Here is a 230,686-nt window from a genome sequence, read left to right as displayed (position 1 = left end):
TGCCCCACGAGGTCACGGCCCCGGCACGCCCCTGAGACAGGCGGGTGGGTGCGCGACAGCCCGGGCGGACGGTTGCGGAGAAAGCCTCAGCGTCCGATACCGGGCGCTCCGGTCCGCACCAGGGCCTGGGAGGCAGGGCCAGCACCACACAGGCGCGCCCTGGAAACGCATACAGGGACTGACCCCCAGCTGCCGCACCCCCGAGACGGACGCCGCCGTTGGAGGGCCGATAGGACTGTTGTAAAGCGAGACACCCGAGCGAGGGGCGGGAGCAACCGCGAGCAGTGACCACCTGGGCGTCGTCGTCAGCCGGTCACCGGAGCAGGCTCAGCCGGGCCAGGACGCCCCCGCGGTCGGCACCGCCGCCGCTCAGACAGCCATGCCGATCAGGTGCCCGATCCCCCAGGTGACCGCCATAGCCAGGGCGCCACCCAGCATGACGCGCACGACCGCCGGACGCACGGGGGCCTCGCCGAGCCGGGCGGAGACCCCGCCGGTCAGGCCCAGTCCCACCAGCACGGCCACGAAGGTCAGCGGGATGGCGATGCTGACAGGCGGCAGGAGGATAGCCAGCAACGGGAGCAGCGAGCCGATGGTGAAGGCCACCGCGCTGGACAGGGCGGCGTGCCACGGGTTGGTGTAGTCATCCTCCCGCATGCCCAGCTCAGCCTCCAGGTGGGCGCCGACGGCGTTGTGCGCGGTCAGCTCCAGGGCGACCTGCCGGGCGGTGTTGGGTTGCAGGCCCTTGGCACGGTAGTGGGCGGCGAGCTCATCGACCCCGCCGTCGGGGTCCTCAGAGAGCGTGTGGCGGTAGCGGGCGACGACGGCGCGCTCCGTGTCTGACTGGGTGGAGACGGAGACGTACTCACCCGCGGCCATGGAGACCGCACCAGCGAGGATGCCCGCCACACCAGCGGCGAGGATGGTGCCGGTGGCAGTGGGGTTGGCAGCAGCCACACCGATCACCAGACCAGCCACGGAGACGATACCGTCATTGGCCCCCAGGACCCCGGCGCGCAGCCAGTTCAGGCGGGAGGAGAGCGAGGTGGAGCTCTCCGCCTTGGTGGTGCTGGCGGCGCTGGCGGTGAGGCCTTCCGCTGAGCTGAGGCGGCGGTGGGTCGGGCAGCCGGGCTGGCCGAGCAGGCGGTCCTGCTCGGGCAGGACGGGGGCGGTGCTGCGGGCGTCTAGTACAGGGATGTCCAGGCTGGCAACCGGGCTGCTGGTGATGGTCATGGCTCAACAGTAAAGACGATTAATGTCGCTGTATAGCAAAGGCTGTCTTACCTCACTCAGGCACGGCTGCCCTATCTTTTCGCCGACCTCCGCATTTCGGCGCGAGTTGTGCAGCAATACCGCACAGCTCAAGCTGTTTTGCACAGCTCGAGGTCATGCTGAAGACCAGCAAGTAACGGCTTCAGCTGGCGAGTACGGCTGGCCTATGTCTGCTATACACCGCTGGCGGGTACCTCAACTCACGGCACGCACCTGCGTTCAGTTGTGGGGCCAGCTCGGCGGGGTGGACAGGGTGAAGGTCGGCTGGCCGATCTGACTGGCAGGAATGACCGCCTCATACACGCCCGCCTCAACCATCCTGAATCCGGCGGCCTGGGCGGCATAGGCGTCATGGGACAGGCACAGCGCACGGAAACCAGCAGTCTCACCAGTCACCTTGCCCACCAGCAGCACCGGTAGCCCGTTCCAGGTGGTGCGCGCCCGCAGAAAGCCCGCCTCCGAGACATCCTCAAGACTGATCTGGGTGCCCTTCACATCGTCGTCCTGGCGCTCAAGTACATAAGCCCCCTGCAAAGAGCCGTCCTCCCCGACATCCAGGTCAGCGGGACGCAGACCCGTCTCCCCCTTTACCTGAAGGTGCGGCCCAAACAGTGGGTTCGGGCCGATGCGCGGGATACCACCCTGAACGGGCGAGCCGTCAGGCACCCCCCAACCGAGCCTAGGACCGAAGTAGGCGGCCATCTCCGTGTACCCGCCCTTCGGCGTGTGCTTCAGAAGGAAGGCCCCCGCCCGAAGCATCGTAGGCTCGACATACAGGTGGGTGGCGATCGGGTCGGCAGGCAGACGTACCATGCCACGACCATCGAACGGCACAGGCTGAAGGAAGTCCCCACCCGTGATGGCGAGCTGTTCGGGAGTGTTCCCACCCATAGCTGGGACAGCCGTGTCAGTCGGGTAGAGCGGGAACAACAGGGTGGCCACCTCATCGACGACGGCGGCATCATCCACAGGCCGTTCCATGAACAGCGCCTTGAAAATCTCACCAGAGGTCTCGTTAAGCCCCAGCGATCCCGAGTCGACCGCGAACCCGTGCACGAGGTTTTCACCGTCCAGGTACCGGCCCAGCATCTCCTGGTTGACCAGCTTCCTCAACCACCGCATAGCGTCAGCCTCCTTCACCGCCAGGACCCCAAGCCGCCCCGACCCAGTAGGTACTACCTGTCAATCATATGGTCCAGCCCAGGTCACGTAAGGACCGGCCCGAGCTGGTGCGTCACCGGCCAGGCAGGCCAGCACCCCCGCCCCAGACGCGCCTCAGCACTGCCCTCAAGATCACCCGGCAGACCCCACACATTCAAGAAGGACCACGACCCAGCCTCAGGATGACGCCTCACGTACACGTCAAAACGCACATCCTCCAGCTCATCAAGCCGCACCGGCCCCTCCATAACCTCCAGCTCGTCCAAAGACCACAACAGCTTCTGCGACCTCCACGCCTCAGGCCGCTCCAACGCCACAACATAAGCATAGGAGTAGGCCACGTACACCACCTCAACCGCACGCCCACCCCACATAGCCCTTACACAACGAACCCCAACAAACCCGTCAGCGTCACGGTTCAAAACATGGGAGCCACACAGCGCGTCTCGACGCGCCCCCCGCACACCCACACCAACCGGCACCTGACACCACGCATCCAAACACACCATGGAAGCCGGCCCGTCATACCGGGCATCACGATCCATCACACTGGCCTCCGGGTAAGGCACCCCACCCACAACCATAAAACTGGAACCCGACGCCGGAACCGGACTAGCCCAGTGCGAAGGCCACACCTCCACACCAACACCCCCAACCCGCTCCGGGGAGGACCAAGCATCAAACCCCACCGGAAACACCCGCCGAAAACGGTAGCTGTCAAGCGCACTACTCGAACCCTCCGTACGCCCTCCCTCAAAGTTCCAAGACAGCAAGGCGGTCTGATCGACCACCACCCGCCCCAGCTCCCCCAGACCAACCCACTGGCCCGAATCGTCCCTCCCGGTCTCACGCACCCGCGCCCGCTCACCCCAGACCTCAAGCACCTCCACACCCACACCATTTACCACCGCCGACGCACACGCCCGAAAACCGCGAACCATTGCTTCCTCCGGCGCCCCCAGCACCCAAGCACCCCGCGCACTGTCACGCACGAACCCCGGCGGACAAGCCACCTGATCCGGCACCACAAACATCCCACGCCCATCGTCTAGAACAAGCCGCACCACCACCCCAACCGGCAGCAGCCTCCTCAGGAATCTAGACCCCCCAGTAATATCAGAAACAGAGAACACATAATCCCCCGCCCACACCGGACCAGTCAAAGACGCATAAGCACGAATCATCGCACCAGCACCCACTTACCTGCCTTGAACACGGCGAGCAGCTCCTGACTACCATCATAGCCACGCACCCACATCTCAGCAGGACCCACATCCGCCATGTCCACGTAGTCACCGGCATCCATCTTCAACTCAGGGGTCGCAATGTTCGGACTGTTCTTCTTACCTGCAAAACCTGTGCCACGCCAGGGATTATTCGGATCGACGGCCCAACCAATACTAGATTCACCACCCTTCTTAAGACTCTCCTGCACGTTTTGCGGCAACTGCTCCCAGAGGTTGGCGTCCTGCGGTATAGCGTCCAGGTCCACATAATTGGCCGCCTCATCCATCACCGTACGCAGGTCCGCATCAGGAACATACACCTTGCCCCGGAACGGGCCGCTACCCATTCGCACTTCGATCTGGGAGTGACGCTCGAAACCGCCTGTTAGCTTTGGAGTTCTTTGAAGATGGTTCGAATTACGATAGTCGAGCCCGTATATATCTCGACCGTCGTCAGCATTCATGGGACCAGTGTCACTACTATTGAGATCTACTTCTGAACGCGACACATTGGCGTCCGGCGATCCGGCAACACTACCCGACATTCTTGAAGTCGGATACGCAGCCTTCTCCTCGGCCTCACGCCAAGCCTTCACAGAGTCCTCTTCAAGCACTCCCCGGGAAACCAGTTCGTCAAGCTCGTCAGGCGTAAAGTCATTCAGCAGCTGCGTCGGATCCACAACCTTCTGCAGCACGTCCGGAGTATAGAAGGCTCGCATGTCGTTTACCTTCCGCAGGAGCTTCGCGTCGCCGACGGTCAATTCATTGAGGGACTTACCTGCCACCTCACGAACCTTCTCTACCGTAGCCTCCGAACCATCCGCCATTCGCACATCATTCGCAGCCAGGTCTGCCTGGAGCCTCTCGTAGGTGCTCAGCTCTTGTCGCACCTGCTCGGGAGCGAAATGGGTGTCATAGCTTGTCCCATCCTTCATCTGATAGTTCCGCGGATCAGCAGGGGACGTCCTGCCGTTATCTCCGGCGTCGAGCGGCCTGTCACCATCACCAGCTCCGTGGGCGGAAGTATCGTCCACATGGTCGGCACTGTGGTCAGCGTCTTGCTGGAGGTGGTGCTTGTTGGACGCGTCGCCGTCATGGTGCTGAGAGCCACTGCCGTCATGGCCCTGACCGTGCTTGTCACCAGCATGCGCGTCATTTACCTCGTGGGCGCCATGACCCACCTTCTCGTTGCTGGCCTTGCCCTGGCCCTCACCGGCAGCGTCACCACTGACTGGGCCATCGTGGCCCTTGCCGGAGCCCGCGTCCCCAGAACCGGGCTCGCCATCAACATGCCTTGCCCCGGCCGGCTCGCCGGCAGCCCCATGACCTTGCTTGCTGGCTGGCAGGTCGGTAGCGCCCTCAGAGGCGCCACCACTACCAGCGTGGTCCGCGTGTCCACCACCGTGGCTGGCGCCAGAGTGACCGTGAGACGCCTCCCCTGCACCGCCGTCGGCTGCGTCAGCGCCCGAACCGCCGCGCTCGGCGACCGAGCCAGCGTCGTGACCCCCACCTGTCGACACGGCCTCGCCGGAGCCACCGACCCGCCTATCCGGAATGTGGTGGCTATCGCCGGCACTGCCGTCACCGTCGCCCGCACCGTGGTCGGCACCGCTGGAGCCGTGGCTGGCGTTCCCCCCGGTCGCGCCATGCGCTGAAGCATCCGTGTGTGCTGCATCCGCAGGGGCGTGCGCAGGCTCGGAGGCAGAAGACCGCCCAGCCGCGCCCCCAGTACCACCGCCGGTTTCTGCAACAGTGGGCGATCCGGCTGAGGCAGTACCTTCTGGCACCCTCCCGTCGGCAGGCGAGCTGTCAGACGTGGAGGTTTCCGACACACTGGCATCCGCCTCCCCGGAAACGGCGCGCGCCTCATGACTGACAGGCACGTCGGCCCCGGTCCACTGGCCAATCTTGTCCATCAGGTTGAAGTCGATATTCAACGCGTTCTTGACTGATTCAAGCGCAGGCCCAGAGACCTTGCCGACCGCTTTTCCAGCCAGAGTCCCCAGCGGGTCCATGAATGACAAGACCTTGTCGGCAACCTGTGCAGCCTTACCGACCTTCTTCAAGGTCGAACCGGCTTTGCCGAGCTTCAGTACCTTGGACGCCTGCCCCACGACTGGGATCAGCAGGGAAACGAGATCCAACACGGTTCCAGTAAGAGCCCGCAGCGGGTCAGTCCCCCACTGGTCCAAGTGAAGGCATTCCTTCCCCAGCCCCTTCCAGGCCTGCCCCGCATTACCCAGGCTCCAACCTGTGTAATTGCCATACTCGTCATAACCGAAACCCACCAGTGTTGACAGGCCTCTCCAAGTACCAAAGAAGGTCTCTCCGGTCATGCCCCAGTCCGGTCCGCCAACCTTAATCCCGATTAGGTTGGTCAGACCGTTGATGGTACCCAAGCAGAAGTCGTCCCAGAAAGCACGCCCGACCGAAACTCCGGCCTTCTTTGGACAATGGTCCTGCCGCTCAACAGGCGACCCCCACGGCAAGCCCGCTGTGCCATCCGGAATCGCCGAGACCCCATAGGCAAACTGGTCATCCTCACTCGTCGGATCAGCATGGTACGCGATCAGGCTATCCAGGGCCCGGATTGCATTCGCACAGGTGCGCTCAGCGTCCCACATGCGGATCTGTAACGCATTGGCTTCGTTCAGGAACCCGTTGTGCTCGTCAACCTTGTCCTGATCGTACTGCCACTCTGGGTCACCATTGACTGAAGTCAGGAAAGACTCAGCGCGACTCTTGAGGCCCTCCGAGTCCTTCTTTATCAGCTCCGCCGTGTCAGCGAAAGTGCTCAACGCTTCGGCGATCGACTCCAGGTCGTCGGCAAGCGAGTCGCAGTCAGTCTCGACCGGCCCCATCGCCGCGTACAAGGTCTCCTGCTCGGGCGCCTTGTAGCACGACGACATGCCTCCCCAAGTCGTATTGAGCGTCGCCCCAGAGGTACGGACATCCCCTGCCTTCGTTTTGAGGTCGGAAGCATTTGTGCGCAGGGACTCAACATCAAGATTGAGCGCAGGCAGCTTACTGGTGTCGATACTCACAAGACACTCCAGGGAAAGAAACTAGAAGGACTCCACAGACTCACCGCCCACCAGGGGAAGACGGCCTACTTTGCGTTGCGCTGGAACTCCAAGGCAGCGGACTCATCATGCTGCTGGTAAGCGCTAACAGCTTGAATCGTGTTGGATGTGATATTCCCAATTCGATCGCCGATCCCGGTGAAATCAGCCTCATGCATCGAGGACCACTCACTGACAGCGGATGCGACCAGCATCGCCTTGCCCTCACCGTTCGTAGCTGTTATGGCACCATTCAGAGCGTTAACACAACCCGTCATACCCGGACTGAGGTTGTCATCAACTTCGGCCTCAAGCCCCAACAGCACGCCAGACACACCATTGGGGTCAATATCCCAGCCACTCAAGGCTTCAGCCCATCTGGTCGACGGCAGACTTGGCCTGAGTCAGCGCGGTAGAGGCGGTCTCATCGGTGTTCTGCATGGAGCTGCGCAGAGTGGTGATGATGTTGCGAACCTCCGTGGCTGCTTTGTTCCAGCGCGCCTCCTTGGCCTGGTACTCGTCAGAGACTCCATCGGCCTGGTACTGCGACATCGCGTTGCGGACATCAGTGTCCCGCTGAGAGATCAGCGACTCTAGCCTAGAAGCCACACTCTCAAAGTTCGCCTGCGCGGACTCGGATGCGCCGATGTCGTATGAACGCATCTCAGAATTGTTAGCCATAGCAGATCCTCCTAAAAGACGTAATGTGGAACTTGGCCCTCAGGCCCGACTACCAAAGCGTGCCGCGTCGAAGTCGGCACTTGAAGCGGCGGCGCGGGTCACGTCAACCATCTCCTGCTCACCTTGAGTGAAGGCCCGGTCCATGCCGACGATGCCACTGAGGACGCTTGCCAGGGAGGAGCTGAGCTCCGTTGCGACCTCGTCCACACGGGACTTGAACCTGTCCCACTCACCGCGGCCAGCGCCGTTGAACTTCCCCTCCAGCGGCTCGCCAGCAACCGCCAGCTGCCGCACCTGCGCCCCCAGGTCGTCGCTTGACGAAGAGGTCTGCTTGGTCAGGTCACCCAGAGTACTGGCACCCATGTCGAACTTCATTCGCGCCTCCCGACACACTGCTCAGGCCCCGCCAGGTACGGGGCAGACGACTGAATCATAACCACCGACAGTCAGATCTCCACTAGGCGAGAAGTACCCATTGCCCTGGGATCACTCTCATAGGCGCGATCAACAGGTCCAGCCTATGATGTCCGCACCCGCGCCCCTGACCTGCGGGAGACACACGCCTGAGCATCAGTCCCTGAGGAGGCTCACCTTGCCTGAGCAACCCAACGCCTGGCCCGCCTGCGTAAGGGCAGGGTCTGGCCTGGTCGCATACTCCGTCCTCATCGACCTGACGGCCTTGATCGCCCCAGCCGCCATCAGCCTGGCCGCACCCACCCTTCCCGCAGCACTTCGTCTCACGCTGGTCGCACTGAGTCTCTTGCTGGCACTCGCACTGCCCTACGCGCACTGCCTTCATGGCCGGGGTCCAGGCGGACTGCTCCTGGGGCTGCGAACCGTCGACGACGACGCCGGCCTTCCTCCTGGCTCCCCCGCGGCCCTGCGGGCAGTGCTCCGAGGCGGTCGCGGTGCAGGGGCGACTGTCTACTCCACCAGGCGCGGCTCGGACCCCAGCGTGGGCACCTTGCAGGAGCTCCAAACTGCTAGCGCACAGGCTTCCACACGCAAGGCGGGGACCGCGGACACCACCGCAACAGCGGAGACGACCCGGGCCACCGTACCCGACCGCCGCACCACTCGGCGCGCGCTACGACTTGCCAGTAAGGAAGGCACGCGAGGCCGACGACGTCGCGCCAAGCAGGCCACCGTCGAGAGCTGGCCACCCCGTCCCGCTGCCTCACCTCCGAGCGTGGCCGCCCCTCAACCCGCTCAGGCAGCACCCGCAGTACCCGCAGCACCCGTCTACGGCATAATGCCTACCCCACCCCCCACGGGCACCGCAGCACCTGCACCACCCGGCCTCGCCTCACCTGCGCCGTCGACGTCCCCAACGTCCGGTGAACAAGCACCCAAGGACTACGCCGTTCAGACGCCAGTCTCCAGCACCGCGGTGATGGAGCCGGTAAGGGAAAACGCGCGCACCACCGTCTACGGCGTCTCAGCACCACGCGGCCTGCGGCTCACCTCCACCAACGGATGGGAGGCCGTCATCACCGGACCCACCGTCCTGGGACGCGGCCCGCTGCCCCAACCTGATCGAGGCGTCTACTCAGTCCTGGCGGTGCCAGACCTGGGACGCCAGTGCGCAGCGAACCACGTTATCCTCAGCCCGGCACACGGCGGAGCAACCATCACCGACCTTGGCTCTGCCTTCAGCACCGCGATCTTAGTGCCAGGCTCACCGCCCACCTTCTGCCCATCTGGCGGCACGTGGGACGTGCTCACACCGTTCACATTGACCCTTGGGGGAATGGCCCTCAAGGTGACGCAGGAGTAGCAGATGCCGTACCCGCACCCGTTCTTCGACATGAAGGTCTCCGACCTAGCCACGGTCACCAACCTGGACGACCCCTGCGCCTACCTAAGTGAAGGATTGTCAGACCTGATCTACAACGTTCGCACCACCACTGAGAAGCAGATCGTCCTCACCATCCCAGACGGTGCCCGCATGACCCCAGTGTTTGACCTCGTCACGGACGCAGCAGGCTGCTACGTGCTGGTGCGCGAGGAATCCGGCTACCGTGACGCGCGCAGCGGCCGCTGGTCCCAAGACATCGACTCAATCATCCGGAATCCCAAAGACCCGCGAATCGTCCTGTCAGAACGGCGCTTCGAGCCGCAGGCCCACGTACCGCTGATCACCCTGTCAGTCTCCATCTACCACCCGGCTCGACTAGGCACGTTACTAGGCCGCGCAGCTGAGCTCATGTGCCAGCACCTGATGCCGCAGGACACCGTGCTCGGCTGGGGACGCTACGAGCCAGCCGGCGCGTTCTGGGACCGACGCGAGCTCACCAAGCTCGCGCGCAACAACATGCCAGAGACCTTCTTCACTCTAGCAGGACACGCAGAGGACGGCTCAGTAGCCACTGGGATCATGCAGGTGGCCCGCACCTCCAACGGGCTCGAGGAGTACCTAGAGGTCAACCTCGCGCTACCAAGCCTGCCGGAAAGCGAGTGGGCCAACCGCGTCTGCGCCTTCCTGGACGCCGTCGGCTCCGAGCTCAAGCCCCAGTTCGCCCTGGCCTTCCGCTCCTACGGACACCTGGACGGCTCAGTTCCCACAACCATCCGCATGGCACCCGCCCCTCTGGCGATCCTCATCGGCGCGCCCGGTATCAAGCAGCTCGGAGCTGACCCCGCCAAGATCGTCAACGAGCACGGTGGCTCCCTGACGGGGCGCGGCAGGCGCCACGGCGTCCTAGTGCCCTTGGACTCCACCACCCCAGGAGACTGGTCCGCCCTGTCCGCACTGGTCAAGACGCTTGAAGGCGACACCGGCAGAGTCACCCGCATACTGCGCCCATCAAGCGAACCGGACCAGACCCAGAGCCAGAAGGTCTGAGCCGTGCCCCGTGACACGGATTCAGCAGTCCTTGACGCCACCAGGGTCCACCGCGAGCGCCTCCTGTCCGCGTTGGAACGCGGCTCCATGCCTGGCCGCAGCCGCAAGGTCTTCCCCAAGGCCCTCGCCTCCCTCGTGGTAGCTGCCCTCATGTGCGCGGCCTGCGTGGGCTACTCCTTCGTGAGCACCCGCCTGCCCGCGACGAGGGGTGGCATGACTCCCAGCCAGACCACAGGGGCAACAACCGAAAGCACGCCATGATCCCTTACACCAGAGTCACTATCGCTGCCCCTAACCGGCGGGCAGAGATCGTCATGCCCTCGGATGAGGCCGTAGGCACCCAGTACCCCTACATCCTGAAGCTGTTGGGGGTCACTGACGGGGACGAGCTTCCGCCGCTACGCCTGGTCCGTCCAGGCGGCACGATCATTGACCTGGAGCAGGACCTGGCCGCCCAGCAGGTTCCAGACGGCGAGCTGCTGCGTCTCCTCCCGGACGACGAGGTACCTCCACCAGCAGAGATCTCCGACCTGTCAGGTGCACTCACTGACGCCACCGACTCCCACCCCTGGCGGTGGAAACCCTCCGACCGACTCATCGGCACCGGCACGCTGCTGCTCGTATCTGGTGCGATCCTCATGCGCACGCTGCTCTTCGACCAGCTCCATGACGCCGCCGCCTGGTTGCAGGTCCTACCCGGCCTGCTGGTCATCCTCATCGGTGCTCTGGCAGTGCGTGAAAGCGGTCGCACTCGCTACGCCAGGCCCCTGCGCGGGGGCGGCATCCTCCTGCAGTGCCTGGGAACCGGGCTGCTCCTGCCGAGCCTGTACTCCCTAGCCACCGGAACTGATACGGAGCAAGGCACCACCGCGGCACTAAGTGCAGCACTCATAGCTGCTGGCTGCGTAGCCGTTGGCGTCAGACGGGAAGCCTGGCTCTACGGCGCACTGACCGCTGGCGGATTAATCATCCTCCGCGCGGTCCTGAAGTCGGTCACCCAGGACGTTGCGCTGACCACTGGGCTTACCGCGATCGCGGTGGTGATCCTGCTGGGGCTGCTGCCCTGGTTCGCGCTGCTGGTTTCCGGCACCTCTCGGCTCGACGACGAGGCTCTGGCAGGCCAGCTTCCTGCTCGCCGTAGGGTGGATCTGGCCGTGCTGCGCTCCCACGACACAGTCGCCTCAGCCTCTCTGGCATGCGCGGCCGCCATAGCGTGGTCCACCCACCACCTGGCACTGTCAGGAAACACTTGGGCCCGCGCACTGGCGGTCACCGTAGTCCTGGCCACCTTACTGCGGTCCCGCGCCTACCCCTTGAGGCTGGAGGTACTCGCGCTCTGGGCCAGCAGCGTCCCTGCTGTCCTGGCCTTGAGCAGCCTCGTGCAGGACCAGACCGTCCGCGCTGCCGCACTGGTCGTTGCAGCGGCTCTAGTTGCCGCCGTGAGCCTGTACCAGCCTTCAGCCCAGAACCGCATCAGGCTCAGGCGAATCGGAAACCGGCTGGAGACCTTGTGCGTCGTCGCCACCTTGCCTCTGCTGTGCGGCATGCAAGGCACCTTCAGCCACCTTTTGAGGTTGTTCTGATGGCGGCACGCCCCAGCCCATCCTCACCAATCCGGGTCCCCCGCCCCTGGCTGGACGCCGCCGTCATGCTCGCCACCGGCGCCCCCTCCTGGCGCACGGAGACCAGCGACCTGGCCGACCAGCTCAACCGCCCCGTGTCCCTAGGGTGCCGCTTCCTAGTGGTCCCAGGAGCTCCGCACAGCGGTTCGCGTACCGTCTCCCAGCAGATCGCAGGGATGCTCACCCGCAGCCGGAAGCTGCCGGGCCTGCTGCTGGACGCCTCACCTAAGGCTGAGACCAGCATCCCCGCCTGGCACACGGTGGAAGGCGCAGCGACTCCGGCTAGCGCCACTGAGGCCCACGAGCTGGTGGGCACCGGCAAGGACGGACTTCTCGGCCAGCTCCGCCTGCCAGAGTGGTTCCGGGAGCGTCCAGCCGCATGGGACGACGCCCGCACCAAGCTCTTCCGCTTCTATGACACCGTCACCACCCACACCGGTCCGCTGGCCCAGGAGAGTCTGGTGTCCTCCGCTGGACAGGTCCACGCGATCGTGCTGGTCAGCCCTGCTAGCAGGGGCGAGGTCGAGTCTGGGCGGAAGCTGCTGCACGAGGCCCGTGCCGAGATTGACCTCGTAGGCCCCAGCCTGCGCTCCCCGCACCGCCCGCGCCTGCTGCACGCCGTCGTGGCCAAGCAGCCTGGTCCCGTACTGGTGCCCACGCTCCAACCAGATGAGCACCTGGTCCCGTACGACGCTGTCCTGGCTCAGACGACCGCCAGCCAGACCAAGGCTCCCGGGCTGCTCTCCAGGCGCACAGGCGCCGCGATAGCGCGACTCGCGGCGGCGATCGTGGCTGCGGCTGCGAGCGAGGTACGCGCATGATCGAGGTCCTGCACCGTCCCGGCAGGGTGGTTCAACCTGTACCTGCCCCGGAGCCGATAACCGTCCCGGCGCCCCCACGACTTGGGGAGACGGGGGCTAAGCAAGGCTTTCCGTTCCAGATGCTCATGCCCTTGGTCGGTGCCGGTTCCTCCATGCTGATGATGACGGTGCTGCGCACCAATCCGATCTTCTCCCTGATCGGCGCCGTCATGATGGCGGTCACCGCCGTCGGTATGCTGTCGGCCCTGGTCTCTCGCCGGGCCGCGACGGTACGCGCGCAGGCTGAGCGCCGTGAGCAGTACATGGACCAGCTCGTGGAGGCTGACGAGAACGCCACCAAGCTGGCGGACACCTGGCGTCGAGGCCTGTCCCGGACCCATCCGAGCATCAACGCCCTGGCCCGGTTAGTCACCGCCCCTGAACGCCGTTGGGAACGACGCCGCAGCGACGTCGACTTCCTGCACCTGCGCCTAGGTATCGCCGATCTCCCCCAGCCGCTCGCCGTGATCGCCAAGGACGTCAACGCTGCTGACGTGGACCCGATCCTGCTGGGCCAGGCTCAGGTCATCGCTAATGCCCACCAGATCCTGCCCCACGCCCCCTACGCCCTGGACCTGGACTGTGCGGGGCCAGTCTCCGTCGTCGGCCCCCGGGAGGCCACTCGGGCCTTGGCCCGCGTGCTGCTCATGCAGGCAGCCGTGCTGCACGCCCCCGAGGACCTGCACATCGCCCTGGCCTACGACCCGAAGAACGCTGGCGAGTGGGACTGTGTCTCGCGGTTGCCGCACCTGCGGATTCATGGCGCCTTCGACGGCCCGGTGGCCATGCGCCGCACCGCTGCTGACGTCCGGGAGCTCTCCGAGGTGCTGCGGCCCGAGCTGGTGGATGCTTCACGGATCGCGTCTCGTGCCTTGCGCAGCACAGGGGGACGCCCGAGCAAGCCGACGGGCTGCCGACTGCTGGCGGTTATCGAGAACGAGGGCGCCTCGCAGTACCTGTCCCTGCCGGACAACAACGTCAGCGCCGAGACCATCGGGGTCACCGAGCTGCACCTGGTCACCAACCGGCTTGACGAGCCCAGCGACCCCGCCCTGCGCCTAACCGTCCGCGAGGACGGCAGCGTGGACGTGGAGGACCTGCGCATCGACCCGCCAGCGCCCGGTGAACGCCCGAGACCTAGGCCGCTGGTGCGCTGCAGCCCAGACGTCGCCGGGCCTGCGCTGACCGAAGGCATAAGCCGTGCCCTCACGCCCTACAGCCTGGGGCGGGCTGCGGAGCGTATGGATGACTCTGTCACCTCCACGTCCCTGCAGGACCTGCTGGGGGTGCCGGACCCACTCGCGATCGACGTGCAACGCGCCTGGGCGCCGCGCTCACCCCGCGACTTCCTGCGGGTCCCAATCGGCTCCGACGACGACGGCCACCCCCTGCTCCTGGACCTCAAAGAGGCCGCCCAGCTAGGCATGGGCCCCCACGGCTTGTGCGTGGGCGCCACCGGCTCGGGCAAGTCCGAGCTGCTGCGTACCCTCGTCACCGACCTGGCCACCACGCACGGCCCCGAGGACCTCACCATGATCCTCGTGGACTACAAGGGCGGCGCCGCCTTCGCACCGTTCACCAACCTGCCTCACGTCGTCGGCCTGATGGACAACCTGGCTGAGGACGCCGGCCTGGTGGAGCGGGCCCGCGCCTCCATCGCGGGGGAGGTGGTGCGCCGTCAGAAGCAGCTGCGTGACGCTGGCTCCTCCCCTGACATCACGCACTACCGGCGGCTGCGTGAGAAGAACCCGCGCCTCGCGCCGATGCCCCACCTGTTCATCATCATCGACGAGTTCGGTGAGCTGCTCACTGCGAGTCCAGACTTCGTGGACCTGCTGCTGACCATCGGGCGCATCGGACGGTCGATCGGCGTGCACCTGCTCCTGTCCAGCCAGCGCATCGAGGGCGGCAAGCTGCGGGGCCTGGACACCTACCTGTCCTACCGCATCTGCCTGCGCACCTTCACCGAGGCGGAGTCCTCAACGGTGATCGGCTCCGGGGACGCCTTCAACCTCCCGGCGGCGCCGGGCTACGGGTTCCTGAAGGTGGACACCAGCATCTTCACCCGCTTCCGTTCCGGGTTCGTCTCCTGCCCCGCAGACGAGCTCTCAAACGACTCGCTCCCAGACGACATAGAGCTGAAGGAGCCCCTGCTCCTGCCCGTGCACAACGGACTCGACGCCGCCCCTCAGGCCCCGTCTGGCGAGGAGGCCGTGCCCGCAGGCCACACAGTGCGACGCACGGTGATCGACGTCGTCTCCGAGCAGCTCGCCCAGGCCGCTGCCCGCCCGCAACCAGTCTGGCTTGAGCCGCTGCCTAGGCGCCTGACCCTGCCGGGCATGTTCGGCAGTGACCTCGCTGGTGGCCCAACCACACTGTCCGCACCACACCGGGACCGTTACAGCGAGGGGCTGCGGGTACCAATCGGTCTGGTTGATGACCCCTCCCACCAGCGACAGGAGCAGTGGGAGCTTGACCTGACCGTCGGCGGTGGGCACGTATCAATCCTGGGCGCGCCCCAGTCCGGCCGCACCACCTTCCTGTGGACCCTGACAGCTGCCGCGGCCCTGACCATCTCCCCCAGCCGCCTGGCCTTCTACGGGGTGGACGCGACCGGTGGTGGGCTCTCACGCATCGCTGACCTTCCGAACGTGGGTGGCGTAGCCACCAGGGGTGACAGGGAACGGATGCGCCGTGTGCTGGAGGAGACGGTGGCCATGCTGACGCAGCGGGAAGAGGTCATGTCCCGCTACCGCATCGACTCCCTGGAGATGCTGCGCGAGTTCCACGCCCAGGGGCGGATCCCTGAGCTGGCCAGTGCGGACGTGGTCCTGCTGATCGACGGTCTGGGCCTGTTGCGCGCCGACTTCTCCGAGCTGGAGGACCTGGTCGATGAGGTACTGCGCCGCGGCGGCGGCCTGGGCGTACACCTGGTGACCACTTTGTCCCGCAACAATGACCTGCGCATGGCGCAGCAGCCGCTGGTGGGTACCCGCCTCGAGCTGCGCCTCAACGACCCAACTGACTCCATGATCGCCCGCAAGCTCTCCCAGACGCTGCGCGCGGACACGCCCGGGCGTGTCCTGTGCCCGGACAAGCTCTTCGCACACGTGGCCCTGCCGATGCTGGATGAAGAGACGACCGCGATAGGCCCCGCCGTCGAAGCGCTGGCTAAAGGCGTCAGCAAGACCTGGGTTGGGGCCTCGCCAGCTGAAGTCCGCCTGCTGCCTGAGGTTCTCGACCCCGCCACCTTGCCGGACGGCGAGGAGATGCCGGACCGTCTGCCACTGGGCCTGTTCCAGGACACCATGCAGCCGATTGCCATGGACCCACAGGCCTTAGACACCCACCTGATCGTGCTGGGCGACCCCGGGTGCGGGAAGACCACGGTGCTGCGTGGCGTGATCGAGCAGCTGATTGAACGTCACACCCCGGAGGAGCTGGTCATCGGGCTCTACGACGTGCGCCGTAACACGGTCTCCGCCTGCCCGGACGCCTACCTGGGTGGGCACGCGACTTCCTCGAACACCGCTCTGGGCCTGTCCACCGCTATCGGCTCCGAGCTTGCCAAACGGGCCGAGGCCCTGGCAGAGGGCAAGCCAGTTGAGGGGCCACGGATCGTCCTGGTTGTGGACGACTACGAGATCCTCTCGGCTGGTGGCACTGGCATCCTTACGCCGGTGCTGCCCTACTTGCCGTCCGCCCGCGACCTCAACCTCAACGTGGTCCTCTCGCGGCCTGTTGCCGGAAGCGCAAGCGCCATGTTCGACTCGACCTTCCAGGCACTGCGAGACACCGGCGGGACCTGCCTGCTCATGGACGGTGACCGCTCGGAAGGCAATGTGTTCGGCATGCGGCCGGAGCACCTAAAGCCCGGGCGCGGGTGGTGGATCCGCCGAGGCAGACGCCCCCGGCTCTGCCAGGTCGCGCATTTCAGTGACCAGAACCCAGCCAGCAGCTAGACCTTGAACCACCCCTGAAGCAGCCAAGCAGAGGAGCAGCCGTGCCCCGCGTAATCACAATCGTCTCTCCCGACGTCCCTGAGGTGAACATGTTCCTGGGGACCACGATCGTGCGCACCCCCAAGTTCACTATCAGTCCGGCGCTGGATGAGTCGCTCTTCGGGCTGGTGCCGCACGAGCGGCCAGAACGCCCGGCTTTGGAGGTGCCTCACCCGATGATCGTCATTGACGGTCGGGAGGTGGAGCGGGTGGTCGGTGTGCGCCCGCCTGCCGAGTGGGTCCCCTGCATCATGACGCAGTGCTTCGTGCCGCACGGCGAGCTCTATGACATGTGGGTGCAGATCGTCGCGGATGTGGCGCGCATGTGCAACGGATTCGCGGTGGAGGCCGGGAGGGTGGTGCCACTGCCTGAGCCCTGGCCCTGGTACAGGGGCGAGGACGGCCGCTGGTGCGCCGACGACGCCTGGATGGACCAGAACGTGGAGACGTACTACGCCCGCCACCCGGAGGAGAGGAACCCTGCGGATTAGCGACGACGCCGACCGCGCGGCGCCGCACCGTCAGACCTTGCGGCGTTGCTGGAGAGAGGCTGAGAGGCCGCAGGCGCGTGCGCAGGCTTCGGAGATCGAAGAGCCGTCAGTAAACTTCGCCTGGCGCGGAGACGTGCCGCCCGGGTGCCTGATCAGGTCGGCCACACCGTAGGCTGTCACCACACCCAAAAACTCCCACAGTGCAGGAGACCACCCATGGCCAGCAAGATTCCCTTCATCCTCGGGCTCGGCGCAGGCTACGTCCTGGGCACCCGCGCCGGACGCGCCCAGTACGAGCGCCTCAAGGCCGCCGCCGCGCACGTCGCCGAGAACCCGGCCGTCCGGGAGCGCGTGGACGCCGCCCAGGCCAAGGTCTCCGCAGCCGTGCGCAAGCAGGGCGAGGCCGTGACCGACAAGGTCGCCGACGCCGTCAAGGACCGTCTCTTCGGCTCACGCGAGGACACCTCCAAGGCAGCAGGCCGGAGCAGCACCGTGGACGCCGGTGAGGGCACGCTGCGGCCCCTCGGCTGACCCTTTCCCTGGGGCCAGGAGCTGGCGCCGGAGCCGGCTGTTCAGACAGCACAGGGTCCTTCGTCGGACGACGACGGCGCCACGCCCCCGGAACCTCAGCGGCCCAGCACTGCTGGCCCCGACGGCCAGGCTGGTTCTGAGCCCGCTCCTCCACTGCTGGAACGACCTATACCTGACCTCCCCGCACCCCGCAGCGGCCCACCCGGCACCAGGCCCGGCCTCGCGCGCCTGCACAGCCCCGGGGGACGGAAGCGGCTCACTCGGCACCAGGCCCGGCCTCACCCTCTGCGACCAGCGCTGGTGGCACCACCCCAGCCCCAGGCGCAGGCGGTGGCACCACCCCGACCCTGGGGCGCCGTCGCCGCAGCACCCCCAGACGACCAGCGCCGACCACCTCGGACACCTGCCGCTCCATGCGCCGCCGCTCCCGGTCAGAGACCACGGGCAGCTTCCAGGAGCGCCAGTACGCCAGCAGGCACAGGCTCGCCCCCACGCAGGTGGCGGCCAGCAGCGCCAGGTCGGCGTTCCCCCCGAGACGCACCACCGCCACCTGGGTGGCGGCCGCACAGAAGGCCGGTATGGCATAGAGCTTGTTGCCGCCGAAGACCGCTGGCGTCTCCCCCACGGACACGTCGCGGATCATGGATCCCCCCACGGCGGTGATACAGCCCAGCAGCAGGGCGGGCATCACGCCCAGGCCCGCGTTCAATGCCTTGTAGGCACCGGTGGCCGCCCAGGTGCCCAGCACCACGGCGTCGGCGACCACCAGCAGCCGGCGGGCCGGGCGCGACTCGAAGCGGGCGAACCAGGCCACCAGCGCCCCCACGCAGGCGGCGTAGAGGTAGTAGGGGTCGGTGAGCGCGAAGGGCGGCCCGGCCTGGATCATCACGTCCCGCAGGATCCCGCCTGCGGTGGCGGTCAGGATCGCCAGCACCACGAAACCGACGACGTCGAAGTTCTTGCGGCGGGCGATCAGCCCACCCAGGATGCCGTTGAGCAGCACCCCGGACAGGTCCACCACGCGGAACACCTCGGGCAGGGTGTCGGGCAGCGTCACGGCGTCTCCTCCTGACGGCGGGCGTTCTCCAGCGGGCACAGGGCGGTGGTGCGGGCAGCGGCAGGCGGCCCCCAGCGGCTGGGACGACGGCGTGCCGTGGCCCGGCTGTGGGTGTGTCTGACCTGCCTGCACCCTGGGAGTGGGCATCCCCGCCCCTGCGGGCCAGCCGGGCAGGTGCCGGAGCAGGCCCCAGTCGGGCGGGCTGGCGCCACAGTAGCGGAAACCCCCACCCGCTGGGGAGCCTGCCTGCGGTCCTGGGCAGCAAGCTGGTCCTGGCTGTACAGCACCGCAGCCTGGGAGGCACACGCTCTCCCAGCGGCTGCTCGCGCTGGCCGCCCCGTGCGGCGGTCTACGCCCCTCTGGGGAGCCGGCCCCGCGCACCGTCCCGCCCCGGCGTCGCCACCCAGGGGAACAGTTCCGCAGCGACGCCCGCTCGCAGTTCCGCAGCAACGCCCCTTCACCGCCCAGGCAACCGGCCACCCCACCGCCAGGGGCCGGTTTTGCTGACCAGCCTTGTCCGGCAGCACCCCTGCTACGAGAATCGCCCAGTGAGCTCACCTCGTTACACCCCGCCTAAGGACCTGTCTGCCTATGCGTGGCTGTCTATCGGTGCCGCCGTGCTGACGATCAGCCTCAAGGGTGTGGCCGCCTGGCTGACGGGCTCGGTGGGTCTGCTCTCTGACGCCGCGGAGTCACTGGTGAACCTGGTGGCGGCGGTGGTGGCCCTGGTGGTGCTGCGGATCTCTATCAAGCCTGCAGACGACGACCACCACTTCGGCCACTCCAAGGCCGAGTACTTCTCGGCGGTGGTTGAGGGGGTGATGATCTTCGTGGCGGCGGTGTTCATCATCCTGACGGCGGTGCAGCGGATCATCAGCCCGTCCATGCCGGAGCAGCTGGGGGTGGGTCTGCTGATCTCCCTGGTGGCCTCGGCGGTCAACGGGGTGGTGGCCTGGGTCCTGTACCGGCGTGGCACGGCGGAGGGCTCGACCGCCTTGGTGGCGGACGCCAAGCACCTGTCCACGGACGTGCTCACCTCGGCGGCGGTGCTGCTGGGGGTGGCCTTGGTGGCGGTGTTCCGCTACCCGGTGCTGGACGCGGTGGTGGCGCTGGGCGCGGGACTGAACATCATGTGGGTGGGGTTCACGCTGATGCGGGACTCGGTGTCCGGGCTGATGGACATCGCCCCCTCCCAGGAGTCCTTGGCGCGTATACGGGCCGTCCTGGTCCGTCACCAGCGGGAGGGGGTGACGGACTTCCACGCGGTGCGGGTGCGTGAGGCCGGGAACCGCCGTTTCGCGGAGCTGCACGTGCTGGTGCCCGGCAGCTGGAGCGTCAAGAAGGGGCACGACTACACGGAGGCGCTGATCGACGAGCTGGTGGCGGTGGACCCGGACCTGCGGGTGTCCGCGCACCTGGAGCCTATCGAGGACCCCAAGAGCTACGAGGACCAGACCGACGTCTAACCCAGTCTCCGCGAGACCGGGACATATGTACCGCGAGTTCGGTAAGGTCCACCTAAGTTCCTGTGGATAAGTCCCGCCAGAGCACCCGACGGCGCCGCACAGCCCCGCGCAAGCACCTCAGCACCCCAACTCCCCAGCCTCAGGCCGCTGCCACATCCCGCCCAGGCATCCCGACGACGGCGGGCCGCCCCTCCCTGGGACGCCCCCCGTGCGCCGGGCACCCCTGCACCTCCACTTGTGCATTTCGGCGCGAGTGGTGCCGGAATACCGCACCACTCGCGCCGAAATGCACAAGTCAGGACGGGACGGGCACGCCCAGGCATCCCGACGGCGCCACACCGCCCCATGAAGGCTCCAGCCCCAGTCCAACCAGCCCCTAGACCAGGCTTCCCTCTAGACCAGGGCCTCCGCCTCCAGCCCCTCGCGGGCGGCCAGGCGCCGCAGCGGCCCGTCCACCGCCAGCAGCCCCGCAGGCTCCCCCTCCTGCACCACGGCACCGGCGTCCAGGACCACCACGTGGTCGGCCCGCTCGATCCAGCGCAGACGGTGGGTTATCTCCAGGACCGTGACCGCCCGCTGCCGGGCCCACTGCTGCACACCCTCGCGCACCCGCGCCTCCAGGGCCGGGTCCAGGTGGGAGGTGAACTCGTCGAGCACCAGCACGCTGGGCTCGGCCAGCAGGCCGCGGGCCAGGGCCAGGCGCTGCCGCTGCCCACCTGACAGGGAGGCGCCCCGCTCGCCCACGGTGGTCTGGTAGCCCTGCTCCATGGCCATGACGTCGTCGTGGATGCCGGCGGTGCGGCAGGCGGCCTCCAGCTCCTCGTCGGTGGCCTGGGGGGCGGCCAGCCGCAGGTTCTGCGCGATACTGGCCCGGAACAGGTGGGCACGCTGGGAGACCAGGTGCACCTCGCGGCGCAGGGAGTCGGCGGTCAGCCCGCGCAGGTCGTAGCCACCCACCCGCACGGTCCCGGAGCTGGGGTCGTCAAAGCGCAGGGCCAGCTGGGCCAGGGTCGTCTTGCCGGAGCCGGAGACCCCCACCAGGCTGGTCCACCGGCCTCCTTGGGCCCGCAGGCTCACGCCACGCAGAGCCTGCGCGCTGGTGCCGGGGTAGGAGTAGGTGACCTCCTCCCAGCTCAGCTCAGGTCCCGCCTGCCTGCCGCCCTCAGCCAACCTGCCGCCCTCAGCCAGCCCGCCGTCCCGGTCCTGCACCGACGGCGCGGCGCGGGCGGGGAGCTCGGTCCGGCCGTCCACGACCTCCACCGGCCCGTGCACCACCGCGTAGACCCGCTCCGCCGAGGCAAAGGAGTTGTTGAGGTAGGAGGCGAACTCCTCCACGCCCCGCACGCACTCGGTCAGCCGCACGACGGCGGCCACGGCGGCGGCCAGCGGGGCCAGAGAGACCGTCCCTGCGGTGACGGCGGGGGCCCCGGCAGCCAGCATCGCTACCGGCCCGGCCAGCACCAGCAGGGCGATAGCCCCACGCCGCAGGGAGGCGGCCAGGCTGGCGGGACGGAAGGCGGCGGCGACGGCGTCGTCGAGCTGGGCGGTGGCCGCCAGGCGCTCGGCGGTGCGGCCGTAGCCGACGACCTCGCTCATGCCCTGGATCGTGTCAGTGACGTGGCTGGTGAGCTCGGCGCGGGCCGCGGCGGTGGCGCGGGAGGAGCCCAGGGCGGCGCCCCAGCCTGCCAGCGGCGCCACCAGGAGGGCCAGCAGCAGGAAGGGCAGGGCAGCCCCGGCCACGGTCCAGGAGGTGCCCAGCCCCACGGCGACCAGCACCACGCTGGGCACCACGACGGCGGAGACCATGGGGGCGAAGGTGTGGGCGAAGAACACCTCGATCCGGTCCACGTCCTTGGTGGCACGGGCCAGCAGGTCGCCGGAGCGGGAGGTGGCCATGACCTTGGGGGCGCGCGGGATGAGCGCCTGGAAGATCTCGGCGCGCAACAGCTCCAGGGCCTTGAAGGCCACGAAGTGCCCCAGGAACTGCTCGCCGTAGCGCAGCAGGGCCTTGGCCAGGCTGAGCCCCACCATGGTCACCACCACCTGCCGCAGGGAGGGGGCGGGGGTGCCGCTGGCCAGGGCGCTGGCGGTGGCGACGGCGGCGTAGGCCCCTAGGGCGAACAGGCCCACGCCCGCCAGCAGGTCGGCGATACGGCACAGGGTGGAGGCGGCCAGCGGGGGCAGGACCGGGCGGGTCACCCGCAGGAGCCAGGAGATCAGCTCACGCCGGGTGGGGGCAGGGCTGTCCGGACCAACGACGCCGTCGGTGCTGGCAGGGCTAACGGTAGCGCTGGCAGGGCTAACGGTAGTGCTGGCAGGGCTAACGGGGCTGGCAGTGCTGGCAGGGCTCGCGGTGCTGGCAGGGTTCCGCATGGCTCAGGCCACCTCCTCGACTCGTCCGTCCGCTACCCGCAGCACCCGGTCCGCGCCGTCGACCGCGCCTTGGCGGTGGGAGACGGTGAGCACGGTGCGCCCTTGGGAGAGGCGTTCTAGGGCCTGGAGGATCTGGGCCTCCCCGGCCAGGTCCACCTGGCTGGTGGGCTCGTCCAGCAGCAGCAGGGGCCGGTCGGCCAGGAAGGCGCGGGCCAGGGAGACGCGCTGGGCCTGCCCGCCGGACAGCCCCATACCCATCTCGCCCACCACGGTGTCCAGCCCCTCGGGCATGAGGCGGACCTCCTCGGCCAGGTTGGCGTCCGCGAGCGCCTGCCACAGCTGCTCGGTGGTGGCCTGGGGGTTGGCGACTCGCAGGTTGTCGGCGATGCTCCCGCAGAACAGCCAGGTGCTCTGGGCCACCAGGGCGCTGGCGGCCCTGACGGCGTCCTGGGTGGCGGCGGTCAGGGGGGTGCCGGCCACGTGGACGCTGCCGGCGGCGGGCAGCAGGTCGCCGCCCACCAGGGACATGAGGGTGGACTTGCCCGCGCCGGAGGGGCCCACCAGCGCTACCTTCTGGCCGGGTTCCAGCTGCAGGCTGACGCCGCTGAGCACGGGGCGGCCCTCCTCCCAGGCGGCGGTCACCTGCTGCAGTCTCAGGGGGTGCTCCGCGGTCTCGGCCGCGGGGGCGGGGCTGCCGACGCCGTCGCCGGGCCCGCCGCTGGTGGCCGCAGGCTGCCTGTCCGGGGCGGTCTCGGGGTCGCCTTGGGGGCGCTGGGTGGCCAGCACCTGGCGGATCGCCCGCTGGTTGGCCATCCCTCCCATGCCCACGTAGAAGAAGGCCCCCACCCGATCCAGGGGCTCAAGCAGCACGAAGGAGGTGAGCACCAGGGCCAGCGCCCCGCCCAGGTCGATCGCCCCGGCGGCCAGGCGGGCCAGGGCCAGCGTGGCGGCGGCGGTGACGAAGAACAGGGAGAACAGGGAGTCGGTCAGGAAGATGACGCGCTGGTTCCCGGCCAGCAGCCCCATGACGGCGCGGCGGTTGTCCTCACCGGCCTGCCGCAGGTCGACGGCGGTACGGTGGGCGGCGCGGGCCAGGGTGAGGGTGGTCAGGCCCTGTATGGCGTCGAGGTAGGCCCCGGCCAGGCGCGCTCGCTGGCGGCGGGAGCGGGCGGAGGAGCGGCGGGAGTGCTTGTGGAAGAAGGTGATGAAGGCGGGCACCAGCACCACGGCGGCCCCGAGCACCAGGGAGGGCAGCGGGTCGACGGCCACAGCCAGCAGCACCAGCACGAAGGCGGGGGCGAGCACGGAGGCGAGGGTGGGGGCCAGGAAGGTCTGGCGGTAGAGGGCCACGCGCTCGGCGCCGTCGGTGAGCAGGGAGACGGTGGAGCCGGAGCGCAGGTGGGTGGCGCGCGCGGGCCCCAGGTCCAGCAGGTGGCTGAGGACCCGACGGCGCAGGTGGGCCTCCTCGCTGGTGGCGGAGGCGCGGGAGACGGTCTCTACCCCCACCTGGGTGAGGGCGGCCAGCAGGGCGGCGACCAGGGCCTGTACCAGGTAGGTCCCTACGGGGCCGGGGGTGGTGCCCGCACCGGTGAGGGTGGGAGCCAGGGCGCCTAGGGCGCGGCCGACGCTTATGAGGGTCCAGGCCTGGGCCAGGGAGCTGAGGACGCCCAGGGTGAAGGAGGCGGCGTTCGCGGTCCTTCCGGCGGGGGTGCCGACTGGGGGCTTGGGGTCCGGCTGGTCTGGGCGGGACGGTGCCTGCGTGCTCATCTCACCTCGGTCTGTCTGCGTGTGCGCTGCTCCCACACAACTAGGAAGGTATGCCTAACCTGTGTGTCCGGGAATAGTAGCGAACTGACTACATGTCTGCAAAACCGTCCGCCCCCGTCTCAGTCCGCCCCCGGCCCCGTCCTCCCGGCCCAGCCACCTTTCTCACCAAGAACTAGCCAACAGGATTACCGACTAGTGGTTCGGGTCATGATTGACTTGCCCCATGTGTGCCATGCCAGTGGCCGGGGCATCGTGGCCCCGCCGAGACAACGTCGTCCCCCGCCCTTACCAGCGCCCCACCAGCACCCGTGTGAGCGTAGAGATATGCCTGGAGTCGGTGGCCGGGGTGCGGGCCGCCGCCCGCGCCGGGGCTGACCGCGCCGAGCTGTGCGACAACCTGGCGGTAGGCGGCACCACGCCGTCGGTAGGGGCGGTGGAGGCCGCCATCCTGGCTGCCGCCGAGCAGGTGGCGGACCGCCGTCAGGCTATGGGGCCCGGCTGGCCCAGCAATCCTGACGCCGCCCCCTTCGGCCTGCAGGTCATGATCCGTCCGCGCGGCGGCAGCTTCGTGTACGACTCCGACGAGCGCCGCGCCATGGTCGCTGACGTGCGCCGCATCGCGAGCCTGGCCGACGAGCTGGAGGACTTCACCCGCCCGGTGCCCACCTCTGCCGCCGGACGGGCCCTGCCGCCCGCCGTCGAGGTGGGCTTCGTGGTCGGCGCGCTCACCAGGACCGGTGAGGTGGACCGCGGCCTGGTCCGGCTGCTGGCCGCCACCGCCGGGGGCGCCCCGGTGACCTTCCACAAGGCGATTGACGAGCTCGCGGACCTGGAGGCCGCCTACCGCAGCCTGCGGGGCCTGGGCGTGAACCGGGTGCTGACCTCGGGCGGGCGGGACGCCGCCGGGGACGCCCTGAAGGGCGCTCCCGCCCTGGCCCGCCTGGTGGAGCTCTCCCACCAGGGGGTCGGCCCCACCGTGATCGTGGCCGGGGGCGTGCGCGCCGCCAACGTGGACCAGGTGCTAGCCGCCACCAGCGCCGACGAGGTGCACCTGCGCTGCTCCCTGCCGGGCCTGAGCCATGACGTGCCCCAGGAGACGGACGAGGAGGCGGTGCGCTGCATCTCCTCCCTGGTGCACGCCGTCAAGCGCTGAGCGCTGGGGGCGCCTCGGACGGGCGTCCAGGTGCAGCCGGTGGTCAGATGAGGCCACGGTCCTGCTCCAGGGCGGTAGCCAGGGCCTGGACCTCCTGGACCTTCTGGTCGGCTGCGGCCAGCCAGGAGCGCAGGTCCTGGGCTGCCCCGGCGTCGCCAGAGCGCTCGTGGGGCGGGTGCTGTAGCGAGCTGGCGGTGGCGACGACGAGCCGGGCCTCGCCGGGCAGCTGGGCGCGCAGGGCCTGCAGGGTGCCCAGGGCGGCGGCCAGGTCGCTGCGTGAGGCGCTGCGGCCGCTGACTACCCCGGCCACCAGGGTGCGTCCGCCCAGCCGGGCCAGGTCCTCCGGCTGCGGGGGCGGGCCAGCCACCAGGTCTAGGGCGAGTGCCTCCACCTCGGTGCGGGCCAGGACCGGCAGGGCCTCCCCCAGGGGGCCGGGGCCAGCGGCCACCAGCAGCTGCGGGCGCTCGGTTATGGCGGCCAGCCAGGTGTAGGCGCGGTGCGCCACGTCCAGCACCTGGGTGCGGGGCAGGTCCCAGGCGCCGTCGACCAGGGCGGGCTCGTCGAGCTGCGCCCAGGAGGCTCCGGCGGCCCACAGGTCGGCCAGGAGGTGGCCGTAGGCGTGCAGGAGCCCGTCCAGCCGGTCCAGGGGGCGGAAGCCTGCGGCGGCGCCGTCGGCAGCCTGGGCCAGCAGCAGGTAGGTGACCGGGCCGACGACGACGGGGCGCGGCGGCTCCTCGCCGCCAGCCGCCGCCTCCAGCACCTGGGCGACGGGCCCGTCGGTGGGGTCCACGGCCCCGAAGCCGGGCACGTAGTCGATCAGGGTCTCTGGCGAGAGCTCCGGAACCGAGTAGCGGCCACCAGCATCCGGCCAGGTGGTCACCTGCAGGGCGGCCTGCTCCCCCTGGCCGCGGGCGGCGGTGAGGAGGCCGAGCAGGCTGGTGCCGGGGTGGCCTGCGGCGGCGGTGCCGCGCAGCCCGGCGAAGCGCCGGGGCAGAGCCCCGAAGGCGCAGGTGACCTGCAGCAGCTGGTCGCCGTAGGTGAAGTCAGCGGGGACACCGGCCCCGTGCAGGCCTAGGTCGCGCAGGTGGGCGCGGGTGGCCTGGCGCAGCCGGGCGGCCTGCTGGCGCAGCCCGGCCTCATCCAGGGCCCCCTGCCAGTAGGACTCCAGGGCGCGCTCCAGCTCGCGGCCGGGACCCGCGCAGGGGTAGCCCAGGATGGTGGCCGCGGGCAGCCGCTGGTCGGTGGTGACGACAGGCTGGGAGCCTGCGGCAGGCGCGGAGGCAGGAGCCGCGGCGGACGCGGCAGCGGTAGCAGAACCAGTGGCGGGTGCCGGAGCGGCCGCGGGGGTGGGGGTGCTGGGGACGGTCATGGTCCTGCTTTCTCGGTCTGGCTGCGGGTCCGGGGTCCTGGACGGCGGGCGGGGCTGCTGGAGGCGGGCCCCGGCCAGGTTCTCACGCAGGGTGGTGTGCGTGCAGGTCCCGCTAGGTCCTCCAGAGGCACAGGCTGCCCGCTGGAGCCTGGACGAGCAGGGCCGCGGGGGCGCCGTCGCCGTCGTGGAAGCCTGTCCGCCGCCGACTGCGCAAGCCAGGGGTCACGCTGCAAGCGCAACGTCTCAGTGGAGCCTGCGGGGTGAACTGCTTTAGTTTGGATTACATGCCTGAAGTCCGTATCGACACACCGCGTGGCATAAGCCTTGCCGCCACCCTAGAGCTGCCGGAAGGAGCTGGGGCCCTGGCCGCCGTGGACCTGGAGGACCTGGAGGCGGTGCAGCGTACCGGCCAGGACGCACCCAAGGACCTGGGAGTGGTGATCCTGGCGCACGACTTCCTGACCGACCGCCACGGCCTGTCCGGGCGCCTGGACTTCGTGGCGGAGGCTTACCGGGCGGCGGGCCTGGCGACCTTGGCCTTCGACTTCTCCGGCCTGGGGGACTCCGACGACGACGTCATCACCTTGGCCGGGGAGGTGGAGGACCTGCGGGCGGTCAGTGGCTGGCTGGCGGAGCGGGGCCTGGCCAACCAGGCGCTGCACGCGAACGGTTTTGGGGCGACGGCAGCGCTGCTGGCACAGCCCGCGGCGGTGCGCACCGTGGTGGCGGTGGGCACGATCGTGGGGCCGCAGTCGATCCTGTGGGAGGAGGTCTTCTCCCCTGAGCAGCTGGACGAGCTTGACCGGCACGGCTTGACGCGCGTGCCGGATGACAACCCCAACGGGCGCGAGTGGGACGTGCTGAGCAAGGAGACCTTGGGGGACGTGTCCATGCAGGAGCCGGAGCGGGTGCTGGCGGGCCTGCCGTGGCCGGTGCTGCTGCTGCACGGGGCCCTGTCCAACGAGTTCCCTGACACCGCTCAGGCGGCTGCGGAGGGCTTCCAGCACCTGCCGGAGGGTTCCAGGCTGGTGCAGGTGCAGGAGGACTCCCCTGAGCTGGCGCTGGAGAAGGCGGCGGAGCTGGGCGTGGAGTGGGTGGTGCGGCACCTGGGTGCGGGTGCGGGGGGCCGCTGACGGGGATCATCTGCTCTGCCTCCTGCACCTGGCCCTGAGCACCTGGACAGCCCCAGCCCGGCACTGCGATTAAGCGGGCCTGTAGGCGGTCACCTTTCCCTTCTTGGCCACGACCAGCATGGTCTGGTCGTGCATGGTGTGCCTGATGTAGCTGCCAATCTCCACCTTCTCCGCAGTACGCCCGTTCCTTATGTCCGTCATGATGAACCCTCCCGTATTGGGGTCGGAGTACCGGAGCGCCACCACCGGGCCGCTACCTGAGATGTTCAGGGCCACCAGACGGCCAACGGGCTTGCACTTGCCGTCCTTGTTCTTCTGGACGAAGGTGTTCTTCTCACCAAGGTCGATGTCCCGCCCTCCCACGGTGACCGACCGGCACTCGGTGTCCGTAGGCGAGATCGAGACCGTGCCAGCGGCCCAGGTGGTGTCGCCGTCCCGCAGCCACTTCCTGGCCTGCTCCCGGGTGAAGTCCGTAGGCGACCACGGATACACCCGGAAGTCGTTGTCCTCCAAGACGTCAAAGCTCTCGAGCAGGCTGCCGTCAACGTCATAGAAGCAGTAGTGCACGAAGTCCTTGATCTCATTGTCCACGCGCTTGACGTAGTTCTGGGCGGTGTACCAGCCGTCTGCTAGCGGCTTCGGCCACGGATAGGGGCTCGCGCCGTACCCCTCAGCGTCCCACTCGGCGTCACGCGCCACCTGGGCCTCCCCGGTGACCAGGTCGAGGACAGCCGTCCTGGCGTCACCGATGCTGCCGTTCCATATGACGACATAGTCACCCACCTGGTTGTACTTGTTTAGCACTACCTGCCCCTCTATAGGCATGGTCTGCTCCCAGACCTTCACGTCCAGGTCCTTCCACATGGCACAACTGTTCTGCTCACACACAAGGATGCCCTGCCCTGTCACGAAGGAGGCAGCGTCCAGCGACCAAGGAGCGGTCTTGACCTTCTGCGTGTCCAGGTCGATCAGCTGGTTACCGATCAGCAGCTGGCTCCGCCACACCGCAATATCGGCAGCCTCACCCGGGAAGGTGTTACGCCACTGCAGCTCAGGCTGCCCGGACTTGGTGGAGTACACCTCCACTGAGGTCGTGTACTGCGAGCTCGGCGGCGCCGCCACCTCCGGGTTCTCCTTACGCTCTTTGACCCACCTGGACTCCCCGCCCGGCGGCGTGGTGTACTCACGGATCAACCAGTCGCCGACCGAGTCCACCCAAATGTTGTCCGCCTCCTCAGCAGCACTGTCAGCATCCAGGGACCAGATCTGCTTGGAGCCATTGAACCACTGCTCGGAGAATCCCTCCCGCGGTGAGGTGAAGGACAGGGTCACGTTCTTGACCGGCTCACCACGCAGCACCAGGTACGCCGCACCACCAGCAGCACCAAGAGCCACCACCAGCACCGTCACCAGCACCACCAGGGCTCCACGCCCCTTAGCCGGCTGCGGGCCAGGCACCCCGTAACCGCCCGGGTAGCCCTGCCCCCCGGGCAGGCCGTAGCCAACAGGCTGGCCCGCAGCTCCCGGAGCGTTCGGAGGCCACCCGCCGTACCCAGAGCTCTGGGTAGGAGGAACCGAGGCCGTAGGGACTGAAGCAGGAGACGGGTACCGGGACGGCTGGCCAGGGTTGACGCCGTACCCAGAACCCCAGGGACTGCCGAGGTTCGTCATACGCCGAGTATCGCAGATCTCAAAGTCCTAGACCGCCCCGCCCCTAGGCCACCACTACCCATAAGCCGTCGCCGGGCCACAGACTCCTGCGCACCGGCACCGCCTACCACCCCAGGCCCCAGCCCCTCCCGAGTGGATATCGGCATATCGCGGCCTGCGGCTGGCGTGGGTGACAATGGGTCACCTATGGACCAGCCCAGTGAGCACAACGAGCAGCCCCGCCCCCGCCGTCGGCACCATCCCGCCGGGCCCGGCCGCCCCGAGAGCCCCGGGAGGCACCACCCCAGGCGGCCCCGCACCTGGACCGGCTTCACCCCCGAGCAGCTCGCCCAGCGGGCCGCCGCTGTCCCCACCATCACCTACCCCGCCGAGCTGCCCGTCAGCGCCCGCCGGGAGGAGATCGCCGCTGCGATCCGCGACCACCAGGTGGTGATCGTGGCTGGGGAGACCGGCTCCGGCAAGACCACCCAGCTGCCCAAGATCTGCCTGGAGCTGGGACGCGGGGTGGACGCCATGATCGGCCACACCCAGCCCCGCCGTATCGCCGCGCGCTCCGTGGCGGAACGCATCGCCCATGAGCTGGGCACCCCCATCGGGCGCGACGGGGTGGTCGGCTACCAGGTGCGCTTCACCGAGGAGGTCGGCCCCCAGACCCTGGTCAAGCTCATGACCGACGGCATCCTCCTGGCCGAGATCCAGACCGACCCCCAGCTGCGCCGCTACGACACGATCATCGTGGACGAGGCCCACGAGCGCAGCCTCAACATCGACTTCATCCTGGGCTACCTGGCCCGGCTGCTGCCCCAGCGCCCCGACCTCAAGGTCATCATCACCTCAGCCACCATCGACTCCGCCCGCTTCGCCGAGCACTTCGGGCGCCACGCGGCGGGCGGGCCCGGGCCAGCCAGCCACCAGCCCGCCCCCGTGATCGAGGTCTCTGGCCGCACCTACCCGGTGGAGGTCCGCTACCGGCCCCTGGTTCCCGACGCCGGGGCCGAGGCCGCCCCACCGGCAGGCGGCACCGCCGCCACCGCAGGCAGTACACCTACCAGCCCGGCCAGCCCCACCAGCACAGCCAGCACGGACCCCGCCGTCGCCGGGGAGCTCAGCGACGCCGAGCTGGAGGCCCTGACCTCCCCCGACCCGCAGGTGCGTGCCGCCGCCCGGGCCCGGCGTGAGGCCGTGCGCGCCGCCGCCATAGGCGCCGCCCCGGCAGGAGGCAGCCGCCGCTCCGCAAGCCCCGCCCCCACGCGGGAGGAGGAACGCGACCAGGTCACCGGCATCCTCGACGCCGTCGACGAGCTCATGGCCACCGGCCCCGGCGACATCCTGGTCTTCCTAGCCGGGGAGCGCGACATCCACGACACCGAGGCCGCCCTCATCGACCACCTGGGGCCGCGCTACGCCCCGGACGGCCGCAGCCGCACCCCCGGAGCGGTGGAGGTGCTGCCTCTCTTCTCCCGCCTGAGCGCCGCCGAGCAGCACCGGGTCTTCGAGCCGCACAGCTGCCGCCGGATCGTGCTGGCCACCAACGTGGCCGAGACCTCCCTGACCGTCCCCGGTATCCGCTACGTGGTCGACCCCGGCCTGGCCCGCATCTCCCGCTACTCCAACCGCACCAAGGTGCAGCGCCTCCCCATCGAGCCCGTCAGCCAGGCCAGCGCCGCCCAGCGCTCGGGCCGCTGCGGGCGCCTGGCGGACGGCGTCGCTATCCGCCTGTACTCCCACAGCGACTTCCAGGCGCGCCCCGAGTACACCGAGCCGGAGATCCTGCGCACCTCCCTGGCCTCAGTGATCCTGCAGATGGCGGCCCTGGGGCTGGGGGCCGTGGAGGACTTCCCCTTCATCGACCCCCCAGAGAGCCGCTCTATCCACGACGGCGTGCAGCTGCTCACCGAGATCGGGGCCATTGAGCCGCCCGACTCCACCACCACCCGCCCCAGCCGCCGCGGGCCGCGCCTGACCGCCGTCGGCCGCCGCCTGGCCCGCCTGCCTATCGACCCCCGCCTGGGCCGGATGCTGCTGGAGGCCGGAGAGCTGGGCTGCGCCGGGGAGGTCATGGTGATCGTCTCGGCCCTGTCCATCCAGGACGTGCGCGAGCGCCCCGCCGACCGGCAAGAGGCCGCCGACGCCCTGCACCGGCGCTTCGCGGACACCACCAGCGACTTCCTGACCTACCTGAACCTGTGGCGCTACCTGCGCACCCAGCAGCGCGAGCTCTCCGGCTCCGCCTTCCGCCGCATGTGCCGCAGCGAGTTCCTGCACTACCTGCGGGTGCGCGAGTGGCAGGACGTATACACCCAGCTGCGCCAGCTGGCCCGCCCCCTGGGGCTGGACGCCGCCCCCGTGGAGCTGCCCACCGCCCGCGCCATCCGGGCGGCCGGGCAGGCCCTGGAGCCGGGCACGCACGCCGCCCAGGTGGCCAACGGGGACGTGGCGGCCGCCGTCGTCGCCCTGGGGCGCAGCGCCGACACCCCGGACGCTGACGCGATCCACCGCTCCCTGCTGGTGGGGCTGCTGTCCAACGTGGGCAACTGGGACGAGCGGCGGCGCGAGTACGCCGGGGCGCGCGGCACCCGCTTCACGGTCTGGCCCGGCTCAGGGCTGCGCCGCAAGACCTACGACTGGGTGATGACGGCGGAGCTGGTGGAGACCAGCCGCCTGTTCGCCCGCACCGTGGCCAAGGTGGACTCCCGCTGGGTGGAGGAGGCGGCCGGGCGCGCGGGCCTGCTCAAGCGGGTGCACGGCGAGCCCTACTGGTCCACGCGCCACGGGGCCGCGATGGTGCACGAGAAGGTGCTGCTGTACGGCATGACCCTGGTGGCGGACCGGCCGGTGACCCTGGCCAGCGTCGGCTCGGCCTCCGCCCGCGAGGTGGCCCGGGAGATGTTCATCCGCTCCGCCCTGGTGGAGGGCGACTGGCACTCCCGGCACGGTTTCGTGCTGCGCAACCGTGAGCTGGTGGAGGAGCTGGGGGACGTGGAGCGCCGTCGGCGCGAGCACGGGCTGCTGGCCGACGACTCCGCCCTGTTCGCCTTCTACGACGACCGGCTGCCGGAGACGGTCTACGGGGCCAATGACTTTGACGCCTGGTGGAAGCGGGAGAAGGGCCGTCACCCCCAGCTGCTGGACTACACGCGCGAGCTGCTGCTGCCGGGGGGCGACGACGCCGCCGGCTACCCGGACTCCTGGGTGCAGGGGGACCTGACCCTGGGGCTGGAGTACGTGTTCGAGCCCGGACACCCGGAGGACGGCGTGAGCCTGCTGGTGCCGGTGGAGGTGCTAGGACGCCTGGAGCCGGGCGGCTTCGACTGGCTGGTACCGGGTATGCGCCCCGAGCTGGTAGTGGCCACGATCCGGGCGCTGCCCAAGCGGGTGCGCCGCCAGCTGGTGCCCGCGCCGGACGTGGGCGCCCAGGTGTGGGCGGTGCTGCGTGAGGAGTACCGGGCTGGTGGCTCCGGGGCCGGTGGCTCCGGGGCCGGTGGCGGAGCCGTGGCGGGCGCGCCCGCGGCCTCGTTCCAGGAGGCCTTCTGCGCCGTCGTGGCCCGGCTGCGTGACGTGGAGATCACCGCAGCCGACTGGGCGGAGGCCGAGGAGCGGCTCCCCGCCCACCTGCGCATGTCCTTCGTGGCGCTGGACGCCGCAGGCCGGGAGATCGGCCGCGGCAAGGACCTGGTGGCCTTGCAGAAGCGCCTGGCGGGCCGCTCGGAGCAGGCGGTGCGCTCAGCGGTGCGCGGCGCCCTGGCCCAGGCCCTGGAGGAGGCCCAGCGGCGCGAGGAGCGCCAGCGTAGGCGCGGCCAGGCCAAGCGCTCCGGCAAGCGAGGCAGCCAGGCAGCGACGGACCCGGCTGGCACAGCACCGGGCACCAGCCAGCAGGGGGGCGCAGCGGCTGGCTCCCACCAGGGAGGCCGGGCGGGCAGCGTGAACGCCCCGGCTGCTGAGGCAGGCCGGGGGCGGCGCGGCACGACGTCGTCCGCCGGGAAGGCCCAGGCCGGTAGCGCCCCGGCGGGCCGCGGCGACGGTAGCCCCACCCGGGCGGGCCTGGCGGAGAAGGCTGGCTTGAGCGACTGGCCGGTGGGCGTCGTCGGGCTGGAGGGGGGCGAGCGCTCCACCATCCCCCAGGTCGTGGAGACCACGGGCCGGGCCGGGCTGGTGGTGCGTGGCTACCCCGCGCTGGTGGCCACCGGGGCGTGCAGCGCGGACCTGCGGATCCTGGGTGACGCCGCCGCGCAGGCGCGTGAGCACCGGGCGGGCGTGGTGGCGCTGGCCCTGGCGCGCACGGTACTGCCGACCGCGCGGGTGACCAGCCGTTGGAAGGCCCAGGAGGCCCTGGCGCTGGCCGCCTCCCCCTACCGGAGCACCGAGGCCCTGGTGGCGGATATCCAGCTGGCGGCGGCGCGTGTCGTCGCCGAGCGCTGGGGGCGGGCCTGCGGGCTGGCTGCGTCCGGCCCGGCCGCGGAGCAGCCAGGGCTGCTGGTCCTGGCAGGGCTGCGCGAGCGGGAGGCTTTCGAGCAGCTGGTGGCCGTGATGCGCCGCGAGCTGGAGGACGAGGTCTACCGGGTAGCCCAGCAGGTGGCGGCGTCCTTGACCGCCCTGCGGGAGGTGGAGCGGACGGTGACGGCGTCGACGTCCTTGGCGCTGCTGGGCACCTTGCAGGAGGTGCGGGAGCACGCCGCCAGCCTGGTGTTTGACGGCTTTGTGGCGGCGACCCCGGCGGAGCAGCTGGGGCACCTGCCGCGGTTCCTGAAGGCGCTGACCATGCGCGTGGAAAAGGCCCAGGCCTCCCCCAACCAGGACGCGGCCCTGGCCTACCAGCTGCGGCAGGCCCGGGAGGTGGTGGAGCAGGCCCGGGCGCGGGTGGCTGGCGCGCCTGCGGACGCCGGGCGGGAGGCGGTGCTGGTCGAGGCCCGCTGGATGCTGGAGGAACTGCGGGTGAGCCTGTTCGCCCAGACCTTGGGCACGAGCCGCAAGGTCAGCCTCCAACGTCTGACCAAGCTGCTCGCCCCTCTCTAACCCCTGTCATATTCGCGAGACCGGGACATCGGTACCGCGAGACCGGGACATATGGACCGCGAGTTCGGTAAGGGTTGCCTTAGTTGTGGGTAACTGGGGTGGTCTGGTGGCTGGTGGTTTCTCGGTGACGGCGGTGCTTGGTGGGTGTGCTGCCTGCGGGAAGAGACGGGGGTTGGTGTCGGGACAGGCACTGTGGCTGGCCGGGCAAGGCCCACCCGATGGGGAGCAGACGGCTTCGAGGGGGTGGTTGAGCGTATTGGGGCGGGGGATGCGCGTTGTCAGCCCAGGCCGCTTGCACACCTCCCAGGTTGACCGGCTCGGGGCGGGGCTGGGTGTCCTGGGGCGTGGTGGGCCTTGGGGTGGGGGATCGGGGCGGGCCCCGGCGGGGTGGAGACTCAACCGGGGGCTCCCGGGCTAAAAGGGCCTTGTTCTGGCGTCCCTTAGGTGGTCCGGGTCCTGGTTGCACACATGGCAGGGGGCCCGACAGACCGGAACAGGGTTTTCCCTTGCAGTCACAGGCAATACCCGGAAGCACGCTCCGGCCCGGCCGCTTCGCGCACCTGGGCTAGGTATGCAACGACGACGCCGCTGCACACCTCACGCTGTCCTCCCTAACACCGGCTAGCCGGAAACGTTGGAATCCCAGTACCGGTCTGGTTCCAGTGTGTGCAACAAGCAGACGTGGGACGCCAGCACCCCAGCCGACCATGTCCCCGAGCGCGCCCGCTCCACCACTGTCCCCCTCCGAGCCCTCCGACGAAACCCAGTCCCCAGGCCTCTGATCCCTCCAGCACGGGGGTTTCTGCAGCCTCATAGGAGGCACCCCATGTCCCCATCCCACATCCGCCCCGGCCTTGCAGCCTTCCCACCCCCACAGCCACCCGCCCCTTCCAGCAGGCAGCACGCCCAGCGAGCCCCGCCGTCGAGAACCCCGCCAGCCGCCAAGAACGCCCCAGTTACCCACAACTTAGGCCGCCCTTACCGAACTCGCGGTACATATGTCCCGGTCTCGCGGCTAGCAACTGGGGTTAGAGGACGGCGGAGACCAGGCGGCACACGTTGTCCACGTAGCGGCGGTACCAAGGCTCGGTCGCCCACTGCTCGGCCGTGAGCTCCGTGGAGCGCTCCCGGTAGACCGCGTCGTTGGCCCGCAGCATGTCGTCCAGGTCCCCCCCGAAGGCCAGGAGCATCACCTCGTAGTTCAGGGCGAAGGACCGGAAGTCCATGTTCGCGGAGCCGATCACCGCCACCTCACCGTCCACCGTCATGTACTTGGCGTGCAGCACGGTGGGCGCCGGGTAACGGAAGATCCGCACGCCCGCCGCCAGCAGCGCCCCGTAGTAGGAGCGCTGCGCGTGGTTGACGATGAACTGGTCGGACTCCAGCCCCACGAACAGCTCCACCTCCACCCCCCGGTAGGAGGCCGTGGTCAGCGCTGACAGCAGGGCCTCGTCGGGCACGAAGTACGGGCTGGTGATCGAGACCTTCTGCGTGGCGTTGGAGATCAGCGTCAGGAACATGCGCAGGTTCGGCTCCGTAGGGTAGCCCGGCCCGGAGGGCACCAGCTGCATGGCGTTGACGACGGCGCCCGGCCGCCCCGGCTGCGGCGCCGCCTCCCCCACCCGCACGGAGGGCTGGGCGCGCCCCACCAGGGGCAGCAGCCCTTGGGCACTGAGGTCCTCGTCGGACTCGAAGTACCAGTCCATGGCGAACACGGCCTCCGCCTCCAGCACGATCTCGCCAGTGACCTCCACACTCAGGTCCTCCCACTTGCGTCCCGTGTGCAGGTTGCGGCGGGAGAGGTAGTGCGGGTCGATCACGTTGTGGGAGCCGATAAAGGCCCGCTCGGAGTCGATCACCAGGAGCTTGCGGTGGTTGCGCAGGTCGGGACGGCGGAAGCGGCGCTTGTGGGGCAGCAGCGGCATGGTTAGCCGCCAGGTCACCCCGATGGCGTCCAGCCGGCTCCCGAAGCTGCGCCAGCCGGGGTACTTGCGTGAGCCCAGGTGGTCCACAAGCAGGCGCACCTCCACCCCGCGGGCCACGGCCCGGGCGAGCGCCTGGTAGAAGACGTCGGTGGTGTCGTCCCAGGCCTGGATGTAGAACTCGACGTGCACGTGGTGGCGGGCCTTGTCCACGGCCCGGGCCATCTCCTGGTAGAGGCTGGGGGTGTCCACGTGGACCCGGACGACCTCACCGGTGACGCAGGGCAGGCCGGTGAGCCGGTGGTTCATCCGCAGCAGGCTGGTGAGTCCTGGGGGGGCGACGGCGCCGGGGGGCACCAGTGAGCGCCTGGAGGTGAACTGACGGGCCAGGCCGGTGACGGCGTCCTGCTGCTGACGGCGTCGCCCGTGCACCCACGGGCTACCCAGGAAGATGTACAGCGGCAGGCCGATCAGGGGCAGCAGGAAGATGGCCAGCAGCCAGGCGGTGGAGGAGGAGGGACGGCGGTTCTCGGGCACGGTGCCTAAGGCCACGAACTTGATCAGGTAGTCAGCTACTACCCAGGTCGTGGCCAAGATCGACTGCGTGTCCCAAGCCATGGTCCCATACTCGCACGTGCCCTGAGACTCGCAAGACGTGGCGAAGGCCCACACCCGGTTGGATCAGCCGGGGCGGGCCCTTCGCTTCGAGCTCCTCTCACCGGTTCCCAGCCGGGAGCGGAGTACTCCTTCGCCGAGTGGACTCTCACGTTCCCTTGACCATGAGGCTGTCCCGTTGATGACCAGTCACCGGCGCTCCCCAGCACCTCATGGCCACCACCGTTCGGCGGCAAGACAACTATGTGCGGCACACCTGGAAGCACCCCCCAGACAGCCCTGGGAATTACCTGGTAAATGAGCTGCCCCAATACACTCCCCCTCCGCAATACAGCACCAAGCCACCCTGTGCTACGAACGATTTCTGTGCCTTACGGCAGGCACGTCCCGCCAGTTCTTAGCAAGCCGAATGCAATCAGGTGGAAGGGGTGGGGTCCCCGAACCAGGCGCGGAAGATGCCGTAGAAGTTCCAGTTGCCCCAGGAGGTGCAGTAGTCCCCGCCCTGCCATGCAGCCGGGTTGGGCTGGAAGGGCGTGTAGTCGTACAGACCGGCCGTGGCCTGGTTGACAGCCAGCAACGGGGCACCCCCACAGTCCGCGTGGGGCGAGTAGGACACCTCTCCGGGTACCCCGGCCACCACCCGGTAGCTGGATGGGTCCAGACGGTAGAGCTGGAACTGGGAGGCCGCCCCGTACAGCTGGCGGAACAGGCCAGACCAGTGCTGGTCGCAGCCACCGCCGTCGGGGCAGGCGTAGCCGGTGGCGGAGGCGTAGTCGGTGCTGGTCAGGGAGCCTCCCGACGCCGTAAGCAGCCCCTGCTCCTTCTGCAGCAGCACCAGCAGCACCTGCGGGTTCACGTCGCAGGCGGAGGCGACCTTGGAGATGACGCTGGCGGCGGACTCAGCGGTAGCCCCCTCGTAACCACCGGGGCAGGCGGTAGTGGGGGCCATGTCCTCCGTGTCTACAGTGACCTGGCTGAGGCAGACGGTACCGTCATAGCCGGGCACGCAGCCGCGGTTGACCCGCCTGATGAAGCTGGCGACCTCCACGGGGCTCATCGCCTGGGAGTCGTAGAAGACCGCGTCGTCGATCAGGTGCCCGGGGTCGAAGCCCTCCATGTCCAGCTGGACCGGGGCGGGGCCCGCCTCTCCGGCAGCCGTCTGGGCGGTGGGGGCCTGTGCGCGCCGCACCCCAGCCAGGTCCCAGTTCAGGATGACGCGCAGCGCCAGCAGCATAGTCACGGCCAGCCCGAGGCCGAGCAGGAGCAGGACCACGCGGGCGGGGCCCGGGCGTCGGGTGCGTCCAGCGACCTTGGTGGAGCCGGTGGCGCGCTGCGGGTTCTTACTCACCGGCGCATGTTCGCACACCCGCCCGGGCTGCTGGGCAGGTTGTCTCACACACCTGTGGATGAGTTATCAAACACAACCTTCTTACAGGGGCAGCCGCTACAGGGAGCCTGCGGAGAGCCTGCCTGCCCTTTAGGATGCGGTTATGCATCTGTCGGAGGTCCTCTGCCTGGCCCAGGACCTCCTGGACGCGCACGGGCTCCACGGCTGGGAGGTGCGGCTGGACCGGGCGCGGCGGCGCGCTGGGCAGTGCGACGAGCACAACCGGCGTATCAGCGTCTCCCGGCACCTGATGGCCCTCTACTCGGAGGCCGAGGTGCGCGAGACGCTGCTGCATGAGATCGCGCACGCCCTGGTGGGCAACCAGCACGGTCACGACGCCGTGTGGGTGGCCAAGGCGCGCCAGATCGGGGCCAGCGGCTCCCGGCTGGTCCCACCGGAGGCGCCGCGGGTCAAAGGGCGTTGGCTGGGTCGCTGCCCGGCGGGGCACGAGGTGAACCGTACCCGGCGTCCGACGACCCCGCTGTCCTGCGCCCGTTGCGCCCGCAGCTTCAGCCTGGAGAACCTGATCTCCTGGAGCCACGACGGCGTGCGGGTGCCCCATGAGGCCCTGGGCGCGCGCTACCTGCGGCTGCTGGAGCAGGCGAGCCGGCACTGAAGCCCGACGGCCCACCTGGCCAGCCCTTCAGCAGAGATCCGGTAGCCCCAGCAGAGGCAGCCTGAGTCAGCGCCCAGGCGAGCTGCACCGACAGCCAGACCAGCAGCAGCCAGCAGCCCGGCACCTGGCCAGCCCTTCAGCAGCGAGCCTGGCGGACGGCCAGCACCGCTGCCGCACACCGGGGAGGCCCGCCGCACAGTGGGACCGCACGGCAGGAGCGCACGGAGCACTCAGCCCTGAAGCTCGTGGGCTGCCAGCAGCACCAGGGCACAGGTCCAGGCCAGGGGCGCCGGACCGGCTGGGGTGCCGTCCGCCAGCACCTTCTCGGGCAGTGCCCCGGCCCGGGTGCGGTGGCTCTCCAACCAGCCCAGGAGCCGCTCCGCCTCCTCGCGCCTTCCCAGCCCGGCCGCCGACCAGGCCAGCAGCGCCGTCTCCGGGGTCCAGGAGACCCCGTCACGCCGCCACCCTTCCCCGGGGGCCACTCCCCCACCGGGCCGGGCCATCCGTTCCACGGCGTGGGCGCGCACCTCCAGGGCCCCGGGCAGCGCCGCCGTGAAGGGCGGCAGCACCAGCGTGAGCGCGGCGTCTATGTGCCCGGGTGAGCCGACGGCGGCGCCTGCCAGTCTCGGGTAGCGCCCCCAGCCGGGGGCGAAGGCCGCCGTAATGGCCTCCCGCAGGCTGGCGGCGCGGCTGGCAGCCTGGGCGCGCAGCCCGGCAGGCAGGGTGGCCCGCTGGGAGACGGCCTCCAGCCCCAGCAGGGTGGGGGCGGCTGTGCCCAGGGTGGTGAAGCGCTCGCGCACCTCCCAGTAGTCAGGGCTGGCCGGGGGCAGGCTGGTGGTGCCTGCGGTCAGGCGCAGCAGCCGCTCACCGCTGCGCACCAGGGCGGTCTCCAGGACGGCCACCTGCGCGCCCCGCGCCCCAACGGGTACCTGCGCCAGGACCTTCCCGGTGGCCCAGGCCAACCAGCCCACGCCGTCGCTCTGGGGCGGGCGGGCGTCGGGGCGCTCCCCCGCCGCGGTGTAGCGGGCCTGAAGACCTCCTTCAAGGTCCTGTAGGGAGGCGAGGTGGCTGAGCACGTCCAGGGCCTCGTCCAGCAGGCCGCACCGGGACAGGGCCAGGGCCGCGAAGGCGGCGTCACGCGGCCAGACGTAGCGCCACCAGCTCACCGGGGCGGCGACGACGGCGCCCCGCGGGTAGCGCATGGTCGCGGCAGGCCCGGCTGCGGACTCCTGGGAGACTGGCACCGTGCTTACCGCGCAGTCCCAGGCCTGCTCGGCGAGCACCGGGCCGGTCAGGGCCAGCAGGTCGTCCAGGGCGTCAGAGCACAGGGCGGCCCAGCGTCCGGTTGGCAGCAGCGCAGCAGCACGGCGGTCACGCGCCAGCCGGGCCTGCTCCTCAGGGCCACTACCTTCCGACTCCACGCCCTGGTACGGCGGTCCCGCACAGGCGGGCCCGCTGGCGAGCACACGGCTTCCGGGCAGGTAGGTGGGACGCTGCCCGGGTGCCAGCGGCCAGACCACGCCGTCGGGCCCTACCGCCAGCCCCTCGCTGAGCAGCGACGGCGCAGCGCGCCCGCGCACGAGCCTGCCGCCCAGCACCCCCAGCAGGGCAGCAGCCGGCAGGAGGACGGCACCGCGCAGCAGGCTACGGCGTCGCACCCCGTCTCTTACTCCTGGAAGTCGGAGCGCAGCACCACCACCAGCGGGTTGGAGCCTGTGGCGTCGGTCGACCTGACGACGTTGTCGATCCCCAGGGTCTGGGCGATGGCCTGCGCCGAGGCCAGGTTGGCGTCCGAGCCGTAGAACACGGTGGTGACCTGGGGGTCGGTGGCTGAGTAGATGCCCTGGGACACGGTCACCGAGGTGTACCCGGCGTTGCGCAGGCGGTCACCGGTGCGGCCCGCCAGGCCGGAGACGGTGGTGCCGTTGTGCACGGTCACCCCCAGGGTGAAGTCGGTGGAGCCGCTGGCCTTGCTGCCGCCGTCAGTGGGCTCGGCGCTGCCGGTGCCCGGGGCCACCTGCCCCACCTCGGTGGTCGGGGCGGGTCCCGGCTCCTGCGGCGCCTCCGTCTCAGGAACCTGCGCGACCGAGGTGGCCTTGGCGGCGGGCTTGCCGCCAGCGGCCCCACCCAGCAGGGTCACGGCCCCCCAGGCCAGCATCGGGGCGATCACGATCACGAGCAGAAGAGGGAGCCAGCTTCGCCACGCCGGTAGCTGGGCACGGTGCACGCCGACCGGGGTCACACCGTCCTCGTCTGCGTCGAACTCGTCGGGCGAATAGCTGTACTGACTCACGCTCCCAGGCTACCGGCACATACGGCAGGCGCTGGTTGTGACACAAGCCCAGCGGTAGATTGTGGCCGAGCTGTGCCATAACTCGTCTACGCTCCCTGGCGTGAGCAACGCGAAGCCCCTGAGCGAGATAATCGACCCTTCCTGGGCCCGGGCCCTGGCTCCGGTGGAGCCGGTGGTGCACGAGATCGGGGCGCGCCTGCGCGAAGAGACGCTGGCGGGGCGCGGCTACCTGCCTGCGGGCACAGACGTGCTGCGGGCCTTCACCTACCCGCTGGAGCAGGTGCGGGTGCTGATCGTGGGGCAGGACCCCTACCCGACGCCGGGGCACCCCATGGGGCTGAGCTTCTCCGTGGCCCCGGGTGTCCGGCCTCCGCGCAGCCTGGAGAACATCTTCACGGAGCTGGTGGCGGACCTGGGCGTGCCCCGGCCCACCTCCGGGGACCTGACCCCCTGGGCGCAGGCGGGGGTGATGCTGCTGAACCGGGTGCTGACGGTGCGTCCAGGCGCACCGGCCTCCCACCAGGGGTGGGGCTGGGAGCAGGTCACGCAGCGGGCGATTGAGGCGCTGGTGGAGCGTGGCGGCCCGCTGGTGGCGATCCTGTGGGGGCGGCAGGCCCAGTCCTTGCAGCCGCTGCTGGGGGCGACGCCGGTGGTGGCCTCCCCGCACCCGTCGCCGTTGAGCGCCTCACGGGGGTTCTTTGGCTCGCGGCCCTTCTCCCGGGCCAACGAGCTGCTGGTGGCCCAGGGCGCGCAGCCGGTGGACTGGCGCCTGCCCTGAGCGACTGCTCTAGCGCCTGCTTGGAGCCGCGTATCGGACTCGAACCGATGACCTGCTGTTTACAAGACAGCTGCTCTACCAACTGAGCTAACACGGCGTGCGGCAAAGCCTACCTGCTTCCGGCTGCTTCACCGAATGGAGCCCACCAGGCCTCTCCCCACCTCCCCTACGCCTCGTCTCCGCCGGGGCCGCAGCCGGCCACCAGGCGCGGCTGGTCGGGGACGGCAGGGAAGGTCAGGGCGCGACAGCGCCCGGGGTCGCGGCACCGTCAGCAGACCTGATCTGGTCAGTGAGTCCCGTGGGCGAGGCCACTGCGGCCAGCTCCAGCACCTTGCCGTCGTAGGCGACCACCGGGGTGCCGGTAAAGCCCTTGTCCGCGAAGGTCTTGGTACCAGCCTCTATCCAGGCCTCGAAGCGGTTCTTGGACACGGCGTTGTCAAAGCCCGCCACAGTCTTCCCGCTGATTCCGACCCCCTCAGCCGCCTTCTTCAGGCCTGCCAGGTTCAGGTTCTCGCCGCTCTTCTTCTGCGCCGCGTCCAGGTACAGCTCAAAGACGGCGTTGTGGTAGGCGTAGGCCTTGTCGGGCTCGTGCTCCAGCACCACCCCCAGGGTGTTGAGGGCGATGTCGGTCCAGGGCTGCCCCAGGATCTTGCAGGGGTGCAGGGCCAGGGTGACCACGCCCTCCTCGACGAGCGTCCTGACCTCCTCCTCGTGCAGCACGTCAAAGGAGGCGCAGTGGCTGCAGGAGTAGTCGAAGTAGACGTCCAGGACCTTGGCGCCGTCGTTCGTGGTACCGGGCAGGAAGCCCTTGCCGAAGGTCAGGCTGGCGTCGGCCGCCGCCTGGGAGGGCACTGAGGTGCCCGTGGTGGAGTTGTCCCAGTAGACCAGGCCCGCGACGGCCCCCGCAGCCGCCACCGCCCCGCCGCCGATCAGAGCGCGCCGGGTGATCTTGCGACGCCGCTCAGCCTGCTCCTGCTGCTCCCGCAGCACCTGGGCCTGGGCCCGGGCCTGGGCGCGCACCTGCGACTTGTGGGTACGTCCTGAATCGGCAGCCACTAGAACTCCTCCGCACAACAGACTTGAAGACTGGCAAAGGCGCAGCCTTTAACTACTGAAACCTATCTAGGCTGGCCTGGTTTCGCCAGGGGGCCTGGTCACGTTCTCACACCGTCTGGGCCCAGGACGCCGGTCCGGCCCCTGCCCAGGACCGTCAGCGCCCAGCGAGAGGGTACAGGCTCAGCACCGGCAGGTAGCCGCCGCTCAGCAGCGCCAGCGCGAGCAGGGCCAGCAGCACCCCCACCAGGCTCAGCACCAGACGGGGCGCACCCTTGGGAACCGCCGCGCCCAGCATGATCGCCGAGCCCCGACGCATGCTCCGCCCCCAGGGGACGAACCAGGTGATCAAGGTAACCACGCCCGTGATGCCCGCCAGTACCAGGGCAGAGCGCACGTAGTACTGGTAGTGGGTCAGCTCCCCCGTATCGAGCTTGTCCAGCTGCGCCAAGGAGGTCAGGAGCATGAAGGACCCCATAAAGCCCAGCGCCCCTAGCAAGGCCCCCAGCAGGGTGAAGAAGAAGGAGCTCAGCAGGTACAGCGGGGAGCGCCACAGCTGCCAGGCCGTGTCCCCGCCCATACGCCCCTGCTGGAGCCGCCGCCAGCGCAGGGCGTCGTCGGCACGTCCCACCGCACCGGCCAGCACCTCCCAGACGAACAGCAGGCCCAGCGCCCATATCGGCCGCATCAGGCCCAGCGTCACCAGCAGCAGGCCCCCGACAGCGGTCAGCGCCTTACAGCGCTCCGGCTCCCGCGCCCACTGCGGCAGGGCCGCGTTCAGGCTCTCCCGTGATCCCCCTGCCGGACCGAGCGGATAGGCCCCGGCAGCACCCCACCCAGAGCCCCCGGCGTAGCCCACCGAGCCTGCGCTGGGGGCTGACGGGGGCAGGGCACCACTAGCTGCCGACGGCACCCCCTGGGCCCCGGCGCCGTAGCCGACAGCCGCGACCGGCGCCGCACCCGTGTATGGCCCCGACAAGTGCCCGTAGGCGACCGCCCCGCCTGTAACAGGCACGGCACCACGACCGCCACCGGCGCCGACCGCGCCCGGGTAGGCCTGGGAGGCTGGCCTGGCGGGAGGAGTGATGCCATAGGACTGCCCAGGGGTGATTGCTGGCGGCAGGGCCTCGCTGCTGCCGTAGAGGCCGTAGCCCCCGGCAGTGCCCCCGCTGGGTGCAGCAGTCCTGCCCGCCCCCTCGTAGCCCCCTGAGTGGGCCGCGGCGGCTGAGGGCGCCACCCCGGCGGAAGCGGCCCCGTAGCCGGTGGAGCCGTAGGCCGGGGCAGTCGTCTCCTGGCTGCCCGCGGAGCCGTCTCCGGTGTATCCGACAACCGGGAAGGAGCCGGTGTCAGTGTCCTCCTCGTCCACCCCTAGGGCGTCCGGGCCCAGGATCTCCTTGACCGCCCACTCGCCGTTGCCGCCGTCGGCCACCTCGTCCAGGACGGTCAGCAGGTCCTCCACCCGCATACGCCGTTCGAGGTGCGGGTGCAGGGCCTGGGTGAAGGCCACCGCCAGCGCGGGCCACTTCTCCGGCAGGTCGCCCAGCTCCGGGGTGCCGTCGTAGACGCGCCGGAAGACGGTCTGCCAGGGCCCGGCCCCGAAGGGAGCCTGCCCGGTGACAGCGAACAGGATCACGCCGACACAGGCGTAACGGTCCACCTCGGCGTCAGGACGGCCGCCGTCCAGCATCTCCGGGGAGATGAACCCCGGGGTGCCGGTGACCTGGCCCGTGCGGGTCAGCCTGGTGTCGTCCTCGCTCTGGGCGATACCGAAGTCGATCAGCACGGGTCCTTTGGGACCCAGCATCACGTTGGCAGGCTTGAGGTCTCGGTGGATCACGCCCGCCTCGTGCACCGCCTGCAGGGCCCCCACCAGGCCGTGCGCCAGGTCCGCCAGCTCGGTGGCGTCGTGCTGGGGGTCGTAAGGGCCCTCGTGGTCCACCTCGTGCTGCAGGGTGGGGCCGTCCACCAGCTCGGTGACCACGAAGGCGGGGGTGTCCCCGTCCGGGGCGGGCTCCAGGTCCAGGATGCGGGCCACCCGCTCGTCCTTCAGGCGGCTCAGGACCGCGGCCTCGCGCTCCAGGCGACGGCGGGAGACCGGGTCGGAGGCGACCTGGGGGTGCAGGACCTTTACGGCCACGTGCCTGCCTCCGCCGTCGACGGCGTCCCAGACCACCCCCATACCACCGGCCCCCATGCGGCGCACCAGCTCGTAGCCGCCCACCACCGAGCCCTCACGCAGGCCACGCGCGGTACGCGGCACCTGCGCCGCGGCGCCAGAGGGACCCGGAGTGCTCATCATAGGCAGCAGCGTACCGGTCGCGGGGCGCGCACCGGCTGCGGAGCAGGCGCCCTGCGCTCCCCATTGACGCCACTACGTACTCACTTGGTCATAAGGCTGTTGCAAAAGACCAGAGTGTGTAAAGATGTGCCTGCCGTCGATGGCCGACGGCAATCGTGTCAGTGCGGACACAACGCATCGGCACCTTTCACCACGGATCGTCCGGCACGTACCTGCCGGTGAAGGGAAGCAAATATGGCAACCGTGACCTTCGATCACGCCACCCGCGTCTACCCCGGCAACGACCGCCCCTCGGTGGACCAGCTCAACCTGGAGATCGCGGACGGCGAGTTCCTGGTCCTGGTCGGTCCCTCGGGTTGCGGTAAGTCCACCTCCCTGCGCATGCTCGCGGGCCTGGAGGACGTCAACTCCGGCCGGATCCTGATCGGTGACCGCGATGTGACCGACGTCCAGCCCAAGGACCGTGACATTGCCATGGTCTTCCAGAACTACGCCCTCTACCCCCACATGACGGTGCACGACAACATGGGCTTCGCCCTGAAGATCGCGGGCACCCCCAAGGAGGAGATCGACAAGCGCGTCCGTGAGGCCGCCAAGATCCTGGGCCTGACCGAGTACCTGGACCGCAAGCCCAAGGCCCTCTCCGGTGGTCAGCGTCAGCGTGTGGCCATGGGCCGGGCCATCGTGCGCAAGCCCAAGGTCTTCCTGATGGACGAGCCGCTGTCCAACCTGGACGCCAAGCTGCGCGTGCAGACCCGCACCCAGATCGCCTCCTTGCAGCGCTCCCTGGGTGTCACCACCGTCTACGTGACCCACGACCAGACCGAGGCCCTGACCATGGGTGACCGTATCGCGGTCCTCAAGGACGGCATCCTGCAGCAGGTCGGCACCCCCCGTGAGATGTACGACACGCCCGCCAACGAGTTCGTGGCCGGCTTCATCGGCTCCCCGGCCATGAACCTGGGGCTGTTCGACGTGCAGGGCGACGTGGCCACTATCGGCAAGGCCAGGATCCGCCTGTCGCGGGCCACGCTGGACGCCATCACCCCCGAGGACAAGAACAAGGTCACCATCGGCTTCCGCCCTGAGGCCCTGGAGGTCGTCTCCGCCACGGACGAGCACTCCATCCCGGTGCGTCTGTCCTTCGTGGAGGAGCTGGGCTCGGACGCCTACGTCTACGGTGAGCTGGAGGGCGCTGAGGGCTCTGACAGCAAGCTCGGCTCCGGCGAGGACTCCAGCCAGATCATCGTCCGCGTTCCCCCGCACACCGCCCCGGCCCCCGGCGAGATCGTCTACGTCCGCATCCGCCCCGGCCAGGAGCACATCTTCTCCGCCTCCACCGGCAAGCGCCTGCCTGCCTGAGCTGGCAGAAGCCCCTACGCCACGTTCCTGGACCTGACAGGAGCCTCTGGCACAACGAGCCCCGCCGTCGTCCCTCAAGGTCGACGGCGGGGCTCCGCCTAGCCCAGCCCCGCTCCGGCAAGCACCTAGCTTCCACCAGACGGCCGCCAGCAGGAGCACGCCACGCGTGAGGCTCGCCACCGGGCCCCCAAGCAACGTCCAACTGAGAGAATGTGCCCATGCCTAAGGCTCTGAAGATCACCGCAGCGAAGGTCGACCCGGCCCTGCTGGACCTCCCCTGGGACATCCCCCTGGAGGACTGGCCGGCAGAGGTGCTGGCCGCCCTGCCCCGCGGCCTGTCCCGGCACGTGGTGCGTTTCGCCAAGCTCTCCGGCCGCGTGATCGCGGTCAAGGAGATTGGTGAGCACGTGGCCCACCGCGAGTACGAGATGCTGCGTGACCTGGTGCGCCTGGGCGCCCCCTGCGTGACCCCCACCGCGGTCATCACCGGCCGCCACGACGCCCAGGGCGAGGAGCTCAACTCGGTGCTGGTCACCGAGCACCTGGCCTACTCCCTGCCCTACCGGGCCCTGTTCAGCCAGTACATGCGCCCGGAGACCGCCACCCGCCTGATCGACGCCCTGGCGGTGCTGCTGGTACGCCTGCACCTGCTGGGCTTCTACTGGGGGGACGTGTCCCTGTCCAACACCCTGTTCCGTCGTGACGCCGGGGCCTTCGCCGCCTACCTGGTGGACGCGGAGACCGGCGAGCTGTACACGGACGGGCTCACGGAGGGTAAGCGCCTCTACGACATCGACGTGGCCCGCACCAACATCATCGGCGAGCTTATGGACCTGCAGGCCGGGGCGCTGCTGGAGCAGAGCGTGGACACCATCGGCGTCGGGGACCGGATCGTCACCCGCTACACCGAGCTGTGGGAGGTGCTCACCGCCAAGGAGAGCTTCTCCATGGGGGAGCGCTGGCGGGTGGCCTCCCGGATCGAGAAGCTCAACGAGCTGGGCTACGACGTCGGCGAGCTGGACATCTCCACCACCACCGCAGACGGCGACACCCGCATCTCGATCCAGCCCAAGGTGGTTGACGCCGGGCACTACCACCGCCAGGTGATGCGCCTGACCGGCCTGGACGTGCAGGAGCGCCAGGGCCAGCGCATGCTAAACGACCTCAATGCGTACCGGGCGCTGACCGGCCGCAACCACGACCCGCTGGAGCTGGTGGCGCACGCCTGGCTGGCGGACGTCTTCGAGCCGACGATCGCCGCCGTGCCCGCCGAGCTGCGCCGCAAGCTGGAGCCCGCGGAGATCTTCCACGAGGTGCTGGAGCACCGCTGGTACATGTCTGAACGGGCCTGTTACGACGTGCCTATGCAGGAGGCGGTGGAGGACTACGTCCGCTCCGTGCTGCCGCAGCACTGGGACGAGCAGTCCTACCTGTCCCTGGGGGACGCCCAGGAGATGGAGGAGATCTTCGCCCCGGAGCCGGAGGAGGAGCTCCTGGAGGACGACGCCGAGTTCGCCGCCCGCGACCAGGAGTCCCTGTCCGAGTACGACCAGAACCCCATGGGCTTCACGGCTGGGCTGCGCTTCAAGGGGGAGTGAGCGCGTATGACCGCACCCGGGCAGCCGCCAGGGCCCTACGCACCCGGCCCAGCAGCGCCCACCGGCGTGGTGGAGCTGCGCTACCAGATGTGCCGCCCCGGGCGTGTGGTGCCACGCACCTGGATCAACGGGCAGGAGATCCCACGCAGCGCTATGGCTGTCCAGCGTTACCAGGTGCCCGCAGGTCCGGTGCACGTCACTTGCCGGGACACGTTGCTCTGCCATATGCCGCGGATATCTTTTGTGCTGGCGGCAGGTCAGGTGGTGCCAGTGTTCTACGTAGAGCCCCGCTTCACGCGGAATCTGCCGGGAAAGCTGACCCTTGACCCGTGGGAGGTGCCGCCTCCCGTCCCCAGCAAGCTCCTGCTGCTGGGAATCGGGGCGTCCATGGTGTTCAGCCTGTTGGCGCTCGGCCTGCGGCAGCTGATGCAGCACCTCCTCATCTTCTGACGGCGGGGCGTGCCCGCCCCACCCTGACTTGTGCATTTCGGCGCGAGTTGTGCGGCATTCCGGCACAACTCGCGCCGAAATGCACAAGTGGAGGCGGGTGAGGGGTGCGAGCCCGGCGTAGCAGGCAGCTGGGCTCCGGTGCCGAAGGTCTTGGAGAGTGCCTTGGCCAGGAAGACGGCGGGGCCAGTCTCCCCCAGTCAAGCGTGTATCAGGCGCCGAGCTCCTCTGCGACCAGGGCCATCTCCTCGTCAGCCCGGCGTCGCAGCTCCAGGTGCCGCACCCATGAGGCCGTGGAGGCCTCCACCACCGAGTCCAGCAGCAGCAGCACGCCCGCAGCCATGGTCCAGCGCGGCGTCACCCCGGTGCGGCCCCGCCGTCGCAGCGCCACACCCACCAGTGCGCCACCCAGCCCCGCCTCCAGGGCGAGCCCCGCACGCACCAGCCAGGCCTGGTCGGTGACCGTGCGCACGTAGGAGCGCCAGAAGCCAGCCCCGGGGGTGGAGGGGTCCTGCAGCATCAGGCCCACCGAGCGGGAGACGGCGTTGGACAGGCCGCGCGGCTCGTGCACCACCGCCCCCGGCACCTCCGCCGGAGCCAGCCGCCCGTTGAGCACCAGACCCACGAAGTCCGGCAGCCCCAGCGCCTCCACCAGCGCCAGCATCCCCTCCATGCCGGGGGTCTGGATCGCCTGCGCCACCGCCTGCAGGTCCGCGCCAGGCACGGCCGCCGCGATCACCGAGGCGTCCGTACGGTCCTCCAGCAGCTCCTTGACGAATGCGGTCAGGGAGGGACCCGGGTCCTTCACCCCTCCCAGCACGTACCTGGAGGTCATGGCCCAGGAGTAGACGGCGTCGTCCTCCCCCTCCGTGGAGGTGACTGCCCGCACGGTCATGTCGTGCCCGTCCACCGTGAGCACCAGCGCCGGCAGGGAGTCCTCGTCCCAGCCGAAGACCCCCAGCTCCTGGCCCTCACCGGAGTACATGACCAGACGGCGGTCCAGGGCCGGGGCGGAGGCCACCGCCAGGGGACGCTCCAGGAGGGTGGCCTGCAGCGGCACCGTGTAGGCGCTCAGCGGGGAGACCACCACGGTGCGGGAGGTGGGGCTGGCTGTGGTGGTGACCGTCGGCAGCTCGACCCCCTCCGGCAGGCCGTCGAAGGAGGCCGGGCCGATGGTCACGTCGGCCTGGAACTCGCGGGCCAGCGCCTCAGTCAGGGCACTGGTGCCCAGACCGGCCACCACGCCGCCGCGGTTGGAGGGGGTCACCGCCACCCGCCCCTGTACGTCACAGGCCAGGGTGAGGGACAGCAGGTGGGGGGTACTGGGGTACCACTCCAGGCGCCCCACCACGTTGCGGGCGGCCAGGAACTCTGCCACGGCCTCGGGGGCCGTACCGGGCGCGACAAGCACACCCTCGGTGCGGTTCCAGCTCGCGTTGGCGTCCTTGGTCATGGTGGCCTCCTCTGCCCGGGGCCCGGGGCGGGCGTCCTGGTCTGGCCCCATTGTGCCATTGGGACGCGAGTCGTGTAGGGCAGGCTCAGTTCTGCGCGGAGGCGGCGTCCTGTGCGGAGGCGGCCGCCCGACGACGCAACCGGTCCACCTCGTAGAGGCTGATCCCGGTGGCCACGGCGGCGTTGAGGGACTCCACCCGCCCGTTGATGGGGATGGAGGCGATCACGTCGCAGGTCTCCCGCACCAGCCGGGACAGGCCCGTCCCCTCCGCCCCGGTTACCAGCACCAGGGGCGAGTCCGCGAAGCCCAGCTCCTCCACCAGGGTCTGGCCGCCGCCGTCCAGGCCCACCACGAAGCAGCCCTCCTTCTTGAGCCGCTCCAGGGCCCGCACCAGGTTCGTCTCCCGGGCCACCGGCACGCGGGCGGCGGCCCCGGCGGAGACCTTCCAGACGGTGGCGTTCACGCCCACGCTGCGCCGCTCGGGGATGACTACGCCGTCGGCCCCGAAGGCCCCGGCGCTGCGCAGCACCGCCCCCAGGTTGTGTGGGTCGGTGACCTGGTCCAGGGCGACCAGCAGCGGGGTGCGGCCCAGGGCACGGGCGCGCTCCAGCAGGTCCGCCAGGTCCTGGTACTCGTAAGCGGGCACCTCAATGGCCACGCCCTGGTGGGCGGCGCCGTCGGTCAGCGCCTCCAGGTCCAGCTTGGTGGTCTCCAGCACCGGGGCCCCCAGCAGGGCGGCCCGGCGCACCACCGCCCCCAGGCGGTCGTCGCTCTCTGCGGAGACCGCCATGAACACGCGGGAGATCGGCACCCCGGCCCGGGCGGCCTCCGCCACCGCGTTGCGACCGCAGACGATCTCGTGCCCCTCCGGCACCCCGAAGCGCCGCCTGAGCCTCTCCAGCTGCTTGGCGCGGGTGGGCTGGGCGGCGCGGGCCTCCGCCCGGGCCTTGGCCCGCGCCTTGGGGTGGCCGACGCGGTCCTCCGCCTTGGGGGTGGGGCCCTTGCCTTCCAGGGCGTGGCTCTTCTGCCCCCCGGAGCCCTTGAGCGGTCCCTTCTTCTTTCCCGGTCGGCGCAGGGCGCCGTGCACTCGGTCATTGCCTGGCATGTGGTCCTCCGTGTTCGGGGCTGGTCTGTGGCTAAGGTACGGCAGCCCGGAACCCAGGCGCCACAAGGTTACGCAGGCGGATCAGGCCAGGTGCCAGCGGGCACCGGCCGCCGAGTCCTCGACGACGACGCCCGCGCGGGCCAGCTGGTCGCGCAGGGCGTCGGCACGGGCCCAGTCCTTGGCGGCGCGCGCCTGGGCCCGCTCCTCCACCAGGGCGGCCACCAGGTGGTCCAGGGCGGTCAGGGCGGCGTCCTGCCCGCTGGCGCTGCCCGCGCCCAGCACGCTGGCGCGCCAGGGCTCGGACAGGGGGTCCAGGCCCAGCACGTCCAGCTGGGCACGCAGGTCCAGGGCGGTGCTGGTGACCAGGTCGCTGCCCTCCGGGGCGGTGCCGGAGGTGTCAGCACTAGAGGTGGCGGCGCCAGACGTCACGGCGACAGAGGCCTCCTGGGCCGCGCCGGTCGACTCCGACGCCGCGCCATCCATCTCCGGCGCCACGCCGGTCGTCTCGGCCGCGCCGGTCGACTCCGGCGCCGCGCCGCGGCCCGCCTGCGCCGCCCCCGCCTGTCCCGGCGCCGCGAGCGCCGTGTTGAGCCGCTTGAGGGTGGCGTGCACCACCGCCATGGCCCCGGCCAGGTTCAGGTCCTCGTCCATAGCGGCGGTGAACTCCGCCGGGAGGGCGCGCGCACGCAGGGCGGCGGCGGCGGCGTCGACCGCTGTGGAGACCTCACGGGCCCGCAGCAGCGCCCCCGTGAGCCGTTCCCACAGGGCGGCGGCGTCGGCCAGGCTCTCCGCGGAGAACTCCACGGTGGAGCGGTGGTGGACGGTCCCCAGGGCCAGGCGCAGCACGGCGGGCTCGTGGTGGCGCAGCAGCTCGCTGACCACCAGTGAGTTGCCCAGGGACTTGCTCATCTTCTCGCCCTTGATGGTCACCCAGGCGTTGTGCACCCAGTGGCGGGCAAAGCCCCAGCCCGCCCCGTGGGACTGGGCCTGCTCGTTCTCGTGGTGGGGGAAGCGCAGGTCGATGCCCCCGCCGTGGATGTCTAGCTCCTCCCCCAGGTAGCGGTGGCTCATGGCCGAGCACTCCAGGTGCCAGCCGGGCCGCCCCCGGCCCCAGGGGGTGTCCCAGGCGGCGTCGGCGGGCTCCCCCGCCTTGGCGGCCTTCCACAGGGCGAAGTCGCGGGGCTCACGCTTACCGGCCTCCACGGCGGCGTCCACCTGGGACTCGTCCTCCGTGCTGGTCAGGTCCTGGGGTCGCTGGTTGGTCAGGGAGCCGTAGTCTGGCAGGGAGGACACCGAAAAGTAGACGTTGCCGGGGCTGCCCACGTAGGCGTGGCCGCGCTCAAGCAGCCGGGAGATCAGGTCGATCATCTCGGGCACGTGCCCGGTGGCACGCGGCTCGTAGGTGGGCGGGGCCACCCCCAGGGCGCGGTAGGCGGCGTCGAACTCCCGCTCGTGGCGCTGGGCCCAGGCCCACCACGGCACGGGCGGGTCCGCGGCCGCGGACCTGGCCAGGATCTTGTCGTCGATGTCGGTGACGTTGCGGATGAGCACCACCTGCTGGCCGCAGCGCTCCAGCCAGCGACGCAGCACGTCAAAGGCGATGGCGGAGCGCATGTGGCCAATGTGCGGGGAGCCCTGCACGGTGGCACCGCACAGGTAGATCTTGACCACGCCGGGGGTGGCCGTGGGGGCCAGGGGCACGACGGCGTGCGCGGCCGAGTCGTACAGGCGCAGCGCAAGGGGTTCAGGCTGGAGGGCACTCACGTCCCAAACATACCCGGCCCCCTCCGGAGCAGGGCAGGCCGCCGCCGCGGGCGGGCCCGTTACGGCTCCCGGGCCTGCGTGGTGGAGTCGCGGCGGACCGCCCTGTTCACCCGGCAGGCCCGACGCCTCCAAAGCTGCCCGACACCTGGTCCACCTACCAGGCTCTCACCCGATGCGCGTTGCGGGGACCTGCCGCGGGGCCACCACCTCCACCTTGAAGCCCTGGGCGTCCTCCAGGTAGGCGGCGTAGTGCTCCGGCCCGCCCGCGTACGGGAAGCGCTCGGCGTACAGCGGCCGCCAGCCCCGCTCCGGGGCCTCCTGGCTGACCTGGTCCACGGTGGTCCGGTCCGGGGCGCACAGGGCCAGGTGGTTCAGGCCGGGCCGGTGGCGGTCATGAGGCTGGGGCGCGGTGAGCGGCGGCGTGGTCAGCACCAGGTAGGGGCCGCAGGCCGCCTCCCACAGGCTGCCCTCGGGCCAGTCCTGGGCGCGCTCCCACCCCAGGGAGCCCAGCAGCCAGCCCCACTGCGCGCGGGCCTGCTCCAGGTCGCCCACCCACAGCTCCACGTGGTGCAGGCCTCGGGCCGTCGGGGCGCTCATGGCTGTTCCTGTGACGGCTGCTCAGTGGGCACGGGGTAGACCAGGGCGGTGGCCACGGCCAGCAGCCCCTCCTCACGGCCCAGGAAGCCCAGGTGGTCCGTCGTCGTCGCCGAGAAGGAGACTGCGGCACCAGCGGCCTGCGACAGGGCCTGGCGGGCCTCGTCCATGCGGGCGGCCACGCGCGGGCGCGCCCCCACCAGCTGCACCGCCACGTTGCCGATCTCGAAGCCAGCGGCCCGCACCCGCCGGGCGGCCTCCGCCAGGAGCACCGCCCCGGCAGCGCCTTTCCACTGCGGCTCAGCGGTGCCGAAGTTGGAGCCCAGGTCCCCTAGCCCGGCGGCGGAGAACAGGGCGTCACAGCAGGCGTGGGCCACGACGTCGCCGTCAGAGTGCCCCTCCAGGCCGGTCTCCCCCGGCCACTGGAGGCAGGCCAGGTGCAGGGGGGTGCTGGGGTCGGTGGCGAAGGCGTGCACGTCGGTGCCGATGCCGGTGCGGGGCAGCAGGGGTGACGGACTGGACTGCGTGTGGGGCATGCGCCCAGTGTGCCCCAGCAGCGCGCCCGCCGCCCCGCAGCCGCAACCCACCACCCACCCAAGAAAGTGACAGGAATCATACACTGGTGGTAACGACGACGTTACGGGGCGGCCTTAGGCCGTGCCTCGCTAGGAGGTCACCATGTCCGAGCAGATGAGCAGGATGCGCGCCGGAGCCGGTTTCATTGCCGCGCTGGACCAGTCGGGCGGCTCCACCCCGCGCGCCCTGCAGAACTACGGCCTGAGCCCAGAGTCCTGGAGCAGCGAGGAGGAGATGTTCGCGCTGGTGCACGCCATGCGCTGCCGGGTCATGACCTCCCCCGCCTTCAGCTCCCGGCGGGTCCTGGGCGCGATCCTGTTCGAGCGCACCCTGGACGGCCAGGTGGAGGGCCGCCCCACCGCCGAGTACCTGTGGGACGTCAAGGGTGTGGTGCCCTTCCTCAAGGTGGACCAGGGGCTGGCGGAGGAGTCCGACGGCGTGCGCCTGATGAAACCGATCGCCGGGCTGGACGAGCTGCTGGCCAAAGCCGTGGAGGCCAAGGTGTTCGGCACCAAGATGCGCTCCGTGATCCTGCGGGCCGACCCCAAGGGCATCAAGCAGGTACTGGCCCAGCAGTTCGAGCTGGCGCGGCGGATCCTGGCGGCCGGGCTCACTCCCATCATCGAGCCGGAGGTGGATATCAATGCCCCCGCCAAGCCTGGGATCGAGCTGCTGCTCCTGTCGGCCCTGAACGCCGAGCTGGACCGGCTGCGCCCCGGCCAGGAGGTGCTGCTGAAGCTGACTATCCCGTCAGTGGCCACCTTCTACTCCGGGCTGGTGCGCCACCCGCGGGTGGTGCGGGTGGCGGCGCTGTCCGGCGGCTACAGCCGGGAGGAGGCCAACCGGCGGCTGGCCCGTAACCCGGGCATGATCGCCTCCTTCTCCCGGGCGCTGCTGGAGGGGCTGCGGGCGGACCAGTCCGACGCCGAGTTCAACGCCACCCTGGACGCCTCGATCAAGTCGGTCTACCAGGCCTCGGTGGCCTGAGCCACAGGCGGTTTGTCACTGGCGGAGGACTAGAGGCTCCGGGTAACCCCGGCGTGCGCGCAAGAACCGTGGGATTCCAACGACTCCGCCGTCGCCGCTGCCACCCAGCCCCCTTCTAACCCTCCGCCGTGGACAGAAGACCAACCCCGTGGCGATAGGCTCAGCCCATGATTATCTGGCGTGGTTGGGGCATACTCACGATTCCGTTCGTCGCCCTGGGACTGATTGCCATCGGGAGCATCGGCGCTAAGCCGGGCTCTCCGAACTACCTTCCCGTCGGCCTCGGGCTGCTGCTCGGCGGCACCCTGACCTTCCTTATGGGCTACTGGCTCAACGTGCTGCGCCCGCGGCAGCAGGCCGAGACCTATCTGGAGGAGCTGCGTGCACGCAGCTGGCAGCGGGTCCAGGAGGGCACCTTCCAGCTGGAGCCGGGGGCTGCCGCCCCGAGGAGCGCGGAGGAGGCCACCGCCCAGGTCGAGCGGCTGCTGCAAGTCCAGCGCCAGCAGCTGCTGCGGGGGAGCGGCACACGCAACTCCCTGTTCTTCATCCCGATGCACTGGCTGGGACTGGCAATCTGCGTGCTTGGGGTCGGTTTCTTCTTTGGGGGCCTGCTCCTGGCCTTCAAGTGAAGCAGAATCGGGGCATGACCTCGGACCCGGCGCACCTGCGAGCAGCCCCGGCAAGAGCCTGTGCCGCACCAGCCGGTCACACCCCCACCGCTGCCGACAGCCCGCTGCCGACGGCGGAGCAGGCAGCTGCTCACGGCTCGTTGCGCTGCGAGCGGCACACGGCCGGGCGCTGCCGCTCCTGCCCGCACCTGGACCTGCCGGTGGCCCTACAGCTGGCGGCCAAGCAGGACCGGGTAGCGGCGCTGCTGGCCACCGGGGCCAACCCGGTGCCGGTGGAGTCCTGGGCTCCCCCCGTGGCCAGTGCCCCCCAGACCTTCCGGAACAAGGCCAAGATGGTGGTGTCCGGGCGGGCGGGGGCGCCGGTTCTGGGCATTCTCGACGGCGCTGGCGCGGGCGTGGACCTGCGCGACTGCCCCCTGCACGTGCCAGCGCTGCGCGCGGCGCTGGGGGTGCTCGCTGACTTCGTGGGGCACCTAGGGCTGGAGCCCTATGACGTGCCCCGGCGTCGGGGGGGAGCTGAAGCACCTGCTGGTCACGGCCTCGCCGGACGGGGACCTGATGGTGCGTTTCGTGCTGCGCTCGCACCGGCACGTGCAGGATCTGCGGGCGGCGCTGCCGGGGCTGCGGCGGGTGCTGCCGGGCCTGGCGGTGGCCAGCGCGAATATCCAGCCGGTGCACCAGGCGGTGCTGGAGGGGCCTGAGGAGGTGGTGCTGACTGAGGAGCCGGGCGGGGACCGGCTGCTCATGCGGCTGCGCCTACCGGGTAGCGGGGTGGAGCTGCCCCTGTGGCTGCCGACCCGCTCCTTCTTCCAGACGAACACGGCGGTGGCCGAGGCCCTCTATGACCAGGCGCGCCAGTGGGCCCTGGCCCCTGCAGACGACGGCGGGGCCGGGCCGCTGCGGGTGTGGGACCTGTTCTGCGGCGTCGGCGGCTTCGCCCTGGCGCTGGCGGGGCCGGGGCGGCAGGTGCTGGGGGTGGAGCTGTCGGCCAGTGCGATCGACGGCGCCCGCGACTCCGCCCACCTGATGGGCCTGGGGCCGGAGCTGGTGCGCTTTGAGGCGGGTGACGCGCGCGTGCTGGACCCGGGGGCGGCGTCGGCCCTGGGTGGTGCGCCGCACCTGCTGGTGGTCAACCCGCCGCGCCGGGGGATCGGGGAGCTGGCCGCTGCCGTGGAGGCCTCCGGGGTGGAGCGGGTGCTGTACTCCTCCTGCAACCCGGCCAGCCTGGCGGCGGACCTGGAGGCGATGCCCTCGCTGCGGGTGGTGCGGGCGCGGCTGTTCGATATGTTCCCGCACACCGACCACGCCGAGGTGCTGGTGGAGCTGCACCGCGCCTAGCCCGCGCCCGCAACGGGGAAGCGCGCCAGCAGCGCGGAACCCGCGCCCGCAACGGGGAAGCGCGCCAGCAGCGCGGAACCAGCGCCGCGGCCCGCCCCGGCAGAGCCGCCCGGTCTCAGGCGAGCTCCGCCAGGGCCACTCGCAGCCGGGCCAGGTGCGCCTCGATCTCCGCAGCCCGGTAGGGCACCTCCAGGTCGCGCACCGCCCCGGCCAGGTCGGCCAGGTCGCGGGCCTCCGGGAATCCGTCACGTACCAGGGAGCGGGCGGTGCGGGCGGAGGACTCGTCAGCGGCTCCCGCGTCCGCCGCCGCCCCCAGCAGGTCCAGCAGGGGCTGGTGGGTGTCCGTCAGCGCCTTGGCCACGACCTCCAGCTCCCCGCCCACCAGCTCGGCGCGGGCCCGGAACAGCTCCAGGCGCCCCGCTAGGGAGCGCGCGCCCGCACTGAGCGCCCCCACCAGCTCCTCCAGCGAGCCGACGGCGTCGTTCTCCCCCAGCTCGTCCTGCCCGTCCAGCAGCTGCACGGCAAAGAACCCGGCCGCCAGGTTGTGCAGGCGCAGCAGGGCGATACCGAAGCGCACCGAGTCGACGTCGCCCCGCAGCTCCACGACCTGCCCGGCCAGCGGGTGCAGCTGCTCAAAGCACTCCAGGACGAAGGCGTCCACCTCCTGGTAGCGGCTGGCCACGACGTCGGCGGCGTCCGAGTCCCCCAGGCGGCCCGCGTCCGCCGCCAGCTCCCGCAAGGAGCTGCGCAGGGCCCCCAGGCGCGCGGACAGGGCCCCGATCTCAGTGGCACGGGTGCCCAGCAGGGACACCAGGCGGCTGCACTCGTCGATCTGCGCCACCAGCCCGCCGGTGGCCTCCTCGATAGCGTTCAGGCCCGCCAGGACACGAGCCACCGGCCCCTCCCCCGCGATCTCCGGGATGTCGACGCCGGAGGCCACCAGGGCACTGACCTCCTCGGCCAGCACCTGGCGGGTGAAGTCCACGCTGTCGCGGTAGCCCAGGGCCTGCAGCTCCTCCAGCAGGGCGGCCTGCCCGGCGGCGGCCACCTCCCGGCGGGTGGAGCCTGCGGCCGCCGAGGCCTGCTCCACCTGCAGGACCCGGGCGTAAGCCGCCTCCACCTGGTCACGCAGCCCCGTGCGCATCGGCAGGGTACGTACTGACAGGTACCCACCCGTGGAGGGGACGATGGTGGCGAAGACCCGGTAGAAGCCGCCGTCGGCGCTGCGGTTGGTGACGTAGGCGCTGGCGGCTCGGCCCGCCTCGACGTCCTCCCAGAGGCTGCGGAACAGCCCGGCGGGCATGTCCGGGTGGCGCACCACGTTGTGCGCCCGCCCCACCAGGGCGCCGCGGGGGAAGCCGGACAGGCGCATGAAGGTGGAGTTGGCGCGGCGGATCCGGCCCCCGGCGTCGGTGGTGGAGAAGAACAGCTCGTCGGCGGCGTAGGTACGTTCGCCCTCAGCCACGGGGGCGGGAGGCTGCGGGTTGGTCTGGTTGCTGCTCTGTGGCGGGGGCGTCATGGCGGCCTTCCTGCACGGTCCCGCAGCCAGGCGGCGGGAGGGGTGGGACGTTGGACCTGTTCAGAGAGTACTCGTCCGGCCCTCAGCGGACCGGCCTTTCGGGCTCTCCCAGCCGGTGCCGACACTCCGGCCACGGGCACGCCTAGCACCGGGAGCGCCTGGCAAGCAGACTAGGGGTATGCGCGCTACGGTCCCTGCCTGTCCCAGCCGTCGTTCCGTCGTCCTGGGGGTGCCCGCCCTAGCCACCGCCGCGGCGCTGTCCGGTCTAGGTGGCTGTGCGGCGCTGGAGGGGGTGGCCCCCGGCTCGCCGACCCGGGCCCTGCGCGCCATCGACTCTCTGCCCTCGCAGGTCCGCCCCACCAGCCCTCCGGCGGACGTGACCACCTCTATGGTGGCGGCGGACGCTGCCAGCAGCCTGGGCAGCCGCCTGCTGCGGCAACGGCTGGAGGCCTCCCCCGGCTCCAACGCCCTGGTCTGCCCGGCGGGACTGAGCCTGTCCCTGGCCATGCTGTACGCCCAGGCCCCCTCCCTGGGGCAGGGCGTAGCGGATCTGCTGGGGGCCGGTTCCGACGACGACGCGACGGCGCGGGACACCATGTGGCGGCGCGCCCAGCTGGCCCTGCAGCGCTTTGACACCCTCTCGGTGCGCGAGCTGCAGCACTTTGACCCCGACCGGCTGCCGGAGCAGCCCCTGCTGCACCTGGCCAGTAACCTGCTGCTGGTGGGCTCCGCCAAGGACACGGTCAACCAGTCCTACGTGGACGCCGTGCGCACCTGGTACGACGCCGCCGTCAGCTATGTGGCGCTGGACCAGGCCACCGAGGCCACCAACGCCTGGGCCAGGCTCCACACAGGGGGACTGGTGCGCCGCTCAGGCCTACAGCTGGACGGCAGCACGCGCCTGGTGCTGCAGAGCGCCGTGCTGCTGGCGGCCCGCTGGGCCCTGCCCTTCCGGCCTACGGAGACCCTGAAGGACCAGGTCTTCCACCTGCCCGGACAGGGGCGCAGCCGGGCTGACCTGATGGTCACCACCGCCCACCTTCCGCTGGTGGAGGACACGCAGTGGCGGGCCCTGCGGCTGCCTTACGGGCCTGCGGCTAAGGAGGGCAGGGGCCTGGTGCTGGACGTGGTGCTGCCCCGCAGGACCGTCCACCCCACCGAGCTGGGCGAGCAGGCCTGGAGCGAGGCCACCGCCGCCTTGACCGAGCTGGAGCGCCAGGGACGCAGCGGCCCGGAGGTACGGTTGCGCCTGCCTCGCCTGGACCTGACCACGGAGGCCACTGACCTGCTGCAGGAGCTCAGCTCCCTGGACGTTGAGCTGGGGAGCCTGGACCATATCGGGCCTGAGATGGTGGTCAACCAGACGGTGCAGCAGGCGCGCCTGGTGGTGGACGAGGAGGGCACGGTGGCGGCTGCCCTGACGGAGGTGCAGGTGGGGGTCTCGGCCCCGCTCCCTGCTGGCGATCCGGTGGAGTTCTTCGTGGACCACCCGTTCGTGGCCCGTATCGTCGACGCGGCCACCGGTATGCCCGTGTTCGAGGCCGTGGTCATGGACCCGGCGTCCCGCTCCGCCCTGTAGGCGCACCGCCTGGCAGCCCGCACACGACGCCGGGACGGTTGCCCGGCCTGTGCTGGTCCCACGCGGTAGCCTCAGTTCCTGAGCAGCCGTCCCTGACCGGACCCGGAGCACGCCGGGCACGGCAGGTGACCACCCCGAGACCTCCAGGAGGAACCATGTCGGTTGAGCTATTCACCAGCTCTACGCCTGAGCTGGTCGAGGCCATGGCACGCCTCATCCCCCAGCTGTCCCGCTCCGCCCCGGCCCTGACCTCCACCCAGTGCACGGAGCTGGTGGCCCAGGAGGGCGTCTTCTTGTTCGTGTTCCGCCCGGAGACCGCTGACGAGCAGGGGCAGCGCCCGATACTAGGGATGCTGACCCTGGCCACCTTCAAGATCCCTACGGGGCTGCGCGCCTGGATCGAGGACGTCGTCGTCGACTCGGCTGCCCGCGGCCAGGGGGCAGGGGCAGCCCTGGTGCAGGCGGCGGTGGAGCACGCCGCGCAGCTGGGTGCGCGCACGGTGGACCTGACCTCCCGACCCTCCCGTGAGGCCGCTAACCGCCTCTACCAGCGCTGCGGCTTCGAGCTGCGCGAGACCAACGTGTACCGGTACGCCGCGCGATGAGCCCGACGGCGGGCCACCGTACCCGCCCCTAAGATCAGGCCACTAGCTTCCCGCACCCACCAGGCCGGCCCCGGCATACTGGGCACATGGGCGAAAACGACCTCGGGGCACCTGGACCAGCTAGTCCCAGCCGCAGGCGGGTCCTGCACACCTCCCAGGCACTAGCCGCCTCCGGACTGCTGGTGGCCCTGGCTGGCTGCTCCACCTCACCTGCTGGCAGTCCCCCGGCGCCAGCAGGGCCCGCCGGTGCGCCGTCTACGGCGGGCCCCGCAAGCAGCGTCGCCCGGGCTTCCAGCGCCTTAAGCGCCCGGCAGCTGGCCCACCGCCTGCGGAAGTCAGGCACGAGCAACGTCCTGCTGAGCCCGGCAGGCACCAGCCTGACCCTGGCCATGCTCTACACCCAGGCGGACAGGCTTGGCGACGGCGTCGCCCCCCTGCTGCTCGGGACGGACACGCAGGCAGGCGCAGATGAACGGGACACCCGCTGGAACGCCGCCCTGCAGGCCCTACAACGCCTGGACACCGCCGACACCGAGACCCTGAAGAGCTTCAAGCCCGATGTGCTCCCGGACACCCCCCTGCTGCACATCGCCAACAACCTGGTGCAGATAGGCACTAAGCAGCTGGTTCGTACGGAGTACACGGAAGCCGTGCGCAGCTGGTACGGGGCCACGGTGAGCCAGGTATCCGTGCAGGAGGCGCAGGAGACCCTGGACGCCTGGGCCAGCTTGCACACCGGTGGGCTTATCGACAAGTCCGGTATCAAGGTCACTGGCAACAACCTGCTGGTGCTACAGAACGCCCTGCTGCTAGCGGCCCGGTGGGAAAGCCCCTTTGAGGGAGAACAGACCCAGAAGCGCCAGGACTTCCACCGCCTGGACGGGTCCCTCAGCCAGGCGGACCTTATGACGGGCACACTCAGCCTGCCCCTGGTAGCCGGCCCCGGGTGGCGGGCGGTGCGCCTGCCCTACACGCCGAGCCAGCAGGGGCCGGGCCTGGCACTGGACGTGGTCCTGCCGGACGAGCCCGGCGGCCTAGGGTCCTTGCCACTGGACACCTGGCAGGAGGCCACCGAGGCCCTCAGCGGCCCTGAGGCGCAGTTGTCGCAGGTCAACCTGCGCCTGCCCCGCCTGGACCTGCGCACCGAGGCCGTAAACCTCCTGGCCGAGCTGAGGCAGCTGGGGGTGGAGCTGAACCACCTGACGCATATCGGCAACAACCTGGAGGTGGACCAGGCCGTTCAGCAGGTCCGCCTGCAGGTCCTGGAGCCGGGGACGCTCGGGGCCGCCCTTACCGAGATAAGCGTCAAGGAGTTCGCCGCCCCGCTGGAGCCCGATACCAGGCCGGTGGACTTCTTCGTGGACCACCCCTTCGTGCTGCGGGTGGTGGAGCTGGGCAGCGGCCTGGCCGTGTTCGAGGCCGCAGTCATGGACCCGGCCTCGGCGGCTGCCGGTTAGGCGCAGCCCCGGGGAGGTCAGCATGCTCCCCGTCCGCCCCTTGCCGGGGCCTCGGCCCCGGAGCGCCTAGGCCCGTGCCCCCAGCACCTCGTCCACCAGGGCCGACAGGGAGGGTACCTCCTGGTCGCAGACCGCCTTGACCTCCGGCGGGGACCAGGGCAGGCAGGCGCAGTGGTCAGCGGTTCGGTGCATGGGTATGTCGTTCCAGGAGTCACCGATGCTCCAGGTCTCCAACCGCTCCCCCTCGCAGGGGCCACCCGGTGCCGTCAGGTCCGATACCAGGCGTGCCAGCCCGGTGCCCTTGGTGTGCCCGGCAGGCACGTAGTCCACGAAGTCCTGATTGCGTACGGCCCAGACCTGCTGGCCGAGACGTTGCCGGGCCAGGTCCTGCACGCGCTGCAGCACGGACTCGCGCCGCGCCTGGAAGGGCATCCCGATTACGGTACGGCCCGCCAGGTCCGCCAGCGTCGCCGGGGAGAAGAGTGTCAGCAGGCTGGGCACGCCCGGGAGGCCGTCGTGGAGGATATAGTCCCGCTCCAGGGTGGTGGTGAATACCCGCAGCCCAGGCTCATCCCCCAGCTCCTCCATAACCGCTTCCACCACGCCCTGCGGCATGGGGTTGACGGACAGGGGGCGGGCTGCGGCGTCCGTGGTGACGGCCCCGGTGTACAGCACCGCGTAGTCGAACTCGACTCCGGTACCCGCCAGGGCGCTGCCCAGGGCCGCCACGGAGCGGCCGGTGTTGACCACCAGCAGGTTGCCGGCCTGCCGCCAGCGCCGCAGGGCCTGGAGGTCTGCGGGGCTGACGGCGGCGTCGAAGATGATGGTGCCGTCCAGGTCCGTGGACAGCACGTACCGGGTGGGGGCGTCCCCTGCCCCTGTGCCCCCCGGAGCCGCCAGACTGTCCGGGGTACCAGGAGCATCCACTGCCAGCGCGCACATGCTCAGTCCTGGGGGACGTTGCGCTCTAGCTCGGCGATCCAGGCGGTGGCGCTGGAGTCCGAGGGCATGCGCCAGTCCCCGCGCGGGGACAGCGAGCCGCCGGAGACCACCTTGGGGCCGTTGGGCAGGGTGGAGCGCTTGAACTGGTTGGAGAAGAAGCGCCTGAGGAACACCAGCTCCCACTTGCGGATGGTAGCCAGGTCGTAGGCCACCTTCTCCGCCTCGGGCAGCCCGGCGGGCCACGCGCCCACGCTGGCGTCCGCCCAGGCCTTCTCGGCCAGGAAGGCGACCCGGCTGGGGCGGGAGCCGCGCCGCAGCAGGTGCCACAGGTGGAAGTCCTGCAGCGCGTAGGGGCCGATCTTGGCCTGGGTGGACTGCATGGGCTCGCCGTCGGCGGCGGGCACCAGCTCGGGGCTGATCTCCGTGTCCAGAACGGCCAGCAGCACCTGGCTGGCGGCCTCGTTGAACAGGTGCTCGGAGGCCACCCAGCGGATCAGGTGCTGGATCAGGGTCTTGGGGATACCGGCGTTGACGCCGTAGTGCGCCATCTGGTCCCCCACCCCGAAGGTGCACCAGCCCAGGGCCAGCTCGGACAGGTCCCCGGTGCCCAGCACGATGCCGCCCCGGTGGTTGGCGATACGGAACAGGAAGTCGGTGCGCAGCCCGGCCTGGACGTTCTCAAAGGTGACGTCGTAGACCTCGGGGCCGCGCTCACCCCGCCCGTAGGGGTGCCCCATCTCGGTGAGCATCTGGGTGGCGGTGGGCCGGATGTCCAGCTCCTCGACGTGGCAGCCTAGGGCCTGGGCCAGCGCCAGGGCGTTCTGCTTGGTCTCGGCACTGGTGGCGAAGCCGGGCATGGTGATGGCGTGGATGTGCTCCCGGCCCAGGCCCAGCCGGTCCACCGCCCGGGCGGCGACTATCAGGGCGTGGGTGGAGTCCAGGCCCCCGGAGACGCCGATAACGATCTTGGGCAGGCCGATCGCGCGCAGGCGCTGGGCCAGGGCGGCCACCTGGATGTTGTAGGCCTCGTAGCAGTCCTGGGCCAGGCGCTGCGGGTCGTCGGGTACGAAGGGGAAGCGGTCCACCGTGCGCAGCAGGCCGATGTCGGTGCGAGGCACCCGCAGGAGCTCGCGGCTGACGTACAGGCGGCGGAAGCGGGAGGGGCTGGTGAAGGTGCTGCGGTGGTCGGTGCCCGCGGCACGGGAGAAGGTCTGCTGGTTGTCGTCGAAACTGCCTTGGCGGAGGCGCTCCGCCACCATGCCCTCGATATCGACGTCGACGACGGTGGCGCGCGGCCCCTCGGGGAAGCGCTCGGTCTCCCCCAGCAGCTCGCCGTTCTCGTAGACGAAGGTCTGTCCGTCCCAGGCCAGGTCGGTGGAGGACTCACCCTGCCCGGCGGCGGCGAACACGTAGGCGGCCAGGTTGCGGGCGGAGGAGGCGCGGGCCAGGAGCTTGCGGTCCTCGGCCTTGCCTACGGTGATGGGGGAGCCGGAGAGGTTGAGCAGCACGTTGGCCCCGGCCAGGGCGGCCATGGAGGAGGGGGGTACCGGCACCCACATGTCCTCACAGACCTCCACGTGGAACACCAGCCCGGGCACGTCCTCCACCTCAAAGAGCAGGTCCGGGCCGAAGGGGACGACGGCGTCGGCGTGCTCGCCGGGGCCGGACGGGCCCTGGCGGCTGCTGCCGGAGGGCTGGCGCACCCCTGGGAGGGTGACCCGCCCCTCCTCCGGGCTGTCCCCGGCGGCGAAGTACCGCTTATCGTAGAACTCACGGTAGTTGGGCAGGTAGGACTTGGGGGCGGCGCCGAGCACCTGGCCGCCGCAGATGACCAGTGCGCAGTTGTAGACGCGGTTGCCGACGCGCAGGGGGGCGCCGACCACCAGGGCGGTGCCCAGCTCGGCGGTGGCCGCCCGCAGGGACTCGATGGCGGCCAGGGTGTCCTGCAGCAGCACCTCGTTAAGGAACAGGTCGTCTATGGAGTAGCCGGTCAGGCACAGCTCGGGGAAGGCGGCCAGGCACACGCCCTGCGCGCTGAGGCTGCGGGCCTGCTCGATGACGGCCTGGGCGTTGGAGACCGGGTCGGCTAGCACCACCGGCAGGGTAACGGCCGCCACCCGCGCAAAGCCCTGGTCGTAGGCGGAGCGGAAGGCGATGGTGGGACGTTCACTCAGGAGCTGGCTCATGGACGGGAGTCTGTCACGTTTCCGGCCCGCAGCCATGGGGACCGGCACTCAAAGGTGCGGCCTTTCGTGGCACGATCACTCTATGAGTGCGCCAGTGAGTTCCGCCTTCCCGCCCGCCCCGTGCCCGCGACCCGCCCCGCAGAGGCAGAGGCTGGTGATCGCCCACCGGGGGGCGCGGGACCTGGCCCCGGAGAACACCTTGGCGGCTTTTGACCTGGCGGGGCGCCACGGGTCCCAGTGGGTGGAGCTGGACGTGGACGTGATCGGCGACGGCACCGTGATCGTCATCCACGACTCGCGGCTGGACCGCACCACCGACCGCGTCGGCAGCTACTACGACCTGGCGGCGGCGGACCTGGCGGGGATCGACGCGGGCTCCTGGTTCCAGGCCGCGGACGGTTCCCGGCCCTTTGCCGGGGAGGGGCTGCCGACCTTGGCGGCCAGCCTGGAGGTGGTGCGCCGTCACGGCATGCACGTGAACGTGGAGATCAAGTCCTGTGAGGCGGGGGCGGCGGCCTGCAGGCGGCTGGTTGACGGGGTGGCGGCGCTGCTGGACGAGCACGCGGCCTGCGGCGGGGGGCAGGTGCTGGTGTCCTCCTTCAACCCGGTGCTGCTGGACCGGGTGGGGCGACGTCGTCCGGGCACCCGCCTGGCGCTGCTCACGGAGCAGGGGCTGCTGCTGGACGACTGGCGCTCCTACGTGGAGGAGCTGGGGGCGGAGGCCGTCAACCCGGCGGACGAGGGCCTGGAGCGGGGCCGGGTGGAGGAGATCCGGGCCCTGGGCTACGGCGTGAACGTGTGGACGGTGAACTCCCGGGAGCGCGCCGAGGAGCTGTTCAGCTGGGGCGTGACCGGGGTGTTCACGGACCGGGTGCACGAGCTGGGCGACCTGGCCCGCGCCGGGATCTGAGGCGGGTAGTCGGAGCCAGGCCTTCGCACGACGTGGAATACCTGGCCCACGCAGGACCCTGACCCGTGCAGGCACCTGCTGGCACTTGCCTTGCCTGAGCAGGGCGGGTGGGCGCGGCGGGCTGTGGCCGGACGCCACCAGGGCCTACCACCAGCGGCTTCCCCCTGCCCCTTGCCCTATCTGTTACGAGGCGGCCCGGCCCTGTGACATAACTGTAATGAGGAGAATCTGAAGATTGGCGGAATTACGCCAATCTGAAAGATGCGTACCGACCGGTGGCCCCTTTATGCTTTAGGGGTCGGAACACAAGACGGTACGAGGAGATCAGGGACTCCGTTGACCTACCGCAGTGCTCGGGGATGACGCGAATCAGGGACCGCGCCCCCGTATCCGACGACGAGGCCTCGCACTCCGGTGCGAGGCCTCGGTTTTTGTACCGGCAGGCGTGGAGTGACGTAGCCCCCCAGAGGCGTGCGGACGGCACCGTCGTCGCCCTTCGAGTTGTGCAGAACGGCGCGAGAGGTGCGGTGTTCCCGCACCTCTCGCGCCGAAATGCACCAGTCGCCGTGCGACCGGAGGGCTCAGAGTGCCCAGCGGGCCTTGAGCATGTCCACGTAGAGCTTCAGCTCCGAGAGCACGTCCGCGCCCCGCGCCTCCGCCTGCTCGACGCCGCCGTCGGTGGCGCAGAACCACTGCACCAGCAGGCCGTCAGTCAGGGCGACCACGGTGCGGGCCAGGCCCCAGGAGGGCGCCTCCTGACGGATGAAGCCAGCCGTCTTGCCCCGCTCCAGGCACTCCGCCAGCGCCGTCACCTCCGCCTCCAGGCGCTGGGTCTTCCACTGGCGGGCGGTTGGCCCCATCTGCAGCACCTCGCCGCTCATGGCCACGTTGACTGCCGCGAGCTCGCGGCAGGCCAGGCTGTGGCGCAGCCGCTCGATCCAGGCGGTCAGTACCAGCCAGGGGTTGTCCCCGCCGGGAAAGGGCACCGCCTTGCTCTCCGCCTCCTCATGGGCGCGCAGCACCTCCACAAAAAGCTCCTCCTTGGAGCGGAAGTGGTGCAGGAGCCCGGCCTTGGAGATTTCCGCCGCGTTGGCGATGTCCGCCAGGGAGGTGGCGGCGTACCCGGCAGAGCCAAAGAGCTTGACGGCCTCGTCGAGGACGCGGGCGTGCTTGTCCTCCGAGCCTGCCGGCGGGCGGCCCGGACCACGGCGTACGGGGGCAGCTACAACGGCGTCCTTGCCTTCAATGAAAGATGCCATGACCACAGTCTTACATGCTTGTTAAGTGCTTCCTAAGAATTATATACCTAGAGCGATCCTTGTATTTACGCCAGATAGTGGCTGCAGGAGGAGCCACTCAATCCACCGGTAGTTACCAAAGCGGTATGGGGTCGCCACAAAGGCGACCCCACACCTATTGACCAGCGGCCCTAATAGGCTGGCCTCACTCCGCGCTGGCGGCGGTGCGGGCGCTACGGGAGACCGGAGCACCCTGCGCACACAGCACCAGGCCCGCCATCACCCCCTCCGGGCTCACGTCCGCCAGGACCTCCTGGCCGTCAGAGACCTCCCCCGCCAGGATCATCCGGGCCAGGCGGTCCCCGATCTCCCGCTGCACCAGGCGGCGCAGCGGCCGGGCCCCGTAGGCCGGGTCGTAACCCTCGTCAGCCAGCCACTCGCGCGCGGCCGGGGAGACCGTCAGGGCCAGGCGCCGGTCGGTCAGGCGCGCCGCCATCCGCTCCAGCTGGAGGTCCACGATCCGGGCCAGCTCCTCCTTGCTCAGCGGGTCGAACACCAGGGTCTCGTCCAGCCGGTTCAGGAACTCCGGCTTGAAGGAGGAGCGCACCATGGTCATAACCGCCTCGCGCTTCTCCTCCGGCCCCATGACCGGGTCGATCAGGAACTGGCTGCCCAGGTTGGAGGTCAGCACCAGGATCACGTTGCGGAAGTCCACCGTGCGGCCCTGGCCGTCGGTGAGGCGGCCGTCGTCGAGCACCTGCAGGAGAATGTCAAAGACCTCCGGGTGGGCCTTCTCCACCTCGTCCAGCAGCACCACCGAGTAGGGGCGACGGCGCACCGCCTCCGTGAGCTGGCCGCCCTCCTCGTAGCCCACGTAGCCGGGAGGCGCCCCCACCAGGCGGGCTACCGAGTGCTTCTCGGAGTACTCGGACATGTCGATGCGCACGATGGCGCGCTCGTCGTCGAACAGGAAGTCCGCCAGGGCCTTGGCCAGCTCGGTCTTGCCCACGCCGGTGGGGCCCAGGAACAGGAAGGAGCCGGTGGGCCGGTCCGGGTCAGAGACCCCTGCCCGCGAGCGCCGCACGGCGTCGGAGACCGCCACCACGGCGGCCCGCTGGCCGATCAGGCGCTGTCCGATGACCTCCTCCATGTGGAGCAGCTTCTCGGTCTCGCCCTGCAGCAGCCGCCCCACCGGGATGCCGGTCCAGGAGGCGATCACCTCGGCGATCTGCGAGGGGCCGACCTTCTCGGCGATCATCGGCTCGGCCGGGGATGCCTGCTCGGCCCCGCCCTCACTGCGGGCGGCGCCACCCTCCGTGGCCTCAGCCTCCCGGATCTGCCGCTCCAGGGCGGGCATCTCCCCGTAGCGCAGGCGCCCGGCCTCCTCAAAGCGGCCCTCACGCTCGGCCAGGTCCGCCTTGGTGCGCAGCTCGTCGAGCTGGGCGCGCAGCTCACCGACCAGGTTGTGCCCGGCCTTCTCCTTCTCCCAGCGGGCGGTCAGGGCGGTCAGCTCCTCGGTGGCGTCGGCCAGCTCGGCGCGCAGGCGCTCCAGGCGCTCGACGGCGGCCTCGTCCTCGCCGTCGCCCTGGGCGGAGTCGGCCAGGTAGGACTCCTCCATGCGCATGCGGTCCACGCGGCGGCGCAGCTCGTCGATCTCCACGGGGCTGGAGTCCAGCTCCATGCGCAGGCGGGAGGCGGCCTCGTCAATCAGGTCGATGGCCTTGTCGGGCAGCTGGCGGCCGGTGATGTAGCGGTCGGAGAGCTGGGCGGCGGCCACCAGGGCGCCGTCGGAGATGGTCACCTGGTGGTGGGCCTCGTACTTGGGGGCGATACCGCGCAGGATGGCCACGGTGTCGGACACGGAGGGCTCGCCCACGAAGACCTGCTGGAAGCGCCGCTCCAGGGCCGGGTCCTTCTCCACGTTCTCGCGGAACTCGTCCAGGGTGGTGGCGCCCACCAGGCGCAGCTCGCCGCGCGCCAGCATGGGCTTGAGCATGTTGCCTGCGTCCATGGCGCCCTCAGAGCCGCCCCCGGCGCCGACCACGGTGTGCAGCTCGTCGATGAAGGTCACGACCTCGCCGTCGGAGTCCTTGATCTCCTTGAGCACGGCCTTGAGCCGCTCCTCGAACTCACCGCGGTACTTGGCCCCGGCCACCATCCCGGCCAGGTCCAGGGCCACCAGGCGCTTGCCGCGCAGGGACTCGGGCACGTCCCCGGCCACGATGCGCTGGGCCAGCCCCTCGACGACGGCGGTCTTGCCGACGCCGGGCTCGCCGATCAGCACCGGGTTGTTCTTGGTGCGTCGCGAGAGTACCTGGATGACGCGGCGGATCTCGGCGTCCCGGCCGATGACAGGGTCCAGCTTGCCCTCGCGGGCGGCCTCGGTGAGGTCGGTGCCGTACTTCTCCAGGGTCTTGTAGGTGCCTTCAGGGTTGGCGGAGGTGACGCGGCTGCTGCCCCGCACCTGGGGCAGGGCGGCGCGCAGGGCCTGGGGGGCGGCCCCGGCCTCGGCCAGGGCCTTGGCCACGGGGTCGCTGCCGGGGGCGGCGGCCAGGCCGATGAGCAGGTGCTCGGTGGAGACGTACTCGTCGCCCAGCTGCTCAGCCTCCTTGGCGGCGGCCTCCAGGGCGGCCAGCAGGGCACGGGAGGGCAGGGGGCGGGTGACGGTGCTGCCGGCGTTGGCGGGCAGGGCGGTCAAGGTGCGGCGGGCGGCGGCTCCGACGGCGGTGCGGGCCTGCGGGTCCGGGACGGCGGCGGCCAGAAGGGCGGAGGCTACGCCGTCCTGCTGACCGAGCAGCTCGACCAGCAGGTGGGCGGTCTCGACCTGGGGGTTGCCTGCCGCGGCGGCGGCCTGCATGGCGCCCGCGATCGCCTCCTGTGAGCGGGTGGTGTAATTGGTGTCCATCTGCGTGCTCTCCTCAGCAGTTACGCGCTACCCGAGGCTGGGGGTGGCGGCTCTGTGGGGTCCAACCGCGAGCAGGTTGAGTCTATTCCACTCAACTTTTCTGAGGGTGTGGTGCTGACGGTCACGACGGCGACCCTGCGGTGCGGTGGCGAGCAGCGGCAGCTGGTACGCGCCGGGCCTGCGGGAGCCGGTCCCAGCAGACCCCGGGCACTGCGAGCGCACCAGTCCTGCAAGGGCTAGCTTGGCTGCGGTGAGGTGCATGCGACTGTCTCCTGGAGCGCACCAGGCCCGCAGGGGCTAGCTAGCCGCCTGCAGCAGCCGCTTGACCTCAGCCACCACCACCTGGGGGGCGTCCAGCATCAGCAGGTGGCGGCTGCCTGGCACCCGCCGTCGGCGCAGCGTCCTGAAGGCGTCCGCCAGCACCGTAACCTGCTGCGACGTCGGCACCGGCGGCGCCTCCAGCACCACGGCAGGCACCTGGCAGGACCGCTTCTGCCGTGCCCGCAGCTGCCAGAGCGCCTCCACCTGCCCCCCGAAGGAGAGCCACTGGGCGGCGGCGTCCGCGAGCGCCTCAGGACCGGCCCAGGTGCCCGCCCAGGGCTCCACCACCACCGCCTGCGGGTCACGGGTCTGCCACCTCAAGGCCTCGCGCCAGCCCCCGGCCGCTATCACCTGCACCGGCGGACAGTGCAGGGCGAGGCGCACCAGGCTGCTGGCGCGGCGGGCGGTGCGCGGACTCAGGGGGCGCAGCAGACGGCGGGAGAGCATGGAGGGGTCCACCAGCACCACCCCCGCCACCTGCTCCGGGTGCAGACGGGCCAGGGCCTCCGCCTGGAAGGCCGCCATCGAGTGGGCGACCACCACCACCGGTCCCGCAGCCACCTCCTGCAGCAGCCGGGAGACTAGGCGCGTGAGCCCCGGTAGGCTGGGCGGCGGGGCGCTGTACCCGCCCTGGTAGGCTGGCCGGTCGACGGCGATCACCCGGTGTCCCGCCAGCCCGTCCACCACCTTCTGCCAGCTGGCCGCACCCAGCCCGCAGCCGTTGAGCAGCAGCACAGTCGGTGCCTGGGCAGGTTCCCGGAACTGCTCCTGAACCGGGTCCTGCGCCTGCCCCTGGGCCTGTTCCTGATACCGTTCCGATGACCGGCTCGCGCTGTGCCCCGGCCAGCAGACCACCCAGTGCCCCAGCAGACGGCGCCGCCACGGCGTCGTCAAGGCAGCTGGCACCCCAGCCACCGGCCTGTCCACCGCAGCCGACCTACCGGCGCCTCGCAGCTCACGCACGGCCCGCGCCCTCCAGCCGCAGCGCCAGCAGCGCCACCCAGGCTGAGCACAGGAGCACCTGCAGCGCCTGCACCGGGCCCCGGGAGGCAGGCAGGACCAGGGGCAGCAGCACGCTGCCCACCATCAGGCCGGACACCAGCAGGGCCAGGCCCGCCACCCCCATAGACCGCCACCCCCAGCCGTCGCGCCGTGCCAGGGCCCAGGCCACCAGGGCGATAGCCGCCACCAGCGCCGCCCCCACCAGCACGGAGGCCAGCTCGTGCAGGTGCCGCACCAGGTAGGGGGTGGCGGCGCACACCGGGTCCCGGCTCTCCGCACAGGGCAGGTTGCAGGAGACGTCCAGGGCCGTACCCAGCCCGGCCACCGCTACGGCCGCAGCCACCCACCGCGCCCAGGGACCCAGCCAGTGACTCCAGGCGCGGCGCCCCCACCAGGCCGTCAGCAGGAAGCCGACAGCGGCCAGCAGGTCACCCAGGCGGAAGAGCCACTGGTAGGGCTGGTCCTGGGCCGCCAGCTCGGACAGGTAGCCGTGCATGACCAGGGGGTCGTCGTTGAGCCACCAGAGCACCCAGCTGTTGTAGGTGACCACGACCAGCCCGGCCAGCAGCCGGGACAGCAGCCGCCCCCGGCCCTGGTCCTGGCCCTGCACCTGGCCCCGGCCCAGGTCCCGCTCCTGCACCTGGCCCCGCCCCGGCCCCCTGACGGTCTGCCGCGGCTGCGCCGTCGGCCCGGACTTGGCGGACCGCTCAGCACCCTCGGACCGCCCAGGCACCTCAGGCTGTCTAGGCTGCCCCGCCGGTGCGGGCCGGGTGGCGCGCGGGCCGCTCATCGCTGCGGCCTGACCAGGGGGAAGGCGATGGTCTCCCGGATGGAGGCCCCCGTAAGCATCATGACCAGCCGGTCCAGGCCGACCCCGAGCCCGCCGGTGGGCGGCATGCCCTGCTCCAGGGCCTGCAGGAAGGACTCGTCCAGCTCCATGGCCTCCGGGTCCCCGTCGGCGGCGGCCAGGGACTGAGCGGTCAGCCGTTCGCGCTGGATCACCGGGTCCACCAGCTCAGAGTAAGCCGTGCCCACCTCCGCCCCGAAGACGATCAGGTCCCAGCGCTCGGCCAGCACCGGGTCCTGGCGGTGCGGGCGGGTCAGGGGGGAGGTCTGCGCCGGGAAGTCCGTGAAGAAGGTGGGGCCCACCGTGGTGCCCTCCGCCAGGTGCTCGTACAGCTCCTGCACCAGCTCGCCCCAGCCCCAGCGCGGGTCGCAGCTGATTCCCAGGCGGCCTGCGTGGGCGCGCAGCTCCTCCACCGGGGTGCTGGTGTCCACCGGCTCACCCAACCCGGCGGAGACGGCGTCGCACACGGTGACGCTGCGCCAGGGGGCCGCCAGGTCGATCTCATGCTCCACTCCGCCGACCTGGCCGCGCACCACGGTGGTGCCCAGGGCGGCCTGAGCCGCCGCGATGGTCAGGTCTCGCACCACGTCCTTCATGGTGTGGTAGTCGCCGTAGGACTGGTAGGCCTCCAGCATGGTGAACTCGGGGTTGTGGGTGGCGTCGGCACCCTCGTTGCGGAAGTTGCGCCCAATCTCGAAGACCCGGTCCAGGCCGCCCACCATCAGCCGCTTGAGGTACAGCTCAGGGGCGATACGCAGGTAGAGGTCCAGGTCGTAGGCGTTGATGTGGGTGCGGAAGGGCCGGGCATTGGCCCCGCCGTGCACCGCCTGGAGGATCGGGGTCTCCACCTCCAGGTAGCCGCGCTCCAGCAGGGTGTTGCGGACGGCCTGCACCGCCTGGGAGCGGGCCACCAGCATCTGGCGCTGGCGCTGGCTGGTTATCAGGGCCAGGTGACGCTGCCGCACCCGGGCCTCCGGGTCGCGGATCCCGCGGCGCTTGTCCGGCAGGGGCAGCAGGGCCTTGGAGGTCATCTGCCAGGTGTCCGCCAGGAGGCTGCGCGTGCCGGTACGGGAGGCGGCCAGGACGCCGGTGACGGCCACCTGGTCTCCCGCCCGCACCAGGCGGCGGAAGCGGTCCACGGCCTGGCCCCCGGCCCGGCCGGTCTCCAGCACCACCTGCAGGTCCCCGCTCCAGTCCCGCAGGTCCGCGAAGACGACGCCGCCGTGATCACGCACGGCCAGCACCCGGCCCGCCACCGTGCAGCCGCCTGCGGCCTGCGCGCAGCGGGCGTCCACCGGCACGCTGGCGGGGTACGGGGCCAGTCCCTGCTCCAGCATGCTCGCCCGGCAGGCCAGCCGGGCCTCCTGCTGGCGGGAGCGGCGCGGCCCAGTGTCACCGCGAGCCTTCACAGCCCCTACCGTGGCCGCCAGGAGCTGGGCGGAGCACCCCTCGCAACGGCGAGGCTGCGCCGTCTGCTCCGGGGCGCACCAGCGGGGCACGGTCACGAAGCCCTCGGCGACGGCGGTGGCCAGGGCGACCTGGGCCAGGTCTCCGGCGTCGTGGTAGCAGACCAGGCGGGGCACCCAATCGGGCTCGTACTTGGCGTTGGAGCGGTAGAGCGACTCCAGCTGCCACCAGTGGGAGGCCAGGAGCAGCAGACGCCGCCACAGCCGCTGGAAGGGCCCAGCCCCCAGGCGGGCCCCCTGCGTGAAGGCGGAGCGGAACACGGCGAAGTTCAATGACACCTGGGTCACTCCCAGCTCCCGGCCCTGCGCCATCAAGGAGGAGACCATGAGCTCGTTCACGCCGTTGTCCGCCTGCGGGTGACGGCGCATCACGTCCAGGCTGAGCCCGTCCGCGCCCCAGGGGGCGAAGGACAGCAGGGCCGCCACCTCGCCGCGCGGGTCCTGCGGCGGGAACAGGGCCTCCACCATCACGCAGTAGCCGTCAGCGGGGTCAGCCAGGCGGCCCAGCGCCATCGAGAAGCCCCGCTCCGGCTCCCCGGCCAGCCAACTGTCTGCCAGGGCGCCGAGCCTGGCCAGCTCCTCGGTAGGGATCGAGCGGTGACGGCGGATGCGCACGGTATAGCCCATCCGGCTCAGGTGACGCACGGCCCGCCGCACCTCAGGCAGGGCGTCCAGCCGGAAGGTGGCGGAGCGCAGCACAGCCTCGTCGCCGATATGCAGGGCCCGCAGACCGGCCTCCAGGTAAGCCCGGGCACCCGCCTCCGAGGCCCCGACGACGGCGGGGGTCCAGCCGTAGGCGGCGGCGTGGCGCAGGAAGGACTGGACGGAGGACACCCAGGTGACCGGGTCACCCAGGGGGTCACCGGAGGCCAGCGCCACTCCCAGGCTCACGCGGTAGGTGACGCCACCGTGCTCGTTGAGCAGGGCTGACTTGTCACGGCGGGTGGCGAAGTACCCCAGGGAGTCCTGCGGGTGGGCGGCCAGCAGCTCACGTACCCGCAGCTCCTCCTCCGTGCTGATACGCGCGTCCTCCTTCTGGGAGCGCAGCAGCATCCAGAAGGCCAGAATGAAGGCCAGTGCCCACCCCAGCCCCAGCAGGCTGGTGAGCCAGCCCTGGGGACCCTCACCGGTGAGCAGGGACAGCATCTGCTCCGCGCCGAAGCCGTCCAGCAGCCCCGTTGCCACTATGACGACGGCGGTGACCGTGCCCGCCAGGAGCAGGAATGCCAATGTCGCCCGGCGGAGGTTGCCTGGCTGGGAGCGCACCGTGTAGTACCTGCGGTAGAGGAACAGGACCACCAGCACCGCCACCAGCAGTAGCAGGTTCTCCCCCAGGACGTACACCACCAACGGGTCGTACTCCTCCGCCTCCGCCGCCAGGTCCGCCAGCAGCAGCGTGGGCAGCGTCAGCGCCAGCAGGACCGCGTGCAGGCCAGCCAGGAAGACCAGGATCCTCCAGGCGGTGCGCTTACGGCGTTCCATGCCCGCAGCCAGTAGGAAGGTGACGATCGCGGAGAACCAGTCCAGCACCGGGAGGGGAACCACCCAGGTCAGCAGGAAGCCCGTGGCCCGCTCCACGACCGGCACGCCACTGAGCACGCTGCTAACTAGCGCCAGCACAGCGATGGCGTATAGCAGCCCAGGCAGTACCCTCACCAGCAGCGGTTCCTTGAGTCTCCTACTGGTCGTCATCTGTCCAGGTCCTTCTGCCTTAAGGGTCTTGTGCGGGGAGGGTGGCCGCACGGCTGAGGCTGTGCGGCCGCACAGTCAGAAGCACGCGGTGCGGGCGGGTGGTCGGCGCCAGCACGCGTGCACCGTCGGCGCCTCCCCACACTATTCGGCCCTGCTGCAGCACGCCTCCTGCCGCAGGCTGACCGCCGCGACGTCGTCTCCCCCTAGCGGGGGAGCGTCCGTCTGGCTGGAGAGGGCTACCCATGTGCGATCTTGCGGCTCTGCGACCGGTCTAACATGGGGCCCACCTGGCACCTGCACAGTCCCTAGCACCTGCCAGACCCTGCCCCTGAACTACGGAGGCCCAAATGCGCCGTCGCCCTCCCGCCCTGCTAACCGTTTCCCTGTTGTGCCTGGGACTGTCTCTGAGCGCCTGTGCCAGCAGGAGCCACCAGGCCAGCAGCAAGCCCACCAGCACGGCAGGCGCTGCCGCCACGGCACAGCCGACAGAGTCGCACAAGCCGACCAAACACGGCAGCTTCGAGGTAGTGCCGCTGCCGTCCCTGTCCCCCACGCCCACCCCTACGCCCAGCCGCCCGGCGGCGTCCTGGAGGAACACGCCTGCACCGCCAGCCACGCCGCCAGCGGGCTACCAGACGGCCAAGGCGCCGCTGACCAGCATCTCCTTCGCGGTGCCAGCCTCCTGGGAGGTCTTCAACGCCTTTAACGCCAGCGAGAAGCAGCGCCTCGCCGAGATCACCGGCCTGGAGACCTCCGAGCTGGAGACCAGCACGTCTCTCATGGACCTGATGGCCACGGCCCCCACCTGGAACGCTGAAGGCTACCGTGAGCAGATGATCTGCTCCAAGATCGCGCTACCCCTGCCCCAGGAGGTCATCGAGAAGCTCATAAACGACTATGCCGCCGAGAACGGGCTCACCGTCGTGAAGATCTCCTCAGTGGAGTCTGCCAACGGGACCATCCACTACGGGGTCACCTACAACCCCGGCGACGGCGTGTACATCGCGCACGCCTACCTGCCCAGGCCCCAGGGATCCCAGGTGACCAGCCGGATCTATACCTTCTCCACCGAGCGCGCCGAGGAGCTGCTCGGGGTAGTTGCCAGCACCCTGCGCTAAGGGTCGGCCCTCAGCGCAAGCCTGCAGGACGGGGTGCAGGCCCCATTCCTTGGCCCTGCGACTTTCCCTATGGTCTTCAGGAGCGGGACGGCAGCCCGAGTCCTCTTCAACCAGTACCCAAGGAGCACCCATGTCGGTATTCACTCTTCGCCCCCGAGCAGCCCTGGTGGTGTGCGCGACCGCCCTGGCCCTGCTCTCCTCCGGCTGCTCGCTTCTGCCCGGACCGGGTGCCAGCAGGACCGCCAGCTCGCCCAGCAGCGCAGCAGCCAGTGAAGGCGCCAGCGACAGCGACAGCACCCCTGCGACTCCAGAGAAGACTGAGAAGACTGAGCGGCCCAAGAAGGAGGCCGCCCCAGGCACCCAGATCGTCACCGCCCCCAGCAGCCAGCTGAGCTTCGCGGTGCCCGCCGACTGGCTGCCCCTGTACGGTGACTCCACCGCGCTGGTGGACTTCAACCAGCTGGCCGAGCAGACGGGTATCAGCGAGGATACCCTGCGCTCCCAGATGGAACTGATTGACCTCTACGTCGTCCGCATCGACTCCCAGGCAACGTTCACGGACAACATCGCCGTGATCAAGCAGACCTTCCCTGCCTCCACCCCGGTCTCTGAGGCCGTCATGAGGCTCGCCCTCGCCAGCCAGCCTGGTGTGACGACGGGGGAGTACAGCACTGAGGAGGTTGCTGACGGGAAGGCCCACCTGCTGTCCTACACCTCGAAGGACAAGGACGTTGAGGTCAACGGCCTGCTGCTCACGGTGCCCACGGAGTCAGGCGAGTACGCCCAGATGGCCATTACCACGGGGGAGAAGTCCACGCAGGACAGCCTGAAGGAGACGATCCTTTCCTCCCTGCGCTGACAAGGCCCCTAACCAGCCTTCGCGGCTTGGCAGGCTCGCACCTGTCCTGAGACGATTTGCGGGAGACGGGCTGCCAGCCGGCGCGCCGTCACCCGACGAAAGGGGAGCAACATGGGACTTGAGGACCTGAAGAACAAGGCTGCAGAGCTCGTTGACGCCGAGAAGATCGAGACCGCCACCGACAAGGCGCTCGACGCGGCCGGAGGCCTGGCCAAGAAGGTCACCGGCGGCAAGTTCGACGACAAGATCGACGCCGCCCGCGACGCCGCCGACAAGGCTATCGGTCAGTGACCTGCTGCGGCCTGGGCCGCCAGCAGCTCTCAGCCTGAGCTGTCAGGGGGAGGTCCCCGCACCTGCCGGTGCGGGGACCTCCTGCGCATGTCCTTGCAAATGCCCTTGCTAGAACCTGGTGACGGCTGTTCAGGCAGCAGGCCGCCTGTTGCGCCCTCCCCGCACTCCGCGCACGATCCCTGCGACAGTCAGGCCCAGGCCCAGCAGGCCGATCAGTCCGCTGAGCAGCACGCCTACAACCGCCGCCCAGAGCCGTGACTCCATAAGCGCCGGCCCCACCAGCACCACGGCGGAGGGGGAGGCTCCCGGGCAGGAGACCTGGTAGAGACCTGACCGGGGGACCGCGAAGGTGGCGTTGGCGCTGGGGCCGGTAGCCGTAGTCAGCACGGCCGCGCCGTCCGGGCCGGTGACCTGGCAGTCAACAGTGCGGTAGCCGAACTGGGTGGAGTAGATCCCTGCCTGGGTGCCCTGCTGCAGGTACACCTCACCCGACTGCGGCACCACCGCCGCCGCAGAGCTGCTGCCCCCCGTCACGTACTGGACGGAGAGCACGGAGACCAGCATCGGCAGCACCAGCATGGTCAGCAGCCCCAGTGCGAAAAGCCCCCAGCGGCTGCGAGGACGGCCGTGCGCGCGCCGTTCATGGGCAGCAGCCGCCGTCTGCCCTCCACGGTGGCGGCTGCTCGCGCCCCGGCCTGCGGCCCTGCCATCGACGTCCTGGCGTCGCACCGGCTGGGGCGGCTGGATACCTTGCTCGCGCAGGATCTGGGCGAGCTCCTCGGGGCTGACACGTTTACCGTACAGCGGCTCGTCATCCACGTGCTCGTCCCCCGTAAGGTGGGCACCTGGGACGGAGCCGACCCGCCCCGCCCCAGGGCTGCCAGTCAGTTCTTGTCCTTGCCGAGGTTGGCGGCGATCTCAATGATCAGCCGCAGGATGAACAGCTCCACGCAGGCCTTCAGCAGGCCCGGCAGCAGCTGGCTGATGAAGTTCACGACCGCCGTGTTGCCAGAGTAGTCGTTACCCAGGAGCATGCCGCTGGTGATCAGCCCGAAGAACCACGAGCCCAGGTAGCCCACAGCCCCCAGGATCAACACGATATTGCCGTACTTCTGGGCGAAGACGCGGGTGGTGTCAAAGAGGTTGGTGAACAGGGAGTCAGCGGACGGGCCTGCTGGCGCCATTGCCACCGGGGCACCCGGCACCGGGGCCCCCGACATCGGCGCACCAGCAGCCGGGCCCGATGGGGCGGAGGGGTAGCCGGGGGCGGGGCTGTAGGCGCCCGGCTGCGCCTGGCCAGCCTGGTAGGAGGCGTAGACCGGGGCGGAACCCGCAGAGGGAGCAGGGGTCCCACCCTGAGGGGTGTAGGGCTGGCCGGGAATCACAGGGTTGGACATGGTACCTTCCTTCGACGGGGTTTCCTGACCAGGGTACATGGCAACGCCTCCCTGGCGCCGCCCTCGTCAGCCGCGTGGGCCCCGAGGCGGGCGGGTGACCACCCGCACCTCGCCGTCGGCAGCAGCCGCGAAGAAGCGCTCCGCCGCCGCCTGGCGCAGCCGCAGCGCCCGGTTCTCCAGCTCCAGCAGCTCCACCTGGCGCTCCAGCTCCAGGATCCGGCTGATGCCCTCCAGGTTCACCCCCTCCTGGCTCAGGGCCTGCACGCGGCGCAGACGCTCGACGTCACGTTGGGAGTAGCGGCGGCCCCGCCCGGAGGTGCGGGCCGGACGCACCAGCCCCAGACGGTCGTACTGGCGCAGGGTCTGGGGGTGCATGCCTGCCAGGTCAGCCGCCACCGAGATCACGTAGACCGCCCGGTCAGCCGCGTCAGCAGCCGGGAAGCCGAGGCCCTGACCGGTGCGTCTCATCTGCTGGCCGCCTCACGCAGGTGCGCCCGGGGGTCGGTGCCCCCCATAGCGGCGTCGAAGTCCGCCAGCGCCTTCCTGGCCTCCTTGGACAGGCGCTTGGGCACGGCGACCTCCAGTGTCACCAGCAGGTCGCAGTGCCTGCCGTCCTTCACCTTGGGCCCCTTACCGCGCAGCCGCATGGTGGTGCCCGAGGAGGTACCGGCCTTTACGCGCATGCGGGCGGTCCCGCCGTCGAGCAGCGGCACCTCGATATCCGCCCCCAGGGCCGCCTCGGATAGCGTGACCGGCAGGGTCATGGTCAGGTTGGCGCCGTCGAAGCCGTATACGGGGTGCTCCGCCACCTTGATGGTGACGATCATGTCGCCGTTCTCCCCGCCGTGGCTGCCGGGGCGGCCCTTGCCACGCAGGCGGATCCGCTTGCCGTCCGTCACGCCTGCGGGGATGCGCACGCGGGTGGTGCGGCCGTCGGCGGTGAGCTCTGCCTCCGTGCCGGCGACGGCGTCGCGCAGCGGGAGGGTGACGGTGGTGGTCACGTCCGCACCGCGCTGGGACTGGCTGCGCCCGCCGAAGCCGCCGAAGCCGAAGTCGAAGGCGCCGGGGCGGCCGTGCTTGCGGGTGGGGCTGGCCTGGCCACCGAACATGCGCAGCAGGTCGTCGATGTCGGGCTCGGCTCCGGGGCGACCCCCGTAGCTGGCGGAGGAGGCCCCGAACATGGAGGACAGGATGTCCTCGAAGCCTGCGGCACCCGCCCCACCGCTGCCGGAGGTGAAGCGGGCTCCGCCGCCGGCCATGGAGCGGATGGCGTCGTACTGCTTGCGCTCACCCTCGTCAGAAAGGACGGCGTAGGCCTCGCCGATGTTCTTGAAGCGCTCTGCCGCGGCCTCGTCCCCGGGGTTGCGGTCCGGGTGGTACTTCTTGGCGAGCGTGCGGTAGGCCTTCTTGATGGTGGCGGCGTCGGCGTCCTTGCTGACGCCGAGGACCGCGTAGAAGTCCTTAGTCATCCAGTCCTGGCTGGCCATCGGTCACCGCCTCCTGTCTGCTGGGGGTCTGTTGAAGGTCCTGTTTGGGCTTGCTGGGGGTTCTGTTGGGGTTCGGCTGACTCTGTTGGTGGCCTGGTGGCTGATAGCTGGCGGTAGGGGCTTGGTGGCCTCCCTGTGCCGGTGCGGGCGGGGCTCCCACCAGGCGTGGTGCGGGCCGAGCGGCGCCGCCGCTGTACCTGTTGTCGGCCCGGGCTGGTGTCCCTCTGGCCAGGGCCCGGTGACCCTCTGCCTGCCAGGCCCCTAACGGCCCACCGGGCGTGGTGCGGGCGGGGCAGGTGGCGCGGGCCCCTCGGACAGAGGCTGCCCGCGCCACCTGGTTGTGCTCTTACCGGTCTCGTGAGCCATATGTCCCGGTCTCGCGGTACATATGTCCCGGTCTCGCGAGAGCGGTGGGTGGGTCAGGCGGGGTTGGTCACCTGGACCCGGGCCGCCCGCACCACCTTCTCCCCCAGCCGGTAGCCCGGCTGCAGGACCAAGGAGATCGTCGGCTCCTCCACCTCGGAGGACTCCACAGCCATCAGCGCCTCGTGCAGGGCCGGGTCGAAGACCTCCCCGACCTCCCCGAAACGCACCAGGCCGAACTTGTCGCCCAGGACGGACTCCAGCTTGCCCGCCACGGCCTCGAAGGGCCCTGTCAGGTCCCCGTGCTGGCGGGCCAGCGCGACCTCGTCCAGCACCGGGATCAGGGACTCCACGACGGCGGCCTGGCCCGCCTCGCGGTGGCCCGCGGCCCCTTCCCGGGAGCGCCGCACGAAGCCCTGGTACTCCTGCTGGAGGTTGTACAGGTCAGCGCGGGCCCGGGCCAGGTCCTCAGCCGCCTGGGCGGCTGCGGCCTGGGCCACCTCCAGCTCGCTGGGCTCGGCGGGGGACTCCGCCGCGCCCGGCTCGCCGTCGGCCGGGGCCGGAGCGTCCGCGGCTGGGGCAGCCTCGGTGGCGTCCATGCTGACGCCGTCGAAGGCTGACTCCACCGCCTCCGCGAGCTCGGGGTCGACCTCGCCCTCGTGGGGCCTGCTGCTGTCCTGGCTCACTTGGAGTCCTCGTCGTCGATGATCTCGGCGTCCACGATGTCGTCCTCCGCGGCGGGGGCCTCCTGCGGGGCCGTCTCACCAGCGGCCTGGGCGGCCTGCTCGGAGGCGTACAGGGCCTCGCCGACCTTCTGCGCCACCGTGCCGAGCTTCTCCTGGGCGGCCTTGACGGGCTCGATGTCCGTGCCCTCCAGGGCCTTCTTCAGCTCGTCGACCGCGCCGGAGACCTCGGAGTGGACGTCCTCGGGCAGCTTGTCCTTGTTGTCCTTGAGCAGCTTCTCGATGGAGTAGGCCTGCTGCTCGGCGGCGTTGCGGGTCTCAGCCTCCTCGCGACGCTTCTTGTCCTCCTCGGCGTGGGCCTCAGCCTCCTTGACCATGCGGTCGATGTCCTCCTTGGGCAGGGCCGAGCCGCCCGAGATGGTCATGGACTGCTCCTTGCCGGTGCCACGGTCCTTAGCGGAGACGTGGACGATGCCGTTGGCGTCGATGTCGAAGGACACCTCGATCTGCGGGACGCCCCGGGGCGCGGGGGCGATACCGGTGAGCTCGAAGGTGCCCAGCGGCTTGTTGTCGCGGGCGAACTCGCGCTCACCCTGGTAGACCTGGATCAGCACGGAGGGCTGGTTGTCCTCAGCGGTGGAGAACACCTCGGAGCGCTTGGTCGGGATGGCCGTGTTGCGCTCGATCAGGCGGGTCATGACCCCGCCCTTGGTCTCGATGCCCAGGGACAGGGGGGTGACGTCGATCAGCAGCACGTCCTTGCGGTCGCCCTGGATGACACCCGCCTGCAGGGAGGCGCCGACGGCCACGACCTCGTCAGGGTTGACGCCCTTGTTGGGCTCCTTGCCGCCGGTGAGCTCACGCACCACCTCGGAGACCGCGGGCATACGGGTGGAGCCGCCCACCAGGACCACGTGGTCGATCTCGGAGAGCTGCACCCCGGCGTCCTTGATGACGTTGTGGAAGGGCACCTTGGTGCGTGCCAGCAGGTCGGCGGTCATCTCCTCGAACTGGGCGCGGGTGAGCTTCTCGTCCAGGTGCACGGGCCCGGCCTCGCTCATGGACAGGTACTGCAGGTTGATGTTGGTGCTCATCGCGCTGGAGAGCTCCTTCTTGGCCTGCTCGGCGGCGTCCTTGAGGCGCTGCATGGCGATCTTGTCCTTGGCCAGGTCCACGCCGTTCTTGTCCTTGACCTGCTTGACCAGCCAGTCGACGATGCGGGCGTCCCAGTCGTCGCCGCCCAGGCGGTTGTCGCCGTTGGTGGCGCGCACCTGGATGGTGGAGAAGCCGTCCTCGTCCTTGCCGACCTCCAGCAGGGACACGTCGAAGGTGCCGCCACCCAGGTCGAAGACCAGGATCAGCTCGTCCTCCTTGCCCTTGTCCAGGCCGTAGGCCAGGGCCGCGGCGGTGGGCTCGTTGACGATGCGGTCCACCACCAGGCCCGCGATGGTGCCGGCCTCCTTGGTGGCCTGGCGCTCGGCGTCGTTGAAGTAGGCGGGGACGGTGATGACGGCGTTGGTGACCGTCTCACCCAGGTAGGCCTCGGCGTCGGCCTTGAGCTTGGCCAGGATGCGGGCGCTGATCTCCTGGGCGGTGTACTTCTTGTCGTCGATGCTCACCGACCAGTCAGTGCCCATGTGGCGCTTGACGGAGGAGATGGTGCGGTCCACGTTGGTGACCGCCTGGCGCTTGGCGACCTCACCCACCAGGACCTCGCCGGACTTGGAGAAGGCGACCACGGAAGGGGTGGTGCGCCCGCCCTCGGCGTTGGGGATGATCGTGGGCTCGCCACCCTCCAGGACGGCGATGGCGGAGTTGGTGGTTCCGAGGTCGATACCGACGGCGCGTGCCATGTGTTGCTCCTAGCTGGTTGTCGGACACTTGAGTCGTATGCACTCAGGATTGTGGTTGAGTCAGAGCCTGTCAACTTCAACCTTGAGTCTGACTGGCTCAACCTCATTGGGGGCGTTTTCATTCCGACTGCCGCGTGACCTGCACCACTTCGCGGTGGTGCAGACGGGACGCCCGCCACCGTCAGCCCGGCCCGCTGCACCAGTAGCCTTACAGGCATGAGCCACCCATCCCGGCAGGAAAGCCACCCGCTCCGCGAGAACGTCTTCGAGCACCTGCGCCGGGAGGACGGCGAGCACGTGGGCTACATCGAGCTCACTGACGACGGCCGCTTCATCCCTTATGACCGGCTGTGGCTCCGCAGAGGCGAGGCCATGGACCTCGATGAGGCCGAGGCCGTCCTGGACGAGATCGGCCTGCGCCTCCTGGCGGAGGACTGGCTGCTTCAGGAGGAGGACGAGGCTCCAGGCAGGGCTGGCTGGGTGCGGGTCAGGATCCGGGAGATCCACCGCGATCGTGTGGTCGTGGCCCGGACCGTAGACGACCTGTCCGCCAAGGTCGCCAAGGCCGTGAACCTCATCGACGGCATCGAACTGCGCCTGCCGACCACCCGGCTGCGCCCCCTGCGTACAGGACGCTGACGAGCCGGACGACGGCGCGCGCCGTTTCTAAGAGTCCCACGGCTTCACCAGCACGGAGCCTAACACTTCGTAGCTGATGGGTTTGTCGCTAAGTCACACCCCTGTCGACACTCAGACAGGCGGTCACTTCACTGAGGCCAGAGGGATCTGACCACTGTCTAGAGACAGGATGCACCACATTCGTGTCAGAGGCTGACGATATCAATACTTCATGGAACCTTCACAGCCTCGAAGCGGCACACACTCGCCGGCATCCAGGGCACCCCCTTCGCCTCCACTTGTGCATTTCGGCGCGAGTGGTGCGGTATTCCGGCACCACTCGCGCCGAAATGCACAAGTCGGGGTGGGGTGGGCACGCCCCGCCACACCCAGGTCACCCCGCACCTGTGCCACACGCCATAACCACAGACGACGCCCTCTACACCCCTCAACCAGTGCCTGAACCAGCTGCCGCGGCTTGACGCACCACATAGGGGCACCCCCTGAGACGACTCGTGCAGCGGGTCGCGCGGACCCGCTGCACGAGCACAGGTTGGGAAACCTCGGAAGGAGTTCTCCCCCGTCAAGCGTCAGGCCTGGGGGCCGACCTTGGGGTGGCTGGCCAGCACCACCCGGTTCCAGGCACCGATCACGGTGGCCACCCACACCACGGCACCAGCCTGCTCGGAAGTCAGGGAGCCGTCGTCCCAGGAGCGGTCCTCGGGCACGCTCATGCGGGTGACCTGCTCGGCCAGCGCCAGCGCCGCCCGCTCCTGGGCGTCAAAGTACTGGGTCTCCCACCAGGTGGGCAGCACCGTCAGGCGCTCCTGGCTCTCCCCCGCCTTCAGCGCGTCCGCCGTGTGGGTACGCAGGCAGAAGGCGCAGCCGTTTATCTGGGAGACGCGCACCTTGATCAGCTCTGCGAGGCGGTCGCTGAGCCCGACGGCCCGGAAGGCGTCATCCACCTGGCCGGTCAGGGCCACGAGGCTCTTGAGGTTGTCCTGGTGCTGGGCGAGCAGGTTGACGGAGGTCATGCTGTTCCTGTCTGTCGAGTTGCACGGGCACCCGCCCCAACCACGACCCGCCCGACTTTAATCCGCACCACCGACGCCGCTGTATGAGCGAGCACACCGAGGCCCGGCCCGCCCCTGGCTGCTACTCCACGCTCCCCGATCAGGGTCACGGGCTGCCCACCACAGTAGCCGGAGACAAGCACACAGCAGGCTAGGCGCCGGGCCACAGCACCTGAGGTGCCCCCCGGTGTAGGACCACGGTCTGACCAGTGATGGACCCTATCCACCTACCGAACGAAGCAGAACGGGCACCCCTTTCCGACACTTACCCCATGACCTCTCTTCCACACCGTATACCGTCAGGAAAGACCTTGTTCATCTGCCTGTACCTGGCCGTCCACGTGCTGGACTCGCTCTACTGGCTTCCCCACGCGCACCGCGCCAACGCTGGCATAGCCTCCTTCTTCCTCCTGGCAGTCCTGGGGACTTGGGTGCTGCGCGAGGACCTGGGAAGCGGGTGGGCGCAGGCCCGCGCCCGCCCCTGGCGCACGCTAGGTGTCCTGGTGACCGGGCTGCTCGGCGCGGGGCTGGCCGCGGTCCTAGGGGCCGTCCTGCAGAAGCTGCTGGAACAGGTACTGGGTCTGCAGTCCGACCTGGCCAACGACACACGGATCTGGACCGCCCTCCAGTCATACTCGTTGCCGGTCCTGGTGGCGGCTCTGGCGGTGGCTGGGCCGATCGTAGAAGAACTGGTCTTCCGCGGGCTCCTGCTCTCCAAGCTCGCCGAGCACTGTCCCGCCTGGCTCGCCGTCGTCGTCTCCGGGGTGGCCTTTGGCGCCATACACGCAAGCGCGTGGACCCTGACGGAGATCATCGGGGTGCTGCCCCACGTGGGTTTCGGGATCGCCGTCGGGGCCTTGTACCGGTGGTCCAAGAACCTGTGGCCACCGATCTGCGTGCACGTGCTCACCAATCTCAGCGCGGTCCTTGGCAGTGCCTGAGCCCCTGCCGACTACACAGGCGACCCCACAGAAGCCTACTGGATGCTTAAGTCAGCGCTTGACGCCGCCGTTGACACCAGGCTGTGCGTCCTGCCGACCGCGGACCCAGGGGGGAGTGTGAAGGCGCCCAGGCCGAGTGACCAGCCTCCCCGGCACGACTGGTCGCCTGCCGCCACCACGCCGCCCGCACCGGCTAGCGGCCAGGGACCACCAAGCCAGCCTCATAGGCGGCTACTACCAGCTGGGCACGGTCGCGCGCACCGAGGCGGACCAGCAGGGCGGTGATATGTGTACGGCAGGTGGCCCTGGTAATCGACAGCCGCTCCTCTATCTCACGGTTGGACAAGCCCCGAGCGATCAGCACCAGCACCTCACGCTGCCGAGGCGTCAGCACGTCCGCCAGGCCAGCTATCGCGGCGGACCTGTCTTCACTGGCCTCCCCGGCCACCAGCCTTGACAGCGCCTGCGGGCTGAGCAGCGACTGCCCGGCACGGACCGTGCGTACTGCGTCAACGACAGCCTGCGGCTCCGCGTCCTTCAGGAGGAACCCGCTGGCACCCGCCCACAGCATCCCCAGTACGTACTCCTCAACCTCAAACATGGTCAGCGCCAGCACGCGCGTGCCAGCCAGCGCCGGGTCCGTACATATACGGCGGGTAGCCTCGATCCCGTCCAGACGCGGCATCCGCACGTCCATGAGCACGACGTCAGGCCGCGTACTGGCTGCTAGCCCCACCGCCTCCTGGCCGTCAGCCGCCTGAGCCACCACCTCCAGGTCAGGCTCTGCGTCGATCAAGGCGGTCAGCGTGGCCCGCAACAGCGGCTGGTCCTCCGCCACCAGGACCCGCACAGGTGTCGCCGACGGCGCCGCCTCCGTCTCAGGTCCAAGCCACTGCTGCTCGGGCAGGAGCCTCACAGCGCGGCCTCTGCCAGCCCCACCGGGCGCACCGGCAGACGCGCCCACAGCGCAAAGCCAGCACCGGTCGAGGTCGCGTCCAGGTACCCTCCAAGCTCCTGGACCCGCTCCCGGAGCCCTTTCAGTCCCAGCCCCGCCCCAGGCTGAGCCACCCACCCGGAGGCGGCCCCGTCGTCGACGACTCCGACCAGGACCCACTCGCCCTCCCGCCGCACACTGACCCTGGCACTGGTCGGGCCAGCGTGGCGGGCGACGTTGTCCAGCCCCTCACGCACCACGGCTACGACACTCGGCCCCAACCCAACCGGAAACGCCTCTAAGCGAAGGTCCAGCTCGACCCGCAGACCAGCAGCACGAGTACGCTCGACCTCCTGGGCCAGCGTCTTGCTGACGGCGGCGCCATCTACAGGCTCCTTGCCAGCCGCAGGCAGCCCCTCCCCCCGTAGGACGGTGAGCGTCCTGCGCAGGCCGCGGGTCGCGTCGCGGGAGGCCGCCTCGATATCGGCCAGCGCCCGCCGCAGACCGGCGCTGTCTTCCTCCAGGCGCTGGGCGACAGCAGCACGTACCGTGATCGCCCCTAGGCTGCCCGAGATCGCGTCATGCAGGTCGCGGGATATCGCCAGACGGTCCTCGGCCACAGCGCGAGCCGCGGCCTCATCAGACAGGGCGTGCTCATAGGCCAGACGGTCCCGGCGTCGTAGCCAAAGCGCCCCCGCCACGACCGCCACCAGCAGCCCCCAGACTGCCAGCCGCACCAACAGGCCCGGGCGCGGGGACACCGCCACGAAAGGAGACAGCAGGCACACGACGGCCCCTGCAACCGCGACCGCCCCTGAGATGAACCGGCGTAATGAAAGGCGCATGGTCTGCCAGGACTCAAGCACCCTGCCAGTCTAGACGCGCCTCCTTGGCAGTCATCCAACCGGGCCTGGCAGGCGGAGCCGCCCCGCCCGGCGCGTTCCCGGACGCTGCCACGCAGTGCTCCACGCCAGCTGGCGCCAGCCGCCCCCTAGAGGCGGACGCTGACCCGGGAGCCTCCGCACCACCGCCGCTACTCGACCTCCGGAGCCACCATGACGTGCTCGCCGTCGGGCACGATCCGCACCCGCAGGCCGTAGACCTGCTCCAGCACCTCGGGGCGCAGCACCTCTACCGGCGTCCCCTCAGCCAGGATCTGGCCACCCGCCAGCACAGCCAGCCGGTCGCAGAAGCGTGCTGCCAGGTTCAGGTCATGCAGGGCGACGACGGCCAGACAGCTCGGGTCGCGGCGGCAGATGCGGCGCACGTGGGAGAGCACGGAGACCTGGCGGTGCAGGTCCAGGGCTGAGGTGGGCTCGTCCAGAAGGAGCAGCTCGGGCCTGCGCACCAGGGTCTGGGCCAGGGCCACGAGCTGACGCTGCCCGCCGGAAAGATGCCCCAAGGGGCGGTCACCCAGCGCAGCGACCCCGAGCTCCTCCAGGGCCTCCCAGGCCAGAGCGATGTCTGCCCGGCTCGTGCGCCAGGACAGGCCCCGCCGTGAGGCTGTGAGCACTGACTCCAGGGCGGTCAGGGCGGCGTCTCCCGGCAGGCCCTGGGGCATGTAGCCGGTGACGCCACACAGCTCGCGCCCACGCCGCCCCGCGAAGGTCACGGACCCTGCGTAACGGCGCAGCTGGGCCAGGCAGGTTACCAACGTGGACTTGCCAGAGCCGTTCGGCCCCAGGAGACCCACCACCTGACCCGTCTGCCAGCTGGCGTCCACACCCTTGAGCACCGCCCGCTTGCCGTAGGCGAAGTGCAGGTACTCCACGTCCAGGCTCATGACCCGCTCCTGGCTGCTGCCTGCCGGCGACCCAGGATGATAGTGAGGAACACCGGCACCCCTACCAGGGCGGTGAGGATTCCCACGGGCACCGCTACTCCTGGCACGATCACCTGGCTGGCCGCGTGGGCGGCAGTCAGCAGCAGCGCTCCGGCCAGGATGGATGCTGGCACCAGGAAACGCTGGTCCTCCCCCACCAGGCCCCGGGCCATATGCGGCCCCACCAGTCCTACGAAGCCGATGATGCCGACGAAGGCCACTGACAGGGAGGCCAGCAGAGCCACCCCCACCAGGGTCCAGGACCGCAGGCGCGAGACGTTGATCCCCATGGCTGCGGCACGGGCCTCACCCAGGGTCACGGCGGTCAGGCGCCAGCCATTGACCCAGAACACGGGGGTGGCAACCGCCAGCGCCAGCGCTACGGTGATGACGGCGGGCCAGGTGGCACGCATAAGCGAGCCCATCGACCAGAACACGATCTGCTGCAGGCTCTCGGTGGAGGCCCGGTACTGCACCAGGGAGAGCAGGGCCTGACAGCTGAATACCAGGGCTATACCCAGCAGGATCGTGGTCTCCTTGTTCACCGCGGGCAGCCGTGAGACCCCGGCGATGGACAGGGAGGCGCTCAGCCCCGCGACCATGGCCGCCACGGCCAAGGTCGAGCCTGGCGCCAAGGGCAGGACCAACCCGGTGACGATGGCCAGGGCCGCCCCCAGGGCGGAGGCCGCAGAGATACCCAAGGTGAAGGGCTCTGCCAGGGGGTTGTCGAGGATGGTCTGCATCTGGACCCCCGCCAGGGCCAGGGACCCGCCCACGAGCACCGCCAGCAGCACCGGGGGCAGGCGCAGGTTGACCACGACGGTGGCCACGGCAGGGTCATAGTCGGAGTACAGGAGCGAAGAGAGCACCTGACCTGGAGTCAGTCCCAGCGGACCCACCATAAGGGCGGCTGTGAAGACCGCCAGGAGCAGCCCGGCGAGGCCGAGCAGCACTCCCACACGCGCCAGCGTCCGACGTCGGTAGGAGGAGTATGCGGCGGCAGAGCCTGCAGCCGTGCAGGTGGTGCCTGTAGTGGAGCCTGTTGCCGGGGTCTGGCTGCCCCCCTGCGGGGCCGCCGCCCGCACGACAGAGTCAGACCGCCCCATCAGATGGCGACGATGAAGACGCCCTGGGCCTCCCAAGGCATGAAGCTCTTGTGGAACTCCTCCCAGGCGCTCTGGGGGTCCAGGTCAGCGAAGGCCTCCGGGCTCTGCCACTTGGCGAAGGCCATGTAGGCCACGAAGTTGTACGGGGCGTCGTAGAACTGGTGGTAGACGCCGTAGACGCGCCGGTCCGCGAAGGCGGTGAGCTGGTCGAAGCCCGGCTGGTCCTGGAGCTGCTCCAGGCTGGCCCTGGCGGAGGCCTCGTCAGCCTGGTAGCCCAGGTGGACGTAGCTGGTGCTAGCGGTGTCCTTAAGCTTCTGCTTACCCCACTCTCCACCGGTGGCGATGATGTTCTGTGGGTTGGAGGCGATGACCTGCTCGGGGGTGAGCACGCCCTCCTCCCCGGGCAGCAGGTCATCGGCGATGTTGGTGCCGCCCGCAGCCGTGACCACCGCACCCAGGTTGGCGGTGGAGAAGGTGGAGCACGGGTCGTTGAGGCCGGGCCCCCGCCACAGGAAGGTCGTGGGCCTGGAGGTCAGGGTCTGGGCCGTCTTCACCACCGGGTCTACCTGCTTGGCGTAGAAGTCCAGGAACTTGCTGGCCGCCTCACGGCAGTCCATGATCTCGCCCAGGAGCTTGACCGAGGGCTCGGTGTTCTTCACCGGGTCGCGCCGGAAGTCGGTGACGACGTAGCGCAGCCCGTGGTCCTCCATCTTGCTGATGAAGCCACCCTGCACGCCCTCGTTGTAGGAGTCCAGGGTGAGCACGACGACGTCGGACTGGTGACTGATGAGCGACTCCACGGTGAGGTCACCGGCCTTGAAGGAGCCGATAGTGGGGATATCGGCGGCGGCTGGCGCCACCTCCAGCAGCTTCTCGTAGAAGTCGGGTGCCGCCTTCTGCAGGTCCTTGCCCCAGGCGACCACCTTGTCGATGGGGTTGGTCTTGTTGAGGAAGGCCAGGGAGTAGGCCTGACGGGACTCGCTCATCACCACCCTGGTGGGCTGGGAGTCAAAGGTGACCTGCCGCCCCACGACGTCAGTGACGGTGAAGCCTCCCGCGCTAGTGGTCTCCTGCGCCCCGGCAGCGGTTACTGCTGGGCTGGCAGAGCTGGTCGCGCCCGACCCGGCTCGGGAGGAGACTCCGCAGCCAGCCAGTACGGCAGAGACGGGAAGGGCCAGGAGAAGAGTTCGACGTCGCATGCGCTTCTTTCTTTCAAGAGACAGCTGGACAGGTGCGGCCGGAGCCACCGGAGAGCCCGCTTGTTAACTAAGGCTGAATTAAGTTAGGTGTGCCTGCCCATATTAGTCAAGAACTGTCTGCACCACCCTCCCCTGACTGCCGGGTCTCCTGGACCTGCTCTCGCTGGGACCAGCCGAGGAGCGACCCTTCGCACCCACCCAGAAGACCGCCGAGCGAGATCGTCACCCGGGGCGCCTGACCCAAGGGACTGCAGACCTAGGCACGAGAACACAGCCCAGCAGCCCGGAACCAGCAGCAGGTCGTGATTCCAGAGGAAAGCACGCCCGCAGCAGCTGGCTGCCACACCCCGTGCGCTACCCTCCTGGGGCAAGGAGCCGTAGGTAGTCGGGGGAGGTCATGGCGGCAGCCAGAGGAGTAGGAATCCGGTTGCGTGCGGCCCGGCACGCACGCCAGCTCACGCTCAAAGAGGTGGCCCAGGCAACGGGTCTGTGCGTATCCACCCTCTCCCGGCTTGAGTCAGGCAAGCGGCAGGCCAGCCTGGCGCTGGTTGTACCCCTGGTTGACCTCTACCAGATCTCACTGGACGCCCTCATCGACGAGCATCCCAGCGAGCGCCCACGCATGTCCCTGCCCGTCGTCGTCCAGCGGCGCGACAGCATCGTCCTGCCACTGACGCAGGCGGCCAGGGGGCAGCGGTGCTCAAAGATGCTGCTTCCTGCCACCCGCTGCGTGCCGCGGCTGTGCCAGCACGAAGGGACCGAGTGGCTGTGCGTGCTCTCCGGGCGGCTCCGGCTGGTAGTAGGAGATCAGGACCTGCTGCTGGAGGCCGGGGAGTCTGCCGAGTTCGACACGCGACTTCCCCACTGGTTCGGCACCGACGGTCGGGGGCCGGTGGAGATACTGAGTATGCCGGGACGCCAGGGCAGGCACCGGCGGGTAGCCGCACCCGCTAGCGCCCCGTACGCCTCAGCGCCGCACAGCCCGAGCCGCACGCCCGCAGACCCACAGCCCGAGCCCGTAGAGGGTATGAGCACGTAGGCTGCCTATCCTAACGGCGGCGGGGTCAGGGGTCCTGGAACCCGCCACCCCCATCCCGAAGGCCGGCTGCATCAGGAACCAGGGTGCGGCGACCGTCCCCACCCCGGCCACCAGCGCCGGAACGAGAGTGGGACGCTCCAGCCACGCGGGCCTGGCGGCCACCAAGATGACGGCGATGCCCGTCCCGATCACGTAGTGCGCCGTCCAGCCGATCAGCTTCTCACTGGGTACCGGCTCAGCCTCCCGGATCGACCGGTGGGCGACTTTGCCGCGCGGCATGTGCCCCACCCACCTGCCCACCAGTGCGTAGTCGAGGGACCTGGTGCCGCGGGTGCGGCGCAGCAGCTCTGCCCCGACGTCCATGACCACCGTGGCACCGGCACCGACAACCGCCGCCTGCGCCATCTGTCGAAGTACACGCCCTGTAGCGCGACTATCCATGCTGCCCCTCCCCTGTCTGTACGTTCCCGCGCCTTACGGGACGGCCGCGGGCCGGGCACGGGCTCAAAGCCTGTGACCGCCCGGGCCAGGATCAGGCAGTGCCGACAGCGTGGTCCACCATCTTGCCGGTTTGGCAAGCGACCAGGCGGGCGCAGATGCGCGCCAGGTTCTGTCACTGGCGAAGGCTTAGAGCCCTTACGCCAGCAAGGCGGTCGCTTGAGAAAGCACGGTATTTCAACATTCAGCCCTGCCAGCCGGCGGTGCCGTGCTGTTCCAGTCCTCCGCCAGTGACAACGTGCCCGGCTCAAGCCGGCCGGTACTCGAAGCGCTCGAAGCCCAGCGCCTCTATCTGTGCTGCCAGGCGCTCGCACTGGGCGTCCCAACCGGGGGCCACTGCCGTAAAGCCCTCCGGTGCGCCCTGCGTGCGCGCCTGCTGCAAGGCGTAGGCCCGCACCCCCAGGTCGCGGCAGCGCCGGGCCACCTCCAGGGCGTCCGCGGCGGTGACGTCGCCGGGCACCACCGTGGTGCGCACCTCGAAGTCCGGGCCGCCCTCCCCCTGGGCAGCCAGCAGCACGTCCAGCGACTCCCAGGCCTTCTGGCCGCTGTTAGGCCGCCCCACCACCGCCGGGTAGTGCGCCGGCAGGGCCTTGACGTCCAGCCCCACCCAGCTCAGCAGGCCGGAGGCGACCAGGTCCGCCAGGCGGCGCGGGTAGCAGCCCGCGGTGTGCAGCCCCACCTGGAACCCCGCCTCCACCACCTCGCGGACGGCGTCGGCCAGGCAGTCCTGGCGCAGCGCCTCCCCGCCGGTGAGTACGACGCCGTCGAGCAGGCCGTGGCGGCGGCCCAGCAGCTCGCGCACCGCCGCCCAGGGGACCGTGCCGGGCACGCGGGTAGGGATGAGCGCGTGGTTGTGGCAGTAGAAGCAGTTCCAGGGGCAGCCCTGGGTGAAGACCGTGGCCACCAGGTGGCCGGGCCAGTCCACGGTGCTCAGCGGCACGAGCCCGGCTATCACCAGGGCGTCGGCCGGGCGGGCGCTGGCCGCGTCCGGTGGAGCCGCACCCACGCCCGCGGGCGCCGTCGGGGAGTCCGGGGGCGCGGCGTCGTCGTCGCCGGGTCCTCTCATGTCACCTCCTACTCGCCTGCTCCTTTAAGCACGCCGCCAGCGGGACCGGCGCCAGCCAGACCAGCCAGCCCCGTCGTCGCCCCTGAGCCACGGGACACGGCGCCCCCCTGAGCCCAGGCCGCCCCTCTGCACCGGCCTCCCGCAGCCCTCGGCCCCGCCTGCCTCCTCAGGCGCTGAGCGCCGTCAGCCGGGAGGTGACGGCCCCGTGCCCGGCAGCGGCAGCCTCGGTGAACATGGTGCGCTCGGCGTACTCGCCCTTCTTGCCGATGTTGAAGGACTGCACGGGCCGGAAGTAGCCCATGACTCGGGTCCACACCTCGCACTCCACCGGTGCGGCGTCGGGGTGCAGGGCGGCGCACTTGCCGCAGAACCGGTGCTCACCAGCCAGGTAGCCGTGGTTGGGGCAGATGGAGAAGGTGGGGGTGATGGTGATGTACGGGCTGCGGAAGGCAGTCAGGGAGCGGCGCACCAGCTCCTTGCAGGCCGCCGCGGAGGAGACGTGCTCGTTCATGTACAGGTGCAGGACGGTGCCGCCGGTGTACTTGGTCTGCAGCTCCTCCTGCATCTCCTGGGCCAGGAAGGGGTCGTCCGTGTAGCCCACCGGCAGCTGGGAGGAGTTGGTGTAGTAGGGGTTGTCCGGGGTACCGGCCTGCAGGATACCGGGGAAGCGCTTGCGGTCCTCCTTGGCGAAGCGGTAGGTGGTGCCCTCGGCGGGGGTGGCCTCCAGGTTGTACAGGTGGCCGGTGGACTCCTGGAGCTCCACCATCTTGGCGCGCACGTGGTCCAGGAGGCGCACGCACAGGGCGTGGCCGCGCGGGTCGGTCAGGTCGTAGGCGTCGGCGGTGAAGTTGCGGACCATCTCGTTCATGCCGTTGACGCCGATGGTGGAGAAGTGGTTGTCCAGGGTGCCCAGCCAGCGCTTGGTGAAGGGGAACAGCCCGGCGTCGATGTGGTGCTGGATCACGGTGCGCTTGAGCTCCAGGGTCTCCTTGGCCAGGTCGAGCAGGCGGTCCAGGGCGGCGGTGAGGGCGGCCTCGTCCCCCGCGTGCAGGTACCCCAGGCGGGCCATGTTCACGGTGACGACGCCGACGCTGCCGGTCTGCTCGGCGGAACCGAACAGGCCGTTGCCGCGCTTGAGCAGCTCGCGCAGGTCCAGCTGGAGGCGGCAGCACATGGAGCGGATCATGCCTGGGTCCAGCTCGGAGTTGATGAAGTTCTGGAAGTAGGGCAGGCCGTACTTGGCGGTCATGGTGAACAGCAGGTCCGCGTTGGGGCTGTCCCAGTCGAAGTCCTTGGTGATGTTGTAGGTGGGGATCGGGAAGGTGAAGACGCGCCCGTCAGCGTCCCCGGTGGTCATGACCTCCATGAAGGCGCGGTTGATCATGGCCATCTCCTCAGCCAGGTCCCCGTAGGTGAAGTCGCACAGCTCGTCACCGATCAGGGGCTGCTCCTGGGCGAGGTCGGCGGGGCAGGTCCAGTCGAAGGTGAGGTTGGTGAAGGGCGTCTGGGTGCCCCAGCGGGAGGGGACGTTGAGGTTGAAGATGAGCTCCTGCATGCACTGGAGCACCTGCTCGTAGCTCATGTGGTCCAGGCGCACGAAGGGAGCCATGTAGGTGTCGAAGGAGCTGAATGCCTGCGCCCCGGCCCACTCGTTCTGCAGGGTGCCCAGGAAGTTGACGATCTGGCCCACCGCGGAGGAGAAGTGGCGGGGCGGGTTGCAGGCGATCTTGCCGGGCACGCCGTTGAAGCCCTGCTGCAGCAGGGACTTGAGGGACCAGCCGGCACAGTACCCGGCGAACATGTCCAGGTCGTGGATGTGGATGTCGCCCTCGCGGTGGGCGTCCCCGGCGGCCTGGGGGTAGACCTGGGAGAGCCAGTAGTTGGCCACGACCTTGCCGGAGGTGTTGAGCATCATGCCGCCCAGGGAGTAGCCCTGGTTGGCGTTGGCGTTGACGCGCCAGTCGGAGCGGTCCAGGTACTCGGTGATGGTGGCGACGGCGTCGATGGTGGGTCGGGAGCCGTTGGCGACGGCGGAGTCGGCGGAGCCGACGGCGACGAGGCTGGGGTCGGCGTGAGGGGTGCTGGCGTTCACGGTGGTCTCCATCGATGACGTGGCGGGCATATCTGGAGCGGGATGTGCGCGTGCCCGGCGGGCGGAGCGGCTGGCCGGTGGTGCCGGTCAGTACCAGGGCCAGCCAGCCTGGCCTGCGGTGGCTGTGCTGGTTGGGTCTGGCTGCCTGTCCGCCTGGTGGGCGGTTGGTGCCGCCGCACATCCTCCGGGAGCGACCCGGGGCGGCGGCACCGGTATCGACCATACAACCGAATGACACTGCCGTAACACATCATCCGGTGGTCACATCCTCATAACACCACAATATGTTGTGGTCAGCAAGGGACCTTCGGGTAGATCTACCGAAGTTTGCGGCAGGATCTCGCGGCACCCCGGACCGACGTCCTAGGGGTGAGCGGAGCCACTATCTAGGGGTCACCCGGGTGGGCACGTCGGCGTGTCGCGGGCAGGACTACCCACCGGGACCGCTGGGGGAAACCCCTTGCCCCGCCTAGGCTCACCGCATGGCCCTCCCTGAAGCTGAAGTCGCGACCATCCGCCGCTGGTGCGAGGAGCTGGCGCCTGCACGGGAGCAGGGGCGGCTCAGGCTGGAGCTGGCCACAGCCAACACGCACGCCACCATCTTCCAGGTGGAGCCCCTGCCGGACGGACGCCCCTGGCGCAGGCCCTTGGCCAGGCTGCGCTACATCAAGTACGCGCGCATGTGGTCGCTCTACTGGGTGGACCGCCGCGGGCACTTCCATGAGCACCGCCTGCCGCCCGTCGCCGACGTACAGGTGCTCCTGGACCACCTGGCCTCCCAGGAGGACCCAGCGTTCTGCCACTGACGACGCCGGGGCCAGCGTGCCAGCACGGCTGTAAAGGGCTGCCGCAGCGAGGTTCGGGCCGCCGCCCTCAAAGCCCGCCGTCCTCCCAGCCGGCCAGCGGCTCCTCCCCTCCTGGCAGAACCTTCAGGGGAACCTGTCACTGGTGGGGGTCTACATACCCCCACACCGATCATTGAACCCTCAACAACCGCACGATCAAGCCAAAGAGTCGTGACCTCCAGCACCGGGGAACCGGCACAGTCCTCCACCAGTGACAAAACTGGTCGGCCAGACCGGAGTCCCGTACCGGACTGGAGGGGGCGGTACCTGCCCTCAAGACCCGATACTCAGCACAGGGCTAAGTCGACATCAAGCAAGCAGGCTAAGACCCTGGCGGCAGAACCCACCGGCCTGAACCAGCGCAGTCAGGCAACAAGCCCTAGGCAACTGCCCCTGACAGTGACCACACTCCGAGAGCCCCAAGAATCAACCCTCTACTTGGGGCACAACAGCTTGCTCCACGAAAAGGGCAGACCTTGTTTGCCCGAGAATCAGCGGACCACGGTAGCCTACTAGCCAGTACCGGCAGGGGAAGCCTAATGGCCGCATTTGTCGCGGTCGTAGGTGACGACCTGCGGCAGTACCACCCAAGCTGCAACCGTCTGTGCGCGTCTGCCGACCCAGAGCTAATGCCCCGGGAGACGGCAGAGCTGTCAGGCCGGCTCGTCGGAAAGGCGCTGGAGCACCCGGCCGCGCACGGGTACTCGGTAGCGGCATAAGGGACCTTGCTACGCTCGGAGACAACCCTGAGCACCATCCGCCAGTTCTCCCAAGCGGGAGCCTCCACGCACCTGGTGGTGATCGGAGTGAGTGTCTTCGACTCCTGGACCGGCTGCTTAGACCGCTACCTCACTGCTGCAGAGATAGGACAGGCGGCACGTTGGACACCCTTGGCCGCCCATGACGCATGGCTACGTAGGCATACCGGAGATACTCCGGGCGGCTGCCTCCGATCCTGCCGTAGGGCATACAAGCGTGGTTGACCGGGCTGGCTCTGTCCACTATGACAACGTACGCGGCCCCGCAGGACATTGGCGGTCCCCCGCAAGAGCAGTAGCGACCCTGGTCTCGCTTCGTGACAGGTCTGCTGGCCTCGCTGCGCGGGCCAGGCGCGTGGAGTCGCTGGCTGCCCGCGCGTCCAGGTTGGGAGCACCAGCCGTGCTCATCTCCGGCATAGACCGTGCCCGAGCGCTGCGCACCCCCATGACCTTGGCCAAGGACGACGTACTGCGCTCCATCCGCTCTGGAGCCCAGGCCGTCAAGCAGGACCCCAGCTTGCGGTCATCAATCCGTCGGGAGCGCCACCGCTGAATTAGCCGCCCCGGCGACGAACCGGGTAGTGGTACCCATGCTCCTTCTCGACCTGGTCAGTAATATTGAACTCATCCAGTACCTTGACAGGGCCCTGCCGGGCCTGACGTGCCAGGGTACGACGCAATGAACCCCATCTACTGGCGGGCCGATCGTTGACGCACGGCCAGGAGAACGCAGGCAACCAGCGCTGCACCTTCCCCGCGCCACCCAGAATAAGGAGCTATGCACCTTGGCGTGAGCACACTCAAGACAACCAGTCAGGATCAGCCTGCCGGCAGCCAGCGGCTACGACTGCGAGCATGCGGAAAGAAACGCAGAACGGCAGTCAGGGAAGATTGAGTACGCAGGAAGAAGGAGAGAGTGATGCTCGCAGAGGAAGGTGGGCAGCAGGCCCTACAGCTCTCGATAGCCGTCGCCCGAGAAAGCGTGACCGTGGCGGGACACGTCACCAGCCTGACAAAGGAGTCGCTCGGGCAGCTCATGCGCCTGGCCACCACAGGCCTGTCACAGGCCAAAAGTGCCATGCTCGACACGGGACAGATGAGCGTCAAGCGGCTTCAGCGCCTGTCCGGCGGAGACCTGCAGTCCAAGGAGATCAGCCCAGAGCTCCTACGTTCGGTCAAGGCTGACCTGCGTCGTCGAGGCATTAGCTTCTCAGTCGAGAAGGCTGCTGACGGAAAGACCTACGTGCACTTCTCTGGTCGTGACGTAGACAGCGTCCGCCACTCCTTGAAGCAGGCCGGTGCCCGCCTCGGGACGCGCACCCCCTTGCAGCAGACGCGCTCTGTCCGCCAGTCTCCCACGCGCGCCGCACAGGCAGCTCGCCCCCGCACGAAGCGTCAGGTGCTATCAGGTATCCAGCGTCGTCAGCGCTCGATCGTCGGCACCCGTCATGCTGTACCTGCACCACGGATCTCCCTGGGCCACGGAGCACGGTGATGGGCGCCCCTCTTGAGCCCGCTCGCATCTTCTTTGCAGGCACCGTCGCCTCAGCCCCGATAGTTCACTCCTCTGCGGAGGGGTACGTAGCCTTGCTCAGGATCAAGGTCGACGGGCCGCAGGAGCTTCTGGAGTGGGTTCGCGCGGAGGGGAGTCTAGGTCAGTTCGTCGCCGAGACAGGTTTCGCTGAAGGCGACGCCGTCCTGGTACTGGGGGAGCTCTGCTGCCTGGCCGTTACCGATGACGACGGGCAGGAGCGCACCGAGTGCCTCACCCTCGCGCACCGGCTCACGCATGACGAGTCAGCGAGGTGGGTTGACCAGCCATGAGGCCGAGGGTACTGGCGCTCACCCGCACCAGCAGTGATGAGGAGGCGGCCCGAGCCTCCCTTGAGGAGCTGGCGGACGTGGAGCTGATAGACGTGCGCGACCGGGACGCCACCGCCCTGATCCACCAGCTGGGCGTAGACCGCCTGCCCGCCTGGCTGTATCCCCTGGGAGAGGGCATGGTGGTGGCCGTCGGCAGCCCCGCGCCCCTGATAGAACGCCTGCGCGCAGAGGTCTCCCGCCCCCTAGACCCGGCCATGGGGTCCCTGGAGGACCAGGAGCACGAATCGGCCAGTTTGGAGCAGGTCGTCAACGTGTTCCTGAACGTCTCGCGTGCTGCCCAGGCCCAAATCAACGCGGACCGGGCACGGTTGACCCGTGCTGAGGTCCTGTGCCTGATTGACGAGCGTGCTGACGAACTGCACCCAGCCACTCAGATAAGTCGGCTCGTGCGCCGTCTGCACATCCGCCCACCGTCCCCGAGTAGGAGCGAGAGCAATGAGTCGTGGTAAGGCCCTGTTCGCCGTACTGCTTGCCGCCATCGGCTGGTGGGCAGGTGACAAGACCTCGTGGCAGGTGCGTGCCGACGCTGCCGCCGGAATGGACCCGGTGAGCATCCTCGGGCGCTTCTGGCTGGACCTTACAGACAACCCCCTGCACGTATCCACCCATATGACTGATGTGCTGGCTGGCCTGGCGGTGGTCGCCTTCCTCGCACTCGTGTGGGTCTACCACTACGGCGCCCGCAAGGCCACCCGTCCGGGGGAGGAGCAAGGTTCTGCCCGTTGGGGACGCCCGGGGGAGATAAGACCCTTTATCGGCGACCGCCGCCATGACCTGCTGTTCACGCGCACGGAGTCCCTGAGCCTGGACTCACGCAAGACTCAGCGAAACCTCAATGTACTGGTGATCGGCTCGTCGGGCTCGGGAAAGTCACGCTACTTCGTGATGCCTAACCTGGCGCAGGCCAATACCTCCTACGTGGTCACAGACCCCAAGGGCGAGATCATGTCCTCGATGGGCGTGCAGCTGCGTGAACATGGGTACGAGATCCGCTGCCTCAACCTGATCGACTTTGCCCGCTCGGACACCTTCAATCCGCTGGCCTACTTCAACCCTGAGCAGGCAGAGGTGGACTGCGCCATCCTCACAGAGAACTTCATCACCAACACCACTGGCAGCCAGAAGACAGGGAGCAGCGACTTCTGGGAGAAGGCAGAACGCGCCCTGCTGACCGCCCTGATCTCCTACACCTACTTCACCAAAGGCACCGAAGGCACCTTGCTTGACGTGGTGGACATGCTGGCGCAGATGAGCGCCTCTGAGCAGGACGAGAACTCGATGAGCGAGATCGATGCCCTGTTCGCGGCCACCAAGGAGTATGTGGAGGACTACACCGCCAACCCCTCTGCCTATGACGACGAGGCCCAGACCATGCTTGACGGCCTGCGCTTCGCCTGCTCCCAGTACAACACCTACCTACAAGGTGCGGGTGAGACAAAGAAGAGCATTATCATCTCGCTGGGCGTGCGCATGGCGCCCTTGCAGATGGTGTCGCTGCGTCGGATCCTGGGCTCGGACTCTATCCAGGCAGACCGGGTAGGCACCCGCCCCACTGCCCTGTTCCTTGTTATCCCTGACACTCACCAGGCCTTCAGCTTTCTGGCGTCGATCTTCTACGAGACGTTCTTTGAGCGGAACATGTACCTGGCGGACCACAACGGAGGGCGCCTGGCTATAAACGTGCAGTGCTTCATGGACGAGTTCGCCAACATCGGCAAGATGCCTTCCTTTGAGCGGAAGATCGCCGTCATGCGTTCACGCGGGATCTCGACCTCTGTCATCCTGCAGAACTACTCACAAGGCAAGGCGCTTTACCGCGATGACTGGGAGACGATCGTCGGTAACTGCGACTCCCTGCTGTTCCTGGGCGGCAACGAGCAGTCCACGACCGAGTTCATCTCCAAGCGCTTGGGCAAGGAGACGATCACCCAGGAGGACACCAGCGAGCAGCGGGGCAGCAACGGATCCTGGTCCCGTTCTTTCCGTTCTCAGGGTCGTGACCTGCTCACCCCCGATGAGGTCTCGCGCCTGCCCGGCCACGAGTGCCTGTACCTGCTGCGCGGAGTCCCTCCCTTCCGCTCCCACAAGCTTGAAGCTCCACCTACCGGCGTCTTCGACTATGAGCCCCTCCCGATCGTGCCATGTTCAGCTGAACCGGTGGCCTACGAGTATGAGCCCGAGCACGAGGAGCCATTCCAGGGCCCAGAGGCCTGGCTCGACGCCGCCCCCGCCGTCGAGGATGCAGTTGACGTCCAGGAGGACGTGGGGGTGACGATCACCTGGCCGGACGGCCATGTTGACGAGCGCGTGGTGGCGCTGGAGCAGGACCTCGTCGATTACGAGTGAGCCACCTCCAGGCCCGGGTTGGAACTAACGCTTAGGGCTGAGACCAAGCCGGGCCTGGCGGCAGGGGATCACAGGCCGCGTGCCACCGCCGCTGCCGCGTGGAGCCAGGCCAGGCGTGTGGCCGGGGCCAGCCGGTCAGAGCGCAGCCACTGCTCGCGCATCCCCTTGTCATAGGGAATTGTGACCACCTCGCGGGCAAGAGCGCTGAACCCCTCTACCAGGGACTGCGGCTGCGCCTCCTCCTTGTCTGCCTGTGATACGACGACGACGGCGTTGCGCGCAAGGACGGCGCTGCGACCGTCACGGTTTGTCAGTGCCTGCAGGAGCAGCCTGCCGGCTTCCGCGTGGTCGGGGCGTGTGGAGGTAGCGACGACGATCTGGTCGGCCCTCTCTATCAGGCGTAGCCATAGCTCGTCCCCTTCGTCGTTGCCGGTGTCCCACACGATCAACCGGTAGTAGCGGATAAGCACCTGCTGGATCCCGTCCAGCTGGGCGGGGGTGAGCTTCTGCTCCGTTGAGAGCAGCAACGGGTTGGAGCGCAGCACGTCGAACCGGTCAACTGTCTGGTGGTGCGTGAAGGCAGCCACGTCACCGTGACGAGCTTCAGGGCTCAGTAGCCTGCCGATCTCAGGCACCATGTCAAGGATGGTTGCAGAGTGTGCCCCCTGCTCTGTGCGCCAGCCGAGCGTGCCGCGGGTGACGTTGCCGTCCGCTACCACCACCGAGCCGGAGCCCAGGCGGGCAAAGAAGCTGGAGAGCAGGATCGCGGTCGGCGTCTTGCCTGCCCCACCCTTGCCGTTCAGTACCACTACCGTTCGCGGCCCGGGCCAGTGCTGCGCGACCAGGTGCTCATCGGTCCATGCCTGCCGTTCGCATGCGGTAGGCCCTACCTTGATGCCCATGCGAGCTGCTACGGAGCGCCAGCCTGTCGGCTTAGGACCGCCAGCCTCATTGGAGGTCAGGAAGGATCCAGGCGGAGCTGGAGACTGCCGGACCGTCGGCTCATAACCTGCCTGCGCGACTGCCGTAGGCATCACCGAAGGCGGCTGCAACAGCCCGGGTCGAGGGGTCGTCGGGTACACCTGCGGCACTGCCGACGGCTGGTACTGAGGGGCTGCGGGCTGTATGTGCGGGGAGGTTGGGGGTGACTGCGGACTGATAGGGCCGCTGGGCATCTGGTGGGCCTGCTGAGCTGCTGGCGGCCGGTACTGAGGGGAGGGCGGAGAGGCTTGTGGAGCTCCTGACGGCGGAGCCATACCTGCTGAGTCTGGAGGCTCAGGAGCAGCTGGCGGTACCGAGGGCGCTGGTGTGATGGTTGGCGACGCCTGGCGCGTCTGGGCGGGGCCAGTCTCCACGGCAGAAGGTGGTGCCGTAAGCGGTGGGACCACCGTCTGTGGGACCACCCCGAGCCCCGCGGGCCCTGCGCCCTCCGGAGAATCAGGCAATGCCGGAGCTCCAGAGAGAGGGGCGGAAGCCTGGGGAGAGCTCATGGCGAGGCTCGACTCGGGAGCTGCCGGAGCCTGGGGCAGAGCTGACGGTTCCACCCTGCCCGCAGGTGCGACGGACAAGGAGCCGTCCGGGGACATCAACAGCTCGGTGGAGCCAGAGGGGTCTACAGCGGTGAACCTGACCGGCTGCCCTTCCTGCCTCGCTCTGGCTGCGACCCGGCTCAGCAACAGGGACCGGAGCTCACGCAGGGTCGGAGCGGCCAGTGACTCGGCCCCGTTCTCATCAACGTACTTGCCTTGCCCGCCAGCACCGATCGTAACCGTGACCATGTCTAGCCCTTCCTCTCCAGCAGCTGCGGGTAGGTCTTCTCGATCGCCCTGACAACCAGGGACGTCACCGACGTGCCCTGCTCCGCAGCCATGATCCGCAGGCCACGGAACATCTCTGGTGTCATACTAATCTGGGCACGGTGAGCAGCCGGGCGAGGCTTACCTTTGTCACCGATCATCACCAAGTCTCCAATCTATCAGCCGATACGTCTATACGCCTATGCGTCTTCATGGTCAAACAAGAAGGACCTAGGTACCATTGACCCTGACCCAGAAAGGTATACACACATGAAGAAGAACCCCCTGCTCTCTCCTCTGTGCCTGGCGGCAGCCGCCGCCCTTGTCCTGTCTGCCTGCGGGCAGAGCGTCGAGGACGCCCGGGCAGACGCCTACAACCGCCTCTCGCAGATGCCAGGACTGACCGCTTCCCAGGTACAGGAGTACGAGGCCCAGCTCAACTCGGCAGCCGACACAGCGGCGATCAAGCACATTCTCGAAAATGCGCAGCAAGCCAATGACACCAAACTTGCCGATGATGTCCAGGCCACTGAGCGCGCAAGCCAGGCGGTAGCGACCGCAGCCGCAGCAAGCAAGCTCAAAGAGTCGCTCACAGGAGTCACTCTCATAGGAACCAGCCCCGAGTGCCTGAACATGACCCTCAGACTTGAGAACGATTTTGAGGGATTCCAGGGAACAGCCCGCCAGCCAGGATGCCTTGGCATCCAGGACGGGATGCTTGACCCCGTTAATATCAGCAAGGCAACCGGACACCTCAGCGTTCAAGGCCTCGCTGGCACCATCGACAAAGGTCCTTGGGTCGTCCAGTACTCCGTGACCGTTGATGAGTCCGGGACCTACACCTTCGAACTCGTCTCTGGAACAGATCGGTACGGCGTACAAGGTCGTCACACCTTCGTAGTCTCGTCACCCTCATCCTGATTGCCACACCGCCTGCCGACATACCCCATAAAGGGGTAGATGCCTGCCAACCCCAGAGCGGACACCAGCAGGTGGGCCGGCCCCTTGACTAGGTAGGAAGCGAGCGCGGTAACCAGGGTGAAGCCGAGCAGGTAGAGCACCGCCGACCGTAGGAGCCGGGCGGCGGTGCTCTTTCCAGCCATAACCGTCAGAAGATGCCTGAGCTGCCCCATGCTTGCCCCTCCGCTCATTGGCCCACCAAGGCCTTAGATATACGTCCACTTGCAAGCACAAGCATCATTAGCAGTACTGGCGCAAGCAGGAACGTTCCGTAGTTGTTTACGATCCATCCACTTAGGGACTGCTTGTCGCCTACCGCCGGTATCGGATCTGAAGGACCCAGGAGCGCATATACTTTTACCGCGAGCAGCAGGGTTGCCCCCTGCAACCCCACAGCGGCATAACGTTGCAGGTAACCCACACCCATGCTCTTGGTGTCAGGGTGCCCTATCAACGCAATCGGCAAGGAGGCGAAAGCCGTAAGCATATACAGCTCGGCGAACCTGAGTATGACCATAATCTGCACCACGAGCTTTGCGGCAAGCGATATAAGGAACGGAATTATGAGCAGCATAAGCATTCCCGCTTTATCTACATTGCCGGCATCGCCTATCGAACTAGTTACATTCTCTGGAAGCTCCCGCACCTTCTCAGGCTGAGCATCAATTCCACCTGCAACCTTAGAGGCCACCTCATTGATAGCGTCGAGCAGGAGCAGCGAGTTCTGGGCGGCAATAACCAGCAGCGCAGCCTTGAACATGGTTCCGGCAATAATCTTTACCCCCATCTGCTGATCCCCCTCGATATGGGAGGCGTTGCGAGCGAGCTCAAGCACAAGAATGATTGAAATCACCACAGACGAGACTGGCACCACCGCGGCCTTATGGATACCCGTAACCGCGTTGTACGCTGTTGCATTGTAGCTAGACAGCCCCTTAGACAAGTCACTCAGAGAGTTGGTGTCCATGCTGAACAAGGCTTCAAGCATGTTCTTGAGGATGTCATCCATTATAAACGCCCTCCTTCCGACTCGGCTACTACGACCAGCACTGAAGCTGGCGCTGACACGGACTGTGCACCCTCACGCCGAACAATCACACCTAGTGTCATCAGCATGACTATCTGAAGCACGAGCAGGAGGAGGACCAGCCCCATAGGCGCAGGACGCTTCAACCAGGACTGCTTGGCCTTACGGGATGATGGAGGTTCCCCAGATGCTGCTGGCGCTGCCCACCTGGCGGGAGGAGGCATCGGGGCAGCTGCCAGCCAAGCGTCCACCCCTTCCGGCTCAGGCGCAGGCACTGGAGCCGAGGTATCCACTGACGCCTCTCCTCGTCGTGCAGGCGTGCGCAGCGACGGCAGCCGCAGCCCTCGCTTAGGGGTCTCTGTAGCCTCTTCTGGCTCTGGTGGCACTGGAAGCGCGCGCAGGTCCGTCATAGCCAGGCCAGCAACCGCCCAGTCAGAGAGCGCTCGGTATGTAGCCGGATGGTCCACCAAGTCGTCCAGCAGGTCCGCACTGCGATGCTCGGCGTCAGCGGCGATCGTCCACAGCTGCTGCGCCGTCAGATTCCTGTCAAGCTTCATCGTCCTTAACTCCATCCCTCACTAGCTCACAGGCTCGGCCACACGACGGCCGTCACCTGTTCACCACCTGCTGCGGCAGTCGGCATCTCAACCACCCAGAGCGATGTTCCCGAGAAAACTGCTTCGGTCCCGTCGTCATGAGGGATCCGCACCTTGTAATGCACCATCACACCCACACCGATAGTCGTGCCGTTGTGGCTAGAGGTAGCTGGCTCCCCTGTTGACTCGACCGTGACAGTCGCTCCTTTGACCGAGCCGTACAGAACCTCCCAGCCCGTCGGCGCGTCTGCGGCCCCAGGCGACATGACGGAAAGAAGCCGTTGCCTTCGCAACTCCTTGCTCTCGCTCTGGGACCACTGCGCAGCAGCAGACGCAGCAGCCGTCGCGATCTGCTTCTGCTTGGCGGTGGCTACCGCCTGCTTGCTGTAGCCGTCAATTTCCTTGCCCGGTGACTGGCTAGCGACCGGAGGAGGATTAGTAGAAGGCGCGCCAGGGGCAGTGGTAACAATTTCGCTCGGAGCCACCGCCACCGGGGTCTGCGCTATCTCGTCCACATCCTCCCTGTGCTGGATCGACCAGGCAAGAAACCCTCCCACGCCCCCTACCACCACCAGACAGGTAGAAACGATCAGCGCCAGCAGCCTTATCTGTTCACGAGACATGATGACACCGGCCTCAGTACCAGTGGGGCGAGCGCGCCTGCCACAGGGCCCAGGCGGCACAGGGATTGCCGTAGTCCGGCCTCGCGGCTATGTAGTCCATACCCCACTTGATCTGCGTGGCTGGGTTCGTGCGCCAGTCTGGACCAGCTGCAGCCATCTTCGATGCCGGCAGCGACTGGGGTATGCCGTAGGCGCCGGAGGACGGGTTCTCCGCCTGGTAGTTCCAGCCAGACTCGTGGTTCCAAAGCTCCACAAGGCAGGCAAACTGATTGTTGTCCCAGCCGTAGGAAGGCATCATCTTGCGAGCCGTCTCCTGGGCTGCTGCTGCGGTTGTGCCAGCGGGGGCGAGGTGCACGTTTGACACGGTGGAGACGCCATTCTCGGTAACTACCTTCACCTTGGAGTGGGGGTTGTGCTTGATTACAGCTTGCCCTGATGACACGAGCTCGGCAACCCGGGCCCCTGTGTAGGTCATCTGGAAGTACTCACCGGTGCCATAGTTCTCAGTCACCATGGACCCGTCCGCCGACACCTGGCCGATGTATGCCACGTGTCCGAACAAGGAGTTCCAGCGCCCGTGCTCTGAACCCGCCGCGAAAGAGATGATGTCCCCTGGACTAGGTTTCTTTACTATCTCCCAACCGGGAAGCGCGGACGGCGCCCCCCACTGGTAGCCGTGCCCTCCCGCAGGAGTCGTGTTCGCGTTCGTGTGAGTCCAGGGTTCGGTCGTGTCACCGTCATCACGGTTGACTCGCCATATCGCAAAGTCGGTACAGTTACCAAAATAATACTGTGTAGTGATGTTGACCGTGTTGTACGGACGGTCCTTGTACGGGTAGTCATTGCCCATACCGGCTACGACAACCCCCGCCACGCCTGCCCCGGAGGTAGGCGGGTTGTCCGCCTCATCCCCTGCCAGCCAAGACGGAATGAATGAGGCGATAACCGCTAGCACCAGCACCACAATCGCACACAGAGCCATGATCACTAGCAGGACGGCAGTGGCCTTCAATGCGAGGACAGCAACGATCTTGCCGATAATGCGCGACGCTATACGGACCGCTACGTCAGCGGCGCGCTTCAGGATGTTCTTTGACGCAGTCTTGCCGACCTTCTTACCTGCCTTGGCGGCACGGGCCGACCCCTTTGAAAGAATCCCGCTACCGCGCCTGACCTTACCGGTCAGACCGACGTGAACATTACGCTGCGCAACTCCTGCTTTGGCACGGATAGAGCGTTCAACCATCAGCCCGAGCTGATTAGCGCCGTACCTCCTACCGGCCTTAACCGAAGCCTTGGCCACCTTGAGAGGAGCGGTCGCAACCTTTATAGGAGCCGTGGCTACCTGCTTAGACAGCTGCGCACCCTTCTTCCCCGCTATCTGAGCAACCGTCTTTCCACCGCCCACCGCGATAGAGTCCTCGGCCTCAACGTTAGCCTTGAATGCCACGCCAGTCTTTGCACCGGCCGCAACCCCCTTGCCGCCAACCTTGGCACCGGCCTTACCGACCTTGACACCCGCCTTACCAACCATCGCACCGTATCTGGCAGCCACAACGGTGCCTCTAGCCGCAGTAGTCGCGACATCACCAGTAACCCGCCCCGTCACCTCAAGCGCGTGGGACACCCTGGCGCTAACCGTTACCTTGCTGACGTGGTCCTCGATCAGAGAACCTGCCCCCTCCGTTCCTCTAATATTTAAGGACGGCGTCGCCACCTTAAGCCGCCTCCCCGAACTTTGTAGTAAACAAACGGTAGAGCTGAGTAGAGGTCGGCATACGGGAATCAAATGGCACCATGACCGGCCCCATCTTCAGCAAGCCACATCCTGGCGAGACGTTCTGGAAGTACCCACGATGCTTGTCAGACCAGTGGAAAAGACCCTGGAGCGTGCTCGCGTCCGTAGCAGTCTGGTTGAGCAGCACCAGGATGTCCGCGTTAGCGAGCATGAGGCGAGCTCGTTCGCTCATAAGCAGTTCCTCAATGTTCTGTGTCAGGCCCGTAGGCACCAGCCCGTACTTGCGGGCTCGCTTGTAGATCATCTGGAGGTAGGCCCCGGCGTAGTCGTTGGCGAAGAGCAGGTGCATTTCATCGATGTACAGCCAGGTCCTCTTGCCACGCGCACGGTTGGCCTGAACCTGCGCCCAAATGGACTCCAGGACCACGAGCATCCCGAAGGTCTTCATATCCGAACCCAACTGGGCGATGTCGTAGATCATCACCCGGTTGGAAGTGTCCACGTTAGTCTGCTGCGCAAAGCCTGCGAACGATCCGGCCGCATACAGCTCGAGGGCGACAGCCAGGGACCGCGCCTCGTCCTCAGGCTGCTCTCTCAGCTCCTCGAAGAGGGTTCCAAGCGTAGGTGGTAGAGACTTCTTGTCCTGCAGGAACCGGCCGTATATGCGTGTGACACAGCGGTCGATGATCGAACGCTGGGCCGGAGTCAATCCGTTTACCCCACCGATCAGCACCTCGCACAGAGAGAGCACGAACTCCGCCTTGAGCTTTATCGGGCTTCCGTCATCCGAGTTTGCATGCCGATCCATGTGCATCGGGTTGATACAGGCCGTTGAGCCTGCACTGACCTCCACGGTGGTAGCCCCGAGTCGATGCCCCAGAGGCGGGTACTCGCGCTCAGGGTCGACGATAATGATGTCGTCGTCCGTTCCCAGGAAGATCTGAGTAATCTCGCCCTTGCCGAACTGCGACTTCCCTGATCCTGTCGTGCCCAACACGAAGCCGTTGCCGTTCATGGTGGTAAGTCGCGAGCCGACGACCAGGTTCTTACTGATAGCGTTCGCACCATAGAACACGCCGCCCGGCTGAAGAAGCTCCTGGGTCGTGAAAGGCACCATGACGGCTACCGTCGCCGTCGTCAGCGTCCGGGCGATCGGCAAGCGCGAGGCGCCCAGCGGAAGGACGGCGTTCAGCCCGTCCTCCTGCATGTACCGAAGGGTCTCAAAGGTGCAGGAGTGCTTACGTCCCGCTGCCCGGACCTGTTCCACCGCCTCCACCAGAGCCTCGCGCGTCCGACCTGCCACCCCGATGACAATCGTCGTAGAAAAGAGTTTTTCGTTGGAGGACTCAAGCTGATCGCGCAGTTCCAGAGCCTCCTGGTGCGAGGCCACCAGCTCGTGGGGGATGCTCTCCTCATCGTTTCCTTGCTTGCGTGCCTTGCGCAGCTCGTTAGCGCGCTGCATCTCCATCTCGGCGATCTGCCGCTTGACCAGGTCCAGGCCTTCGACATGATCGAGGGGGCTGAAGTGGACAGACAGCGCCAGCTCGTTGTTGACCTCACTAAGTTCTTTCATCAGGCGGTCCGACAGCCAGGGAGGCAGCTGCCTCAGGCACAGCACCTGGTAGTACGAGTCCTTCTCGTTTCCAAGCTTGATCATGTCCGGATGCTCGGAGAAGTCGAGCAACCAGGGTGCAACGTAGTCCTTGGTCGTCTCAGTAGAACCTACTAGGTGTGAGTAGGTGAAGGTGAAGGGATCCCCAGGACGAAGGATCTCGTGCAACACACGTACCCGCTCCAGCCCAGTGACCCGCTCAGCAACGCAGCCACCGACGGCCTTAAGCTGTGCGATTGTCTCTGTAGCCAAGCGCGCAAGCGTAGTCGTGGCGTGCTCGAAATCCTCCGCCTCCACGGCAATGGTCAGGTACTTGTCAGTCACGACATTGTTACGACCACCCGCCAGGCGCTCGTTTATCAGATCGTTGTACTCCCACCGCAGATCATCGTGCCCGTCTCCCTTTGGGGAGAGGGAGACTGCCTTAGACAGGGTAGCTTTGTCCAGGTGACGGTTGATAACTGTCAACTGTATGTTCTGACCTGCGTCAAAGCTGTTGACAAGCTGGGCGTACTGCTCAACAAGAGCATGCTGCTCCGACTCCGTGGCAAGCTGGTAGTCGATGTCCGCAAGCTTGAGGGTCACCGAGTACCGACCACCCCCCAGCACGCAGATGCCCGTGTCGGTCAGAGCCTGGTACTGAAGAGCCGCTTGTGCCGTGTTTCGTTTACGCTTGGGCACGTCCGACTTCTTGCGCCGCCGCTCGGGACGCCCACCAGAGTCAGTGCTCGAGCTCGAGGCGTCGGACGACTGCTCGTTTCGGGACCTTTTGAGAACGGACAGCATCTACATACCTTTCAGAGTCGATCTGCGGGACGGTCAAGGACTCACTCTTATAGAGCCGACGCTGGGGCTCCCACTTGTAGCGCCATATGTAGCGCAAGTATGTTTCAAAGCTCAGGCCTTTTGGGCGCACCCAGCCGAACGCAATGAACGGCATTGTCAGCAGGGCAGCAAGCCACGAGCCGAGCTCTGATTGCCCCGCCCACAGGCACAGTGCGTATATCCCGCCAACTACGGGAAGACCTACCGCAACACATCCCATCTGGCGCCAGGTCATACCTAGCATTGGCTTGGACTGGTAGGCCGTAATCTCTCGATAGACCTTGATCTCAAGCGCCACGCCAGCACCCTGTTACAATGCGATACTGTTGAACAACTGCGCGGCCGCAATAATCAGCCCACCACCGACTGCCTGCCACACGCCGGATTGGATCTGCGGCCCCTGGTGGTCTCGCAGGCCACCGGCCAGAGTGATTACACCCCAGACCGTCCATAAGCCACCACCAATTGTGGCGAATCGAACGAAAAGCTGAAGAGCGGAAGACAGCATGTCCATCGAGGAACCTCCTTGGGGATCTACGCCCAGCACCTTGATCGCGGTTCCATACCGGCTTGACTCTGCTCTTTACTGTCCAGCACAACCAGGAACAGCCCGACCAGGAAAGGACTTGTGTTTCACAATTCTATCAACACCCACATATGCGTCAATGCGCATATCTTGGGGAGAAGTCCCCATCCCCAGAAGGCGCCGAGCCTCTTGCCGTTACGTCACGGAATCCAGTACCGCAGCCAGAATCTGACAACCGCTGGCCCCTCAACTGCCTCGCGAACCACACCCGCGCTGGATACCGGGTTGCGAGCCGCCGCTCTTGTCCAGCAGCGATCGAGCCCTGTCCCGCTGAGCAGCCAGCACCTCCGCCTTAGTTTTCTTGCGCAGAGGCGTACCAAGCTCAGGATCAGCCACAGTCCGGCGTAACACGCGCCCGTCAGCCACACGCACCCCTACCTCCACAAGGACCGGAGGCTTGGCAAGCTCGCGTGCGTCGTAGCGTCTATACTCACTGACCTTCGACGGCACGGCCGTCAGAAGGGCCTCGACGGCCCGCCGCGGCTTTGAGGTGCCGTCCGCGTTGAAAACAGACTTTACCGCCTCCGTAGGCACCCGGCGCGCGACCTGGCCGCGTGCGGCCGCGTCGACGTAGCGGCCGAAGGTGGACTCCAGGGAGAACTCACGCGTCGCATGAATCTCGACGACTCTCACCGAGTAGCCCGCCGCGTCCAGCCTGTTCACGACCTCAGCCGTCTTAGCCATGGAAGAGCACACCTGATCGAGCACAAGGTGCTTCCGCTGGCTGATGGCATCATCACGCACCATCTTCGCGATCATGGAGGACTCCTCGTGGACCAGTGAGGACAGGTCCAAGGAGGAGAACACCTCACCACGAGACTCAAGGTCACGCACCACCGGCGGCTTGATCTCAGCCTCAAGCGAGCCGTCCGCCCGAGCCGCGTCCAGCAAACGGGCCTTGATCTCGTCAGCGTCAATGACCACGAAGTCACTACGGTCCATGCCAGCGGTAACCGCGTTGTCCCTACGGGCAAACACGTCGTTGAAGCTGGTGGACTTGCCTGCCCCGGGAGGACCAGCAAGCACGATCGCCACAGGCGCCGAACCTCGCTCCGCCATGCTCCCCTGGGACGCAATGCTCGAGACCAGCGATGCCTGTAACCGAGCGCGCCCAGGCAAGGCGATTGAGTTCCCATCAAACCGCCGGAACCACTTAGGGTTGTTGACAGTGGCGTTGGGAGCGTCAGCAGCCAGCGGATCGCCGCCGGGGGAGTCGCGCAGGGCCTGCAGCACAGCGTAGTGGCGTGCGGCATCCTCCTGCGCACTGCCCACAGGCTCAGATCCAAGGGCCATGCCCCGATCGTATCCGACAGGGCCTGGTTCCACAGGCTCCTGCTCAGGTCTTGTCGGACATCGCCTCTAGCAGTTCGTCGTAAAGCTCATCGTCGATGAGCTGGTGGAAACCGGCAACGTAGAGGTCCCAGCCGCGCGAGCCCTCCGGAGGCGAGGGTTCGGGATCCTCGCCCAGGGGAGTGCGCGGGACGGTGAGGCCGTCGTAGTGGGCAGCAAGCGTAACCAGCTCGTCACGCCCGAGGTTCCCAGCGCGGTACTCCTCGATCATACGCTTGACGGTCAGGAGCCGCTCCAGGCCCAGGCGCTCAAGGGCCGCAGGAGCATAGGTACGGATCATGGCCTCAATAGCGGGCTCGTCAAGCTGGTCTCGCCAAGGACGAGTGCAGTCGTACATGCGAGGCATCGCATCACCTTTCCCGCAAGACTCAATATCCAGGCCGACTAGAACGACCACCACCCAGCCAATACTGGCACACCCGCGCGAGCCCTACCAGGCCTGCACACAGCCGCACGGAAGTGGAACCTCCTCCAAGCAGCCAGGCCCGCAGTCCCCCACTGGCACGGCTCCGGTATGTTGCGAGGGTGCATGAACCTAGCTCCGCGTCAGCCACTCACCCGTCCCCGCCTGCGGGCAGCACCGGCACGCCGCACTGGAAGCGGAACACCGCCTGGTTCCTGACCGGGCAGCTGCTGTCCCTGTTCGGCTCCTCCCTGGTGCAGTTCGCCATCATGTGGCACCTGACCCTGGAGACCAAGTCCGCCAACGTCGTCACCCTGTACGCCCTGTTCGCCTTCCTGCCGCAGGCGGTTATCAGCCTGTTCGGCGGCACCCTGGCCGACCGGATCAACCGCAAGCTGCTGATAATCGTGCCCGACGCGGCTATCGCCCTGTCCACCCTGGTGCTGGCGCTGCTGATGGCTCGCGGGAGCTACAGCCTGTGGATCATCTTCCTGGTGGTACTCATCCGCTCGGTGGGCGCCGGGTTCCAGCAGCCTGCGGTCTCCGCCCTGATCCCCAGCATGGTGCCTGAGGAGCACCTGCTGCGGGTCAACGGCATCAACACCACCTGCCAGAGCCTGATCGGTATCGCCTCACCTGTGGCTGGCGGCATCATCTACGGGCTGGGGGGCGTGCAGCCCACCCTGTTCGTCGACGTCGTCACCGCCGCCGTCGGGATCGGTATCCTGCTGCTGCTGCGCGTGCGCGCCACACCGCCGCACCGGGAGCAGTCAGCCTTCCTGGCCGAGCTGGTGGACGGTCTGCGCTACACCGCCAGCCACCGTTTCTTCCTGTGGCTGATCGGGCTGCAGGCCGTAGTGATCCTGCTGATAGTCGGCCCGAACTTCCTGGTGCCGCTGCTGGTGACGCAGAAGTTCGGCGAGGGCGTTTGGGCACTGACCGGTATCGAGATCAGCTTCCAGGTAGGCATGATCTGCGGCGGGGTGGCCGTGTCCACCGTCCTGGCCAAGAAGGCGGATATGCGGATGCTGATGGTCTCCTCAGCCTCCTTCGGGGTGTTCGCGCTCGGTATCACGGCCTCCCCCAACGTGTGGGTGATCTTCCTGATGAACTTCCTGTGCGGCCTGTTCGTGCCCCTGTTCGCCACCCCCGCCATGACCGAGGTGCAGAAGCGCGTGAACGAGGAGTACATGGGGCGGCTCATGTCCCAGTTCACGCTGTCCTTCACGCTCGGAATGCCCCTGGGGGTGGCGGTCTTTGGACCCTTGTCCACGGTTGTGGGCGTTGGTGGGGTGATTACCGTTACCGGGGTCGCCACCATCGTCTTCGTCCTGTGGGCCTTCCTGGTCTCCCCCACCGGAAGGGCCGAGCTGCAGCGGGACCGCGAGGAGGCCGCAGCAGCCCTGGCGAGCCAGGAGACGCCGTAGGGCGGGCCGACATCGCCGGGGGCCGGCAGCGGCTACGGACACCAACCAGGAGGATCGGGGACCGACGTCACTGGGGCTGCGGAAGCCTACCGGTTAGGTGCAGGCAGAGGCGGGACCGTTCCTGTCAGATCCCTGCGGCACACTGGCCCCATGACCGACCTGCCACACGCCTCCGCTCGGGACCTCACCGAGGTCCTGACCAGCATCGGCGCGCGTGACGGCAGGCTCATCCACCTGGAACGCACACCCGCCCGCCCCGGCCGGACCACCAGCTGGCCCGCCTGGGCGGACCCGGCCCTGGTCCGCGCCTACCAGCACCTGGGCATCGGCGCCCCCTGGACCCACCAGGCCGCCGCCGCGGAGTCCCTGCACGCTGGCCGTCACACGGTGATCGCCACCGGAACAGGCTCCGGCAAGTCTCTGGCCGCCTGGCTGCCCGCACTCTCCGCGGTCCTGGCCGCACAGCGCGCCAACGCCGTCAGCACCCGCATCAGCCAGCACGGCCGCCGCCCCACCACCTTGTACCTCTCCCCCACCAAGGCCCTGGCCGCCGACCAGGCCGCCGCGCTGGCCCGCCTGGTCAGTGAGATCGAGGCGGTACAGGGCGACGGCGCCCCACGCACCGTCCTCACCGGCACCTGCGACGGCGACACCCCACTGCCGGAGCGGGACTGGGTGCGCGCCCACGCCGACGTCGTCCTGACAAACCCTGACTTCCTGCACTTCTCCCTGCTGCCCGGCCATGAGCGCTGGGCCAGGCTGCTGCGCTCCCTGCGGTACGTGGTGGTGGATGAGTGCCACGCCTACCGGGGCGTGCTGGGCGCGCACGTGGCCCTGGTACTGCGCCGCCTGCTGCGCCTGGCCCGCCGTCTGCAACCAGACTCGCCTGGGCCTACTGTCCTGTGCGCCTCCGCCACCGCCGCCGAACCGGCCCTGACCGCCGCCCGGCTGATCGGCGTCGCCCCCGAGCAGGTCACCGCTGTCACCGACGACGCCTCCCCGCGCGGCGAGCAGACCCTGGCCCTGTGGCAGCCTGCACTCAAGGACCCCTGGGACCTGTGGGGAACAGCGCTTGGAGACTGCCCCGACCCGGCACCGGGACACTCGCCAGGCACCTCAGCCCGCCAGCAGGCCAGTGCGGCCCCAGACCACCTCACCGAGCCCCGCCCGTCCCCTGGGCACGGCTGCCCGCCCGAACAAGTCGTAGCCCAGGCCCCTGTCCCCCGAGCCGGTCAGGGGCCGCCTGCCAGCGCCCCCACGGCCCTCGACGCCGCGAACGCAGCTGCCGCCACCCCTCACCAACCTGGCTCTCCCGACTCGCTGCCTGCCCGGCCACCGCTGCCTGACAGCCAGGACGCCGACCCTGCAGAGCGCCGCTCCGCCGTCACCGAGGCCGCCGAGCTGCTCACCGACCTGCTCACCGTGGGGGCCCGGGCCCTGGTATTCGTACGCTCCCGACGCAGCGCGGAGGTGGTGGCCGAGCACACCCGGGAGCTGCTCTCCCGCAGCGAGCCCCGGCTCATGGACGCCGTCGCCGCCTACCGGGGCGGCTACCTGCCCGAGGAGCGCCGCGCCCTGGAGACCGGCCTGCGCGACGGGAGCCTGCGGGCCCTGGCCACCACCAACGCCCTAGAGCTCGGCATCGACGTCACCGGCCTGGACGCCGTCATCATCGCCGGGTGGCCTGGCACCCGCGTGAGCCTGGGCCAGCAGGCCGGGCGTGCCGGACGCGCCGGTGCCCCCGGCGTCGCCGTCCTGATCGCCAGCGACAACCCCCTGGACGCCTACCTGGTGCACCACCCCCAGGAGGTCTTCGCTGGCCCGGAAGCCACCGTGTTCGACCCGGCCAACCCCTACGTACTCGCCCCGCACCTGTGCGCCGCCGCCTCCGAGTACCCGCTGCAGGACAGCGACCTGCCCCTGTTCGGCCTGCCCGACAGCTCCCTGCTGGCGGACCTGGCCGCACGCGGGGCACTACGACGCCGCCCCACCGGCTGGTACTGGAACACCGCCCTGCCCGGCCGGGCGCAGGACCTCACCAGCCTGCGCGGGGAGGGTCCACCGGACGTGCCCATCGTGGAGGCCGCCACCGGCACGGTTATCGGCACCGTGGACGGGTCGCGGGCCGACGCCACCGTGCACCCAGGGGCCGTGTACGTCCACCAGGGCCGGGTGCTGCTGGTCGAGGAGCTCACGCCCCAGGCTGCGCTGGTCCGTGAGCGCCCCGCCCTGGGGTACCGCACCCGCGCCCGGACCCAGTCGACCGTGCGGGTCCTGGCCGAACGTGAACGCCAGGAGTGGGGTCGCGAGGTGACCTGGGCCTTCGGCTCGGTGGAGGTCACCAGCCAGGTGACGGGCTTCATGCAGCTGCGGCCACCCGGCTGGGAGGTGGTGTCCCAGCAGCCCCTGGAGCTGCCCGAGCACAAGATGCCCACCTCCGCCGTGTGGTGGACCATCACCACCGAGCAGTGCCAGGCGGTGGGACTCACCCCAGACCGCCTCCCTGGGGCCCTGCACGCCGCCGAGCACGCCGCCATCGGGATGCTGCCCCTGCTCGCCACCTGTGACCGCTGGGACATCGGCGGCCTGTCCACCGCGCTGCACCCGGACACCCTGAGCCCCACCGTGTTCGTGCACGACGGCCACGCCGGTGGAGCCGGATTCGCGGAGCGCGGCTACCGGGCCGGGGCTCGCTGGCTGCGCGCCACCCTAGACGTCCTGGAGCAGTGCGGCTGCGCGGCTGGCTGCCCCTCATGCGTGCAGTCCCCCAAGTGCGGCAACAACAACGAGCCCTTGGACAAGGCCGGGGCCGCCGTGCTGCTGTCCCTCCTGCTGGAGGCCGCGCCCCAGCCCTGACCCCCGCGCCTGGGGCTAGTCAGCGCGCCGCCGCGGCTCGCGCTCCTGGGAAAGCTGTCACTGGCGGAGGGCTAGCACCACCCCGCCCCCGACCACCGACCAGTAGATCGTTGCAATCCCAACACTCCCCCACCAGGCACACCGCGCGAACCAGCTGCTAACCCTCCGCCAGTGACAAAACCCAGGGCGTGCCAGCCCCCCCCCGCCTCAGCCACTGCATCAGCAAGCTCCTCGATAGCCTGGGCCCATGAAAGCCGCGGGCCTGGCCCAGCCTCACCTCCACAGCCCCCTATGCGACCGCAGCCCGTCCTGCAGCTGCCCACCACGTCCAGCCCCGCCCGTGCCAGCCCCAGCGGACCACCCCAGACGCCATGAGCCCTGAGATCACCACCAGCCTGACCCTGCTCCTGGCCCTGCTGCTCCTCGCCGCCACCGCCGCCGCCGTGCAACAGCGCCGCCAGGTGTCCATCGCCCGCACCGAGGCGGAGCAGCTGCGCAGCCAGGCCCGCGAGCGCTCCACCCCACGTGACGTCCTGGCCCACGAGATCCGCACGCCCCTGTCCTTGATCCGAGGCTCGGCCGAGCTGCTGGCGGAGGAGACCCCCGGCGAGCTCAATGACGTGCAGCGCCGCTTCGTGACCACGATTATTGAGAACTGTGAGCAGGCCATCGGCATGGCGGAGGACTTCCTGACCCAGGCCCGCCTGGACCATGAGCTGTTCTCCCTGCACCTGGGCAAGGTGGAGCTGCGCGCCCTGGTGCGCACGCTGGTGCAGGAGATGCGCCGTTCCAGCCCGGTGCCGATCCGGCTGGAGGCTCACGGGGCGCCGGTGCGGATCGTGGCGGACGCCCGTCTGCTGCGGCAGGCGATAGCGAACACGGTCACCAACTCGGTGCGGCACGCGGGAGAGCAGGCCACGGTCACGGTGAGTGTCAGCTGTGCGGACGATACCGCCCTGGTGGCGGTCTCCGACGACGGCAGCGGCATGACCGTGGAGCAGAAGCGCTCCCTGTTCACCCCGTACAGCTCGGAGAACTCCCTGGACGCGCCAGCCAGCCGGGGCGTGGGCCTGGGCATGGTCATCACCCGCCAGGTCATGGGCCTGCACGGTGGTGAGGTGCTGATCGACACCATGACGGCGCGGGGCACCACGATCTACCTGTCGTTGCCGGTGCGCGGCCCGGTCCGCTCGGGACAGGAGCCGCCGGGGCCTGCGCAGCCGGGTCCACATCCCGGCCCACAGGCAGGCTCGCAGCGGACACAATAGGGTCAGGGCTCTCAGGCAGGAGGTGGCACATGGAGGCGATCGCGCCGGGTCAGCCGGTGGCGCTCGTGGTCGACGACGAGCCCCAGATGCGCTACATCGTCACCTTCGCCTTGGAGACGCAGTCCTTTACCTGCTTGAGCGCCGGGACCGCGGAGGAGGCTTGGGAGCTGCTCCGCTCCCGGCAGATCGACCTGGTGGTGCTGGACGTGATGCTGCCGGACCTGGGGGGTGTGGAGCTGTGCCGCCGCGTCCGGGCCACCTCGGACGTGCCGATCATCCTGCTCACGGCCTTGGGGGACGAGGAGGACCGCATCGCCGGCCTGGAGGCTGGGGCGGACGACTACGTGACCAAGCCCTTCTCTCCGCGTGAGCTGGCGCTGCGGGCCAGCGCGGTGCTGCGTCGTTCTGGCACGACGGCGGGCGACGTCGTCGTGAACGGGCCGCTGCGGGTGGTGCCCTCGACCGGGGAGGTGACCTGGCAGGGGGTGGCGGTGCCCCTGCCGGACACGGAGGTGCGGCTGCTGGCGGTGCTGGCCCGGCACGCGGGCACGGTGCTGGAGTGGCCGGACCTGCTGAACGCCGTGTGGGAGACGGCGGAGCGGGCCGGGGGCAAGGAGATGGTGCGCGCCACGGTGTACCGGCTGCGCCGTCACCTGGAGCGGCGGGAGGTGTCGGGGGAGCTGGTGCTGGCGATCCGGGGCCGTGGCTACACCATGCCGGTGCTGTGAGCCCGTGGGGGCAGGCCAGAGGCAGCCAGCCCGCGTGCAAGAGACCAGGCGCGGCAGCCCCTGCACCAGGCTCAACGTCCCAGAACAGAGCACCACACCCCCATCTATAACAGAACTGTCACAGACCGTCACAGACAATTGGTGCCGCAGGTCACTTTCTTCGCGCATCATGGGCAGTGGTCGACGCAATGTGGCGTCCCGCAACCGAAAGGTCCCCACCCATGTTCACCAACCGCAAGGTCGGCGTTCTACTGTCCGGGGCGGCCACCGTGAGCCTGCTCCTGTCCGCCTGTGCCGGCACCCCCTCTAACAGCTCTGGCACCGGAGGCGGAGGTGAGGCCGGTGCCGGGGACTCCATCACGGTGGCCTGCGGCGCCATGGAGGACCTGTGCCAGGCCTGGACCGACGCCTTCACCAAGAAGACCGGCATCAAGGCCACCTACGTGCGCCTGTCCTCCGGTGAGACCGTCGCCCGCCTGGCCTCCGCCAAGTCCAACCCGGAGTTCGACGTCTGGCACGGCGGCCCCGTGGACGGCTACGGCGAGGCCGTCAACCAGGGGCTGCTGGAGGCCTACTCCTCCCCGGAGGCCGCCGCGATCCCGGACAAGTACAAGGACGCCTCCGGCAACTGGACCGGCGTGTACATCGGCGCCCTGGGCTTCTGCTCCAACAAGTCCGCGCTGGACAAGCTGGGGGTGGAGGTGCCTGACTCCTGGGACGACCTGCTGGACCCCAAGCTCAAGGGCCAGATCTCCACGGCCCACCCCTCCACCTCCGGCACCGCCTTCACCACCCTGTGGACCCAGGTGACCCGCCTGGACGGGGAGGACGCCGGCCTGGACTACATGAAGCAGATGCACGGCAACGTCCTGCAGTACTCCAAGTCCGGCACGGCCCCCGGCCAGATCGCCGGGCGGGGTGAGGCCGCCGTCGGCCTGGTCTTCTCCCACGACTGCGTGAAGTACCAGGAGGAGGGCATGACCGACCTGGTGGTGTCCTTCCCCCAGGAGGGGACCGGCTACGAGGTAGGTGGCGTGGGGCTGGTAGCCGGCTCCAAGCACAAGAGCGCCGCCCAGCAGTACATCGACTTCGCGATCTCCACCGAGGCCCAGAACATCGGGCAGACCGTGGGCGCCTACCAGGCCCTGACCCACCCCCAGGCCAACGTGTCCGACAAGATGGTCCGGCTCGACTCCCTGACCCTGGTGGACTACGACTTCGCCAAGGCCTCAGAGGCCAAGCCGAACCTCACCAAGCGCTTCGACGACGAGATCGCCGCCAAGCCCAAGGAGTAACACACGGATCGACGGCGGAGGGCTGGGGCCTGGAGCGCCACAGCGACCCAGGCCCCAGCCCTGCCCTCGGCCACCGGCGTCCCGCCGCCATCAGGCCGTGTCAGCGTCAAGCCCTGCCACCATCAGGCCCCGTCAGCGCCGGTCCTCAGCGCCATTACCTCATCTCCGCCACCTGCCCACCGGGCACCGTCCGGCCCCCGCCACCACCGCGGGCCCCGACGTCGCCCCCGCAGCCAGAGACCCAGCCACCCACCTCCCCCAGCCAGATCTGAGAGGTCCCATGTCCGCCCCCGCCACCGTGGCCGCGAGCACCCCCCAGCCACGTACCCGCACCCGTACTAAGGTCCGCCAGGACCCGGTGACCTTGACCATCACCGCCGTCGTCGTCCTGCTGCTGCTGATGCTGGTGGGCCTGCCCCTGATCCGCATCCTCGCGGAGGCCTTCACCGCAGGCGGCCTGGAGGTGCTAGGCGACCTGCTCACCTCCAGGACCAACCGGGCCATCATGCTCAACACCCTGGTGCTGGGCGCCGTGGTAGGAGCGGCCGGGACCCTCGTAGGCTTCGTGCTGGCCTACATCCAGGCGCGTGTGGCCTTCCGCGGCAAGAAGCTGTTCCACCTGATCTGCCTGATGCCGATCGTCTCCCCGCCCTTCGCGGTGGCCACGGCCTCCATCACCCTGTTCGGGCGCAACGGCATCATCTCCACCCAGATGCTGGGGCAGCAGTGGAACATCTACGGCCTGCCCGGCCTGACCCTGGTGCTCACCCTGTCCTTCTTCCCCGTGGCCTACATGAACCTGCTGGGCATGTTCCGCAGCCTGGACCCCGCCATGGAGGAGGCGGCCTCCTCGCTGGGGGCGAGCCGCTGGACGATCTTCCGCACCGTCACCCTGCCGATGGTGGTGCCCGGCATCGCCGCCTCCTTCCTGCTGCTGTTCGTGGAGGCGATCGCTGACCTGGCCAACCCCCTGGTGATCGGGGGCGACTACACGGTCCTGGCCTCGCGCGCCTACATCGCTATCACCGGCGAGTACAACACCGCGGCGGGCGCCGCCTACTCCCTGGTGCTGCTGGTGCCCTCGCTGCTGGTGTTCCTGCTGCAGCGCTACTGGTCCAACCGCTCCTCCACGGTCACCGTCACCGGCAAGCCCGCAGGCAGCTTCAAGCCGGTGCGCGACAACCGCACCCGGGTGCCGCTGCTGGCCCTGGCGGTGGCGGTCCTGGGCCTGGTGGTCACGGTCTACGCCGCCGTGCTGGTGGGGGCCTTCGTGGAGATCCTGGGCGTGAACAACAGCTTCACGCTGCGGCACTTCGAGTACATCCTCTCCGGCATCGGCAACGACGCCATGGTGGACACCACACTCCTGGCCCTGGCCGCCACCCCGGTCGCCGGGGTCCTGGGCATGGTGATCGCCTGGCTGGTGGTGGTGCGGCTGCGCCGGGGCGCCGCCATCATGGACTTCGTGGGGATGCTGGGACTGGCGGTGCCCGGAACCGTGATCGGCATCGGCTACCTGGTCACCTACAACGTGCCCGTGGCCCTGTTCGGGGTGAACGTGGTCCCGGCGCTGGCTGGTGGCGGGGCCGTGGCGGGCGGGGCGATCGCCATCGTGATGGTCTACGTGGCCCGCTCCACGCCAGCCGGGCAGCGTTCAGGCGTGGCCAGCCTGCAGCAGATCGACAAGGCCATTGACGAGGCCTCCACCTCCCTGGGGGCCTCCGGCCTGGCGACCTTCCGGCGGGTGACCCTGCCGCTGATCCGCCCCGCCTTCCTGGCAGGCCTGACCTACGCCTTCTCCCGCTCCATGACGACGCTGTCCCCCATCATCTTCATCACCACGCCGCACACCAAGATCATGACCTCCCAGATCCTGTCCGAGGTGGACGCCGGGCGCTTCGGCAACGCCTTCGCCTTCTGCGTGATCCTGATCGTGATCGTGCTGTCGGTGACCGGCCTGATGAACCTGGTCGTCAAGGACCGCTCCGTGCGGACAGGAGCCTCACTGTGAGCACCCAAGCCGCCGGAGACACCGGAGACACCACCCGCCCCGGACGCCCCACCTCCACCCCCACCGCCACCGCACCCAAGGACCCGAGCATGAGCACCCAGACCAGCCCCCAGAGCACCGACGCCGTCGCCACCAGCGGGCACCTCCAGCTGCAGGACGTCTTCAAGACCTTCTCCAACCGGGGCAAGGACGTGCACGCGGTGCAGGGCGTAAACCTGGACATCGCCCCCGGCGAGTTCATCACCTTCCTGGGCCCTTCCGGCTGCGGCAAGACCACCACCCTGCGCATGATCGCAGGCTTTGAGGACACCACCTCCGGGCGGGTGGTCCTGGACGGGGAGGACATGGTCTCCCTGCCCCCGAACAAGCGCCCCATGTCCATGGTGTTCCAGTCCTACGCCCTGTTCCCGCACCTGAGCGTGCGCGACAACGTGGCCTACGGGCTCAAGCTGCGCAAGCTGCCTGCCGCGGAGATAGACGAGCAGGTCAAGGTGGCCCTGACCTCCATGAACCTGACGGCGCTCGCGGACCGCGCCCCCAACGAGCTCTCCGGCGGCCAGCAGCAGCGCGTGGCCCTGGCCCGTGCCATGGTGATGCGCCCCAAGGTGCTGCTCTTTGACGAGCCCCTGTCCAACCTGGACGCCAAGCTGCGCGTGCGCATGCGGCTGGAGATCCGCCGCCTGCAGCAGCGCATGGGCATCACCTCCATCTACGTCACGCACGACCAGGCGGAGGCCATGACCATGTCCGACCGGATCGTGGTCATGAACCAGGGCCGGATCGAGCAGGTGGCGACGCCCGAGGACCTCTACCGGCGGCCTGCCACCGTGTTCGTGGCGGACTTCATCGGCCGGGCCAACTTCCTGGAGGCGACGGCGGGGGCGGTGGCTGACGGCAGGTGCCAGGTGTCCCTGCTGGGGCAGCAGGTGCAGGTTCCCAGCCACCAGGAGGTCCGTGAGGGTGACGCCGTGACGGTGGTGGTGCGGCCTGAGTCCCTGCGGCTGGGCGCAGCCGCGGCTGGGAGCTCGCAGGAGCTCGACGGCGACCAGGGCCGGGTGGTTTCCGCGGTGTTCTACGGCGACCACGTGGAGTACGAGGTGGAGACCGCCTCGGGGACGCTGCTGTGCGTGGAGTCGGACCCGGACGTGGACGCGATCCACGCCGAGGGCTCAGCCGTGCAGGTGCGCATCGAGTCCTCGCGGGCCTGGGCGCTGCCTTACGCCTCGCTGTCGGAGTGAGGGGCCTGCAGGACTGTCACTGGCGGAGGATTAGAGCGCGCCCCTAGCCCGGAGGCGGCGGCGACGTCGTTGGTGTTCCCCCGTTCTGACGGTGGATGGGCAGGAGTGGGCGCCTGTGGTCATAGTGTGTGGCTGAGGTGCGGGGTGACTTGGCGACGGCGGGGCGCGCTGGCTTGCAGCCGCATGGTGGGCGACCGGGAGCCGGGGCCGCATGGCTGGGGTGGGGTGCGCGTATGGGGAGTGGCTGGAGAGCGGCGCTGAGCTGGTGGAGGTGTTGGGCACGGTGCAGGCGTGGTGGGGCCTGTCGGTGGTGCATGTGGAGTGCCCGGTCTACGGTGTGGCTACCGCCGAGTGCCTGCTGATGGACTTCGTCAGGCTCGAGAGGAGCCTGACGGGCCACCCAAGCCCCTGACTTGTGCATTTCGGCGCGAGTGGTGCGGTATTTCGGCACCACTCGCGCCGAAATGCACAAGTGGAGACGAGGGACGGCGGACCTGGTTACACCTTTGAAAGGAGGATGGGGTTCCGGCATCCACCTTCAAGCCCCTACAGTAGTGAGCGTACTCACATCTAGGTCCCTGTTGTCTGGCCCTGCCGGAAGGAGCTGTCATGTCACGTCACCTTGCCGCCCCCGCCACCCTGCTACTTGCCCTGTCCCTCGCCGCCTGCGGAGGAGGTGCCACCCCAAGCGGCACCAGTACCGCGGGAGCGCCCGGCACGATGTCCGCTGAGGCGCCCGCCGTCACCTCGGCCCCCGACGCCCCGACCCAGGCAGCCACTCCCGCCCCCGCCACCCTAGGGGAGGCCACCCGCCCGCCGTCCGACGACGACTGCTCCGGCATGACCGGCGCCGAGGCCGTGGCGAGGTGGGGCGGAGAGGTAGCCACCTTTGGTGAGGACGAGGGGTGGCAGTGGAACCTGGAGGGTGCAGACACCTCCACCTACGACCAGTGCGCGGAGCTTTCCTGGGTGGTTCTGGGGATCAAGGGCGGGACCGCCTCCTCCCCCTACCAGATCATGCTCTTCCACGACGGGCAGTACGTGGGGGTCACCTCCGAGAAGTCCATCGGCTTCCTCCCCCAGGTCTCCCGGATCGACGACGACGAGATCCAGGTGACCTACACCTGGCCCAAGGACGGGGAGAGCAATGACGTGGCCAGCGGCCGGTCCGTGTCCGTCTTTGAGTGGGAGGACGACTCCAACCAGGTGGTCCACAAGGGCGAGTGGCCGCCCTACGTCCAGTGACCTGGGTGTGGCGGGGCGTGCCCATCCCACCCCGACTGGTGCATTTCGGCGTGAGTGGTGCCGGAATACCGCACCACTCACGCCGAAATGCACAAGTGGAGGCGACCTGCGGTGTCCGACCGCAGGGACCTGGGTGCGCCGCCATCTCCAGCCTCTCGCGCCACACCCCATCAACTTAGGCAACCCTTACCGGTCTCGTGAGCCATATGTCCCGGTCTCGCGAGAGAGAGGTGGGGCTAGGGGGTGTCGGCGGGACCGGCCCGTGCTGAGCCGACGGCGACCCTGGGCAGGCCCAGGACCCGCGCCTGCGCCTCCACCTGTACGGTCACGTCCTCCCCGGCAATGCTGCAGCCAGTCAGCTCCACCTGGTTGGCGGTGGCCACCTTCCCGGCCACAGCGCAGGGGTCCCCGGGGGCGACGACGGAGCTGAGCGCCGTCGCCCCCGCCAAGGCCGCCAGGTCCGCCCCCGCCTGGGCGCGCGAGCGCGCGGCCTGCGCCTGCACCAGCCCGACCACCAGCAGCCCCATCGACAGGAGCACCGCGATCACCGCGAGCGCCAGCACCGTCCCGGAGCCCGTCTCCTGCGCCAGTGGCCCGCCAGGGCCACGGCCACCCTGCTTCCTGCTCCGCGCACCCCCGGCCGGTTCCTCAAGGCACCACGCGGTTCCTCCTGAGGCCACGCCGCCAGCGTGATCCCGACGCGGGGGCCTGGCCGCAGCCAGCAGCCCCGGCCACCCGCCGCTGTGCCCCCAGCGACCTGCAAGGCCCGTTCCCTGGAGCAGACCAGCCGTGAGCGCCACCCAGACCGCCGCGCTCACGGCCGGGCCCCGCCGTCACCCGTGGGCTCGGTGCAGACACAGGCATATCGGCCTACACCTTGGACCAGGGCAGCCACACACACGGCCCGAACCGCCGCAATCATGGCCGAGCCCCGCCGTCACCCGTGGGCTCGGTGCAGACACAGGCATATCGGCCTACACCTTGGACCAGGGCAGCCACACACACGGCCCGAACCGCCGCAATCATGGCCGAGCCCCGCCGTCACCCGTGGGCTCGGTGTAGGCACAGGCCCGGGCGGAAGCGACCAGGCCCAGCCCACCCAGCGGCCCGGGCACCGGACGGCTGGCCCGCACACAGGTCAGCTCGCCTGCCTCAACCGATACGCTCACCGGCCCGCCCACCTGCTGGGCAGCTGCCACGACGTCGCCTTGGCCCCGGGCGGCCTGCCGGGCAGCGGAGCGGGCGGCGTCAGCGACCCGCAGCTGGGTCAGACCGGCGCTGGCGGCGACCAGTACCAGCATCAGGACCAGCACCACGCTGGGGACCGCCAAGGCCAGCTCGGCAGTGACCATGCCCGCCTCCGCCCGACGCTCCTCCCGCAGTGCCCACCCCTCCCGCACGGCCGTACCGCAGACTGGCTGGGCTATAACCCCGGTCTCCTCCCCGGGTGCGCTACCCGCCTGAAGGCCCACAGTCCCCGCAGCCGCGCATCCGTGCGCCTCCGGCCCGTGAGGCCCAGCCTCCGCCTCGGTCTCCCTACCCGCCTCACGGACCTCAGACGCGACCGCACGCCCACGGTCGTTAGAGGCAGGCACAGCTGCCGGGGGCTCTCCGGCTAGCGGAACCTGCTGGACGGACGGAGGCGCGGAGCGGGGGCGCGCCGCGCACAGACTCACTTGCAGCAGGCGGCGGCGCGCCGTCGTCGGCCGGGGCCCTGAAGCAGCAGCCGACGACGCCCCCAGGCTCCCTGCTCTCCTGCTGCCTGGTAGCAGCCTCATCACGGGTTGGACAGTGCCGAGCTGATGAGGGCGTTGAGCAGTGCCGTCGGGCCACCGCCGCGCATGATGGCTAGCAGCAGCCCGGCGAAGGCGGCCGCCGCCAGGGTGCCGACGGCGTACTCAGCGGTGGCCATGCCCGCCTCGCCGTCCGGGGCCGCCCTTCCTACAGTCCGCCCGGTCACAGGCAGGAGGCTGCTGGGTGAGGGGGCGCCCCGGGTGAGGGTCAAGGAGGCGTACAGGGTGCGTAGAGCGTGTCTCATCTTGGTTCTCCTTTGGTGCTGCAGCGGACCTCGCTGCCCGCGCCTCAAGGCTCACCCACTTCCGCGCCCCTGCTCCCCGGGCGGGCCTGCCGGGTGAACACCCCGCGCGCTGCGGCGCCTGTGGAGCGCGGAATCACGGTCCTGCAGCGGACCAAGCACCCAGCCACGCCCTAGCCGTGCCCGCACCCCGGTACCCGGCACTACAGCCGGTTCAGCGCCGACGTCGCCGCCGTCCGCCGCGCCCCCGCAGCTCCGAACGCAGCTGGGTGCGCAGGTGGTCACGCCACATGGCCCGCTCCACCTGGATGCGGGCCAGCCGCTCGGCCAGCGCCCGGGCCTCCTCCGGGGACAGGCCGTGGCGCGTCAGGGCGTCCACCCCCAGGCGGGCACCGCCGGAGAGACGACGGCGCAGGCGGTGACCGCTACCAGCAGCCCCCGCACCAGCACCAGCCCCCCGGCCACCAGGGCCCACCGGTCCTGGAAGCGCTCCCGCCTCCCCCACCGGGAGACCGGTCACGGCACTCCCCAGCGGCTCCGGGGCGGCCGCAGCAGCCCCCCGGCCGTCCCCGGTCACCAGGATGCTCCCTCCGCTGGCCCCAGCCTGCTCTCCCGGGCCAGTGCCGCGGTCGGTGAAAGGACCGCCATCATAGGCGCCCGGCGGCGTCCGCTCCCCGCGCCCGGCGGCCTGCGCCGTCATCGCCACCGTGCCACCTGACGCCCCGGACCCGGCTGCTGCCCCGGCCCCCCGGCCCCCGGCGGCCTCCGGCAGCACGCCAGCCGACTCCGCGCCCACAGCAGTGGCCGCCTCTGCCCCCGCAGCAGCCTCCTGCCCTCGGTCAGGGCTGAAGGCCAGGCCCAGGGCGGGCATGACCACCACGCTGAGCACACCGGCCAGCACGAAGGTGGCCGCAGCCTCCTCCACCATGGCCCCGGCGTCGACCGCCACCTGCGTGACGGCCACGATGATGGGCAGCGCCGTCGTCGAGTAGGTGGCGATCTCCAGGCACTCGCGCATACTGAAGGCCCGCGAGCCGTCCCGCCGTCGCTCCGCCCAGGAGGACAGCCACACGGGCACCCCGCGCACCAGGACCAGCAGCAGGAAGAACACCCCCAGCCCGATCAGGGAGCGGCGCGTGAGCTCCACCGCGATGCCCATCCCGGAGGTCACGAAGAACACGGGGATGAAGAACCCGTAGGCCAGGCCCTCAATCTTCTCCTCGTACTCCTTGTTGCCGTCCGGCAGGGCGTGGCGCACCACGAACCCAGCCGCGAAGGCCCCCAGCACCACGTCCAGCCTGAACACCGCCGCCAAAGTGCACAAGCCCACCAGCAGCAGCACCGTGAGCCGCACCGTGGTCTGGGCGGTGGTGGAGCCGCCCAGGTGGATCGCCTCCACGAGCCGGTGCCCCACCTGCTTGACCCGGGTCGTGAAGCGCACGATCAGCAGGGTGATGACCGCAAAGGCCAGGAGGATCACCAGGCTGGTGGTGGTGGAACGGGTCCCCAGCAGCAGGGCCATGAGCAGCACCGGACCGACCTCCCCCACCGCCCCGTGGTTGAGGATGGCCGCCCCCACCGTGGTGGGCAGCAGCCCCCGCTCGCGCAGGATCGGCAGGAGGGTGCCGATAGCTGTAGAGGTCATGGCGATAGCGATCGCGATGCCGTTGGTGGAGAAGGCCCCGCCTGCCGGGCCGATCAGCACCACCGCCCCGAAGGCCGCCAGCAGGGACAGCAGCCAGGCCCCCATGGCGTGGTGCCCGCCGACGCCGCGCAGCTCGTTGACGTCAATCTCGTAGCCCGCCATGAGGAACAGGAAGGCCAGCCCCAGCTCGTGGAGGAACTCGATGGAGTCGGTCTCGGTGGCCAGCCCCAGGCCGTGCTGGCCGATCAGCATGCCGCCGATAATCAGCAGCACCGCCTCCGGCAGCAGCCGCCTGGGCACCAGCCAGGAGATCAGCGGAGCCAGGAAGGCCACGCCCACGATGCACAGGAGGGACACGAAAGTGGACTCCATCAACGCTCCTTCTGCAGGGATCCGGTACCGCAGCCTACCTGCGGGGGCTGACGACGCCGCACGTACTCCCCTGCGGCACCAGGAGACCAGCACCGATGCTGCCTGAGCCGGAGCGGGTCCGCCCCGGCGGCCCGCAGCCTGGCACGCTGGACGACGTCGTGGCCCGGGCGGTCAAGAAGGTGATCGACGCCGTCTACACCGCGGTGGTCAGCGCGGTTACCGCCAGCGCCGTGCACTGAGCGGCAGCCTGCCACCTCTGGCGCACGGACCCGGCCACACGCCCAGGACGGTATGCCGGGCAAGGGCGGGGGCAGGGAGCCACAATGTGGCTATGCCGTCCTTGCCGCTGATGCCCTACGCTCCTGGTCCTGCGCCCCTGACCCGTATGGCGGACGGGACCGTCAAGCAGGTCAACCCGATGACCGGCACCGAGGTGTGGACCGTGCCCGGCCGCGGCCACCGCCCCGTGTCCCAGCCGCCCACGGACGTGCGCCCCCTGACCGGCGCCGACCGCACCCGGCTGTGCGCCTTCTGCGCGGAGCGCTACCTGGAGACCCCGCCGGAGAAGTCCCGCCTGGTGCTGCGGGAGCCGGGCAACCCGGCGGCAGGCTTCGAGCGGCTGGATGCCGTGCCCGCCTCCGCGCTGTTCGACCGGGTGGCGGAGTTCAGGCGGGTGCCGAACCTCTTTGAGATCCTGCCCTTCACCTACTGGCACGCCAACCACGGCTATGAGGTGCCCGACGCCGCCCGGGAGCGCCTGGAGGCCTACCTGGCGGACCCGGCCGGGGCGGCGCACGTTGCCCAGGTCGCCCGCGCCAAGCTGCGGGCCGCCGGGGCGGACCCGGACAGCTGGGACACCATGGGGGAGGCGGCACGGCGCGCGTACCTGGCGGGCTTCTTCGCGGGCGGCCATGACGTGATCATCAGCCGCCGCCACGTGACTGACGACGCCGTCGACACCTCCTGCCTGGCCTCCTCGGGCACGCTCACGGTGGCGGAGCACCGGGCGTACACGCGCCTGGCGGTGGAGTCGATGGTGGACCTGTACGCGGCGAACCGCTGGGTGCGCTACGTGGCGGTGTTCCAGAACTGGCTGCGCCCGGCGGGGGCGTCCTTCGACCACCTGCACAAGCAGCTGGTGGGTATTGACGAGCGGGGGGTGACCAGCGAGCTGGAGCTGGCGCGGGTGCGGGCCAACCCGAACCTGTACAACGAGATGGGGGTGGACTACGCCGCCTACAACAACCTGCTGGTGGCGGCCAACGAGCACGCGGTGGCCTTCGCGGGCTTCGGGCACCGCTACCCCACGCTGGAGGTGTACTCCGCCTCCGCCACCTGTGAGCCGTGGCGGATGGCTCGGGAGGAGGTGGACGCCGTCGCTGACCTGCTGCACGCGCTGCACGCGGCCACCGGTGCGCAGGTGCCCTGCAACGAGGAGTGGCACCACCGGCCCCCGGGCGTGGACCAGCCCATGCCCTGGCGCGTGACCCTGAAGTGGCGGGTGTCCACCCTGGCCGGCTTTGAGGGCGGCACCAAGATCTACCTGAACACGATCGACCCGTGGAGCCTGCGGGAGCGGGTGGTGTCCCGCCTGGAGGACCTGCGGGCGGACCAGCTGATCGCCCCGATGATGATCGGCGAGGAGTGCCCCACCGCCCCTAACCGGCTCCTGTACAACCCGGTGCTGGGGCGCTGAGGGCGCAGACGGCGTTGGCCCGCGGGCGCCCGTGGAGGTTCAGTTTCCGGCGCGGCGTCTGGCTTAGCTGTCTGGCTGAGATATCTGGCTGAGATATCTGGCTGAGGCGTCGCTGCCTGACAAGGACGGCGTAGCCACCTGGCGCAGACGGCGCTGCACCCCGGCTCGGTTGCCGGGGTGCAGCGTAGGTCCCCTGGAGCCGCCTGCAGCCAGGGGCACGGTGTGGACAGCTGGCTCTAGACGGTACTCATCTGTCTGCGGTGAAGGTTGGTGGGACCACCTTCTCCGCCCCGTCAGTGACCTGGCCCCAGTTGTTGTTGCCCCAGGACCAGATGCCGTCAGCGGTGGCTGCCCAGCTGTCGTAGCCGGAGGTTCCGATCTGCACCACTCCGGAGACCCCGGGCACCTGGGTGACTCCCGTGGGGCCGTTAGAGGTGGTGCCGTCTACCTGCCCGTAGCGGTTTGAGCCGAAGCAGTAGACCTCGTCCGCCACCAGGGCACAGGTGTGCTCGGTGCCGGAGACCAGCTGCTTGGGCGTGCCCGGAAGGGTGCCTACAGTCAGCGCCGACTCGCTGCCGGCGGCCTCTCCGGCCCCAAGCTGTCCGACGTCGTTGGCACCCCAGGCGTAGACGGTGCCGTCCTCAGCCACGGCGGTCGCGAAGCCGCGCCCCACGCTGAGGGCCACAACCTTGACGTCCTCCAGGCCAGCCACAGGCGCGAGCGGGACCTTCTCGCCGGTCTTGCGCGCACCCCAGCACTGCACCCCCTGCCCCTTGGACGAGCAGATGTACGAACCAAAGCCTGCGCGCAGGACCGCCGGTGGTGCCGGGGCCTGCACCGCTGGGGCCGTGGCCCCGCTGGTGGCTTCGGGCGCCGTCTGCGCCCCCGCATCCTTAGGGGTGTCCTGAGGCTGGGATCCGCCAGCGAACAGCCAGAACCCGCATGCCAGGGCTACGGCCACCACAGCCAGCAGCCCCAAGACGATCAGCACCCAGCGCAGGAGCGGACGGCGTCTAGGCGGCTGCTGCTTCCACGCACCGGCACTGCCTGCGGCCACACTTGGTGCAGACCGGGCCCCGGAGCCCGCCGTCGCCCCTCCCACAGGCCAGGCAGGAGCCTCCTTATAGCCTTCAGGAGAGGAGAGGGGTGCGGGCGTAGCCGGGGAAGCCGCCTGCGGCCGCATCCTGTCAGGGGCGGTCCCGCCCACGGGGGCGTTGACCGAGGCAGTCACCGGCGCTGGCTGGACGGCACCGGCAACCGGCCTCGGGAAATGAGGCACCACCCGCGTGTCCTCGTTGTCGACGAAGCCGGTGGAGGTCTCCACCGGCCTGGCTGGGGCGGCGTCGTCAGCGGGGGCATTGGCCGAGGCAGCCGCTGGAACCGGCCGCGGGGCCGCTGTCGCCCCCTGGGCAGCCACAGCCGTCCCGGCTCCTGCCACCGAGCGCAGCCACTCGGCCTGCTCAGGGGTCCACCGGTGCCCGGAATGCAGGGCCTCCCAGGCCTTGGCAGCGTTGTTTCCGACCTGGTACAGGACCTCCTCGGGACTCATCATCCGATCAGCCACCGGATGCCCCCAGAATCAGCCGTTGACTCGACGACGGGCGTGCAGCACCACGCCACCTAGCGCCGCCACAGCAGCGGCCATCAGCCCGGTAGCCCCTGACACGCCGGTCTGGGCCAGGTTGTGCTTGGGAGCAGCCGGCGCTGGCTGGCCAGCGGCGGGCTGCAGGCCAGGAGCAGGTGCGCCCTGCTCCTGAGGCCGACCTGCCCCCTCTGGCGCGGAGCCACGGTTGCTGTCACTGACGTCAGCAGGAACCACCTGGACATCGGGGTCCGGTACGGGGTCGGGAACCGGAGCGGGCTCCGGCGCAGGTGCCGGGTCGGGAACCGGAGCGGGCTCCGGCGCAGGCGCAGGGTCGGGAACCGGAGCGGGCTCCGGCGCAGGCGTCTCCGGGTCCGGCGCCGGTGCCGGGGTCTCCGGGTCCGGCACAGGCGCAGGGTCCGGCACGGGAACCGGAGCGGGTTCCGCTGTAGGCGCCGGTGCCGGGGTCTCCGGGTCGGGCTCCGGAACGGCGGGGTCCTCCTGCGCAGGCTCATCCGGCGTCGAGGTAACGGGCAGAGGCAGGTCAGCCGCATCAGCAGCGGGCTCCACCGCGGCCGGGGCGGGGGCGTCATCGGCAACCGCGGTGGAGCTCAGCCCAACCGGCAGGAGCACCATCGCGGAGAGTGAAACCAGGGACGCAAGACGCAACGTTTTCATCGCAGCACTTTCGGGACAGACTCAGGGACGCCCGCCCGATCCGGCGACCGACCACAGGCGTCAGGGAACACCTGCGGTAACACAATACCCGCAAAACGGTATCGTTTTCACCAAGGAACCGGTGAAAGGCCCTGGTAAGCGCTACCCATCTGCCTGCCCCGCGCGGCTCCGGCCAGCGCTACCAGGACTCACAGACCAAGGGCGCTGCGCTCCTCAGGCCCCACCCAGCCCGGACGAGACTCCAGGGCCCGGAACCAGCGGGCCAAGGCAGGCCAGAACGAGACAGAGGGGGCGTCGCCGTCGCCGATGCGCTGCCGCCCGCCGTACTCGTAGGCCTGTACGAAGGTAAACAGCCGGATGTCAGATCCACAGGGCTCAGAGCCGCACAGGTACTGCTCCACGGAGACCACCGCGGACAAGGGGGGCACGTCCCGCACGGTCAGGGCCGCCTCACGGCTGGCCACCATGTGGGTCGCCCGGGCCAGCACCGTGTCCACCACGTCGAAGGCGAGCAGCAGGGCGTCGGCAGCAGCCTCCGACTCTGAGCCGCCCTCACCGTGGGTGGCCTGGTGGAAGGGCCGGACCACGTGCTCCTCGGTCCAGGCGTCCCAGGCGTCCGTGGAGTTGCGCCGGTTCATGGGGTACAGGTCCGCGGCTCCAGGCGTGTGCAGGTCCCACCAGGCGGTAGCCAGGTCGAAGAGCAGGTCCCCGGAGCTGTCCGACACCACCTGGCCGGTGCTGGTGTCCACCAGGGCCGGAACGGTTGGTGGTGGGGTGTACCCCGGCGTGCGCTCATACACCTCCGCCACGGAGCGCACTCCCAGGACCGGGTCCAGGCCGGGCTCGCCGTCGGGGCCGGTGAGCTCCCAGTGGCCGTCCTCCCCACGCCCGTAGGACCAGGCCACCGGCAGCTCCTCCACGAGGCCCAGCAGGCGGCGCGCTATCAGCAGACGACGGCAGTACGGGCAGGCGGCACTGGCCAGCAGCCGGTAGCGTCCGCCCTCCACCGGCAGGTCTCCAGGGGCAAAACGGTGGTTGGTGGCCAGTGGCATCGGTACCTCCCGGGGTGGCTGCTCATGGGTCAAGGCAATAGTCCCCCCAAGTGGTCCCTTACAGCAGCCCTATCACCCCCGGCGAAAGCAGCGTCCTGCGGCAGCCCGGCAGCCGCGACTCTCAGCCGCCCCGGAGACGACACCGCTGCGCCTGTAGCACCGGGTCCGGGACCGGCACCGCCGCCACCAGGCGGCGCGTGTAGTCCTCCTGCGGCGCGGACAGCACCTGCCGGGTGGGGCCCTGCTCCACCACCCGCCCCGCCGAGAGCACCACGGTGCGTGCGGCTACCGACTCCACCACGGCCAGGTCGTGGGACACGAACAGGCAGGCGAAGCCCAGGTCCTGCTGCAGCTGGCTCAGCAGCTCAAGCACCACCGCCTGCACGGAGACGTCCAGGGCGCTGGTGGGCTCGTCCGCCACCACCAGGCGCGGCCCCAGCGCCAGGGCCCGGGCCAGAGCCACCCGCTGACGCTGCCCGCCACTCATCTCATGGGGGTAGCGGTCCGCCATCCGGGCGGGCAGCCGCACCGCCTCCAACAGCTCCCGGACCCGTGCACGCCGCTGCTGCGGCTCCATCCCGGCGTGCAGAACCAGCGGCTCAGCAATGGAGGCTCCCACGGTACGGCGCGGGTTCAGGGCGGAGGCCGGGTTCTGGTAGACCACGCCGGTGGCCCGCCGGGCCGGCAGCAGGTGCCGGGAGCGGGCACCGGCCACCTCCACCCCGCAGACCCGCACCGAGCCGGAGGCCACGGGCACCAGGCCCATGAGGGTCCCCGCGATGGTGGACTTGCCAGAGCCGGACTCCCCTACCAGCCCCAGCACCTCACCAGGGTCGATGTGCAAGGAGACGTCCTGGACCGCATGCACCTGACGTCGTCGGCTGCGGTAGACGACGTTGAGGCCGTGGACCTCCACCACCGGCTCCAGGCCAGCACCTACCCCCTCCCGGCCAGGAGCGGGGCTGGCACCGGACAGCCTCCCAGCCAGGCCCCCGGTAACGTGCTGTCGGGACTCCTCGGCTGCCGCCGTCTCCGGCCCACTGGCCACAATCCGGGCCACCCTCCCCAGGGAAACGCTCTCACGCACGGCGTCCAGGCGTGGCACCGCCTCCAGCAGCGCCCGGGTGTAGGGGTGGCTGGGGCTGGCGAACAGGTGGCGCACCGGCCCCCGCTCCACGACCTGGCCGTGCCGCATGACCGCCACCTCGTCAGCCACGTCCGCCACCACGCCCATGTCGTGGGTGATAAGCAGCACCGCCACGCCGTCCTGCGTCAAGGAGCGCAGCAGGTCCAGGATCCCGGCCTGCACGGTCACGTCCAGGGCGGTGGTGGGCTCGTCGGCGATCAGCACCGGCGGGTCTGCGGCCAGCGCCAAGGCGATGCACACCCGCTGCAGCTGCCCCCCGGAGAGCTGGTGCGGGTAGGAGCGGGCTATCCGCTCCACGACCTCCCCGTCGCCCAGACCCACCCGCTGCAACAGCTCGCGCACCCGTTTCCGGGCCTGCCGGCGACCAGGCCTGCTTCCGTCCGGCCCCCGGTGGGCGCGCACCGCCTCCACCACCTGGGCGGAGACCGTCTCCAAGGGGTCCAGCGCGGTGGTGGGCTCCTGGAACACGGTCCCCACCAGACGCCCCCGCACCTGGTCCAGCACCGTCCTGTCTGCCCCAACCAGCTCCAGGTGGGCCTGGTCTCTAACTGTGCCGCCCTGCCTCGCCCCAGCAGCCTCCGCGCTGGCGGCGCGGCGGGCAGCACCGGCACCGTGGTCCGCCGGACCGGTGGAGGCACCGGGAGCCTGACGGGGGTCCAGCACCCGGGCGCTGCCGGTGACCGTGGCAGCCGCGGGCAGCAGGCCCAAGGCCCCCAAGGCGGTGACGGACTTGCCGGAACCTGACTCACCGACCAGGGCCAGCACCCGGCCCGGCCGCAGGTCCAGGTCCACCTGGGCGCTGGCGGGACGCGGGGCGCCGTCGAAGGTGACGGTCAGGCCGCGCAGACGCAGCGCCGCAGGTGGGCCGACCTGGGTCAGGCCGTCGTCCTGGGCGGGCCTCGCCTCCCTGCCGCCAGGGCCCGGCTCCAGCCGGTCCGTGGGCTGCTGTCCGCCCATCAGGCCCCCACCCCCACCACCAGGTAGTTGGGGTACGACGGATAGGCGTTCACGAAGAAGTCCCGCACCCCCGAGCCGTGCAGGAAGGAGTTGCGCCGGTAGGCCAGGGGCACCACCGGGGCGTCCTGCGCGATCCGCCTGTCCACCTCCGCCCACTGGGCCTTAGCCGCCTCCGGATCCAGGTTCGCGGCCGCCTCCCTGATAGCGGCGTCCACCTCCCCGTTGGCGTAGCGGGAGACGTTGTGGCCGCCCTGGCCTATCTCGGTGGAGGCGAACAGGGGCTGCAGGTTGGCGTTGGCGGAGGGGTAGTCCGGGTTCCAGGAGCCGATAGCCAGGTCGTAGGTGGAGCCGTCGCCCTGGGTGGCGCGCTCGGTCCAGACCTCCGGCTCCACCGGGTCGATGGTCACCCTCAGGCCAGCCTCCTTCAGGGACTGGGCCACTGCCTCAGCCACCGCCAGGTTTGCCTTGGAGCTGGCGGTCAGCAGCGTCAGGGCGGGCAGGTTCTTGCCTGCCAGCACCTGCCTGGCCTGTGGGTCCGCCGGGTAGAGGTCGTAGGGCTCCCGGCCAGGGATGCCGGGGGTGATGTAGGTGCTGGCCGCCATAGCCCCCAGCTCCCCGCCCAGGGCGGCCACCACCGCGGCCTTGTCCACCACCTGGCTGATCGCCCGGCGGGCCTCGACGTCGGTCACGCGCTGCGTGTTGATGGCCAGGTAGGTGAGCGGGCCGCCCTCGGCGGAGGTGGCCAGGCGGTCCTTGGCAGCCGGGTTGGCTGAGACCTGCGCCAGCTGGGCCGCGGAGACCAGCTCGGCGGAGAAGGCCCGGCGGTCGTCCCCGGAGTCGGCCAGCAGCCGCTGGAAGGAGGTGGACTCGTCCTGCCCCAGCTCAAAGACCACCGTGTCGGGCAGGGCCAGGCGCACGTCGTCGGTGCTGGGGCTCCACCTCTCGTTGCGGGCCAGGGTGATGCGTGCTCCCTGGTGGTACTCAGCCACCTTGTAGGGGCCGGAGGCCTTGGGGGCACGTTTGTAGCCGTCCTTGTCCTCACCCGGGGGGACCGGGGCGAAGGCCGGGGTGGCCACGATCCAGGGCCAGTCGCCGAAGGGCCGGTTGAGGTGGAACACGATGGTGCTCTCGTCCGGGGTCTCGATGGAGTCCAGGTGCTGGCCGCCGTAGGGCCCCTGGTAGTCCTCGGTCCGGGCCAGCAGGGCCTTGTGGTAGGTGAGGCCCCCGGAGAGGGTTGGTTCAAAGGTGCGCTCCACCCCGTACCTGACGTGGGTGGAGGTGATGGGGGTGCCGTCGTCCAGCAGCAGGCCAGGCTTCAGGGTGAAGGTCCAGCTCAGGCCGTCAGCTGAGACGGTGCCGGTGTCCGTGGCCAGGTCCGGCACCACCCGCACCTCCTGCCCCGGGGTGAGCCGCCAGGTGGTCAGACGGCGGTGCACCAGGGCCAGGGAGGTCACCGGCATGGACTGGCTCCTGGCCGGGTCCCAGTTGATGTCCGTAGCGGAGCTCAGGATCCGCAGGGTGCCCCCGGCGGTGGCGGGGCCGGAGGCCGCCCGGGAGGCGGAGCGCTGGTTGGCGCCGCAGGCAGCCAGGCCCAGCGCCAGCGCGCCCAGGGAGCCGCCTGCCAGGAAGGTGCGCCGGTTCGGTGCGTGGTAGAGGGTCATGCTGGTCTCCTTCAGCTGCTGCGGGTCCTGCCGCGGCCCGGGGGCCGGGAGGCTCAGGTCTGGGGGCTCTGTGCCGGGAAACGAGGGGGCGCCGCTCATACGCGGGGGTCGATCAGTACCGCGCACACGTCCACCACCAGGTTGGCGACGACGACGAAGGCGGCGGACACCAGGGTGACTCCCATAACCACCGGCACGTCCACGTTGCCGACGGCGTCGATGAGCAGGGCCCCCAGCCCCTGCATGGAGAAGACCCGTTCCGTGATGACCGCCCCGCCGAGCATCCCGCCCAGGTCCAGGGCGAAGAAGGTGAGCAGGGGCAGGCTGATGTTGTGCAGGACGTGGCGGCCCACCACCCGCCGCTCGGGCAGGCCGACGGCGCGGGCCGTGCGCACGTAGTCCTCACCCAGGTTCTCCAGCACCTCCCCACGCACCAGGCGGGCGTACACGGCGGCGGAGATCAGCGCCAGGACGGTCCAGGGAAGCACCAGGTGCCAGGCCCAGTCCAGGGGGCTCTCGGAGAGGGGCACGTAGCCAGACACCGGTACCACGTCCAGGGTGAAGCCGAACAGCAGGATGCCCAGCAGCCCCAGCAGGTAGGAGGGGGCGCTGACGCCCAGGACCGTGCCGGACATGATGGTCCGGTCCAGGCGGGAGCCGCGCCGCAGGGCCGAGACCATGCCGGCTACCACCCCTACCACCAGCCACAGGACGGCGGCGCCCACCGCGATGGAGAAGGTCACCGGTAGGCGGGCGGCGATCAGCTCCGAGACTGGGGCCGCCAGGCGGAAGGAGTAGCCCAGGCAGGGGGCGGAGCAGGTGATGGCGGCTGCCCCGCTGCCGTAGGTGCGCCCCACGAGCACGCCGCGCAGGTACTCCCAGAACTGGGTGTACCAGGGCAGGTCGTAGCCCATGAGGGCCCGGGCCCGCTCCAGGTTCTCCGGGGTGCAGGGCTTGCCGCAGGCCAGGGCGGCAGGGTCCGAGGGCCACAGGGAGAACACCGCGAAGGTCACGAAGGTGACGGCCACGAGCACCAGGAGGGCCTGAAGGAGCCGGGAGGGCAGTGAGTGCAGGCGGTTCACCGGCTCTCACCGGTCCTGGGGTCCAGGGCGTCACGCAGGCCGTCACCAAAGAGGTTGAAAGCCAGGGTTACCAGGAACAGCGCGGCTCCGGGGAAGAGCAGGTACCAGGGGTCGGTGGACACCCAGGCCACGGCGTTGCCTATGGACCGGCCCCAGGAGGGTGTGGGTGGGGCTACTCCCACCCCCAGGAAGGACAGGGCAGCCTCCGCCGTGATCTTGGAGGGGATCGAGAGGGTGGTGAACACGATGATCGTGCCCACCAGGTTGGGCAGCACCTGAGCGCCCAGGACGTGCAGGTGCCCGGCCCCCATGGCCTGGGAGGCCCGCACGAAGGTGCGTGAGCGCAGCGCCAGGGTGCGGCTGCGGATGACGCGGGCGGCAGCGGGCCAGCCCAGGGCCCCGATGACTCCGATCATCACCAGCACGTCCGGGGCCGAGGCGGGCACCAGGGCGGCGACGGCGATCATGAACACCAGGTGGGGGAAGCCCAGCACGACGTCGGTCAGGCGGGAGACGAGCGCGTCCCACCAGCCGCCGAGGTACCCTGCGCTCAGGCCCAGGACCACGGCTATGACCATGGAGACCACGGTGGCCCCCAGACCGATGGTGAAGGAGGTGCGGGTGCCCTCCACCACCACCGCGAACAGGTCCCGGCCGGTCTGCGGCTCCACGCCGAAGGGGTGGGCGCTGCTGATACCGCCCAGGGGTCCGCGGGGCAGGCCGACGGGGTCCAGGGCGTCCAGGTTGTAGGTGTAGGGGTCCACGCCCAGCAGCCGGGTGAGCAGCGGGGCGGTCAGGGCCACCAGGGTGGTCAGGACGATCACGACGCCCCCTGCGGTGGCCCACCGGTCCCGGCGCAGGCGGCGCAGGAGCTGGCGCCAGCCAGCAGGTCGCTGGTCGGTGGCGTCCCCCAAGGGGGCGCTGCCGCGGGGACCGCCGGTAGCGGGGGCCTCGGCGGCGGCGTCTGCCGGGCTGGGGGAGTTGACGGACAGGTCCTGTGGAGACAGGTGCACTAGGAAACCTCACGGGGTCGGGGAGCGCAGGAGGCTCCGGGCGAGTGGTTGCGGGGCTGTCGTCAGCGACAGCAACGACAACGCATTCGCTCGGCCATGGTCCGTAACCTTCCGTGGGTCGGTAGCTGCATCAGGCAGGTGGGGCAGACCCTAGCAACCGTCAGGTTGACTGGTAAACCGTCTCCGGATTTTGAGACCTACGCAGCATCAGGACACCGTGCCGAGCCGCCCACCGGTAGCACCGCGGAGCCCCGCCGTCCGCCCCTCCAGAGGCCCGCGCGAGCGCCCGCAGCCGGGGACCAGCGAGCGCGTCCGCCGTCACAGCCGCAGGAAGCGGGCCACCACCGGGGAGCCCGGGTCGGCGCGCAGCCCCGCCGGGGTGTCTATGCGCAGCAGGCGGCCCGCGTCCATGACCCCCACCCGGTCGGCCACCACCATGGCCTCGTCCTGGTCGTGGGTGACGTACAGGGCGGTGGTCCCCTGCTCCTTGAGGATGCGGCGCAGGTCCTGGGCCAGCTGCTCACGCAGGGCCCGGTCCAGGGCGGACAGCGGCTCGTCCAGGCCCAGCAGGCGGGGTCGGGGGGCCAGGGAGCGGGCCAGGGCCACGCGCTGGGCCTGCCCGCCGGAGAGGGTGGTGACAGTGCGCCCGCCGTAGCCGGGCAGCCCCACCAGCTCCAGCATCTCGGCCACGCGCTGGGCCTTGCGGGCACGGGGCTGGCCCGCCAGTCCGTAGGCCACGTTCCCGGCCACGTCGCGGAAGGGGAAGAGCTGGCCGTCCTGGAACATGAGGCCGAAGCCGCGCTCGTGCACGGGGGTGGCTACGACGTCGCGCCCCTCCCAGGTGATCTGGCCCTGGGCCACCTCCTCCAGGCCGACGACGGCGCGCAGCAGGGAGGACTTTCCGGAGCCGGAGGCGCCCAGCAGGGCCACCACCTCCCCCCGCGCCACCTGCAGGTCCACCTGGTTGACAGCGTGCACGGGCGGGTTGCTGCCGGTGGCCGGGTAGATGACGCTCAGGCCGGTGACGACCAGGCCGGAGGCCGCCTGCGGGGACGTCCCGACGGGCCTGTTCCCCGCAGGCTCGGTGTGCGCGCGCGTCCCGGCAGGGCCCGCACCGGCACCGGAGGGACGGGCGGCGGCGGTTGTGCCAGCCTGGGGCACAACGGCGTCCTGTGGGCTGGTACCCACCCGAAGCGCGGCGGCGTCGAAGATACGCGCAGCGGCCTCAGCGGCGGGGGGCTCAGGCTGGCGGTTCATAGGCTTCCTCTCTGCTCTGCGTCATCGTCGGCACCGCGCCCTGGACGGCGTGGACGCGCCTGCACCCGGGCGGGCGCGCCCCCACCCGGCACCAGGTCCGGCAGCAGCGCGTCCGGGACCGGCTTCCCGCGCCCGGAGCGGCCCAGCCTCGCCGTCTGCAGCCACTCGCACAGCAGCATGATCGCGGCGGTGCCTGCGGCCAGCACCACCCCGGCCGCCAGGGCCATGCCCTGGTTCTGGGCCCCCGGGGAGCCGATCAGCCGGTAGAGCACCACCGGCAGGGTGTCGGTGCGCGGCCGCACCAGGAAGGACGTCGCCCCGAACTCCCCCAGGCTCGTGGCCAGGGCGAAGCCCGCCGCCAGCCCCCCGGCGCGCAGCAGGTGGGGTCCGTCCACAGTGGCCAGCACCCGCCCCGGACCAGCCCCCAGGACCGTGGCCGCCTCCCGCTGCCGGGGGTCGATGGCGCGCAGCGCGGGCAGGAGCGTGCGCACCACCAGGGGCACGGCCACCACCGCCTGCGCCAGGGGCAGGATCCACCAGCTGCGGGTCAGGGCCAGCGGCGGGCGGGTCAGGGTTATCAGGAAGCCGAAGCCCACGGTCACGGCAGAGACCCCCAGCGGCAGCATGAAGGCCGAGTCCAGCAGCCCCAGCCCACGCCTGAGCAGGCGTGAGCGCGGGGAGCGGGAGAGCACCAGGCTGACGGCACCCCCCACCAGCAGGGAGATCACCGCGGCGGCCAGGGCCACGCGCAGGGAGCTGCCAGCGGCCTCCCACACGGTGGCCACCAGGGCCCGGGAGGCGTTGGGGCGGCCCAGGTCCGTGTAGTTGGCCAGGGTCCAGCGCCCGCCCCGGCGCAGGGAGCGCAGCAGCAGCACCACCATGGGGGCCACCAGCAGGCCCGCCACCACCGTGACGGTCAGGGCCAGGGCGGGCAGGTCGGCGCGCCGCAGGCGGATGGGCGGCACGTCTATGCGCAGCGCCAGGCTGGCCTGGGAGGAGTGGCGGGCGCGCTCAGCCACGCCCAGGGCCAGGGCCACCACCACCAGCTGCAGCACGGACAGGACGGCGGCGGCCCGCAGGTCCAGGTACTTGGTGGTCAGGGTGTAGATCTCGGTCTCGATGGTCCCGGTCCCCACCCCGCCCAGCACCAGGACCACGCCGTAGGCGGTGGCGCAGAACAAGAAGGTCATGGAGGCGGCGGAGGCGACGGCGGGCGCCAGGCTGGGCAGGGTGATGGTGCGCCAGGCCCGCCAGGGGGAGGCTCCCAGGACGCGGGCCGCCTCCACCGCGTGCGGGTCCAGGCGGGACCACATGGTGCCCACTATGCGCACCACCAGGCCGTAGTTGAAGAAGACCAGGGCGCCCACCACCGCCGTCGTCGTGCCGTCCAGCTGCCAGGAGCCCAGGGGGCCGCCTCTGGTGACCAGGGCGTGGAAGGCCACGCCCACCACCACGGAGGGCAGCACGAAGGGCACGGTGACCAGGGCGCGCAGCAGGTCACGGCCCGGGAAGCGGCGCCGGTAGAGGACCAGCGCCCCGGGAACCCCCAGGAGCACGCAGATAGTGGTGGCGGCGGTGGCCTGCCACAGGGTCTGGCGGACTATGCGCCAGGTGCGGGGGCGCGTCAGGACCTCCCCAAAGCCGGAGAGGTCCAGGTGCCCGTCGGTGAGCAGGCCGCGGCCCACCAGGGAGGCCACCGGCCAGGCGAAGAACACCCCCAGGAAGGCCAGGGGCAGGAGCGTGGCGGCGGCCCAGCCGAGCCGCTGGGGCCAGGTGGGGCGGGGGCCGCGGGCACGTCGGCCCCGGAAGCGCGCGGCTGCCGGGACCGACGTCAGGACGTTCACGCGCCTACGGCCTCGGTCCAGGTGGCCAGCCAGTTCTCACGCTTGGCGGAGATGTCCGCGGCGGAGACGACGACGGGGGCGTCGCTGGTCTTTCCGAACTTGGTGATCTTCTCCGACAGGGTGGCCTCCGGGTTGACCGGGTACATGTACATGTTGTCCGGGATGGAGGTCTGCACGTCCTTGGAGAGCATCCACTCGATGAAGGCCTTGCCGCCCTCAGGGTTGGCGGCCCCGGCAAGCACGCCCGCGTACTCCACCTGGCGGGTGGAGGTGGCCAGGAGGGCTGCCGTGGAGGAGGTGGTGCCGTCGTCAGAGACGGTGGCGGCCGGGGAGGAGGCGTAGGAGACCACGATGGGGTAGGCGCCCTGGCCCTCACCGGCGGAGAAGTCGGTCTCGTAGGCGGCGGTCCAGCCCTCCACGATCTTGGTGCCGTTGGCCTTGAGGTCCTTCCAGTACTGGGCGAAGCCGTCCTCACCGAAGTGCCCCACGGTGGCCACCAGGAAGGCCAGGCCGGTGGAGGAGGTGGAGGGGTTGATGGCGACGAACAGGTCCTTGTACTCGGGCCTGGTGAGGTCCTCGAAGGTGGCGGGCGGGGTCAGGCCCTTGTCCGCGAACCACTTGGTGTCGATGTTCACGCACACCTCCCCGAAGTCGATGGGCACCAGGGCCTGGCTGCCGTCCACCAGGTACTGGTCGGCGCCGTCGGGAAGGGTCACGGAGGTGGTGGTGTCCAGGACCTGCTCGCTCAGGGCCCGGGAGGCGAAGGTGTTGTCGATGCCGAAGACGGCGTCGCCCAGGGGGGCGTCCTTGGTCAGCACCAGCTTGTTGGTGAGCTCGCCGGTGTCGCCGGAGGGGATGATCTCCAGGGTGTAGCCGGTGCCCTTCTCGAAGGCCTCCTTGAGCTCGTCGGGGACGTTGAAGGAGTCGTGGGTCAGGACGGTGACCTTCTTCCCGGCGTCCCCGGCAGCCGTGGCGGCGGCGTCGGAGGCGGCGGCATTGGTGCCCTCGGAGCCGGTGGTGGTCCTGGAGCCGCAGGCGGCCAGGGTGGCGCCCAGGGCGGTGAGGCCCGCACCGGTGAGCAGGGCGCGGCGGGTGAGGTGGATGCTGGTCATGGTTTCCTCCTGGATGGGGCCGGGAGGGGCCGGGCACGGGCGTGCCCGAGGAGTGTCTCGACTTCCTTCGCCGGTGCTAGCCGGAGCAGGTTCGAGGGTCTGCGGACTGCCGCACTCTCAGCGCCGTTGGGCCGGGGGCAGGGGCCACCGACGCCGGGGCGCTCCCCTGTCGTTGCGGCCCTAGTCTAGGCACGGTTTCGGGGTGGGGCACGACAGGGCGACGGAAGGCCGGGGCGCGGCGGGTCTGGCGGGCGGCTGGTGCTCTACGGGGCGTTCCCAGGTGACGGGCGGTTGTCGACCCGGGCGGCAGGATACCTGGGCGTGTCCGGGAACGGCTCCTACCGGAGGGGGAGGCGGACAGACGGCCTCGCCCCGCAGGAGTACACGACAAACCCTCTGCGGCATGATGCGTGAACAGCCTCCCGACGGCGAACCTGGGTACATGCCAGTCCACACCGTACGCCCCCGCAGCACCCGCCCGCCCGCCAGGCCCGGGTTACCGAGCGACAGCACGCCTGCCCTGCCCCGGCCAGCAGCCTTGCAGGGTCAGCCTGGGGTACTCCAGTCCCCCCGGACGGCACCCGCCCCCGGCAGCTCCGCCACAGTCCGGTCCTTGGTGAACGGCCCCGCCGTCGCCGTCCCGTCCCTGCCCGCCACGGCCTGGGCGCCTCCGTCCTCCCCCGACCTGGAGGCCCCCGCTGACCGGCAGCAGGCGCCCGCCGCCTACGCCCGCCGGATAGCCACCACCCGCCGAGCCTTCTCCGCCTCGCTGTGGGGCAGCGCGCCCGCCAGGTCACAGAACCGCTTTGCCTCCTTCACCTCCGCCACCGCCACCCGCTACCCCGGCCCAGACGTCGCCCGCGGCTTCATGCTGCTGCTGATCGCCCTGGCCAACGTGCCGTTCTGGATGCTGCTCCTGCCCCGGAACCCGGCCCCCAGCGGCCTGGACCAGGCCTGGCTGCTGCTGCGCGGGGCCTTGGTGGACTCCCGCTCCTACCCGCTGTTCGCCCTGCTGTTCGGCTTCGGCCTGGCCACTATCAGCCGACGCCGGGTGGAGGCCAAGGTGCAGCTGGCCGCCGTGGCCCTGCCCAGGAACCTTGACGGCGCCTTGCGCGCCCAGCGGCTGGAGCAGGCCCAGGCCGCCGGGGTGGTGGAGGCCCGCCGCCTGCTGCGCCGTCGGGGCTGGTGGATGCTGCTGTTCGGGCTGGTGCACGGGGCCATGTTCCCGGGGGAGATCATCGGCACCTACTCCCTGTTGGCCGTGCTCCTGGCGGGTGTGGTGGCTGCCCGCCGCTGGCGGCTGATGCTGGCCGCCTCCACCGTGGTGGTCCTGCTGAACCTGGGGGTCTTCCTGCAGATGGGCTGGGTGCTGCAGGATCCTGCGGGCACTGCCCTGACGGCGGCTGGTGCGGTCTCGGCCCAGCTGACGTTGAGCCCGCTGGCCCTGCTGCAGAACCTGGGCCAGTGGGCGGTCGGTACCGTGCTGACCCTGCTGATGTCCCTGGCGCTGCCTGCCGCCTGTCTGGGGGTCCGCCTGGCTGAGTCCTCGCTGCTGCGGCGGCCTGACCTGCACCGGCGCGCCCTGGTTACCGGTGGCCTGCTGGCCCTGAGCGTGGGGGCGGTGGGCTCCCTGCCCTTCACCCTGCTGCTAAGCGGCCACTTCCTGCCGACCTGGCTGGGGGTGCTCGCCCCCGTGGTCAACGGTCTGACCGGGTTTCTGGGGGCGGTGGGCTGGCTGTCCCTGCTCGTGGCCTGGGCGGGTCCGGCCACCGAGGCACCCCTGCGCGGGGCCCGGTGGCTGCTGGCCGCCGTGGGCAGGCGCTCCATGACCGCCTACGTGGGGCAGACCCTGGTATTCCTGGGGGTGTTCAGCGCCTGGCTGGCCCTGGGGGTGCAGGGGGTCAGTGCGGTCCTGGCGGCCGTGGTCGCCGTCGGCGCGTGGGTGGTGCTGGCCCTGCTGTGCGCGCTGATGGAGCGTTCAGGGTGGAGGCGCGGGCCGCTGGAGGTACTGCTGCGGCGGGCGGTGGCGGTCTCGGCACGCAGGCCCTGACGGGCTGGCTACGGTGGCAGGCTTGCCCGCCCCGCCGCCGGAAACTAACCCGGAACCGGGTCCTGGAAGCCTGCTGGGCTGTAGCGTGTGGTCATGGTTGAGCTGCGTTGTGACAGTCAGTGGGTGGACGAGACGGTCCAGGACGGGCTTCTGGACGATGGTTGGATGCCGATGGGGGTGGGTCGTCCTGTCAGCCAGGAGCACCTGGAGCGCTTCGAGGGCGTGCTGCCCAGCTCGGTGCTGCAGATCTGGCGGCGCTTCGGCTTTGAGGGCTTCAAGCAGGGACGCTTCTGGATCACCGACCCCCTGGAGTGGGAGCCCGTGGTCCAGGCCTGGCTGGCGGACCTGGACCTGCCCTTCCCCCCACAGAACTGGTGGTGCCTGACCCGCACCGCCCTAGGAGAGATGCAGCTGTGGGGAGAGACCTCCGGCCCCGCCCTGAGCATCGACCCCGCCTTCGGCAAGATACGCCCAGATGCTGACAACGCCAGGGACATGGACAACCCGGTTAAGCGCGAGCGCATGGGCGCCATCGTCCTAACTGATTCGTTTGAGGATGAGTTGGCTGATGAGGACACTGGTGAGAACGTGGTGGACACCGCCCTGGAACGCTTCGGCGCCCTGGGCCCCGACCAGGTGCTGGGCCTGACACCCGCCTACTGCTTCACCGGGAAGATCAGCATGGCCGACGTCGGGGTCCACCCCGCCCTGAGCTACCTGGTCACCCTCGCCCAACTCCAGGACCGGAGGCTCGCACAGGACTTCTCCGCCCAGGCCGCACAGGTCGCCACCTCAATAGCCACCCAGGCCCCGGAAGACCAATGACCACGCCCCGGCCCCACCAACCCCCAGAACAGCTCACCAAACAGGTGCTGGCGGAGCTGCAGGCCCCCCACCCAACCCCTGGCCAGCCGCAGGCTCCTGGAGGTCTGGTGGCCTCGGACATGTTCACCCCGGGCCGCGTGAGCAGTCAGGACGTGCTGGTCTGGGAAAGCACCACGGCAGCAGCCCCGAGCTCCTTGTCCTGGCACTCCCAGAAGCCGGTACAGGTGGTCTTCCACACCGGCAGCAACAAGGTCCTGCAGGCCATGGGACAGGAGTACACCCGCCAGCTCGACCGCCAGCTCCAGGCGCTGTCCACCTTGTCGGCGCAGCGCCTGCTGGAAGGCATCGAGGCCTACCGCACCCGTGGACGAGAGCCCATGTCCCCTGCGGTGGTCCGAGACCGCAAGCGGTTCATGGTCAGGGTACGCAAGCACCTCAGGAAGACGCACGGATTCTCAAAGGCACTGGCCCAGGCCACCACCGAGAAGATCGACCGGGCCCTGGCGGTGCTGCACGAGTCCGACCAGGTCATCTTCGGCCCGAGCCAGCCTGCTGCCGGGGCCGACATTTCCCTGGGGGCCAGCCGGGTGAACTCCTCCATCGGCTCACAGAACAGATCGGTGTCCGCGGTGCTTGAGCAGGCCGCCCGGGCGGTGCCGGAGGAGCAGCGCAGCCAGGTGCGGCTCAACGTCCGGGCGGTGCTGACCGGCTCCCGGACCCTGGCTCACCGCCTGCGCCACGGGCAGGTGAGCCTGCAGGCGCGCGGAGAGCCGGAGCGCCAGGCCACCAGCCCCCGGGCACCCTCCTGGACCCCCGCAGCGATGGCGCAGGCTATCGCCGCCGCCAGCCGAGGCACGCAGACGGTGCCAGCCCCCGCCCCGACACCTGGACCGGCCCCGGAGCTCAAACCGGTGAACATGCAGCGACCCGCCAGTCCAGCCTCTCGCACACCGGTTGACGCCATCCGCCTGCCCCAGGAACCCGCGCGCAACCCTGGAAACCGCCCATCCCCGCTAACTGTCCAGAGGCCTACGGCCGCCCAGCCTCCCGGTGCGCCGCAACAGGTGGCCCCTCACGTCAGGGCGGAGGTACCAGCGAGCACCCCGAGAACAGGCAGCGTCCAGCCTCCTGCCGCCGCCTCCGCACGAGACCAGGCTCCCAGCACGTCCAAACAAGTGGTTCAACCTGGTAGGTCCCCGGCGCCTCGAGCACAGGTACTTAACGCTGCTCGGGCCCGCGCGGCGCAGATCCTCGCCACCCAGAAGGCTGTTTCCGCCAGCCCGCCCCGGTCTCTACGCACTACCCGCACCACTCCCAAGCCCCTGGAGCGCTGAGTCATGCGCAAGGCAACCCGCGCCCCCGACGGCCCTCGCTCCCAAGTCCCTTGGAGCGCTGAGACCAGCGAGGCCAGGGCGCAAAGCTGTGCACGTCCCGCCGTCGTGAACGCCGCCTGTGGGCCAGAGCGCCACCTTTAAGGCATGATCTTCCTGCAGCCTGACCTGAACCTCGAGGAGCACCCCATGGCCAACAACCCCAAGCGCAACGACCTCGTCTGGAAGGCCACCGCCGCCCTGTCCACCATTGTCGCTGGCCTGGTGGCGGACAAGGTCGTGGCCGCTGGCTGGCGCGTGGTCACCGGCCGCCCCGCCCCCAAGGAGCAGGAGCAACTGCTCGACTACAAGCTAATGGAGGTGGTGACCTTCGCGATCCTGTCCGGTGCGGCGCTCACCCTCACCCGCGAGCTGAGCCTGCGCCAGGTGGCCAAGTGGTACGGAGGCAAGGGCCTGAACCCGCTCAACGGCCAGCGGAGCGACCTGCCCGACTCCCTAACCGCCTAACCACCCCCTTCCTTACCGCGAGACCGGGACATATGTACCGCGAGTTCGGTAAGGGTGGCCTTAGTTGTGGATAACTTGAGCTCACTGTATCTGCTGGTGCTTCTCGACGACGGCGGGGCTTGCTTGGCGTACTGTCTACGGTAAAGGCGCGGGCGGGTCTGTGCCGAGCCAGGAGCAGTGGTCGGCCAGGGCAAGGCCCGCGCGAGGGACGGATCGGGCGGCCCACAGACCAGAACAGGCTTTCCCGTGCAATCATGGGCAGTGCCCGGAAACACGCTCGTCCTGGTGGTTTCGCGCACCCCGACTGAATGTGCAACGACGACGCCGCACACCTCACGCACTCTCCTACACCACCGGACAGCCGGAAACGTTGAAATCCCAGCACCAGACTGGCCCGCCTATCTGCAACAGGCCGCCAACACCTTGTCGGGGGCGTCCCCTCCCACGGTCTACCGTGAGATAGCCCCGGGACAAGGGGCCAGGACGCCTAGGCTCCAAGCCAGTCGCCCACGTTCCACCCCCACCTGGCCTGACCTGGGGCCAGGCACCCGGAGGTCAGGCGCCTGGAATCCCCCGCCCACCTGCACCACTTGGTGGTAGGCACACCTAGAGACCGTCTCTCGACCCAGCAGATAGCGGCCCTCCCCGCCCCTCACCACCTTCCCGCCCTGCTTCGTCCCGTCCCGGCACTCCCCAGTCCCGGCACTACCCAGTCCCGGCAGCGCCCCTCGTCCTGGCACCCTCCCGCGTCCCGGCTAGGCTGTAGCCATGACTCCCCTCGCCGTCGTACAGCTGGTGTGCGCGCTGGTCACCGCCGCGCTCACCGTCGTCGGTGTCGGGCTCTTTGCCCGCGCGGCCCTGACCATCGCCAACCGTGTGCGGGTGGGACGTCCGGTTCCCCGCGAGCGCCTGACCCCGGTGGGACGCCGCACCTGGAAGACCCTCACCGCGGTCCTGTCCCATCAGGCCTTCAAGGGCCGCCCCTGGGTGCGCGCCGCCCACTGGCTGGTGATGGTGAGCTTCCCCCTGCTCTTCCTGACCCTGGTGACCGGCTACGGCCAGGTGCTGGCTGGCCCGCACTGGCACCTGCCCTGGCTGGACCGGCAGCCCTGGTGGGCCTGGCTGGTGGAGCTGCTCGCCTGGCTGTCCCTGGCGGGGATCGTGGGCCTGGCCGTGCTACGCACCCGCCTGACCCGCCGGGGGGCGTCCGCCCCTCCTTACGCACCAGACTCCGACGGCGGCCAGCGTCCCCGTACCTCCCGCTTTGCCGGGTCGACGGCGTCGCAGGCCCGCTTCGTAGAGGCCGTGGTGGGCGGCGTGGTGGCCTGCGTGCTGCTGCTGCGGATGCTGGAGCACGCCAACCTGACGCTCACCGCGCCCGCTGGCGGCGCACCCTCCTGGCTGCTGCACCCCCTGACCGCCTGGGCGGCGCCCCTGCTCACCCCCCTGGGGCCGGAGGGCCTGGCTATCGCGATCACCGTGACGGCCACCGTCAAGATCGCGATCTCCATGGTGTGGATGACGGTGGTGGGGCTGCAGCCCTCCATGGGGGTGGCCTGGCACCGCTTCCTGGCGCTGCTGACCGTCTACGCGGGCCGCAACCTGGCCGCCACAAAGTCCCTGGGTCCCCTGGAGCCGATCCTGCTGCCCTCCGGCCAGCCGCTGACCGCCGAGACCCTGGACGAGCTGGACGAGGCGCTGGAGGCGGCCGAGGAGGGCACGGGCCCGGAGCCGCGCCTGGGGGCGGGCCGGATCGAGGACTTCACCTGGAAGGGCCTGCTGGACTTCTCCACCTGCACCGAGTGCGGCCGCTGCCAGGACCTGTGCCCCGCCTGGAACACGGGCAAGCCCCTGTCCCCCAAGCTGCTCACCTTGGCGCTGCGGGACCACCACGCTGCCGCCGCCCCCTACCTGCGGGCCGCCGCGGCGCTGGGCGGCGACGTCGACTCCCTGACCGAGGAGCAGCTGGCCGCCCACCGCCCCAGCCTGCTGGGCCGCCTGACGGGCACGCGCGACGGCCTGGCCACCCGCACCGACCTGGGGCTGGCCCCTGGCAGCGCCCACACCGGTGACGTGCTGGGTGCCCTGCTGGAGGCCAAGGCCGCCCCTGGTGAGCGCGGTGTGGCCACCCGCCCGGCGGAGCTGGTCGGCGAGGTGCTTACTGCGGACGTCCTGTGGTCCTGCACCACCTGTGGGGCCTGCGTGGACCAGTGCCCGGTGGACATTGAGCACATTGACCGGGTGGTGGACGTGCGCCGTCAGCAGGTGCTTATGGCCTCGGCCTTCCCCAAGGAGCTGGGGCAGATGTTCCGCAAGCTGGAGTCCAAGGGCAACCCCTGGGGCCTGCCCGCCCGCAAGCGCCTGGAGTGGGCCAAGGGCCTGGACTTTGCGGTGCCGGTGGTCGGCCAGGACCTGGAGGACGCCACTGGCGTGGACTACCTGCTGTGGGTGGGCTGCGCGGGCGCCTACGAGGACCGTGCCAGGAAGACCACCCGGGCGCTGGCCGAGCTGCTGCACACCGCCGGGGTGCGCTTCGCGGTGCTGGGCGACGGCGAGACCTGCACCGGGGACCCGGCCCGCCGCGCGGGGAACGAGATCCTGTTCCAGACGCTGGCGGCCCAGAACGTGGAGACTCTCAACGAGGTCGAGGCCCGGCGGATCGTGGTGTCCTGCGCGCACTGCTTCAACACCATTGCCCGCGAGTACCCGCAGGTCGGGGGGCACTACGAGGTGCTGCACTACACCCAGCTGCTGAACACCCTGGTGCGGGAGGGGCGGCTGCGTCCCGTGGCCCCGACGGCGGCCCCCGGCACCACGGTGGTATCGGCCCCTGCCGGTCCGGAGGCAGCCCCAGCCGGTCCGGAGGCAGCCCCAGCCGGTCCAGCAGTGACCCCGACGGCCTCCACCAGCACGCCCCCCGTGGCGTCCAACAGCGCAGCCCCGGCAGCTTCCTCCGCCAGCACAGTCCCAGCGTCCTCCACCAGCCCGGAGCCCACCTCAGCCCAGGCCAGCCGCTCGGCAGGTGACCGGTCTCGTGAGCCATATGTCCCGGTCTCGCGGTCCATAAGTCCCGGTCTCGCGGAGAAGGCGGGGAGGGCGGCAGCGGACGGGGGGATGCCGCTCAAGGTCACCTACCACGACGCCTGCTACCTGGGGCGCCACAACCAGGTCTACTCCCCGCCGCGCGAGCTGCTGGAGGCCACCGGTGCGGAGCTGGCCGAGATGCCCCGCAGCCGTGAGCGCGGCTTCTGCTGCGGCGGCGGCGGGGCCCGGGCCTTCATGGAGGAGTCGATCGGCACGCGGATCGCGGTGGAGCGCTCACGGGAGGCCATCGGGACGGGCGCACAGGTGGTGGCCACCGCCTGCCCCTTCTGCACCACCATGCTTTCCGACGGCGTGGCCAGCCAGGGCGCACAGGTCCGCGTCACGGACGTGGCCACCCTCATGCTTGAGGCCGTCAAGCGCGGCCAGGCCTGAGGGCGGGGCACAACCCGGCGGCCCCTCACCAGTCCTGGTCCTCCGCCGGGGACAGAGCCACCGAAGGCCGGCCAGCACGGGCCCACACAGGCCGGGGCGGTGCCGCAGGGACCCTGCACCCGACCGCTGCGCCTCCGCACCTTTGCGGCCGGGGCCCGGTGGGGGCCCCTCCCCATCGACCTGCGTGCTGCGGGTCAGCCACTATAAGGGCAGACCAGAGCCCCAGGGCCCCCTGGAACCGTCCCGCCCCCGCCTCCTCCAGGCGTCGTAAGGAAAGTCCCTATGGCATCGACAACCCGCAGAAGCCCGGCCCCCTATATTGCAGTGGCTGTGACCACCGTGATCGCCGTGATCGCCGTCGTGCTCGCCGTCAGCGGCGTGCTCAGCTCCAAGGTGGCGGGATCTCCCTCGTCCGCCGCGGCCTCCGGCTCCCCGCAGACGGCAGACGGTGAGGCAGGCACGGAGGACGGCTCCTCAGCCGAGCGCTTCATCGTCTCCTACAAGCAGGACTCGCAGACCGCCCAGGCCCTCAGCTCCTTGAAGGCAGACGGCAGCAACGTGCTTGACCTCCTGCCCCCGGAGGTCAAGACCACGATCACCACAGCCGCCAGCAAGGTCTCCGTGAAGGTTGAGCAGGTCTCCGCCCACACCCTGGGAATGGCCTCCGTGCACCTCTCCGACAAGCTGACCGCCGAGCAGGTGCTCACCTTCATCGAGGACCTGGGTGCGGCAGCTGACGTCGAGGCCGTGGAACCGGACCTGCACGTGACCTCCCTGGACGAGAACGTCCCCAACGACGAGCACTTCGGCCGCCAGTGGGACCTGACCTCCGCGCCCGCGGGTATGAACGTCACCAACGCCTGGTCCCAGTCCCGGGGAGCGGGCGTGACGGTGGCCGTGATCGACTCCGGCATCCTGTCCCACCCGGACCTGGAGGGGCAGGTCCTGCCCGGCTACGACTTCATCAGCGAGCCCTTTGTCGCTGGCGACAACGACGGTCGTGACGCCAACCCCGCCGACGAGGGCGACTTCTTTGCGGACGACGAGTGCAAGGCGGGTATGCGTGGCCGCCCCTCCTCCTGGCACGGCACGCACGTGGCAGGCACCATCGCTGCCACCACCAACAACGGCACCGGTGTCAGCGGGGTGGCGCCAGACGCCAGGATCCTGCCGGTACGGGCCCTGGGCCGCTGCGGCGGGCTCAGCTCGGACATCCTCGACGCCATCACCTGGGCCTCTGGCGGCAAGGTCACGGGCGTCCCGGACAACCCCAACCCCGCCAAGATCATCAACATGAGCCTGGGCGGCAGCCGGACCTGCCCCGTCTACTACCAGCGCGCTATCGACGCCGCTGTCGGTCGGGGCGCAATCGTGGTGGCCGCCGCCGGCAACGACGCGATCGACGCCGCAGGGGCGGCCCCGGCGTCGTGCAACAACGTGGTCACCGTGGGGGCCTCCACCAACACCGGCGAGCGGGCGGTGTACTCCAACTACGGTCAGACCATCGAGGTCTCCGCCCCGGGCGGCTACCTGGACGAGTTCGACCAGAGCGGCGGCATCCTCTCCCTGGGAGACGTCTCCGAGACAACCCCCCAGGGCTCGGCCTACCTGTACATGATGGGCACCAGCCAGGCCGCACCACACGTATCGGGGACCCTGGCGCTGCTCGCCTCCCTGGACCCCACGCTCGACACCACCCGCGCCACACAGCTGCTGCAGAACACCTCCACCCCTATGACCTGCGACACCTCCTGGTGCGGCACCGGTATCGTCAACGCCACCTCCGCGGTAACCGAGCTGGCCAGGCAGCGCAGTGGCGGGGAGCCGCAGCCCGCCCCGGAACCGCCTGCGGAGACCGCACCTCCCGCCCAGCCTGCGCCGCAGCCGGAGGCCACCAAGAAGCCCATCAAGCAGCGCCTGCGTGACCTGCTTGAGAAGATCAAGGACAAGAAGGACGACAAGGTACTTGAGGAGAAGGGGCAATGAGCGGCTCCGCCAGGCACCGGGCCCGGCGCACGACGACGACGCCCAGGCGCCCTTTGTCAGCCTCCTCTGTGGCCTCTGCCGTGATGACTTCGCTGCTGCTGTCCGTGTCGGTCACGGGCCTGGCCACCGGCCTACCTAAGGAGAGCGCCTTGAGTACGCAGTCCCCGGCTACGAGCGGCAGCCCCATCCGCCTTGGTGGCGGCGTCGCGCCCGGCGGTGACCAGATGAAGCCAACGGGACCGGGGGTGATCGTGACGCTGAGCCAGGGCCTGGAGGAGCTGGATGCCGCAGGCCAGCTGGACCAGGTGCTGAGCGAGCTCGGCGAGGCAGTTGCACAGGCGGCGCAGACCTGCGGCACCAGCATCACCCGGATCGACGCCGCAGGTGGTGGCCTGGTGGTCTACCTGGAGAGCCCGGCGGCCAACGCCTGTCTGGTCAAGGGATTGCGCGGCGCTGCGCACGTGCTGGACGCCGAGGAGGACCTGCCGGTTACCGGCCAGTAGCCTGCGGGGCGGCTCAGTCGGGCGCTGTGTCAGCTGTGACCACTAGGCACTGGGGAGGTCCGCAGATGTCAACCTGTTCTCGCAGGGTGTTGGCGGGTGCGATCGGGGCGGTGCTGCTCGCGGTCGGGGGCTTCGTGGCCTGGGGGCTGTGGGGGCCCCTGCCCCAGGGCACGCCGCCGCTGTCCCCGGAGATGGAGGCCCTGCGCCCACTAGCAGTCGGCTACACGGAGGCACAGCCCGGACGCGCAGATGACTGGACCCTTATCCTGACCCATGCCCGGGCCGACTACGTCCGCGTCGCTTTTGAGAACCCCCACGGCAGCCTGCCTGATACCCGCATCGAGGTCGGCTCATCGGCGCAGGTGCTGGGCTGCACGGTCTCAGTGCTGGAGTCCCACCCCGGCAGGTCAGGCAAAAAGCCGGGCTCGCAGACCAGCTGGGCCCTGATAGCCGTCCAGTGCCCACCGAGCCAGTCCCCTAACGGCACCGCCACCCCTTAGCGGCCCGCGGACCCCTTCGATCTCGCTCCGTCCCCGGGCAGACGCCGCTCAGCCTGGCTCGGGCACGCTCAGGCGGGTGAGCAGCAGCGGCAGGGTGCGCTCCAGGAAGGCCGTGAGCGCCCCACCCTCCTCGCCGTCCATCAGGGCCAGGCGCACGGACCGCTCGGCGGCTGCGAGGATCAGCTCGGTGGTGTCCTCCGGGCTGGCGATGGTGCGCCGTCCGATGGCCGCCAGACCGGATACCAGCTGCTCCCGCAAGGAGTCCTTGAAAGCCTCGTATCCTGCTTTCAACGCCGGGGCGCGCGCGGCGTCGCGCACGATGAAGGCCGCGAACTCACTCTGCAGCAGGTGGGACTCGCGGCTGACCGGCATAGCCTGCAGCAGGCGGTCAGCCAGTGACGCCGCCGACGCTGCCACCTCCTGCTCGGAGGGGCGGGACGTCCGGGAACCGTCCGGCAGGGCGACGGCGACGGCCGAGCGCACGAACTCAGCCATAGCCGCCCACTGCTCCTCGGCCAGGCGTCCCACGAAGTGGTCCATGTCCCTGAAGTTGGAGTAGAAGGCCCCCCGGCTGAAGCCCGCCCGCGCACAGACGTCCCCCACACTGGTGGCCCCGATCCCCTGCTCGGCGATGAGCTGGAGCCCGGCCTCCAGCAGCAGCCTCTGGGTGCGGGCCCGGCGGCTGGAGGGGGCGGCGGCCGCCGCGCGGCTGACGGCGGCACGGCGTGCAGACACCCGCACCCCTTCCGCCTGGCGGACCTGGTTGACCTTCCTGCTCATAGGACAACGGTAACGCGGCCGGAGATGTCTGACCGCCCACACGATACAGATCTGTATTGCCTCTCTGGATACAGGTCTGTATCGTTCCTGGCGCACACAACCGGAGGTACCCATGAAGAAGCTCACCGGCTCGCGCGCGTCCAACCTGGTGGTCGTGCTCGCCGTCGTCATCGTCCCGCTGCTGTACGCGGGCCTGCTGACCCTCACCTACCAGGACCCCACCAACCGTCTGGGAGACATGACCGCCGCCGTCGTCAACGACGACACCGCCTACACCGCCACCCTGGCCAGCGGCAGCACCGAGACGCTCTCCCTGGGGGCGGACCTCACCCAGGCCCTCACCCAGCCCGAGGAGGGCACGGACGTCGGCTTCCGCTGGCAGGCCATGAGCGCGCAGGAGGCCGAGCGGGGACTGCGCACCGAGGAGGTCCGCGCCATCCTCTACATCCCCGCCGACTTCTCCCAGCAGGTCGCAGCAGTCGGGCAGTCCGACCCCTCAGCGGCAGCCACCCAGTCCCTGCGGCTGGTCACCGACGACGGCGTCAACTACCTCACCGGCACCATGGCCACCACTGTCGCCGAGAAGCTCACCAGCACCCTGCAGGCCCAGGGCTCCGAGAAGGTGCTGTCCAGCCTGCTGCTGTCCGTCTCCACGATCCGGGACGGCATGAGCCAGGCCTCCACCGGGGCCAGCGCCGTCGCCACCGGGGCCGCCACCCTGGCCGACGGGAGCAAGACGGCCTCAGACGGGGCGGACTCCCTCTCTGAAGGCGCCGCCACCCTGCAGGTGGGGATCAAGGACCTGGCGGACGGTTCCGTCAGGCTTGACGACGCGCTCCAGGCGCTCTCCACCGGGGCGAGCCAGGCTGGCTCCGGCTCCGCCGCCCTGGCCGACGGGCTGTCCACCATCGCACAGGGCTCCGCCACCGCCTCCAGCAGCTCCACGCGCCTAGCCAGCGGTGCCAGCACCGTGAAGGACGGCGCCAGCGCCCTGGCGCAAGGCACCCAGACCCTGGCGGACTCCACCGGCACGCTGTCCACCGGCACCAGCGCCTTGGCCTCAGGTGCCGGCACGCTGGCTGACGGGGTGCAGGCCTACACCCAGGGCGTGGACCAGGTAGCCTCCGGCGCCTCCCGGCTCCAGCACAGCGCCTCCGCCCTGGCTGACGGCCTGGCCACCACCAAGGCAGACGGCACCCCCGGACTCGCTGGAGCCACAGCCGCCCTGGCTGACGGCCTGGCCACCACCAAGGCAGACGGCACCCCCGGACTCGCTGGAGCCACAGCCGCCCTGGCTGACGGCCTGGCCACCACCAAGGCAGACGGCACCCCCGGACTGGCCGGGGCCTCAGCCGCCCTGGCTGACGGCCTGGCCACCACCAAGGCAGACGGCACCCCCGGACTCGCTGGAGCCGTAAGCACCTACACCGGCTCGGTGGACGCGCTGGCGGCCACCTGCCGTGAGGCCGGGGACAGCAGCGCGACCTGCACCGCCCTGCAGCAGCTCTCCTCCCAGTCAGGCACCCTGACCCAGGCCGTCAGCACGGCAGCTACCAGTGCAGAGTCCTTGAGCGCGGGGGCCACCAGGTCCGCCACAGCCGCCAGCACCCTGGCCGACGGCGCCGCGCGGGCCAGCCAAGGCGCCAACGCCCTGGACGGCGCCACCACCGCTCTGGCCCAGCAGGTCGGCAGCCCCCAGGACCTGACCGTGCCCGGGAGCCCCAGCAGCCCCCAGACGCTGCTGGGCGGCGTCAACGCCCTGGCTGGGGGCCTGCAGCAGGTCACCAGCGCCACGGTGGACGGCGTCGTCGTCCCCGGCGGGAGCTCCCAGGCCCTGAGGCAGGGGGCCACCAGCCTCTCTGCGGGCCTGGGCAGCCTGAACGGGCAGGTACCAGACCTGATCTCTGGCGTGTCCGCTCTGAACGACGGTGCCAGCAACCTGGCCCAGGGCACCTCCTCCCTGTCCCAGGGGGCGGACGCGCTGTCCACCGGACTGGGCAGGCTGCAACAGGGCACCTACCAGGCTGCGGACTCCGCCGGGCAGCTGCGCGACGGGCTGAGCAGGCTGGACACCGGTGCCAGCCAGGCCGCAGCCGGTTCCTCCACGCTGCGTGGCGGCCTGGACCAGGCCCAGACCGGCTCCACGTCCCTGGCCGACGGCGCCAGCAGCCTGGCCGACGGAGTCCAGAAGCTGGAGGACGGCTCCGCCACGCTCTCCACGGGCGCCAGCAGCCTGGCTACCGGGCTGAACGACGGCGTGGACAAGATCCCCGCCTACAACGAGGCCCAGCGCTCGACCGTGGCCCAGACGGCCTCTGCCGTAGCCCAGGTTGAGGCAGTGCGAGAGAACGGCGTGGCCAACAACGGTGCGGGTTTCGCGCCGATGTTCATGAGCCTGGCCCTGTGGATCGGGGGCATCGCCCTGTTCCTGGTCCTGCCCGCCCTGGACAAGCGGGACCACGGTGAGCGCTGGTGGGCCTCCGCGGTGCGCCCGGCCACCACTGCGCTGCTGCTGGCGGTGGCGCAGGCGGTCATCATGATGCTGGTGGTCAACGCGGCCGGTGAGCTGCACGCGGCGAACCTGCTGGGCCTGTGCCTGATGGCGGTGGCCACCTCCGTGTGCTTCATGGCGGTCAACCAGGCCTGCGTGGCGGCCCTGGCCTTCCGGGGGCGTTTCATCTCCATAATCCTGCTGAGCCTGCAGATCACCTCCATGGGGGCGACCTTCCCGATCGAGACCGCTCCCCGGTTCTTCCAGTGGATCCACCCGTGGCTGCCGATGAGCTACACCCAGCTGGCTTTCCGGGAGCTGATCGCTGGCGCTGGCGCGGACGCGGCAGTGGCGCAGGCCCTGGTGGTCCTGGCGGCATGGACGCTGGTGGCGGTGCTAGTGATCTTGCTGGGGGCGCGGATCCGTCGCGGGCCTCGCCCTTTGCCCGCGGACAACGCCTTGGCTCCCACCGCGGCATGAGCGGTAGGACGGCGCAGGTGCCCTGGAGGTACCGGAGGTGACGGGCGGTGAGGGCTGGTCTGGGACGGATATTCCGTTCCCGACCGGCCCGCACCACCTTGGGTGTGCAGGTGACACCAGTTGGAGCACGTGCGGCACGTCTGCCTGACCGGGGCGGGCGGCCTCAGCCTTGGATGACCGGGACTTCGGTCAGGCGGCAGATCAGGCCCCGGAATGAGTTCTCCTTGTCAGCGCCGGGTAGGTCCACTGTGACCGTATCCCCGCCGGGATCGGGCCAGACCACCGGCAGGTTCTGCAAGGCATCGGCCTTAGAAAGGATGTGCAAGGTGGTCAGCGGCGTGAAGCCCTTCTCCGCCTTGTAGTCCGCGGCCAGGTACCGCACCCCGCCCTTGAGCAAGGTCAAGGTCTCAGAAGCCGACGGAAGCCCTAACGCAGCCTCCCACCGGTAGAAGAAAGGACTCGGAAGCTGCAGATCGAGCAACAGGTCCCGGTATCCCTCCCCTACGTACTGAGCCTGGAGGTTGCCGACCAGGAAGGAGCCGATACGGGTGACCTTATCCAAGGTCACCTTCCACGACCCCTTACTGGAGCTACCTACCAGGGGGGCCGTCACGCCTTCGGGTCCCTTGCCTACCGGTCCTTCCGGGGCGGGCTCGGAGCCCTGGGCCAGCACCGCTCGACGCCGCTCGTCAGCCTCCTGCGGGTCAGCAGGCTTCGCCACCACCTCCACACGCCGGTTAGCCGCCCGCGCCTGCTCGTCGCTCCCCTGCACCCTAGGCTCGGACTCACCCTTACCGGACTCCGACACCTGCCACTTGGACAGGTCCATCAGCTCTCCCAGGCGCTTGCGCACGCTAGCAGCCCGCTTCTCCGAAAGCGCCTGGTTGTAGGCATCATCGGCCACGTCGTCGGTATGACCCACGATGCTCAGCGAGCCGCCCGAGGGGTAAAGGCCCAGCTCAGCCACCGCCCCGGCCAGCACACCATCGGCCTGGGCCGACAAGTCAGCCGAGTCCACCGCGAAGGTCACGTCACTAGCCAGGCTCACCGTCACCTGGCCACCATCACGCTGCGTGTCCAAGGACCCGTCCGCCGCCCCCGAGAAGAACTCAATCGGCAGCCCCTGCCCCAAAGAAGCGTTGATCTTTGCCTTACGCAGCCCCTCCATCGCGTCATAACCAGCCTGGCTTGGCTCTACCACCGCCACCCCCAGGGCCACCCCGTAGTTCGGCACCAGCACCTGCACCGACCCCACCTGCGCGTCCAGGGCCCCGTACACCGCAAACAGGTCCACAGGGCTACCGGGGAATATGGTCTGCTCCGTGGTCTTCCAGCCGCCCTCGTCCTGGTTGCGCCACACCAGCCCCTGCTCCAGGGACAGCAGGCACACGTCCCACAGGTCCTTGGCCCCGACCCCCGGGGCAAGAGCACGCTCGGACTCGAAGCGCAGGCGCACCACCGTATGCCCCTCCACCCGCACCGCCGGACCAACCGCCACAGACACAACCCCATTACCTGAGGCGTCCTTCACCTCCAGCCTCGACGCTCCCGCACCCGCCGCGGCCGTCCCCGACGCCGACGGTGCTGCCCCGCCAGAACCTGTTGCCTCCGGCGAGGCACCCCCGGAGGGATCGCCTCCGGCTTCACCGCCTGGATCCTTCTTGCCCCCGCAACCAGCCAGCAGCGGCAGCCCGGCCGCCATCGACCCCAGCAGCACCCCACGACGAGACAGCCCGCTCACAGCACACACTCCTCAGAACCACGACCACAGGGACAACCACCACGCTAAGCACCCGCCACCCCCGAGTCGATGGGCACCCACCCCACCCTCCCCAGGCACACCAGGTACTCCCCGTGCAGACCGCGCCCTATGCAGCCCACGCCCGGTCCCCCAGAGCACAGGACAGCAGCAAGCCCCAAGGCAGGCCCGCGCATCCCCCGGAGCTCCGCGCCCCCGCCCACGCCGACCTGCCCCACAGCACAGGGACGCGGGCTGGTCCGGCCCGACGTGGGTCCTCCCCACGTGGCACCAGCCCAGCCCGCGTCACCGGTGGCTGAACCAGGTCGGGGGCGTGGCGCCCCCGAGCGCTCAGAAGGCCGGGATCACCGAGCCGTCAGTCCAGGTGGTCTTGATGTACTCCCGGAGCCTGTCCGAACCCAGCAGCTCGGCCAGCTTCTTGAGGTGCTCGTTGTCCTTGTCCTCGGTGCGCACCACCAGCAGGTTGGCGTAGGGCGAGCCCTCCCCCTTCTCCAGGGCGATAGCGTCCTTAGAGGGCACCAGGCCGCCGTCAATGGCGTAGTTGCCGTTGATGACGGCGATGTCGGCGTCGGGCAGGGAGGTGACCAGCAGGGAGCCCTCAATGGGGGTGAAGGTCAGGTTCCTGGGGTTGGAGGTCACGTCCGTGTCAGCCGGGACCTTGGCCGCCGGGTCCAGCTCGATCACGCCGTTGTCCGCCAGCAGCCGCAGGCCGCGGGCGAAGTTGGCGGGGTCGGAGTTCAGGATGACCTTGGCGTCCTGGGGCAGGCTGCTCAGGTCCTGGTAGCCCTTCTTGGTGTAGACACCCAGGGGCTCGATGTGCACCTCGGCGATAGAGGTGAAGTCGTACTTCTTCTCCTCCTCCTGGACCTCCAGGAAGTTGGGGGTCTGGTAGAAGTTGGCGGCCAGGGAGCCGTCAGCCAGGGAGGAGTTGGGGGTCTGGTAGTCGTTGATCTCCTTGATGTCCAGGTTCAGGCCGGCCTCCTGGGCCAGGTTGTCCTGCACCCACTGGAGGATGGTGACGTGCGGCTGGGGGGTGGCCCCAATGGTGATGGTGGCGACGCCGTCCTTGACGGTGACGCCCTTGACCCCGCTGGCGGAGTCCGTGGAGGAGCCCGAGCCGCAGGCGGCCAGGGTCAGGGCCAGGGCGCCTGCCAGGGAGCCGGTCAGGACGTGACGGCGGGAGAGCTGGGTAGACATAGGGGTTCCTTTCGGTTGGGCGGCCAGGTGGCCAAGCTGGGGCCGGAGCTTTCCGGCGGTAGTGATTTCTCTGTGCGGCTGCGTCACGGCTGCCGAGACAGTCGTGGCAGCGCCCGGTACGTACAGGTATCTGGCAGGCGGCCGGGGCGGGCCCCAGCCTCCGGAAGGGCTTGTCAGCGGTGGTCCACGGCCCTGCTGAGCAGGTCACCGACCACCTGGATCACGGCGACGATCAGGAGGATCAAGATCACGGTGCACCAGATGACGTCCGGCTGGGAGCGCTGGTGGCCGTACTGGATCGCCAGGTCACCCAGGCCGCCCCCACCTACGGCACCCGCCATCGCGGAGTAGCCCAGCAGGGTGATGAGGGTGACGGTGGCGGACTGGATCAGCACCGGCAGGGCCTCGCGCACGAGCACCCCCCAGGTGATCTGGCTGGCGGAGGCCCCCATCATGAGGGCCGCCTCCACCTTGCCCTGCTCAACATTGTTGAGCGCCGTCTCCACCATGCGCGCGTAGAAGGGGATCGCGCCGACGGTCAGGGGGACGCTCGCTGCCTGCCAGCCCAGCGAGGTCCCCACGAGCATTCGGGTCAGGGGCAGCATGACGACCAGCAGGATGATGAAGGGCAGGGAGCGGCCGATGTTCACCAGCTGGGAGAGCACCTGGTGCAGCAGCGGGTGGGGGTGGCGGCCGCGCACCCCGGTGGTCACCAGGGAGATGCCCAGCAGCAGCCCCAGGATGATCACCAGCACGCCGGAGACCAGGGTCATGGCCAGGGTCTCCAGGGTGGCGGGGCCGAGCTTGTTCTGGATGACCGGGTTACTGAACCAGGTCCTGTCGGCTGCGGCCGTCGCGAGCGCCCAGGCGGCCAGGGGCTGGGTCAGGGGGCTCAGCAGGCTCATGCGCGCACCTCCGCGAGGGTTCCGGCACCGGTAAGGGCTGCCAGGGCGGCCTCGGCCCGCTCCTGGGGGACGGACAGGGCCAGCCGCCCGATCTGTGCGCTGCCGAGGGTCTGGAAGACGCCAGCGGAGACGTCGGCGTCGTAGTCCTTGGCCAGGGCCATGACCGCGGCGGCGGCAGGCTGGCCGGGGTGGGCGGTCAGGGCGACGTCGATCAGCACCTGCCCGGGCTGGCGGGCGGCGTCGGGCACCTCCGGCAGGGGCACAAGGTCCAGGGCCAGTCGGGAGCCAGGGCGGGAGATGATCTCCTCCACCGTGCCGGTCTCCACGACCCGCCCGGCCTCCAGGAGGCTCACGGAGTCGCATACCTGCCGCACCACGCCCATCTCGTGGGTGATGATGACGACGGTGACCCCCAGGCGGTCCCGCACGTCCCGGATCAGCTCCAGGATCTGGCGGGTGGTCTCCGGGTCCAGTGCACTGGTGGGCTCGTCGCACAGCAGTACGTCGGGGTGGTCGGCCAGGGCCCGGGCGATGCCTACGCGCTGCTTCTGCCCCCCGGAGAGCTGGGCGGGGTAGGAGAAGCCCCGGTCAGCCAGGCCTACAAGGTCCAGCATGCGGGAGACGGCCTCATGACGGTGCCCCTTCCTGACGCCCGCCAGGGCCAGGGGGTAGGCGACGTTCTGGGCGGTGGTGCGGGAGTCCAGCAGGTTGGCGTGCTGGAAGACCATGCCGATCTTGCGGCGGGCCTCCCGCAGCTGGGTCGCTGACAGGGCGGTCAGGTCCTGCCCGGCCACCCGCACCTCCCCGGAGGTGGGCCGCTCCAGGGCGGTCAGGCAGCGCACCAGGGTGGACTTTCCGGCGCCGGATGAGCCGACGATGCCGTGGATGGCCCCGGCGGGGACCTCCAGGTCCAGGCCGTCCAGGGCGCGCACCTGGGTGCCGTCCCGCAGGGTGTAGACCTTGTGGACGTCCTTCAGGGAGATCATGGGGGCGGCGGGGGCCGTGGCTGTGGTACCGGTGCTGGGACCAGGGTCGCTGAGCGTGCCAGCTGCCTGCTTGGGTGGCTTGATACCTGGGGTCATGTTCTTCCTCCATCGGTCCTGGCGGAAGCACCCTCTCCGCGATGCGGGGGTTGCTGCAACGTCGTAGAGCCAGGTCTCTCGGTTGCTCTGGATGGTTGCGAGAAAGTTAGCCGGAAGGGGCGTTTTAACGCAAACACCGTCTCACGCAACGGACGAAGGTCACCTTCAGAGCGCCCTTGAAGCGCAGGCGCCCGCCTGAAGGCAACCTGACCACCACCCCGGCAGGTGACCTAGATTACTTTTAGGTTTGAGGCTAGTTGCATCAGGACCCCCTCGCCTCCACTTGTGCATTTTGGCGCGAGTGGCGCGGTTTTCCGGCACCACTCGCGCCAAAATGCACAAGTCGGGGTGGGGTAGGGCACCACCCGTCCCAGACCGCTGGGGCTCTGGGCCACACCAGCGACCTTGTGATAGCCCACATTAGGGACGCCAATCGGCTCTGGTCCCGCCGCGGGTGGCAGGATCGAGCCATGACGCAGACCGACCAGTCCACGCCTACGCCGCCACTCCCCCCAGAACAGGGCCCCGAGCTGTCCACAGACATCCTCGGGGAGCCCTGGGTGGCGCGCAGGATCGACGTGACGGTCAACGAGCAGGCCGCCCCCGGCGCCGACCACGCCGTCCTGGTCCACCAGCGGGCCGCCGTCACCTCCCGGGGCTCCGCCCCCCGGCACGCCCGCGCGGTGCTCTACCTGCACGGCCGCAACGACTACTTCTTCCAGACCTGGCTGGCGGACGCCTTCCTGGACGCTGGTTACGAGTTCTACGCCCTGGACCTGCGGGCCTGCGGCCGGGCCGGACTGGGGCACCCCTGCCCCCACGACGTGCGTAACCTGCGGGTCCACGACGAGGAGATCGGCGAGGCCCTGCGGATCATCCAGGAGGAGCACGGGCACCACTGCGTCATCCTCAACGCCCACTCCACCGGCGGCCTACAGGCGGTGATCTGGGCTGCCGACCACCCCGGCAGCGTGCGCGCCATCACCCTGAACTCTCCCTGGCTACAGCTCAACTCCGGCAGCCTGGTGCGCTCCTACGGCTCCGCCTACGTGGACCTGCTCTCCCGGCGCTTCCCCGAGCGGGAGATCGGCAACCCCAGCGAGACCGAGGCCCACAAGACCGCCCGCCTGGCAGCGCAGGCCAGCCGGGAGAGTGCCCTGGCGGCAGGTGGTTCCGTAGCCGACCTGGACCTGGACAGCATCTCGCCCGGCCCGGTGGAGGACGACGTCTACGCGCGCGTGCTGCACCAGCGCTGGGGCGGGGAGTGGGACTGGGACCTGCGCCTGAAGCCCACCCCGGGCTTCCCGGTGCGTGCGGGCTTCCTGGCCGGGATCCGCCGTCTGCAGCGGGAGGTCAAGCACGGCCTGGGCCTCAAGGTGCCGGTCCTGGTGTGCTGCTCCACGGCCACGGGCGGCCAGGACGCGACCCCGGAGGAGGCGCTGCGCAGCGACGTGGTGCTGTCGGTGGAGCAGATGGTGGAGCGCGCCTCCTGCCTGGGCCGGGACGTGACCATCCGCCAGATCCCCGGTGGTGTGCACGACCTGGCCCTGTCCCCCAGCCCGGCCCGGGAGGACTACCTGTCCACGTTGATCGGCTGGCTGGCGGTGCGCCTGGGCTGAGGCGCCTAGGGCTGCCGGGTGGCGGCCTGCCGGAGCCGGAGACACAGGGAGTCTGAGACGCGCTCTACGACCTCCAGGGTGTCCACGAAGTCGGCCATGGTGCCGTACCAGGGGTCGGGCACGTCCAGGTCCCTGCCTCCGGCCAGGTCCTGGCGGTCAGCCTGCTGGGGCTGCTGGGGCTCGTGGTGGCGGAACAGGTGCACTCGTTCGGGGTCCAGGCCCAGGCTCTCGCAGCGACGGCGCAGCTCCCGGCGGTGGGCGGCGGTCATGGCCAGCAGCAGGTCGGCGTCCCGCAGCTCGGCGTCGCTGACGCGGTGGGCCTGGTGGCGGCTGAGGCGCTGGGAGGTGGCGCGGGCGGCGGGGTCGGCGCCCTGGCCGTAGCCGCGCTCGGCGAGCAGGCGGCGGGCCCGGGAGTCGATGGGGTTGCCGGTCTCCTCCGCAGACACGCCCGCTGAGGTGACGACGACGCCGGTGGGCCCGCTCATCGGCACCCCGGCGGCTACCAGGCGGTCGGTGAGCACGACCTCCGCCATGGCTGAGCGGCAGATGTTGCCGGTGCACACCATGATGACGCGGTAGGGCTGGCCGGGGTGGCGCGGGGCGGGCAGGTCGCGTGGTGCGGCTGTTGCGGTCATGGTGCCGAGGGTCTCACGGCGCCAGCCTCACAGACAGAGGTGCCCGCTGGGTGAATGGTGCGTGCGGGCCCGGTGGCGGGTGGCAGGTGCTCCGGCTACCGGCACCCGCCCTGATGCCCGCACTCATCGACTGCCCGGGACTCTGCCGCGACGGCGCAGGCCCGCAAGCGGCATCGGCACTGGTGGTCCGTCCCGCACCTGGGCCGTACCGGGCAGGGGTACCCACGCCCAGGAACACCTATCAGTGCCCACAGGCCGTAATACTGGCCCCATGTCCCCTGACCCTGCACCGGACGACGACGCCACCTGCTCCGACGACGCCGTCGCCCCCAAGGACCAGCAGCCGAGTGAGCCGCCTGCTGAAGACGCCGCGAGCGCCGTCGCCGCTGACAGCCCAGCCAAGGCAAGCGACCACACCGACGCGGTCGCGAGCACCACCGAGACTGAAGCCAAGGCCAAGGTGGCCAAGGCACACCGCGATTACTTTGACAATCCCGAACCCACCCGCGCGAGCTCAATCCTCGCGGCCTTCGAGTGGGGTGCAGGACTGACCCTGGTGGTCTCCGTATGCGCGATCCTCTGGTGGCAGATCACGCTCACGGAACCGCCATCACCACCTGTGCCTCCCCACTTCCTTCTATATCCGTTAGGGATCTTCTTTGTGTGGCTCACGGACCTGGCAGGCAGCCAGCACAAGCTTGTGCTGACGCTGCAGCTCCTGCTCATAGGCGGGATAGGGGCCGCGCTGATGCTGCCGCTGTGCATCTGGCACGTCCTCTACGTGATTACTTTGGACACCTGCGACTGGAAGCCCACACTGGTGATGACTGCGGGACTGAGCCTCATCACGATCGCAGCCGCTGACCTGCTGCGCCGCTGGCTGGTATGCCACCCCGGCAAGAAGCCCAGACCGACCGTTAGCAAGCCCTGGCGCTATGCGGTCGCGGCGGTTCCCGCCCTGCTGGTGCTCGGCATGCACGCCGCACCTCTTTACTGGCCGCGCTTTGAGGTCTCTCAGACCGTGGCGGCACCCGCCCAGCTTCCCGCGCTGGCAAGCAGCGCCCAGGGCGAGGTGGCCTGGACCTTCACCGCGGACAAGGTTCTGGGAGTGGTGGCCGGGGCGGCGGGCCCGGTCCTGCTGCAGAAGGACGGCGTCTACGGGGTCAACCCGGAGGACGGGTCAATCACCTGGCGTTACCGCCGTGCCCCCGCCTCCATCCTCTCACTCGGTAACGCCGCCACCGGCTACAGCACTGCGCTCACCAGCCCGGACCTCCGCTACATGGCGGTGCGATTCCAGTCCTTCCATTACCGCGGGATCCCCGATACCACCTGGCTCGTGGTCATTGACACCACCACCGGCAAGGTCACCGTCAACAGGCGCTCCGATCCTTGGGGCTCCCTGCAGATCACTGACTCGGTTATTGCCGACGGCGCCCAGGTCCTGCGCCTGGAGGACGGGCGCCCCCTGTGGCGGTTGCCTGACTCAGCCCGGGAGGTATTTGAGGTCAGGTACGAGAACTGGGAGGTGTATTACCGGGGCTTCGTGGGGACCGGCGGGCACAGCGTGCTGCTGGCCACCAATGGCAACGGGCTCGACAGCCTGGACGTGCTCGCACAGGAGGATGGCACCAAGCTCGGCACATTGACCGGGCTGGTCACAGATCCACTCACGCGCTTTCCGCTGGTCCAGGGAGGTTGGGCCGCCCAGTGGGATGACCCGCAGGCCGCGCAGGCCGCCCTGTCTGACGGTGGCGACCCCGATCGCCTGGTCGAGGGCGCTCCAGCGCACGCTGTCAACGTGGACGCCTTGGCGCAGGGCGGTGCCTCGCCTGTGCCTCTGGGGACCGTCTCTGGCGTCAACACAATGATGAGCACCGCTTCCGGAGACCTGTGCCTGATGGGGAAACGCCCGGCGCATATGGATATCGATGGGTCAAAGACCCCGAAAGAAGGGCAGATCACGCCCGTAGCCACCGTGCTTAGCACGGCCTCTGGTCAGGCGCACCCCGCCATCCAGGACGCGGGAGTGGGGGCCTCGACGCTGCAGATAGACGCCGGCAAGGATTCTCAGGCGTCCGAGGGGCAGCTCCGGCTGCTGGCTGGCGACGGTGTCACGGAGGCTACCGGCACGGTTACCAGGCAGACCGCCCTATACTTGTTCAGCCGGGAGCTACGGCCCTACTTCTACGAGAACCCCGACTTGACGCTTGTTAGCACTCCCGGAGCGATAGTGGTAACCAACGAGGCTGGCCACACCTGGCCCGTAAAACGTGACAAGTCAACCACCGTGACCCGCCTCTATGGCATCAGGAGCCAGCGATGAGGACGTCACTGCGCGCACGCGCCATTGCGACGGCACTGGTGGCTCTCACCCTGCTGACCGGTTGCCAGCCCACCACCGTCATGGAGTGGTCACCGTTCAGTGTGATCCAAGCTGCGACCCCAACCGTCAAGGAACTGAAGGGCGACAGCTGGGCATGGTCGGTCACCGCCATCCCGACTGAGCACGGCTGGCGACTTAGGTCCGGCTCCGTGCCAGAGGCAAAGGCGACCCGCTTCGGCCCGGTGGTGCGGTTCTACGGCAAATCCGCAGAGCCAGCTAACTTCCACCATGTGTTGTTCGGCCTGTCACCAGAGGGTGCCACCAGGTGGTCGCGTGAGATCATCGCGCCTGACAACTACCATGGCAGCCTGGGCCCACGACTAGAGGTCAGCCCGGACGGTCGTTTCCTGGCGCTGGCGACACAGACTCACGTGCTTGACGGAAACGGCAACACTGCCAGCGGATACGTGCTGCTGGACGCGGAGTCGGGCAGGACCGTGCGAAAAGGCGCCGTGCTTGGGAATTTGCTCGGACTCGCCTTGACCAACTCGGAGATGGTTATACAGACCTCTGGCACGGACTTTCCCGCAGGACTGGACTGGTCCCCGAACCCAGCAGCCTTCACCGGGCCATCTCGGTTGACACGCTTCCCACTGGCCGACGGCAAGGCTGCCCCCAAGATACAGAACACCTCGCAGTGGCTGGCAGGGGCGGGGGCAAGCACCTTGCTGACCTCGGACGCACAGCCATCTGAGTCGTCATATAACCCGTATGGAATAGCCCTTACTGGTAGTTTGACCTCAGTCGATCTGGTTGACACGGAGGGCCAGGTCAGCGGCACCGTCACCGGCGTGCGAAACGTGCTTCACAACGCCGTGATCGAGCGCTGTGAGCCGACAGCCGACGAGGACGCCGACACACTGCAGAACTGCGAGCTCTATGAGCCGGAGTCCGGGGCGCGTGTCTCCACTGCGGGCTTGTACGCATTGCAAGCCAGTGGCCCCACTGAGGAGGTGGTGGTGCTGACCCGCCAGCAGACCGGCTCCGACGGCAGGGTCGTAACCAGGGAACCTCAGTCCTGGAGCCTTGGCGCTACCACCCCCAGCACGCAGGCACGCCCCTGGATGGTGAACCGGAAACTTGGCCTTGAGGTCCACACCGTCGGCGTCGACAAGATCAAGTTGTGGTGAGGCGACAGGAAAGGCAGCGACATGACTGAAGAGCGAGTCGACGGCGCCGACGGCGCAGCCACCGCTGAGGCCACGGCCACGGCCAGCGCGTCCGGCCAGCGCCAGTGGGCGTCCATCGTCTCGGCCTTGCGCCGGGGCTGCCTGCTGACGCTGCTGGCCTCCATAGGACTGTTCTGTTGGTGGCGGTATACGAACGTAGCCCCGCCCGGACATACGTACCTGGCTGCACTGGCTGGTCTGACCGTCCTGATCCCGGTGATCTGGCTCAGCGGCATCGATGGCTACGAGAGCAAGCGCGGCCTGGTCGTGCGGCTCCTGCTCATGGCAGCTCTGGGGGCAGTGCTCGCGAAGCTGCTCAAGGCTAACCTCATGGAGGACATCCAGACCTTCAAGCTGGTGCCGCATGAGTCCAGCGCCCTGCTCGCCGCCGGAGTCAGCTACACCGCTGCTCTGATGGCGGACCTGACCCGGCGGTGGCTTCAGAGCAATCCCAGGTCTGACACATATCCAGAGCTGTCCAGACCTTGGCAGCTCGCGGTGGCCGCCTTGCCTGCGGTCCTGATGCTGGCGAACGTCGCCAGTCCGTTTGCGCTGCTGCGCTTTGACCGGTCAGTGACTGTGCCGACACCGGCTGCGCTGCCGCAGATGCCCAGCAGCGTCACCGGCGAGGTGGCCTGGACCTTGAGCACGGACGAGGTGGAGGACGTCGTCGCCGGGGCGGCTGGCCCTGTGCTCATCAAGCGGGATGGGGCCTATGGCATCAACCCAGAGGATGGCTCCATCACCTGGAGCTACCGCCTACCAGGCACCACGGTCATGAACGAAGACCGTGAGGAGTGTGGCCAGGACCGCCCAGTGGTCAGCCCGGACCGGCGGCACCTGGCGCTGCGTCTCGTCGCCAAGGACGCCAGGGACAAGGAGCGGCGCGCAACCCACCTGGTGGTCCTGGACACCTCAACCGGAGCCGTGACCTTGAAGCGGCGTTCTGCCTACGGGTACTCCGTGCAGCTCACTGACTCGGTGGTGGCCGATGGCCCCCAGGTAGTCAGGCTCAGTGACGGGCGCACGCTGTGGCAGATCAAACTGCCGGAGAAACCCGGACAGAAGCACGGAGCGCGCGGTGACGCCGATGACAACGGCCCCGAGTTCTGCGGTTTCAGTGGCCAGGGTGGGCACGCGACGCTGCTGGTTCCGGCGGCCGAGCAGGCAGATTCCTTTTCCTTGGACCTGTTCTCCGAGTCCGGGAGCAAGGTCGGGGAGGTCACTGGGGTGGTCGAGGACCCCTGGAGCGGTGGGTCTCAGGTCAGAGGCGGTTGGATAGCCCAGTGGGATGACCCGGTTGCCGCCCGGGAGGCATTGAAGAGTCAGGAGGCTCAGGACGAGCTTATCGACGGCGCCCCCGCGCACGCCGTCAACGTGGACGCCTTGGCTGCCGGCGAGGCTACCCCGGTGCCGCTGGGCACGGTATCCGGCCTGAATACAGGAATGACCATGCGTTCAGGGGACCTCTGCCTGATGGGGCGACGCAGAGATGGGCGAGTGGATGCCCATGATCCGCTCAGGCAGCAGTTCGTGAACGTGGTCAGCGTCCTGCGGGCGGACACCGGTCAGGTCCATCCCGGCAACCAGGACCCGGGGACTGCGGCGGCGTCATTGACGTTTGAGGAGGTGCAGGATGGTGGCGGCCGGCTCCACCTGCTTCCCGGCGACGGCTCAGCAGGCACCACCATCGAGATACCTACGACCGCTGGCGCCCATTTCCCTAGCTTTCCGATGCCTCCAGCCCATGACATAGGAGGCAGGCCCTCTAAGGAGCTGCGGATGCTGAACTCACCCGGCGCGGTGCTGGTGATATCCAAGGTCGGCTACTCCCAGCCCGGGTACTCCACGATCTACCGGGTCTACGGAATCAGGAGCAAATGATGAGACTGCGTCAACGCTCCCACGCCATAGCGGCAGTCTGCGCTGCCCTGACTCTGCTGGCAGGCTGCCACCTGCCCGCCACCTCCACCCATCTCCGATCCAAGGTCTCACCCGACGAGGCAGTCCTGCAGGTGGTCGAGAAAAACGCCACCGGGGAGCCTGACTTCCTCAAGCCACTGGAACGGGAGCAGGACGGTTGGGACAGGTCCGTGGAGCACTTGGGCGACATCCGGTCCCACGCCAGCCCCCAGGGACCGGTCATGGTTGTCAGTCACTACGGCTTGGACGAGTATCCCCCGGGTTTTGAGGTGGCGGCCCTGACTCCAGATGGTGCTGTGCGCTGGTCTCAGGAGCTCAGGTCGAGGATCAGCTTCAACGATTTCCATGGGATGCGTTCCGAGCTGAGCCCGGATGGGCGGTTCCTCGGCCTGACTGCGGCCTCACACGATCTGCATCCGCTCGACCAGGCGGTGGTAGCTTATGCGGTACTTGAAACGGAGACCGGCGCAGTGGTTCGCACGGGAACCGAGGCAGGCGTGCTGCTAGGGATGTCCCTGACCAACACGGATATGGTTATTCAGACCTCCGGCACAGACTTTCCAGCCGGACTGGACTGGTCTGAGAACCCTCACGCCTTGACCGGGCCCTCCACGCTCACACGACTTCCTCTGGCTGACCGCCAAGCGGCGGCGCAGGTACAGCACACCGATCTTTGGCTGGTTGCTGCGGACGGCGAGTCTCTTTTCCTGTCAGACACGCCCCTGCGGGACCTAGATGACCGTGAGTTCAGGCACAGCATCGCCACGGTGAGCCTTATGGACACCTCAGGCACGGTCACCGGCACTGTCACGGGCGTTAAACTGGTGTCCCCTGACGGTGTGCTGCATCGCTGCGAGCCGCAGTCTGCTGGCGAGACTGAAGACACCCAGACCTGTGAGCTCTATGCGCCGGGAACCGGTGCACGCACACCCACGACTGGCTTATTTGCCCAGTACCAGGTAGGGGCCACGCAGAACCTCATCCAGCTGTATCAGCAGGTTGTCGAGACGACGCCGGACGGTGAGAAGACAAAGTACGTCCTGGCCTCATGGAGCATCGGCGCTGCCACTCCCAGCACGGACCCGCAGATTGAGTGCTCGGGCATAATAGGTTTGTCCTGCAGGACCACGACCATCCCGCAGGCTGGCTGAGGCATAGAACCTCCCACCTGGCTACTGCTGAGTTGTAAAGCCCCTTCCCCACACCCAGTTCCCTCCCGGGAAGACGCGCACGTCCCAACACCGACCCCGGGAGGATTGGCGGCTCTTCACAGTTGAGGGTGTGGGTGGGGTTGGTGTGTTGGTGCCTGGGTGGGGGTCGAGGTGTTCCAGTGGTGGGGGTTGCTGCATCAGCCCGTCTGGAAGACCTCGATGTGTCTAACGCTACCCTGGCTGTCCCTGGCTTGACCATGTCCACCGGCCTTGAGGGGCTCGGTGGGGAGGTCACCGGCCAACGCCTTGAGCCCGAGCGTGCGGTGCTGGCCTGCCGCGTGGTCGAGCCAGATGAGTGGTGCCACTGGCGGGCGGCCTGGGGGTGGCTCGTGACACGGTGACCAGGCAGCTGGCTCATGGCCCTTTGGGTGGAGACCCACCACGCTGCTAGTAACCGTGCGCCGCTACCGCTGCCAGGGGTGTGGGCACCTGTGGCGCCAGGATGCCAGCCAGGTGGCCAGCCGCGTGCCAAGGCCTCCCGGGCCGGTGTGCACTGGGGCCTGGAGGCACTGGTGTGCCAGCACCTGTCCATGGCCCGGGTCGCCCAAGGGCTGGGTGTCTCGTGGAACACGGCCAACGACGCGGTCCTGGCCGAGGCACGCTGGGCGCTGATCGATGATCCGTCCCGATTGGAAGGTGTCACCGTGCTTGGGGTCGATGAGCACTGCTGGCGCCACACTCGCCGGGGGAGAAGTACGTGACCGTGGTCATCGACCTAACTGCTGTGCATGAGGGCACCGGCAGGGCACGGCTGCTGGACATGGCCCGGGCCGCTCCGAGCAGGCCCTGGGGGGCCTGGCTGGCCCAGCACCCCTCGGGAGTGGCGGGAGGCGGTGGAGGGGGTTGCGATGAACGGGTTTACCGGTTTCAAGACCACTAGTGCCCAGGAGCTGGCCCAGGCCAACGCGGTGCTGCCCCCTTCCACGGTGTCCACCTGGCAGGTGAGGCCCTGGAGGGGTGCCGACGCCGTGCCCGGCAGCAGCTGCACGGTCACCGGGGCCTGGCCAGTGACGCGCTCTACCGGGCGCAGCGTCTGCTGCGTACCGGCACCAACCTGCTCACCGGCCCTCAGCACCCCCGCCTGGAGGCGCTGTTCGCAAACGATGATCACCTCCAGGTTGAAGCCACCTGGGGCGTGTACCAGAAGATGGTTGCCGCTTACCGCCAGCCCGACAGGGCCAAGGACAAGAGCATCATGCGGGCGCTGATCACCTCGATCTCCGATGGCGTCCCGGCTGCTCTCAGCGAGGTCATCACCCTGGGCCGCACGCTCAAAAGGCGGCCGGTTGACATGCTGGCCTACTTCGACCGCCCCCACACCACAGTCGGCCCACCCAGGCAATTAACGGCCACCCGTAACACCTACGTGGCAGCACCCTGGGATTCCGCAACCCAGCCAACTACAACACCCGCAGCCTGCTCGAAACAGGAGGATTCAGACCCCACCTACACCCTCAACTGTGAAGAGCCGAGCACCACCCACCCATCCCGCGGGCACGGTCCAACTCAGCCGACCCTTCCTGTAGTGGTGCTGGGCCCGCAACCCCCAGCCTGGCCAATCTCACGACCAATGAGCAGGCGCTGGTTATTGTCCCAGTCATCACGACTCCTCCAGCCCGGCCGAGCGATAGAGCCACTTACACGATCTCACTGAAAGACCCCTACTGCGTACCCGCACCGAACTGCTCACCGACCGTCAGCGCGTCCGGCTCCAGGACATGTTTGCCGCTGACGACAACGTAAAAGTGGAAGCGACACGGGGTATCTGCCCCAAGATGGTCGCCGCCCCCGGCACCAAGCTTGCCGCCGGGGGCGCACCCTATGGCCGAGGTAATCGCAGACATAAGCACTTGCGTACCCATGCACTGACCGAGATGATAATGCTGGGCCGGACACTGAAGAAATGCAGCCCTAACGTGCTAACCTAGTTCGACCGCCACGGCACCACCAATGGTCCCACCGAGACCATCAATGACCGACTGGAGCGCACGCGCCGCCCCGCCCTGGGCTTCCGCAATCTGGCCAACTACACCACCCGCAGCCTACTAGAGACCGGAGGATTCAGACCCCGCCTACACCCTCAATTGGAAAATGAGCCAATAAAGGCCAACCTCGAAAATCGAGCCTGTAATTACAAGCACGGGGCGTCCGTAGATGCAGGCAAGGGGTAATCTCGGCCATTTTTTTGCTCAAGCCTGCCTGTATTGAGTGCTTCTCGTAGGTCTGAGAGGTTCGGCGACAGTACTGCATTTCCGGTCAGAAAACCCTTGAGCACAACCTCGTTCCCTTTGTAGCAAATGCGCGAATCCACTCCATACCGCCCATATATGTCCTGTTTTTTGGAAATAGTTTTGCGTCCGTCGTCCCCCAAGGCCACCAGTTCATCAGGCACCCAGATTCGATGGATGCTCGCGAAGTCGTCGAAAGGCAGAGACACGATTATCGGACTAGGTACCTTGTGTATGGTTCCATCATCTTGCTTAAGAGTAATATTTAGTTTGTATAAGTATACGCTTAATCGACTGTATTTGTCACCTAATATCCTAATTGGAAAACTGATGCTCGCGGCACCATTGGGCGGGACGTCTACCCCCGACCCGAGGTCCAGGTCGATCTTCGTGCCGATAACAGGATCTACCGGTAGTTCAATTACCCTGCACACCCCCGCCCTAATGGGGCCGCCATCACCTAGACCTGTAGGACATGGCTCCATATACTTGTAGTCTTCTATCGTTATCCAGGCCTTGTCTATTACCGCATTGCTGTTCCCACTGTTCCTGATTGTTAGGTTGACTCCTCCTTGCGCACCCACATCCGCTGCATGACTATAGACCTTAGGCGTGAATTGCAGTTCGGGAGACGGGTAAATACCCTGCAAGTTATGAATGACAGTTGTTAGCGCCGCAAAAAATCCAACAACTGCGACGACGGTGCCCCACGGGTGCCTTTTGACCCTTCGAATCATCGAGTGGAAGGGTTTTGATTCGTGCACACTAGCCGCCTTGCCAGGTTTAACCACAGGCTGGTTTGCTTCGCATGCTTTCGCTGCGTTGGCGACCTCTTCGTCCGCTTTGCCCTGCTGTTTGGGGCTGTCGTCACTCATGAGTTCCCCTAATGGAGTCGATTAGGTTAGTGGGCAAATGCTTTCATTTCATTCTACAGGACGTCGTAGCGGGAGCCAAGGCCAGAGTGACAGAGCACAGCTATGATAGATATAACCTATATGCCTGACCAAATGTAATGGAGTCAACTATCCTCGTTTTGCGTAGACGGGAGCTACCTGCAAGGCCCCAGAAGGTTAGAAAACTATTGCATGATCGCTTATTGTTTAGCGCGACGTTACTGTTGCTGAGACATGTCTAGGGGCGGTGAAATCGGGCGGGGACAGGACAGCCGCTTTTATGAGAACTCGGCCTGCTGGAACCCAGTCGCCAACCCCCTATCGCCCGGTTTGTCCCTGAGAGCTATTGCCGTTTGTTGCACTTGCCGCCACCCGACGCCTCACCCCGCCCCACCTAACAACCGAGGCCAGTATTCCCTGACTGACTGGGGTTCTTGCTGCCACGCCCAGCACGGACCCGCAGACTGAGTGCTCGGGCATAATAGGTTTGTCCTGCCAGACCACTAATATCCCGCAGGCTGGCTAATAGTATTCAGCGCTTGGCACTCCGAGAACCGCGCGGAACCGTCGTCGCCGCACTCCCCGCCGCACTCATGAACCGCTTCTCCACGGCCCCTGCTGTTCCCCTGTTCCCTGGCCCCGGAGCTATGCCCTAGCCTCGGGGCATGACTGATACCGCCGTGCCCACGCACCACCAGCCCACCGCCGTCGATGCCGTCGCTGAGGAGCACGTGGCCCGCCTGGCCGAGCTCTCCCCCGAGTTCGCCGTCTACAACGGCCTGCCGGGACGCCGTGGCGAGCTGGACGACTACTCCCCCGAGGGCCTGCAGGCCCATCAGGACCTCAACCGCCGCACCCTGCAGGCCCTGGAGGGCACCACGCCCGCCGACGACACCGACCGGGTCACCCTGGCGGCCATGCGCGAGCGCCTGGGCCTGGAGCTGGAGCTGGCTGAGGCAGGCGAGTACCTGCGCAGCCTGAACAACATCGCCAGTCCCGTGCAGGGCCTGCGCGACCTGTTCGACAACCTGCCCACCGCCACCGAGTCGGACTGGGCGGACTTCGCCTCCTGCCTGCGGGACGTCCCGCGCGCCCTGCAGGGCTACCGGCAGTGCCTGGAGCTGGCCGCCAGCCGGGGGCAGGTGGCCGCCCGCCGTCAGGTGCAGGCCTGCGTGCAGCAGGCACAGGACCAGGCCCAGGAGCCCACCAGCTCCTACACGGCGCTCATCAAGGACGCCGCTACTACCTCCGGCCCTCTGCCGCAGTCCCTGCGCACGGAGCTGGAGCAGGCCAGCGCCGCCGCCCGCGCCGCCTACGCGGAGCTGGCCGAGCACCTGCGCGACCACCTGCTGCCCCAGGCCCCGGAGGCCGACGCCGTGGGCCGCGACCGCTACAGCCTCCTGAGCCGTGAGTTCCTGGGGGCGGAGGTGGACCTGGACGAGACCTACGAGTGGGGCCGCCAGCGCCTGGCGGAGATCGACGCCGAGCAGCGCCAGATCGCCGCCGAGCTCTACGGCCCCGGCACCACGGTGCGCCAGGCCCTGGAGCGGCTCAACGCCGACCCGAGCCGGTCGGTGCACGGCACCCAGGCCCTCCAGGAGTGGATGCAGAAGACCTCCGACGCCGCCATCGAGGCCCTGGACGGCACCCACTTTGACATCCCGGAGCCGCTGCGCACCCTGGAGTGCCGGATCGCGCCGTCGCAGACCGGTGGCATCTACTACACCGGCCCCAGCGACGACTTCTCCCGCCCTGGCCGCATGTGGTGGTCGGTGCCTGCGGGCACCGAGGACTTCGCCACCTGGCAGGAGCGCACCACGGTGTTCCACGAGGGGGTGCCCGGCCACCACCTGCAGGTGGGGATGCAGACCTTCCTGCGCGAGGAGCTCAACTCCTGGCGGCGCCTGTGCTGCTGGGTCAGCGGCCACGGCGAGGGCTGGGCCCTGTACGCCGAGCGGCTGATGGCGGAGCTGGGCTTCCAGGAGGACCCGGGGGACCGTTTTGGGATGCTGGACTCCCAGCGGCTGCGGGCCGCCCGGGTGGTGCTGGACATCGGGGCGCACCTGGGCAAGCCCCGCCCGGCCGAGCTGGTGGACCTGCCCGGCGTGGGCGAGGGGACCTGGGACTACGGGTCCGCCTGGGAGTTCCTGCGGCACAACGTGGCCATGGGTGAGGGCTTCCTGCGCTTCGAGCTGGACCGCTACCTGGGCTGGCCGGGGCAGGCACCCTCCTACGCGATCGGGCAGCGCCTGTGGGAGCAGGCGCGGGCGGAGTCGCTGGCGGCGGGATCCTCCCTGAAGGACTTCCACATGCGGGCGCTGCGCCTGGGCTCGGTGGGCCTGGACGTGCTGCGCCAGGCCCTGGCCTGACGACGGCGGGGCGGTCCTGGGACCCCGCCCGGCTCCGCGCCGTCAGGGCTGCTCGGTGCGGGCGGCCAGCAGGTAGGCACCGCCCACGAACAGGCCGCCGCCCACCAGGTTGCCGCACAGGACCACGCCCAGGTTGCGGGCTGCCTCCGCCAGGGTGCCGCCCTCTACTCCGTGCAGGACACCCAGGGAGAAGGTGGTCATGTTGGCCACCACGTGCTCGAAGCCCGAGCCGACGAAGGCTGCCATGCACCAGGCCATCAGGATCATCTTGGCGACCTCGTTCTCGCAGCGGGTCGCGCACCACATGGCCAGGCAGACCAGGATGTTGCACAGCACCCCCCGGAAGAACAGCTCGGTGTTGTCGTGGTGTACCTTGCCCGTCACCACGGCCTTGAGCATTCCGCCCACCACGGTGCCCTCAGCCATGATCCCGGAGCCACGCACCAGGGCGGCCACCAGCACGGAGCCGAGCAGGTTGCCAACCAGCATCAGGCCCAGGGTGGTGGCGGCCCGGCCCGGGCGCACCGCCTTGCGCAAGGACCCTACCGGCAGGATCATCATGCCGCTGGTGGCCAGTTCTCCCCCGGCGAAGACCACCAGGATCAGGCCGATCCCGAAGACCGCACCCCCAACCAGCGGCGCCCAGGGGCTGCCAGCGTCCCGCAGCGGACCGGCCGCCGTCATCATGAACACGTCCGCCAGGCCGATGAACATCCCGGCCAGCGCGGCGGCCACCAGGTACTCCAGGGGGCGCTTGGCGCCGTGGGTCTTGTGGCGGGCGGCCGCGTCCTGGGCCGCCAGGTTCTCAGTGAGTGTAAGCACGCCCCAACTCTGGACCCTGCGGGGGCCGCAGCAGGGCTACCTTGGGCCCAGCCTGGCGGTGAGACCGGTCACCGTGGCTCCTGGGGCAGGATGAAGGAGTAGCCCAGGGCGAAGGGGAAGCCGGGCTTGAGCAGGCAGTCAACCACGGGCCGGGCCATGTCCACCAGCCCGTTGGCGTCCAGGCCGGGCGCGTCCTCGCCACTGCCGGCAGCCAGCAGCGGCTCGAAGGGCACGTCCAGGTCCAGCAGGCTCATGCCGTCCTGGCGGGTGGCTCCCGCCCAGGCGCCGCCGTCCATGTCCAGGAGGGTGCCCAGGTGGAAGTGCATGACCAGCTGCTCGTCCACCTCCGCCGGTATGGACAGAAGGTGGTGGGCCTCGGGGTCGTGGGGGGCCCGCAGGGTGAACAGGAGGATGGCGGAGTCGCGGGCGGCCCGGATCATCAGGCGGCCCACGTGGATGGCCAGGGAGGTCTCGTCCAGCCCGTCGGCCAGGGCCGCCTGGGCCTCCAGGGGCGGGCTCAGGCGTAGCAGGGCGCCCTGTCCCTCGTGGTTGACGGCGCGGCGGCCGGTGGGGGCGACGGCCTGCAGGTGCAGTGTGGGGCCGGGTTCCTCCGGCGGGTAGCTGAGGGTGGCGACCTCCACCTGCTCGCTCCAGCCGGGCGGGGTCGGGGAGGGGCCGGGGACGGTCTGGACGTGCCCCAGGCCCAGCAGGGTGGACAGGTCCAGGTCCAGGCTGCGGTGCCAGGTGATGTCCTCGCCCTCGTACCACAGGGGCACGACGCCGTTGAAGGGCAGGCCCAGGCGTACGGTCTCTCCGGGCACGGGGGTGTGGGTGCCCATGGAAGCACGCTGGGGGGCGTCCTCTGCGGCTGGCGGCTGGCCGGGGACGGGGGGCTCGGCCGGGTCCTGGCCGTCGGCGTCCTGCTTGCCCACGAAGTACTCGCTCATGGGGGCAGCCTAACGACGCCGAGGCGGGGTGGGGCGCCAGGCGGCCTGGCTGGGCCAGGCGGGCAGACGCACAGCCGGGCCGGTGCGCTGGGCGGGCGGGTCAGTTCTCAGCGACCGCCGCGCAGCAGCACCTCCAGCACCGCGGGGGCCACGAAGCGCCGCGGCTGGGAGCCTGGGTTCAGGACCTTGAGCAGCCCCAGCTCCACAAGCTCTCCCATGCTGGGGTTCTTGAACATGTTCAGGTCCATGATGTTCATCATCGGGCACTTGTCGAACATCAGCAAGCACTACTTTGCTGACAGTGGGCCTTTGTTGAACATGTTCAGCACCACCTTTGCACACATTGGCCGCTTGTCAGCAATGTCCGCCTTGGGGATGTCTGTTTTCGTGCACCTGTGAGCGACGGCGGGGCCGGGGTGGCCCCAGCCCCGCCGTCGTCGGGCAGGAGTCGGCGCGGCAGGCAGCAGCCTGGAAGGGGGCCTCAGAAGTCCCAGTCCTCGTCCTGGGTGGCCTCGGCGGTGCCGATCACGTAGGAGGAGCCGGAGCCGGAGAAGAAGTCGTGGTTCTCGTCGGCGTTGGGGGACAGGGAGGCCAGGATCGCCGGGTTGACGTCCACGGCCTCCGGCGGGAACAGGGCCTCGTAGCCCAGGTTCATCAGGGCCTTGTTGGCGTTGTAGCGCAGGAACTTCTTGACGTCCTCGGTCAGGCCCAGGTCGTCGTAGAGGTCCTCGGTGTACTGCTCCTCGTTGTCGTAGAGCTCCATGAGCAGGTCAAAGGTGTAGTCCTTGAGCTCGGCCTGGCGCTCCGGGGAGGACTCACGCACCGCCAGCTGGTACTTGTAGCCGATGTAGTAGCCGTGCACGGCCTCGTCGCGGATGATCAGGCGGATCAGGTCGGCGGTGTTGGTGAGCTTGGCGTGGCTGGACCAGTACATGGGGGCGTAGAAGCCCGAGTAGAACAGGAAGGACTCCAGCATGGTGGAGGCGACCTTGCGCTTCTCGGGGTCGTCCCCGCGGTAGTAGTCCAGGATGATCTGCGCCTTGCGCTGCAGGTTGGGGTTCTCCTCGCTCCAGCGGAAGGCCTCGTCGATCTCGGCGGTGGAGATCAGGGTGGAGAAGATGGAGGAGTAGGAGCGGGCGTGCACCGACTCCATGAAGGCGATGTTGGTGTAGACCGCCTCCTCGTGGGGGGTGCGGGCGTCGGGGATCAGGGAGACGGCCCCCACCGTGCCCTGGATGGTGTCCAGCAGGGTCAGGCCGGTGAAGACCCGGGTGGTCATGGTCTTCTCCGCCTCGGTCAGGGTGGCCCAGGACTGGACGTCGTTGGAAAGCGGCACCTTCTCCGGCAGCCAGAAGTTTCCGGTGAGCCGGTCCCAGACCTCTAGGTCCTTGTCGTCCTGGAGACGGTTCCAGTTGATCGCCTGTACGCGGTCGATGAGCTTGATCGGCTCGTGCATGGGGACTCTCCTAGTGCTGGCTGCCTGTGCTGCTCATGCTACCCACGACGGCGCCGGCCCCCGGGCAGCAGGGCCGTGACCTTGGCGGCCCCCTTGGGTACAGCGACGGAGGGGCCGGGCAGCAGGGCCGTGACCTTGGCGGCCCCCTTGGATACAGCGACGGCGGTGCCGGGGCGGCCGGTCCTGGCGGCGGGAGGCGCCCGCACGCGGCTACTGGCGTGCGGCGTCCAGGGCCCGCTGGGCGGCCTCGTTGTCCGTGATCTCCCGCTCCTTGGCACTGACCGGCAGCGGGGCGACGGCGAGCCGACCGTCCTTGCAGTCATAGCGGAAGAGGACCTTGGGCTCGTCGCGGTCCCCCAAGCCAGAGACCTCTGTGAAGGTGCCGGCGGCGCACTGGTCAACGCCCCGCAGCAGCTCCACGGCCTTGGGCTCCAGCTGCGCGCTCTCCTTGGCCTCAGGGAAGGCGAAGGCACGGCCGACTCCGCCTGGGGTGGCGTTCACGTTGAGGGATGTGGCCTTGGTGCGCACCGCCTCATCCACCCAGCGGCGCAGCTCGGCGTCGTCGACGGCTCCGGTGCCGCTCTCCTGCATGATCTCGACGGCGAGCTCTCCGACGGCGGCCTCCTGGTGGTATTCGATGGCCGTGCCGTTCGGGTTGGTGGCTGGGTCAGGGTGGATCATGGCCAGCTGGGTGCTGCCGACCGCTCCCCAGGTGACGTGCACGGCGGGCTGGTAGGCGCTAGGGAGCACCTGCACGCTCTGGGGCCCCAGCTTGGCGATCTCCAGGGCAGCGGTCAGAGAGGTACGCAGGAGCGCGGCGGCGTCGTTGTTCAAGGTGGCCTCGGTGGTCACCTCGGTGCCGCCGACCATCCAGTGCAGACTCACCTTGGTGCTGCCCCGATCGGCCTGGGAGATCGCCTCCCCGGTATCAATCAGCAGCGCCTCGTGCAGCGCAGCCACGCTCTCGGCGTCGGGGGTGCCGGAGAGGCTGGCGGTGAGAGCCACCTCTGAGCAGGGGTCGGAGACGGTTACCTGCGGGTCGACCAGGGTGGTCTGCTTCTGGGCGGCGCTGTTGAGCGCAGCCTCGACGGCGTGGACCTTGGCGCATTCGTCCGTGAGCGTCGTGGAGGCCGGCTCGGGCGGAGCCGCTGGCACGCGAAAGTCTCCCCTCACCACAGAGGACAGCATGGTCGCCGTCAGGACGCCGACTACGAAGCCGCTCACCGCGCCCAGCAGGAACCAGAGGAAGCCGCTAGCTGCTGCTGGGCGGGGTGGCGCCGCGGGGTAAGCCGGGGGCAGCGGAGGCAGCTGGGTACTGGAGTGGGTGCTCACCTTCTCAACGTATCCATGTAGGCCGCGCCATTCCATGGATCAGGAGGCGCACCGCATGGGCTGTAGTACCCCCTGCATGGGGAGTGGTAGCCGGGTGTTGGGGCGTCCGGGTTCCGGGGCGTCAGGGTCTCAGTGCATCAGGGGAGAGCACCGGCCTCGCACCGGCTAGCGTCGGCTTAGCCGCCGCAGAGCCGCTGATGCTCCTTCTCATTCTCGGGGTACCTGCTCTCGCGACGGTCCGGAATATCGAGTCGGAACTCGTCACCGCCCCCGGGAATGCTCCCGCGCAGGAGGACCCTTATCTTTTCCAGGCCGATATGGTGCAGTTCCAGGTTCCCGAAGCGCTGCTCGGCTCCAGCGAGCAGCTCGCAGATATCCGCGCGGGAGACCTCTGAGACCAAAGTGACCTTTACCTGCACGGTCCGCCCATGCAACCAGCCGCCGGCGATCTCGGCGTCGACCTCATCAACAGCCAGGGAGTACGCAAAGTACCGCCGCACCAGGTGCTTCAAACCGTTACGGCGCAGCATATCCTCGATTCCCAGCAAATCGACGAGGCGCACAAGCGGGAACGCTATGAATAACCCCAGACAGAACAGGCCCACAGCGATATAGGCGATAGCCTGTCGGCGGGCGTACACCTGCGACATCTCTGGTGAATCAGGATCGTTCTCATCATCCGGCGACGCCGGGACGGCGGTGGACCCAGGGCAGGAGGCGTCACCTTCTGCCGTGTCGTCTTCAGAGGCCGGCACGGAAGGGACGGACTCAGGGACGGCCTGTGGTGCGGAGCTGGCGGGATTCTCAGGGAGCATAGACGAGACGTTAACCGGCTGGCACTAGGTATGAAGCACTTTCACCAAAGGTCTGACAACCGGCTCCCCGCAACGCCCCCTGTGGAGCGCGGCTGCTTGAGCTTTGCCTGTGTGACTAGGCGACCCCGGCGTCGTACCGGCACACTCTTGGCTCGTTGGGACCAGAGGCCTGGGGAAGGTGCGTGTCTGTCGGGTACTCCAGCGGCCCCGCGGCGTCATCTGCCTGGGCGGCCGCGGCGTCGTCGTCGCCTGGTAGCGTCCCGGCACGGGCAGGGACCTGGAAGGCCCGGCGCGTGCGCACCCACAGGGCTACGCTGTGCGCCGTGACCCGCGCTCCCGCCCAGCCAGACACCCCCTCCCAACTGGACTTTTCCACACGCTCGGTGACGGTGGACGGCTACGAGGTGGTGGCGCGGCTGCTCGGGGAAGGCGAGCAGGCTTTCGTGCTGGTGCACGGGCTGGGCATGTCCTCCTACTACTTTCGGCCTCTGGCGCGGCTCCTGGCGGCGCACGGGCGGGTGCTGGTGCTGAACCTGCCGGGTTTCGGGCCCACGAAGGACCCGGACGCCGGGCTGCGCATCGGGCAGTTCGCCCGGGTGGCGCGGCTGGCGGCCCAGGAGCTGGGGGCAGGATCGGGCGCCGTGTGGGTGGGGCACTCGATGGGCACCCAGGTGGTGGTGGAGGCGGTCAGGCAGGACCCGTCACTGGCCGACCGGGTGGTGCTGCTGGCGCCGGTTATCAACGACGCCGAGGGCGGGCTGGGCGTGGTGGTGCGGCGGTTCTGCCAGGCGGCGGTGCACGAGCCGCCGCGCTCGATGCTGGCCACCGGATACTCCTTGCTGCGGGCGGGCCCCTGGTACATGGCGGAGATCCTGCCCGCACTCCTGCGCTACCAGCTGGCTGAGCACCTGGGGGAGCTGGACTGTGAGGCCGTGCTGGTGGGCGGGCAGAAGGACGCCCTGACGCCGGTGTCCTGGCTGAAGCGGCTGGCGGCCTCAGGCAGGCGCTGCAGCTACCACGTGGTTGCGGGGGCCTCACACCAGATGATGCACTCCCACCCCCAGCAGACGGCGCAGCTGGTCCTAGGGCGCTGAGGCCGCTACCTGAGTCCGGCGAGCGTAGGGAGCAGGGGCGCCCATGTTAATGAAGCGCAGTCCCCGAAGGGACTGCAACTCCGGGCGGACTTCACTCTGTCTCTGATCTTGCGCCCTCAATGAAGCGCAGTCCCCGAAGGGACTGCAACGCCCACGGCCCGCTCCACCTGGTCTCGGAGGCGGTCCCCTCAATGAAGCGCAGTCCCCGAAGGGACTGCAACGCGTCCAGGGCGGCGTTCAACGCCTTGCCAGTGTATCCCTCAATGAAGCGCAGTCCCCAAAGGGACTGCAACCCGGTGGTCCAGGACGATGGTGCGCGCGGAGTGGTGCCCTCAATGAAGCGCAGTCCCCGAAGGGACTGCAACAAGGCTGAGCCCACTCTTTAAGCGACTGCCAGGCACCCTCAATGAAGCGCAGTCCCCGAAGGGACTGCAACCCCTCGGCCGCCAGCGCCGCCTGGAGCGTGACCGCCCCTCAATGAAGCGCAGTCCCCGAAGGGACTGCAACAACCGGCTCCACCCTGGGCACCGGAAACATGGAGGACCCTCAATGAAGCGCAGTCCCCGAAGGGACTGCAACTCACGAAGTCGCCCGCTACGGCTCTGGTAAACCCCAGCCCTCAATGAAGCGCAGTCCCCGAAGGGACTGCAACGCGACACCCACACCAAGCATGGCAGCAGCCAGCACCCCTCAATGAAGCGCAGTCCCCGAAGGGGCTGCAACCGAGCGTGCGGGCTCCGGAGGTCTCGGTGATGAGGGCCCCTCAATGAAGCGCAGTCCCCGAAGGGACTGCAACACTAGTGGCCAGTCTGCGAGTGACAGTCAGTCACCCCTCAATGAAGCGCAGTCCCCGAAGGGACTGCAACAGCACAGAAAAGTCCGCACTCGAGAATCCCCAGACCCCCCTCAATGAAGCGCAGTCCCCGAAGGGACTGCAACACCTCCGCACCGACACCGCTAGACCAATCTGTGCGCCCTCAATGAAGCGCAGTCCCCGAAGGGACTGCAACCCTGAACCGCTGACCGCCCTCCTAGACGCCTGGCCCCCCTCAATGAAGCGCAGTCCCCGAAGGGACTGCAACGGCCCCGTGATAATACCGCGTAACTGAGCCGCTTAGAGCCCTACCTGCGAGCGCTCCAGCCTGGCAGGCATCCCATCTTGCTGGACAGCACAGACTGTTGCGTGTTTTCCGCTCAGTCACAAGGAAAGATGGACGCAAGCGCTCCCCGGGACTTCGGGCACCACCGCAGCGCTCGCGTCAGGCGATAAGCGGCCCATCAGGTGTGATGGTCCGGGTCAGCCCTACGTAGCTGAAGCGCTTGTCGTCCACCGAGGACAAGAGCCCCACGTCACAGATCAAGATCGAGTCCTCCTCAGGGTCGATCAACGCATCCAGCTCGTCGCGCATCCGTATGATCTTCGCCGGGGCCGCATCCACCACAAACACCGAGTACTGGATACGGTCTCCGTAGTTCAAGAGCTTCTTGGCCACTCGTGTCCGCCTCCGATCAGACGGAACGTCGTATGCAACAAGTGCCCGCCGCACATCGTCACGCATCAGCGTACGGTCACCCCCTTATAGGAAGGCTGCGTTCCGTCGATCACACCCAGAACCATGCGCGCCTGTATCTCAATACTCCTCCGCCACGTGGTGTCGTAACCGTAGACAGGGTGCCGAAAAACTGTTTCAGCACGTCTTTCAAAACTAGCTATCAGCTGCTTGCGCCCATGGTCGGTTATCCGACAGGCACCCATGACCGAGAGGAAGTCCCCTTCTCCCAACTCACCGTTCCTGAATGCTCTCACCACTGACGAGTCCGCAATCGGCGCCCGAAACTCCTCCATAAGGTCCAGTGCTAGAGCCGGCTTGTTCCTAGAGCTTGCGTGAAGAAACCCAGCATGAGGATCCAGCCCGCATGCCACCAGCTCCCTTATACACTCCCCCAGCAGCAACGCGTACGTGTAGTCCAGCGCCGCGTTCACGGGATCTGGTGCGGGCCGACGGCGCCGTCCGCCCCACCGACCTGCCGCAAAACTGGCAACCTTACCCTCAAGCATCGTGGAGAAAGATCCGAAGTACACCCCTGCAGCCTCACCCTCAACACCAAGAAGGTCCGTCAACGAAGGCGCCGCCAGCGCTTTCCTCTGCAGCTGACGCATGGCAGCCACACCTTCAACAGAACTACCATTTCTGCGCAGCAGAGTCGCCTGGTTAGCTATCTTTGCGCTCACCATCTGCTGCGCGATATCCAGCCGTCCTATCGAGCTTGCCAAGTGCTGCTGCACCCTCTGGAGCCCGTTAGGGGCATCGGAACCTCTCGACCAGCCGATAACCCGCCCAGACCAGGAGCACCACACAACACACCGGTCCCGCCAGCACAGCTCACGCATAAGAGCAGAGGAGACATCGACGTTTCCGTGCATCACCAGCCCTAGCACACGCTCCACCGGAACACTCAGAAGCATCTCGCCCCCCTTCGACACCTCCACGCGACCGCTCCTCAACGAGGCCCGGGCCCCCGGAGTAGCCAGGTGCACTACCTGCGCATCGGGAGCGGAGGCAACCACCCGCCGTCGGGCCTCCTCGTAACGGTGCTCATCGGGCAGACAGACCGACACGTGCGAGCACCACTGGCAGCGTCGGTCATCAACCAGAGGCTCAGGTGCCCGCTCGCCAGCAACTATCTCTCGAGTGCGTGCAACCAGGTCCTCGGCCCTTGCAACATCCTGGGCACCCAGTTCAACTTCCACACGGCGGCGGTGGCTCGTGAAGTAGATTTCCGCCCCTGAGACCTCGTGGCCCATCTCCTCCAGGCACAGCCGCTGAAGGGCCAGCTGCATCCGGTTGGCCTCAGTAACCTCAGGCCTGTTCCTGACCGGAGTAGCTTTGTACTCGACAATCGTTAACGGACCTTCTGCACTGCCTTCAACCACGTCACAGCGCCCCGACAAACCAAGCCTCTCAGACCACAAGGAGACAGCACGGTGTTCAGAGCGGCTGCTCTGGCTGGCGTCGTCGACCCGGCGGTGCGCAGAGGTGCCCGACTGCATCTGCGCGGTGTCCGTCCGTTCTCCGACCGACTCAAGCCAGGTCCGGCGCAGACAGAAAACTGTGTGGAGCACCAGGCTGATTGGTAAGGGATCTGCGCACGCCCTTGGCTCCACGGCTCAGCCCTCGCCTAATGCAGCCAGCACCTTGAGCTCACAGCACTCGCCCAGCGAGCGCTCTGGGGCGCTTGCGCTGCCACCAACCAGGACTGCGTGCGCAGCCAGGGCCCGGACCCCGCGGTCCCACAGCCACCGCTCAGCCTTCAGGACATCAACCCCAGAGGACTCCACGGCCTCATGAAGCTGCCTGGAGACCAGGACCGCCCGCCACCTGGCCAAGGAGTAGCCACCCACCAGCATTGGCAGCACCAGCTGTTTCGGCGTGTAGCTTCCGACAGGGAACGCAGCAGCGGTCACAGACACCCTTCCCACACGATGCACCACCGGGAACGCTGAGATGCCCCATAGCGCACACCAGGCCAAGGCACTGTCCGTGAAGCGAGGCCCTGTTAGACCAGTTGAGGTACGCGACTCATCGGATCGCTTCCCCTTGTAGGCCTCATCCACCACGCTCCGCCCCACCAGGCCGTCACGCACCTGCTCCGGGGAGCGCTCCGCAACGATCCTAGCTAGATGGCGCAGCCGGTTTCCCACGAACTCCTCCCCCCGATTGCGGGTCTTCATCTCCCAACGGCTAGCCCCCTCGTCCGGCCGGACTTCGTTGCGGCGCACCGGCCAGTAGGCCGGTTCACCAAGGGCCCCGAGCAGGTCAATATCAGCCCCCCACCGACCTCCACTGACTAGCCGGTCTATCCCCTCATGACGAGCCTTTTGCAAAGAGGCCCACTCCTGCGGTGTACCAGCCTTCTTGATACGGGGGCTGAACACCGCTCCTTTTCCTTTCCAAGGCGGGGCCTCAAGGTCAGCACTTACCCACGAGTCAGCCTGCGCACTGACACGCGCATGCTGGAGGACCGCCGCAGCCACGGCGTCGTCGTCGTAACCAGAGGCGGTAACGACCATCTGCGGCTCTGTGGCCTCGGTCCAACCGAGCCGGAGTCGTTCAGCCCCAGCCCCTTCCAGGATCAGTGCCAGCCCGAGCCCCGCAAAGGTGGTGAGCGCGCTCGACGTGGTACCAGAAAGAATCATGGTTCTACTTCCCCTCCGCTGAGACAGTGCAGTCCGCTGCCCGCAGCAAGGCCTCCAGGAAGGCGGTCCCCCACGGCCCCCAGGCACGGTCCGTCCTGGACACCAGAGCCTCCCACTCACCTTCACCAACCAGTTCGACAATGGCCTGCCCGGGCCCGGCCTGATCAGGGCCATGCTCGAACAGGGGGCGGCCTCTTCCGTGGCTGGTGCCGATCAGACGCGTCACCAGGTCACGCATCCCTGCAGGCGCTCCTTGCGCCTCCTCGCTCTCCCAGTAGGCCGCTGCCGAGGCCAGCTCGTGCCGCCAACCTGCCAGCAGGCCTGATTCAGCCCAGGCACGCTTAGCGGCCCGGCGGCTGGAGGCGCTGCTCTTGGCAAGCAGCTCACGCCCTGCAGGATCCCCTCTCCACAGCATGCGTTGGAAACGGGGGTCCCCCTTGCCGACGTCGTGCCAGCGTCCAGCGTCCTCAAGTTGCTGCACTACCTGCTCCTGCGCGCCAAGGACCTGACCGAGCGCCCGCGCGCGAGAGGCGACGGCGGCGTTGTGGCTGTCCAGAGCCACCCGCCCCTTGGAGGAGACCGTGGAGTGCTCGTCCGTATCGAAGGCAACAGGTTCTGCCTCGCGCAGGACCACCCATGCGGGAGCCTCCCCCTCCTGCCGTCCAGGCGGCACCGAGGGAGCCCGGCCAAGCTCGGCACTGATCTCCTCCAAGGAGAGGTCTGCCAGGTTTCCCAGGCAGTCCGGGTCCGTGATCACGCGCACCACGTTGCGCACTGAGGAGGAGCGCTGCCCCACCAGCCCAGCGAAGTCTGCGAACGGTACCGGCTCTCCCTTCTCCCGACCGCCTTCGCTGACCACGCCTTCGGTGAGGAACGGGACGGACGGGTCCAGCACCAGCAGGTCACCTGGACGCAGGTCCTTTGAGGCCTTCTCACCGGACTGCGCCACCAGAGCCTGCCAGTCTGCGAGGGGAGCGCCGTTACGCCACAGCACCGACCGTTCCAGCGGCCTGGAGTCAGCGGCAGCCAGCCCCAGGACGAGCGAGCGGAGGGTACCGATACTTGCTGGGTAGACCTCATGCTCCTGCGGCTCGACCTCAGTCAGGAGCGACTCACAAGCCGCAGGGTCGCCGAGCGGTGCCAGCTCTCTGAGCACTACCCCGACCCCCTCCACCTCAGGATCGAGCTCGTCACGTAGCCACAGGTCGAGCTCCGGCTCAACGACAAGGCTCTGCGAGGTTCTTGCCCACAGGTCCGCGTCCCAGGGCTCTGGGCGCTGCCAGCAGGTCCTGCGTGGTTCCTCCGCTGGCGGCGGGGCGGCACAGACGGCCTGCGGTGACAGGCTTCCCGCAGTCTCACGATCCAGCACCCACTGCCGGGCGGCTTCAAGATCAGCCGCCCCGTAGGGGGGCACGTCATTGCGGATCCTAGTGCCTGCTGCGGGCCCAACGACCACCACCGGCCCCTGCTGCCTGCGCGCCATGCGGTTGACACGCCCCGCGCGCTGCGCGACGGCGCTGCCAGGAGCCAGCTCGGTGACTAGGGCAGCCAGGTCCAGGTCCACACCGACTTCCACGGTCTGTGTCGCGACCAGGACGTCAACCGCATCCGATCCGGTTGTCGTAAAGAGGTTCGGGTCGGACTGCTTCAGCCTCTCCAGGTCCCAAGGACGCATCCGCCCGACCCAGGTGCGGCAGCTGAGGCCCCGCTCACGCAGAGCCTTGGCGACCCGTGTCGCCGAGTCAACCCGGTTCAGGACGCAGCCCACCGTTCGCGGGCCAGAGGAAGCCTGCTGCGCTGCGGCTTCTACCTGGGCAACCACCTGGTCGACGACGACGTCGAGGTAGGCCTTAGTCATCTTGCCGTTGGCGGGCCACGCGCTGGTCGGCACGTAGGTGACCGACTTGGGAGCCCCCACCCGGGCCGCCAACGACGGGTCGGAGGCGAGCAAGGAGTCCGTAACGTCTATGACCTGGCCGTTCCGGGTGGTCGGCGTCGCCGTCATCTCCACCACCTGCAGCCCAGGGACGCCGATCCGGGAGGCGCTAGGGCCCGCCAGCTGGGCCACACGCCTGGCGGTGACGAGCAGCTGCCTGCTCAGGTGAGCCTCATCAACGACCACCACGGCGTCGAGCGCAAGCATTCCTGCGAGCCGTGGACGCGCAAAGGGCCAGGCGCCGTACGAGCGGAACAACAGGCTTGAGCCCCACATCGCTGGGGTCATGCACAGGACCCCGCATGCCTCAGGCGCGTCCAACCAGTCCCGGTCGATCGCAGCCGCACCGCGCATAACGGCTGTAACCAAGGGCTCCTCGGCCTTCGCACCTACACGCATGCTCAGGAGTGCCTCACGGACCCGGGACAACACTCCCCCGGAAGCCTCCTTGAGCAGCCGCTGCAGCCGGGCGACCTGGTCAGCGTGCGAGTCGGTCAGCGCCCGCCGGTTCACGACGACGGCCAGACGCCGGGGCACTCGCGCTCCCTGTCCACAGGCCGCCAGCGCGTTGGCGAAGACGTGTATCTCAACAACCGATGACTTGCCGGACCCTGTCGGAGCTGCGATCTGGTCCGGCCACTTCCCCTCCGTGACAAGCCTCCGTAGCAGCTCCTCCTGCCAGGCGAAGGGCTGGGCGCCGTCGTGAGCCGCGGCGAAGAACTCCACGAAGTCTTCGATCACTACCATGCCCTTCACCTCCCAAGTCCTTGAGCCATCGCGGCAGGCACATCCACCGGGGCCAGGAGGCCACCTCCCAGGTGACGGCTCTGGCCGATGGCTACAAGCTCCCGCTCCCCCAGCAGGTCTCCTGCACCTAGCTGCGCCCGGTACGGCTGCGCCACCATCCCCTCAGGCATCCGGTGTGCATAGGAGGAGGCTTTCTTGAGGACACTCTGGTACCACAGGACACCAGCGCCCCTACCCCTCACCTGCTCAACAAGCGACCGGTAGACTGCCGCCCCCTTACCTACGTGCTCCAGCTGGTCCCGCCACACGAAGCCGAGCGACAGGAGGATGGCGTCATCGAACGACCAGGGGCCACGCTGGCGCGTCACCTCTGGTACGGCCGCAGGCATGGGAGCCCACAGCCGCGCGGCCCCTGGAGCGGGAGCGCGCCAGAACTCAGAGGCCAGTACCGCCTCGTCGTGACGCCGCAGGCGCATACGGCCCCACCTTGAGTTGAGTTCCGTCATTCCGGCCAGGGCAGCCAGGACCGCCCGCATGTCATCTGAGCTGATGTCCCGGGGAACCATGACGAGGAAGGCTCCCGGTGCTGGTTCTTCCAGGTTGACGGTTGACTGCGCAAGCAGGCTGGCGGGCACGTACTGGATCGCCAGACGGTTGGCGGGTACACGCAGGCTGTCGGGGTACCTGCCGGTGACGACCGGCGGCGCCCCGTCCCCGATCCGGCCTACCAGCGCCCGGTGGAAGGCTACGCACCAGCCGACGTACCGCTCAGGTGCCACAACACCTTCGGGATGGTCTGCCGCCAGGACCAGCACGTTGCTCCAAGGCGTCCCTGCAACGGCATTGACCTCCTGGCCCACAGGAGCGTAGTGGAGCACGCGGGTGCACTCGGTGGAGGTCGGGAAGGGTCGGAGCGTGTCGCTGCTCTCGCGGAACCGGTCTGCGCTCTCAGACGGGGTCTTGCGGGGACGGCTCTCCTCATGCAACCGCTCCAGAACCGACCGGCGTCCCGGGGCCGCGGCCAGCACCCGTCTTCCTCCGGGGGTGAAGGCTGTGGCTGCGGGGTCCCAGCGCCAGTTCGCCTCCGTGACAGAAACCTCTAGCACCACTGGGCTGTCCGTCTCCCCCAGGCAGGAGACGTCCTCACACAGCCGGGCCAGCGTGTCCCGTACAGGGTCTGGCATGTCCTCCCAGACCCACCCGACCTGCCCGGCCAAGGCGACGCCGTCGGATATGACCTTGGGAGCCGTCTTGGGCCTGCCCTTTTCGATGGTGCCGGTCTTGCGGTAGGCGACCCTGTCAGCCTGCCAGGCGCAGACAGGCGCAGTGGCGGGCAGGGAGAGGCCCTGCGGGGGGTGCACCTCAAGCCAGTCAAGCGCCTGTGCTGACGCCGCGTCCAGCCTTCCGTCTGCGGTGGCTGTGGACCCGGTGAAGGCTGCGTTCACCAGCGCGGAGAACAGCCGCAGCGGCGTAGGGGCCTGTTCGGCGGCGCCGTCAGCTGCGTGCCCGTGGTAGACCCCCAGAGGGAACCGGGCGGTGATGCCGACGCGTCCCATCAGGCTTCCTCGTCACGGTCGTCGTCAACCGCCGCCTCCTGGACAGCAGGGTTCCCCTCAACCTTGAGGACAGAGCCGTCCCACACCAGGCCAGCCCGCTTCTCTGCGTAGGCGATCGCCTCACTGAGCAGGTCCTGCGCCTGCTGGATCGTGAGAGGAGCCAGCTCCTCCTTCTGGCCGTAGCGCCTGTCCAGGGTGACGACGGCGGGGCCTGCCTCCACCAGGTCGCAGTTCGCCCGCAGGAGCAGCTCGGAGTCTGCGCGCGCCAGGGCGTTGAGCCCCAGGGCAGCGAGCACCATCCGGCAGGCGACGTCTCCCCCAGGCGTGGCGGAGTCGAAGCGCAGGGCGCGCAGCGCCGAGAAGCTGAGCACGTGCGAGCGGATGATCTCCCGGCAGCTGACGCCACCAAGCTGCTCCAGCACCGGCGGGATCCCTCCCAGGCCGAGCGTGGACGGCTTGCCCTTCTTGTCTGTGGCGCTGCTATAGGTCTTGCCGGACAGCTCAGACTTCTGGGCGTCGGCGATCTCCTTGCGACTCTTGTCCGACAGGTCGATGTGCATGCCGATGGGGTCTATCCGGGCGCCGCCACGCATGGACTGGTTGCTCTCCGCAGGACCCTCCTGGTCAGCGAGGACGCCGATGATCTCACCGACCAGGATGCTGCGGTACCTGCCCTGGTGGCTCTTACGGGAAGCGTCCCAGCCCCCCAGGAGCAGCGTCATAGGGCTGCGCTCCAGCAGCGGGCGCGCGTGGGACACCGACGCGTCACGCAGCGCCCGGTACTCAGGTGCCGCGGTCACCGGGGCGCCGTCAATGGTGCCGGCCCTGATCTGTCCGTCAAAGACCCGGTGGGGCAGCTCCAGGTCAGTGAAGGTGGCGCCGTCAGGGAAGACCAGCTCGATGCGCGGGACAAGGGAGAGCACAGGGTCCCCGTCAGCGATAGCGGCGGCGACCGCCGTCTCAGCCCGGTTGTTCTGGGACTGCTTGGAGTCGATCAGGACGACGTTCACCGGGGCGCCGTCATGGAAGCGACGCTCGTAGGCGAAGACGGCACGCCCACGCTCGGTGAACTTGGCGGGCGCCACGGAGGCGTGGGGTCCAGCAGCGGGCTCCAGCCGGGTAACAGAGGTCAGGACGCTGGCCCCTCCCGGGCTGCAGGCCTCACGCAGGTGCTCAAAGGTGACGGCATGAGTGGCAGACATGTGATCTCCTCATCGAGACGGTCTTGGTGGCTGACCCCTGGAGCGTACACCCGGTCGGGTCTCCGAACAACCTTTCCTAACCTATCCATTTCACTACACAGTACATCTGATACCATGAGCACATCGATACAACTCACTCCGTAACGAAGCGCCACCTAGTGGCGGCAACAGTTCTGGTGTCCCGATCCACGACACCACACACCCTCAATGAAGCAGGCGGCAGGCCGTGCCAGAAGCGGGCCCTGAGCCTTGGTGCACCACAAGTCTACGGCACCAGGACCGACCCGGGCAGGGCGGGCCTGGCACCCACACCGCCATGCGATATGAGATAACTGCCCCTAGTTATGAGATAACCACCCCCAGTTATGAGATAACGAGGGTCTGGACTGAGATAACTCAGCCCAGATCAACGCTGGAGCCTCAGGCCCCGTGGGTGGCAGCGGCCGAGGTGGTCACAGCATGCAGGAGACGCAGCCCTGGACCTCGGTGCCCTCCAGGGCGGCCTGGCGCAGGCGGATGTAGTAGATGGTCTTGATGCCCTTGCGCCAGGCGTAGATCTGGGCCTTGTTGACGTCACGGGTGGTGGCGGTGTCCGGGAAGAACAGGGTCAGGCTCAGGCCCTGGTCCACGTGCTGGGTGGCCACGGCGTAAGTGTCGATGATCTTCTCGGGGCCGATCTCGTAGGCGTCCTGGTAGTACTCCAGGTTGTCGTTGGTCATGTAGGCGGCCGGGTAGTAGACGCGCCCGATCTTGCCTTCCTTGCGGATCTCCACCTTGGCCACGATCGGGTGGATGGAGGAGGTGGAGTTGTTGATGTAGGAGATGGAGCCGGTGGGCGGGACCGCCTGCAGGTTGCGGTTGTACAGGCCCCCGGCCTTGATCTTCTCCGCAAGCTCCGCCCAGTCGGCGCGGGTGGGCACGTGCACGCTGGAGGCGGCAAACAGCTCCTTGACGCGCTCAGTAACCGGCACGAAGTCCTGCGTCACGTACTTCTCAAAGAACTCCCCGCTGGCGTACTTGGAGTCCTCGAAGCCCACAAAGCTCTCCCCGCGCTCCACCGCCAGCTCGTTGGAAGCCGTCAGGGCCTGGAACAGCACGCAGGCGAAGTACACGTTCGTGAAGTCCAGCGCCTCCTCGGAGCCGTAGAAGACTCGTTCACGGGCCAGGTAGCCGTGCAGGTTCATCTGCCCCAGGCCGATGGCGTGGGACTCACGGTTACCGCGGTCAATAGAAGGTGCCGAGGGCAGAGAGGTCTGGTCCGAGACGGCGGTCAGGCCCCGCACCGCGGTACGGATAGTGCGGGCGAAGTCCGGGGAGTCCATCGTCTTGGCGATGTTGAGCGAGCCCAGGTTACAGGAGATGTCCTTGCCCACGTGCTTGTAGGTGAGGTCCTCGTTGAGCTCGCTGGCCTCGGAGACCTGCAGGATCTCCGAGCACAGGTTGGACATGACCACCTTGCCCTTGACGGGGTTGGCCCGGTTCACCGTGTCCTCGAACATGATGTAGGGGTAGCCGGACTCGAACTGGAGCTCAGCCAGGGTCTGGAAGAACTCGCGGGCGTTGATCTTCTTCTTGTGGATGGCGGGGTTGTCCACCATCTCCCGGTACTTCTCGGTCACGGAGACCTCGGAGAAGGGCATGCCGTAGAAGCGCTCGACGTCGTAGGGGCTGAAGAGGTACATGTCCTCGTTGCGCTTGGCCAGCTCGAAGGTGATGTCGGGGACGACCACGCCCAGGGAGAGGGTCTTGATGCGGATCTTCTCGTCCGCGTTCTCCCGCTTGGTGTCCAGGAAGCGCATGATGTCGGGGTGGTGGGCGTGCAGGTAGACCGCCCCGGCCCCCTGGCGGGCCCCCAGCTGGTTGGCGTAGGAGAAGGAGTCCTCCAGCAGCTTCATCACGGGGATGACGCCGCTGGACTGGTTCTGGATGCGCTTGATGGGGGCGCCCATCTCCCGCAGGTTGGTCAGCAGCAGGGCCACTCCCCCGCCTCGCTTGGACAGCTGCAGGGCGGAGTTGATGCCCCGGGCGATGGACTCCATGTTGTCCTCGATACGGACCAGGAAGCAGGAGACCGGCTCCCCCCGCTGGGCCTTGCCCTCATTGAGGAAGGTGGGGGTGGCGGGCTGGAAGCGCCCGGTCATGATCTCCTCGACCAGGTCCAGGGCCAGGGACTCGTCGCCCCCGCCCAGGGTCAGGGCCACCATGGTCACTCGGTCCTCGAAGCGCTCCAGGTAGCGCTGCCCGTCAAAGGTCTTGAGGGTGTAGGAGGTGTAGTACTTGAATGCCCCCAGGAAGGTCTCAAAGCGGAACTTGTGGGCGTAGGCGGCCTTGAAGGCGGACTTGACGAACTCCGGGGAGTACATGTCCAGCACACGCTTCTCGTAGTAGCCCTCCTCGACGAGGTACTCGAGCTTCTCCTCCAGGTCGTGGAAGAAGACGGTGTTCTTGTTGACGTGCTGCAGGAAGTACTGGCGCGCCGCCTCGCGGTCCGCCGCGAACTGGATCTTGCCGTCGGCGTCGTAGAGGTTCAGCTTGGCGTTGAGGGCGTGGTAGTCCAGCTCCGGGGGGACCGTCTCGGACCCGGTGTCCGTCAGAGTGTCTGCCAAAACTCTTCCAATCCTTGCTTTACGCGCTCGACGTCCGTGGGGGTGCCGAGCAGCTCGTACTTGTACATGTGGGGGACGCCCAGCTTGGCCGAGACGATGCCCCCGGCGAGGCAGTAGGCCTCACCAAAGTTGGTGTTCCCTGAGGAGATAACGCCCCGGCACAGGCTCCGGTTGCGCTCGTTGTTGAGGAACTTGATCACCTGCTTGGGGACCGCCCCCTTGACGTTCCCGCCGCCATAGGTGGGCACGAGCAGCACGTAGGGCTCCTCCACCACCAGGGGCTCGTCGCGTGGCAGCAGGGGGATACGTGCGCTGCGGAAGCCGAGCTTGGCGGCAAAGCGGTGGGTGTTCTCCGAGGTGGAGGAGAAGTAGACGACGAAAGGGCCGTCAGCGGCGGGAGCCACCAGCAGCTCCAGCCGGTCAGATCGCTACGGCCTCGACGGCGGCGACAACGGCCTTGATCTTGTCCGGCCGGAAGCCGGACCAGTGGTCACCACCAGCCATGACGACGGGCGCCTGGGCGTACCCCAGGGACTTGACCTGCTCGAGGGCCTCAGCGTCCACCGAGATGTCCACCGTCTCGTAGGGAAGGCCCGCCTTGTCCAGGGCGCGGTAGGTGGCCGAGCACTGCACGCAGTTGGGCTTGCTGTAGACGGTAATGGTCATGTCAGTCCCTTCCGGGGAGTCAGGGCCAGGACTCGGGCCTGGTCCCAAGGCTGTACCTTCAGACACCGGAACCACACGCTTGTAGTTCCAGGGAGGGCAGATCACCCTCACCAGGACTGACACTACCCCTAGTGGTAGGAACCTGCCAGCACCCCTAGATGATGTGTCTACCACCAGGCTGTGCATAGTTGCCTCCTCTCCTGTGGACAAGTTCTCACCCCCTTGTGGAGGGGGTGTGGACACTGCTCCGGCAGCGGCGCCGGAACGACGGGAGCACCTTGGGCAACCCGCGGAATCATGGTCTCGCGGGGCACTGACACAAACTCCTGCACGCTCCCCAGGCGGCAGCGCTCCCCAGCCCTCCAGCTGTCCACGCCCTGGGGACAAAGTCATCAAACTGCTACCTGTGCACCCCACCGCCCCGGCGTGTCGCGCCCACCCGCAGCCCCGCCCCACCAGCACCCCCACAAGCCCCGGGGCGCCGTCGCCGACCCCCACCGCCCCGCCCAGCCTCCAGCAGGCCACCCCAAGCAGGACGCGGGACCGGTGGAGGCCCTGCCCCAGCCAGGCCCCAGCAGGCGCGCCCCAGAAAGGCCAGCCCACCGCCACCAGGAGCCGCGGCGCGCCGGGCACACGCCCCGCCGGCACTCCCCTGAGAGACAATCGACCCGGAGCCGTGAGCCAGCCCGCAGGAAGGAGCCCCGACGTGGAAGCCGAGACCCGCCGCCACCGCATCCACCAGCGCCTGGAGTCCTCCCGCGCCCCTTTGCCCGCCGGGAGGCTGGGCCAGGAGCTGGGCGTCTCCCGCCAGGTGATCGTGGGCGACATCGCCCTGCTGCGCGCCGCCGGGACCCCTGTGCTGGCCACCAACCGCGGCTACCTGCTGGCCCGCCCCTCCACGCGCCCGCGACGCTCCCTGCACGTGCGCCACAGCCGCGAGCAGGTACCTGAGGAGCTGCTGGCCATAGTCGACGCCGGGGCCGCCGTGCTGGACGCCTCGGTGGAGCACCGGCTCTACGGGCAGATCACCGTGGACCTGCAGATCCGCTCCCGCGCCGACGTAGAGGCCTTCGTGGCACGGATGCCCACCTCCACCACCCTGGCCGAGCTGACCAACGGCTGGCACAGCCACACCATCGAGGCCGACGACGAGGCCGTGCTGGACGCGGTGGAGGCGCGCCTGAGGGAGCTCGGCCTCCTTTGGGAGGACTGAGCCCAGCCCCTCCCGGCAGGGCCGGTCCTGAGGGATACCGGCCAGACCTCCCTCAGGACCGAAAGGAGTGGGCACGGCCTCCCCTGAGAGGTCCGCACCTGCCGCCCCCGGGGTCTGCCCCGGCTTCCTCCAGGAGGGCCCCGCCCAGCTGCCCTTGGCGGTAATGCTCCCAGGTACAACGGTTTCCTCTGGACGGACCAGGAGAGCTAGTATCCAGATGTCATGACACCTGTCCTGACAGCCGTCTGAGGCTACCGTTCCTAGCCCCCGGAGGCGCCATGCCCCGCAACACGACCGCCCCAGCCCCCACGGCCGCGCCTGCGCCGTCAACGCATCAGACCTCCAGCCAGGCAGCCAGCCCGGCCACCACCCGCCCCGGCAGCCTACGGCGCACCCCCTACCCACTGGTGGCGGGCTGGCTGCACCGCTGGGCGGACCGCGTGCTGGTGGAGGGCCTGACCGGCATGGCGCACGGGCTGTTCGCCACCCTGATCGTCGGCACGATCCTGGTCCAGGCCGCGAGCCTGCTGCCTAGCAGCCTCGGCGCCGCAGTGATGGTGCTGGGGCGCGTGGCCCAGTGGGTTACCGGTGCGGGCATAGGCCTGGGCACCGCCTACCGCCTGAAGGCCTCCACCTTCACCCTCATCTCGGCGGCCGTCGTCGGGCAGGTGGGGGCGCACGCCGCCGCCCTGCTGTCCGGCAGCGCCCTGCTCACCACCGACGCCGGTGCCACCGCCCTGGTCCTGCGCGGCCCCGGCGAGCCCCTGGGCGCCTTCCTGGCCGCCTACGCCGCCGTCGAGGTGGGCCGTCTGGTCTCCGGCCGCACCCCCGTGGACATCCTGGTGACCCCCGTGGCCACGATCCTGGCGGGCGGGGGCGTGGGACTGCTGCTGGGGCCCCCGATCTCACAGGCCATGGCCGCGCTGGGGGCGGTGGTCAACTGGGGCACGGAGCGCCAGCCGCTCCTGATGGGTGTGGTCGTGGCCGTGGTCATGGGCATGGTGCTGACCCTGCCGGTGTCCTCGGCGGCCCTGGGGATCATCCTGGGCCTGTCCGGGGCGGCGGCCGGGGCGGCGACGGTCGGCTGCACCACGCAGATGGTGGGGTTCGCCGTGGCCTCCTTCCGGGAGAACCGCTGGTCCGGGCTGGTGGCGCAGGGGCTGGGGACCTCCATGCTGCAGGTGCCCAATATCGTGCGCCACCCGCTGATCTGGGTGCCGCCCACACTGGCCTCGGCCCTGCTGGGGCCGGTGGCCACGGCGGTGGTGGGGATGGAGTCCAACTCGATCGGCTCCGGCATGGGCTCGGCGGGGCTGGTGGGTCAGATCATGACCTGGCAGACCATGGCGCCGACGACGCCTCCCGGCCAGCTGCTCGCCCTGGTCCTGGGCCTGCAGGTAGTGGCGCCGGCGGCCCTGACCCTGGCGATAAGCGAGCTCATGCGCCGCCGCGGCTGGATCAGGCCCGGCGACATGGCCCTGGCCCGGGCCTGAGCGGGAGATCTCTGCCCTCTCAGGCCGCGCTCCGCCCGGTTGCACGCACCAGAACGGGGCGCACGCTAAGGAACGTTGCCATTCCAACGATTCTCTGACCGGACCCAGGTGGGTCACGAGAGTGAGGCGTGCAACCACCAAGGACTTGCACACCTCACGCCCCCAAGCCCAGCCAGGCCGGAGCGCCCCCCCAACCCAAAAGCCCATGATTCCAACGAAGAACCGCCCAGTCCCCCAGCAGGCCCGACCCTAAAGCGTGCAGGCCAGGGCTCCGGCGACCCCAGCCAAGCAGACAGCCAGCAAGAGGCCACCGTCACTAGCAACTCTCACACGCCTTCAGTCGTGGACGCGCTAGGCTCGTTCACAACATGACCGGTCCCGCTACCCACCACGGTGGGAGTCCAGGGCCGATCCTTTTTTGGAAGGCACCCAGAGGCGATGAAGCCTAACGTGAAACCATTCTGCACCTATGCCGAGCAGGTCACCATCTTCCAATCGCGCGGCATGCATATCGAAGACCCAGACAGGGCGCAAAAACAGCTGGAAACCGTAAACTACTACCGGCTATCCGGCTACCGGCACACCATGCGGCAGATAGACCCCGACACCGGACGCAGCCTTAACATCTCCAAACCAGGCTCCTCCTTCAGCCTGACTGAGCCTTTCTCATCAGGGTTGGTTGTCGAGGTTGAAGATGACGAGTACTACGGTGACAATTATGGAGGAGGTCAGGCTGACTTTTCTCAGGGCCTTGAAACTTTTGAGTGGAGCCTTGGCTCCTTCGGAGGAGGCGTGTAGACCAGCCTGGATAGTGTTGTAGGCGATGTTATCAGGGCAGGGGTTGTCGCCCTCGATGGGGTTGCTAGTGCCGATACCCTCCCCTGTGCAGCCCTTGTCGGCCAAGGCGAGTAGCCCATCGGCTGCAGCCTTGGACAGCATTGGAAGGGAGTGGCGTCATGGGCCGAACCCGGTTCGACCGGGCTGATCCGCACCTGATGGCCGGTGTGGCCGGTCAGTATCTGGACATTGGCACCGCAGGCCGTGTGCTTGCCGGAGTACCACAGTAGATCACCGGTATCGGGATCGCGCGATGCGACCCAGTCGGGGCGGATCAAGGTCCCATCCAGGCAGCATAAGGACTCACCGTCATGCTGCATGCGCTCGATGACATCACTGAGAGACGGAGCCTTGCCAGAAATCACCTCCAGGGCCTCATGCTCATATCGGTAGGCGGTCATTCAAGCTGATGCCGCTGTCACGAGCCAGGACTTTCATAGTAGTGACATCGAGAAGACAACGCAGCACCACCACCGCCTGAACCAAGACCGCAGCAGCCCGCTGAGCGGGCCGGAGGTCATGGACCTTGCGGCGTGCGGCCAGCCGCTCACTGATGGTGCGTACGGTAGAGTCGGGAACGTCAAGAGTGGCATAGTAGGACAATATGCGGGGCCTGCCTGCGCGAGCGCTTTCTTGGTCGAAAACAACTCTGACCCACAGCCCCATATGCACCCACCTATGACACGCCACTTTCCCCAGCACCTCAACGCTCCCCACTCCAACACCTCACCCCCGGCGAGAAAGGCTCAATAGCGAAGAATGAGCTTCTAGTAGACATACCGAGGTTGTGCCACCTCCATGATGTTGATCGGGCCGCACCCAATACGACTGCCATGCCCCAGAACACAGGGAAAGCTATCACGACCACTTTTCCAATCGCGGGGATGAATAGTCATCATCGAGGCCCCTACGACCGGTGGTGGTCACCCAATGTCACGTTCGGCGACGACCCAGGTCGAACAAAGTACAACTACTCACCGCCACCCAATATGGTGGTCTACGACGATGCCGGTCCCGTCGCGCTCGTCGGCTGCCATGCTAGGGGAGGTGCGACCAGCACCAAGGAGCACAGCTGAACGGGCGTGGGTCCCTGTCATTCAAGAAGGCTCTCGACACGGTCCTCGACGACATGAAAACCTTGCCTTCTGGACAGGACAGAGGACTTGACAGCCACCTGCACTTATGACCGGTTTATAACTCAGACCTTAAGTACCGCGCCCGTAGCCCGCAGCATGTTCCACGGCGTGTCCCACGCCACCTCCAACGCATTGCAGGCATCAGGGATCTTGACGCGCTTATGCGACTTCGGGTCGGGCCGCTCGTTCGTCACGACAGTGCACTGGTAGGCGGCACCAAAGGCCACAAGGAGGTAGTCGGCCGCGTCCGCGGCAAAGGCATTGAGCGCCGCCTGCGTGAAGCTCTGGGAGGCAGCCCACGCCGATAAGGGCTGGAAGTAGCGCACAACGTGCTGGTCAACCGGCTTGAAGAAGGACTTGTGGTCACGCGCCCACTTGGAGAGCTCATCATTCCCCAGGACCAGCTCATCGTATACGGCCTTGATGCTGCAAGCCCGACCCCCAACGAGCACGCCGTCCAACCACGCCCAGAACCCTGGGGCAATATCAAAGGCGTAGTAGCGGTTCTTCGCGTCAATGAGCACGTTCGCGTCGAGAAGATACATCACGCCACCTTCAGCGCCTCAGCCAGGCCCTCGAAGGTCGAGTGCGTCTTGGCGCCAAGAAGACGGTAGGCGTCCCGGTAGGTCGTAGTGCCCTCCATGGCCGAGCTGATGACGGCGCGAGCGAACTCACGACCTATCCGCAGAGGCTGGACCTTGTAGTAGTCGCCACCATGACTGCCACCCTCCTGGCGTGCCAGACCCCGGACCCGCTTGAGCTCCGCCTCATACCGTGGGCCGAATTCCTCCCAAGTGATAAAGCCAGCCTCCCGGGCCCGTGCCAGTACCACTAGGGTGCTGACCTTGAACTCACGTGCGAGACGCTCAAGCGCAGCCTCATCCAACGGGTCTTGGCACCTAGCCTTGAACGCCTCCAGCGGCACCAGCACCTCAGCGGCCACGGCGTTGCACCAGCGCTCCTCCCTCTTGGCCTCACGCTCACCGAGGGCGGTGTCCGACAGTGCGCTGTGCCCAAGCGTCACATGGGCAAACTCATGCGCCAGGGTAAATACCTGCGCGGACTGCGTATCCGCTCCGTTCACGAAGATCAGCGGGGCGACGTCATCAGCCAACGTGAAACCACGGAACTCCTGCGGGTCAAGCTTACGGTGCGTGTCACCGCCGACAATGCCACTGACCATGACGAGCACGCCCAGCCCTTCTATACGGTCCGCCAGGTCCCGCCTCGCCTCCTGCCAGCTGGAGGCACGCCGCTGCTCCAGCCCCAGAAGCGCACGCAAGCGGGCTCCAGCCACTGCCGGATCCGTGCTCAGGGACTCGGACTCAACCAGGTCGAGGGGCTCAGCCCCGGCGTCGAGCGCATAGTCGCGGTACCAGTCTTGGCGTCGCTGGCAGAGGTAGATGGTGTCTAGGAGATCTGCCGACGGCGTGTGGATGCCGACGTCCCGCATGGTGCGCATATCAGGAATTGGCAGCGGCTCAACCGGCGGCTCGGGAAGGAAGAGCATGCCGAGCGGCGTGTGCGTGGCCTGCGCGAACTCCTGCAACTGGTTGAACGTCGGACGCCGCTCACCCGTGACCCAGTACTTGAGCTTGTCAACCTTCTTGAAGGCCGTACTCTCATCCCACCCAGCTCTTCTCGTGGCCCAGCGCAGGACTTCAGGAGCGACGTCGACGTAGACAGCGCCCATCATGCCCCCTGTCCCACAGCTGCGCCCATGCACTACCAGTGTACGGGCTGGCAGAGACTCCAACCGGCCCATGCGCACCGTTGCGCGGTCTAAGGAGCGCAGAGCGGGCCTGTCCGCCAGCCGTGGGACCACGCTCACCGTTGCGCGGCCTGAGGCCTTCTAGACTCCTACCCCTGCAGGCATCGCGCCGGACCTCCCGGCCAGCTGCTCGCCCTGGTCCTGGGCCTGCAGGTGGTGGCACCGGCGGCCCTGACCCTGGCGATAAGCGAGCTCATGCGCCGCCGTATGGCCCGCGCCAGGCCAGCCAGACGCGCCCACCCTCCCAAAGCAGCCCCGACCACGCCCCACCTCAGGCGCGCAGCCAGGCCGTGGCGTCGGCGGGCAGCAGGCCGTCGGTCACAGGGGCACTGGCCAGCAGCACCTCGCCCGCGGGCAGGCGCAGAGGCGCACCAAAGGCCACCCAGCACTGCAAGCCACCACGCGCGAAACCCAGCGCCTGCCCATCCCGCCGCAGCCAGGTGACCTCACCCGCGCCCACCCACAGCCCACGCCGTAGACGCAGACCCTCCCGGTACAGGCTCAGCACCGACTCCGAGTCACCCTCCTGGGCCTCCACCGAGAACCCGCCCCAGCCCGGTGGCTGCGGCAGGTGCGGCTCCGCCCCGCCGTCGGGACCAAAACCGTAGGAGCTGCCGCCCCGCGCCCACGGCAGGGGCACCCGGCAGCCGTCGCGGCCCTTCTCCAGGGCCCGGTTGCGCCTGGCGATCGGGTCCTGCAGGCGCTCCTCGGGGATGTCAGGCACCTCCGGCAGGCCCAGCTCGTCGCCCTGGTAGACGTACAGGGATCCCGGCAGGGCCATCACCACCAGGGCCGCGGCCCGCGCCCGCCTGCGTCCCGCCGCCGCGTCCTGAACAGGGACGGCGCAGCAAGCGGACGCAGCGCCGCCAGCCGCCGCTCCCAGGCCCTCGCCGCCGCCAGCCGCCGCTCCCAGGCCCTCGCCGCCGCCAGCCGTCTCAGCCTCCGAGGTGCCGCCAGACACCCCAGCAGCCCCAGCCCCGGCACCACCCCCAGCCAGGACCCACTGGCGGCTGAGCACCAGGGACCGCCCGGCGGGCACGGAGCCGTCCACGGCGTCGTGGGCCTGGTCCGGCCCGGCCACCGCCGCTGCATCCACCACCTCCGCCGCCGACAGGGCGGAGGGCTCGAAGCCGTACCGGGTGGCCACGCGGAACACGTCGTGGCAGCCCAGCACCCAGGTGGTGGAGCCGCACCGGGCCAGGTCCTCCAGGCCCGCGTCCAGCGCCCAGGCGTAGGACTCGGCGGTCCAGTCGGCGTCCTGCATCTGGAAGTTGAAGGCCTGCCCCAGGCTGCGCGCGTAAGCCGCCCGCCGGGAAGGCTGCACGCCCGCCTCGGCCACGGCAAAGCGCGGCGGCTCATAGGACTCCAGCAGCTCCCGCCAGGTGGCCAGGAGCCCGTGGACCGCGTCGCGGTCGAACAGGGGGTGGGTGCCGTCCGCGGGCAGCGGCCAGTAGCCGACCTCGGACCAGGGCCGCCCCAGCTGGCTCAGGTCCTTGACCATGCCCAGGGCCACGTCCACCCGGAAGCCGTCCACGCCCCGGTCGCACCAGAAGCGCAGGGTGCGCAGCAGGTCGGCACGCACCTGCGGGTGCTCCCAGTTCAGGTCGGGCTGCTCGGGGGCGAAGATGTGCAGGTACCACTGGTAGGGGCGGCCGGTGCCCGGGCCGGTCAGAGGCCGACCGGCCTCGTCCCGGTCATCCACCCGCTGCCAGAGGGGCCCGCCGAACAGCGACCGCCAGTCGTTCGGGGGCTCCTGGCCGTGCTCCCCCCGGCCCTCACGGAAGTGGTAGAGGGCCCGCTCGGGGGCGTCGGGGCCTCCGGCCAGAGCGGCGCGGAACCACTGGTGCCGGTTGGAGGTGTGGTTGGGCACCAGGTCCACGAGCACGCGGATCCCGGCCTCGTGCAGGGCGGTGACCATCTGGTCGAAGTCCGCCAGGGTGCCGATGCGCGGGTCCACGCCACGGTGGTCGTCGACGTCGTAGCCGCCGTCGGCCAGGGCGGAGGGGTAGAAGGGGGACAGCCACACGGCGTCGACGCCCAGGGCCTGCAGGTAGGGCACGCGGCTGGCCAGGCCGCGCAGGTCGCCGGTGCCGTTGCCGTCAGCGTCCGCGAAGGAGCGGGGGTAGACCTGGTAGACGACGGCGTCCTGCCACCAGGGGCGTGCGGGTCTCATGGTGACATGTTGCCCTATGCCCGGACAGTTTTTGTCACTGGCGGAGGACTAGAACCGTCCCCCACCCCGACGGCGGTGGCGCGTCCCTTGGAATCACACGGTTCTGCCCCACCCCGGCAGGCGGGCAGGGCCGCCTAGCCCTCCGCCAGTGACAGCCTCAGACCGGGATCCCCACGTAGATGGTCTCCAGGTACTCCTCGATGCCCTCCTTGCCGCCCTCCCGGCCCATGCCGGAGTGCTTCAGCCCCCCGAAGGGCGCCGCGGCGTTGGAGATGGTGGCGGAGTTGACTCCTAGCATGCCGATCTCCAGGCGCTCCGCCAGGCGCAGGACCCGGCTCATGTCCCGGGTGTGGAAGTAGCCCGCCAGACCCACCCGGTCGGCGTTGACCAGCTCGACCAGCTCCTCCTCGTCCCGGAACCGCACCACCGGCGCCACGGGGCCGAAGATCTCCTCGGTCATGATCTCGCTGTCCACCGCCACCTGCGTGAGCACGGTAGGGGGGTAGAAGTAGCCTGGCCCGTGCGGGCAGGTGCCTCCCACCACGGCGGTGGCCCCCTGCCCCAGGGCCCGCTCCACCAGGGCGGCGACGTCGTCACGCTGCTTGGCACTGACCAAGGGCCCCACCTGCACCCCCGCCTGGGTGCCGTCACCCACCTGCTGGGCCGCGACCGCGGCGGCGAAGCGCCGCACGAACTCCTCGTGCACGTCCTCGTGGACGAAGAAGTGGTCGGCGGCGTTGCAGGCCTGTCCCATGTTGCGCATCTTGGGGCGCAGGGCGCAGTCCACGGCCAGGTCCAGGTCGGCGTCCGGGAAGACGATGAAGGGGGCGTTGCCGCCCAGCTCCATGGAGGTGCGCAGCACGTTGTCCGCGGCCTCCTTGAGCAGGGCCTTGCCCACGGCGGTGGAGCCGGTGAAGGACAGCTTGCGCAGGCGCGGGTCCTGCAGCACGGGGGCGGTGACCTCCCGGCTGCGGTCGGCGGGCAGGACGGCCAGCACCCCGGCGGGCAGCCCGGCCTCCTGCATGATCTTGGCGAAGAACAGTGCCGTAAGCGGCGTCTCCTTGGAGGGCTTGAGCAGGGCCACGCACCCGGCGGCGAAGGCTGGCCCGGCCTTGCGGGTGGCCATGGCCAGGGGGAAGTTCCAGGGGGTGATGAACAGGCAGGGCCCCACGGGACGGCGTAGCACCAGGGCCTGCAGGTGGCCCTCCGGCACCCGGAAGTAATCTCCGCGCACCCGCACGGCCTCCTCCGCGAACCAGCGCAGGAACTCTCCGCCGTAGGTGACCTCGGCGTCGGCCTGGTCCAGCGGCTTGCCCATCTCCAGGGTCATGAGCAGGGCCAGGTCCTCGCGGTAGGTGGTGGTGACCAGCTCGAAGGCCCGGCGCAGGATCTCGGAGCGCACCCGCGGGGCGGTGTGCTGCCACTCCCGCTGGGCCCGGGCGGCGGCGTCCATGGCCTCGGCGGCGTCCTGCGGGCCTGCGTCGGCCACGGTGGTCAGCACCTCCCCGGTGGCGGGGTTGAGCACCTCGAAGCGTTTGCCGGTGGCGGCCTCCCGGAACTCGCCGGAGATGAAGACGCCGGTGGGTACCTGGGCCAGCAGGTGCTGGACGCGCTCGGCGGTGGCGGGGTCTGGGCTGGTGGGGTGCGGGTTCATGCGGCTTCTCCTTTGAAGTCCTTGGGCCGCCTCTGCTGGGCGGTGCCCTTGCGGTGGCGTCGGGTTGGCGTTGAGGAGGCTTTTGAGGTGGCCTGGAGACGACGTTACGGACCGCCCGTTACGCGCCAGGGGTGGGTTTGGCCCTGGGCCGAGGCGTCCGCTGCAACCGGGTGGAAGACTACCTGGGCCGGGAAAACGACGAGCTGGTGTCCCTGGCCGTGCAGGTGGAGACGGACCAGGGGGCCGGTGGAGACGGCTCAGGAGTGGACACGGCGCAGATCGCCGCCACCGAGGGGGGACGCCGTGTTCGTGGGGCCTCGGACCTGGCGGCCTCCCTGGGGCTGATCGGCCAGCAGGGCCACCCGCGGGTGGTGGAGGCGGTGCACGCAGCGATCACGGCGGTACGCCGCGCCGGGAGCTTGTCACTGGTGGAGGGCTAGAACCCTTCGCGGCTCCGGCGGCAGCAACCCCGTCGTTGTAATCATGCGGTTTCCGGCCGCCCCTCCTGGCTGGGCAGCCCGTCTAGCCCTCCGCCAGTGACAAAACCTCTAGGACACGGACTTCACGTGCACCCTGACCTGGTAGCCCTGGGTGCTGCTGGAGGCGAGCAGCTGCTCCACCTCACGCTGCACCTGGCTGACGGTCTGCCGCACCTCCCGGGAGCCCTCCACCCCCAGGTCCACGTGCACCTCCTGGGCGGCGTCGTCCACCCGCACCCCGAAGCGGCTGGCTCCGGGACGCTCCCCCAGCACCTGCGAGTGGAGCACCCGCACGGCGCTAAGGATCCCCGGCTCCAGGCCGCGTACTCCCGGAACGGCGGTGACGGCCTTGGCCAGGGTCTCGCTCAGGGTCTCAGAGCTCGTCATCATGCAGGTCCTCGATGTGAATGTCTACATCCGGGTGCAGCCCCAGGTGCTCGGCGCAGGCGGCCAGCACCGCCTGCCTGACGCTGTCGGCCAGCGCTGGCAGGTCACTGACAGAGCTGTGGGCGCTGATATGGCAGCGTACACGCACCGGCTCCCCCAGCTCCCCGAGCTGACCGTCAGCCTGGGCCGGGGCGTGCTCAAAGGTGGAGCGCAGGGCCAGGGCGCCTGGTACGGAGTCCACCGCCTGCCGCACCAGCGTGCGCAGGGACAGTCGCGTGACGGTCCAGGGGCCGTGCTCGGTGGGTGGCACGCTGATGGCTGGGCCGTGGCGGCTGCTGGCACGCACCGCCTCCATCACCGAGTCCATGACCCGGCGGCTGGGCCGCACCGAGCTGTCCTGGGCGGCGTCCAGGGCGTCCCACTCCTGGTGGACGGCCCGGATCATCTCAAGGTAGCGCTCCGTCGCCTCCTGGTTGACTTCGGGGGGCTCTGGACTGTGATCTGGGCGGCTCATCTCCACGCCTCCATCTGCTCCATGACGACGGCCCGGGCGCGGGCCAGCCGTCCGCGGGCCGTGGCCTCGGTGACTCCTAATGTCTGCGCTATCTCCTTGTAGGACATTTCCTCGACCTCTCGGAGCGTCCAGCAGGCGCGCAGCTCGGGGCTGATCCTTGCCAGGACCTCGGACAGCGCCGCGATCTGGGCGTTTACCTCGTTGCTGTGGGAAGGGTCCCCCTGGGCAGCTGGCCTACGGGTGCCTATCCCGTCGCCACGGCTGGCGGCGGCGGAGGCGCCCTCCAGCGCGTCCAGGTCCTCGGGGGCGCTGCTGTGCGTGGCGCGGCGGCCACGACGTCGTAGGACGCTGTTGGCCTCGTTGGTGCAGATCCGCAGGAGCCAGCCCCGGAAGGCCTCAGGCTCACGCAGCAGGTGCAGCCGCTTCCAGGAGAGCACCAGGGCGTCCTGCACCACGTCCTCGGCGTCATGCCGGTTGCCCACGAGCATGTAGGCGGCCCGGAAGAGCCGGCCCTCGTAGCGGCCCACCAGCTTCTCGAAGGCCTGCAGGTCACCGTCCTGGGCCCGCAGCACCAGGTGCTTGTCCGCGCCGCCTCCCGTTGCCAGCCGCTCAGGGTGGGCCCGCTGCTGCGCTCCCAGGCCGGGCGGGGCGCTGCTGTGCTCGGTACCGGTCACGCCAGCGCACCCTCAGGCTGTGCGGGAACGGTCTCCCGGCGTCCGCCCGGGCGCCGCCCAGCGCCGCGGGGGCTCCTGGGGGCGGTAGCGGCCTCGGACACGGTCCTGCGGTTGGGCCGCACCACCAGGTCCACCTGCTGCGGCGCTGAGCCCAGCGCGGTCGTGGCGTCCTCGGCCAGGCGCTGACGCAGCCCGGCCACGGTCAGGGCGACCTCGGCGTCCGGGGAGACGGTGGCGGTGACCTGCAGCCAGAGCTCGCGGGCGGATCCGGCTACCCACACCGTGCAGTCGCTCACGCCGGGCAGCTCCTGGGACCGCTCCGCCAGGGCCCGCTCGAGCACCGCCGTGTCGACGGAGGCCAGCAGGCTCCGGTCGGGGCCGGTCAGGCGCAGCGGGGCCGTGCGGGCCCGGCGGGGCAGCTGCCGCAGGAGCAGCCACAGGCCCGCCAGCAGCAGGAGCACTGCCAACGCCCCGCTAACCGGCAGCAGCCACGTCCAGTGCTGCTGGGCCAGGGAGCCGAGCTGCACGCCCGGCTCAGCCACCAGGTGGTCCACCTCGGGCCAGTGGCGGGAGGCGTCCAGGTTGGAGGCCACCAGCCAGGTCCCGGCCAGGGCGGACAGCAGGCCGGTGAGGGCCAGCACCACCCGGTTGCGGGCTCCGGAGACTGATCTCATTTCCTTGCTCCTCTCTCAGGAGGTGTGGCGCACGCGCACCCGGGCGCGCACGGCACTGGTCGGGTTGAGCCGGGTCAGGGCCTCCTGCGCGGCGGCCTGCACGTCCTGGCGCAGCGGGCCGACGTCGCCGATCACGGAGCCGACCCTGATGTCAGCCCGTGAGCCGGTGGCGCGCACGGACACGCTGTCCACGCCGTCCACCTGCTCCACCCGGTGGCGGACCAGCCCGGCCAGGTCCTTGCGGCTGATGACGGTCTGGCCGGGGACGTCGTCCGCCAGCACCTCGACGTTGCGGGAGCGTCCGGGCCACAGGGCCAGCCAGAGGGCCAGCAGCCCCAGCAGCACCAGCAGGCAGCCGAGCGTCAGGACCGTCAGGGAGCCGAGCTGGGTGGCGGCCAGGTGGCTGACAGCGGTCCGGGCCTGCTGCGGCCAGGAGCCGGTGAGCAGCCGGGTGCCTACCAGCCAGGTGCCGGTCGCCCCCAGGGCCAGGGCCGCCAGGGCGGTGAGGGTGGCTGGCACCGTCCTGGAGGGGCGGCGCGTGAGGCTACGGGGGGTGTTGCTCATCGGAGCCTTCCTCTCACCCGGCTGCTCGGGTCTAGCCAGGAGATGTCAATGTCTATGCGGCTCACGTTGAAGCCGGTCAGCTGCTCCACCCGGGCGCGCACGTGCTCACGCAGCTGCTCGGTGGCTTCTCGCAGGGGGATCGGGAAGGTCATGCCCACGTCCAGGCGCAGCACGGCGGTGGTGCCGTACAGGTCGCAGGAGGCGTCGGGGCGGCCGCGGAACTCCCGGCGGGCCCCGATACCCAGCAGCCCGCCTGCGGCCGAGCCGACGTAGGCGAGCTCTGAGGCGGCCTGCTCGGCCACCCGGGCCACCACCTGCGCCGGGATGGTGGTGGTGCCGCGCGGCTCGCGCCGCGAGCGCCCACCGCCCTGGCGCAGGTGGCGCCTGGTGGGGGTCTGGGTCGTGGTCAGGTCAGCCATGGTCACTGCCTCAGCCGGTCGAGCACGCCCCGCAGGTCGAGGCGGCCCTCCACGCCCTGCCCGGCTACTACCCCGGCCAGGCCGCACAGGCCGACCAGTACGAACTGGGCGAAGGACCCGAAGGCGAGCACGGTTCCGAGGAACAGCCCCACTAGCAGGTACAGGTGTGTGGTTCTCATGCAGTCTCCTTGGTTGACTTGACCGCTCTGGTCACTTCAGGTCGGTGCCGCGCGAGTCCTCGTCGTCCTCGTCGGGCAGGTGCACGTCGGTGACGTTGACGTTGACCTCGATGACCTCCAGGCCGGTGGTGCCCTCAACCTGCTCGATGATGTTGCGGCGGATGGCGTTGCCGACCTCGACGATGGAGACCCCGTACTCGACCACGACGGTCACGTCCACGGCGGCCTGGGTCTCGCCCTTCTCCACGCTGATCCCACCAGCCACGTTGGTCTGGGCGTTGGGGATGCGGTCGGTGATGGCGTTGAAGGCACGGCGGGCGATGTTGCCCATGTCGTACACGCCGGGGACCTCACGGGCGGCCATACCGGCGATCTTGGCGACGACGCTCTCGTCGATGGTGGTCACGCCCTGCTTGGTCTGCAGGGGGCCGCGGTTGGTGTTCTCGCGCTTCTCCTGCTCCTGGCGCTCCTGGGCGATCTCGCGCTGCTGGCCGGTCTGGGGGATGGAGCCGTTGCTCATGTGCTTCTCCTTGGTTGTCCTTGCCCGCCGCCGGTGTCTCGACGCGGACACAAGTAGGACGCCTTGAGGTCACAGTTCCTCACGGCCAGATTATGTGGCTCCCGGCACAACGGTGGTAGGAATTGTTCCGGCCGCCCTAGGGCCACCCCTGGGCTGGCGGTAGCCCCTGGACGACCCTGGGCTGGCGGTAGCCCCTGGGCCGCACCGGGCTGGCGGCCAGCAGCCGGAGCTTGTCACCGGTGGAGGGCCAGAACCGTTCCCGCGTTACGGCAGCGGCCCCCCACCCTTGGAATCATGCGGTTTCTCGCCGCCCCCTCCGGCTGGGTAGCCCGTCTAGCCCTCCGCCAGTGACAGCCCGCTGCCGTAGAGCGCTCCCAAAGCGCACTGGCGCCTCAACCGCCCTGGCGGGCTGTTAGCCGTCGAGCAGTCGCCTCATGATGCTCGCCGATCCAGTCCGCGACCGCATTCGGCATCCTCTCGCTGGCCCCCTCGGTCCACGCCTGCATGAAGCTCTCGACCGTCTCGTCCACGACATCGACGACGTCATCACCTGGAAGGTGGAGGAGGTCACGGATGCGCAGGAAGTGCTCACGACCGATGTCTTCCACCCGGGTCGCACCGAAGAAGGGGAGGCTCATCTCCGCCTGGTTCGGGTAGACGGCGGTGCAGACGAGGTCATAGGCGGGCGATAGGCGTGGACGTCTGCCGTCGGGGTATATGAGCGACCAGTTCTTCAGGTGAGCGTCCCCGTTGCCAACAAGGAGGTTGAACACCGTCCTACGGACCATCTCGCGCAAGGAGTCGCGGTCTCCACCACGGTAGGCAAGACCGGCGACGGTCTGCACATTCGAGCAGTACTTGTTCTGACCGGCACCGGCACGACCAAGCACCTGAGCGAAGTCCTCAATGTGGACCCGCCCGCCCGCGCTCCTATCGAAACGGCGGACGCAGTACGCCACCCGCTCCTCAGAGGGCCAGGCGCCCGGACCTAGGCCATCAATCTCGTCACGCGCCCTGAGCCTTGTGTCCGGCACCTCAATCCCGACCGTTCGCGCCAGCTCCATTACGGCCAGCTCGTTGGCGGGCAGCTCGGGGTAGGAGAGATCGGGTGTCTTTACGATCCAGTCGCCGTCCTGGTCGTGCGCGGGGACTGCTAGGCGGTCCCCCGTCTCGCGCATGGAGAACTTGAGAGCCATTCCAGCCAAGGAGAAGCGGAGGGCGCCCGGCACCACGGCGGCTCCAGCAACGGAGGCCGCGTCATTGTCCGTCAGTTCCAGGGCCACCGTTCCACCCGCATCATGGTGGACCGTGACAGCGCCGGGCAGGTCATGGCCGATCCGGGCTAGCAGATCCATCTCACGGCGGACGGTAACCCCCACCTCCGCTGCGATGAGCTCACGAAGCCGCCCTTCAGGCAGCAGGTTGGAGAACCAGGGAGGGACCGCGTGCACGGCGTGGGGACGCTTCCTCGGATGGTCCTCGAACCAGCGTCCGAGCACCATCCGGCCTGGCCGGTCCCAGTAGTCACGATCAAAGATGAACTTAGTGAACTCGTCCCGACGGTGGATGGCACCAACGTGCTCCCCGTGCAGGCGCACGGCGTAGACGGCCTCGTTCATGGCTCCTCCATCTCAGGGCCGTCAAAGACATAGTCGGTAAATGGTGCGGAGTCGTCCTGCTCCCAGCCGGTGCGCGCGATCAGGAAGTCCTGCAGGAAGGAGCCCATCGCGCTTTCGCGCCGCTCAAGGAACTTGGACACGTCATTGCTTTGCAGAGCCCGCACCATCTCCGCGTCAAGCAGCAGGCGGTGAAGATCAGTGCCAACCTCAAGGGCACTGACCAGCTCACGGCCGTCCACGACAGAGATCACCTTCAGTGCGGCAAGCGCACAACCCTTCGGCGCGTTCCGAGAGGCAACCACGTCGGTGACCACGCGGCTAGGCGTGGTTTCTCCCTCAAGGGCCTCGGCCAGCTGCTCCTGGGTAATCGGGTCACCCGTGGACGGGTCGAAGGGCTCAAGGCTCCACAGGGCAGACAGGATCAGCTTGCTGTCCGAGCGCGTGGCCCGGAAGACGGAGAGATCAGGGACCTGCGGCTTTTCGGTCAGCCGGGCACCTTCCAGGAGACGCTGGACGGAGGCGGACTCCTGGCCGGGGATAACGCAGCCAGCCAGGGCCCGCAGATCGGCCTGCGAACCGGACAGCCCGAGCTGGTCGGCACCAACGCTCGTCCGCCACAACCAGCGGCTGAGGAGCTCCTGGTTGCGATCACTCGGCTCTGGGAAGAAGGCAAAGAAGCGGCACAGGACCAGCAGCTGGAAGCGGAAAGGCAGGAAAGTCATGTGCGGGATGCCGCAGCGGCCCTGCAGGAAGCGGATGGCTGAGGTCAGGGCAGCCTCCGTCGCTGCGTAGGCCTCAGACTCGCTCTCCTCAGGGAGGTCACTCGCCCGCCTGCGCGTCGGGGAGAACTCGCCGTGAAGGTCCCGGGTGATGTCCGTGTTCCGCCGTAGCAGGAGCGCCTGGACGACCGTCTGCCCGTTGAGGACACCGAACTGCGTCTGCGCATCCACCCGCTGGGCGATGCCCGTCAGCGAGGTCCCCTCGCTGGCACCTCCGTGGATGGCGTCAAAGATCTCTGCCGCGGTCAGCCGTTTACCCCGGGAGTTGATCCTGTCGAAGACCTCTCGCAGGGTGCGCTCGTCGGCGTCCTTCATGATGGTGACCGGGAGGTCGGCGAGGTTGAGGCGCCGGGCGACGTCCTGCACCTGGGTAGCAAACGACGCGCCATCGGGATTCTGCGCGAGCCACGCCAGAGTCCGGGAGAAGTCGAAGAGGTCCGGCAGAGGGATCACGAGCGGGTCCCCAAGGCGAGCGCCGCGGACCACCTCCCCACTACGCAGCGAGTAGCCCATAGCGAAGCGCGGATCCTTGAAACCGTCAGGATCGGTGACGTTTACCAGGCTCGTCAGTCGCTGCTGGCCATCGACGACCCACAAGGCATCGGGGCGGGCCGAGGCATGCACGCGCAGCGCACCGACGACGATCTCCTCCGCCGGTGCCTCGCGTTCCCACAGAAGGAGGCTGCCGATGGGGTAGCCGCGCAGCACGGAATCGACAAGGCTCTGCACGTCGCTGGCCTCCCAGCGGAAGGAGCGCTGGAACTGTGGCACCCGGATACGGCCGGAGAGCACAAGGTCCCGCAGCTGGGAGATCGTGCAGGCCTGGCTAAAGGAGGACGCCCTTGACTGTTCCATACCTTGATGATGCCACGCACCCCTGACAGGATTCCGTGCCCGCAAACCGACCAGGGCCCAAGCCGTGCTCCCGGCCCGGTGGCACTGGCTAGCGGGCCGGTCCGGTGGGGTGCGGGGCTGTCGTAGAGGCCTTAGCGTCATCCGGCCTTGTCAGCGCCCTATCCGATGGGCTTGCGGGTAGGTGTCAGGAAGCCGCTCCTGGTATTTACCTGCTCCCACAGACGATTGATGACCCCAGGCTCCTCACTGGTCTCGTAGCGTTAGTAGAAGGCGTAACGGCGTGCCAGGTGGTGGCTCTTCGACGCCTTCGCGGGCATCCTGCATGAGTCTCGTCGCCCCTTGACACACCAACGGCGGACGTACAGCCTTCTGTACAGACAACCGCCTGACGTCGTCGCCCCGAGGAGCCTGCATGAAGACCATGACCTACACCGAGTCTCGCGCCCGATACGCGGAGGTGCTCGACTCCGTGGTCAACGACTGCGAGGAGGTCGTCATCACGCGCGCCGGGCACGAGCCCGCTGTGATCGTCTCCCTGGCGGAGTACCAGTCGCTCAAGGAGACGGACTACCTGCTGCGCAACCCCGCCAACGCCAAGCGGCTGCTGGCGGCGGTGGAACGGCTGGACGGCGGCGTCGGCGCACAGCACGAGCTGATCGAGACCGATTGAGGTGGCACTCATCTGGGACGAGTCAGCCTGGGCGGACTACCTGTGGTGGCAGGCCCAGGACCGCAAGATCCTCAAACGCATCAACCAGCTCCTGCGGGACGTTCAGCGTGGCGGGCACGAGGGCCTGGGCAAGCCCGAGCCGCTGCGCCACTCCCTGACCGGCTACTGGTCACGGCGCATCACCGCTGAGCACCGCCTGGTGTACCGGATCGACGACGCCGGGAACATCCTGGTCGCCGCCTGCCGCTACCACTACGAGTAGGGCGGCTCACGCAGGCCCACGCCCGGCCCGTCCAGGCCGCACACTCCCGGCAGCCGCCCAGGCCACGCTCCCGGCCCGCCCCTCAGCACTCCACGACGTTCACGGCCAGGCCGCCGGTGGCGGTCTCCTTGTACTTGGAGAGCATGTCCACCCCGGTCTGCCGCATGGTCTCAATGACCGCGTCCAGGCTCACCGCGTGCCGCCCCTGCCCCCACAGCGCCATACGCGCCGCGTTGATGGCCTTCACGGCAGCCACCGCGTTGCGCTCGATGCAGGGGATCTGCACCAGCCCACCCACCGGGTCACAGGTCAGCCCCAGGTTGTGCTCCATAGCGATCTCCGCCGCGTTCTCCACCTGCTCGGGGGTGCCGCCCAAGGCCTCCGCCAGCCCGGCGGCCGCCATAGACGAGGCCGACCCCACCTCCCCCTGGCAGCCGACCTCCGCCCCAGCGATAGAGGCGTTCGTCTTTATCAGGCCGCCCACCGCCGTGGCCGCCAGCAGGAAACGGTGCACGCCGTCCCTGTCAGCCCCAGGGACGAAGCGCTCGTAGTAGGCCAGCACCGCAGGCACCACCCCGGCGGCCCCGTTAGTGGGGGCGGTGACCACGCGCCGCCCGGCCGCGTTCTCCTCGTTGACCGCGAGCGCGAACAGGTTAACCCAGTCCATGCCGCGCAACGGGTCAGCCTGCGCCAGGGCCGCCTGCGGCCCGGTGGTGCTGGCCAGCAGCCGCTCGTGGAGGGCCTTGGCACGCCGTCGCACCCCCAGCCCGCCGGGCAGGACGCCCTCCGCGCCCAGCCCCGCCTCGATGCACTCACGCATGCTCCGGTGCAGCAGGTCCAGGTAGGCGGTCACCTCCGCCTCAGGGCGGGCGGCCAGCTCGTTGGCACGCACGAGGTCGGAGACGCGCAGGCCGGTGCGCTCACAGGTCCCCAGCAGGGCGGCCCCCGTAGCAAAAGGGTAGGGGACGGGCTGCCTGTGGTCCTGGGCAGTAGCCGGCACGTCCAGGGCCCGGACCGTGGCGCTGCCGGTACCGGGACCGGTGCCGGGCAGCTCCTCCATGACGAATCCCCCACCCACGGAGTAGTAGGTGCGGCGGGCCAGCTCGGTGCCGTCACACCGGAAGGCGGTCAGGGTCAGGGCGTTGACGTGGTAGGGCAGCACCCGCCCCGGCAGGAAGCGGATGTCGTTAGCGCTGAAGGGCACGGGGCCGACGCCGTCGACCAGCAGCTCCCCGGCCTCCAGGGCCTGCTCCAGCAGGTGCTCGCACACGGCGGCCGGGACGGTCTCGGGCTCGTGCCCGGCCAGGCCCATGACGACGGCGCGGTCGGTGGCGTGGCCGCGCCCGGTGGCCCCCAGGGAGCCGAAGAGCTCGATGCGTATGCGGGCCACCGGCCCGGGGCAGGTGCCGTCGCCAGCCCCCAGCAGGCGGGCGAGCGCGGCGGCGAAGGCCCGCCCGGCGCGCATGGGCCCGACGGTGTGGGAGGAGGAGGGGCCGATGCCCACGCGCATCAGGTCGAAGACGCTGAGCGGGCGGGGGGCCTCCGGCGCGGGCGCCCCTGCCTCCGGCAAGGCCACGGGGGTGTAGGCGGCGGGCGCGGGCTCACGGTTCATGCCCCAATGATGCCGTGCCACCAGCCCTGGGCCCTCACTGCCCCTGTCAGTCCGTGGAGCGCACCAGCCACCAGGCGGCGTAGGGCGGCACCGGCACCAGGCCGTCCCCCGCCCCCTCCAGGGTGGTGGAGCCGGAGGGGACGGTGTCGGTGAGCACGTCCACCGCCCCCAGCACCCCGTACTCGGCCAGGCGGGCGGCGGGCAGGGAGCGCCACTGGCCGGTCACGTTGTACACGCCCACGAAGCTGCCGCGCGGGTGGTCCCGGAAGGTGACCAGCACGCCGTCGTCGTCCACCGGCGCCACCTGGGTGCGCACCTCGGCGCCCAGCTGGGGCAGGCTGGCCCGCACCCGGCCCAGGTGGGCCAGCTCCTCGAACACCCTCCCGGCCAGGGTCCCGGCGTCGTGCCGCTGCGCCACCGCGGCCGCGCTGAGCACCGGCCTCCCGGCCCAGCGGCAGTCGTGCTCGTGCCCCGGCTCTGTGTCCCAGTTAGGGTCGTTGAGCTGGCCGAGCTCGTCTCCGCTCCACAGCACCGGCAGCCCGCCCCAGCCGTAGACGACGGCGTAGGCCAGGCGCAGCGCGTGCAGCCGCTGCTCGTACCAGGTGCGCAGCTCCTCCTCCCGCCAGGCGGGGGTCTCGTCCGCCACTCCCGCGAGCGCCTCCGCCGCCGCCTCCAGGCCGATCAGGCTGGCGGCGGTGCCCGCGATCCGGCTCTCACCGGTGGAGGGGCTGTGCTGGTAGACCAGGCCGCGCGCGTCACTCATGGGGTACAGGCCCTGGTACCAGTCGGACAGGAAGACCCGGTGCCAGTAGCCGTTGAGGCCCGCCGCCTCGGCGTCCTCGTCCCGGACGGACCAGACGATGTCGTCGTGGCTGCGCAGGTAGGTGACCCAGGTGGCTGCCGGGGGCTCAGCGGGCAGGGAGCGCAGGGCCTGGGAGGCCAGGCGTACGTTGCGGCTGGCGAGCATGGACCAGATCTGCACCATGAGCGGGTTGTGGGGGGCCAGGTCGGCGGCCTTGCCGGTGTAGCGGCCCTGGCCCAGGTACTGGATCAGCTCGGTGGGTACCGCGTCGGCGTCCACCTCCAGGGCCACGGCGGGGCAGGCCACCCGGGTGAGGGCCTTGAGCACCTGGGTGACGGCGTGGACCTCCGGCTCGCCCTGGCAGTCGGTGCCCTTGCGCTTGATAGTGAAGGGCAGGCCGTCCAGGCGCAGCACCTCCACGCCCCGGTTGGCCAGGTCCAGGACGGTGCGGGCGTACTCGTCCATGACCTCAGGGTTGCGCCAGTTCAGGTCCCACTGGAAGGGGTTGAAGGTGGTCCACACCCACCCGGCGGCCTGCTCGTCCCAGGTGAAGCTACCAGGGGCGGAGGCGGGGCCCAGGTCGGGCAGGGTGGCCTCGTACTGGTCGGGCTCGGTGCGGTCGGGGAAGATGTGGAAGTAGCGGCGGTAGCGCTCCTCCCCGGCGCGGGCGCGGCGGGCCCACTCGTGCTCGCGGGCCACGTGGTTGAGCACCACGTCCACCGCCAGGCTGATGCCTGCGCGTCGCAGGGCCTCGGTGAGGTGGGCCAGGTCCTGCATGGTGCCCAGGGCGGGGCTGACGGTGGTGTGGTCGGCCACCGCGTAGCCGCCGTCGGAGTCCCCGGGGCGGGGGGTGAGCAGGGGCATGAGGTGCAGGTAGGTGACCCCGAGCTCGCGCAGGTAGCTGATGCGCTCCTCCACGCCGCGCAGGCTCCCGGCGAAGCGCTCGGTGTAGGCGGCGTAGCCGATGCGTCCAGGCTCCTGGAGCCAGCCGGGGGCCAGGCTGCGGGTCAGGTCCAGGCGCCGCAGCCCGGGGTCGCGCTCCACGTAGGCGCGGGCGGCGGTGGCAAGCAGGGGGGCCAGGGCCTGGCTGGCGGCTGGTTCCCCGTAGAGGGTGGACAGGCCCTCCGCCAGGTCGGGGTACCAGCGCTCGACCCGCGCGTGCAGGACCTGCCGGGCGGTGGCGTCCAGGCTGGTGTCGGGGCCGGTCACGGCGTCGACGGCGTCGCGCACGACTCCTGGTAGCCGGGCCCCCCAGGTGGGTGCGGCAGGCGTGGTCTGGGTGTCGCGGCTCACAGTCATGCTTCCATAGTGACCGATCTGCGCCTGCCACGGGAGGGGTTCGGGGGATCTTGCGGCACCGGCTGGCACGCTGGCTGCCGGTACCTGGGCGGCGACGGCGGCGTCGTCCACCTGCGAGCAGGCTCCGCCCCACAGGCACCTGCTACTAACTGCTAATTTAGCCTAAATTAGCAGTTAGTAGCAGGTGGGTGGGCCTGGCAGACGCCTGGAGGCAGCAAGGCGTCACCAACAGGTGGGCCAACTGGCGGTCCGGCCCCGGTTCAGGGCACAGTGGCCGCATGACGAATCAGCGAACCCCTATCACCCTGGCCATCGCGGGCTCGGAGGCCTCTGGCGGTGCCGGCGCACAGACCGACCTACGGACCTTCACGCAGCTGGGCGTGTTCGGTTGCGTGGCCCTGACCTGCATCGTGTCCTTCGACCCCAAGCAGGGCTTCGACCACCGCTTCGTACCCATCGACCCGCAGGTGCTCACCGACCAGGTGGAGGCCGCCGTCGGTGTACACGGGCAGGTCGACGCCGTGAAGATCGGCATGCTGGGGACCGTCCCCACCATCGAGGCGACGGCGCAGGCCCTCAAGCAGTACCGCTTCCCCCAGGTCGTGGTGGACCCGGTGCTGATCTGCAAGGGGCAGGAGCCCGGGGCCGCGCTGGACATCGACAACGCCCTGCGCGAGCAGGTGCTGCCCCTGGCAACCATCACCACCCCTAACCTGTTCGAGTCCCAGGTGCTCTCCGGCATGGAGGAGATCACCTCGGTGGCCCAGCTCAAGGACGCCGCCAAGCGCATCCACGACCAGGGCGTGCCCAATGTGCTGGCCAAGGCCGGCACCCTGCTGGACACCGGCACCGCCCTGGACGTCTTCTACGACGGCAGCGACCTGGAGGTGCTGGAGGTCCCGGCCATCGGCCGCGAGCGCGTCTCCGGGGCGGGCTGCACCTTGGCCGCCGCCATCACCGCCGAGCTGGCCAAGGGCGCCACGCCCCTGGAGGCGGCCCGTACCGCCAAGGAGGTCGTGGTCTCGGCGATCACGCACCGGATGCACGGCAACGCGCCCTTCGACTGCGTCTACCAGGGCTGCTACCGCCAGGCCTGAGGCCTAAACCGTCACGCTTCCTCCCAGAACGCCAAACCGTGTTGATTCAGGGGGTACCTAAATCAACATTTCCTGGCGTTTCAAGGGAAAGTGATGGCCTCAGCGGCCCGGGGAGACAGCGGGGCGCCACCTGCAGGCCCCGGCTACCGCACGTGCGGCCGCTTGGTACGTGCCTGCCAGCGGGACGCATCCGGGCGCTCCCGCCGCATCCGGGAGCGTCCCGCTCAGGCCCCGCCCTGCTCAGTCCTTGCCCTGCCGGGAGGACTCCTTACCGGGCTTCCCGGAGCGGCTGCGGGGCCGCCCCTCAGCGCCCGCCCCCTTCCTGCCTGCGCCCGCCGTCTCAGTGTCACGCTCTTGTCGCGGGCGCAGCGCCTTGCCGGTGGCGGCGGCCGCCGTGGTGCGGGCGACCTCCCGGGCCACTCCCTCCACACGCCTGCGCTGCGCGGCGTCCAGGCTCTCGACGTCGTCGCCGTCCAGGTCTCGGGCGGCCAGCTCGGAGGGCCGGGACTCGGTGACCAGGTCCGGCGAGTCCCCGGCGGACAGGAACAGGCCCACCCAGGCGGAGCGGGGGTCGGAGTCGATGAACAGCGCCTTGACGAACAGGGTCAGCGGGACCGCCAGGATCGTGCCCAGGGCGCCGATCACCGAGGACCAGAACACCAGGGACAGGAAGGTGGTGGTCAGGTTCAGGCCCACGGCGTCGCCGGTGAACTTGGGCTGGATGATCGACTGGATCACGAAATTGGTAACCGAGTAGATCACCACCACCCACAGGGCGGTCCAGGGGCCGGAGTCCACCAGCGCCAGGATCGCGGGCGGGATCACCCCGATCACGAAGCCGATATTGGGGATGTAGTTGGTGACGAAGGCCAGCAGCGCCCAGGTAACCGCCATCGGCACGCCCAGCCACCACAGCGACAAGCCGTTGAGGGCCGCGACGATCAGACCGAAGATGGTGGAGACCATCCAGTAGGAGCGCACCGACTGCGCAAAGTCCGCCAGCGCGGAGGCCAGGCCGGGCTTGAGCTCCACAAGGGCGGCGGTGCGGCCCTCGATCCTGGACGTGTCAAAGATGATGAAGGCGACCGTTAGCGCCAGCAGGGTGAGGATCGAGCCCATGGAGGAGAGCTGGACCAGCAGCTCCTGGGCCAGCGAGACCGCCTTCTGGGTGTCGATCATGGAGCTCAGCTGCTTGAGCAGCGTGTCCTGGTCCACCCCCACCTTGACGAGGTGGCGCAGGACCTGCCCCCACAGCTGCTGGAAGCGCTCGGAGTAGCCAGGCAGGGTGTCCACCAGCTGGGCCACCGCCACCCCCAGGGCCACGAACATGGCCATAACGAAGGCGAAGATCGAGGCCAGCGCCAAGGTCGCGGCCAGCAGCCGGGGCACGTGCCGACGCACCAGCCAGGACACCATCGGCCGCACCGTGATGACCAGCGTGAGGGCGAAGAACGCTGGGCCGATCAGGCTGCGCACAAAGTACACGCCCACCGCCGCCACCGTGAGCATGGCCATTACGGTGGCAATGGACTCCCCCTGGCTGCGGGGGGACGGTACGTCCGGGACGACAGGGCGTCTGGTTCTAACGGTCATAGGACGATCCTCCCACGCAGCCACCACTTGGTCACGGATTGAGAGGCAGCCGCCCCAGCCAGCGCTCCACGGCGGAGTAGTACTGCCGAGGACGGGTGCTGCGCACCTGGTGGCCTGCGCCGTCCACCAGCACCACCTGGACACGGGGGTTCAGCTGCCGGGCCCGGGCCAGGCCGTCCTCTCCCAGCCGGGCGCTGGCGGGCTGGTTGCCGGTCAGCAGCAGGGTGGGTACGCGCAGCGCCGCCAGGGCCTCTTCCCAGGGCACTTCCGGGGCCACGACGCCGGTGCGCAGCAGTGCGGGGTCACAGCACTGGCTGGCCCATACGCTGGGCAGCACCTCCAGGAGGGGCCTGCCCGCGGCCTGAGCCAGGGCGGTGGTGGGGTCAGCCGCCTGGGCGGCCCGGGCACGTTCCCGTGCCGCCCCCCTGGCCAGGAGCTCTGCCTCGCTGCGGGTGCCGTACAGGGCGGGGTCCTCCAGGACGACGCCGCTGACCAGCTCTGGGTGGCGTCCGGCCAGCACCATGGCGGTAGCAGCCCCCATGGAGTGGCCCAGCACGACAGGAGGCCGGGGCCTGCCGGTGGTGTCCAGGGCGGTAGGCAGCCCGGCGGCGGCCCGGGCGCGGGCCTGGGCGGCCAGGTCCTCCAAGACGGCGCGCAGGTCCTCCACCAGGACCTCCCCGGCGCGTTCCAGCTGTGCGGCGCCCCAGCGCGGGGACAGGCCGTGACCGCGGGCGTCCAGGGCCACCACCCGGTAGCCGCGGGCGACCCAGTGCCGTACGGCCTCCGCCTGGGCGGCCGCGCAGCTGGTGACGCCGTGGAGCAGCACCAGGGTGGGGGCTCCCGGCTGCCCGGCCTCGATGCGGGCGAGCGGCTCAGGCGGGAGGGCGACGCCGGGGGCGGGCGTCGGGGTGGTGGTGCGCACGGCTGCGACAGCCGCGGGGGTGGCGGCAGCAGCCCTGGAAGCGGACGTAGCAGCGGCGGGAGTGGACGTGGCGGCTGCGGCAGCCGTGACAGCCGTGGGGGCGGCGGCCTGCGGCTGGGGCCACGGACTCGCGCCCGCCGTAGGGTCAGGGGACGCGGTGGCTCCGGGCACGGGCTGCGTATCGGCGCTGGGCATGTGCTGATTGTGCCTGGGGCGCCGTCGTAGCCTGGGTTCATGAGTGAGCACAGCGAGTCCTGCCCGCAGACCAGCAGCCCCCGGACGAAGCCTCGTATGAACGTGGAGTCCTTCAACCTGGACCACCGCCAGGTGGCGGCGCCCTTCGTGCGGGTGGCGGACCGCAAGCGCCTGCCCGGCGGTGACGAGCTGGTCAAGTACGACGTGCGTTTCTGCCAGCCGAACCAGGAGCACCTGGAGATGGCGACGGTGCACTCGGTAGAGCACCTGGTGGCTGAGCTGATGCGCAACCACACCGACCGCCTGGTGGACTGGAGCCCGATGGGCTGCCAGACCGGCTTCTACGCCCTGACCCTGGGGCTGGAGCCGGCAGAGTTCCTGCCTCTGCTGGAGGCCACCTGCCAGGACGTGCTGGCGGCGACGGCGGTCCCGGCCGCCAACGAGGTGCAGTGCGGCTGGGGGGCGAACCACTCCCTGGCGGGGGCGCAGGCGGCGGTGGGCCGGTTCCTGGCCGCCCGCGCGCAGTGGGAGACGGTCATCCCCGGTCAGCAGCCTGGGTGAGGTCCGGGGGCGGGGCGGCTCAAAAGGGCGAGGTGGACACGGCCCTGGGCCTAGACACCCACCTCTGGGGTTTGCCTATCTAACTGGGTTATTTCATCTTGGTCACTAATCTTGCAGGCGTGGCGCATAAGCGGTTGAATAATCCGCACAAAGGGCACCCAAACCCTCAACCCCCTTCTACCCCCTGTCAGGATGGAGACATGACCATCCCCAGTGCGATCACACCGGGAACTATTGACGTCGAGTCAGTTCTCCCCACCGTCCCGACCCTTCTCGGACCTGGCCGCCGTGTCCTGCTCACTACGGTCGGCCCGGACGGCGCCCCGCACACCCAGCCGGTCCTGATGCTGGCGGACGCGGAGAACCGCTGCGGCTACGCGAGCCTGCTGACCAAGGCGACCTCCAGCAAGGTGGCGCACGTGCGCTCACACTCCCGGGTCACCCTGGCTGGCTCCACGCCGCAGCCCTGCTGGGGGCGCTTCTCGATCGAGGCGAAGGCCCGCGTCGTAGAGGTGCCGCAGGCCCTGGGCGGACCCTCGGTGGTGCGGATAGAGTTCGAGCTGCTCTCCGCGCGCGTCTGGGTGATCTACTCATCCGCCCCGCGCGACAACGAGGTCTTCGAGATCCCCGTGGCCTGAGCCCGGCTACCCGCCCCCTGGGCCGTAACCGCAGGCCAGCGGCCGCCACCGCTCCGCAACCGCCCGGGCACGGCCCGCAGCCGACCGAAACGGCCCCGCACACAATGAGGGTGCTAGACCTCCGCAAGGAACGGCTTGGCAACACGGCGTCTACAGTGATCCCGTGAGCACCCTGACTGTCAGCAACGCCCCCCTGGCCCGCGAGGTATTCGGCCCCACCACCGACCCCACCGCCCCGCTGCTGGTCCTCTCCCACGGCATCACCGACAGCGCCGCCTGCTGGGTGGAGGCCGTAGAGGCCTGGGTCGGGCAGGGGTACCGCGTGCTGGCCCTGGACGCCCGCGGGCACGGCGCCTCCCCCCGCTGGGAGGAGCCCGACCTGGCTACCCCGGAGCTGGCTGGCGAGCGCCTGGTGCAGGACCTGACGGAGGTCCTGGAGCAGGTCCACGCCCAGGGGCTGGACGGTGAGGGCCCCGCCTCCGGCCCGGTGGTGCTGGTCGGCCACTCCATGGGCGGGGTGACCTCCCTGGTGGTGGCGGCGCGTCGGCCGGAGCTGGTCACCGCGGTGGTCGCGGAGGACCCGGCATTCACCACTCCCGCCCGCCGCAAGCAGACGCGCGCCAGCGCCCAGAAGCGGCTGCGCACGGTCCAGGAGATCGCCGCCGACCCGCAGGCACGCTTCAACAAGGAGGTCCAGGAGAACCCCACCTGGTCCCACCGGGAGGTCGCCGCCAGCGTCAAGGGAGTGGTGGACTGCGACCAGGCCTTCATCAGGACCGGCTGCACCGGCCCGACGACGTCGTGGCAGGAGGTCGTGGACTCCCTGAGCGTGCCCACGCTGCTGGTGACCGGCACCGCCGAGGACGTCATCGTGGACAGGGACCTGCTGGAGGCGATCACCAAGCGGCAGCCCGCTATCAGCACCGCCGTGGTCGAGGGGGCCCCGCACTGCGTGCGCCGCACCTTCTCCGGTCGCTTCCACTCGGTGGTAGACCCCTGGCTGCGCCACCGTACCCGCCCTTGACCTGCCTGTGGCCTGCGGGCGGTGCACGCAGGCCACGGCCCTAGACCACCGGGACGCCTCAGAACCTGCACCAAGTCCACAGTTTTCTGCCTGCAGCCTATTGCTACCTGAAAAACAGTGCGGCAGTTGGGACTCGCGCCTCCTGCCAGCCCGCCGCCGCGTGGTAGCGTCCGGGGCCAGCAAGCACCTGCTGCCCCGTGAGATAACCGCTGCTTACCCGGCTGCGCCTGCTTGAGCGTGCAACACCGGAACTCTCAGGAGAGAAACTCGATGGCAAAGGCCTTGGCCGACCGCAGCCAGCCCTGGTCGCAGGTGCACAAAGCCCTGCGTGGCGCCCAGAAGAGCAACCGCAACGCCCCGGCGTACTCACGCTGGCTCAACCGCCCCCTGGGCGGCCTGCTGGCCGCCAGCGCCTTCAAGCTGGGCCTGACCCCCAACCAGGTTACCGGGATCAGCGCGGTCTTCACCTTCGGGGGGCTGACCCTGCTGGCCACCACCTCCCCCACCTGGCTGCACGGCCTGGTCGTGGCAGTGCTGCTGGCCCTGGGCTACGCGCTGGACTCCGCCGACGGCCAGCTGGCGCGCCTGCGGGGCGGTGGCAGCCCCGCCGGGGAGTGGCTGGACCACGTCATTGACGCCACCAAGCAGGCCTCCTTGCACCTGGTGGTGGCGATCCTGTGGTTCCGGCACCTTCAGGGCTGGCCGGTGTGGACGGTGCTGGTGCCCCTGGGCTTCTCCGTGGTGGCCTGCGTGTGGTTCTTCACCATGATCCTCACGGACCAGCTGGAGCGGGCCGCAGGCACCAAGCATTCCGGCGCGGTGGCCCAGCAGCCGCGCAGCTCGCTGCTGAACTCAGTGATCGCCACCGGCCTGGACTACGGCTTCCAGGTGGTGACCATGCTGCTGCTGGGCTGGTGGACCGGCTGGCGCTGGCTGTACGTAGGGCTGGCAGTCTTCAACCTGCTGATGCTGCTGGCCCAGCTGGTGCGCTGGTACCGGCGGGTCAACGCCCTGCCGCGCCCCTGAGCCGGCAGGCCACTGCGGCCCTGGCAGGACCCGGCCCCGGCAGCAGGTGCTGAAACAGGCTGCGTCTGGGCAGAGCAGGCGGGACCAGGGCGCACCCCGGCGAGCCGCCGTACCCTGACCCCAGCGGACCGCAACGGGGCGGCCACGCCTGGGCAGACCGCGCCGGGGCGCCGTCGTCGGCAGCGGCCCAGCAGGCTCAGGCCTGGCGGCTGCCGATCTTCCTGGCGGGCACGCCCCCGTAGATGCCGTAGTCCTCGTACTCACCGGCCGTGACCACCGCCCCGGCGGCAATGATCACGCCCCGTCCTATGCGCGCCCCGTCCAGGACGGTGGCCTTGGCGCCGATCCACACGTCGTCGCCCACGCTGATGCCCTGGTGGGTGACGCCCTGCTCCCGCATGGGGCGGGCGGTGTCCGTGTGCACGTGGTTCTCGGAGTGGAAGCTGACGTAGTTGCCGACCATCACGTTGCTGCCGATGCTTATGCCCCCGGCCGCGCCGTAGAGGCAGTCGGTGCCCAGGCCGGTGTTGTCGCCCACGCGCATCCCCTTGCCCAGGTGCTCCAGGCTGCCTACGCACTCGATCCGCGAGTTGCGGCCCAGGGAGACGTTGCTGCCCCACACGACGCCGTCGGTGCTCATGGCGTCCAGGTAGGCGCCCTCAGCGATCGTGCAGCCGCGGCCGCAGCGGAAGCGGCTGGCCCCGCGCAGGCGGGCCCCGCGCCCCAGGAACACCTTGCGGCCCAGGCCGGTGCGGGCCACGCCCCGGGCCTTCATGATGGCGCGCTGCGCCAGGACACCTAGCAGGTAGCTGCCGGGTAGGGCCTCGTCCACGTGGTAGTCGTGGCCTTTGACGGCGGTTATCAGCCTGCCGACCCGCTGGGCTGCGGACTTGCCTGCCATACAGCTGTTCTCCCTCGGTAGTGCGTCAGCACAGGCTAACCCCGTGACGGGGTGGGCAGCGAGTCAGCCAGGCGGCTGAAAGGCAGCAGTTTCAGCGCGGTCCGAGTGCAGCAGCGGCAGCTGCGGGGGCGGCGACGGCGGTTTCAGCGCGGTCCGGGCCAGGTGGCAGGGGCGGGGGCGGCTAGGCTCGGACCCATGAGCAGCTCGAGTTCTGTGCAGAACTGCCCGCCCCGCCCGGTCAGCGCCGTCGTGGTGGTGGCCATGCCGCAGGAGGCCCAGCCTTTCGTGGAGGCCCTGGAGCCGCTGGAGGGAGCGGATCCCCTGCCGCCGCTGCCGGGTCCCGGGGGCGTGGTGAGCCTGGCGCTGCCGCCGGTTCCGGCGGGGCCACGGGAGCTGGTGCTGGTGCGCAGCGGGATCGGCCTGGTCAACGCCGCCGCGGCGCTGGCCACGGTGCTAACCGCCGTACGCCCGGAGATCGTGGTCTCCGCAGGCACCGCCGGCGGGCTGGGACGGCAGGTGGAGGTGGGGGACGTGTGCGTCTCGGACACGCTCAGCTACACCGACGCCGACGCCACCGCCTTCGGTTACGCACCCGGCCAGGTACCTGGTATGCCGGTGCTCTACGCCGGGGACACCCGCAGCCTGGACCTGCTGGGGGGGCGCCTGGAGGCGCTGCGCCGGGCGACCCCGTCCTCCGGGGCGGCCCGCCTGCACCGGGGCCTGATGCTGGCGGGGCAGTCCTTCGTGACGGCGCAGAACGTGGCGGGCACGCGCGAGACCTTCCCGGCGTCACTGAGCACGGACATGGAGTCCACGGCGCTGGCGCAGGTGGCGGCGGGAGCTGGTGTGCCCTTCGTGTCGGTGCGGGGCGTGTCCGACCTGTGCGGCCCGGAGGCAGGCCAGGAGTTCCACATCGGGGTGGAGGAGGCGGCCGCCCGCTCCGCCGCCCTGGTGCTGTCCCTGCTGGCCTGAGGGGGCGCAGCCAGGGCCGGGGAGCGGACCGGCAGGCCGTACCAGCCCCGGGTGGGCCCCACCCGCCCAGCGGAACCGGGCTGGATACACTCAGGAGCATGAGTCGTGGACTGGGGACCTTGAAGGTGGAGGGGCTGGCGTCGATCCGCAACCTCACGCTGGACCTGAGCACGGAGGTGACCGTGCTGATCGGCGCCAACGGCTCCGGCAAGTCGAACCTGGTCAGCGCCCTGGAGCTGGTGGCCCGTATCTGGGACGGCT

The 230,686-nt window shown here is 69.2% G+C and carries 185 protein-coding genes, 1 tRNA gene, 4 pseudogenes, 1 CRISPR repeat array and 1 riboswitch (2 of these 192 only partly in view); of the genes and pseudogenes, 77 read left to right on the top strand and 113 right to left on the bottom strand.

All coding sequences use genetic code 11. The annotated features are described in order from the left end of the window. Positions 1-35 carry the end of an App1 family protein gene (locus JG540_RS01200; RefSeq protein ID WP_200276232.1) on the top strand. The gene continues 1,063 nt to the left of window position 1, outside the view, so the window shows 35 of its 1,098 coding nt (coding positions 1,064-1,098); its start codon lies off the left edge, out of view; the stop codon is at positions 33-35. A gap of 334 nt (positions 36-369) precedes the next feature. On the opposite strand, the gene JG540_RS01195 is transcribed toward JG540_RS01200, so the two are convergent. From JG540_RS01195 to JG540_RS01170, 6 genes are all read right to left on the bottom strand, one after another. Next, the gene (locus JG540_RS01195) at positions 370-1,233 is read right to left on the bottom strand and encodes a VIT1/CCC1 transporter family protein (RefSeq protein ID WP_200276230.1); all 864 of its coding nucleotides are present in this window, start codon (positions 1,231-1,233) and stop codon (positions 370-372) included. 258 nt (positions 1,234-1,491) lie between these two features. After that, positions 1,492-2,385 (bottom strand): hypothetical protein, encoded by an 894-nt coding sequence (locus JG540_RS01190; RefSeq protein ID WP_200276228.1) that lies wholly within the window; start codon positions 2,383-2,385, stop codon positions 1,492-1,494. A 1,228-nt stretch (positions 2,386-3,613) separates the two neighbouring features. After that, the gene (locus JG540_RS01185; RefSeq protein ID WP_200276226.1) at positions 3,614-6,703 is read right to left on the bottom strand and encodes an ICP22 family protein; all 3,090 of its coding nucleotides are present in this window, start codon (positions 6,701-6,703) and stop codon (positions 3,614-3,616) included. A gap of 65 nt (positions 6,704-6,768) precedes the next feature. Beyond that, a complete protein-coding gene (locus tag JG540_RS01180) occupies positions 6,769-7,086 on the bottom strand; it encodes a DUF6507 family protein (RefSeq protein ID WP_200276224.1) in 318 nt (105 codons plus the stop codon). Between the two features lie 4 nt (positions 7,087-7,090). Next, positions 7,091-7,402: a pore-forming ESAT-6 family protein gene (locus tag JG540_RS01175; protein WP_234042843.1), complete on the bottom strand. Its 312-nt coding sequence runs from the start codon at positions 7,400-7,402 to the stop codon at positions 7,091-7,093. A 39-nt stretch (positions 7,403-7,441) separates the two neighbouring features. Next, positions 7,442-7,777, bottom strand: a complete 336-nt coding sequence (locus JG540_RS01170; protein WP_200276222.1) for a hypothetical protein — start codon at positions 7,775-7,777, stop codon at positions 7,442-7,444. Positions 7,778-9,182: 1,405 nt separating this feature from the next. Here JG540_RS01170 and JG540_RS01165 point away from each other — a divergent pair. The 6 genes from JG540_RS01165 to JG540_RS01140 all read left to right on the top strand — a co-directional run bounded on the left by JG540_RS01165 (position 9,183) and on the right by JG540_RS01140 (position 17,752). Next, complete coding sequence (locus JG540_RS01165; protein ID WP_200276220.1) at positions 9,183-10,247, top strand: DUF6177 family protein; 1,065 nt, start codon at positions 9,183-9,185, stop codon at positions 10,245-10,247. A gap of 257 nt (positions 10,248-10,504) precedes the next feature. Next, entirely contained in the window at positions 10,505-11,830 is a 1,326-nt protein-coding gene (locus JG540_RS01160) for an EsaB/YukD family protein (RefSeq protein ID WP_200276218.1), read from the top strand. Then, entirely contained in the window at positions 11,830-12,690 is an 861-nt protein-coding gene (locus tag JG540_RS01155; RefSeq protein WP_200276216.1) for a hypothetical protein, read from the top strand. Before JG540_RS01160 ends, JG540_RS01155 begins: the two co-directional genes overlap by 1 nt. Next, positions 12,687-16,691: a type VII secretion protein EccCa gene (gene eccCa, locus JG540_RS01150; protein WP_200276214.1), complete on the top strand. Its 4,005-nt coding sequence runs from the start codon at positions 12,687-12,689 to the stop codon at positions 16,689-16,691. Before JG540_RS01155 ends, eccCa begins: the two co-directional genes overlap by 4 nt. Before the next feature lie 41 nt (positions 16,692-16,732). Further along, a complete protein-coding gene (locus JG540_RS01145; RefSeq protein WP_200276212.1) occupies positions 16,733-17,221 on the top strand; it encodes a hypothetical protein in 489 nt (162 codons plus the stop codon). A 216-nt stretch (positions 17,222-17,437) separates the two neighbouring features. Continuing rightward, positions 17,438-17,752: a YtxH domain-containing protein gene (locus JG540_RS01140; RefSeq protein WP_200276210.1), complete on the top strand. Its 315-nt coding sequence runs from the start codon at positions 17,438-17,440 to the stop codon at positions 17,750-17,752. A 256-nt stretch (positions 17,753-18,008) separates the two neighbouring features. Here JG540_RS01140 and JG540_RS01135 read toward each other — a convergent pair whose 3' ends face one another. Beyond that, positions 18,009-18,803, bottom strand: coding sequence for a trimeric intracellular cation channel family protein (locus JG540_RS01135; protein WP_234042929.1), 795 nt, complete (start codon positions 18,801-18,803; stop codon positions 18,009-18,011). A 554-nt stretch (positions 18,804-19,357) separates the two neighbouring features. Here JG540_RS01135 and JG540_RS01130 point away from each other — a divergent pair. Then, the gene (locus tag JG540_RS01130) at positions 19,358-20,275 is read left to right on the top strand and encodes a cation diffusion facilitator family transporter (protein WP_200276206.1); all 918 of its coding nucleotides are present in this window, start codon (positions 19,358-19,360) and stop codon (positions 20,273-20,275) included. 393 nt (positions 20,276-20,668) lie between these two features. Here JG540_RS01130 and JG540_RS01125 read toward each other — a convergent pair whose 3' ends face one another. Next, a complete protein-coding gene (locus JG540_RS01125; RefSeq protein ID WP_200276204.1) occupies positions 20,669-22,648 on the bottom strand; it encodes an amino acid ABC transporter ATP-binding/permease protein in 1,980 nt (659 codons plus the stop codon). A 3-nt stretch (positions 22,649-22,651) separates the two neighbouring features. After that, the gene (locus JG540_RS01120; protein WP_200276202.1) at positions 22,652-24,415 is read right to left on the bottom strand and encodes an ABC transporter ATP-binding protein/permease; all 1,764 of its coding nucleotides are present in this window, start codon (positions 24,413-24,415) and stop codon (positions 22,652-22,654) included. A 310-nt stretch (positions 24,416-24,725) separates the two neighbouring features. On the opposite strand from JG540_RS01120, the gene JG540_RS01115 reads away from it, so the two are divergent. Then, positions 24,726-25,568: a copper homeostasis protein CutC gene (locus JG540_RS01115; protein WP_234042840.1), complete on the top strand. Its 843-nt coding sequence runs from the start codon at positions 24,726-24,728 to the stop codon at positions 25,566-25,568. A 43-nt stretch (positions 25,569-25,611) separates the two neighbouring features. On the opposite strand, the gene JG540_RS01110 is transcribed toward JG540_RS01115, so the two are convergent. Continuing rightward, positions 25,612-26,937, bottom strand: a complete 1,326-nt coding sequence (locus JG540_RS01110) for a hypothetical protein (RefSeq protein WP_200278400.1) — start codon at positions 26,935-26,937, stop codon at positions 25,612-25,614. 284 nt (positions 26,938-27,221) lie between these two features. On the opposite strand from JG540_RS01110, the gene JG540_RS01105 reads away from it, so the two are divergent. Beyond that, a complete protein-coding gene (locus JG540_RS01105; protein WP_200276200.1) occupies positions 27,222-28,070 on the top strand; it encodes an alpha/beta fold hydrolase in 849 nt (282 codons plus the stop codon). 69 nt (positions 28,071-28,139) lie between these two features. On the opposite strand, the gene JG540_RS01100 is transcribed toward JG540_RS01105, so the two are convergent. Next, entirely contained in the window at positions 28,140-29,489 is a 1,350-nt protein-coding gene (locus JG540_RS01100) for a hypothetical protein (RefSeq protein WP_200276198.1), read from the bottom strand. A gap of 438 nt (positions 29,490-29,927) precedes the next feature. Here JG540_RS01100 and JG540_RS01095 point away from each other — a divergent pair, with 438 nt between their 5' ends. Beyond that, entirely contained in the window at positions 29,928-34,754 is a 4,827-nt protein-coding gene (locus JG540_RS01095; protein ID WP_200276196.1) for a DUF3418 domain-containing protein, read from the top strand. Positions 34,755-35,782: 1,028 nt separating this feature from the next. Here the strand turns inward: JG540_RS01095 and JG540_RS01090 are convergent. Both JG540_RS01090 and JG540_RS01085 read right to left on the bottom strand, forming a co-directional pair. Further along, positions 35,783-37,294, bottom strand: a complete 1,512-nt coding sequence (locus tag JG540_RS01090) for a phospholipase D-like domain-containing protein (RefSeq protein WP_200276195.1) — start codon at positions 37,292-37,294, stop codon at positions 35,783-35,785. A gap of 412 nt (positions 37,295-37,706) precedes the next feature. Then, positions 37,707-38,639 (bottom strand): hypothetical protein, encoded by a 933-nt coding sequence (locus JG540_RS01085; RefSeq protein WP_234042839.1) that lies wholly within the window; start codon positions 38,637-38,639, stop codon positions 37,707-37,709. Positions 38,640-38,781: 142 nt separating this feature from the next. On the opposite strand from JG540_RS01085, the gene JG540_RS01080 reads away from it, so the two are divergent. Then, complete coding sequence (locus JG540_RS01080) at positions 38,782-39,294, top strand: SprT-like domain-containing protein (RefSeq protein WP_200276194.1); 513 nt, start codon at positions 38,782-38,784, stop codon at positions 39,292-39,294. A 230-nt stretch (positions 39,295-39,524) separates the two neighbouring features. Here the strand turns inward: JG540_RS01080 and JG540_RS01075 are convergent, their stop codons facing one another. Then, entirely contained in the window at positions 39,525-40,952 is a 1,428-nt protein-coding gene (locus tag JG540_RS01075) for a glycoside hydrolase family 15 protein (protein WP_200276193.1), read from the bottom strand. An 8-nt stretch (positions 40,953-40,960) separates the two neighbouring features. Continuing rightward, on the bottom strand, positions 40,961-41,587 hold the full coding sequence (locus JG540_RS01070; protein WP_200276192.1) for a LytR C-terminal domain-containing protein: 627 nt from the start codon (positions 41,585-41,587) through the stop codon (positions 40,961-40,963). A 100-nt stretch (positions 41,588-41,687) separates the two neighbouring features. On the opposite strand from JG540_RS01070, the gene JG540_RS01065 reads away from it, so the two are divergent. After that, the gene (locus JG540_RS01065) at positions 41,688-42,365 is read left to right on the top strand and encodes a uracil-DNA glycosylase (protein ID WP_200276191.1); all 678 of its coding nucleotides are present in this window, start codon (positions 41,688-41,690) and stop codon (positions 42,363-42,365) included. A 21-nt stretch (positions 42,366-42,386) separates the two neighbouring features. Here JG540_RS01065 and JG540_RS01060 read toward each other — a convergent pair. The 3 genes from JG540_RS01060 to JG540_RS01050 all read right to left on the bottom strand — a co-directional run bounded on the left by JG540_RS01060 (position 42,387) and on the right by JG540_RS01050 (position 45,717). Continuing rightward, positions 42,387-42,462: transfer RNA gene (locus JG540_RS01060), tRNA-Thr, on the bottom strand. 137 nt (positions 42,463-42,599) lie between these two features. Next, a complete protein-coding gene (locus JG540_RS01055; RefSeq protein ID WP_200276190.1) occupies positions 42,600-43,421 on the bottom strand; it encodes a DsbA family protein in 822 nt (273 codons plus the stop codon). A 154-nt stretch (positions 43,422-43,575) separates the two neighbouring features. Further along, on the bottom strand, positions 43,576-45,717 hold the full coding sequence (locus JG540_RS01050) for a serine/threonine-protein kinase (protein ID WP_200276189.1): 2,142 nt from the start codon (positions 45,715-45,717) through the stop codon (positions 43,576-43,578). Positions 45,718-45,951: 234 nt separating this feature from the next. Here JG540_RS01050 and JG540_RS01045 point away from each other — a divergent pair, with 234 nt between their 5' ends. The 3 genes from JG540_RS01045 (at position 45,952) to JG540_RS01035 (ending at position 49,127) form a co-directional block, all read left to right on the top strand. Beyond that, entirely contained in the window at positions 45,952-47,079 is a 1,128-nt protein-coding gene (locus JG540_RS01045) for an ABC transporter ATP-binding protein (RefSeq protein ID WP_200276187.1), read from the top strand. 218 nt (positions 47,080-47,297) lie between these two features. Further along, positions 47,298-48,677, top strand: coding sequence for a DUF4032 domain-containing protein (locus JG540_RS01040; protein WP_200276185.1), 1,380 nt, complete (start codon positions 47,298-47,300; stop codon positions 48,675-48,677). 6 nt (positions 48,678-48,683) lie between these two features. Further along, positions 48,684-49,127 carry a hypothetical protein gene (locus tag JG540_RS01035; RefSeq protein ID WP_200276183.1) on the top strand — a complete coding sequence of 148 codons (444 nt, stop codon included), beginning with the start codon at positions 48,684-48,686 and terminating at the stop codon, positions 49,125-49,127. A gap of 208 nt (positions 49,128-49,335) precedes the next feature. On the opposite strand, the gene JG540_RS01030 is transcribed toward JG540_RS01035, so the two are convergent. The 5 genes from JG540_RS01030 to ispF form a co-directional block, all read right to left on the bottom strand. Further along, on the bottom strand, positions 49,336-50,577 hold the full coding sequence (locus JG540_RS01030) for a hypothetical protein (protein ID WP_200276180.1): 1,242 nt from the start codon (positions 50,575-50,577) through the stop codon (positions 49,336-49,338). 85 nt (positions 50,578-50,662) lie between these two features. Beyond that, positions 50,663-51,682, bottom strand: a complete 1,020-nt coding sequence (rlmB, locus tag JG540_RS01025) for a 23S rRNA (guanosine(2251)-2'-O)-methyltransferase RlmB (RefSeq protein WP_200276178.1) — start codon at positions 51,680-51,682, stop codon at positions 50,663-50,665. 81 nt (positions 51,683-51,763) lie between these two features. After that, the gene (gene cysS, locus JG540_RS01020) at positions 51,764-53,446 is read right to left on the bottom strand and encodes a cysteine--tRNA ligase (protein ID WP_200276175.1); all 1,683 of its coding nucleotides are present in this window, start codon (positions 53,444-53,446) and stop codon (positions 51,764-51,766) included. A gap of 165 nt (positions 53,447-53,611) precedes the next feature. After that, positions 53,612-54,043 (bottom strand): VOC family protein, encoded by a 432-nt coding sequence (locus JG540_RS01015; protein WP_200276173.1) that lies wholly within the window; start codon positions 54,041-54,043, stop codon positions 53,612-53,614. Next, the gene (gene ispF, locus JG540_RS01010) at positions 54,040-54,576 is read right to left on the bottom strand and encodes a 2-C-methyl-D-erythritol 2,4-cyclodiphosphate synthase (protein ID WP_200276171.1); all 537 of its coding nucleotides are present in this window, start codon (positions 54,574-54,576) and stop codon (positions 54,040-54,042) included. The genes JG540_RS01015 and ispF overlap by 4 nt, the downstream gene beginning before the upstream one ends. Before the next feature lie 142 nt (positions 54,577-54,718). Between ispF and JG540_RS01005 the strand changes: the two genes are divergently transcribed. The 3 genes and pseudogenes from JG540_RS01005 to JG540_RS00995 all read left to right on the top strand — a co-directional run bounded on the left by JG540_RS01005 (position 54,719) and on the right by JG540_RS00995 (position 57,570). Continuing rightward, entirely contained in the window at positions 54,719-55,603 is an 885-nt protein-coding gene (locus JG540_RS01005) for a fructose bisphosphate aldolase (RefSeq protein ID WP_200276169.1), read from the top strand. A gap of 167 nt (positions 55,604-55,770) precedes the next feature. Beyond that, complete coding sequence (locus JG540_RS01000; protein ID WP_200276167.1) at positions 55,771-56,232, top strand: transcriptional accessory protein; 462 nt, start codon at positions 55,771-55,773, stop codon at positions 56,230-56,232. A 140-nt stretch (positions 56,233-56,372) separates the two neighbouring features. After that, positions 56,373-57,570 (top strand): annotated as a pseudogene (locus JG540_RS00995) (methyltransferase domain-containing protein). Positions 57,571-57,685: 115 nt separating this feature from the next. On the opposite strand, the gene JG540_RS00990 reads toward JG540_RS00995, so the two are convergent. Further along, positions 57,686-59,089, bottom strand: coding sequence for a PAS domain-containing protein (locus JG540_RS00990; protein WP_234042838.1), 1,404 nt, complete (start codon positions 59,087-59,089; stop codon positions 57,686-57,688). Positions 59,090-59,267: 178 nt separating this feature from the next. Between JG540_RS00990 and JG540_RS00985 the strand changes: the two genes are divergently transcribed. The 3 genes from JG540_RS00985 (at position 59,268) to JG540_RS00975 (ending at position 62,730) form a co-directional block, all read left to right on the top strand. After that, a complete protein-coding gene (locus JG540_RS00985) occupies positions 59,268-60,668 on the top strand; it encodes a serpin family protein (protein WP_200276165.1) in 1,401 nt (466 codons plus the stop codon). A 155-nt stretch (positions 60,669-60,823) separates the two neighbouring features. Further along, positions 60,824-61,273 (top strand): GNAT family N-acetyltransferase, encoded by a 450-nt coding sequence (locus JG540_RS00980; RefSeq protein WP_200276163.1) that lies wholly within the window; start codon positions 60,824-60,826, stop codon positions 61,271-61,273. 86 nt (positions 61,274-61,359) lie between these two features. Further along, entirely contained in the window at positions 61,360-62,730 is a 1,371-nt protein-coding gene (locus JG540_RS00975) for a serpin family protein (RefSeq protein ID WP_200276161.1), read from the top strand. A 66-nt stretch (positions 62,731-62,796) separates the two neighbouring features. On the opposite strand, the gene JG540_RS00970 is transcribed toward JG540_RS00975, so the two are convergent. Both JG540_RS00970 and JG540_RS00965 read right to left on the bottom strand, forming a co-directional pair. Beyond that, complete coding sequence (locus JG540_RS00970; RefSeq protein ID WP_200276159.1) at positions 62,797-63,672, bottom strand: HAD family hydrolase; 876 nt, start codon at positions 63,670-63,672, stop codon at positions 62,797-62,799. Between the two features lie 2 nt (positions 63,673-63,674). Next, complete coding sequence (locus JG540_RS00965) at positions 63,675-65,858, bottom strand: NAD(+) synthase (protein ID WP_200276157.1); 2,184 nt, start codon at positions 65,856-65,858, stop codon at positions 63,675-63,677. 154 nt (positions 65,859-66,012) lie between these two features. On the opposite strand from JG540_RS00965, the gene JG540_RS00960 reads away from it, so the two are divergent. After that, complete coding sequence (locus JG540_RS00960; protein ID WP_325133099.1) at positions 66,013-66,768, top strand: glycerophosphodiester phosphodiesterase family protein; 756 nt, start codon at positions 66,013-66,015, stop codon at positions 66,766-66,768. 581 nt (positions 66,769-67,349) lie between these two features. On the opposite strand, the gene JG540_RS00955 is transcribed toward JG540_RS00960, so the two are convergent. From JG540_RS00955 to lysX, 5 genes are all read right to left on the bottom strand, one after another. Next, positions 67,350-68,027 carry a TetR/AcrR family transcriptional regulator gene (locus JG540_RS00955; RefSeq protein WP_200276153.1) on the bottom strand — a complete coding sequence of 226 codons (678 nt, stop codon included), beginning with the start codon at positions 68,025-68,027 and terminating at the stop codon, positions 67,350-67,352. Between the two features lie 184 nt (positions 68,028-68,211). Beyond that, entirely contained in the window at positions 68,212-70,911 is a 2,700-nt protein-coding gene (locus JG540_RS00950) for an ATP-dependent Clp protease ATP-binding subunit (protein ID WP_200276151.1), read from the bottom strand. 297 nt (positions 70,912-71,208) lie between these two features. Next, positions 71,209-72,195, bottom strand: coding sequence for an alpha/beta fold hydrolase (locus JG540_RS00945; protein ID WP_200276149.1), 987 nt, complete (start codon positions 72,193-72,195; stop codon positions 71,209-71,211). Beyond that, positions 72,188-72,967 (bottom strand): DUF998 domain-containing protein, encoded by a 780-nt coding sequence (locus JG540_RS00940; RefSeq protein ID WP_234042837.1) that lies wholly within the window; start codon positions 72,965-72,967, stop codon positions 72,188-72,190. Before JG540_RS00940 ends, JG540_RS00945 begins: the two co-directional genes overlap by 8 nt. Positions 72,968-73,020: 53 nt before the next feature. Further along, positions 73,021-76,239 carry a bifunctional lysylphosphatidylglycerol synthetase/lysine--tRNA ligase LysX gene (lysX, locus tag JG540_RS00935; RefSeq protein WP_200276146.1) on the bottom strand — a complete coding sequence of 1,073 codons (3,219 nt, stop codon included), beginning with the start codon at positions 76,237-76,239 and terminating at the stop codon, positions 73,021-73,023. A 347-nt stretch (positions 76,240-76,586) separates the two neighbouring features. Between lysX and JG540_RS00930 the strand changes: the two genes are divergently transcribed. The 3 genes from JG540_RS00930 to JG540_RS00920 all read left to right on the top strand — a co-directional run bounded on the left by JG540_RS00930 (position 76,587) and on the right by JG540_RS00920 (position 78,507). Beyond that, complete coding sequence (locus tag JG540_RS00930; protein ID WP_200276144.1) at positions 76,587-77,357, top strand: hypothetical protein; 771 nt, start codon at positions 76,587-76,589, stop codon at positions 77,355-77,357. 130 nt (positions 77,358-77,487) lie between these two features. Further along, the gene (locus JG540_RS00925) at positions 77,488-78,216 is read left to right on the top strand and encodes a hypothetical protein (RefSeq protein ID WP_200276142.1); all 729 of its coding nucleotides are present in this window, start codon (positions 77,488-77,490) and stop codon (positions 78,214-78,216) included. Between the two features lie 111 nt (positions 78,217-78,327). Next, the gene (locus tag JG540_RS00920) at positions 78,328-78,507 is read left to right on the top strand and encodes an Rv0909 family putative TA system antitoxin (RefSeq protein WP_200276141.1); all 180 of its coding nucleotides are present in this window, start codon (positions 78,328-78,330) and stop codon (positions 78,505-78,507) included. A 129-nt stretch (positions 78,508-78,636) separates the two neighbouring features. On the opposite strand, the gene JG540_RS00915 is transcribed toward JG540_RS00920, so the two are convergent. From JG540_RS00915 to dnaK, 6 genes are all read right to left on the bottom strand, one after another. Next, entirely contained in the window at positions 78,637-79,326 is a 690-nt protein-coding gene (locus JG540_RS00915; RefSeq protein ID WP_200276140.1) for a hypothetical protein, read from the bottom strand. 65 nt (positions 79,327-79,391) lie between these two features. Further along, entirely contained in the window at positions 79,392-79,904 is a 513-nt protein-coding gene (locus JG540_RS00910) for a hypothetical protein (RefSeq protein WP_200276139.1), read from the bottom strand. Between the two features lie 66 nt (positions 79,905-79,970). Further along, entirely contained in the window at positions 79,971-80,372 is a 402-nt protein-coding gene (locus tag JG540_RS00905; RefSeq protein ID WP_200276138.1) for a heat shock protein transcriptional repressor HspR, read from the bottom strand. After that, a complete protein-coding gene (locus tag JG540_RS00900; protein WP_325133091.1) occupies positions 80,369-81,391 on the bottom strand; it encodes a DnaJ C-terminal domain-containing protein in 1,023 nt (340 codons plus the stop codon). The genes JG540_RS00905 and JG540_RS00900 overlap by 4 nt, the downstream gene beginning before the upstream one ends. A gap of 419 nt (positions 81,392-81,810) precedes the next feature. Further along, on the bottom strand, positions 81,811-82,440 hold the full coding sequence (locus JG540_RS00895; protein ID WP_234042836.1) for a nucleotide exchange factor GrpE: 630 nt from the start codon (positions 82,438-82,440) through the stop codon (positions 81,811-81,813). Then, positions 82,437-84,290 carry a molecular chaperone DnaK gene (dnaK, locus tag JG540_RS00890; protein WP_200276137.1) on the bottom strand — a complete coding sequence of 618 codons (1,854 nt, stop codon included), beginning with the start codon at positions 84,288-84,290 and terminating at the stop codon, positions 82,437-82,439. Before dnaK ends, JG540_RS00895 begins: the two co-directional genes overlap by 4 nt. A 216-nt stretch (positions 84,291-84,506) precedes the next feature. Here dnaK and JG540_RS00885 point away from each other — a divergent pair, with 216 nt between their 5' ends. Beyond that, positions 84,507-84,929: a serine/threonine protein phosphatase gene (locus tag JG540_RS00885; RefSeq protein WP_200276136.1), complete on the top strand. Its 423-nt coding sequence runs from the start codon at positions 84,507-84,509 to the stop codon at positions 84,927-84,929. 569 nt (positions 84,930-85,498) lie between these two features. Here the strand turns inward: JG540_RS00885 and JG540_RS00880 are convergent. After that, the gene (locus JG540_RS00880; protein WP_200276135.1) at positions 85,499-85,942 is read right to left on the bottom strand and encodes a carboxymuconolactone decarboxylase family protein; all 444 of its coding nucleotides are present in this window, start codon (positions 85,940-85,942) and stop codon (positions 85,499-85,501) included. A 311-nt stretch (positions 85,943-86,253) separates the two neighbouring features. Here JG540_RS00880 and JG540_RS00875 point away from each other — a divergent pair, with 311 nt between their 5' ends. Beyond that, a complete protein-coding gene (locus tag JG540_RS00875) occupies positions 86,254-86,922 on the top strand; it encodes a CPBP family intramembrane glutamic endopeptidase (RefSeq protein WP_200276134.1) in 669 nt (222 codons plus the stop codon). Between the two features lie 193 nt (positions 86,923-87,115). On the opposite strand, the gene JG540_RS00870 is transcribed toward JG540_RS00875, so the two are convergent. The 5 genes and pseudogenes from JG540_RS00870 to JG540_RS00850 all read right to left on the bottom strand — a co-directional run bounded on the left by JG540_RS00870 (position 87,116) and on the right by JG540_RS00850 (position 91,983). Next, positions 87,116-87,829, bottom strand: a complete 714-nt coding sequence (locus JG540_RS00870) for a response regulator (RefSeq protein ID WP_200277926.1) — start codon at positions 87,827-87,829, stop codon at positions 87,116-87,118. 5 nt (positions 87,830-87,834) lie between these two features. Next, positions 87,835-88,722 (bottom strand): sensor histidine kinase, encoded by an 888-nt coding sequence (locus JG540_RS00865; protein ID WP_200276133.1) that lies wholly within the window; start codon positions 88,720-88,722, stop codon positions 87,835-87,837. Between the two features lie 431 nt (positions 88,723-89,153). Continuing rightward, positions 89,154-89,639 (bottom strand): annotated as a pseudogene (locus JG540_RS10695) (ABC transporter ATP-binding protein); the annotation flags it as partial. Continuing rightward, positions 89,636-90,637, bottom strand: a complete 1,002-nt coding sequence (locus JG540_RS00855) for a FecCD family ABC transporter permease (protein ID WP_234042835.1) — start codon at positions 90,635-90,637, stop codon at positions 89,636-89,638. The gene JG540_RS00855 and the pseudogene JG540_RS10695, both read right to left, overlap by 4 nt. Positions 90,638-90,783: 146 nt before the next feature. Further along, on the bottom strand, positions 90,784-91,983 hold the full coding sequence (locus JG540_RS00850; protein WP_200276127.1) for an ABC transporter substrate-binding protein: 1,200 nt from the start codon (positions 91,981-91,983) through the stop codon (positions 90,784-90,786). A gap of 397 nt (positions 91,984-92,380) precedes the next feature. On the opposite strand from JG540_RS00850, the gene JG540_RS00845 reads away from it, so the two are divergent. Continuing rightward, positions 92,381-93,022, top strand: a complete 642-nt coding sequence (locus JG540_RS00845; protein ID WP_267977942.1) for a helix-turn-helix domain-containing protein — start codon at positions 92,381-92,383, stop codon at positions 93,020-93,022. Here JG540_RS00845 and JG540_RS00840 read toward each other — a convergent pair. The 3 genes from JG540_RS00840 to JG540_RS00830 form a co-directional block, all read right to left on the bottom strand. Next, positions 92,951-93,427 carry a DUF2938 domain-containing protein gene (locus JG540_RS00840; RefSeq protein ID WP_200276122.1) on the bottom strand — a complete coding sequence of 159 codons (477 nt, stop codon included), beginning with the start codon at positions 93,425-93,427 and terminating at the stop codon, positions 92,951-92,953. The two genes, JG540_RS00845 and JG540_RS00840, sit on opposite strands and share 72 nt — an antisense overlap. A 340-nt stretch (positions 93,428-93,767) precedes the next feature. Continuing rightward, the gene (locus tag JG540_RS00835; RefSeq protein WP_200276120.1) at positions 93,768-94,586 is read right to left on the bottom strand and encodes an anaerobic ribonucleoside-triphosphate reductase activating protein; all 819 of its coding nucleotides are present in this window, start codon (positions 94,584-94,586) and stop codon (positions 93,768-93,770) included. Between the two features lie 166 nt (positions 94,587-94,752). Beyond that, the gene (locus JG540_RS00830; RefSeq protein WP_407648346.1) at positions 94,753-96,690 is read right to left on the bottom strand and encodes a ribonucleoside triphosphate reductase; all 1,938 of its coding nucleotides are present in this window, start codon (positions 96,688-96,690) and stop codon (positions 94,753-94,755) included. Between the two features lie 470 nt (positions 96,691-97,160). Between JG540_RS00830 and JG540_RS00825 the strand changes: the two genes are divergently transcribed. The 6 genes from JG540_RS00825 (at position 97,161) to JG540_RS00790 (ending at position 102,511) form a co-directional block, all read left to right on the top strand. Beyond that, entirely contained in the window at positions 97,161-97,484 is a 324-nt protein-coding gene (locus JG540_RS00825) for a DUF3024 domain-containing protein (protein WP_200276116.1), read from the top strand. Positions 97,485-98,681: 1,197 nt separating this feature from the next. Next, positions 98,682-98,834, top strand: a complete 153-nt coding sequence (locus JG540_RS00810) for a hypothetical protein (protein ID WP_200276110.1) — start codon at positions 98,682-98,684, stop codon at positions 98,832-98,834. A gap of 366 nt (positions 98,835-99,200) precedes the next feature. After that, positions 99,201-99,776 carry a PcfB family protein gene (locus JG540_RS00805; RefSeq protein ID WP_200276108.1) on the top strand — a complete coding sequence of 192 codons (576 nt, stop codon included), beginning with the start codon at positions 99,201-99,203 and terminating at the stop codon, positions 99,774-99,776. Further along, entirely contained in the window at positions 99,776-100,105 is a 330-nt protein-coding gene (locus JG540_RS00800; RefSeq protein ID WP_200276106.1) for a hypothetical protein, read from the top strand. Before JG540_RS00805 ends, JG540_RS00800 begins: the two co-directional genes overlap by 1 nt. Next, complete coding sequence (locus JG540_RS00795; protein WP_200276104.1) at positions 100,102-100,614, top strand: hypothetical protein; 513 nt, start codon at positions 100,102-100,104, stop codon at positions 100,612-100,614. Before JG540_RS00800 ends, JG540_RS00795 begins: the two co-directional genes overlap by 4 nt. Further along, positions 100,601-102,511, top strand: a complete 1,911-nt coding sequence (locus JG540_RS00790) for a VirD4-like conjugal transfer protein, CD1115 family (RefSeq protein WP_200276102.1) — start codon at positions 100,601-100,603, stop codon at positions 102,509-102,511. Before JG540_RS00795 ends, JG540_RS00790 begins: the two co-directional genes overlap by 14 nt. 68 nt (positions 102,512-102,579) lie before the next feature. Here the strand turns inward: JG540_RS00790 and JG540_RS00785 are convergent, their stop codons facing one another. Next, positions 102,580-103,413, bottom strand: coding sequence for a MinD/ParA family ATP-binding protein (locus JG540_RS00785; RefSeq protein ID WP_200276100.1), 834 nt, complete (start codon positions 103,411-103,413; stop codon positions 102,580-102,582). An 878-nt stretch (positions 103,414-104,291) separates the two neighbouring features. Beyond that, on the bottom strand, positions 104,292-104,414 hold the full coding sequence (locus JG540_RS10520) for a hypothetical protein (RefSeq protein WP_267977941.1): 123 nt from the start codon (positions 104,412-104,414) through the stop codon (positions 104,292-104,294). Positions 104,415-104,577: 163 nt separating this feature from the next. Here JG540_RS10520 and JG540_RS00780 point away from each other — a divergent pair, with 163 nt between their 5' ends. After that, a complete protein-coding gene (locus tag JG540_RS00780; RefSeq protein ID WP_200276098.1) occupies positions 104,578-105,228 on the top strand; it encodes a GA module-containing protein in 651 nt (216 codons plus the stop codon). Here the strand turns inward: JG540_RS00780 and JG540_RS00775 are convergent. From JG540_RS00775 to JG540_RS00735, 9 genes are all read right to left on the bottom strand, one after another. Then, positions 105,195-105,410 (bottom strand): hypothetical protein, encoded by a 216-nt coding sequence (locus JG540_RS00775; RefSeq protein ID WP_200276096.1) that lies wholly within the window; start codon positions 105,408-105,410, stop codon positions 105,195-105,197. The genes JG540_RS00780 and JG540_RS00775 overlap by 34 nt on opposite strands. A gap of 44 nt (positions 105,411-105,454) precedes the next feature. Next, positions 105,455-106,276, bottom strand: coding sequence for a conjugal transfer protein TrbL (locus JG540_RS00770; RefSeq protein WP_200276094.1), 822 nt, complete (start codon positions 106,274-106,276; stop codon positions 105,455-105,457). A gap of 601 nt (positions 106,277-106,877) precedes the next feature. Next, positions 106,878-107,513, bottom strand: a complete 636-nt coding sequence (locus tag JG540_RS00765; protein ID WP_200276092.1) for a hypothetical protein — start codon at positions 107,511-107,513, stop codon at positions 106,878-106,880. Between the two features lie 13 nt (positions 107,514-107,526). Beyond that, on the bottom strand, positions 107,527-109,230 hold the full coding sequence (locus JG540_RS10640) for an aggregation-promoting factor C-terminal-like domain-containing protein (protein WP_200276090.1): 1,704 nt from the start codon (positions 109,228-109,230) through the stop codon (positions 107,527-107,529). Position 109,231: 1 nt separating this feature from the next. Beyond that, on the bottom strand, positions 109,232-111,544 hold the full coding sequence (locus tag JG540_RS00755) for a VirB4-like conjugal transfer ATPase, CD1110 family (RefSeq protein WP_234042831.1): 2,313 nt from the start codon (positions 111,542-111,544) through the stop codon (positions 109,232-109,234). Positions 111,545-111,584: 40 nt separating this feature from the next. Continuing rightward, a complete protein-coding gene (locus tag JG540_RS00750; RefSeq protein WP_200276086.1) occupies positions 111,585-111,986 on the bottom strand; it encodes a PrgI family protein in 402 nt (133 codons plus the stop codon). A gap of 12 nt (positions 111,987-111,998) precedes the next feature. After that, entirely contained in the window at positions 111,999-112,202 is a 204-nt protein-coding gene (locus JG540_RS00745) for a hypothetical protein (RefSeq protein ID WP_234042830.1), read from the bottom strand. A gap of 258 nt (positions 112,203-112,460) precedes the next feature. Continuing rightward, positions 112,461-113,333 (bottom strand): zeta toxin family protein, encoded by an 873-nt coding sequence (locus JG540_RS00740; protein ID WP_267977940.1) that lies wholly within the window; start codon positions 113,331-113,333, stop codon positions 112,461-112,463. Between the two features lie 277 nt (positions 113,334-113,610). Then, positions 113,611-113,904 carry a hypothetical protein gene (locus JG540_RS00735; RefSeq protein ID WP_200276082.1) on the bottom strand — a complete coding sequence of 98 codons (294 nt, stop codon included), beginning with the start codon at positions 113,902-113,904 and terminating at the stop codon, positions 113,611-113,613. Between the two features lie 245 nt (positions 113,905-114,149). On the opposite strand from JG540_RS00735, the gene JG540_RS00730 reads away from it, so the two are divergent. The 8 genes from JG540_RS00730 (at position 114,150) to JG540_RS00695 (ending at position 126,095) form a co-directional block, all read left to right on the top strand. Continuing rightward, positions 114,150-115,454: an MFS transporter gene (locus tag JG540_RS00730; protein ID WP_200276080.1), complete on the top strand. Its 1,305-nt coding sequence runs from the start codon at positions 114,150-114,152 to the stop codon at positions 115,452-115,454. A gap of 150 nt (positions 115,455-115,604) precedes the next feature. After that, positions 115,605-118,310 carry a DEAD/DEAH box helicase gene (locus tag JG540_RS00725; protein WP_200276078.1) on the top strand — a complete coding sequence of 902 codons (2,706 nt, stop codon included), beginning with the start codon at positions 115,605-115,607 and terminating at the stop codon, positions 118,308-118,310. Positions 118,311-118,681: 371 nt separating this feature from the next. After that, positions 118,682-119,578, top strand: a complete 897-nt coding sequence (locus JG540_RS00720; protein ID WP_200276076.1) for a sensor histidine kinase — start codon at positions 118,682-118,684, stop codon at positions 119,576-119,578. Positions 119,579-119,607: 29 nt separating this feature from the next. Then, entirely contained in the window at positions 119,608-120,306 is a 699-nt protein-coding gene (locus JG540_RS00715; RefSeq protein WP_200276074.1) for a response regulator, read from the top strand. Between the two features lie 221 nt (positions 120,307-120,527). Further along, entirely contained in the window at positions 120,528-121,601 is a 1,074-nt protein-coding gene (locus tag JG540_RS00710; RefSeq protein ID WP_200276072.1) for an ABC transporter substrate-binding protein, read from the top strand. Positions 121,602-121,881: 280 nt separating this feature from the next. After that, positions 121,882-123,612: an ABC transporter permease gene (locus JG540_RS00705; RefSeq protein ID WP_200276070.1), complete on the top strand. Its 1,731-nt coding sequence runs from the start codon at positions 121,882-121,884 to the stop codon at positions 123,610-123,612. A gap of 89 nt (positions 123,613-123,701) precedes the next feature. Continuing rightward, a complete protein-coding gene (locus tag JG540_RS00700) occupies positions 123,702-124,850 on the top strand; it encodes an ABC transporter ATP-binding protein (RefSeq protein WP_200277922.1) in 1,149 nt (382 codons plus the stop codon). Positions 124,851-125,459: 609 nt separating this feature from the next. Next, positions 125,460-126,095, top strand: a complete 636-nt coding sequence (locus JG540_RS00695) for an LppP/LprE family lipoprotein (protein ID WP_234042829.1) — start codon at positions 125,460-125,462, stop codon at positions 126,093-126,095. Between the two features lie 236 nt (positions 126,096-126,331). Here the strand turns inward: JG540_RS00695 and JG540_RS00690 are convergent, their stop codons facing one another. From JG540_RS00690 to JG540_RS00675, 4 genes are all read right to left on the bottom strand, one after another. Then, positions 126,332-126,685 (bottom strand): Rv3654c family TadE-like protein, encoded by a 354-nt coding sequence (locus tag JG540_RS00690; protein ID WP_200277918.1) that lies wholly within the window; start codon positions 126,683-126,685, stop codon positions 126,332-126,334. Between the two features lie 432 nt (positions 126,686-127,117). Then, positions 127,118-127,495, bottom strand: a complete 378-nt coding sequence (locus tag JG540_RS00685; protein WP_234042828.1) for a TadE family type IV pilus minor pilin — start codon at positions 127,493-127,495, stop codon at positions 127,118-127,120. 377 nt (positions 127,496-127,872) lie between these two features. Continuing rightward, positions 127,873-128,133: a DUF4244 domain-containing protein gene (locus tag JG540_RS00680; protein ID WP_200276069.1), complete on the bottom strand. Its 261-nt coding sequence runs from the start codon at positions 128,131-128,133 to the stop codon at positions 127,873-127,875. A gap of 211 nt (positions 128,134-128,344) precedes the next feature. Continuing rightward, the gene (locus JG540_RS00675; protein ID WP_200276068.1) at positions 128,345-130,147 is read right to left on the bottom strand and encodes a cation:proton antiporter; all 1,803 of its coding nucleotides are present in this window, start codon (positions 130,145-130,147) and stop codon (positions 128,345-128,347) included. 95 nt (positions 130,148-130,242) lie between these two features. Between JG540_RS00675 and JG540_RS00670 the strand changes: the two genes are divergently transcribed. Both JG540_RS00670 and JG540_RS00665 read left to right on the top strand, forming a co-directional pair. Beyond that, the gene (locus JG540_RS00670) at positions 130,243-130,386 is read left to right on the top strand and encodes a hypothetical protein (RefSeq protein WP_200276067.1); all 144 of its coding nucleotides are present in this window, start codon (positions 130,243-130,245) and stop codon (positions 130,384-130,386) included. Between the two features lie 110 nt (positions 130,387-130,496). Beyond that, positions 130,497-131,843, top strand: coding sequence for a DUF4921 family protein (locus JG540_RS00665; protein ID WP_200277914.1), 1,347 nt, complete (start codon positions 130,497-130,499; stop codon positions 131,841-131,843). A 247-nt stretch (positions 131,844-132,090) separates the two neighbouring features. Here the strand turns inward: JG540_RS00665 and JG540_RS00660 are convergent, their stop codons facing one another. The 10 genes from JG540_RS00660 to JG540_RS00615 all read right to left on the bottom strand — a co-directional run bounded on the left by JG540_RS00660 (position 132,091) and on the right by JG540_RS00615 (position 145,228). Then, on the bottom strand, positions 132,091-133,395 hold the full coding sequence (locus JG540_RS00660) for an RCC1 domain-containing protein (RefSeq protein WP_200276066.1): 1,305 nt from the start codon (positions 133,393-133,395) through the stop codon (positions 132,091-132,093). 27 nt (positions 133,396-133,422) lie between these two features. Next, positions 133,423-134,061 (bottom strand): LPXTG cell wall anchor domain-containing protein, encoded by a 639-nt coding sequence (locus tag JG540_RS00655; RefSeq protein WP_200276065.1) that lies wholly within the window; start codon positions 134,059-134,061, stop codon positions 133,423-133,425. A gap of 230 nt (positions 134,062-134,291) precedes the next feature. Then, positions 134,292-135,155 carry a glutathione S-transferase family protein gene (locus JG540_RS00650; RefSeq protein WP_200276064.1) on the bottom strand — a complete coding sequence of 288 codons (864 nt, stop codon included), beginning with the start codon at positions 135,153-135,155 and terminating at the stop codon, positions 134,292-134,294. Between the two features lie 121 nt (positions 135,156-135,276). Beyond that, positions 135,277-137,259, bottom strand: coding sequence for a dipeptide ABC transporter ATP-binding protein (locus JG540_RS00645; RefSeq protein WP_200276063.1), 1,983 nt, complete (start codon positions 137,257-137,259; stop codon positions 135,277-135,279). Beyond that, positions 137,259-138,920 carry an ABC transporter substrate-binding protein gene (locus tag JG540_RS00640; RefSeq protein ID WP_200276061.1) on the bottom strand — a complete coding sequence of 554 codons (1,662 nt, stop codon included), beginning with the start codon at positions 138,918-138,920 and terminating at the stop codon, positions 137,259-137,261. Before JG540_RS00640 ends, JG540_RS00645 begins: the two co-directional genes overlap by 1 nt. A 95-nt stretch (positions 138,921-139,015) precedes the next feature. After that, positions 139,016-140,002 carry an ABC transporter permease gene (locus JG540_RS00635; RefSeq protein WP_200276059.1) on the bottom strand — a complete coding sequence of 329 codons (987 nt, stop codon included), beginning with the start codon at positions 140,000-140,002 and terminating at the stop codon, positions 139,016-139,018. Continuing rightward, positions 139,999-141,015, bottom strand: coding sequence for an ABC transporter permease (locus JG540_RS00630; protein WP_200276057.1), 1,017 nt, complete (start codon positions 141,013-141,015; stop codon positions 139,999-140,001). Before JG540_RS00630 ends, JG540_RS00635 begins: the two co-directional genes overlap by 4 nt. A 318-nt stretch (positions 141,016-141,333) precedes the next feature. Beyond that, positions 141,334-142,272, bottom strand: a complete 939-nt coding sequence (locus tag JG540_RS00625; RefSeq protein WP_200276055.1) for an ABC transporter ATP-binding protein — start codon at positions 142,270-142,272, stop codon at positions 141,334-141,336. Then, on the bottom strand, positions 142,269-144,116 hold the full coding sequence (locus tag JG540_RS00620) for an ABC transporter permease (RefSeq protein WP_234042827.1): 1,848 nt from the start codon (positions 144,114-144,116) through the stop codon (positions 142,269-142,271). The genes JG540_RS00625 and JG540_RS00620 overlap by 4 nt, the downstream gene beginning before the upstream one ends. Beyond that, positions 144,113-145,228: a thiamine ABC transporter substrate-binding protein gene (locus tag JG540_RS00615; RefSeq protein ID WP_200276053.1), complete on the bottom strand. Its 1,116-nt coding sequence runs from the start codon at positions 145,226-145,228 to the stop codon at positions 144,113-144,115. Before JG540_RS00615 ends, JG540_RS00620 begins: the two co-directional genes overlap by 4 nt. A 616-nt stretch (positions 145,229-145,844) precedes the next feature. On the opposite strand from JG540_RS00615, the gene JG540_RS10515 reads away from it, so the two are divergent. The 8 genes from JG540_RS10515 to JG540_RS00575 all read left to right on the top strand — a co-directional run bounded on the left by JG540_RS10515 (position 145,845) and on the right by JG540_RS00575 (position 156,407). Next, positions 145,845-147,278, top strand: coding sequence for a DUF418 domain-containing protein (locus JG540_RS10515; protein WP_267977953.1), 1,434 nt, complete (start codon positions 145,845-145,847; stop codon positions 147,276-147,278). A gap of 93 nt (positions 147,279-147,371) precedes the next feature. Then, on the top strand, positions 147,372-148,103 hold the full coding sequence (locus tag JG540_RS00605; protein ID WP_200276049.1) for a GAD-like domain-containing protein: 732 nt from the start codon (positions 147,372-147,374) through the stop codon (positions 148,101-148,103). Beyond that, positions 148,100-149,437 (top strand): polymorphic toxin type 15 domain-containing protein, encoded by a 1,338-nt coding sequence (locus JG540_RS00600; protein WP_200276047.1) that lies wholly within the window; start codon positions 148,100-148,102, stop codon positions 149,435-149,437. The genes JG540_RS00605 and JG540_RS00600 overlap by 4 nt, the downstream gene beginning before the upstream one ends. Before the next feature lie 186 nt (positions 149,438-149,623). After that, the gene (locus JG540_RS00595; RefSeq protein WP_200277911.1) at positions 149,624-149,941 is read left to right on the top strand and encodes a DUF4235 domain-containing protein; all 318 of its coding nucleotides are present in this window, start codon (positions 149,624-149,626) and stop codon (positions 149,939-149,941) included. Positions 149,942-150,709: 768 nt separating this feature from the next. After that, entirely contained in the window at positions 150,710-153,418 is a 2,709-nt protein-coding gene (locus tag JG540_RS00590) for a (Fe-S)-binding protein (protein ID WP_200276045.1), read from the top strand. A gap of 324 nt (positions 153,419-153,742) precedes the next feature. Next, entirely contained in the window at positions 153,743-155,404 is a 1,662-nt protein-coding gene (locus JG540_RS00585; protein ID WP_234042826.1) for a S8 family peptidase, read from the top strand. Then, complete coding sequence (locus tag JG540_RS00580; protein ID WP_200276043.1) at positions 155,401-155,907, top strand: hypothetical protein; 507 nt, start codon at positions 155,401-155,403, stop codon at positions 155,905-155,907. The genes JG540_RS00585 and JG540_RS00580 overlap by 4 nt, the downstream gene beginning before the upstream one ends. A gap of 86 nt (positions 155,908-155,993) precedes the next feature. Further along, complete coding sequence (locus tag JG540_RS00575; RefSeq protein ID WP_200276042.1) at positions 155,994-156,407, top strand: hypothetical protein; 414 nt, start codon at positions 155,994-155,996, stop codon at positions 156,405-156,407. Between the two features lie 48 nt (positions 156,408-156,455). Here the strand turns inward: JG540_RS00575 and JG540_RS00570 are convergent, their stop codons facing one another. Next, positions 156,456-157,187, bottom strand: coding sequence for a TetR/AcrR family transcriptional regulator (locus JG540_RS00570; RefSeq protein ID WP_200276041.1), 732 nt, complete (start codon positions 157,185-157,187; stop codon positions 156,456-156,458). Between the two features lie 112 nt (positions 157,188-157,299). Here JG540_RS00570 and JG540_RS00565 point away from each other — a divergent pair, with 112 nt between their 5' ends. Continuing rightward, positions 157,300-160,158 carry a YhgE/Pip domain-containing protein gene (locus tag JG540_RS00565; RefSeq protein WP_200276040.1) on the top strand — a complete coding sequence of 953 codons (2,859 nt, stop codon included), beginning with the start codon at positions 157,300-157,302 and terminating at the stop codon, positions 160,156-160,158. 163 nt (positions 160,159-160,321) lie between these two features. On the opposite strand, the gene JG540_RS00560 is transcribed toward JG540_RS00565, so the two are convergent. The 4 genes from JG540_RS00560 to JG540_RS00545 form a co-directional block, all read right to left on the bottom strand. Next, positions 160,322-161,662: an OmpA family protein gene (locus JG540_RS00560; RefSeq protein WP_325133062.1), complete on the bottom strand. Its 1,341-nt coding sequence runs from the start codon at positions 161,660-161,662 to the stop codon at positions 160,322-160,324. A gap of 585 nt (positions 161,663-162,247) precedes the next feature. Beyond that, on the bottom strand, positions 162,248-163,114 hold the full coding sequence (locus tag JG540_RS00555) for a MetQ/NlpA family ABC transporter substrate-binding protein (RefSeq protein WP_200276039.1): 867 nt from the start codon (positions 163,112-163,114) through the stop codon (positions 162,248-162,250). A gap of 173 nt (positions 163,115-163,287) precedes the next feature. Continuing rightward, positions 163,288-164,019, bottom strand: a complete 732-nt coding sequence (locus JG540_RS00550) for a methionine ABC transporter permease (RefSeq protein WP_200276037.1) — start codon at positions 164,017-164,019, stop codon at positions 163,288-163,290. Beyond that, entirely contained in the window at positions 164,016-165,101 is a 1,086-nt protein-coding gene (locus tag JG540_RS00545; RefSeq protein ID WP_234042824.1) for a methionine ABC transporter ATP-binding protein, read from the bottom strand. The genes JG540_RS00550 and JG540_RS00545 overlap by 4 nt, the downstream gene beginning before the upstream one ends. Positions 165,102-165,107: 6 nt before the next feature. Beyond that, a riboswitch (SAM riboswitch) is annotated at positions 165,108-165,199 on the bottom strand. Between the two features lie 372 nt (positions 165,200-165,571). Here JG540_RS00545 and JG540_RS00540 point away from each other — a divergent pair. Continuing rightward, positions 165,572-166,720, top strand: a complete 1,149-nt coding sequence (locus JG540_RS00540; RefSeq protein WP_200276035.1) for an alpha/beta fold hydrolase — start codon at positions 165,572-165,574, stop codon at positions 166,718-166,720. A gap of 5 nt (positions 166,721-166,725) precedes the next feature. Here the strand turns inward: JG540_RS00540 and JG540_RS00535 are convergent, their stop codons facing one another. Further along, entirely contained in the window at positions 166,726-167,355 is a 630-nt protein-coding gene (locus JG540_RS00535) for a low molecular weight protein-tyrosine-phosphatase (protein ID WP_407648330.1), read from the bottom strand. A 271-nt stretch (positions 167,356-167,626) separates the two neighbouring features. Here JG540_RS00535 and JG540_RS00530 point away from each other — a divergent pair, with 271 nt between their 5' ends. The 6 genes and pseudogenes from JG540_RS00530 to JG540_RS10690 all read left to right on the top strand — a co-directional run. Further along, entirely contained in the window at positions 167,627-169,681 is a 2,055-nt protein-coding gene (locus tag JG540_RS00530; RefSeq protein WP_200276033.1) for a hypothetical protein, read from the top strand. Next, positions 169,678-170,871, top strand: coding sequence for a hypothetical protein (locus tag JG540_RS00525; protein WP_200276031.1), 1,194 nt, complete (start codon positions 169,678-169,680; stop codon positions 170,869-170,871). The genes JG540_RS00530 and JG540_RS00525 overlap by 4 nt, the downstream gene beginning before the upstream one ends. A gap of 21 nt (positions 170,872-170,892) precedes the next feature. Next, the gene (locus JG540_RS00520) at positions 170,893-172,794 is read left to right on the top strand and encodes a hypothetical protein (RefSeq protein ID WP_200276029.1); all 1,902 of its coding nucleotides are present in this window, start codon (positions 170,893-170,895) and stop codon (positions 172,792-172,794) included. Further along, positions 172,794-173,984, top strand: a complete 1,191-nt coding sequence (locus tag JG540_RS00515; protein ID WP_200276027.1) for a hypothetical protein — start codon at positions 172,794-172,796, stop codon at positions 173,982-173,984. Before JG540_RS00520 ends, JG540_RS00515 begins: the two co-directional genes overlap by 1 nt. Before the next feature lie 221 nt (positions 173,985-174,205). Next, a pseudogene (locus tag JG540_RS00510) lies at positions 174,206-175,508 on the top strand (ISL3 family transposase). Between the two features lie 482 nt (positions 175,509-175,990). Then, positions 175,991-176,215 (top strand): annotated as a pseudogene (locus JG540_RS10690) (transposase); the annotation flags it as partial. On the opposite strand, the gene JG540_RS00500 reads toward JG540_RS10690, so the two are convergent. Further along, a complete protein-coding gene (locus JG540_RS00500; RefSeq protein WP_200276025.1) occupies positions 176,176-177,147 on the bottom strand; it encodes a hypothetical protein in 972 nt (323 codons plus the stop codon). The pseudogene JG540_RS10690 and the gene JG540_RS00500 sit on opposite strands and share 40 nt — an antisense overlap. Positions 177,148-177,830: 683 nt before the next feature. Between JG540_RS00500 and JG540_RS00495 the strand changes: the two genes are divergently transcribed. Further along, positions 177,831-179,534, top strand: a complete 1,704-nt coding sequence (locus tag JG540_RS00495) for a DUF885 domain-containing protein (RefSeq protein WP_200276024.1) — start codon at positions 177,831-177,833, stop codon at positions 179,532-179,534. A gap of 42 nt (positions 179,535-179,576) precedes the next feature. Here JG540_RS00495 and JG540_RS00490 read toward each other — a convergent pair whose 3' ends face one another. The 7 genes from JG540_RS00490 to JG540_RS00460 form a co-directional block, all read right to left on the bottom strand. Then, entirely contained in the window at positions 179,577-180,356 is a 780-nt protein-coding gene (locus JG540_RS00490) for a formate/nitrite transporter family protein (RefSeq protein ID WP_200276022.1), read from the bottom strand. 68 nt (positions 180,357-180,424) lie between these two features. Further along, complete coding sequence (locus tag JG540_RS00485; RefSeq protein ID WP_200276020.1) at positions 180,425-181,303, bottom strand: hypothetical protein; 879 nt, start codon at positions 181,301-181,303, stop codon at positions 180,425-180,427. A gap of 107 nt (positions 181,304-181,410) precedes the next feature. After that, a complete protein-coding gene (locus JG540_RS00480; RefSeq protein WP_200276018.1) occupies positions 181,411-181,581 on the bottom strand; it encodes a hypothetical protein in 171 nt (56 codons plus the stop codon). A gap of 203 nt (positions 181,582-181,784) precedes the next feature. Then, positions 181,785-182,759 (bottom strand): class 1b ribonucleoside-diphosphate reductase subunit beta, encoded by a 975-nt coding sequence (nrdF, locus tag JG540_RS00475; RefSeq protein ID WP_200276016.1) that lies wholly within the window; start codon positions 182,757-182,759, stop codon positions 181,785-181,787. Between the two features lie 38 nt (positions 182,760-182,797). Continuing rightward, entirely contained in the window at positions 182,798-182,965 is a 168-nt protein-coding gene (locus tag JG540_RS00470) for a hypothetical protein (protein WP_200276014.1), read from the bottom strand. A 4-nt stretch (positions 182,966-182,969) separates the two neighbouring features. Further along, positions 182,970-184,091 carry a hypothetical protein gene (locus JG540_RS00465; protein WP_200276012.1) on the bottom strand — a complete coding sequence of 374 codons (1,122 nt, stop codon included), beginning with the start codon at positions 184,089-184,091 and terminating at the stop codon, positions 182,970-182,972. 176 nt (positions 184,092-184,267) lie between these two features. Next, positions 184,268-184,906 carry a hypothetical protein gene (locus JG540_RS00460; RefSeq protein ID WP_200276010.1) on the bottom strand — a complete coding sequence of 213 codons (639 nt, stop codon included), beginning with the start codon at positions 184,904-184,906 and terminating at the stop codon, positions 184,268-184,270. Positions 184,907-185,229: 323 nt separating this feature from the next. Between JG540_RS00460 and JG540_RS00455 the strand changes: the two genes are divergently transcribed. After that, positions 185,230-186,000, top strand: a complete 771-nt coding sequence (locus JG540_RS00455) for an alpha/beta fold hydrolase (RefSeq protein WP_200276008.1) — start codon at positions 185,230-185,232, stop codon at positions 185,998-186,000. A gap of 43 nt (positions 186,001-186,043) precedes the next feature. Next, positions 186,044-187,082: direct repeats of the CRISPR family, unit length 36 nt; unit sequence CCCTCAATGAAGCGCAGTCCCCGAAGGGACTGCAAC. Between the two features lie 177 nt (positions 187,083-187,259). On the opposite strand, the gene cas2 is transcribed toward JG540_RS00455, so the two are convergent. The 9 genes from cas2 to nrdH form a co-directional block, all read right to left on the bottom strand. After that, positions 187,260-187,559, bottom strand: coding sequence for a CRISPR-associated endonuclease Cas2 (gene cas2 / locus JG540_RS00450; protein ID WP_200276006.1), 300 nt, complete (start codon positions 187,557-187,559; stop codon positions 187,260-187,262). After that, the gene (gene cas1 / locus JG540_RS00445) at positions 187,559-189,124 is read right to left on the bottom strand and encodes a CRISPR-associated endonuclease Cas1 (RefSeq protein ID WP_234042822.1); all 1,566 of its coding nucleotides are present in this window, start codon (positions 189,122-189,124) and stop codon (positions 187,559-187,561) included. Before cas1 ends, cas2 begins: the two co-directional genes overlap by 1 nt. A gap of 45 nt (positions 189,125-189,169) precedes the next feature. Further along, positions 189,170-190,198: a hypothetical protein gene (locus JG540_RS00440; RefSeq protein ID WP_200276003.1), complete on the bottom strand. Its 1,029-nt coding sequence runs from the start codon at positions 190,196-190,198 to the stop codon at positions 189,170-189,172. A gap of 4 nt (positions 190,199-190,202) precedes the next feature. Beyond that, positions 190,203-192,881: a type I-G CRISPR-associated helicase/endonuclease Cas3g gene (gene cas3g / locus JG540_RS00435; RefSeq protein WP_200276001.1), complete on the bottom strand. Its 2,679-nt coding sequence runs from the start codon at positions 192,879-192,881 to the stop codon at positions 190,203-190,205. Positions 192,882-192,886: 5 nt separating this feature from the next. Continuing rightward, a complete protein-coding gene (gene csb2 / locus JG540_RS00430) occupies positions 192,887-194,437 on the bottom strand; it encodes a type I-G CRISPR-associated protein Csb2 (protein WP_200275999.1) in 1,551 nt (516 codons plus the stop codon). Then, a complete protein-coding gene (gene cas7g / locus JG540_RS00425; protein ID WP_200275997.1) occupies positions 194,437-195,639 on the bottom strand; it encodes a type I-G CRISPR-associated RAMP protein Csb1/Cas7g in 1,203 nt (400 codons plus the stop codon). Before cas7g ends, csb2 begins: the two co-directional genes overlap by 1 nt. A 452-nt stretch (positions 195,640-196,091) precedes the next feature. After that, on the bottom strand, positions 196,092-198,245 hold the full coding sequence (nrdE, locus tag JG540_RS00420) for a class 1b ribonucleoside-diphosphate reductase subunit alpha (RefSeq protein ID WP_200275995.1): 2,154 nt from the start codon (positions 198,243-198,245) through the stop codon (positions 196,092-196,094). After that, complete coding sequence (gene nrdI, locus JG540_RS00415; RefSeq protein ID WP_200275993.1) at positions 198,230-198,649, bottom strand: class Ib ribonucleoside-diphosphate reductase assembly flavoprotein NrdI; 420 nt, start codon at positions 198,647-198,649, stop codon at positions 198,230-198,232. Before nrdI ends, nrdE begins: the two co-directional genes overlap by 16 nt. 16 nt (positions 198,650-198,665) lie before the next feature. After that, positions 198,666-198,911 (bottom strand): glutaredoxin-like protein NrdH, encoded by a 246-nt coding sequence (nrdH, locus tag JG540_RS00410; RefSeq protein ID WP_200275990.1) that lies wholly within the window; start codon positions 198,909-198,911, stop codon positions 198,666-198,668. A 706-nt stretch (positions 198,912-199,617) separates the two neighbouring features. Here nrdH and JG540_RS00405 point away from each other — a divergent pair. The 3 genes from JG540_RS00405 to JG540_RS00395 all read left to right on the top strand — a co-directional run bounded on the left by JG540_RS00405 (position 199,618) and on the right by JG540_RS00395 (position 202,415). Further along, complete coding sequence (locus JG540_RS00405; RefSeq protein WP_200275988.1) at positions 199,618-200,124, top strand: transcription repressor NadR; 507 nt, start codon at positions 199,618-199,620, stop codon at positions 200,122-200,124. Positions 200,125-200,402: 278 nt separating this feature from the next. Next, complete coding sequence (locus JG540_RS00400; RefSeq protein ID WP_200275986.1) at positions 200,403-201,617, top strand: PTS transporter subunit IIC; 1,215 nt, start codon at positions 200,403-200,405, stop codon at positions 201,615-201,617. Positions 201,618-202,055: 438 nt separating this feature from the next. After that, positions 202,056-202,415 carry an Abi family protein gene (locus JG540_RS00395; RefSeq protein ID WP_200275984.1) on the top strand — a complete coding sequence of 120 codons (360 nt, stop codon included), beginning with the start codon at positions 202,056-202,058 and terminating at the stop codon, positions 202,413-202,415. Between the two features lie 1,237 nt (positions 202,416-203,652). Here the strand turns inward: JG540_RS00395 and JG540_RS00390 are convergent. The 4 genes from JG540_RS00390 to JG540_RS00375 form a co-directional block, all read right to left on the bottom strand. Continuing rightward, the gene (locus JG540_RS00390) at positions 203,653-204,135 is read right to left on the bottom strand and encodes a DUF4411 family protein (RefSeq protein ID WP_200275982.1); all 483 of its coding nucleotides are present in this window, start codon (positions 204,133-204,135) and stop codon (positions 203,653-203,655) included. Beyond that, complete coding sequence (locus JG540_RS00385) at positions 204,135-205,283, bottom strand: ImmA/IrrE family metallo-endopeptidase (protein WP_200275980.1); 1,149 nt, start codon at positions 205,281-205,283, stop codon at positions 204,135-204,137. The genes JG540_RS00390 and JG540_RS00385 overlap by 1 nt, the downstream gene beginning before the upstream one ends. A gap of 349 nt (positions 205,284-205,632) precedes the next feature. Next, on the bottom strand, positions 205,633-207,534 hold the full coding sequence (locus JG540_RS00380; protein ID WP_200275971.1) for a glycoside hydrolase family 13 protein: 1,902 nt from the start codon (positions 207,532-207,534) through the stop codon (positions 205,633-205,635). 157 nt (positions 207,535-207,691) lie between these two features. After that, the gene (locus tag JG540_RS00375) at positions 207,692-209,188 is read right to left on the bottom strand and encodes an NAD-dependent succinate-semialdehyde dehydrogenase (RefSeq protein ID WP_200275969.1); all 1,497 of its coding nucleotides are present in this window, start codon (positions 209,186-209,188) and stop codon (positions 207,692-207,694) included. Between the two features lie 170 nt (positions 209,189-209,358). Here JG540_RS00375 and JG540_RS00370 point away from each other — a divergent pair, with 170 nt between their 5' ends. Further along, on the top strand, positions 209,359-209,628 hold the full coding sequence (locus JG540_RS00370) for an HpcH/HpaI aldolase family protein (RefSeq protein WP_200275967.1): 270 nt from the start codon (positions 209,359-209,361) through the stop codon (positions 209,626-209,628). Between the two features lie 108 nt (positions 209,629-209,736). Here JG540_RS00370 and JG540_RS00365 read toward each other — a convergent pair whose 3' ends face one another. The 10 genes from JG540_RS00365 to JG540_RS00320 form a co-directional block, all read right to left on the bottom strand. Further along, entirely contained in the window at positions 209,737-210,054 is a 318-nt protein-coding gene (locus tag JG540_RS00365) for a transcriptional regulator (RefSeq protein WP_200275965.1), read from the bottom strand. Next, on the bottom strand, positions 210,041-210,568 hold the full coding sequence (locus JG540_RS00360) for an Asp23/Gls24 family envelope stress response protein (protein ID WP_200275963.1): 528 nt from the start codon (positions 210,566-210,568) through the stop codon (positions 210,041-210,043). The genes JG540_RS00365 and JG540_RS00360 overlap by 14 nt, the downstream gene beginning before the upstream one ends. Then, the gene (locus JG540_RS00355) at positions 210,565-211,242 is read right to left on the bottom strand and encodes an RNA polymerase sigma factor (RefSeq protein ID WP_200275961.1); all 678 of its coding nucleotides are present in this window, start codon (positions 211,240-211,242) and stop codon (positions 210,565-210,567) included. Before JG540_RS00355 ends, JG540_RS00360 begins: the two co-directional genes overlap by 4 nt. Further along, positions 211,239-211,916 (bottom strand): hypothetical protein, encoded by a 678-nt coding sequence (locus JG540_RS00350; RefSeq protein ID WP_200275959.1) that lies wholly within the window; start codon positions 211,914-211,916, stop codon positions 211,239-211,241. Before JG540_RS00350 ends, JG540_RS00355 begins: the two co-directional genes overlap by 4 nt. Before the next feature lie 15 nt (positions 211,917-211,931). Further along, the gene (locus JG540_RS00345) at positions 211,932-212,480 is read right to left on the bottom strand and encodes a DUF6286 domain-containing protein (protein WP_200275957.1); all 549 of its coding nucleotides are present in this window, start codon (positions 212,478-212,480) and stop codon (positions 211,932-211,934) included. After that, positions 212,477-212,899 carry an Asp23/Gls24 family envelope stress response protein gene (locus JG540_RS00340; RefSeq protein WP_200275955.1) on the bottom strand — a complete coding sequence of 141 codons (423 nt, stop codon included), beginning with the start codon at positions 212,897-212,899 and terminating at the stop codon, positions 212,477-212,479. Before JG540_RS00340 ends, JG540_RS00345 begins: the two co-directional genes overlap by 4 nt. Before the next feature lie 2 nt (positions 212,900-212,901). Then, positions 212,902-213,078, bottom strand: a complete 177-nt coding sequence (locus JG540_RS00335; protein ID WP_200275953.1) for a hypothetical protein — start codon at positions 213,076-213,078, stop codon at positions 212,902-212,904. Between the two features lie 31 nt (positions 213,079-213,109). Further along, on the bottom strand, positions 213,110-213,598 hold the full coding sequence (locus tag JG540_RS00330) for an Asp23/Gls24 family envelope stress response protein (protein ID WP_200275951.1): 489 nt from the start codon (positions 213,596-213,598) through the stop codon (positions 213,110-213,112). 392 nt (positions 213,599-213,990) lie between these two features. After that, a complete protein-coding gene (locus JG540_RS00325; RefSeq protein WP_200275949.1) occupies positions 213,991-215,217 on the bottom strand; it encodes a type II toxin-antitoxin system HipA family toxin in 1,227 nt (408 codons plus the stop codon). After that, positions 215,214-216,851, bottom strand: coding sequence for a DUF262 domain-containing protein (locus JG540_RS00320; RefSeq protein WP_200275947.1), 1,638 nt, complete (start codon positions 216,849-216,851; stop codon positions 215,214-215,216). The genes JG540_RS00325 and JG540_RS00320 overlap by 4 nt, the downstream gene beginning before the upstream one ends. Before the next feature lie 412 nt (positions 216,852-217,263). Here JG540_RS00320 and JG540_RS00315 point away from each other — a divergent pair, with 412 nt between their 5' ends. After that, complete coding sequence (locus tag JG540_RS00315; protein ID WP_200275945.1) at positions 217,264-217,521, top strand: type II toxin-antitoxin system Phd/YefM family antitoxin; 258 nt, start codon at positions 217,264-217,266, stop codon at positions 217,519-217,521. Position 217,522: 1 nt separating this feature from the next. Then, entirely contained in the window at positions 217,523-217,783 is a 261-nt protein-coding gene (locus tag JG540_RS00310; protein ID WP_200275943.1) for a Txe/YoeB family addiction module toxin, read from the top strand. Positions 217,784-217,865: 82 nt separating this feature from the next. Here JG540_RS00310 and JG540_RS00305 read toward each other — a convergent pair whose 3' ends face one another. After that, a complete protein-coding gene (locus tag JG540_RS00305; protein WP_200275941.1) occupies positions 217,866-219,395 on the bottom strand; it encodes an L-serine ammonia-lyase in 1,530 nt (509 codons plus the stop codon). A gap of 46 nt (positions 219,396-219,441) precedes the next feature. Then, positions 219,442-221,496 carry an alpha-amylase family glycosyl hydrolase gene (locus JG540_RS00300; RefSeq protein WP_200275939.1) on the bottom strand — a complete coding sequence of 685 codons (2,055 nt, stop codon included), beginning with the start codon at positions 221,494-221,496 and terminating at the stop codon, positions 219,442-219,444. 278 nt (positions 221,497-221,774) lie between these two features. Between JG540_RS00300 and JG540_RS00295 the strand changes: the two genes are divergently transcribed. Then, on the top strand, positions 221,775-222,593 hold the full coding sequence (locus JG540_RS00295) for a hydroxymethylpyrimidine/phosphomethylpyrimidine kinase (protein ID WP_200275936.1): 819 nt from the start codon (positions 221,775-221,777) through the stop codon (positions 222,591-222,593). A 240-nt stretch (positions 222,594-222,833) separates the two neighbouring features. Here the strand turns inward: JG540_RS00295 and JG540_RS00290 are convergent, their stop codons facing one another. Then, complete coding sequence (locus JG540_RS00290) at positions 222,834-224,186, bottom strand: AI-2E family transporter (protein WP_200275934.1); 1,353 nt, start codon at positions 224,184-224,186, stop codon at positions 222,834-222,836. A gap of 31 nt (positions 224,187-224,217) precedes the next feature. Further along, the gene (locus tag JG540_RS00285; RefSeq protein ID WP_200275932.1) at positions 224,218-225,303 is read right to left on the bottom strand and encodes an alpha/beta fold hydrolase; all 1,086 of its coding nucleotides are present in this window, start codon (positions 225,301-225,303) and stop codon (positions 224,218-224,220) included. Positions 225,304-225,342: 39 nt separating this feature from the next. Here JG540_RS00285 and JG540_RS00280 point away from each other — a divergent pair, with 39 nt between their 5' ends. The 4 genes from JG540_RS00280 to JG540_RS00265 all read left to right on the top strand — a co-directional run bounded on the left by JG540_RS00280 (position 225,343) and on the right by JG540_RS00265 (position 228,552). Next, positions 225,343-225,864: an S-ribosylhomocysteine lyase gene (locus JG540_RS00280; protein WP_234042820.1), complete on the top strand. Its 522-nt coding sequence runs from the start codon at positions 225,343-225,345 to the stop codon at positions 225,862-225,864. A gap of 200 nt (positions 225,865-226,064) precedes the next feature. After that, positions 226,065-226,502, top strand: a complete 438-nt coding sequence (locus tag JG540_RS00275; RefSeq protein WP_200275930.1) for a pyridoxamine 5'-phosphate oxidase family protein — start codon at positions 226,065-226,067, stop codon at positions 226,500-226,502. Positions 226,503-226,665: 163 nt separating this feature from the next. After that, entirely contained in the window at positions 226,666-227,526 is an 861-nt protein-coding gene (locus JG540_RS00270; protein ID WP_200275929.1) for an alpha/beta fold hydrolase, read from the top strand. Between the two features lie 270 nt (positions 227,527-227,796). Beyond that, complete coding sequence (locus JG540_RS00265) at positions 227,797-228,552, top strand: CDP-alcohol phosphatidyltransferase family protein (RefSeq protein WP_200275927.1); 756 nt, start codon at positions 227,797-227,799, stop codon at positions 228,550-228,552. Positions 228,553-228,748: 196 nt separating this feature from the next. Here the strand turns inward: JG540_RS00265 and JG540_RS00260 are convergent, their stop codons facing one another. Beyond that, positions 228,749-229,453, bottom strand: a complete 705-nt coding sequence (locus JG540_RS00260; RefSeq protein ID WP_200275926.1) for an acyltransferase — start codon at positions 229,451-229,453, stop codon at positions 228,749-228,751. A 195-nt stretch (positions 229,454-229,648) separates the two neighbouring features. Between JG540_RS00260 and mtnN the strand changes: the two genes are divergently transcribed. Then, complete coding sequence (gene mtnN, locus JG540_RS00255) at positions 229,649-230,425, top strand: 5'-methylthioadenosine/S-adenosylhomocysteine nucleosidase (RefSeq protein ID WP_234042819.1); 777 nt, start codon at positions 229,649-229,651, stop codon at positions 230,423-230,425. A gap of 98 nt (positions 230,426-230,523) precedes the next feature. Next, positions 230,524-230,686, top strand: partial view of an AAA family ATPase gene (locus tag JG540_RS00250; protein ID WP_200275925.1) — the start only. 986 nt of this gene lie beyond the right edge of the window; 163 of the gene's 1,149 nt are visible here — the first part of the coding sequence; its start codon is at positions 230,524-230,526; the stop codon falls past the right edge of the window.

The organism is Actinomyces weissii (assembly GCF_016598775.1).
GTDB lineage: Bacteria > Actinomycetota > Actinomycetes > Actinomycetales > Actinomycetaceae > Actinomyces > Actinomyces weissii.
This window is presented reverse-complemented; position numbering and strand designations above follow the sequence as displayed.

Bases quoted from the DNA above. Each gene is read 5' to 3' on its own strand.
- JG540_RS01195 (WP_200276230.1), bottom strand. From the start codon at position 1,233: ATGACCATCACCAGCAGCCCGGTTGCCAGCCTGGACATCCCTGTACTA.
- JG540_RS01175 (WP_234042843.1), bottom strand. From the start codon at position 7,402: ATGGCTAACAATTCTGAGATGCGTTCATACGACATCGGCGCATCCGAG.
- JG540_RS01170 (WP_200276222.1), bottom strand. From the start codon at position 7,777: ATGAAGTTCGACATGGGTGCCAGTACTCTGGGTGACCTGACCAAGCAG.
- JG540_RS01165 (WP_200276220.1), top strand. From the start codon at position 9,183: ATGCCGTACCCGCACCCGTTCTTCGACATGAAGGTCTCCGACCTAGCC.
- JG540_RS01160 (WP_200276218.1), top strand. From the start codon at position 10,505: ATGATCCCTTACACCAGAGTCACTATCGCTGCCCCTAACCGGCGGGCA.
- JG540_RS01155 (WP_200276216.1), top strand. From the start codon at position 11,830: ATGGCGGCACGCCCCAGCCCATCCTCACCAATCCGGGTCCCCCGCCCC.
- eccCa (WP_200276214.1), top strand. From the start codon at position 12,687: ATGATCGAGGTCCTGCACCGTCCCGGCAGGGTGGTTCAACCTGTACCT.
- JG540_RS01140 (WP_200276210.1), top strand. From the start codon at position 17,438: ATGGCCAGCAAGATTCCCTTCATCCTCGGGCTCGGCGCAGGCTACGTC.
- JG540_RS01125 (WP_200276204.1), bottom strand. From the start codon at position 22,648: ATGCGGAACCCTGCCAGCACCGCGAGCCCTGCCAGCACTGCCAGCCCC.
- JG540_RS01120 (WP_200276202.1), bottom strand. From the start codon at position 24,415: ATGAGCACGCAGGCACCGTCCCGCCCAGACCAGCCGGACCCCAAGCCC.
- JG540_RS01110 (WP_200278400.1), bottom strand. From the start codon at position 26,937: ATGACCGTCCCCAGCACCCCCACCCCCGCGGCCGCTCCGGCACCCGCC.
- JG540_RS01105 (WP_200276200.1), top strand. From the start codon at position 27,222: ATGCCTGAAGTCCGTATCGACACACCGCGTGGCATAAGCCTTGCCGCC.
- JG540_RS01095 (WP_200276196.1), top strand. From the start codon at position 29,928: ATGGACCAGCCCAGTGAGCACAACGAGCAGCCCCGCCCCCGCCGTCGG.
- JG540_RS01090 (WP_200276195.1), bottom strand. From the start codon at position 37,294: ATGGCTTGGGACACGCAGTCGATCTTGGCCACGACCTGGGTAGTAGCT.
- JG540_RS01080 (WP_200276194.1), top strand. From the start codon at position 38,782: ATGCATCTGTCGGAGGTCCTCTGCCTGGCCCAGGACCTCCTGGACGCG.
- JG540_RS01050 (WP_200276189.1), bottom strand. From the start codon at position 45,717: ATGATGAGCACTCCGGGTCCCTCTGGCGCCGCGGCGCAGGTGCCGCGT.
- JG540_RS01045 (WP_200276187.1), top strand. From the start codon at position 45,952: ATGGCAACCGTGACCTTCGATCACGCCACCCGCGTCTACCCCGGCAAC.
- JG540_RS01040 (WP_200276185.1), top strand. From the start codon at position 47,298: ATGCCTAAGGCTCTGAAGATCACCGCAGCGAAGGTCGACCCGGCCCTG.
- JG540_RS01035 (WP_200276183.1), top strand. From the start codon at position 48,684: ATGACCGCACCCGGGCAGCCGCCAGGGCCCTACGCACCCGGCCCAGCA.
- JG540_RS01030 (WP_200276180.1), bottom strand. From the start codon at position 50,577: ATGACCAAGGACGCCAACGCGAGCTGGAACCGCACCGAGGGTGTGCTT.
- rlmB (WP_200276178.1), bottom strand. From the start codon at position 51,682: ATGCCAGGCAATGACCGAGTGCACGGCGCCCTGCGCCGACCGGGAAAG.
- JG540_RS01015 (WP_200276173.1), bottom strand. From the start codon at position 54,043: ATGAGCGCCCCGACGGCCCGAGGCCTGCACCACGTGGAGCTGTGGGTG.
- ispF (WP_200276171.1), bottom strand. From the start codon at position 54,576: ATGCCCCACACGCAGTCCAGTCCGTCACCCCTGCTGCCCCGCACCGGC.
- JG540_RS01005 (WP_200276169.1), top strand. From the start codon at position 54,719: ATGTCCGAGCAGATGAGCAGGATGCGCGCCGGAGCCGGTTTCATTGCC.
- JG540_RS01000 (WP_200276167.1), top strand. From the start codon at position 55,771: ATGATTATCTGGCGTGGTTGGGGCATACTCACGATTCCGTTCGTCGCC.
- JG540_RS00990 (WP_234042838.1), bottom strand. From the start codon at position 59,089: ATGACGCCCCCGCCACAGAGCAGCAACCAGACCAACCCGCAGCCTCCC.
- JG540_RS00985 (WP_200276165.1), top strand. From the start codon at position 59,268: ATGCGCGCTACGGTCCCTGCCTGTCCCAGCCGTCGTTCCGTCGTCCTG.
- JG540_RS00980 (WP_200276163.1), top strand. From the start codon at position 60,824: ATGTCGGTTGAGCTATTCACCAGCTCTACGCCTGAGCTGGTCGAGGCC.
- JG540_RS00975 (WP_200276161.1), top strand. From the start codon at position 61,360: ATGGGCGAAAACGACCTCGGGGCACCTGGACCAGCTAGTCCCAGCCGC.
- JG540_RS00970 (WP_200276159.1), bottom strand. From the start codon at position 63,672: ATGTGCGCGCTGGCAGTGGATGCTCCTGGTACCCCGGACAGTCTGGCG.
- JG540_RS00965 (WP_200276157.1), bottom strand. From the start codon at position 65,858: ATGAGCCAGCTCCTGAGTGAACGTCCCACCATCGCCTTCCGCTCCGCC.
- JG540_RS00955 (WP_200276153.1), bottom strand. From the start codon at position 68,027: ATGGCATCTTTCATTGAAGGCAAGGACGCCGTTGTAGCTGCCCCCGTA.
- JG540_RS00950 (WP_200276151.1), bottom strand. From the start codon at position 70,911: ATGGACACCAATTACACCACCCGCTCACAGGAGGCGATCGCGGGCGCC.
- lysX (WP_200276146.1), bottom strand. From the start codon at position 76,239: ATGACGACCAGTAGGAGACTCAAGGAACCGCTGCTGGTGAGGGTACTG.
- JG540_RS00930 (WP_200276144.1), top strand. From the start codon at position 76,587: ATGCGCCGTCGCCCTCCCGCCCTGCTAACCGTTTCCCTGTTGTGCCTG.
- JG540_RS00925 (WP_200276142.1), top strand. From the start codon at position 77,488: ATGTCGGTATTCACTCTTCGCCCCCGAGCAGCCCTGGTGGTGTGCGCG.
- JG540_RS00920 (WP_200276141.1), top strand. From the start codon at position 78,328: ATGGGACTTGAGGACCTGAAGAACAAGGCTGCAGAGCTCGTTGACGCC.
- JG540_RS00910 (WP_200276139.1), bottom strand. From the start codon at position 79,904: ATGTCCAACCCTGTGATTCCCGGCCAGCCCTACACCCCTCAGGGTGGG.
- JG540_RS00905 (WP_200276138.1), bottom strand. From the start codon at position 80,372: ATGAGACGCACCGGTCAGGGCCTCGGCTTCCCGGCTGCTGACGCGGCT.
- JG540_RS00900 (WP_325133091.1), bottom strand. From the start codon at position 81,391: ATGGCCAGCCAGGACTGGATGACTAAGGACTTCTACGCGGTCCTCGGC.
- dnaK (WP_200276137.1), bottom strand. From the start codon at position 84,290: ATGGCACGCGCCGTCGGTATCGACCTCGGAACCACCAACTCCGCCATC.
- JG540_RS00885 (WP_200276136.1), top strand. From the start codon at position 84,507: ATGAGCCACCCATCCCGGCAGGAAAGCCACCCGCTCCGCGAGAACGTC.
- JG540_RS00880 (WP_200276135.1), bottom strand. From the start codon at position 85,942: ATGACCTCCGTCAACCTGCTCGCCCAGCACCAGGACAACCTCAAGAGC.
- JG540_RS00875 (WP_200276134.1), top strand. From the start codon at position 86,254: ATGACCTCTCTTCCACACCGTATACCGTCAGGAAAGACCTTGTTCATC.
- JG540_RS00850 (WP_200276127.1), bottom strand. From the start codon at position 91,983: ATGCGACGTCGAACTCTTCTCCTGGCCCTTCCCGTCTCTGCCGTACTG.
- JG540_RS00845 (WP_267977942.1), top strand. From the start codon at position 92,381: ATGGCGGCAGCCAGAGGAGTAGGAATCCGGTTGCGTGCGGCCCGGCAC.
- JG540_RS00840 (WP_200276122.1), bottom strand. From the start codon at position 93,427: ATGGCGCAGGCGGCGGTTGTCGGTGCCGGTGCCACGGTGGTCATGGAC.
- JG540_RS00835 (WP_200276120.1), bottom strand. From the start codon at position 94,586: ATGAGAGGACCCGGCGACGACGACGCCGCGCCCCCGGACTCCCCGACG.
- JG540_RS00830 (WP_407648346.1), bottom strand. From the start codon at position 96,690: ATGGAGACCACCGTGAACGCCAGCACCCCTCACGCCGACCCCAGCCTC.
- JG540_RS00825 (WP_200276116.1), top strand. From the start codon at position 97,161: ATGGCCCTCCCTGAAGCTGAAGTCGCGACCATCCGCCGCTGGTGCGAG.
- JG540_RS00805 (WP_200276108.1), top strand. From the start codon at position 99,201: ATGCTCGCAGAGGAAGGTGGGCAGCAGGCCCTACAGCTCTCGATAGCC.
- JG540_RS00800 (WP_200276106.1), top strand. From the start codon at position 99,776: ATGGGCGCCCCTCTTGAGCCCGCTCGCATCTTCTTTGCAGGCACCGTC.
- JG540_RS00795 (WP_200276104.1), top strand. From the start codon at position 100,102: ATGAGGCCGAGGGTACTGGCGCTCACCCGCACCAGCAGTGATGAGGAG.
- JG540_RS00790 (WP_200276102.1), top strand. From the start codon at position 100,601: ATGAGTCGTGGTAAGGCCCTGTTCGCCGTACTGCTTGCCGCCATCGGC.
- JG540_RS00785 (WP_200276100.1), bottom strand. From the start codon at position 103,413: ATGGGCATCAAGGTAGGGCCTACCGCATGCGAACGGCAGGCATGGACC.
- JG540_RS10520 (WP_267977941.1), bottom strand. From the start codon at position 104,414: ATGACACCAGAGATGTTCCGTGGCCTGCGGATCATGGCTGCGGAGCAG.
- JG540_RS00780 (WP_200276098.1), top strand. From the start codon at position 104,578: ATGAAGAAGAACCCCCTGCTCTCTCCTCTGTGCCTGGCGGCAGCCGCC.
- JG540_RS00775 (WP_200276096.1), bottom strand. From the start codon at position 105,410: ATGGCTGGAAAGAGCACCGCCGCCCGGCTCCTACGGTCGGCGGTGCTC.
- JG540_RS00770 (WP_200276094.1), bottom strand. From the start codon at position 106,276: ATGGATGACATCCTCAAGAACATGCTTGAAGCCTTGTTCAGCATGGAC.
- JG540_RS00765 (WP_200276092.1), bottom strand. From the start codon at position 107,513: ATGTCTCGTGAACAGATAAGGCTGCTGGCGCTGATCGTTTCTACCTGT.
- JG540_RS00745 (WP_234042830.1), bottom strand. From the start codon at position 112,202: ATGGACATGCTGTCTTCCGCTCTTCAGCTTTTCGTTCGATTCGCCACA.
- JG540_RS00740 (WP_267977940.1), bottom strand. From the start codon at position 113,333: ATGGCGGAGCGAGGTTCGGCGCCTGTGGCGATCGTGCTTGCTGGTCCT.
- JG540_RS00735 (WP_200276082.1), bottom strand. From the start codon at position 113,904: ATGATCCGTACCTATGCTCCTGCGGCCCTTGAGCGCCTGGGCCTGGAG.
- JG540_RS00725 (WP_200276078.1), top strand. From the start codon at position 115,605: ATGACCGACCTGCCACACGCCTCCGCTCGGGACCTCACCGAGGTCCTG.
- JG540_RS00720 (WP_200276076.1), top strand. From the start codon at position 118,682: ATGAGCCCTGAGATCACCACCAGCCTGACCCTGCTCCTGGCCCTGCTG.
- JG540_RS00715 (WP_200276074.1), top strand. From the start codon at position 119,608: ATGGAGGCGATCGCGCCGGGTCAGCCGGTGGCGCTCGTGGTCGACGAC.
- JG540_RS00710 (WP_200276072.1), top strand. From the start codon at position 120,528: ATGTTCACCAACCGCAAGGTCGGCGTTCTACTGTCCGGGGCGGCCACC.
- JG540_RS00705 (WP_200276070.1), top strand. From the start codon at position 121,882: ATGTCCGCCCCCGCCACCGTGGCCGCGAGCACCCCCCAGCCACGTACC.
- JG540_RS00700 (WP_200277922.1), top strand. From the start codon at position 123,702: ATGAGCACCCAGACCAGCCCCCAGAGCACCGACGCCGTCGCCACCAGC.
- JG540_RS00695 (WP_234042829.1), top strand. From the start codon at position 125,460: ATGTCACGTCACCTTGCCGCCCCCGCCACCCTGCTACTTGCCCTGTCC.
- JG540_RS00680 (WP_200276069.1), bottom strand. From the start codon at position 128,133: ATGAGACACGCTCTACGCACCCTGTACGCCTCCTTGACCCTCACCCGG.
- JG540_RS00675 (WP_200276068.1), bottom strand. From the start codon at position 130,147: ATGGAGTCCACTTTCGTGTCCCTCCTGTGCATCGTGGGCGTGGCCTTC.
- JG540_RS00670 (WP_200276067.1), top strand. From the start codon at position 130,243: ATGCTGCCTGAGCCGGAGCGGGTCCGCCCCGGCGGCCCGCAGCCTGGC.
- JG540_RS00665 (WP_200277914.1), top strand. From the start codon at position 130,497: ATGCCCTACGCTCCTGGTCCTGCGCCCCTGACCCGTATGGCGGACGGG.
- JG540_RS00660 (WP_200276066.1), bottom strand. From the start codon at position 133,395: ATGATGAGTCCCGAGGAGGTCCTGTACCAGGTCGGAAACAACGCTGCC.
- JG540_RS00655 (WP_200276065.1), bottom strand. From the start codon at position 134,061: ATGGTGCTCCTGCCGGTTGGGCTGAGCTCCACCGCGGTTGCCGATGAC.
- JG540_RS00650 (WP_200276064.1), bottom strand. From the start codon at position 135,155: ATGCCACTGGCCACCAACCACCGTTTTGCCCCTGGAGACCTGCCGGTG.
- JG540_RS00645 (WP_200276063.1), bottom strand. From the start codon at position 137,259: ATGGGCGGACAGCAGCCCACGGACCGGCTGGAGCCGGGCCCTGGCGGC.
- JG540_RS00640 (WP_200276061.1), bottom strand. From the start codon at position 138,920: ATGACCCTCTACCACGCACCGAACCGGCGCACCTTCCTGGCAGGCGGC.
- JG540_RS00625 (WP_200276055.1), bottom strand. From the start codon at position 142,272: ATGAACCGCCAGCCTGAGCCCCCCGCCGCTGAGGCCGCTGCGCGTATC.
- JG540_RS00615 (WP_200276053.1), bottom strand. From the start codon at position 145,228: ATGACCAGCATCCACCTCACCCGCCGCGCCCTGCTCACCGGTGCGGGC.
- JG540_RS00605 (WP_200276049.1), top strand. From the start codon at position 147,372: ATGGTTGAGCTGCGTTGTGACAGTCAGTGGGTGGACGAGACGGTCCAG.
- JG540_RS00600 (WP_200276047.1), top strand. From the start codon at position 148,100: ATGACCACGCCCCGGCCCCACCAACCCCCAGAACAGCTCACCAAACAG.
- JG540_RS00595 (WP_200277911.1), top strand. From the start codon at position 149,624: ATGGCCAACAACCCCAAGCGCAACGACCTCGTCTGGAAGGCCACCGCC.
- JG540_RS00590 (WP_200276045.1), top strand. From the start codon at position 150,710: ATGACTCCCCTCGCCGTCGTACAGCTGGTGTGCGCGCTGGTCACCGCC.
- JG540_RS00580 (WP_200276043.1), top strand. From the start codon at position 155,401: ATGAGCGGCTCCGCCAGGCACCGGGCCCGGCGCACGACGACGACGCCC.
- JG540_RS00570 (WP_200276041.1), bottom strand. From the start codon at position 157,187: ATGAGCAGGAAGGTCAACCAGGTCCGCCAGGCGGAAGGGGTGCGGGTG.
- JG540_RS00565 (WP_200276040.1), top strand. From the start codon at position 157,300: ATGAAGAAGCTCACCGGCTCGCGCGCGTCCAACCTGGTGGTCGTGCTC.
- JG540_RS00555 (WP_200276039.1), bottom strand. From the start codon at position 163,114: ATGTCTACCCAGCTCTCCCGCCGTCACGTCCTGACCGGCTCCCTGGCA.
- JG540_RS00550 (WP_200276037.1), bottom strand. From the start codon at position 164,019: ATGAGCCTGCTGAGCCCCCTGACCCAGCCCCTGGCCGCCTGGGCGCTC.
- JG540_RS00545 (WP_234042824.1), bottom strand. From the start codon at position 165,101: ATGACCCCAGGTATCAAGCCACCCAAGCAGGCAGCTGGCACGCTCAGC.
- JG540_RS00540 (WP_200276035.1), top strand. From the start codon at position 165,572: ATGACGCAGACCGACCAGTCCACGCCTACGCCGCCACTCCCCCCAGAA.
- JG540_RS00535 (WP_407648330.1), bottom strand. From the start codon at position 167,355: ATGACCGCAACAGCCGCACCACGCGACCTGCCCGCCCCGCGCCACCCC.
- JG540_RS00530 (WP_200276033.1), top strand. From the start codon at position 167,627: ATGTCCCCTGACCCTGCACCGGACGACGACGCCACCTGCTCCGACGAC.
- JG540_RS00525 (WP_200276031.1), top strand. From the start codon at position 169,678: ATGAGGACGTCACTGCGCGCACGCGCCATTGCGACGGCACTGGTGGCT.
- JG540_RS00520 (WP_200276029.1), top strand. From the start codon at position 170,893: ATGACTGAAGAGCGAGTCGACGGCGCCGACGGCGCAGCCACCGCTGAG.
- JG540_RS00515 (WP_200276027.1), top strand. From the start codon at position 172,794: ATGAGACTGCGTCAACGCTCCCACGCCATAGCGGCAGTCTGCGCTGCC.
- JG540_RS00500 (WP_200276025.1), bottom strand. From the start codon at position 177,147: ATGAGTGACGACAGCCCCAAACAGCAGGGCAAAGCGGACGAAGAGGTC.
- JG540_RS00495 (WP_200276024.1), top strand. From the start codon at position 177,831: ATGACTGATACCGCCGTGCCCACGCACCACCAGCCCACCGCCGTCGAT.
- JG540_RS00485 (WP_200276020.1), bottom strand. From the start codon at position 181,303: ATGAGCGAGTACTTCGTGGGCAAGCAGGACGCCGACGGCCAGGACCCG.
- JG540_RS00480 (WP_200276018.1), bottom strand. From the start codon at position 181,581: ATGTTCGACAAGTGCCCGATGATGAACATCATGGACCTGAACATGTTC.
- nrdF (WP_200276016.1), bottom strand. From the start codon at position 182,759: ATGCACGAGCCGATCAAGCTCATCGACCGCGTACAGGCGATCAACTGG.
- JG540_RS00460 (WP_200276010.1), bottom strand. From the start codon at position 184,906: ATGCTCCCTGAGAATCCCGCCAGCTCCGCACCACAGGCCGTCCCTGAG.
- cas2 (WP_200276006.1), bottom strand. From the start codon at position 187,559: ATGCGTGACGATGTGCGGCGGGCACTTGTTGCATACGACGTTCCGTCT.
- JG540_RS00440 (WP_200276003.1), bottom strand. From the start codon at position 190,198: ATGATTCTTTCTGGTACCACGTCGAGCGCGCTCACCACCTTTGCGGGG.
- cas3g (WP_200276001.1), bottom strand. From the start codon at position 192,881: ATGGTAGTGATCGAAGACTTCGTGGAGTTCTTCGCCGCGGCTCACGAC.
- csb2 (WP_200275999.1), bottom strand. From the start codon at position 194,437: ATGGGACGCGTCGGCATCACCGCCCGGTTCCCTCTGGGGGTCTACCAC.
- cas7g (WP_200275997.1), bottom strand. From the start codon at position 195,639: ATGTCTGCCACTCATGCCGTCACCTTTGAGCACCTGCGTGAGGCCTGC.
- nrdH (WP_200275990.1), bottom strand. From the start codon at position 198,911: ATGACCATTACCGTCTACAGCAAGCCCAACTGCGTGCAGTGCTCGGCC.
- JG540_RS00400 (WP_200275986.1), top strand. From the start codon at position 200,403: ATGCCCCGCAACACGACCGCCCCAGCCCCCACGGCCGCGCCTGCGCCG.
- JG540_RS00395 (WP_200275984.1), top strand. From the start codon at position 202,056: ATGAAGCCTAACGTGAAACCATTCTGCACCTATGCCGAGCAGGTCACC.
- JG540_RS00390 (WP_200275982.1), bottom strand. From the start codon at position 204,135: ATGTATCTTCTCGACGCGAACGTGCTCATTGACGCGAAGAACCGCTAC.
- JG540_RS00385 (WP_200275980.1), bottom strand. From the start codon at position 205,283: ATGGGCGCTGTCTACGTCGACGTCGCTCCTGAAGTCCTGCGCTGGGCC.
- JG540_RS00380 (WP_200275971.1), bottom strand. From the start codon at position 207,534: ATGAGACCCGCACGCCCCTGGTGGCAGGACGCCGTCGTCTACCAGGTC.
- JG540_RS00375 (WP_200275969.1), bottom strand. From the start codon at position 209,188: ATGAACCCGCACCCCACCAGCCCAGACCCCGCCACCGCCGAGCGCGTC.
- JG540_RS00365 (WP_200275965.1), bottom strand. From the start codon at position 210,054: ATGACGAGCTCTGAGACCCTGAGCGAGACCCTGGCCAAGGCCGTCACC.
- JG540_RS00360 (WP_200275963.1), bottom strand. From the start codon at position 210,568: ATGAGCCGCCCAGATCACAGTCCAGAGCCCCCCGAAGTCAACCAGGAG.
- JG540_RS00350 (WP_200275959.1), bottom strand. From the start codon at position 211,916: ATGAGATCAGTCTCCGGAGCCCGCAACCGGGTGGTGCTGGCCCTCACC.
- JG540_RS00345 (WP_200275957.1), bottom strand. From the start codon at position 212,480: ATGAGCAACACCCCCCGTAGCCTCACGCGCCGCCCCTCCAGGACGGTG.
- JG540_RS00340 (WP_200275955.1), bottom strand. From the start codon at position 212,899: ATGGCTGACCTGACCACGACCCAGACCCCCACCAGGCGCCACCTGCGC.
- JG540_RS00335 (WP_200275953.1), bottom strand. From the start codon at position 213,078: ATGAGAACCACACACCTGTACCTGCTAGTGGGGCTGTTCCTCGGAACC.
- JG540_RS00330 (WP_200275951.1), bottom strand. From the start codon at position 213,598: ATGAGCAACGGCTCCATCCCCCAGACCGGCCAGCAGCGCGAGATCGCC.
- JG540_RS00325 (WP_200275949.1), bottom strand. From the start codon at position 215,217: ATGAACGAGGCCGTCTACGCCGTGCGCCTGCACGGGGAGCACGTTGGT.
- JG540_RS00320 (WP_200275947.1), bottom strand. From the start codon at position 216,851: ATGGAACAGTCAAGGGCGTCCTCCTTTAGCCAGGCCTGCACGATCTCC.
- JG540_RS00315 (WP_200275945.1), top strand. From the start codon at position 217,264: ATGAAGACCATGACCTACACCGAGTCTCGCGCCCGATACGCGGAGGTG.
- JG540_RS00305 (WP_200275941.1), bottom strand. From the start codon at position 219,395: ATGAACCGTGAGCCCGCGCCCGCCGCCTACACCCCCGTGGCCTTGCCG.
- JG540_RS00300 (WP_200275939.1), bottom strand. From the start codon at position 221,496: ATGACTGTGAGCCGCGACACCCAGACCACGCCTGCCGCACCCACCTGG.
- JG540_RS00295 (WP_200275936.1), top strand. From the start codon at position 221,775: ATGACGAATCAGCGAACCCCTATCACCCTGGCCATCGCGGGCTCGGAG.
- JG540_RS00290 (WP_200275934.1), bottom strand. From the start codon at position 224,186: ATGACCGTTAGAACCAGACGCCCTGTCGTCCCGGACGTACCGTCCCCC.
- JG540_RS00285 (WP_200275932.1), bottom strand. From the start codon at position 225,303: ATGCCCAGCGCCGATACGCAGCCCGTGCCCGGAGCCACCGCGTCCCCT.
- JG540_RS00280 (WP_234042820.1), top strand. From the start codon at position 225,343: ATGAGTGAGCACAGCGAGTCCTGCCCGCAGACCAGCAGCCCCCGGACG.
- JG540_RS00275 (WP_200275930.1), top strand. From the start codon at position 226,065: ATGACCATCCCCAGTGCGATCACACCGGGAACTATTGACGTCGAGTCA.
- JG540_RS00265 (WP_200275927.1), top strand. From the start codon at position 227,797: ATGGCAAAGGCCTTGGCCGACCGCAGCCAGCCCTGGTCGCAGGTGCAC.
- JG540_RS00260 (WP_200275926.1), bottom strand. From the start codon at position 229,453: ATGGCAGGCAAGTCCGCAGCCCAGCGGGTCGGCAGGCTGATAACCGCC.
- mtnN (WP_234042819.1), top strand. From the start codon at position 229,649: ATGAGCAGCTCGAGTTCTGTGCAGAACTGCCCGCCCCGCCCGGTCAGC.